This window comes from Glaciecola sp. XM2, assembly GCF_018595715.1.
Taxonomy (GTDB): domain Bacteria; phylum Pseudomonadota; class Gammaproteobacteria; order Enterobacterales; family Alteromonadaceae; genus Glaciecola.
This window is the reverse complement of the sequence record NZ_JAHEOJ010000024.1, coordinates 173,015-403,700: the sequence shown is the minus strand read 5'-3', so window position 1 is coordinate 403,700 and position 230,686 is coordinate 173,015. Positions and strand designations below refer to the sequence as shown.

The 230,686-nt window shown below is 44.6% G+C and carries 219 protein-coding genes and 2 pseudogenes (2 of these 221 cut by a window edge); 131 read left to right on the top strand and 90 right to left on the bottom strand.

Annotated elements, in window-relative coordinates; translation table 11 throughout:
* Nucleotides 1-419, bottom strand: the beginning of a protein-coding gene (gene dnaN / locus KJ365_RS11930; RefSeq protein ID WP_214451859.1) for a DNA polymerase III subunit beta. 709 nt of this gene lie to the left of the window's left edge; 419 of the gene's 1,128 nt are visible here — the first part of the coding sequence; its start codon is at nt 417-419; its stop codon lies off the left edge, out of view.
* A 22-nt stretch (nt 420-441) separates the two neighbouring features.
* Complete coding sequence (gene dnaA / locus KJ365_RS11925; protein ID WP_214451858.1) at nt 442-1,857, bottom strand: chromosomal replication initiator protein DnaA; 1,416 nt, start codon at nt 1,855-1,857, stop codon at nt 442-444.
* A 453-nt stretch (nt 1,858-2,310) separates the two neighbouring features.
* Here dnaA and rpmH point away from each other — a divergent pair, with 453 nt between their 5' ends.
* The 26 genes from rpmH (at nt 2,311) to KJ365_RS11795 (ending at nt 25,322) form a co-directional block, all read left to right on the top strand.
* Nucleotides 2,311-2,445, top strand: a complete 135-nt coding sequence (rpmH, locus tag KJ365_RS11920; protein WP_136250695.1) for a 50S ribosomal protein L34 — start codon at nt 2,311-2,313, stop codon at nt 2,443-2,445.
* A 25-nt stretch (nt 2,446-2,470) separates the two neighbouring features.
* Nucleotides 2,471-2,821, top strand: a complete 351-nt coding sequence (gene rnpA, locus KJ365_RS11915; protein ID WP_214451922.1) for a ribonuclease P protein component — start codon at nt 2,471-2,473, stop codon at nt 2,819-2,821.
* Nucleotides 2,812-3,090, top strand: a complete 279-nt coding sequence (yidD, locus tag KJ365_RS11910) for a membrane protein insertion efficiency factor YidD (protein WP_214451857.1) — start codon at nt 2,812-2,814, stop codon at nt 3,088-3,090. Before rnpA ends, yidD begins: the two co-directional genes overlap by 10 nt.
* A gap of 21 nt (nt 3,091-3,111) precedes the next feature.
* On the top strand, nt 3,112-4,797 hold the full coding sequence (gene yidC / locus KJ365_RS11905) for a membrane protein insertase YidC (protein ID WP_214451856.1): 1,686 nt from the start codon (nt 3,112-3,114) through the stop codon (nt 4,795-4,797).
* A 113-nt stretch (nt 4,798-4,910) separates the two neighbouring features.
* On the top strand, nt 4,911-5,393 hold the full coding sequence (locus KJ365_RS11900; RefSeq protein WP_214451855.1) for a YajQ family cyclic di-GMP-binding protein: 483 nt from the start codon (nt 4,911-4,913) through the stop codon (nt 5,391-5,393).
* Nucleotides 5,394-5,398: 5 nt separating this feature from the next.
* Complete coding sequence (gene mnmE / locus KJ365_RS11895; RefSeq protein WP_352109393.1) at nt 5,399-6,775, top strand: tRNA uridine-5-carboxymethylaminomethyl(34) synthesis GTPase MnmE; 1,377 nt, start codon at nt 5,399-5,401, stop codon at nt 6,773-6,775.
* Nucleotides 6,776-6,794: 19 nt separating this feature from the next.
* Complete coding sequence (locus KJ365_RS11890) at nt 6,795-7,229, top strand: flavodoxin domain-containing protein (protein ID WP_214451920.1); 435 nt, start codon at nt 6,795-6,797, stop codon at nt 7,227-7,229.
* Nucleotides 7,226-7,879 carry a DnaT-like ssDNA-binding domain-containing protein gene (locus KJ365_RS16945; RefSeq protein WP_214451854.1) on the top strand — a complete coding sequence of 218 codons (654 nt, stop codon included), beginning with the start codon at nt 7,226-7,228 and terminating at the stop codon, nt 7,877-7,879. The genes KJ365_RS11890 and KJ365_RS16945 overlap by 4 nt, the downstream gene beginning before the upstream one ends.
* On the top strand, nt 7,876-8,706 hold the full coding sequence (locus KJ365_RS11880) for a DnaA ATPase domain-containing protein (RefSeq protein ID WP_214451853.1): 831 nt from the start codon (nt 7,876-7,878) through the stop codon (nt 8,704-8,706). The genes KJ365_RS16945 and KJ365_RS11880 overlap by 4 nt, the downstream gene beginning before the upstream one ends.
* A 515-nt stretch (nt 8,707-9,221) precedes the next feature.
* Nucleotides 9,222-11,123 carry a tRNA uridine-5-carboxymethylaminomethyl(34) synthesis enzyme MnmG gene (gene mnmG, locus KJ365_RS11875; protein ID WP_214451852.1) on the top strand — a complete coding sequence of 634 codons (1,902 nt, stop codon included), beginning with the start codon at nt 9,222-9,224 and terminating at the stop codon, nt 11,121-11,123.
* Nucleotides 11,123-11,761, top strand: coding sequence for a 16S rRNA (guanine(527)-N(7))-methyltransferase RsmG (gene rsmG / locus KJ365_RS11870; RefSeq protein ID WP_250884183.1), 639 nt, complete (start codon nt 11,123-11,125; stop codon nt 11,759-11,761). The genes mnmG and rsmG overlap by 1 nt, the downstream gene beginning before the upstream one ends.
* 11 nt (nt 11,762-11,772) lie before the next feature.
* A complete protein-coding gene (locus tag KJ365_RS11865; RefSeq protein ID WP_214451851.1) occupies nt 11,773-12,558 on the top strand; it encodes a ParA family protein in 786 nt (261 codons plus the stop codon).
* A gap of 15 nt (nt 12,559-12,573) precedes the next feature.
* Nucleotides 12,574-13,485 (top strand): ParB/RepB/Spo0J family partition protein, encoded by a 912-nt coding sequence (locus KJ365_RS11860; RefSeq protein WP_214451850.1) that lies wholly within the window; start codon nt 12,574-12,576, stop codon nt 13,483-13,485.
* A gap of 203 nt (nt 13,486-13,688) precedes the next feature.
* Nucleotides 13,689-14,072, top strand: a complete 384-nt coding sequence (locus KJ365_RS11855; RefSeq protein WP_214451849.1) for an ATP synthase subunit I — start codon at nt 13,689-13,691, stop codon at nt 14,070-14,072.
* Between the two features lie 56 nt (nt 14,073-14,128).
* Entirely contained in the window at nt 14,129-14,962 is an 834-nt protein-coding gene (gene atpB / locus KJ365_RS11850) for a F0F1 ATP synthase subunit A (protein WP_214451848.1), read from the top strand.
* Between the two features lie 46 nt (nt 14,963-15,008).
* Nucleotides 15,009-15,248, top strand: coding sequence for a F0F1 ATP synthase subunit C (gene atpE, locus KJ365_RS11845; RefSeq protein WP_040521001.1), 240 nt, complete (start codon nt 15,009-15,011; stop codon nt 15,246-15,248).
* A 43-nt stretch (nt 15,249-15,291) separates the two neighbouring features.
* The gene (gene atpF, locus KJ365_RS11840) at nt 15,292-15,762 is read left to right on the top strand and encodes a F0F1 ATP synthase subunit B (protein WP_214451847.1); all 471 of its coding nucleotides are present in this window, start codon (nt 15,292-15,294) and stop codon (nt 15,760-15,762) included.
* Nucleotides 15,763-15,773: 11 nt separating this feature from the next.
* Nucleotides 15,774-16,307: a F0F1 ATP synthase subunit delta gene (gene atpH / locus KJ365_RS11835; RefSeq protein WP_214451846.1), complete on the top strand. Its 534-nt coding sequence runs from the start codon at nt 15,774-15,776 to the stop codon at nt 16,305-16,307.
* Between the two features lie 13 nt (nt 16,308-16,320).
* On the top strand, nt 16,321-17,862 hold the full coding sequence (gene atpA, locus KJ365_RS11830) for a F0F1 ATP synthase subunit alpha (protein ID WP_214451845.1): 1,542 nt from the start codon (nt 16,321-16,323) through the stop codon (nt 17,860-17,862).
* Nucleotides 17,863-17,924: 62 nt separating this feature from the next.
* A complete protein-coding gene (gene atpG / locus KJ365_RS11825) occupies nt 17,925-18,785 on the top strand; it encodes a F0F1 ATP synthase subunit gamma (RefSeq protein WP_214451844.1) in 861 nt (286 codons plus the stop codon).
* A gap of 64 nt (nt 18,786-18,849) precedes the next feature.
* Entirely contained in the window at nt 18,850-20,235 is a 1,386-nt protein-coding gene (gene atpD, locus KJ365_RS11820; RefSeq protein ID WP_214451843.1) for a F0F1 ATP synthase subunit beta, read from the top strand.
* A gap of 50 nt (nt 20,236-20,285) precedes the next feature.
* Nucleotides 20,286-20,699 carry a F0F1 ATP synthase subunit epsilon gene (locus KJ365_RS11815; protein ID WP_214451842.1) on the top strand — a complete coding sequence of 138 codons (414 nt, stop codon included), beginning with the start codon at nt 20,286-20,288 and terminating at the stop codon, nt 20,697-20,699.
* 252 nt (nt 20,700-20,951) lie between these two features.
* Complete coding sequence (gene acnA, locus KJ365_RS11810) at nt 20,952-23,678, top strand: aconitate hydratase AcnA (RefSeq protein ID WP_214451841.1); 2,727 nt, start codon at nt 20,952-20,954, stop codon at nt 23,676-23,678.
* A 73-nt stretch (nt 23,679-23,751) separates the two neighbouring features.
* A complete protein-coding gene (locus KJ365_RS11805) occupies nt 23,752-24,666 on the top strand; it encodes a prenyltransferase (RefSeq protein ID WP_214451840.1) in 915 nt (304 codons plus the stop codon).
* Nucleotides 24,667-24,705: 39 nt separating this feature from the next.
* Nucleotides 24,706-25,083: a GFA family protein gene (locus tag KJ365_RS11800; protein WP_214451839.1), complete on the top strand. Its 378-nt coding sequence runs from the start codon at nt 24,706-24,708 to the stop codon at nt 25,081-25,083.
* A complete protein-coding gene (locus KJ365_RS11795; RefSeq protein WP_214451838.1) occupies nt 25,080-25,322 on the top strand; it encodes a Rho-binding antiterminator in 243 nt (80 codons plus the stop codon). Before KJ365_RS11800 ends, KJ365_RS11795 begins: the two co-directional genes overlap by 4 nt.
* Before the next feature lie 23 nt (nt 25,323-25,345).
* On the opposite strand, the gene KJ365_RS11790 is transcribed toward KJ365_RS11795, so the two are convergent.
* On the bottom strand, nt 25,346-25,966 hold the full coding sequence (locus tag KJ365_RS11790; RefSeq protein WP_214451837.1) for an N-acetylmuramoyl-L-alanine amidase: 621 nt from the start codon (nt 25,964-25,966) through the stop codon (nt 25,346-25,348).
* Between the two features lie 151 nt (nt 25,967-26,117).
* Between KJ365_RS11790 and KJ365_RS11785 the strand changes: the two genes are divergently transcribed.
* The 7 genes from KJ365_RS11785 (at nt 26,118) to KJ365_RS11755 (ending at nt 32,439) form a co-directional block, all read left to right on the top strand.
* The gene (locus KJ365_RS11785; protein WP_214451836.1) at nt 26,118-26,543 is read left to right on the top strand and encodes a DUF2177 family protein; all 426 of its coding nucleotides are present in this window, start codon (nt 26,118-26,120) and stop codon (nt 26,541-26,543) included.
* 57 nt (nt 26,544-26,600) lie between these two features.
* On the top strand, nt 26,601-27,383 hold the full coding sequence (locus tag KJ365_RS11780) for a PhzF family phenazine biosynthesis protein (RefSeq protein WP_214451835.1): 783 nt from the start codon (nt 26,601-26,603) through the stop codon (nt 27,381-27,383).
* Nucleotides 27,384-27,448: 65 nt separating this feature from the next.
* Nucleotides 27,449-27,724, top strand: coding sequence for a hypothetical protein (locus KJ365_RS11775; protein WP_214451834.1), 276 nt, complete (start codon nt 27,449-27,451; stop codon nt 27,722-27,724).
* The gene (locus KJ365_RS11770; RefSeq protein ID WP_214451833.1) at nt 27,721-28,704 is read left to right on the top strand and encodes an FAD:protein FMN transferase; all 984 of its coding nucleotides are present in this window, start codon (nt 27,721-27,723) and stop codon (nt 28,702-28,704) included. The genes KJ365_RS11775 and KJ365_RS11770 overlap by 4 nt, the downstream gene beginning before the upstream one ends.
* 123 nt (nt 28,705-28,827) lie before the next feature.
* Nucleotides 28,828-29,862 carry a hypothetical protein gene (locus KJ365_RS11765; RefSeq protein ID WP_214451832.1) on the top strand — a complete coding sequence of 345 codons (1,035 nt, stop codon included), beginning with the start codon at nt 28,828-28,830 and terminating at the stop codon, nt 29,860-29,862.
* Nucleotides 29,863-29,928: 66 nt separating this feature from the next.
* Nucleotides 29,929-31,827 carry a transglutaminase-like domain-containing protein gene (locus tag KJ365_RS11760; RefSeq protein WP_214451831.1) on the top strand — a complete coding sequence of 633 codons (1,899 nt, stop codon included), beginning with the start codon at nt 29,929-29,931 and terminating at the stop codon, nt 31,825-31,827.
* Nucleotides 31,828-32,016: 189 nt separating this feature from the next.
* Nucleotides 32,017-32,439: a hypothetical protein gene (locus tag KJ365_RS11755; RefSeq protein ID WP_214451830.1), complete on the top strand. Its 423-nt coding sequence runs from the start codon at nt 32,017-32,019 to the stop codon at nt 32,437-32,439.
* A gap of 65 nt (nt 32,440-32,504) precedes the next feature.
* Here the strand turns inward: KJ365_RS11755 and KJ365_RS11750 are convergent, their stop codons facing one another.
* The 3 genes from KJ365_RS11750 to KJ365_RS11740 are packed head-to-tail and all read right to left on the bottom strand — an operon-like array spanning nt 32,505 to nt 37,857.
* Entirely contained in the window at nt 32,505-34,148 is a 1,644-nt protein-coding gene (locus tag KJ365_RS11750; RefSeq protein ID WP_250884182.1) for a general secretion pathway protein GspF, read from the bottom strand.
* An 11-nt stretch (nt 34,149-34,159) separates the two neighbouring features.
* Nucleotides 34,160-36,616 carry a LamG domain-containing protein gene (locus KJ365_RS11745; protein ID WP_214451829.1) on the bottom strand — a complete coding sequence of 819 codons (2,457 nt, stop codon included), beginning with the start codon at nt 36,614-36,616 and terminating at the stop codon, nt 34,160-34,162.
* 2 nt (nt 36,617-36,618) lie between these two features.
* On the bottom strand, nt 36,619-37,857 hold the full coding sequence (locus KJ365_RS11740) for a hypothetical protein (protein WP_214451828.1): 1,239 nt from the start codon (nt 37,855-37,857) through the stop codon (nt 36,619-36,621).
* 764 nt (nt 37,858-38,621) lie between these two features.
* Here KJ365_RS11740 and KJ365_RS11735 point away from each other — a divergent pair.
* The 18 genes from KJ365_RS11735 (at nt 38,622) to KJ365_RS11650 (ending at nt 57,737) form a co-directional block, all read left to right on the top strand.
* On the top strand, nt 38,622-41,330 hold the full coding sequence (locus KJ365_RS11735; protein WP_214451827.1) for an HzsA-related protein: 2,709 nt from the start codon (nt 38,622-38,624) through the stop codon (nt 41,328-41,330).
* Nucleotides 41,331-41,341: 11 nt separating this feature from the next.
* On the top strand, nt 41,342-42,091 hold the full coding sequence (locus KJ365_RS11730) for an SH3 domain-containing protein (protein WP_250884181.1): 750 nt from the start codon (nt 41,342-41,344) through the stop codon (nt 42,089-42,091).
* Nucleotides 42,092-42,106: 15 nt separating this feature from the next.
* Nucleotides 42,107-42,778 (top strand): outer membrane beta-barrel domain-containing protein, encoded by a 672-nt coding sequence (locus tag KJ365_RS11725; RefSeq protein ID WP_250884180.1) that lies wholly within the window; start codon nt 42,107-42,109, stop codon nt 42,776-42,778.
* Nucleotides 42,779-42,789: 11 nt separating this feature from the next.
* Entirely contained in the window at nt 42,790-43,341 is a 552-nt protein-coding gene (locus KJ365_RS11720; protein WP_250884179.1) for a TlpA disulfide reductase family protein, read from the top strand.
* 3 nt (nt 43,342-43,344) lie between these two features.
* Entirely contained in the window at nt 43,345-43,665 is a 321-nt protein-coding gene (locus tag KJ365_RS11715) for a DUF4266 domain-containing protein (RefSeq protein WP_214451825.1), read from the top strand.
* Nucleotides 43,665-44,804 (top strand): DUF3570 domain-containing protein, encoded by a 1,140-nt coding sequence (locus KJ365_RS11710; RefSeq protein WP_214451824.1) that lies wholly within the window; start codon nt 43,665-43,667, stop codon nt 44,802-44,804. Before KJ365_RS11715 ends, KJ365_RS11710 begins: the two co-directional genes overlap by 1 nt.
* A 2-nt stretch (nt 44,805-44,806) precedes the next feature.
* A complete protein-coding gene (locus KJ365_RS11705) occupies nt 44,807-45,382 on the top strand; it encodes a hypothetical protein (protein ID WP_214451823.1) in 576 nt (191 codons plus the stop codon).
* 10 nt (nt 45,383-45,392) lie between these two features.
* The gene (locus tag KJ365_RS11700; protein WP_214451822.1) at nt 45,393-47,537 is read left to right on the top strand and encodes a tetratricopeptide repeat protein; all 2,145 of its coding nucleotides are present in this window, start codon (nt 45,393-45,395) and stop codon (nt 47,535-47,537) included.
* A complete protein-coding gene (locus tag KJ365_RS11695; RefSeq protein WP_214451821.1) occupies nt 47,537-50,827 on the top strand; it encodes a tetratricopeptide repeat protein in 3,291 nt (1,096 codons plus the stop codon). The genes KJ365_RS11700 and KJ365_RS11695 overlap by 1 nt, the downstream gene beginning before the upstream one ends.
* Nucleotides 50,817-51,662, top strand: coding sequence for a tetratricopeptide repeat protein (locus KJ365_RS11690; protein WP_214451820.1), 846 nt, complete (start codon nt 50,817-50,819; stop codon nt 51,660-51,662). Before KJ365_RS11695 ends, KJ365_RS11690 begins: the two co-directional genes overlap by 11 nt.
* Nucleotides 51,649-52,059 carry a hypothetical protein gene (locus KJ365_RS11685; RefSeq protein ID WP_214451924.1) on the top strand — a complete coding sequence of 137 codons (411 nt, stop codon included), beginning with the start codon at nt 51,649-51,651 and terminating at the stop codon, nt 52,057-52,059. Before KJ365_RS11690 ends, KJ365_RS11685 begins: the two co-directional genes overlap by 14 nt.
* Before the next feature lie 106 nt (nt 52,060-52,165).
* Nucleotides 52,166-52,831 (top strand): MotA/TolQ/ExbB proton channel family protein, encoded by a 666-nt coding sequence (locus KJ365_RS11680; protein ID WP_214451819.1) that lies wholly within the window; start codon nt 52,166-52,168, stop codon nt 52,829-52,831.
* A gap of 11 nt (nt 52,832-52,842) precedes the next feature.
* Nucleotides 52,843-53,394: an ExbD/TolR family protein gene (locus KJ365_RS11675; protein ID WP_214451818.1), complete on the top strand. Its 552-nt coding sequence runs from the start codon at nt 52,843-52,845 to the stop codon at nt 53,392-53,394.
* Nucleotides 53,394-53,921, top strand: a complete 528-nt coding sequence (locus tag KJ365_RS11670; RefSeq protein ID WP_214451817.1) for an ExbD/TolR family protein — start codon at nt 53,394-53,396, stop codon at nt 53,919-53,921. Before KJ365_RS11675 ends, KJ365_RS11670 begins: the two co-directional genes overlap by 1 nt.
* Nucleotides 53,921-54,928: an AgmX/PglI C-terminal domain-containing protein gene (locus tag KJ365_RS11665; protein ID WP_214451816.1), complete on the top strand. Its 1,008-nt coding sequence runs from the start codon at nt 53,921-53,923 to the stop codon at nt 54,926-54,928. The genes KJ365_RS11670 and KJ365_RS11665 overlap by 1 nt, the downstream gene beginning before the upstream one ends.
* 135 nt (nt 54,929-55,063) lie before the next feature.
* A complete protein-coding gene (locus tag KJ365_RS11660; RefSeq protein ID WP_214451815.1) occupies nt 55,064-55,864 on the top strand; it encodes a CLCA_X family protein in 801 nt (266 codons plus the stop codon).
* Nucleotides 55,865-56,242: 378 nt separating this feature from the next.
* Nucleotides 56,243-56,935, top strand: a complete 693-nt coding sequence (locus KJ365_RS11655; RefSeq protein ID WP_214451814.1) for an alpha/beta fold hydrolase — start codon at nt 56,243-56,245, stop codon at nt 56,933-56,935.
* A 127-nt stretch (nt 56,936-57,062) separates the two neighbouring features.
* Entirely contained in the window at nt 57,063-57,737 is a 675-nt protein-coding gene (locus KJ365_RS11650; protein ID WP_250884178.1) for a DUF4919 domain-containing protein, read from the top strand.
* A 2-nt stretch (nt 57,738-57,739) separates the two neighbouring features.
* Here the strand turns inward: KJ365_RS11650 and KJ365_RS11645 are convergent, their stop codons facing one another.
* Together KJ365_RS11645 and KJ365_RS11640 are read right to left on the bottom strand one after the other, a co-directional pair.
* Entirely contained in the window at nt 57,740-58,012 is a 273-nt protein-coding gene (locus KJ365_RS11645; RefSeq protein WP_214451813.1) for a TIGR03643 family protein, read from the bottom strand.
* Nucleotides 58,013-58,072: 60 nt separating this feature from the next.
* A complete protein-coding gene (locus KJ365_RS11640) occupies nt 58,073-58,450 on the bottom strand; it encodes a glutathione S-transferase N-terminal domain-containing protein (protein ID WP_214451812.1) in 378 nt (125 codons plus the stop codon).
* A gap of 199 nt (nt 58,451-58,649) precedes the next feature.
* Between KJ365_RS11640 and KJ365_RS11635 the strand changes: the two genes are divergently transcribed.
* Nucleotides 58,650-59,546: a dienelactone hydrolase family protein gene (locus tag KJ365_RS11635; protein ID WP_214451811.1), complete on the top strand. Its 897-nt coding sequence runs from the start codon at nt 58,650-58,652 to the stop codon at nt 59,544-59,546.
* Between the two features lie 107 nt (nt 59,547-59,653).
* Here the strand turns inward: KJ365_RS11635 and KJ365_RS11630 are convergent, their stop codons facing one another.
* From KJ365_RS11630 to KJ365_RS11610, 5 genes are all read right to left on the bottom strand, one after another.
* Nucleotides 59,654-60,424 carry a hypothetical protein gene (locus KJ365_RS11630; protein ID WP_214451810.1) on the bottom strand — a complete coding sequence of 257 codons (771 nt, stop codon included), beginning with the start codon at nt 60,422-60,424 and terminating at the stop codon, nt 59,654-59,656.
* A gap of 205 nt (nt 60,425-60,629) precedes the next feature.
* Nucleotides 60,630-62,792: an exonuclease domain-containing protein gene (locus KJ365_RS11625; protein ID WP_214451809.1), complete on the bottom strand. Its 2,163-nt coding sequence runs from the start codon at nt 62,790-62,792 to the stop codon at nt 60,630-60,632.
* A 114-nt stretch (nt 62,793-62,906) separates the two neighbouring features.
* Nucleotides 62,907-63,218, bottom strand: coding sequence for a helix-turn-helix transcriptional regulator (locus KJ365_RS11620; RefSeq protein WP_214451808.1), 312 nt, complete (start codon nt 63,216-63,218; stop codon nt 62,907-62,909).
* Between the two features lie 13 nt (nt 63,219-63,231).
* The gene (locus tag KJ365_RS11615) at nt 63,232-63,672 is read right to left on the bottom strand and encodes a hypothetical protein (RefSeq protein WP_214451807.1); all 441 of its coding nucleotides are present in this window, start codon (nt 63,670-63,672) and stop codon (nt 63,232-63,234) included.
* Nucleotides 63,673-63,809: 137 nt separating this feature from the next.
* Nucleotides 63,810-64,127, bottom strand: a complete 318-nt coding sequence (locus tag KJ365_RS11610) for a hypothetical protein (RefSeq protein WP_250884177.1) — start codon at nt 64,125-64,127, stop codon at nt 63,810-63,812.
* A gap of 184 nt (nt 64,128-64,311) precedes the next feature.
* Between KJ365_RS11610 and KJ365_RS11605 the strand changes: the two genes are divergently transcribed.
* The 4 genes from KJ365_RS11605 (at nt 64,312) to KJ365_RS11595 (ending at nt 65,750) form a co-directional block, all read left to right on the top strand.
* A complete protein-coding gene (locus tag KJ365_RS11605; RefSeq protein ID WP_214451806.1) occupies nt 64,312-64,503 on the top strand; it encodes a zinc ribbon domain-containing protein in 192 nt (63 codons plus the stop codon).
* Nucleotides 64,504-64,505: 2 nt separating this feature from the next.
* A complete protein-coding gene (locus KJ365_RS11600; protein WP_214451805.1) occupies nt 64,506-65,156 on the top strand; it encodes a flavin reductase family protein in 651 nt (216 codons plus the stop codon).
* The gene (locus KJ365_RS16940) at nt 65,153-65,284 is read left to right on the top strand and encodes a hypothetical protein (RefSeq protein ID WP_284731281.1); all 132 of its coding nucleotides are present in this window, start codon (nt 65,153-65,155) and stop codon (nt 65,282-65,284) included. Before KJ365_RS11600 ends, KJ365_RS16940 begins: the two co-directional genes overlap by 4 nt.
* Nucleotides 65,285-65,459: 175 nt before the next feature.
* Nucleotides 65,460-65,750 carry a high-potential iron-sulfur protein gene (locus KJ365_RS11595; RefSeq protein ID WP_214451804.1) on the top strand — a complete coding sequence of 97 codons (291 nt, stop codon included), beginning with the start codon at nt 65,460-65,462 and terminating at the stop codon, nt 65,748-65,750.
* A 100-nt stretch (nt 65,751-65,850) separates the two neighbouring features.
* Here the strand turns inward: KJ365_RS11595 and KJ365_RS11590 are convergent, their stop codons facing one another.
* A complete protein-coding gene (locus KJ365_RS11590) occupies nt 65,851-67,470 on the bottom strand; it encodes an amidase (RefSeq protein ID WP_352109390.1) in 1,620 nt (539 codons plus the stop codon).
* 125 nt (nt 67,471-67,595) lie between these two features.
* Here KJ365_RS11590 and KJ365_RS11585 point away from each other — a divergent pair, with 125 nt between their 5' ends.
* The 4 genes from KJ365_RS11585 (at nt 67,596) to KJ365_RS11570 (ending at nt 73,303) form a co-directional block, all read left to right on the top strand.
* Nucleotides 67,596-68,198, top strand: a complete 603-nt coding sequence (locus KJ365_RS11585) for a glutathione S-transferase family protein (RefSeq protein ID WP_214451913.1) — start codon at nt 67,596-67,598, stop codon at nt 68,196-68,198.
* Between the two features lie 119 nt (nt 68,199-68,317).
* The gene (locus tag KJ365_RS11580; protein ID WP_214451802.1) at nt 68,318-69,085 is read left to right on the top strand and encodes a delta-class carbonic anhydrase; all 768 of its coding nucleotides are present in this window, start codon (nt 68,318-68,320) and stop codon (nt 69,083-69,085) included.
* A 137-nt stretch (nt 69,086-69,222) separates the two neighbouring features.
* Complete coding sequence (locus KJ365_RS11575; RefSeq protein WP_214451801.1) at nt 69,223-70,542, top strand: cyclic di-GMP phosphodiesterase; 1,320 nt, start codon at nt 69,223-69,225, stop codon at nt 70,540-70,542.
* A gap of 97 nt (nt 70,543-70,639) precedes the next feature.
* Nucleotides 70,640-73,303, top strand: coding sequence for a M14 family metallopeptidase (locus KJ365_RS11570; protein WP_214451800.1), 2,664 nt, complete (start codon nt 70,640-70,642; stop codon nt 73,301-73,303).
* A gap of 70 nt (nt 73,304-73,373) precedes the next feature.
* Here KJ365_RS11570 and KJ365_RS11565 read toward each other — a convergent pair whose 3' ends face one another.
* The 5 genes and pseudogenes from KJ365_RS11565 to KJ365_RS11545 all read right to left on the bottom strand — a co-directional run bounded on the left by KJ365_RS11565 (nt 73,374) and on the right by KJ365_RS11545 (nt 78,006).
* The gene (locus tag KJ365_RS11565) at nt 73,374-74,687 is read right to left on the bottom strand and encodes an ATP-binding protein (protein WP_214451799.1); all 1,314 of its coding nucleotides are present in this window, start codon (nt 74,685-74,687) and stop codon (nt 73,374-73,376) included.
* A 243-nt stretch (nt 74,688-74,930) separates the two neighbouring features.
* Nucleotides 74,931-75,344: pseudogene (locus KJ365_RS11560) on the bottom strand (IS3 family transposase); the annotation flags it as partial.
* A 302-nt stretch (nt 75,345-75,646) separates the two neighbouring features.
* Complete coding sequence (locus KJ365_RS11555; protein WP_214451797.1) at nt 75,647-76,519, bottom strand: hypothetical protein; 873 nt, start codon at nt 76,517-76,519, stop codon at nt 75,647-75,649.
* Nucleotides 76,520-76,532: 13 nt separating this feature from the next.
* Entirely contained in the window at nt 76,533-77,150 is a 618-nt protein-coding gene (locus KJ365_RS11550; protein WP_214451796.1) for a hypothetical protein, read from the bottom strand.
* A gap of 1 nt (nt 77,151) precedes the next feature.
* Nucleotides 77,152-78,006 (bottom strand): TIGR04255 family protein, encoded by an 855-nt coding sequence (locus KJ365_RS11545; protein WP_214451795.1) that lies wholly within the window; start codon nt 78,004-78,006, stop codon nt 77,152-77,154.
* A gap of 572 nt (nt 78,007-78,578) precedes the next feature.
* On the opposite strand from KJ365_RS11545, the gene KJ365_RS11540 reads away from it, so the two are divergent.
* The 6 genes from KJ365_RS11540 (at nt 78,579) to KJ365_RS11515 (ending at nt 88,896) form a co-directional block, all read left to right on the top strand.
* A complete protein-coding gene (locus KJ365_RS11540; protein ID WP_214451794.1) occupies nt 78,579-80,120 on the top strand; it encodes an ATP-binding protein in 1,542 nt (513 codons plus the stop codon).
* A 2-nt stretch (nt 80,121-80,122) separates the two neighbouring features.
* A complete protein-coding gene (locus KJ365_RS11535; protein WP_214451793.1) occupies nt 80,123-83,290 on the top strand; it encodes a Z1 domain-containing protein in 3,168 nt (1,055 codons plus the stop codon).
* Nucleotides 83,287-84,249 carry a PD-(D/E)XK motif protein gene (locus KJ365_RS11530; RefSeq protein ID WP_214451792.1) on the top strand — a complete coding sequence of 321 codons (963 nt, stop codon included), beginning with the start codon at nt 83,287-83,289 and terminating at the stop codon, nt 84,247-84,249. Before KJ365_RS11535 ends, KJ365_RS11530 begins: the two co-directional genes overlap by 4 nt.
* Nucleotides 84,249-86,111 (top strand): AIPR family protein, encoded by a 1,863-nt coding sequence (locus KJ365_RS11525; protein WP_214451791.1) that lies wholly within the window; start codon nt 84,249-84,251, stop codon nt 86,109-86,111. Before KJ365_RS11530 ends, KJ365_RS11525 begins: the two co-directional genes overlap by 1 nt.
* Before the next feature lie 96 nt (nt 86,112-86,207).
* On the top strand, nt 86,208-87,746 hold the full coding sequence (locus KJ365_RS11520) for a DNA cytosine methyltransferase (protein WP_250884176.1): 1,539 nt from the start codon (nt 86,208-86,210) through the stop codon (nt 87,744-87,746).
* A 256-nt stretch (nt 87,747-88,002) separates the two neighbouring features.
* A complete protein-coding gene (locus KJ365_RS11515) occupies nt 88,003-88,896 on the top strand; it encodes an LAPAL motif-containing putative phage structural protein (RefSeq protein ID WP_214451790.1) in 894 nt (297 codons plus the stop codon).
* Nucleotides 88,897-89,100: 204 nt separating this feature from the next.
* On the opposite strand, the gene KJ365_RS11510 is transcribed toward KJ365_RS11515, so the two are convergent.
* On the bottom strand, nt 89,101-89,964 hold the full coding sequence (locus tag KJ365_RS11510) for a YicC/YloC family endoribonuclease (RefSeq protein ID WP_214451789.1): 864 nt from the start codon (nt 89,962-89,964) through the stop codon (nt 89,101-89,103).
* 206 nt (nt 89,965-90,170) lie between these two features.
* Here KJ365_RS11510 and rph point away from each other — a divergent pair, with 206 nt between their 5' ends.
* From rph to tusA, 3 genes are read left to right on the top strand one after another with little or no spacing between them, the layout of a single operon-like run.
* Nucleotides 90,171-90,884 carry a ribonuclease PH gene (gene rph / locus KJ365_RS11505; protein ID WP_214451788.1) on the top strand — a complete coding sequence of 238 codons (714 nt, stop codon included), beginning with the start codon at nt 90,171-90,173 and terminating at the stop codon, nt 90,882-90,884.
* Nucleotides 90,885-90,913: 29 nt separating this feature from the next.
* Nucleotides 90,914-91,555, top strand: a complete 642-nt coding sequence (gene pyrE, locus KJ365_RS11500) for an orotate phosphoribosyltransferase (RefSeq protein ID WP_214451787.1) — start codon at nt 90,914-90,916, stop codon at nt 91,553-91,555.
* A 20-nt stretch (nt 91,556-91,575) separates the two neighbouring features.
* Nucleotides 91,576-91,827, top strand: coding sequence for a sulfurtransferase TusA (gene tusA, locus KJ365_RS11495; RefSeq protein ID WP_214451911.1), 252 nt, complete (start codon nt 91,576-91,578; stop codon nt 91,825-91,827).
* Nucleotides 91,828-91,847: 20 nt separating this feature from the next.
* Here tusA and KJ365_RS11490 read toward each other — a convergent pair whose 3' ends face one another.
* Nucleotides 91,848-92,396, bottom strand: coding sequence for a VTT domain-containing protein (locus KJ365_RS11490; RefSeq protein ID WP_214451910.1), 549 nt, complete (start codon nt 92,394-92,396; stop codon nt 91,848-91,850).
* Between the two features lie 108 nt (nt 92,397-92,504).
* Nucleotides 92,505-93,806: a metal-dependent hydrolase family protein gene (locus tag KJ365_RS11485; RefSeq protein ID WP_214451786.1), complete on the bottom strand. Its 1,302-nt coding sequence runs from the start codon at nt 93,804-93,806 to the stop codon at nt 92,505-92,507.
* Nucleotides 93,807-93,926: 120 nt separating this feature from the next.
* Here KJ365_RS11485 and KJ365_RS11480 point away from each other — a divergent pair, with 120 nt between their 5' ends.
* Nucleotides 93,927-95,480, top strand: a complete 1,554-nt coding sequence (locus KJ365_RS11480; RefSeq protein ID WP_214451785.1) for a methyl-accepting chemotaxis protein — start codon at nt 93,927-93,929, stop codon at nt 95,478-95,480.
* A 36-nt stretch (nt 95,481-95,516) separates the two neighbouring features.
* On the opposite strand, the gene KJ365_RS11475 is transcribed toward KJ365_RS11480, so the two are convergent.
* Both KJ365_RS11475 and KJ365_RS11470 read right to left on the bottom strand, forming a co-directional pair.
* Nucleotides 95,517-96,050, bottom strand: coding sequence for a DUF1285 domain-containing protein (locus KJ365_RS11475; protein WP_214451784.1), 534 nt, complete (start codon nt 96,048-96,050; stop codon nt 95,517-95,519).
* Nucleotides 96,050-96,925: a DUF3014 domain-containing protein gene (locus KJ365_RS11470; RefSeq protein ID WP_214451783.1), complete on the bottom strand. Its 876-nt coding sequence runs from the start codon at nt 96,923-96,925 to the stop codon at nt 96,050-96,052. Before KJ365_RS11470 ends, KJ365_RS11475 begins: the two co-directional genes overlap by 1 nt.
* Before the next feature lie 191 nt (nt 96,926-97,116).
* Here KJ365_RS11470 and KJ365_RS11465 point away from each other — a divergent pair, with 191 nt between their 5' ends.
* On the top strand, nt 97,117-97,425 hold the full coding sequence (locus KJ365_RS11465) for a DUF6482 family protein (protein WP_214451782.1): 309 nt from the start codon (nt 97,117-97,119) through the stop codon (nt 97,423-97,425).
* On the opposite strand, the gene KJ365_RS11460 is transcribed toward KJ365_RS11465, so the two are convergent.
* Together KJ365_RS11460 and KJ365_RS11455 are read right to left on the bottom strand one after the other, a co-directional pair.
* Nucleotides 97,422-97,952, bottom strand: coding sequence for a DUF3750 domain-containing protein (locus KJ365_RS11460; protein ID WP_502793489.1), 531 nt, complete (start codon nt 97,950-97,952; stop codon nt 97,422-97,424). The two genes, KJ365_RS11465 and KJ365_RS11460, sit on opposite strands and share 4 nt — an antisense overlap.
* A 49-nt stretch (nt 97,953-98,001) precedes the next feature.
* Nucleotides 98,002-99,330 (bottom strand): ABC1 kinase family protein, encoded by a 1,329-nt coding sequence (locus KJ365_RS11455; RefSeq protein ID WP_214451780.1) that lies wholly within the window; start codon nt 99,328-99,330, stop codon nt 98,002-98,004.
* Nucleotides 99,331-99,445: 115 nt separating this feature from the next.
* Here KJ365_RS11455 and KJ365_RS11450 point away from each other — a divergent pair, with 115 nt between their 5' ends.
* The 5 genes from KJ365_RS11450 (at nt 99,446) to KJ365_RS11430 (ending at nt 104,155) form a co-directional block, all read left to right on the top strand.
* Nucleotides 99,446-100,009 carry a DUF6942 family protein gene (locus KJ365_RS11450; RefSeq protein ID WP_250884174.1) on the top strand — a complete coding sequence of 188 codons (564 nt, stop codon included), beginning with the start codon at nt 99,446-99,448 and terminating at the stop codon, nt 100,007-100,009.
* Nucleotides 100,010-100,092: 83 nt separating this feature from the next.
* Nucleotides 100,093-101,013: an aminotransferase class IV gene (locus KJ365_RS11445; RefSeq protein ID WP_250884173.1), complete on the top strand. Its 921-nt coding sequence runs from the start codon at nt 100,093-100,095 to the stop codon at nt 101,011-101,013.
* Complete coding sequence (locus tag KJ365_RS11440; protein WP_214451779.1) at nt 101,006-101,728, top strand: sulfotransferase-like domain-containing protein; 723 nt, start codon at nt 101,006-101,008, stop codon at nt 101,726-101,728. The genes KJ365_RS11445 and KJ365_RS11440 overlap by 8 nt, the downstream gene beginning before the upstream one ends.
* A gap of 103 nt (nt 101,729-101,831) precedes the next feature.
* Entirely contained in the window at nt 101,832-102,884 is a 1,053-nt protein-coding gene (locus KJ365_RS11435) for a mechanosensitive ion channel family protein (protein ID WP_214451778.1), read from the top strand.
* 65 nt (nt 102,885-102,949) lie between these two features.
* Nucleotides 102,950-104,155 (top strand): saccharopine dehydrogenase family protein, encoded by a 1,206-nt coding sequence (locus KJ365_RS11430; protein WP_214451777.1) that lies wholly within the window; start codon nt 102,950-102,952, stop codon nt 104,153-104,155.
* A 19-nt stretch (nt 104,156-104,174) separates the two neighbouring features.
* Here the strand turns inward: KJ365_RS11430 and KJ365_RS11425 are convergent, their stop codons facing one another.
* The 3 genes from KJ365_RS11425 to KJ365_RS11415 form a co-directional block, all read right to left on the bottom strand.
* Nucleotides 104,175-104,651: a retropepsin-like aspartic protease family protein gene (locus KJ365_RS11425; RefSeq protein ID WP_214451907.1), complete on the bottom strand. Its 477-nt coding sequence runs from the start codon at nt 104,649-104,651 to the stop codon at nt 104,175-104,177.
* Between the two features lie 234 nt (nt 104,652-104,885).
* Nucleotides 104,886-105,260 (bottom strand): hypothetical protein, encoded by a 375-nt coding sequence (locus tag KJ365_RS16825; RefSeq protein ID WP_250884172.1) that lies wholly within the window; start codon nt 105,258-105,260, stop codon nt 104,886-104,888.
* Between the two features lie 127 nt (nt 105,261-105,387).
* On the bottom strand, nt 105,388-106,389 hold the full coding sequence (locus tag KJ365_RS11415) for an oxidoreductase (RefSeq protein ID WP_214451776.1): 1,002 nt from the start codon (nt 106,387-106,389) through the stop codon (nt 105,388-105,390).
* A 218-nt stretch (nt 106,390-106,607) separates the two neighbouring features.
* On the opposite strand from KJ365_RS11415, the gene KJ365_RS11410 reads away from it, so the two are divergent.
* Nucleotides 106,608-107,231, top strand: a complete 624-nt coding sequence (locus tag KJ365_RS11410) for an SOUL family heme-binding protein (RefSeq protein WP_214451775.1) — start codon at nt 106,608-106,610, stop codon at nt 107,229-107,231.
* A gap of 30 nt (nt 107,232-107,261) precedes the next feature.
* Here the strand turns inward: KJ365_RS11410 and KJ365_RS11405 are convergent, their stop codons facing one another.
* On the bottom strand, nt 107,262-107,741 hold the full coding sequence (locus tag KJ365_RS11405; RefSeq protein ID WP_214451774.1) for a hypothetical protein: 480 nt from the start codon (nt 107,739-107,741) through the stop codon (nt 107,262-107,264).
* Nucleotides 107,742-107,945: 204 nt separating this feature from the next.
* On the opposite strand from KJ365_RS11405, the gene KJ365_RS11400 reads away from it, so the two are divergent.
* The 5 genes from KJ365_RS11400 (at nt 107,946) to KJ365_RS11380 (ending at nt 116,927) form a co-directional block, all read left to right on the top strand.
* Nucleotides 107,946-108,491 carry a hypothetical protein gene (locus KJ365_RS11400; RefSeq protein ID WP_250884171.1) on the top strand — a complete coding sequence of 182 codons (546 nt, stop codon included), beginning with the start codon at nt 107,946-107,948 and terminating at the stop codon, nt 108,489-108,491.
* A 356-nt stretch (nt 108,492-108,847) separates the two neighbouring features.
* Nucleotides 108,848-112,945, top strand: coding sequence for a hybrid sensor histidine kinase/response regulator transcription factor (locus KJ365_RS11395; protein ID WP_214451772.1), 4,098 nt, complete (start codon nt 108,848-108,850; stop codon nt 112,943-112,945).
* A gap of 334 nt (nt 112,946-113,279) precedes the next feature.
* Nucleotides 113,280-114,008 (top strand): hypothetical protein, encoded by a 729-nt coding sequence (locus KJ365_RS11390; protein WP_214451771.1) that lies wholly within the window; start codon nt 113,280-113,282, stop codon nt 114,006-114,008.
* 124 nt (nt 114,009-114,132) lie between these two features.
* Nucleotides 114,133-115,341: a hypothetical protein gene (locus KJ365_RS11385; protein ID WP_214451770.1), complete on the top strand. Its 1,209-nt coding sequence runs from the start codon at nt 114,133-114,135 to the stop codon at nt 115,339-115,341.
* A 20-nt stretch (nt 115,342-115,361) separates the two neighbouring features.
* Nucleotides 115,362-116,927: a hypothetical protein gene (locus KJ365_RS11380; protein WP_214451769.1), complete on the top strand. Its 1,566-nt coding sequence runs from the start codon at nt 115,362-115,364 to the stop codon at nt 116,925-116,927.
* 253 nt (nt 116,928-117,180) lie between these two features.
* Here the strand turns inward: KJ365_RS11380 and KJ365_RS11375 are convergent, their stop codons facing one another.
* Both KJ365_RS11375 and KJ365_RS11370 read right to left on the bottom strand, forming a co-directional pair.
* The gene (locus KJ365_RS11375) at nt 117,181-117,717 is read right to left on the bottom strand and encodes a DUF6702 family protein (protein ID WP_250884170.1); all 537 of its coding nucleotides are present in this window, start codon (nt 117,715-117,717) and stop codon (nt 117,181-117,183) included.
* Nucleotides 117,717-120,170 carry a M1 family metallopeptidase gene (locus tag KJ365_RS11370; RefSeq protein ID WP_214451768.1) on the bottom strand — a complete coding sequence of 818 codons (2,454 nt, stop codon included), beginning with the start codon at nt 120,168-120,170 and terminating at the stop codon, nt 117,717-117,719. Before KJ365_RS11370 ends, KJ365_RS11375 begins: the two co-directional genes overlap by 1 nt.
* A 242-nt stretch (nt 120,171-120,412) precedes the next feature.
* Here KJ365_RS11370 and proB point away from each other — a divergent pair, with 242 nt between their 5' ends.
* The 3 genes from proB to can are packed head-to-tail and all read left to right on the top strand — an operon-like array spanning nt 120,413 to nt 123,492.
* A complete protein-coding gene (gene proB / locus KJ365_RS11365; RefSeq protein ID WP_214451767.1) occupies nt 120,413-121,537 on the top strand; it encodes a glutamate 5-kinase in 1,125 nt (374 codons plus the stop codon).
* A gap of 33 nt (nt 121,538-121,570) precedes the next feature.
* The gene (locus KJ365_RS11360; protein ID WP_214451766.1) at nt 121,571-122,827 is read left to right on the top strand and encodes a glutamate-5-semialdehyde dehydrogenase; all 1,257 of its coding nucleotides are present in this window, start codon (nt 121,571-121,573) and stop codon (nt 122,825-122,827) included.
* A 56-nt stretch (nt 122,828-122,883) separates the two neighbouring features.
* Nucleotides 122,884-123,492 carry a carbonate dehydratase gene (gene can / locus KJ365_RS11355; RefSeq protein WP_214451765.1) on the top strand — a complete coding sequence of 203 codons (609 nt, stop codon included), beginning with the start codon at nt 122,884-122,886 and terminating at the stop codon, nt 123,490-123,492.
* Between the two features lie 234 nt (nt 123,493-123,726).
* On the opposite strand, the gene KJ365_RS11350 is transcribed toward can, so the two are convergent.
* Nucleotides 123,727-125,046 carry a diguanylate cyclase gene (locus KJ365_RS11350; RefSeq protein WP_214451764.1) on the bottom strand — a complete coding sequence of 440 codons (1,320 nt, stop codon included), beginning with the start codon at nt 125,044-125,046 and terminating at the stop codon, nt 123,727-123,729.
* Nucleotides 125,047-125,240: 194 nt separating this feature from the next.
* Between KJ365_RS11350 and KJ365_RS11345 the strand changes: the two genes are divergently transcribed.
* Nucleotides 125,241-126,158, top strand: a complete 918-nt coding sequence (locus KJ365_RS11345) for a patatin-like phospholipase family protein (RefSeq protein ID WP_214451763.1) — start codon at nt 125,241-125,243, stop codon at nt 126,156-126,158.
* On the opposite strand, the gene KJ365_RS11340 is transcribed toward KJ365_RS11345, so the two are convergent.
* The 3 genes from KJ365_RS11340 to KJ365_RS11330 all read right to left on the bottom strand — a co-directional run bounded on the left by KJ365_RS11340 (nt 126,159) and on the right by KJ365_RS11330 (nt 129,405).
* Nucleotides 126,159-127,724 (bottom strand): vanadium-dependent haloperoxidase, encoded by a 1,566-nt coding sequence (locus tag KJ365_RS11340; protein WP_214451762.1) that lies wholly within the window; start codon nt 127,722-127,724, stop codon nt 126,159-126,161.
* Between the two features lie 172 nt (nt 127,725-127,896).
* Entirely contained in the window at nt 127,897-128,448 is a 552-nt protein-coding gene (locus KJ365_RS11335) for a DsrE family protein (RefSeq protein ID WP_214451761.1), read from the bottom strand.
* Between the two features lie 159 nt (nt 128,449-128,607).
* Nucleotides 128,608-129,405, bottom strand: coding sequence for a DUF481 domain-containing protein (locus KJ365_RS11330; protein ID WP_214451760.1), 798 nt, complete (start codon nt 129,403-129,405; stop codon nt 128,608-128,610).
* 224 nt (nt 129,406-129,629) lie between these two features.
* On the opposite strand from KJ365_RS11330, the gene KJ365_RS11325 reads away from it, so the two are divergent.
* The gene (locus KJ365_RS11325; protein WP_214451759.1) at nt 129,630-132,383 is read left to right on the top strand and encodes a DUF2339 domain-containing protein; all 2,754 of its coding nucleotides are present in this window, start codon (nt 129,630-129,632) and stop codon (nt 132,381-132,383) included.
* A gap of 111 nt (nt 132,384-132,494) precedes the next feature.
* On the opposite strand, the gene KJ365_RS11320 is transcribed toward KJ365_RS11325, so the two are convergent.
* The gene (locus tag KJ365_RS11320; protein WP_214451758.1) at nt 132,495-133,643 is read right to left on the bottom strand and encodes an acyl-CoA dehydrogenase family protein; all 1,149 of its coding nucleotides are present in this window, start codon (nt 133,641-133,643) and stop codon (nt 132,495-132,497) included.
* 187 nt (nt 133,644-133,830) lie between these two features.
* On the opposite strand from KJ365_RS11320, the gene KJ365_RS11315 reads away from it, so the two are divergent.
* Nucleotides 133,831-135,087, top strand: a complete 1,257-nt coding sequence (locus KJ365_RS11315; RefSeq protein ID WP_214451757.1) for a multidrug effflux MFS transporter — start codon at nt 133,831-133,833, stop codon at nt 135,085-135,087.
* 105 nt (nt 135,088-135,192) lie between these two features.
* Here KJ365_RS11315 and ilvC read toward each other — a convergent pair whose 3' ends face one another.
* Nucleotides 135,193-136,674, bottom strand: a complete 1,482-nt coding sequence (ilvC, locus tag KJ365_RS11310) for a ketol-acid reductoisomerase (RefSeq protein WP_214451756.1) — start codon at nt 136,672-136,674, stop codon at nt 135,193-135,195.
* Nucleotides 136,675-136,845: 171 nt separating this feature from the next.
* Between ilvC and ilvY the strand changes: the two genes are divergently transcribed.
* Nucleotides 136,846-137,709: an HTH-type transcriptional activator IlvY gene (gene ilvY / locus KJ365_RS11305; RefSeq protein WP_214451755.1), complete on the top strand. Its 864-nt coding sequence runs from the start codon at nt 136,846-136,848 to the stop codon at nt 137,707-137,709.
* On the opposite strand, the gene KJ365_RS11300 is transcribed toward ilvY, so the two are convergent.
* Entirely contained in the window at nt 137,691-139,208 is a 1,518-nt protein-coding gene (locus tag KJ365_RS11300; protein ID WP_214451754.1) for a YifB family Mg chelatase-like AAA ATPase, read from the bottom strand. The genes ilvY and KJ365_RS11300 overlap by 19 nt on opposite strands.
* 283 nt (nt 139,209-139,491) lie before the next feature.
* Between KJ365_RS11300 and KJ365_RS11295 the strand changes: the two genes are divergently transcribed.
* The 5 genes from KJ365_RS11295 to KJ365_RS11275 all read left to right on the top strand — a co-directional run bounded on the left by KJ365_RS11295 (nt 139,492) and on the right by KJ365_RS11275 (nt 144,617).
* Nucleotides 139,492-140,739, top strand: a complete 1,248-nt coding sequence (locus KJ365_RS11295) for an HlyD family secretion protein (RefSeq protein WP_214451753.1) — start codon at nt 139,492-139,494, stop codon at nt 140,737-140,739.
* 34 nt (nt 140,740-140,773) lie between these two features.
* On the top strand, nt 140,774-140,938 hold the full coding sequence (locus KJ365_RS11290; RefSeq protein WP_214451752.1) for a hypothetical protein: 165 nt from the start codon (nt 140,774-140,776) through the stop codon (nt 140,936-140,938).
* A gap of 57 nt (nt 140,939-140,995) precedes the next feature.
* On the top strand, nt 140,996-141,160 hold the full coding sequence (locus tag KJ365_RS11285; RefSeq protein WP_214451751.1) for a hypothetical protein: 165 nt from the start codon (nt 140,996-140,998) through the stop codon (nt 141,158-141,160).
* A 792-nt stretch (nt 141,161-141,952) separates the two neighbouring features.
* On the top strand, nt 141,953-144,043 hold the full coding sequence (locus KJ365_RS11280) for a peptidase domain-containing ABC transporter (protein WP_214451750.1): 2,091 nt from the start codon (nt 141,953-141,955) through the stop codon (nt 144,041-144,043).
* A 313-nt stretch (nt 144,044-144,356) separates the two neighbouring features.
* Nucleotides 144,357-144,617: a DUF1496 domain-containing protein gene (locus KJ365_RS11275; RefSeq protein WP_214451749.1), complete on the top strand. Its 261-nt coding sequence runs from the start codon at nt 144,357-144,359 to the stop codon at nt 144,615-144,617.
* Between the two features lie 110 nt (nt 144,618-144,727).
* On the opposite strand, the gene KJ365_RS11270 is transcribed toward KJ365_RS11275, so the two are convergent.
* Together KJ365_RS11270 and KJ365_RS11265 are read right to left on the bottom strand one after the other, a co-directional pair.
* The gene (locus KJ365_RS11270; RefSeq protein WP_214451748.1) at nt 144,728-145,036 is read right to left on the bottom strand and encodes a CcdB family protein; all 309 of its coding nucleotides are present in this window, start codon (nt 145,034-145,036) and stop codon (nt 144,728-144,730) included.
* 16 nt (nt 145,037-145,052) lie between these two features.
* Nucleotides 145,053-145,277, bottom strand: coding sequence for a type II toxin-antitoxin system CcdA family antitoxin (locus KJ365_RS11265; RefSeq protein WP_214451747.1), 225 nt, complete (start codon nt 145,275-145,277; stop codon nt 145,053-145,055).
* A gap of 505 nt (nt 145,278-145,782) precedes the next feature.
* Between KJ365_RS11265 and KJ365_RS11260 the strand changes: the two genes are divergently transcribed.
* On the top strand, nt 145,783-146,715 hold the full coding sequence (locus KJ365_RS11260) for a branched-chain amino acid transaminase (protein ID WP_214451746.1): 933 nt from the start codon (nt 145,783-145,785) through the stop codon (nt 146,713-146,715).
* A 41-nt stretch (nt 146,716-146,756) separates the two neighbouring features.
* A complete protein-coding gene (gene ilvA / locus KJ365_RS11255; protein WP_352109395.1) occupies nt 146,757-148,298 on the top strand; it encodes a threonine ammonia-lyase, biosynthetic in 1,542 nt (513 codons plus the stop codon).
* 16 nt (nt 148,299-148,314) lie between these two features.
* On the opposite strand, the gene plsB is transcribed toward ilvA, so the two are convergent.
* Complete coding sequence (gene plsB, locus KJ365_RS11250) at nt 148,315-150,747, bottom strand: glycerol-3-phosphate 1-O-acyltransferase PlsB (RefSeq protein ID WP_214451744.1); 2,433 nt, start codon at nt 150,745-150,747, stop codon at nt 148,315-148,317.
* 139 nt (nt 150,748-150,886) lie between these two features.
* Between plsB and lexA the strand changes: the two genes are divergently transcribed.
* The 5 genes from lexA (at nt 150,887) to KJ365_RS11225 (ending at nt 156,097) form a co-directional block, all read left to right on the top strand.
* Nucleotides 150,887-151,510 carry a transcriptional repressor LexA gene (gene lexA / locus KJ365_RS11245; RefSeq protein WP_214451743.1) on the top strand — a complete coding sequence of 208 codons (624 nt, stop codon included), beginning with the start codon at nt 150,887-150,889 and terminating at the stop codon, nt 151,508-151,510.
* A gap of 333 nt (nt 151,511-151,843) precedes the next feature.
* Nucleotides 151,844-152,941, top strand: a complete 1,098-nt coding sequence (gene coxB, locus KJ365_RS11240) for a cytochrome c oxidase subunit II (protein ID WP_214451904.1) — start codon at nt 151,844-151,846, stop codon at nt 152,939-152,941.
* An 11-nt stretch (nt 152,942-152,952) separates the two neighbouring features.
* A complete protein-coding gene (gene ctaD, locus KJ365_RS11235) occupies nt 152,953-154,569 on the top strand; it encodes a cytochrome c oxidase subunit I (protein WP_214451742.1) in 1,617 nt (538 codons plus the stop codon).
* 20 nt (nt 154,570-154,589) lie between these two features.
* On the top strand, nt 154,590-155,204 hold the full coding sequence (locus tag KJ365_RS11230; protein ID WP_214451903.1) for a cytochrome c oxidase assembly protein: 615 nt from the start codon (nt 154,590-154,592) through the stop codon (nt 155,202-155,204).
* 2 nt (nt 155,205-155,206) lie between these two features.
* The gene (locus KJ365_RS11225; protein ID WP_214451741.1) at nt 155,207-156,097 is read left to right on the top strand and encodes a cytochrome c oxidase subunit 3; all 891 of its coding nucleotides are present in this window, start codon (nt 155,207-155,209) and stop codon (nt 156,095-156,097) included.
* Between the two features lie 3 nt (nt 156,098-156,100).
* Here the strand turns inward: KJ365_RS11225 and KJ365_RS11220 are convergent, their stop codons facing one another.
* Nucleotides 156,101-156,307, bottom strand: coding sequence for a DUF2909 family protein (locus KJ365_RS11220; RefSeq protein WP_214451902.1), 207 nt, complete (start codon nt 156,305-156,307; stop codon nt 156,101-156,103).
* A gap of 33 nt (nt 156,308-156,340) precedes the next feature.
* Here KJ365_RS11220 and KJ365_RS11215 point away from each other — a divergent pair, with 33 nt between their 5' ends.
* The 6 genes from KJ365_RS11215 to KJ365_RS11190 are packed head-to-tail and all read left to right on the top strand — an operon-like array spanning nt 156,341 to nt 160,903.
* On the top strand, nt 156,341-157,057 hold the full coding sequence (locus tag KJ365_RS11215; RefSeq protein ID WP_214451740.1) for an SURF1 family protein: 717 nt from the start codon (nt 156,341-156,343) through the stop codon (nt 157,055-157,057).
* Between the two features lie 3 nt (nt 157,058-157,060).
* Nucleotides 157,061-157,624 carry a redox-active disulfide-containing membrane protein gene (locus KJ365_RS11210; protein ID WP_214451739.1) on the top strand — a complete coding sequence of 188 codons (564 nt, stop codon included), beginning with the start codon at nt 157,061-157,063 and terminating at the stop codon, nt 157,622-157,624.
* A gap of 21 nt (nt 157,625-157,645) precedes the next feature.
* Nucleotides 157,646-158,629, top strand: a complete 984-nt coding sequence (locus KJ365_RS11205) for a COX15/CtaA family protein (protein ID WP_214451738.1) — start codon at nt 157,646-157,648, stop codon at nt 158,627-158,629.
* A 47-nt stretch (nt 158,630-158,676) separates the two neighbouring features.
* Nucleotides 158,677-159,573 carry a heme o synthase gene (gene cyoE, locus KJ365_RS11200; RefSeq protein WP_214451737.1) on the top strand — a complete coding sequence of 299 codons (897 nt, stop codon included), beginning with the start codon at nt 158,677-158,679 and terminating at the stop codon, nt 159,571-159,573.
* A 59-nt stretch (nt 159,574-159,632) separates the two neighbouring features.
* Nucleotides 159,633-160,295, top strand: coding sequence for an SCO family protein (locus tag KJ365_RS11195; RefSeq protein WP_214451736.1), 663 nt, complete (start codon nt 159,633-159,635; stop codon nt 160,293-160,295).
* Between the two features lie 8 nt (nt 160,296-160,303).
* Nucleotides 160,304-160,903, top strand: a complete 600-nt coding sequence (locus tag KJ365_RS11190; RefSeq protein ID WP_214451735.1) for a GNAT family N-acetyltransferase — start codon at nt 160,304-160,306, stop codon at nt 160,901-160,903.
* Here the strand turns inward: KJ365_RS11190 and KJ365_RS11185 are convergent.
* Nucleotides 160,900-161,958, bottom strand: coding sequence for a polysaccharide deacetylase family protein (locus KJ365_RS11185; RefSeq protein ID WP_214451734.1), 1,059 nt, complete (start codon nt 161,956-161,958; stop codon nt 160,900-160,902). The two genes, KJ365_RS11190 and KJ365_RS11185, sit on opposite strands and share 4 nt — an antisense overlap.
* 38 nt (nt 161,959-161,996) lie before the next feature.
* On the opposite strand from KJ365_RS11185, the gene KJ365_RS11180 reads away from it, so the two are divergent.
* Nucleotides 161,997-163,310, top strand: a complete 1,314-nt coding sequence (locus KJ365_RS11180; RefSeq protein WP_250884169.1) for an MATE family efflux transporter — start codon at nt 161,997-161,999, stop codon at nt 163,308-163,310.
* Here the strand turns inward: KJ365_RS11180 and nfuA are convergent.
* On the bottom strand, nt 163,307-163,885 hold the full coding sequence (nfuA, locus tag KJ365_RS11175; protein WP_214451733.1) for a Fe-S biogenesis protein NfuA: 579 nt from the start codon (nt 163,883-163,885) through the stop codon (nt 163,307-163,309). The genes KJ365_RS11180 and nfuA overlap by 4 nt on opposite strands.
* A gap of 167 nt (nt 163,886-164,052) precedes the next feature.
* Between nfuA and KJ365_RS11170 the strand changes: the two genes are divergently transcribed.
* Complete coding sequence (locus tag KJ365_RS11170) at nt 164,053-166,626, top strand: M14 metallopeptidase family protein (protein WP_214451732.1); 2,574 nt, start codon at nt 164,053-164,055, stop codon at nt 166,624-166,626.
* Here the strand turns inward: KJ365_RS11170 and KJ365_RS11165 are convergent.
* Nucleotides 166,605-167,228 carry a ComF family protein gene (locus KJ365_RS11165; RefSeq protein ID WP_214451731.1) on the bottom strand — a complete coding sequence of 208 codons (624 nt, stop codon included), beginning with the start codon at nt 167,226-167,228 and terminating at the stop codon, nt 166,605-166,607. The genes KJ365_RS11170 and KJ365_RS11165 overlap by 22 nt on opposite strands.
* Before the next feature lie 172 nt (nt 167,229-167,400).
* Between KJ365_RS11165 and bioH the strand changes: the two genes are divergently transcribed.
* Genes bioH through KJ365_RS11150 form a run of 3 tightly spaced genes read left to right on the top strand, consistent with a single transcriptional unit; the run spans nt 167,401 to nt 169,202 of the window.
* Nucleotides 167,401-168,207, top strand: coding sequence for a pimeloyl-ACP methyl ester esterase BioH (gene bioH, locus KJ365_RS11160; protein WP_214451730.1), 807 nt, complete (start codon nt 167,401-167,403; stop codon nt 168,205-168,207).
* 60 nt (nt 168,208-168,267) lie between these two features.
* On the top strand, nt 168,268-168,498 hold the full coding sequence (locus tag KJ365_RS11155; protein ID WP_214451729.1) for a flagellin: 231 nt from the start codon (nt 168,268-168,270) through the stop codon (nt 168,496-168,498).
* 17 nt (nt 168,499-168,515) lie between these two features.
* A complete protein-coding gene (locus KJ365_RS11150) occupies nt 168,516-169,202 on the top strand; it encodes a putative metalloprotease CJM1_0395 family protein (protein ID WP_250884168.1) in 687 nt (228 codons plus the stop codon).
* 5 nt (nt 169,203-169,207) lie between these two features.
* Here KJ365_RS11150 and KJ365_RS11145 read toward each other — a convergent pair whose 3' ends face one another.
* Together KJ365_RS11145 and greB are read right to left on the bottom strand one after the other, a co-directional pair.
* Nucleotides 169,208-171,535, bottom strand: a complete 2,328-nt coding sequence (locus tag KJ365_RS11145) for a Tex family protein (RefSeq protein ID WP_214451728.1) — start codon at nt 171,533-171,535, stop codon at nt 169,208-169,210.
* Between the two features lie 127 nt (nt 171,536-171,662).
* Nucleotides 171,663-172,139, bottom strand: coding sequence for a transcription elongation factor GreB (greB, locus tag KJ365_RS11140; RefSeq protein WP_214451727.1), 477 nt, complete (start codon nt 172,137-172,139; stop codon nt 171,663-171,665).
* Nucleotides 172,140-172,237: 98 nt separating this feature from the next.
* Between greB and KJ365_RS11135 the strand changes: the two genes are divergently transcribed.
* Entirely contained in the window at nt 172,238-172,498 is a 261-nt protein-coding gene (locus KJ365_RS11135; protein WP_214451726.1) for a hypothetical protein, read from the top strand.
* A 44-nt stretch (nt 172,499-172,542) separates the two neighbouring features.
* Here the strand turns inward: KJ365_RS11135 and fkpA are convergent, their stop codons facing one another.
* On the bottom strand, nt 172,543-173,310 hold the full coding sequence (gene fkpA, locus KJ365_RS11130) for an FKBP-type peptidyl-prolyl cis-trans isomerase (protein WP_214451725.1): 768 nt from the start codon (nt 173,308-173,310) through the stop codon (nt 172,543-172,545).
* 95 nt (nt 173,311-173,405) lie between these two features.
* Here fkpA and KJ365_RS11125 point away from each other — a divergent pair, with 95 nt between their 5' ends.
* Nucleotides 173,406-174,395, top strand: coding sequence for a WD40 repeat domain-containing protein (locus KJ365_RS11125; RefSeq protein WP_214451724.1), 990 nt, complete (start codon nt 173,406-173,408; stop codon nt 174,393-174,395).
* Nucleotides 174,388-174,615, top strand: coding sequence for a SlyX family protein (locus KJ365_RS11120; protein WP_214451723.1), 228 nt, complete (start codon nt 174,388-174,390; stop codon nt 174,613-174,615). The genes KJ365_RS11125 and KJ365_RS11120 overlap by 8 nt, the downstream gene beginning before the upstream one ends.
* Before the next feature lie 15 nt (nt 174,616-174,630).
* On the opposite strand, the gene KJ365_RS11115 is transcribed toward KJ365_RS11120, so the two are convergent.
* Nucleotides 174,631-174,834, bottom strand: coding sequence for a YheV family putative zinc ribbon protein (locus tag KJ365_RS11115; RefSeq protein WP_214451722.1), 204 nt, complete (start codon nt 174,832-174,834; stop codon nt 174,631-174,633).
* A gap of 114 nt (nt 174,835-174,948) precedes the next feature.
* On the opposite strand from KJ365_RS11115, the gene KJ365_RS11110 reads away from it, so the two are divergent.
* The 9 genes from KJ365_RS11110 to zapE all read left to right on the top strand — a co-directional run bounded on the left by KJ365_RS11110 (nt 174,949) and on the right by zapE (nt 185,950).
* The gene (locus KJ365_RS11110) at nt 174,949-176,904 is read left to right on the top strand and encodes an ATP-binding cassette domain-containing protein (protein WP_214451721.1); all 1,956 of its coding nucleotides are present in this window, start codon (nt 174,949-174,951) and stop codon (nt 176,902-176,904) included.
* Nucleotides 176,897-177,418, top strand: a complete 522-nt coding sequence (locus tag KJ365_RS11105) for a TIGR02444 family protein (RefSeq protein ID WP_214451720.1) — start codon at nt 176,897-176,899, stop codon at nt 177,416-177,418. Before KJ365_RS11110 ends, KJ365_RS11105 begins: the two co-directional genes overlap by 8 nt.
* Nucleotides 177,419-177,421: 3 nt before the next feature.
* Complete coding sequence (locus KJ365_RS11100) at nt 177,422-178,420, top strand: hydrolase (RefSeq protein WP_214451719.1); 999 nt, start codon at nt 177,422-177,424, stop codon at nt 178,418-178,420.
* Nucleotides 178,417-178,620, top strand: coding sequence for a YheU family protein (locus tag KJ365_RS11095; protein WP_214451718.1), 204 nt, complete (start codon nt 178,417-178,419; stop codon nt 178,618-178,620). The genes KJ365_RS11100 and KJ365_RS11095 overlap by 4 nt, the downstream gene beginning before the upstream one ends.
* A gap of 97 nt (nt 178,621-178,717) precedes the next feature.
* A complete protein-coding gene (locus KJ365_RS11090) occupies nt 178,718-180,562 on the top strand; it encodes a DUF294 nucleotidyltransferase-like domain-containing protein (RefSeq protein ID WP_214451717.1) in 1,845 nt (614 codons plus the stop codon).
* On the top strand, nt 180,562-181,275 hold the full coding sequence (locus KJ365_RS11085) for a 3'-5' exonuclease (protein WP_214451716.1): 714 nt from the start codon (nt 180,562-180,564) through the stop codon (nt 181,273-181,275). Before KJ365_RS11090 ends, KJ365_RS11085 begins: the two co-directional genes overlap by 1 nt.
* Before the next feature lie 166 nt (nt 181,276-181,441).
* Nucleotides 181,442-183,145: a protein adenylyltransferase SelO gene (locus KJ365_RS11080; RefSeq protein WP_214451715.1), complete on the top strand. Its 1,704-nt coding sequence runs from the start codon at nt 181,442-181,444 to the stop codon at nt 183,143-183,145.
* Nucleotides 183,146-183,410: 265 nt separating this feature from the next.
* Nucleotides 183,411-183,968, top strand: a complete 558-nt coding sequence (locus KJ365_RS11075) for a hypothetical protein (RefSeq protein WP_214451714.1) — start codon at nt 183,411-183,413, stop codon at nt 183,966-183,968.
* Between the two features lie 506 nt (nt 183,969-184,474).
* A complete protein-coding gene (gene zapE, locus KJ365_RS11070; protein WP_250884166.1) occupies nt 184,475-185,950 on the top strand; it encodes a cell division protein ZapE in 1,476 nt (491 codons plus the stop codon).
* A gap of 113 nt (nt 185,951-186,063) precedes the next feature.
* On the opposite strand, the pseudogene KJ365_RS16820 reads toward zapE, so the two are convergent.
* Nucleotides 186,064-186,192, bottom strand: a pseudogene (locus tag KJ365_RS16820) (integrase); the annotation flags it as partial.
* A 163-nt stretch (nt 186,193-186,355) separates the two neighbouring features.
* Here KJ365_RS16820 and KJ365_RS11065 point away from each other — a divergent pair.
* A complete protein-coding gene (locus KJ365_RS11065; RefSeq protein WP_214451713.1) occupies nt 186,356-186,595 on the top strand; it encodes a type II TA system antitoxin, ParD family in 240 nt (79 codons plus the stop codon).
* A gap of 34 nt (nt 186,596-186,629) precedes the next feature.
* On the opposite strand, the gene KJ365_RS11060 is transcribed toward KJ365_RS11065, so the two are convergent.
* The 10 genes from KJ365_RS11060 to KJ365_RS11015 form a co-directional block, all read right to left on the bottom strand.
* On the bottom strand, nt 186,630-186,893 hold the full coding sequence (locus KJ365_RS11060; RefSeq protein ID WP_214451712.1) for a hypothetical protein: 264 nt from the start codon (nt 186,891-186,893) through the stop codon (nt 186,630-186,632).
* Between the two features lie 275 nt (nt 186,894-187,168).
* Nucleotides 187,169-187,576 (bottom strand): tyrosine-type recombinase/integrase, encoded by a 408-nt coding sequence (locus KJ365_RS11055; protein WP_214451711.1) that lies wholly within the window; start codon nt 187,574-187,576, stop codon nt 187,169-187,171.
* 29 nt (nt 187,577-187,605) lie between these two features.
* Nucleotides 187,606-187,779, bottom strand: a complete 174-nt coding sequence (locus KJ365_RS11050) for a hypothetical protein (RefSeq protein ID WP_214451710.1) — start codon at nt 187,777-187,779, stop codon at nt 187,606-187,608.
* 95 nt (nt 187,780-187,874) lie between these two features.
* Nucleotides 187,875-188,366, bottom strand: coding sequence for a hypothetical protein (locus KJ365_RS11045; protein WP_214451709.1), 492 nt, complete (start codon nt 188,364-188,366; stop codon nt 187,875-187,877).
* Nucleotides 188,356-189,444 (bottom strand): RHS repeat-associated core domain-containing protein, encoded by a 1,089-nt coding sequence (locus KJ365_RS11040; protein ID WP_214451708.1) that lies wholly within the window; start codon nt 189,442-189,444, stop codon nt 188,356-188,358. The genes KJ365_RS11045 and KJ365_RS11040 overlap by 11 nt, the downstream gene beginning before the upstream one ends.
* 203 nt (nt 189,445-189,647) lie before the next feature.
* On the bottom strand, nt 189,648-189,890 hold the full coding sequence (locus KJ365_RS11035; protein ID WP_250884165.1) for an ATP-binding protein: 243 nt from the start codon (nt 189,888-189,890) through the stop codon (nt 189,648-189,650).
* A 143-nt stretch (nt 189,891-190,033) separates the two neighbouring features.
* On the bottom strand, nt 190,034-190,585 hold the full coding sequence (locus tag KJ365_RS11030) for a hypothetical protein (protein ID WP_214451707.1): 552 nt from the start codon (nt 190,583-190,585) through the stop codon (nt 190,034-190,036).
* A gap of 796 nt (nt 190,586-191,381) precedes the next feature.
* The gene (locus KJ365_RS11025) at nt 191,382-192,107 is read right to left on the bottom strand and encodes an outer membrane beta-barrel protein (protein WP_250884164.1); all 726 of its coding nucleotides are present in this window, start codon (nt 192,105-192,107) and stop codon (nt 191,382-191,384) included.
* Nucleotides 192,108-192,687: 580 nt separating this feature from the next.
* Nucleotides 192,688-194,493: a serine hydrolase domain-containing protein gene (locus tag KJ365_RS11020; RefSeq protein WP_214451705.1), complete on the bottom strand. Its 1,806-nt coding sequence runs from the start codon at nt 194,491-194,493 to the stop codon at nt 192,688-192,690.
* Between the two features lie 180 nt (nt 194,494-194,673).
* Nucleotides 194,674-196,560, bottom strand: a complete 1,887-nt coding sequence (locus KJ365_RS11015) for a serine hydrolase domain-containing protein (RefSeq protein WP_214451704.1) — start codon at nt 196,558-196,560, stop codon at nt 194,674-194,676.
* A 74-nt stretch (nt 196,561-196,634) separates the two neighbouring features.
* On the opposite strand from KJ365_RS11015, the gene KJ365_RS11010 reads away from it, so the two are divergent.
* The gene (locus KJ365_RS11010) at nt 196,635-196,886 is read left to right on the top strand and encodes a type 2 periplasmic-binding domain-containing protein (RefSeq protein ID WP_214451703.1); all 252 of its coding nucleotides are present in this window, start codon (nt 196,635-196,637) and stop codon (nt 196,884-196,886) included.
* A 378-nt stretch (nt 196,887-197,264) separates the two neighbouring features.
* Here the strand turns inward: KJ365_RS11010 and KJ365_RS11005 are convergent, their stop codons facing one another.
* From KJ365_RS11005 to nudE, 3 genes are read right to left on the bottom strand one after another with little or no spacing between them, the layout of a single operon-like run.
* Nucleotides 197,265-197,855: a YceI family protein gene (locus KJ365_RS11005; protein ID WP_214451702.1), complete on the bottom strand. Its 591-nt coding sequence runs from the start codon at nt 197,853-197,855 to the stop codon at nt 197,265-197,267.
* Between the two features lie 22 nt (nt 197,856-197,877).
* The gene (gene cysQ / locus KJ365_RS11000) at nt 197,878-198,699 is read right to left on the bottom strand and encodes a 3'(2'),5'-bisphosphate nucleotidase CysQ (RefSeq protein ID WP_214451701.1); all 822 of its coding nucleotides are present in this window, start codon (nt 198,697-198,699) and stop codon (nt 197,878-197,880) included.
* A complete protein-coding gene (gene nudE, locus KJ365_RS10995; protein ID WP_214451700.1) occupies nt 198,696-199,259 on the bottom strand; it encodes an ADP compounds hydrolase NudE in 564 nt (187 codons plus the stop codon). The genes cysQ and nudE overlap by 4 nt, the downstream gene beginning before the upstream one ends.
* A gap of 62 nt (nt 199,260-199,321) precedes the next feature.
* Here nudE and yrfG point away from each other — a divergent pair, with 62 nt between their 5' ends.
* Together yrfG and yjjX are read left to right on the top strand one after the other, a co-directional pair.
* The gene (gene yrfG, locus KJ365_RS10990) at nt 199,322-200,008 is read left to right on the top strand and encodes a GMP/IMP nucleotidase (protein ID WP_214451699.1); all 687 of its coding nucleotides are present in this window, start codon (nt 199,322-199,324) and stop codon (nt 200,006-200,008) included.
* A 43-nt stretch (nt 200,009-200,051) separates the two neighbouring features.
* Complete coding sequence (yjjX, locus tag KJ365_RS10985; RefSeq protein ID WP_214451698.1) at nt 200,052-200,630, top strand: inosine/xanthosine triphosphatase; 579 nt, start codon at nt 200,052-200,054, stop codon at nt 200,628-200,630.
* Here yjjX and KJ365_RS10980 read toward each other — a convergent pair whose 3' ends face one another.
* From KJ365_RS10980 to gspC, 12 genes are all read right to left on the bottom strand, one after another.
* A complete protein-coding gene (locus KJ365_RS10980; RefSeq protein WP_214451697.1) occupies nt 200,631-201,386 on the bottom strand; it encodes a type II secretion system protein N in 756 nt (251 codons plus the stop codon).
* Nucleotide 201,387: 1 nt separating this feature from the next.
* Nucleotides 201,388-201,873 (bottom strand): type II secretion system protein M, encoded by a 486-nt coding sequence (locus KJ365_RS10975; protein WP_250884163.1) that lies wholly within the window; start codon nt 201,871-201,873, stop codon nt 201,388-201,390.
* Nucleotides 201,874-201,877: 4 nt separating this feature from the next.
* A complete protein-coding gene (gene gspL / locus KJ365_RS10970; RefSeq protein WP_214451696.1) occupies nt 201,878-203,068 on the bottom strand; it encodes a type II secretion system protein GspL in 1,191 nt (396 codons plus the stop codon).
* A gap of 3 nt (nt 203,069-203,071) precedes the next feature.
* Nucleotides 203,072-204,139 carry a type II secretion system minor pseudopilin GspK gene (gene gspK / locus KJ365_RS10965; protein ID WP_214451695.1) on the bottom strand — a complete coding sequence of 356 codons (1,068 nt, stop codon included), beginning with the start codon at nt 204,137-204,139 and terminating at the stop codon, nt 203,072-203,074.
* Entirely contained in the window at nt 204,136-204,807 is a 672-nt protein-coding gene (gspJ, locus tag KJ365_RS10960) for a type II secretion system minor pseudopilin GspJ (protein ID WP_250884162.1), read from the bottom strand. The genes gspK and gspJ overlap by 4 nt, the downstream gene beginning before the upstream one ends.
* Nucleotide 204,808: 1 nt before the next feature.
* Nucleotides 204,809-205,204 carry a type II secretion system minor pseudopilin GspI gene (gene gspI, locus KJ365_RS10955; protein WP_214451694.1) on the bottom strand — a complete coding sequence of 132 codons (396 nt, stop codon included), beginning with the start codon at nt 205,202-205,204 and terminating at the stop codon, nt 204,809-204,811.
* On the bottom strand, nt 205,201-205,821 hold the full coding sequence (gene gspH, locus KJ365_RS10950) for a type II secretion system minor pseudopilin GspH (RefSeq protein ID WP_214451693.1): 621 nt from the start codon (nt 205,819-205,821) through the stop codon (nt 205,201-205,203). The genes gspI and gspH overlap by 4 nt, the downstream gene beginning before the upstream one ends.
* 36 nt (nt 205,822-205,857) lie before the next feature.
* Nucleotides 205,858-206,325 (bottom strand): type II secretion system major pseudopilin GspG, encoded by a 468-nt coding sequence (gspG, locus tag KJ365_RS10945; RefSeq protein WP_284731280.1) that lies wholly within the window; start codon nt 206,323-206,325, stop codon nt 205,858-205,860.
* A 4-nt stretch (nt 206,326-206,329) separates the two neighbouring features.
* The gene (gene gspF / locus KJ365_RS10940) at nt 206,330-207,547 is read right to left on the bottom strand and encodes a type II secretion system inner membrane protein GspF (RefSeq protein ID WP_214451692.1); all 1,218 of its coding nucleotides are present in this window, start codon (nt 207,545-207,547) and stop codon (nt 206,330-206,332) included.
* Nucleotides 207,548-209,137, bottom strand: coding sequence for a type II secretion system ATPase GspE (gspE, locus tag KJ365_RS10935; protein WP_214451691.1), 1,590 nt, complete (start codon nt 209,135-209,137; stop codon nt 207,548-207,550). It lies immediately after the preceding gene.
* 2 nt (nt 209,138-209,139) lie between these two features.
* The gene (gspD, locus tag KJ365_RS10930) at nt 209,140-211,128 is read right to left on the bottom strand and encodes a type II secretion system secretin GspD (RefSeq protein ID WP_250884193.1); all 1,989 of its coding nucleotides are present in this window, start codon (nt 211,126-211,128) and stop codon (nt 209,140-209,142) included.
* Between the two features lie 81 nt (nt 211,129-211,209).
* Entirely contained in the window at nt 211,210-212,154 is a 945-nt protein-coding gene (gspC, locus tag KJ365_RS10925) for a type II secretion system protein GspC (RefSeq protein ID WP_214451689.1), read from the bottom strand.
* A gap of 184 nt (nt 212,155-212,338) precedes the next feature.
* On the opposite strand from gspC, the gene KJ365_RS10920 reads away from it, so the two are divergent.
* Together KJ365_RS10920 and hslO are read left to right on the top strand one after the other, a co-directional pair.
* Nucleotides 212,339-212,725 carry an RNA-binding S4 domain-containing protein gene (locus tag KJ365_RS10920; protein ID WP_214451893.1) on the top strand — a complete coding sequence of 129 codons (387 nt, stop codon included), beginning with the start codon at nt 212,339-212,341 and terminating at the stop codon, nt 212,723-212,725.
* A 17-nt stretch (nt 212,726-212,742) separates the two neighbouring features.
* Nucleotides 212,743-213,660: an Hsp33 family molecular chaperone HslO gene (hslO, locus tag KJ365_RS10915; RefSeq protein WP_214451688.1), complete on the top strand. Its 918-nt coding sequence runs from the start codon at nt 212,743-212,745 to the stop codon at nt 213,658-213,660.
* A gap of 139 nt (nt 213,661-213,799) precedes the next feature.
* Here the strand turns inward: hslO and KJ365_RS10910 are convergent, their stop codons facing one another.
* The gene (locus KJ365_RS10910; protein ID WP_214451687.1) at nt 213,800-215,830 is read right to left on the bottom strand and encodes a hybrid sensor histidine kinase/response regulator; all 2,031 of its coding nucleotides are present in this window, start codon (nt 215,828-215,830) and stop codon (nt 213,800-213,802) included.
* Nucleotides 215,831-216,300: 470 nt separating this feature from the next.
* On the opposite strand from KJ365_RS10910, the gene KJ365_RS10905 reads away from it, so the two are divergent.
* The gene (locus KJ365_RS10905) at nt 216,301-216,906 is read left to right on the top strand and encodes an RDD family protein (protein ID WP_214451686.1); all 606 of its coding nucleotides are present in this window, start codon (nt 216,301-216,303) and stop codon (nt 216,904-216,906) included.
* Between the two features lie 204 nt (nt 216,907-217,110).
* On the opposite strand, the gene KJ365_RS16935 is transcribed toward KJ365_RS10905, so the two are convergent.
* The 13 genes from KJ365_RS16935 to accB form a co-directional block, all read right to left on the bottom strand.
* Nucleotides 217,111-219,156: a PKD domain-containing protein gene (locus tag KJ365_RS16935; protein WP_214451685.1), complete on the bottom strand. Its 2,046-nt coding sequence runs from the start codon at nt 219,154-219,156 to the stop codon at nt 217,111-217,113.
* 344 nt (nt 219,157-219,500) lie between these two features.
* Nucleotides 219,501-220,823, bottom strand: coding sequence for a two-component system sensor histidine kinase EnvZ (envZ, locus tag KJ365_RS10895; RefSeq protein ID WP_214451684.1), 1,323 nt, complete (start codon nt 220,821-220,823; stop codon nt 219,501-219,503).
* 9 nt (nt 220,824-220,832) lie between these two features.
* Nucleotides 220,833-221,555, bottom strand: a complete 723-nt coding sequence (gene ompR / locus KJ365_RS10890; RefSeq protein ID WP_214451683.1) for an osmolarity response regulator transcription factor OmpR — start codon at nt 221,553-221,555, stop codon at nt 220,833-220,835.
* An 83-nt stretch (nt 221,556-221,638) separates the two neighbouring features.
* Nucleotides 221,639-222,541 (bottom strand): phosphoribulokinase, encoded by a 903-nt coding sequence (locus tag KJ365_RS10885; RefSeq protein WP_214451682.1) that lies wholly within the window; start codon nt 222,539-222,541, stop codon nt 221,639-221,641.
* 110 nt (nt 222,542-222,651) lie between these two features.
* Nucleotides 222,652-223,941, bottom strand: a complete 1,290-nt coding sequence (gene purD, locus KJ365_RS10880; RefSeq protein ID WP_214451681.1) for a phosphoribosylamine--glycine ligase — start codon at nt 223,939-223,941, stop codon at nt 222,652-222,654.
* A gap of 35 nt (nt 223,942-223,976) precedes the next feature.
* Nucleotides 223,977-225,563, bottom strand: a complete 1,587-nt coding sequence (gene purH, locus KJ365_RS10875; RefSeq protein WP_214451680.1) for a bifunctional phosphoribosylaminoimidazolecarboxamide formyltransferase/IMP cyclohydrolase — start codon at nt 225,561-225,563, stop codon at nt 223,977-223,979.
* Nucleotides 225,564-225,719: 156 nt separating this feature from the next.
* Nucleotides 225,720-226,013, bottom strand: coding sequence for a DNA-binding transcriptional regulator Fis (gene fis / locus KJ365_RS10870; protein ID WP_214451679.1), 294 nt, complete (start codon nt 226,011-226,013; stop codon nt 225,720-225,722).
* A 33-nt stretch (nt 226,014-226,046) separates the two neighbouring features.
* Nucleotides 226,047-227,051 (bottom strand): tRNA dihydrouridine synthase DusB, encoded by a 1,005-nt coding sequence (gene dusB, locus KJ365_RS10865; RefSeq protein WP_214451678.1) that lies wholly within the window; start codon nt 227,049-227,051, stop codon nt 226,047-226,049.
* A gap of 127 nt (nt 227,052-227,178) precedes the next feature.
* On the bottom strand, nt 227,179-228,063 hold the full coding sequence (gene prmA, locus KJ365_RS10860) for a 50S ribosomal protein L11 methyltransferase (RefSeq protein ID WP_214451677.1): 885 nt from the start codon (nt 228,061-228,063) through the stop codon (nt 227,179-227,181).
* 65 nt (nt 228,064-228,128) lie between these two features.
* Nucleotides 228,129-228,308, bottom strand: coding sequence for a DUF6435 family protein (locus tag KJ365_RS10855; RefSeq protein ID WP_214451676.1), 180 nt, complete (start codon nt 228,306-228,308; stop codon nt 228,129-228,131).
* A 10-nt stretch (nt 228,309-228,318) separates the two neighbouring features.
* A complete protein-coding gene (locus tag KJ365_RS10850; protein ID WP_214451675.1) occupies nt 228,319-228,681 on the bottom strand; it encodes a hypothetical protein in 363 nt (120 codons plus the stop codon).
* Nucleotides 228,682-228,897: 216 nt separating this feature from the next.
* The gene (gene accC, locus KJ365_RS10845; protein ID WP_214451674.1) at nt 228,898-230,244 is read right to left on the bottom strand and encodes an acetyl-CoA carboxylase biotin carboxylase subunit; all 1,347 of its coding nucleotides are present in this window, start codon (nt 230,242-230,244) and stop codon (nt 228,898-228,900) included.
* A 12-nt stretch (nt 230,245-230,256) separates the two neighbouring features.
* Nucleotides 230,257-230,686, bottom strand: partial view of an acetyl-CoA carboxylase biotin carboxyl carrier protein gene (gene accB, locus KJ365_RS10840; protein WP_214451673.1) — the 3' portion only. 17 nt of this gene lie beyond the right edge of the window; only the last 430 of its 447 coding nucleotides appear in the window; its start codon lies off the right edge, out of view; its stop codon occupies nt 230,257-230,259.

The following is a 230,686-nucleotide window of genomic DNA, read 5'->3' as shown; positions in this document are numbered from 1 at the left end:
TCAATGAGATGTTTGAGCGTATCTTGACTCATCTCGAACTCGCTCTCCCCTTCCCAATCTTCAAGGTTCGGGTAATCATCAGCGGACAAGGTAGATAACGAATAGCGTGCACGACCAGATTTAATAACTGCTTTATTTTCTGTGACTTCAAAAATAATAGTGACATCGTCAGGTAAACCACGAACAATATCCAACAGCTTTTTTGCCGGCACTGTAATTTGCCCGTCGGTATGACTACCTGAGAGCTGGATGTTCGCAATCAATTCTACCTCAAGGTCAGTACCCGTCATCCACAACGACCCGTCATTTACCTTAAGTAAAACGTTAGCAAGTATTGGTAATGTATGACGCCGTTCGACCGCACCCGACACAAGTTGTAGAGGTTGTAAAAAGCTTTCTCGGCTGATCGTAAAATTCATTTCTTATTCTCTGTTAGATGCTTTATGACGATAATGTACGAATCAAGTTCTTATAATCTTCCATGACATCATGACTTTCTTTTCTTAACTCAACCACTTTTCTCACTGCATGCAACACGGTTGTGTGATCTTTGCCGCCAAACGCATTTCCTATTTCTGGCAGACTATGGTTGGTTAACTCTTTTGACAAAGACATTGCGATTTGTCTTGGTCGAGCCACGCTTCTTGTTCTCTTTTTTGACAGTATATCTGAAACTTTAATTTTATAATAATCAGCAACTGTTTTTATTATATTATCAATAGTAACTAACTTATCTTGCAAGGCAAGTAAATCTCGTAATGCATCCCTAACAAAATCAATTGTAATTGCTCGGCCGGTGAAATTCGCGTTTGCAATCACGCGATTAAGCGCACCTTCTAACTCCCTCACGTTGGAGCGAAGGCGTTTTGCAATGAAAAATGCCACCTCATTTGGCAAATCAATTTTGTTCTCATGGGCTTTACGCATCAAAATTGCGACTCGGGTTTCGAGCTCTGGCGGCTCAATAACCACAGTCAGCCCCCATCCAAAACGCGATTTTAATCTGTCTTCAACGCCATCAATTTCTTTAGGATAACGGTCGGACGTCAAAATGATTTGTTGATTGCCTTCTAACAAGGCATTAAAGGTGTGAAAAAACTCTTCTTGTGAGCGTTCTTTATTTGCAAAGAATTGAATATCGTCAATCAACAACGCATCAACAGAACGATAAAATCGTTTGAACTCTTCAATGGCATTATTCTGAAGCGCCTTAACCATATCTTGCACAAATCTTTCCGAATGCATATAGACAATTTTAGCATTAGGTTTGTTAGCCATAATGCCATTTCCAACGGCATGTATAAGATGGGTTTTACCAAGCCCTGTGCCACCGTACAAGAAAAGAGGATTATAGGAATGACCAGGGTTCTCTGCTACCTGAACAGCTGCTGCTCGCGCTAGTTGGTTAGACTTACCCTCTACAAAATTATCAAACGTGTACTCCGTTTTAATATTGCTTTTGTGCGTATCCTCTCGAACCTCAGCGTTTGGCTTTTCGTCGACCACCGAAGCTTTAAAATCAGACAGCGCCTTATGCATACTTAGCGCGCGCGAACCATGACTAGCGTTTGCCTGGACACTTTCTGAAGCGCTACTTTTGGCTTTAGGTTTAGGCGCAGCGGTCGCTTCGGTAAGGATCAATGTAGGGGCGTCGGCTCCGTACAACTGGGATAACGTAGAGGTTATAAGACCATAATATTCGTCTTGCACCCATGACAACACAAAGCGATTGGCTGCAAACAAATGTAACACGTCACCATCAAAATCAGCTTTAAGTGGTTTAAGCCACATATTGAACTGTTCATTTGACAACTCATGTTTGAGCGCATCTAAGCACTGATCCCAGCTTATCGCCAAAGCCTACTCCCTGTTTTATTGTTTTTAGGTCAGCCGCCAAATATAAGCCAAATCTGTATATTTATCCACAGGCAATTTCATATCAACAAGAACTATCCATCGAGCATCACCAATACTCACGATATCTGTTTGTTTTTAAACGCTATTTATTATATTTATATCGGTTTTGATAACCATAACCAAAGAACTTAACGGCTAAAAAGTCAACCATTTTTATACGATCCACATCAAACATGTCGCTTTTTTTGAGAATTCCATGGCCATTTTGTGGATAACTCACTACCAATTGTCTACCGCTGTGGATATATAACACAAATAAAAGCATCTTTTTCGCGTATAGCCCTTGACTTTGCTGCCTTTGATCACTAATATTCCGCGTCCTATTAATACCGGTGGTCAAACGCGCTAATGCACGTATCGATATACCGCCCAATATCTAAATGAGTACAGGTCATGAAAAGAACTTTTCAACCCAGTAATATCAAGCGTAAGCGCTCTCACGGTTTTCGTGCCCGTATGGCCACTAAAAACGGTCGTAAGGTACTAGCAAACCGCAGAGCCAAAGGCAGAAAGCGTTTATCAGCATAATACGTTCACTTCTCTAGTGAGCAATATTGATAATCGCTTTGTGAGGGAGTCAAGACTTTTGACTCCTCAACAATTTTCATTCGTTTTTTCACAAGCCATCCCTGCAGTATCTTCCAACATCACCATTCTGGCTAGACACAACAATATATCGCACCCGCGTTTAGGTATTACTGTAGCCAAGAAAAAAGTTAAACTCGCAGTACAACGCAATCGTTTTAAACGCTGTGTTAGAGAGAGTTTTCGATTACATGCGCAAGATTTGCCAAATGTTGATATCATAGTGCTCGCTAAGCAGGGGGTACACCAGCTCGATAATGCCGCTCTGCATGAACAACTACGTAAACTTTGGAAACGTTTGGCAAAACGATGTCAGTGAAAACAACTTCGACGAAAACCACGAAATCACATACCCCATTGTTGGCATTGCCGCTGATAGGTATTATTCGTGTTTATCAGGTGTGTATTTCGCCGTTTTTAGGGCAAAATTGCAGGTTTTATCCGAGTTGTTCATGTTATGCTCATCAAGCATTAAAGACTCACGGATTAGCAAAGGGAAGTATGTTAACCATCAGGCGCATCTCTAAATGCCACCCATTCAATGAAGGTGGAATAGATCATGTGCCTGAGCCGTCAAAAAAAGATTAACATTGTTTAAATGAGAGATTTATGGAATCGCAAAGAAGTATCCTGATTATTGGCTTATTACTTGTAAGCTTTTTGCTATGGATAGAATACCAAGAAGCATACGGCCCACAAGTTGTTGAGCCAGTAAGCAACGCTAGTACAACACAAACGCTGGATAATCAGATAAACAACAGTATTCCATCTGCGAATCTGACCACCAATACAGCATCGGCGCTCGACGTGCCCACTGATTTAAGTGAAAACGCACCGGTTCCAGCCCCTGTTCAAGTTCAAAGCAACCGCTTTGTAAATGTAATTACCGATACGCTCAACGTCTCTATCGATCTTATTGGTGGTGACGTAGTTCAAGCAGACCTCGTTCAATACCCGGTCACGCAGGGCGCTGACGATTCTTATCAATTGCTCAGCCCACAAGATGCGACTTTATATGTTGCTCAAAGTGGACTTATTGGCACAGATGGACCAGACGGAAGTGGTGGCAGACCACAATATACCGCCACCGCTGACACCTTCATGATGAATGGCACCGAGACGCTTCAAATACCAATCGTTTGGCAATCTCCCGAAGGGCTTAGCGTCACCAAAACCTTTGAATTTGAAAGTAACAGCCATACTGTTTATGTGACCTATACCATTGAGAACAACACGGGTCGTACCTTGCAAATGCAACAATTTGCACAATTAAAGCAGACTCTAAACGAACAAAGCGGCGGAAGTATGTTCATGCCTACCTTTAGAGGCGCTGCTTACTCCACGCAAGACGAACGCTACGAGAAACTGCCCTTTGGTGACATTGAAGATGAAAGCCTTCGCATCGCCACCATTGGTGGTTGGGTGGGTATGCTAGAACACTATTTTGTGTCTGCTTGGGTACCGCCGCAGGATCAAACCAACACTATCTATTCTCGCATTGTTCAAAACAATGCAATTGTGGGGTATACCGGCGAAGGTATTGTCGTTAATGATGCACAAACCTCGCAAGTCACATCCATCTTATACATGGGACCAAAAGACCAAGCGGTCCTTGCTGAACTCGCGCGTGGACTCGACCTCACCGTGGATTATGGAATTTTGTGGTGGATAGCACAGCCGCTATTTGAACTACTCAAACTCATACAGTCTTTTGTTATCAACTGGGGACTGGCGATTGTTATCATCACGCTTATCGTCAAAGGCGCCATGTATTGGTTAACCAAGAAGCAATATGAATCTATGGCTAAAATGCGCAATCTAGCGCCTAAAATGCAGCAACTCAAAGACCGCTATGGCGACGACAGACAAAAAATGTCGCAAGCCATGATGGAAATGTACAAAAAAGAGAAAGTAAACCCAATGGGCGGGTGTTTTCCATTGTTACTGCAAATGCCCATCTTCTTAGCATTGTATTGGGTATTGTTAGAAAGTGTTGAACTGCGCCACGCTAGCTTCGTTTTGTGGATAACCGACTTATCGGTGCCTGATCCGTTCTTCGTATTGCCGATCCTCACCGGCTTGAGTATGTTTTTGCTGCAAAAGCTACAACCAATGACTATTCAAGATCCGCTTCAACAAAAGCTGTTGCAATATATGCCAGTGGCGATGAGCGTGTTCTTTTTCTTCTTCCCTGCAGGACTCGTCTTGTACTGGTTAATCAGTAACCTAGTTACCTTGGCGCAAGCTAAGATAATCTATGCGTCGATGGAAAAACGCGGGATAAAGTCAAAATAAACCAAGCCCGCTAGAGCGGGCTTTTTTATAACGCTTGTTTATATTGTAGGGGCATCTAAACCCAAGCTCTTTGCGTAGACAACAATATCAAGCAAACTAATAAGGAGATGACCATGCCATCATTCGACATAGTGTCAGAATTAAATACCGTTGATGTCAAACACGCGGTTGATAATGCGAATCGAGAACTTTCTACTCGCTTTGATTTTCGTGGTGTTGAAGCGTCTTTCGAATTCAAAGACGAAAGCGTTGTTATGAGCGCGGAAGGTGACTTTCAGTTACAACAATTACAAGAAATGCTGCGCACCAGCTGCTCAAAACGTAATGTCGATACCCGTGCTATGAATGTTCATCCTAAGCAGCATACCGGCAAGACGCATAAGCAAGTCATCGATTTTAAACAAGGGATCGACCAAGAGCTCGCCAAACGCATGGTAAAACTCATCAAAGATAAAAAATTAAAAGTCCAAACCTCTATTCAAGGGGATCAGCTTCGCGTTACCGGTAAAAAGCGCGACGATCTTCAAGGTGTAATGGCAATGCTGAAAGCCGAAGACCTGCCACAACCTATACAATTTACTAACTTTCGTGACTAACTAACGTGGAAACGGCTGACCTGCACACCGACACTATCGTCGCCCAAGCCACCGCGCCTGGCCGCGGCAGCGTGGGTATTGTCCGAGTATCTGGACCGCATACGCGTGCCGTAGCCAAGGCCCTTTTAGGTAAATGCCCAGCTGCCCGACAAGCGGTATATCAGCCGATTAAAGATAATAAAGGTAATACCATCGACGAAGGCATTGCCTTATTTTTCGAAAACCCACACTCGTTTACCGGTGAAGATGTATTAGAGCTTCAAGGTCACGGCGGACAAGTAGTAATGCAGTTGCTATTACAAGCCTGTTTAGATACAGGTCTTGTGCGTCTTGCTAAACCTGGTGAATTTAGTGAGCAAGCCTTCTTAAATGACAAGATGGACCTGACTCAAGCCGAAGCAATTGCTGACCTTATCAATGCCTCATCAGAGCAAGCGGCCAAAAGTGCTATCAAGAGTCTACAAGGTGAATTTTCCAAGCTTATTCATTCACTGGTCAGCGAAGTCATTCATCTTCGTATGTACGTAGAGGCAGCCATTGATTTTCCCGAGGAAGAAATCGACTTTTTAGCCGATGGTAAAGTCCAGTCATACCTAGAAAGCATCGTTACCCTTCTCGAAAACATTAAACAGCAAGCCAAACAAGGTTCTCTTTTGCGTGATGGCATGCAGGTGGTTATCGTAGGTCGCCCTAACGCTGGGAAATCAAGCCTCATGAATGCGCTTTCTGGTAAAGATTCAGCCATCGTAACAGAGATAGCAGGCACTACACGTGATGTATTAAAAGAGCACATCCACATCGATGGCATGCCTTTGCATATCATCGACACTGCAGGTCTGCGAGAGAGCGATGATAAAGTTGAACAAATTGGTATTGAACGAGCTTGGAAAGAAATTCACGGCGCCGACCGAATTTTGTTTATCGTAGATGCGCAAAGTGACATCGGCGATCAACCCGAGCACATTTGGCCAGATTTTTTCAATAAACTACCCAAAGATGTTGGTATTACGCTGGTACGCAACAAATGCGACTTAAGCAAAGAGACTGCTTCTATTGACGAGACGCAATCCTACCCAGTTATCCGCCTCTCAGCAAAAGACGGTAGCGGCGTTTCCTATTTAAAAGAGCACCTCAAACAATGCATGGGGTATGAACAATCTGGCGAAGATCAGATTATTGCACGACAACGACACATAACCGCATTAAACCAGGCAGATATTCATATTCAACAGGGTAAAGCACAGCTTGAGGCGCACATGGCGGGCGAACTATTAGCTGAAGAATTGAGGATCGCGCAACAATACTTAAATGAAATTACAGGTGAGTTTAGTTCTGATGATTTACTCGGTAAAATATTCTCGTCATTTTGTATTGGCAAATAACGCACTATAGGAATCCATCATCGTGAAGTTTGAAATTGTCGTTGGCTCGGTACTCGGTGCGAGTGAATATGTAGCTGAAGCGATCAAAGCGCAGCTAGAAGAACGTAAACATCAAGTAGTCATCCACTTCGAACCAAATGTAGACGAAGTAAACTTTAATAACATCCTGATTGTTGTCACTTCAACCCATGGCGCAGGCGATTTACCTGATAATATTCAAGCCTTTCAATCTCAACTCGCTAAGCGAACGCTAAACGACATCCCGTTTATTGTGATTGGCTTGGGAGACAGTAGTTATGATACATTTTGCCAAGGCGCGATTACTATGGAAGACACGCTTCTCAAAGGTGGCGCAAGACGACTTCATCCGCCAATTCATATTGATGTCCTTCACCACCCTATTCCAGAAGATGAAGCGGTTATATTCATGCAAAAGGTTTTAACAACATTGTGAATGAATTAGAGCTAACAGCCCTTAAGCAAGACCTTTCTAACGAGGCCCGTGTCTTATATTGCCTTTACCTGCGACCGCAACATCAACAGACCACCCCGATAATTATCAACAATAAAGCCATCATCGCACTGCTAAATACACAAAATACAAAGCTCAGTCTTGGACGCCAAATTAGTGCCTTATGCAAAGAGTTATACCGCGCCGGCTTAATTGATATTGAGGGTGAGTATAGTTTCGATAGAAGCTTAAATGGTGCCACCGTGCGCCTAACCTTATGTGCCCTTAGCACAGCGCTTGATGATGATAAGCTACACCAACAACATCATAAAATATCTATTACTTGGCGCCCTGTCTCTGCGCTTTTTCAACAAGTCTGCCAACTGGTTGGCTTAATTGAGACCGACTATAATGCGGACGAGCTGGGGGAATTTATTGCCTATTGGTTAGGACGCCCCGAAATACAGCAAAGTCAGTATCAATGGACACAAAAGTTTGTGTTACATTTAAAACAGCGTCGTATTCGATATCCCATTGCAAAGGATGATGTTGCACAAACAAAGCAAGGTCATCAATGGGCGACAGCAAAAGCCGGCATTGAATTTGACGAAAACGTGAGACAATTGATCAGTAAATATAGTGAATCATCATGAAAAGCCTTCAAGACAGACTTAATGACATCGGTAGAGCACTCGGTAAGGATGTAGAGCGCCTTTCTAAAGAAGCACAGCCCTTTGATTACGTAAAGCAGCGCAAAGAGTATGACCTGCTAGCAAACAAAGAAGTCGCTAAACAACAGCAACTGAGCAAACAAAAACGTATTGAGACGCTTTATGGTCAATCAGAACTTAACCCACACTGGACTTTTGACAGCCTAGTTGAAGATGCACCCGATGTGATTGAGGCCATTAGTATTGCCCGCTCCTTCATTGGTGCTCACAAAGACATAAACTGGCGCAAAAACAGTGCTCATATGATGATTTTTTATGGCGACTATGGTCGTGGTAAATCCCATATTGCTGGCGCAATTGCACATCAACTTATTCAACAATTTGAAACTACCGTACTGTATCGACAGCTACAAACATTGTTAGAAATGCGCTTTTTCTCTTACGATTATCAGGCAGATGATAAAGCGTCCCAACAGTTTCGTGAGATCAATAAACAACTACACGATGTCGATTTACTAGTGCTTGATGAAGTATGCGTTAACGAAACTGTACTTAAAAAAAGCGCGCAAAGTTGGCTAGGTAATCTGCTGCGACAACGCGCCGCAAACAACAAAAACTGCATTTTAATTACTAATCATAACCTTGCTGAGCTTGAGACAGCACTTGGTCGCTATTGCTTTGAGTCTATCAAAGAATACGAAACCTATAAGGTACGTTTTCAAGGTCCAAGCCGCCGACAACGCGTAAGCCAAGGCCAAGCCGAACCTTCAAATCAACAAAAAACTGGCTATCGACCAAACGATATCTAATCATCTCTTTTTTACAGTCCTAGGTTTAATCGTCACTTTTTTGTACGTTTATTGTGCAATGGCAGCATGACTGTATTTTTATTTGCTTGTGTATAAGTTGGGCGTAACCCTGTGATCAATGAAAGAGTAAGATCTGGATGAAAACTTCAAACTTTTCAGCTGTGGATAAAACCCCCTCTTATACCCAAGTTTAAACACTTTTATAAGCTACTTATCCATAGGATAATTTTTATATAACATTATGTTTACTATATTAAAAAATGGCTTATACACACAAAAGTGCTTGCTTAATAATAGTAATAATAAAGATCTCTAGTAAGTATCTTTATATATATTAAGCTTGCAGACTTTACACTTGACTATAAAAACACAGACCTAAAAATAAGATGTTTAAATATAAAATAAGAGAGTAATATTTCAGGCGTAAATTGATTAATTAATAAGCGTTTTCAAAATGAGTCAGGTCATATACAATACGCGACCATTTTAACCATGCCCTTCGTAAAAGGTGAGTGATGTTTTACCAACAAGATTTTGATGTAATTGTAATAGGTGGTGGTCATGCCGGAACGGAGGCTGCTATGGCGTCTGCACGCATGGGTGTAAAAACCTTATTACTGACTCACAGCATTGAAACCTTAGGTCAAATGTCGTGTAACCCTGCCATTGGTGGTATTGGTAAAGGACATTTGGTAAAAGAAATTGATGCTTTAGGTGGCGTTATGGCTAAAGCCATCGATAAAGCGGGGATCCAATTTAGAACCTTAAACTCTTCTAAAGGCCCTGCTGTTCGTGCAACACGTGCACAAGCAGATAGAACGCTCTACCGGATTGCGGTTAGAAATATGCTAGAGGCACAAGAAAACCTCACTTTATTTCAACAGTCTTGTGATGACCTTATTATTGAAAATGATCGGGTTTGCGGCGTAGTCACCCAAATGGGACTAAAGTTTAGAGCGAAAACAGTCGTTTTAACGGTAGGTACCTTCTTAGGTGGTACCATTCATATTGGTTTAGAAAACTACAAAGGCGGTCGCGCAGGAGACCCACCATCGATTGCTTTAGCGCAACGTTTACGTGCAATGCCATTTAGAGTGGACAGGTTAAAAACCGGTACACCTGCTCGACTAGACTCTCGCAGCTTAGATTATTCGGTGATGCAAGAGCAGCCGGGTGATACGCCATTACCCGTATTTTCTTTTATGGGAAAGGTTAGTGATCATCCACAGCAGATTTCTTGCTACATCACACATACTAATGAAAAAACCCACGATATTATTCGCTCAGGTTTAGATCGTTCGCCTATGTACACTGGCAATATTGAAGGCGTTGGTCCACGATATTGCCCGTCAATTGAAGATAAAATAGTGCGATTTGCCGATAAAAATTCCCATCAAATTTTTGTAGAGCCAGAGGGCTTAAATAGCATTGAAGTGTATCCAAACGGCATTTCAACGAGTCTACCTTTTGATGTACAAATGGCATTAGTGCAATCTATCAAAGGGTTTGAGAACGCGCATATCATACGCCCTGGATACGCTATAGAATATGACTTTTTCGATCCCCGTGACTTAAAACAAACATTAGAAACCAAATTTGTAAAAGGACTCTTTTTTGCCGGTCAAATCAACGGCACTACCGGCTATGAAGAAGCTGGCGCGCAAGGCTTGATTGCTGGAGCAAACGCCGCATTACAAGTGCAACAAAAAGACAGCTTAGAACTTCGCCGTGATCAAGCATACATGGGTGTTCTCATTGATGATTTAGCAACAATGGGTACAAAAGAACCATATCGTATGTTTACCAGCAGAGCTGAATATCGTTTGTTACTTCGCGAAGATAACGCCGATATACGTTTAACTCAGCGTGGTCGTGAAATAGGCTTAGTAGATGATCAAAGATGGGCGGCGTTTGAACAAAAAATGGAGCTCGTTGAGCAAGAGAAACAACGATTGGCGCAGCAGTGGATACACCCAACTCATGAAGCGAGTGAACAACTTAATGCAGTGCTTAAAAGTCCAATTAACAAAGAGCACTCATTAGAAGAAATCATTCGTCGACCTGAGATGACGTATTCAAAACTGATGCAACTGCCAGCATTTGGCCCAGGCTTGAGCGATCCTATCGCTGCTGAACAAGTCGAAGTGCAGATTAAATATGCCGGATATATAAGCCGTCAGTTAGAAGAAATTGCAAAATCACAACGGAACGAAAATGTGATACTCCCAGCTGATTTTGATTATTCAAAAATTTCCGGACTTTCCAATGAAGTGGTAGCAAAACTTACCGATGCTCGCCCTGAAACCATTGGTAAAGCTTCACGCATATCCGGAATTACACCAGCGGCTATTTCGCTATTGCTCGTATATTTAAAGAAACATAACAAACTCTTTAAACAAGCACTTAAGACGGCGTAATGTCTACCATAGCATCTTCATTACAAGACATGTTAAAAGGCTTAATCGCGCAAACCAACTTAACTGTGACTAGCGAACAAGTTGAAAAACTGGTCGCTTTTGTGTTGCTGATAGAAAAGTGGAATAAAGCTTACAACTTAAGTTCTGTCAGAGAGCCCGAGCAAATGTTGGTCAAACATATTATGGATGCCTTAGTCGTATCTGAATATGTGAAGGGAGATAATATCGCCGATGTTGGCACCGGCCCAGGATTACCCGGTATACCCTTAGCTATTTTGTTTCCAGAAAAACAATTCACATTAATTGACTCGTTAGGCAAGCGCATACGCTTTATTAAACAAGCATGCTATGAACTTAAGATCACTAATGTTGATGCTATTCAAGCGCGTGTGGAACAGGTTCAAGTAGAAACAAAGTTTGATACAGTATTGAGTCGAGCGTTCGCTTCTTTAGCTGACATGTTAAATTGGTGTGCGCATTTAGTCGGCAATCAGGGAGAATTTCTTGCCTTAAAAGGGCAACTGCATCAAGATGAGTTGTCGCAAGTACCCGATACGTTTTTAGTATCAGGTACTCATGCGCTTTTTGTACCATCACTGATTGGCGAACGCCATTTAGTTAGCATTCATAAACGATAACAGGACAGATTTTGGCGAGAGTCATTTCCATTGCGAATCAAAAAGGTGGAGTAGGCAAAACTACTACCGCAGTTAACGTAGCAGCCTCAATGGCGGCAACTAAACGTAAAGTATTGCTGATTGATTTAGATCCTCAAGGCAATGCGACGATGGGTAGCGGTGTAGATAAGTACGAAGTCGAAAATACGTGCTATGAATTACTCATTGAAGAAAAGCCTGCAAAAGACGTTATTATCACCGAGACCACTGGAAAATATCACCTCATTGCTGGAAACGCTGATATCACCGCTGCCGAAATTAAGTTAATGGAAGTGTTCGCGCGCGAACTTCGATTAAGCAACGCCTTAGCGCCGATTAAAGATGACTACGATTTTATTTTCATCGATTGTCCACCCTCGTTAAATCAACTCACTGTAAACGCGTTAGCCGCTTCAGATTCGGTATTAGTCCCTATGCAGTGCGAATACTATGCGTTAGAGGGCTTAACCGCGCTAATGGATACCATTCAAAAGCTTGCTTCGGTGGTTAATCCAAACCTTAAGATTGAGGGAGTGCTGCGCACAATGTACGACCCCCGCAATCGTTTGGCAAATGATGTGAGTGAACAGTTGAAACGACATTTCGGTGAACAAGTTTATCGTACCGTTGTGCCGCGTAACGTGAGATTAGCGGAAGCGCCGAGTTTTGGTGCGCCGGCCATGTACTATGATAAGTCATCTACCGGAGCGAAAGCTTATTTAGCATTGGCAGGTGAAATTCTTCGTCGTCATAAAAACGCCCAAGCGGCAACAAAGTAAAAAGGTTATTCAGGCATGGCAAGAAGCAAAGGACTAGGACGAGGGCTTGATGCATTATTGGCAACGAGTAAATCTCATTCTGATAAATACAATAATGCAAACGCTGACCAATCAGATTCTTCTGTAGACAGCGAACTACAGCAAATTCCTATTGAGTTTTTACAGCCAGGCAAATATCAACCACGTAAAGATATGGCAGACAATGCCCTAGAAGAGTTGGCGGCATCAATAAAAGTCCAAGGTATTATCCAACCGATACTCGTACGGGCAATCGACACCAATAAATACGAAATTATTGCCGGTGAACGTCGCTGGCGTGCTGCACAGTTAGCAAAGCTCGACACCGTACCCTGTTTAGTCAAAATCATTCCGGACGAATCAGCGGTAGCGATTGCTTTAATTGAGAATATACAGCGTGAAGATCTCAACGCAATGGAAGAAGCCCAAGCTTTAGACCGTTTAATGATTGAGTTTAAACTTACCCACCAACAAGTCGCTGAAGCGGTAGGTAAATCACGTACAACCGTTACGAATATATTACGTTTAAATGGCTTACAAACACCTGTGAAATTACTCCTAGAGCACGGTGATATTGATATGGGCCATGCTCGTGCCTTGCTTGCATTAGAAGGAGAAATGCAAGAAGAACTGGCTAAACAGGTTGCGGAAAAAGGTCTCACTGTGCGTGAAACAGAGCGCCTTGTTAAAAAGGCACAAGAATCTGCCGGTGAGCAAAAAAAGCCCGCCGAACCGGCAAAAATCGATCCTGACGTACAGCGTTTGCAAACCTCATTATCTGAAATGCTAGGGGCTAAAGTGCAAATTGATCACAACAAACAAGGAAAGGGCAAGCTCGTGATCAGCTTCAGTGATTTAGCGCAATTGGACGGGATTTTGTCGCATATTCACCAAAATGATGATCAATAATATTAATTATTACGTGACGTCACGCACTGTTTTAATGCAAGCTTATCAAATCAATCGAAAAAAACTGATGTACACCATTAGTATTATTGAGGATACGAATACTTAAAATCCCCTTAATAATTCTGGTTTATGGTTGAATTTTTCCGCATTAGCAGTATACTTCGAGCGCTTTTATTAGGTGCTGCCTGCAGGTACAAATAGGTATGAGAGTTGATTTGGCAAAGCCAGGAAGAAAACTGGCGTTAGCAGGCATAAAAGTACAGTTAGCGGTTGGTGCATGTTTGGTGCTCATTACCGCGCTAATATACCCAGAGTTATGGCTCTCTTGTGCGATCGGTGTTATCGCGTTTGCATTGCCTCACAGTATTTTTGCATATTGGATATTTCGATATGCAGGAGCAACAAAAAATAAAATCGTTGCTCAAAGTTTGAATCAAGGATTGAAGCTAAAACTGATTCTCACTGGATTAATTTTTGGTATCGCGTTTTCTTTTTATAACGCCCACTTAGTTGCTATTTTCGGTGCGTACGCGATAACTATGGTCAGTCAGTGGACGGCCATGTTTCGATTAAGCCAAATGTCTTAAAGACAGGCGTCGAAACATATGGAAAAATTTTTAAATTATAAAAATTGGGTTTATCAATGGCATCTTACGAAACAACGCAAGAATACATTAATCACCATTTAACCAATGCTCGCATGTGCTCTACCGAAGAAGGTATTGTGTTTAACAAGGCATGCGAAGACGCTGGGTTTTGGGTGTGGCATGTAGATACAATCGGTTGGTCGGTGTTTATCGGCATAAGTTTCCTATTCTTATTTTGGCGCGTAGGTAAAAAAGCCACAACAGGCGTGCCCAGCAAAACTCAGGCAATGATAGAGTTAATAGTAGAATTTGTTGATGACAATGTGAAAAGTTCTTTTCACGGCAACAGTAAACTCATTGCACCCCTTGCACTAACGATCTTCGTTTGGGTTCTTTTAATGAACCTAACAGACCTCGTTCCAGTTGACTTACTACCATGGATTGCCGGTTTAATCGGTCAATACGGATTCGGTATGGATCCAAAAGACGTGTACATGAAAATTGTACCGACCACCGATATAAACACTACCTTTGCATTATCGCTAGGTGTATTTATCCTGATCATTTATTACTCGCTGAAAATTAAGGGCGTAGTGGGCTTTACCAAAGAACTCACCATGCAGCCGCTTAACCATCCGGTGTTTATCCCATTCAACTTTATTATTGAATCGGTGACCCTGTTAGCGCGTCCTCTATCATTATCGCTTCGTTTGTTTGGTAACCTTTACGCCAGCGAATTGATATTCATTTTGATTGCGACCATAGGTTATCTGCAGCTACCGTTGCATTTTGCCTGGGCAGTATTTCATATTTTGGTTCTTCCATTACAAGCCTTTATATTTATGATGTTAACCATCGTATATCTAAGCTTGGCATGTGAAGAGCACTAGTTTTACTTTTTTATATTTTTACATTTAACTTTAATCGGAGATAACCATGATCTACATCGCAGTTGCTATAATCATCGGAATGGGTGCCCTAGGTACCGCTATTGGTTTCGGAATTATGGGGGGCAAATTCTTAGAGTCTTCTGCTCGTCAACCAGAACTTGCACCACAACTACAGGTTAAAATGTTTATTTTGGCTGGTTTGATCGATGCAATATCTATGATCGGTGTTGGTATCGCTCTATACATCCTATTCGTTGTTGCTCCTGGTCTAGGCGGTGTTTACTAAACACGCTGTTTGAGTTAACGAATAAACAATAGGAGGAGCGGACGTGAATTTTAACGCCACCCTTATAGGTCAGCTCATTGCTTTTACAGTGTTTGTTGTGTTCTGCATGAAATATGTATGGCCGCCACTGATTGCTGCAATTGAAGAAAGACAGAAGAAAATCGCCGACGGTCTTGCTGCGTCTGAACGTGCAGAAAAAGACCTAGAGCTTGCGCAATCTAGCGCTACCGATAAGCTTCGTGAAGCCAAAGAAGAGGCTAGCAAAATTATCGAGTTAGCTAAGAAACGCGCTACTCAGCTCGTCGACGAAGAGACACAAAAAGGGCACTCCGAACGCGAAAAAATCATCGCACAAGGTCATGCCGAAATTGAAGCGGAAAAGAACCGTGTGAAAGAAGAGTTACGTAAGCAAGTGGCTGCACTAGCCATTGCAGGCGCACAACAAATCTTAGCACGTGAAATTGACGCTCAGGCGCAAAGTGACATTGTTGAAAAACTTGTCGCTGAGCTATAGGAGAGTGAGCCATGTCTGAATTGACAACCGTTGCTCGCCCCTACGCTCTAGCAGCTTTTGATTTTGCAGTTGATAAATCAGCCGTAGACGAGTGGCAAGCCATGTTGGTGTTTGCCGCCGAGGTGTCTAAAGCCGAAGAAATGCATCATTACTTATCTGGCGCAGTGTCGTCAGCACTTGCTATTGATGTATTCAACAAGGTCTGCGGCGACCAGCTCAATGAAAACGGGCAAAACTTTATCAAAATTTTAGCGGTGAATCATCGTCTAGCCTTGTTACCTGAAATATCAACCATGTTTAGTGCGCTCAAGATTGAGCGAGAGAAACAAATCAATGTTGATGTTACTTCAGCAGCAGAGTTAAACAGCGCTCAGCTAGATGCCCTAAGCGCTAGCCTCGAGAAGCGATTTGATCGCAAAGTACAGCTTAATTGTAGCGTGGATCCTAGCCTGATCGCCGGCATGATCATCAAAGCCGGTGACACAGTAATAGATGGCTCCGTAAATTCACAATTGAACCGTCTTAACGACGCGTTACAAGCATAACGGGAATATAAGTATGCAACTTAATTCTACAGAGATTGCAGAACTGATCAAAAAACGTATTGAACAGTTTGAAGTAGTAAGTGAAGCGAGAAACGAAGGAACAATTGTTGGTGTGACCGACGGTATTATTCGTATCAATGGTCTTGCAGATGTAATGCAAGGTGAAATGATCGAATTACCAGGCGGCCGCTACGCGATTGCACTTAACTTAGAAAGAGATTCAGTGGGCGCGGTTGTAATGGGCCCATACATTGACTTGCAAGAAGGCGACAAGGTGAAATCATCTGGTCGTATTCTCGAAGTACCAGTAGGCCCTCAGCTTCTAGGTCGTGTTGTAAACACACTAGGTGAAGCGATTGACGGTAAAGGTTCTATTGAATCTGAGTTATTTGAGCCAGTTGAAAAAATTGCACCAGGTGTAATCGAACGTCAATCTGTTGATGAGCCGGTACAAACGGGTTATAAATCTGTTGATGCAATGATTCCAGTTGGTCGTGGTCAGCGTGAGCTTGTTATCGGCGACAGACAAACCGGTAAAACAGCGCTAGCCATTGATGCCATCATTAACCAAAAAGGCACTGGCGTAAAATGCGTTTATGTAGCAATAGGCCAAAAAGCGTCTACCATTGCTAACGTTGTACGTAAGCTTGAAGAGCATGGTGCAATGGCGCATACAATCATTGTTGCAGCATCTGCTTCAGAATCTGCCGCACTTCAGTATCTTGCACCATATTCAGGTTGCACGATGGGTGAATACTTCCGTGACCGCGGTGAAGATGCGCTTATCGTATATGATGATTTATCTAAGCAAGCCGTAGCTTACCGTCAGGTATCACTACTTCTTCGCCGCCCACCGGGTCGTGAAGCATACCCTGGTGATGTATTCTATCTTCATTCACGTTTGCTCGAGCGTGCAGCGCGCGTTAACGCTAGCTATGTTGAGAAATACACCAACGGTGAAGTAAAAGGTAAAACAGGTTCGCTTACCGCACTACCTATCATTGAGACCCAAGCAGGTGACGTTTCTGCATTCGTACCTACGAACGTAATTTCGATTACCGATGGTCAAATATTCCTTGAGACCGACCTTTTCAACGCAGGTATTCGACCTGCTGTGAACGCGGGTATATCGGTATCGCGTGTTGGTGGTGCAGCTCAAACCAAAATTATCAAAAAGCTTGGTGGCGGTATTCGTTTAGCACTTGCACAATATCGTGAATTGGCAGCGTTCTCGCAGTTTGCATCAGACTTAGATGATGCCACTCGCGCACAGCTAGAACATGGTCAACGTGTAACAGAACTCATGAAACAGAATCAATATGCACCGTTATCGGTTGCTGAGACTGCTGTATCGTTATTTGCCGCTGAAAAAGGTTACCTACAAGATATTGAGTTGAACAAAATACTAGATTTTGAAGCAGCTCTACATTCTTACATGAATAGTGAGAAGAAAGCATTGATGGACACCATCAATGAAACTGGTAACTATAACGACGACATCGAAAGCCAGTTAACAGAAGCGTTTGATAGCTTTAAGTCAACGCAAACCTGGTAATTACGCAAACCTGATAGCTAACGCTATTGGGGGTTTGTCGTTAAGTAATCGGAGAAAGTTTCATGGCTAGCGGAAAAGAGATAAAAGGTAAAATTGGGAGTATTAAAAACACCCAAAAGATTACCAGCGCGATGGAAATGGTTGCCGCTTCGAAGATGAAGAAGGCACAAGATCGCATGGCGGGCGGACGACCTTATGCAAAAAGCATGAAGAAGGTTATCGGTCACATTGCCAATGGTAATCTAGATTATCGTCATCCATTTCTAGAAGAGCGCCCTGTAAACAATGTCGGTTTTATTGTTATCTCGACCGATAGAGGTTTATGTGGTGGCTTAAATACTAATGAATTTAAGTTAGTATCGGAGCGCATAAGAGAGTATCAGAACGATGGTAAGGGCTTGTATTTTGCTGCGCTTGGCGCAAAAGCAGTAAGTTTCTTTTCACGTTTTGGCGGTAACGTAATGGCAGCCGAATCGGGTCTAGGCGATAAACCAAGCCTAAGTTCAGTAATCGGTACCGTTCGCGTTATGTTAGACGCTTACGAAAATGGCGAATTAGACAAGGTTTACTTAGTGAACAACCACTTTGTAAATACCATGACTCAAGAGCCTGTTGTGACTCAATTGCTTCCCTTACCAAAAGATGAAGAAGCGCAGAGACCACACAGCTGGGATTATATATATGAGCCAGATGCAGACGAGATCCTTGACGCATTACTCGCTCGTTATATAGAGACCGTGGTTTACCAAGGGGTTGTAGAAAACGTGGCATCAGAACAAGCCGCGCGTATGGTTGCAATGAAGGCCGCAACTGATAATGCTGGTAACCTTATCGATGACTTGCAATTGGTGTACAACAAGGCACGCCAAGCTGCAATCACTCAAGAAATCAGTGAGATTGTGAGTGGTGCAGCGGCAGTTTAACGATGTTAAACATGTCTGTGGGCCATTAAATACAGAATTATATTAAAGTTTAAGAGGACAAATTATGAGTCAAGGTAAGGTCGTCCAGATCATTGGCGCGGTAGTGGATATTGAGTATCCACAAAATGCTGTTCCACGTGTATATGACGCACTCAAAGTGACCGAAGGTGACTTAGCCGGTTTGGTGCTTGAAGTTCAACAACAACTTGGTGGCGGTATTGTACGTACCATCGCCATGGGTACCACTGATGGATTACGTCGCAACCTACTGGTTGAAAACACCGGCGCAGCTATCCAGGTTCCAGTTGGTACGGCGACATTAGGCCGTATTATGGATGTGCTAGGTAACCCAATTGATGAAGCGGGCCCAATCGGTGAAGAAGAGCGTATGTCTATTCACCGTGAAGCACCAAGCTACGAAGACCAGTCAAGTTCAGTAGAACTACTTGAAACCGGTATAAAAGTAATCGACTTAGTTTGCCCATTTGCTAAAGGTGGTAAAGTTGGATTATTTGGTGGTGCGGGTGTTGGTAAAACTGTAAACATGATGGAGCTAATTCGTAACATTGCGATTGAGCACAGCGGTTATTCAGTATTTGCTGGTGTAGGGGAACGTACTCGTGAGGGTAATGACTTCTACCACGAGATGAACGAGTCGAACGTACTTGATAAAGTATCACTTGTATACGGCCAGATGAACGAGCCACCAGGTAACCGTTTACGTGTTGCATTGACCGGTTTGACCATGGCAGAAAAATTCCGTGATGAAGGTCGTGATGTACTCTTCTTCGTTGATAACATCTATCGTTATACTCTAGCAGGTACCGAAGTATCAGCCCTTCTAGGTCGTATGCCGTCAGCGGTTGGTTATCAGCCAACACTAGCTGAAGAAATGGGTGTACTCCAAGAGCGTATTACGTCAACTAAGACAGGTTCTATTACCTCGATTCAAGCGGTATATGTACCGGCAGATGACTTAACTGACCCATCACCAGCGACTACCTTTGCTCACTTAGACGCAACTGTAGTATTGTCTCGTGATATCGCATCACTGGGTATCTACCCGGCTGTTGATCCATTAGATTCAACGTCTCGTCAGCTTGATCCTCTAGTTGTTGGTCAAGAGCATTATGACACTGCACAAGGTGTACAAACCACCTTGCAGCGTTATAAAGAGCTCAAAGATATCATCGCTATTTTGGGTATGGACGAACTCTCTGAAGAAGATAAGCTTACTGTATCACGCGCTCGTAAAATTCAGCGTTTCTTATCACAGCCATTCTTCGTAGCAGAAGTATTTACCGGCTCTCCTGGTAAGTATGTCTCACTGAAAGACACGATCTCCGGCTTTAAAGGCATTCTTGAAGGCGAATACGATCATCTACCAGAGCAAGCGTTCTACATGGTAGGTTCTATCGAAGAAGCTGCTGAAAAAGCGAAGAAGAAATAAGAGCATGGGCTTGCTATTAAGCAAGCCTATTGCAATGGAGGATACTCAACATGGCAATGACCGTACACCTTGATGTAGTAAGTGCTGAAAGCGAGATCTTTACTGGTCTTGTTGAGCACATACAGGTCACTGGTAGTGAAGGTGAACTGGGCATATTTCCAGGCCACGCTCCACTAATAACAGGTATTTTGCCTGGTATGTTACGCGTGACAAAGCAGTTTGGTGATGAAGAGCTTATCTACGTCGCTGGTGGTGTTTTAGAAGTACAACCAAGCCACATTACTGTTTTGGCTGATACCGCTGTTCGTGCAGAAGATCTTGACGAAGCCGCAGCAGCTGAAGCAAAACGCCACGCTGAAGAAAAAATGGCAAATGCCGGCGCAGACTTCGACTATGCTGAAGCCGCGATCGAACTTGCTGAAGCGATTGCCCAGTTACGACTGATTAAGAAACTCAGAAAGTAAACGGCGATTCACTTGATGCGAAAACCCAGCTCTGCTGGGTTTTTTTATGCCCGCTTCTGCCATTTTTATCGCTTAGATTCCTTCAATCATCATCATTCAAACGTCAAAATCATTTACACAAATGTATAAATAGACTAGCTTGCTAAAGAATCACCGTCTGATCATCCAGTACTTTGTACCCGTGGTCACAAAACCCAGACGATGTCTCTATACTTTATTCATTGTAATAACACGTACGAAAGAGGCGAAATCATGAGCAACGATACATTCCACACTAAACGAACCATCTCGGTCGGCGAACAAAGCTTCTCTATTTACGATATTACTCGACTACCAAATCCACAAAGCGTTGAGCGCCTGCCATATTCGCTAAAAGTACTCTTAGAGAACCTGTTACGAAACGAAGATTCTTTGCACGTTAGCGCACAAGACATTGAAGCAATTTGCAAATGGGACCCTAATGCTAAACCAATGGAGCAAGTTGCCTTCACGCCAGCACGGGTAGTTTTACAAGATTTTACTGGCGTACCGGCCATTGTAGATCTTGCCGCTATGCGTGATGCTGTCGTCACCTTAAACGGAAAAGCCTCCTCTATTAACCCTCAGGTGCCTGTAGACCTGGTGATTGACCATTCCGTTATGGTGGATTACTTTGCTAGCGATGAGGCACTTGAGAAAAACACAAAAAGAGAGTTTGAACGAAACCAAGAGCGCTATCAATTTTTAAAATGGGGACAAACTGCATTTCGTAACTTTAGGGTCGTTCCACCCGGTACAGGGATTGTACACCAAGTAAATTTGGAATATTTGGCAGACGTGATCACCACGCGTGAGCAACAAGGCGATACATATTTGTTTCCTGATACATTGGTCGGAACCGATTCTCATACCACCATGATAAACGGTTTAGGGGTACTGGGTTGGGGCGTTGGTGGCATCGAAGCTGAAGCCGCGATGCTCGGACAGCCCATCAGCATGCTTTTGCCGCAAGTAGTCGGCGTTAAGCTAAGCGGTAAACTACCTGCGGCAGCAACGGCCACAGATTTAGTTCTCACTATTACCCAAATACTTCGTGAGAAAGGTGTGGTTGGTAAGTTCGTTGAATTCTATGGTGATGGCTTAAGCAATCTGCCCTTAGCCGATAGAGCCACTATTGCTAATATGGCACCTGAATATGGTGCGACCTGCGGGATTTTCCCCATCGACAATGAAACACTGCGTTATCTCACGTTAAGCGGGCGAACGTCGCAACAAGTAGATATTGTCGAGGCTTACGCCAAAGCACAAGGGATCTTTAGAGAAGACGGTCAGGCCGACCCGCATTACAGTGAGGCCTTGGAGGTTAATCTAGGTGATATTGTACCAAGCTTAGCCGGTCCTAAACGCCCACAAGATCGTATTCCTTTGAACGAAGCAAAGAGTGCCTTTGTCAATCATATGCAAATTCTAGGCGTTGAATTAGAAGATACTGCCATTTCAAGATTTGCGGATGAAGGCGGAGAAGGGCCTGCAGGCGCAAAAGCACCCGCCGATAGCGTGCCGTTTACCTTAAATGGTCAACACTACCATTTAAAACATGGCGACGTCGTACTAGCCGCAATCACTTCTTGTACCAATACTTCAAACCCTGCAGTCATGATTGCTGCTGGGCTACTTGCTAAAAAGGCGATAGCAAAAGGCCTATCTACCAAGCCTTGGGTAAAGACATCCCTTGCCCCAGGTTCACAGGTGGTTCCCGCATATTTGGCGAAAGCAGATTTGCTCAATGCACTCGAAACCCTAGGATTTAACGTCGTAGGGTTTGGCTGCACCACTTGTATTGGTAACTCTGGACCTTTGTCAGAGAGTGTCAGTGATGCTATTGAGAAAGGGAAGCTTACCGTTGCCTCTGTGCTATCGGGAAATCGAAACTTCGAAGGGCGGATACATCAAGACATCAGAGCCAATTATCTCGCGTCACCGCCTCTGGTGGTCGCTTATGCCTTAGCGGGCACGATGACCATTGATTTGTACAAAGAGCCGCTTGGCCTTGACGCCGACAATCAACCGGTTTATCTAGAAGATATCTGGCCCACTCAGAGCGAAATAAATGAATTAATCACGCAATCGCTCTCCCCGCAGATGTTTCAAAGTAAATATGAAGATGTATTCGAGGGAACACAGCAATGGAAGTCTTTATCTGTGCCGAAAGGCGAGACGTATACCTGGCCTGATTCAACGTATGTGAAAAACCCACCTTATTTTACTGACATGACCAATACACCGTCTGATTTTGCGCCACTAAACGCAGTGAGATGTCTAGTGAAAGTGGGTGACTCTATTACCACCGATCATATCTCACCTGCCGGCGCAATCTCACAAGATACCCCTGCGGGTGCTTACCTGATGGCACAAAACGTTAGCCCAAATGATTTCAACAGTTTGGGCTCTAGACGTGGGAATCATGAGGTGATGATGCGAGGAACCTTTGCCAATGTAAGACTACGAAATCAGTTAGCGCCTAACACCGAAGGTGGATTAACGCGCTATTTGCCTAACGATGAAGTGTGTGACATTTACGATGCTGCTATGCGCTATCAAAAAGACGGAACGTCTTTAATGGTAATTGCGGGCAAAGAATATGGTACTGGTTCTTCTCGTGATTGGGCTGCTAAGGGCACTAAGCTGCTAGGGATACAAGTTGTACTGGCACAAAGTTATGAACGTATTCACCGATCAAATTTAGTGGGCTTTGGGGTATTGCCTCTTGAATTTATGCCCGGCGAAGATGTTAATTCTCTAGGTCTTAGTGGTGAGGAAAGCTTCGAGTTTGGTTCAGTAGAAGCTAAGCCAAAAGAAATCCAAGTCATCGCAACGGACAAACAAGGCAATAGCATCAAGTTCAATGCAAAAGTCAGGATAGATACACAGAGTGAATGGGAATATTATCAACACGGCGGAATATTGCATTACGTGCTCAGAAATCTTGCCAACACCTAGTGTGATGCTTTGATTAAAACGAGTTACCTAGCATAATGATGGTCTGTATAAATATATAAAAGTGAGTTTAAGGATGTCTGGACCGTTAACGGCCTTGTGCTCAGCAGCGCGCCCAAAATTTTTAATTTTAGCTCCGATATGCGTAGGTCTTGGGGTCAGTATTGCCGCGCATCACAACGGTAATATCGATACGTCAATCGCAATCATATGTGTGTTGATTGCCCTATTTGCGCATATTAGCGTGAACTTGCTCAACGAGTATGAAGACGCCAAAAGTGGCTTGGACGACTTAACCTTAAAAACGCCTTTCAGCGGCGGCAGTGGTGCATTACAAACTACGCCAAGCGCACAACAACTTGTGCAGTACGCAGGTTGGTTGGCGGCCTTAATCACTGCGCTGTTAGGTTTGTATTTAGCGGTATTTGTAAACACTACTTTAGTGCTTATGGGAGCACTGGGGCTGCTCACTATCGTGTTATACACGCCGTGGTTAAATCGCTTTCCTTACTTATGTTTAATCGCCCCTGGCGTGGGGTTTGGGTTGATTATGGTAAACGGCACTTACATTGCGCTTACCTCACAACTGAGCCTGTCAGCCTTTGTTTTGAGTTTGATTGTGTTTTGTTTGGTCAATAATCTATTGTTGCTGAATCAATTCCCAGACGCCCACGCCGACAAGCAGGTCGGGCGAAATCATTTTGTCATCGCAAAAGGCTTTCGCGCATCTGCCATCACTTATATCGCCTTTGTTGCGGTGTGTTTTGCTTTGGTGGTTTATCTGTTATTGAATGCATACTTACCGAGCGCCGCTTGGTGGATACTCATTTCGCTACCGATAGGATTGCTTGTGGGGGTCAAAGCCATGCGCCTCACGCAAACTCAGTTTGATACGCGCATTTCTGAACTGCTTCCATATATGGGACTCAACGTTATGTTAAGCTTATGTGTGCCGCTTGCCTTAGCGCTGGTGCTATGGATGTATCGCTAACATGAATAATGCGAATTGGCTTTTATCAGGAGGGCTTTAATGGAGTATGCGGGAGGTTGTCATTGCGGCAAGGTTCGCTTTACGGTAAATGCCCCAGAATCAGTCGAAATTGAAAACTGTAACTGCAGCATTTGTCACAAGAGTGGCTACTTACATTTAATCGTGCCAGCACGCGACTTTGTGCTGATCCAAGGTGAAGAAGCGTTAAGCACATACACGTTTAATTCTGGCATCGCTAAGCACCGTTTTTGTCGCATCTGTGGGGTTAAACCCTTCTACATCCCACGCTCCAACCCAGACGGTGTCGATGTGAATTTAAATTGCTTAGATACTCCACCTCAACACGTGACTATTGTCGATTTCAACGGGCAAGAATGGGAGAAAAATGCGCACACTTTGGCGCACAAATCTAAATGATATCTTGTGAAGGGTATGACTATATCGAAATTGCGTGCATGCATCGTCTGCGCCTGCGCTTAGGGTTAGCCGATGGCACGAGTGTTGAAGGCACTGCGCTCGACACCACTATGACTTCAGAGCGCCAAGAGGCCTTATTACTCGAGACACAGACAGGGTCAATAAAAGTAATGCTAACGCTTATTGAACGCATCGAAGCGCTGACCAAAAATCAGTACTTCGACGATATTAAGCTTTGATGGCATCCAACAAGCTCGGTGATTTAATCAGATAGTGCGATGACTTCCGGATGATGTAAAAAGGCACTTAACTCATCTATTGCATTTGGGTACAGCGCTTTGTGCTTGTTTAAGGTTTGCAGTGCAGCGTTCACCTCGTTCGCAGGCACTTCTAAATTGTTATCATTACCAATAAGCGAGGCAGAAACATCCTGACGCACAACATCCATATCGATTTTCTTACCAGGACAAGACTTAGAGGTTTTGTATTCGGCTCTTAACTTACCTTGTTCGACCAGCACGTTTAATTCACGATGGCCAATGACTCGACTCACGGGAATATTGAATGTTGCCATTAGTTTGGCCACTAACGAATTGAGGCTAGCCACCTGTTTGTCGGTGAACGGTTCCATGTCGCCATGTCCAATGCAGCAGATACCCAAAGACCTATCATTGATGCCATAAGCATGTGCACCAGAGGTATCGTCTGGCCGGCCTTTTTCTACTGTGCCATCAGCTTTGCTATCGTGTTTATCATTGATGATCACGTAATGGTAACCGATGCCATTCCATCCCTTGCCACGATGCCATCTGTCTATCATGTCGCGATCGCAATTACGGCCTCGAAAGGCTGCGGTGTGTATTACTATATATTCAGGGGTCATTTTAATTCCTTTAAAATTATTTTGCTCTGTAAAGATAGCTCAAAAATTCAGCGCTCGATAGCACGAAAACGCCAATTGTAGGCAGTTTTGACTATTTTGCCGTATTAACTACCTACTTTTGGATTTGTACATGTGAAAAGGATGAATTTTTATGTTGGCAAATGTACGCTTGTTCTTTAAAAACATTTCCCTATCGTTAATGAGTATTCTGCTGGCTTTTGCTATTTTAGATTTCGTATGGCTAGGTCTCATCTCCCCATCGTGGTATCAGGCCGAGATGGCAGGCATGTTGAGAGAGAATTTCATTACTTGGCCATGGTTGGTGTTTTATTTAATGTATGGATGCGTCACCTTTGTATTGGCGGTGGTGCCCAATCGTGATAAACCAGCGTACTATGCGATGATAGACGGTGCTTTATTAGGTTTAGCCGCGTATGGTGCGTACAACCTTACCAATTACAGTATCCTTGAAGGGTTTACGCTAAAAATCATGTTAATAGATTGGGTTTGGGGTACATGCTTGACTGCCCTTTGTGCAACAGCCGGTTGGTTTGGTTTCCAATTCTTACGAAAATAGTCACAAGCATAGCAAGAGTGTAAGTCACTCACTTGTACATGAGATGTAATAACACATATGAAAATTTATCAAGTCGATGCCTTTGCCAACAAAGCGTTTGAGGGGAATCCCGCGGCGGTGGTGCCACTCACGCAATGGTTACCAGAAAGCGTGATGCAACAAATCGCACAGGAAAATAATTTAGCAGAGACGGCATTTTTTGTTCCATGTGAAACCCAAGGTCAATATCAGCTGCGTTGGTTTACGCCGACTCACGAGGTGGCTTTATGCGGCCATGCGACGTTGGCCAGCGCCCACGTGTTATTCAGTGAGTTGGCAGAAACTATCGACACACTGTGCTTTGAAACGCAATCAGGGCCTTTGTATGTAACAAGAGAAAACCAAGCATATTGCATGAATTTTCCATCTCAGCCGCCTACCGAGTGCACGTTAAACGACGCACTAAAACAAGGACTCGGCATAACATCAGCGGATGCGTGCCTGTCGCATCAAGATTACATTGTAATTTTACCAAACGAGCAAGCAGTATTGTCGATTGAGCCTGATCACAATGCCTTGCTTCAAGCGGATTTGCGCGGCGTCATTGTTAGCGCGGTATCGAGCCAATATGATTTTGTCGCGCGCTTTTTTGGCCCAAAAGTCGGCGTGCCAGAGGATTCGGTTACAGGATCAGCATACACACAACTAACGCCATATTGGGCTAAACGACTGGCCAAATCACAATTGAGTGCAAGACAAGTTGCCTCTCGAGGGGGTGACCTTTTACTACGCTTAGATAATGACCGTGTAAAAATAACGGGCGGTGCGCATACCTACATGGTGGGTGACATTAATATCTAAAAGCATTGCTCGACACCCTCTCCTGTAGGTACACTAACTACTATGAATCGATATATAGTGACGTTATGAATCTTGCAGATGCGAATTTGTATTTGGTGGTGGCTGTGACCATGTTAGGTGCAGTGGGCATTACGCTATTTTTTGTCGGTAGCCTGATCACCGTTGCCGCCGCCTTTGCCAATAACCAAAAAGTCTTCGCGATTGCCTGTATTTTATTTTTGCCTCTCACCACTGTTTACTGCCTAATGCATCGTGATCATGCAAGTTACCCGGCCAAATATGTGTTTTCGGGTATTGCGTTAGTAGCACTTACCCTTAGCTTAACAATGTGGATCTTATGATTAAGAGCGGTGTAAAACACCTTATTACTATTTTCATCGTGCTAATGTTATTGGTAACGATAAGCGCACAAGCAAAATGGCACGAACAAAACGCAGGTATTATGGGGACCAATATCCGCGCGGAAGTGTGGCATACCGATACACAACTAGGGGAGCAAGCCCTAGCATCAGTGATGCAAGAGATGGAAAGAATCAATCAGCTCATGAGTCCCTACATTGAGACTAGCGAATTGTCTTTGCTAAATCGAGATGCGATGAAAGGCCCGGTTGTTGTTAGCGATGAAATGTTTGATATCTTAAGCTTATCGAAGCAGTTGTCTGAATTAAGCGAAGGCGCGTTTGACATTACCTTCGCAAGCGTAGGGTATTTGTATAATTATCGAGAGAAGCAGCGCCCAGATGCGGCAGAGATTCAGCCTTTGTTAGAAGCCATTAACTATCGTCATATCGTATTAGATGCGAAGGCTAAAACGGTGTTTTTTGCTCATCCTAAGGTCAAGATTGATTTAGGCGGCATTGCAAAAGGATATGCCGTAGATAATGCCATTGCCGCGCTAAAAGAAATGGGGATTGAGCACGCGTTAGTCACTGCTGGAGGTGATACCAAATTGCTTGGAGATAGAATGGGTAAACCTTGGGTGGTAGGGATTCGCGATCCACGAAACGCTGAAAAAGAAGCCGTATTAATTCCGCTCGCAGATGCAGCGATGTCTACTTCGGGTGATTATGAGCGTTATTTTGAAGAAGACGGCAAACGCTATCATCACATATTATCTCCCACCACGGGTGCGTCGTCTTATGAGGTGCAGTCAGTATCTATTATTGGACCAGAATCGGTGTACAACGATGCGCTTTCAACAGCGGTTTTTGTAATGGGTTTAGAGCGCGGCATTGGCTTGATAAATAGCCTGAAAGACTACGAAGCAATAGTCATGGATAATAACCGTCGTATGCATTATTCAAATGGTCTAGGTCAGTAAGTCGCCATTTACTTTTTGCAGTAAACAAGCGCTTGCATGCGCACAGGTTACGCGGTAGTTTCAAATAGTCATGTTTTGTTTTACAAACAAAACAAAGGAGCAGCAGCAGTAAAAGGATATGCAATGTCTCAAGCAGTTAAAATGATTAAACCCCCTCGCCCTCTGGTCATTGATTTCATATTAAGTTGCGCCACTTTTTCAGTATTTCTATGTGTCTGGCTGTATCAAGGCGTTCGCGACCTTAATCGTATTCGCCCATTGGGTTTAACGCCCTGGCTTTGGTTTTTTGTCCCCATACTGCTTATTCCGGCATTTTTCGCCCTGCCCATCTTATTGAAAAAGCTACGTGAAGTAGAAGCGCACTATGAGCTAGCATCATGGTCGGTCACTCTAGACAGGCTCTGGCTGGTAAGCGTATTGGGGTTGTCGGTTGCATCGGTCGCTGTTGAATACAGTGGCATGTCGGTACTGCAACAGTTTGGGGTACTGGGACTATGGATTTTCAGCTATCTGATGCTAGCGCCTCGCCTTTCAAGGGTAAGAGCGGCAAGTGAATTACCAAAAGTAAACCTCTACGCAAAGCTCTCTAATATAGAGTGGGTAGTGACACTGATTTTCGTACCGATTTTGGCCCTAGTTATCTGGTTTGTGGGTTTACAAACGTATTTTGTATCCATCGACAAAATACAAGAACAACAAGTGGTGCAGGAGCAAAATTTGGGCGTACAACTCACGTTTGCCAGTGGCCAATGGCATCAGGTTGAAATAGGCACCCACTCTAATGGTGAAGGCGATATGGAGTTTAGTGGATATCAGTCTGATGCCAGCATGATTATATTTGAACAAGATAATCGCGCGGTTATCTCCGACCTTATTCACTGGCGCATCGATGAAGCGTATGACTTTCTAGACGACGCGTCTTGCACTGAAAGTAGAGCGTTTTTACCCAACTCCACCTATTTGCGCATTAGTGTGCACTGCCAGGGCACGGTAATGGGAGATCCGAGCTTACAGATGCACGAGCTTGTGCAGATAGGAGAGGATGATTACGTTGAGCTATATGCCAAGTTCAGCGCATTAGACGCGCGTTTTGAGCAAAGTGAGGCGTCATTTTTGTCTACCGTGCGTAGCTTTTCGCCTATTGTAGAAGGAGAATAAAATATGAATGCCTTGGTCTGCTGTGCTTTTTATCCTTCACGCTTATGCACCATGTTTAGTTTATTCATGACTTTTTTTAAACAAATAACGGCGGCTTTGCTTGGCGCTGTGCTAATACTCTTTAGTTTAAGTGCAGTATCCGCCTCAGTTGATTCTGAGCTCGTTACATTAGCAAAGTATCATCAAACTCAAACCCAGGGTTTATCTGAAGTCAGAGTGACGCGACTTCTTCATAATGTTGACATTCAAGTAGGGGCTAGGTCTGTTACTCATACCGTGACCAGCATATGGTATTACCCATCGCTCAATACTATTCAAGATGCCGGATACGACACTATTTACTTTAATGGCTTCACCCAAAACGTACGTGATTTGTCGTCTTTTACCGTGAGCCCTTCAGGAGAGCTAGCTTGGTTTAACGTAGATGATGCGCGGGTACTAGAATCTGATACTTATAACGTTTTTTCAGACGGTAAAAAGAAAGTGATCAATCATGTTGGTCTGCAAAGTCAGAGTATTTCGGTATTACGCTATACCATTGAAACGGACTTAACTAAACTCGAAGTACCATGGTCGCAGTTAGTATATGTGCAATCTTACTCGGACCAAAAACAGGTGAACATCTCTGTTGAAGGTCTATCGCAATTGCCAGTTTTTGCCCAAACGTCGAGTGATTTAATCACCTGTGAGACATTCCAAGATCGCATCAGCTGCACAGGGCGAGATATACCAAGGCTTGATAGCGGTGACAATTTTTACTTTTCTGATGAGGCTGCGCATGTTGCTTTAAGTAGCGTTGAAGATTGGGATAGTATTATCACCACGATGCTCGATGCCTATTCGGTGGCAAGAAGCAGCAATCAAAGTGTTATTCAGCAACTGCCGCGGATTATTAGTGATGAAATGTCGAATGAAGAAAAAATATCCGCTATTCATCATCACGTTGCAAGGGAGATTCGCTACCTTTCTGAATCTGAGGCGGGTAATGCCTATATCCCCCACTCTGTGAGTCGCACAATCGATAAAAAGTACGGTGACTGTAAAGACAAGACAGTCTTGCTTCTAGAGATGTTTGAACAAGCAGGCATAGAAGCCTACCCCGTGCTTATTTCAACTCGCCGTAAGGCAACAGATAAGTTGCTGGTGCCTTCTGCGGCTTATTTTAATCACGTGATCATGTGCTTTAACTATGCGCAGCAAGACTATTGTATTGACGCTACCGACTCAACAAGTGATTGGCGATATATGTCGCAGTGGGTGCAAGGCCATGTTGCGTTGCCGCTTGTACCCGGCGCTACGGTGCAAAATGCAATGGAGGAGCCTCATGCATACGCCATCAAAAACGAGATTGATATTGAAATATTGCCAAACGGTGGGCAGCTAGAAAAGCAGCGGATTGAGTTTCATGGCGCGTATGCAAGCAGCTACCGTTCATCTCTAGAGGGCCAAGAAACACAAGAGCAAGTTGAATACATGGTTGAACTATACCAGGACGTTGTTTCAGACGGTACGCAACCAAAAGTTGAAATCACGGGTGTGCAAAACTTGCAAGATGCGATTACGGTAATGACTGAGTATGAGTATGCACCTTATCTTGATATGGAAGATGACATATCCGTTATTGATTATGAGCCTTGGATAAACTTTGAGCTTAATTCGTATAACGCGCAAAACACAATCTACGATCTTGATTTTGCAGGTTCAAAAGTCATATCAACGGTGAATGTGCGTTTGCCAGAACATTGGGATGTCAAAAGTTATCCAGCGACCTTGGCGCTATCAAGCCCCTTCGCGACATTAAATCGTACCGTCAGCGAAAAAGCCCCAGGCCAATTTACGTTGGTCACTGAATTTGCCTTGTCGGCCACTAGCATATCGGTTCAAGAGTACCAACAGTTTGAAAGCACTATCGAGGCCTTCAAACAAGAAGGGGTAATTCGGTTTACCGCAAGAAAACAAAAGTAAAGCGTGGTCGGACGATACGTGTCTTGGCATCTTTCCTAACGAGATGCCAAGGCAACCCATAGCGTTAATATTGGCTTACCAAGCGTAAAAAAATACGAATAACTCAACTTTAACCACAGGGTTTTTCTTGTTTAGTCACAGATAAGGGGCGTGTATGCTTCATTTTCGGACATTCAGGGGGTCTTTCCAGTGTCGTTCAAATATCATGGTACCTGTCACTGTAATCAAGTGGAGCTGCTGCTAACGTTGCCAAGCGCTATAGAGCAGTATGCTGCGCGCGCGTGTGACTGTGATTTTTGTAGTGATAACAACACGATGTTTTTGTCTGATAAGCGTGGTGAACTCAGTATTACTAGCACTATCAGTTTAGGTCATGCAAAGCAGGGTTCTGGGCAGGCGGAGTTCTTGCGCTGTGTTAATTGTGAGCAGGTTGTGGCCGTTGTAGCGAACGTAGAAGGTCACTTACTTGGCGCCATCAACAGTGAGTGCTTGCACGATTCCGAAAAGCTTCAGCGGCCAAAGCTAATAAACGGTCCAGAGCTGAATGCAAAACAAAAGCGCGAGCGTTGGAAGGGACTTTGGTCACCTACCACGCTTAGCGAGCCTGATTAAAGCCCTAAAAACACGTCAGCCCTAAAAACCGCCTAATGGCATGCTTAAAGGGCTTGTGACACAATTTACGTGATAGTACCGTTTACAATGGGCTCAAACGCTGTGAGTGAGTCCATCAAGGTAGAATTACCTAAGCCGTTATTTGGCAAGACTTCAGACATCCTATTTTGCTCACCGTGCAGCGCTAAGTAGTTGAGCACAACGGTTTCTACGAGTAGGTTGACGTTATTTGCAGCCGGTGTTGCAGCGGTTTCTACGCTACCATCCATACGCATGTAGCCAATTTGTTGATGTCTGGCTTGCTCCAAGGCGTCTGCACCAAGGAGTTGTGGCGTGCCGTTAGGGTTGTACACTAAGAAGAAAGAACCAGCAGTAGAAGAGTTATCGCCTGTCCATACGCCTTTGCCTCGACCATTGACAGAGTCGTCAATCATACCATTACTGAATACTGAGCCGTCACTGCATACGTACATCATCAGTGGCACACCCAAGCGCGCAGCATACTCAAGGCAAGCGCCCATGCAGCGCCCAGCGCGAAGGTCTCTTACCTCGCCAGTAGCGCGATTACCTACGTGATAGTCATATCCACCCATAGTGATAGTGCCGGCGCCGGCGAAGCCGTTCATCACTAGCTTCATAACCGAGGCAGTTTTTTGGAACTCTCTGTCGCCGTCAAATTCTTCTTGAGTGAATATGCCGCCTTCGCCCACAATCAATGGGTCTAGCTCTGGGTTTAAGGTAGTTGGGTCACCAAAACGGTCGGTAATGTCTGCACTTTTCACGTAACCGCATCTGACAAGATCTTTTACTACTTCGTCCGTAGTGATTTGTGTATTGACCCTGTCGAGTTTCATGTCGCTAATGCGTTGAATCGACTCCATCACCGCAACAGAATCTTCTTGGCTTAGCAGACCTACTAAGTCTCCGGTATCAACCAAGCCAGTAACGTCAGATGGACGGTCGACTTTGGTAGGGCGTTTACCCGCGTCGATTAGGTTAAGAGGTGCAACAGAGTTACCACCAGAGTCTGAATTTCGTGAGCCGATGAGGGTTAACAGTGAACCGTCAGCGCCAGCTTTGTTGATACCGTACATCGGGTTATGTGGGTTATTGCCGGTATCATTTTCAGAGCGAGCTGGAATGACCGCGCCATTTACATTTGCCCTATTTGTGACCGAAAGCTTATCTTGTATCCCGCGCAAAAAGCCACTGTCTGAGTGAAACGCAAGGCCAAGCTCGGTGTTAATAAAGTCTGATATTCCCATTTCTGGGTTAGCGATAGATGGCAACATGTCAGCAGGTAGCCCTTGGCGGGAGTAGCCTTGTGCACTTAAGAAGTCTAATTGACCACCGCGTCCACCAATGAGTACGTTTGAGCCAGCCATATTCACACCACCGGCTAAATCAAAAACAATAAACGGTATCTTCCCGGCTCCTTGCGTGGCAATGCCGCAGCCTTGCTTAAGTGCTTCTAGGTCGGGTGATAACTGCGCCATTGCTTTACGAGGGTTGGCAAATAAGCTCAGTACAGATGCGCCTGCGAGGACACCCGCGCCGGCACAAAAACCTTGCGCGATAAAATCACGACGGGTTACAGGGCGGGCGTGGTCATTATGAAACAACGGCTCATCTTTACCGTGGGCTTTTTGCACTGCACGGCGTACTTTTGAAGTATTGTTGTTAGCAAAGCTATACGTTTTCTTTTTCATACTTCTGCTTCCTATTGTAGAACAACGACGGCGCTGCCTAATAAGGCTGCACAGCTGGCTTTCACTACGGTTTCAGTAGTATCGGCCGAACAAGAATTTTGATTTGCACATGCACCTAGGCGGTCAATTAAACCACTCACCTCATTGTAGACATCGCTACTTGCAGGTTGAGTGCTAATATTGGTCCCTAGCATGCGCTCGGTAAGTGGGTTGATGATGGCGTCTTTAGTTGCCTGATCAAATCCATTGTTGGCATTAGCGGCAAAGTTCATGTCTGGGAACATGCTCGCTCGTAGCTGCGTGTCTTCTACTAATGCATCGCAGTATTTAATCGCCAATTGCGTGATCGCCATTTGGTTAGACGTTAAGAAGCCATCGATATTAGTCACGCTCGGTAGCTGCTGACGCAAAGTCGTAAAGGTAGTGCGTATTCCTTCCACATTTGAGCTTACACCGGTTAATGCCGACATACTGGCGTTTATCTCATCGAAGTTACGAATACCTACCTCTGCTTGACGCGGTAAGTCTTGTGGCTGCGATAGCACTGGATCATCGGCAACTTGACGCACAGACTGCGCGTCTCCTAGCACCTCAAAGGTTAAGAAAAACTCATCAAGCTCCGCCCCTTTTTGTACGGGGATGATGGTACCTTGGCGAGAGAGAGGACTACCGCCAAGTTCATTGGTAGTGGCACCATCAACACTCACATCAAGCGTCGCGAACACCTGACCGCTTTTCTCTTCACGCCCGTTAATGCCAATGCGCATACCGGTAAGTGTGATCCCGTCCAGATTTGCATTTTCATCAAGGGAAACCATAAAGGGTTCAGAAAATAAGTAGCTGAAGCTGTCGAATTGACTGACTTCAAATACAACATAAGCTTCATTCACATTGACAATCTCGCTAATGCCAAACATCACGTAGTAGCGCTGGCCAATACCAGCGTCGAAGTTGCCGAGGATTTGTTCTTCGGTTAACACGCGGTTGTGAAGTGCAACCATTCGAATGGTTCCATCAAACGGAAAACGTCCGCTCACTTCTGAGCCAATAACAAAAGCAAAGCTGTCATCCCAATCGTTTAACAAGCTACCTTCTATAACGTCGACATCACCGGTATTTTGTCCGTTGACAAATATCTGACGACCGCCATTACCGGTATAATTAACCACTACGTGCTGCAGGGCTGCTTGCAAGTCTTCATCAGCACTAGCAGTGCTAAGCGAGGGCTCACCGTTACTGTCGGTATTTTCATTGCGCACTAAAAAGTCGTAGTTATAAAGGGTTTGACCGAGCATAAAGTTGCGTCTGTCATCTCCGCCAGAGTAGCTTATGATGCGAGCGGGACCATCTTGTATAACATTAGCTGGCGCAACCCAAGCTTCGATTGAAAACTCACCGGTTGACACAATAAGGTCGTGGATTTTCGCACTTGCAGTCGTTGACCCCTGCGCTTTACCGTTGGTGAGCTGTATGCCGCCACCGCCGACCCATTCATAGCCGCCAGAAACGGTTAAGTTTAATAATGGCGTAACACCGCTAGTATCAGACGCTATATTGCCGCTGGTTTCTTCAAACTCCCATTTTGCAATCAGGTTGCTTTCAAAACGTCCGCCACCACTTGCCAAAGTACCTTCAAACAAGCCCAATGCGTTAGAAGCAACAAGGTTGCTGTCTAAAGCGGTGACTTCGATAGCATCTGCCATTTGCGCAATAGCAGAGGTGAGCTCTGCACTGTTTGCTACACAATCACCCCAACAGTTATGAAACTCATCGCGTACGCGTGCAACAATACGACTATCTTCAGGACTATCTAAATTTAGCTTTGAGATAGATGCACGATAGGCCTCAGTGACGTCTGACGAACCAATGTAAGGAGAAATTGGGATAGCGGCACTAGACTTATGGCATTCACTGCAATAGGTTTCAAGCAGTGGGTAAAGGTTGTCGGCGAATAAATCCGGTGAGCTTGGGAAGTTTTTATTCGCGCCAACGGTGCGAGCTATCGGTGCTTCTAACTCGATGCTCGTGGCAGCTTGTTCGGTGTTAAGCCATCCTTCTACCCATACAATCATGTTATCGCGGCACGCGTTGTCGCTGTTTAACCAGCAGTTGTGTCCGCCTGCGACTTTGGTGATAAGCAGTGATTCAGCAACGTTTGTTTTATTTACCAACGTGTTGGTGATGGCATACGCTTCGTTGATGTCATCATTGCGAGCAAAAGCGGGAGATTGCTGGCCTTGAATGTGGCAAGCACCACATGTTTCGGTGGTGGCGAGGTTATCCCACACATTGGCTTTAAAATCTTGTACGTCAGAGGTGGCAGGAGCAGGGCCTGAGTAGTTACTGACCGGTTGACTGCTTGGAGGTGGAGCGGGCATTTCGACGACTTGTGTTTCACCGCCACCGCCACAGGCGCTCAGTATTAAAACCGAGCTAGCTAACATGAGATGTAGTATACGACGATTCATGACTATTCTCCTCTACAGTAGCTAGCAGTATCGGCAAATACTTCTTTTACCGAATAGTTTGAGGCGACAAAATTGTTGGTAATGGCGCTGATTTGAGCGCGATCGCTGCTATCTTGAGGCGATCTAAGACATACATTTTCAAACACTTTGGTTACCTGACATTGCGCAAATTTTTCACTGTTAGCGAGCTCTTCACCCATACTTTTGGCGCCGTAGCCAAAACCACTGAGTTGATCAGACCACCCCACGGTTTGGTTGATGCCTTCACGCCAGTAATTATCCCAGCGATCATCGGTAATGATGTATCCAAACGAAAAGTTGTTGGCGTTGATTTGATGTTTAGCAGTAACGCGAGAATTGGTTTGCGGGTCGATTTGCCCTGGCCCATTGTAGGTAATGCGCCCGTTTTGCCCTTCAGGGTCAGAATCTACATTGTACTGATACTCATAATAGGCATAGGCTTGAGCAAGAGGATCCATTCCGTTGTGACAACCTGTGCATGAGTTTGCAAATATGCGGCTGTCGCCACCGGGGCTTCGGCTTAAGTCTTGCCGTATGCGGTCGGGCGGTAGGCTTGTGTCTTTAAAGGCTTCTAAATCGGCACATAAGTGATTCATTAAGGTAAAACGCAACATCGCGCGATTTGTACCGTCTTTAAAAAATGACTTGGCTGCGCCACGTGTTGTCATGACACCTGCAGTGGCTTCAACAGGTAAGCCGGTGACCGATGACTGAGAACTTTGCACAAGCGCGGTGGATAAATCGATACCGTTATTTTCAAGGGCTTCATAGTGCGCGTTATTGTCAACGCTGTACCCAGGAATGCCTGAGACGCCTTGAGCGGTGTAAATGATGTCTCCGCTTAGCACTAACCTAAAATCAACATCATCGCGCACCATACCAATAACCGTTGCGGTATAGTCGTTAAGAGCCGCGAAAATATCGGCTTCTTCGTTCGTCCAAGGAGTTACCCAATTTTTGACAGTCACGTTGTAAAAAGAAGGCGCTTGCATGGCAATATAAGCGGCTTCTTTTATTTGGCCTTGGTCAATCAAATTGGCCATTTCATTCAACGTTGCTTGGCTACCTGGAACGCCAGCAAGCCTGTCGTGCATACGCTTGGCTTGGCTTAAACTGTCTGCTAGTGCGGCAGATGAGAGTAAACTAAGCGCGATAGCAGATGCTATTAGCGTGCCTTGCTTACGAAAAGATATTGGCTTGTGGGTACGAAATGCTTGCATAACCTTACTCCTGTTTCGCCTTTTATACATCGGTTAAAAGCGCTGTTGGTTATCGTCAACATTGCGTCGGTCTATATTTTCATAACCTTTAAACGCATTGGAATGTTTCAGATGTTCTCATCCATGAGCATTTACAAGAATCGTGCCCTAAAATATAACTCATTGATAAACTTCCCGTATTATTAACAAGCTGACATGTTTTCGCAATCAAATATGGGTATGTTCGTCGCAAAACATAGACACTGTATAGTACGAATGTTTACAGGTACGGTCACAAAAGCATTAATTCCAAATTAAATCAGTGTGTTATGGTTTCTTTTTGCTTTTTAGTAAAAGTTACACTTATGAACTTCTGATACTCCGATGAAATTTATTTTCGCTTTTTTTTGCTTAAAATACGATTTTCGGTCCACAAATGTGCGCCCTTGCCGATAGCCTTTGTTAAGTTATGATTTTTAATGCGTGTATATAAAACTGCTGATTGAACGCAATCTAAAAGGCTGTCAGGGTTTGTTGAGCACCCTAAAGTAGTGCGTTGTTTATATAATCGTCGTGCTCGTCGGTAAATCGAGACACTATTACTATTCAGGGTCTGGCAGTATCATTATGGTGTTTAGGTGCGTTTATTGCATTGTGTGCAAAGCGTGTTGTTGTAGGTCGATGAAGTGTCATAATATTGACCTAGCCAACAACCGTATTGATCGCGCTCCCATACACCAAATGCGCATAGCAAAGGATTGTGTCATTCAGTCAATAGGTTGCTCATGAAGAACATTAGGCGTTTTGCCGCTCTAGGTATCATTTCCTCTTTTGTCGTGGCTTGCGGCGGGTCCATTGTGCCTACCGAAGAACAAGAGCCCGATCCGGTAGTCATTGACGTACCACTTGCATTTATCCAACGCGACTTAACGGTGTCCGAAGGCGAGCCATTGCGCGACTTGACGATGCCTGCTGAGTTTATCCCAGGTGCGTCATTAATTTTAAAAGCACGCGCAAACGCATCAGCTCAAGAGACTGATTTAACGCCTCGTTTAGTGGAGTTGATGTTTGAAAACCAAGACGTTTCCCCAGAAGAAGCAGCATTGCCAATCGATATAAAAGATTTAGAAAGCGATTACACCGGTGAACGCATTGTATTTAGTGCGCGCGCCCCAGAGCTCGACGGTATGGACGACGTGCCTACATGGAACATCTATGAGTACGATCGCACCGTTGACGAACTGCGCCGCGTTATCGCCTCAGATATTGTCGCAGAAGCAGGAGATGATACCGGGCCGGTATACCTATCCGATGGTAGAATTATTTTCAGCTCGACGCGCCAACGGGGCAACCAGGCGCGTTTGTTAGATGAAGGCAAACCGCAATATGCCGGTTTGGAAGAAGGACTAGACGTGCCAGCATCTGTGCTGCACATCATGGATAACGATGGCGCCAATATTGCCCAAATATCCTTCAATCAAAGCCACGATCTTGACCCAATCGTGTTGCCAAATGGTAAGATTTTATTCAGTCGTTGGGACCAAGTCGCTGGCAATAAAGGCTTAAACCTGTACCAGATTAATGCAGACGGTAGCGACCTTACACTAATGTACGGACGTCATAGTCATGACTCGGTTGATGGTCTTGATGATACCCAATTTAGTAAAGCCAGTGTCACACCCGATGGTGATGTATTGCTAGGTATTGACTCGTTTTCAGAGCCGCTGTTTGGCACCACTTATGTGAGTATCGACATTGATAGCTATGTGGACAATATGCGCCCCATCGATAGCCAACAAGGCTTAAGTGGTCCTGCTCAGCAAAATGTATTATTTGATACGATTAATTTTGTAGATGACATATCAGCGGGCGGTTTTATTAACGCTTTGTATCCACTTTGGGATGGTTCTGGCCGCATTTTGTTTAGTTGGTCGCAGTGCCGCCTGTTTGCGGTTTTACCCGAAGGCGCGCCAGAGGATACACAACGCACTATTGCGCCGTGTTCTGCTGAAAACATAGAAAATCCTGAGTTTGAATTAGCGCCTCCGGTGTATGGCTTATGGATGTTTACGCCTGCAACGTCTGATGAAGATGGCGCTGCTGAAGAAACGCAACTTCCACTAAGTATTCCGCAAAGCGACTTAGTGGTGAGTGAAGTCGTCGCAATGGAGAGTCGCCCTTTCCCAAGTAACCCTGAGTCGACGATAGATCGCAGCGAAAGTGGCCTACTCGACAGAGGCGTTGGCATATTGTCCATTCAAAGTGTTTACGATGTTGACGGTGTTGATACCAGCCCGTTTGGCCTTGCGAATACGCGTGACCCATCTCAAACCAGCGCACTACAGCGGCCAGCGCGTTTCTTACGCGTTGTCAAAAGCGTATCTATCCCCGATGAAGATGTACGAGATTTTGACAACAGCGCATTTGGCCGTTCACGTAATCAGTTGATGCGCGAAATAGTCGGCTACACGCCCATTCAGCCTGACGGCTCTGTGGAAGTCGAAGTGCCCGCAAACGTACCCTTTACTATAGAGGTAACAGATGCAAATGGTCATCGCATAAGCGCGCGCCACAACAATTGGTTGCAACTGATGCCAGGCGAACAAAAAAACTGCATTGGCTGTCATACAGCAAACAGTGAAGCGCCACATGGTCGTCTCGACGCTCAGCCTGCGTCAATTAATAGCGGTGCACCAAATACCGGAGTACCCTTCCCAAATACTAATCCAGCGTTGTTTGCAGACATAGGTGAAACCATGGCGCAAACGCTATCGCGCATAAACGGTGTTGCACAATTAGGCCCTAATATTGTGTTTGAGGATATATGGACAAATCCAGATGCACAAACGCCCAGCGAATCATTTACCTACGCGTATGCTGATTTGCTCACGCCACTGCCGATTAACAGTGCCTGCGCATTGGGATGGAGCGCATTGTGCCGGTCGGTGATTAATTATCCTGAACATATCGCGCCGATATTTGAATTACCTCGTGTGGTGCTAGATGAAATGGGCAATGAACTTGCCAATAACACCTGTGTTGCCTGTCATAGCCCCGCCGATAGTGAAGGCACTTTACGTGTGCCACTTGGGCAGCTTGAGTTAACCAGCGGTCCATCTAGTGATAACCCAGATTTCATCACAAGTTATCGCGAGTTGATGTTTAACGACAGTGCACAAGAAATAGTCGAAGGCGCGTTGCTAGATACCTTAGTGCCGGTGCTTGATCAAAACGGTAATCAGGTGTTTGCAACTGATGAAGAAGGTGAGCTTATTTTAGATGCGGAAGGTAACCCCATTCCACTGACGCAAACGGTCAATGTACCTGCCAGCATGCGAGTTAACGGCGCGCAAAGCAGTACGCGGTTTTTCGATGCGATGAATTCACCTACCCACCAAGGGATCCTCAGCCCCGCAGAGCTTAGGCTCATCGCAGAATGGCTCGATATTGGTGGACAATATTATAACAACCCGTTTGACGCGCCAGAGGATTGAGCATGAGATTTATGCCCAAGTGGTTACTTGTATTGTGTTTGATGGCGCTGTTGCCAATTAGCGTGCTGGCCAACGAGCTTGACGTCGTGGTAACGCAGCCATTCATTAACGTGCATACCGGCCCTGCCAGTGAATACCCTATCTTTCATGTAGTTGCCAAGGGCGAAGTTATAACGCTGCAAAAGTCGCGCACGGGTTGGTATCAGATCAAGGCTAAAGGCCCAGGTAATACCACCATAGAAGGTTGGATCACCGAAGAGAGTCTAAGTGCAACAGCATTAGAAGACGGCGCACCGTTAGTCGCATCATCCGGTAGCTTTGAAGACTATCAAACCCGAAATTGGGAAGTGACGCTGATGGGCGGCGTGCTCGACAACATTACGGCAATGACGGCAACAGGCACATGGGTGTGGACAAGAAACTTAAGTGTTGATGCAAGTTATACGCAAGCTTTAGGGGATTTCTCCGATAACAAAATATGGTCGGTGAGATTGCGCAATACCATTTTTCCAGGTTGGCGTGTCAGTCCATACCTAGCGTTAGGTACAGGTGAGATTCGCACGCAGCCAAGAGCAAACCTCGTGCAAAGCGGCGACGATTTACGCACCACCGCACATTATGAGGTTGGCGTAGGTGTTCGTTATTACTTCACACGAAGTGTGTTGCTCAAAGCTGAATACCGAGCGCTGTTGGCACTGACAGATAGAGACGAACAAGAACGACTCGACCAATGGGTAATTGGTGCGAGCGTATTTTTTTAAACTCAGGAACATACCATGTTTGAAGCGGTTACCTTTTTAAGAATGTTTGCGCGTGTTACAGCGCTTTGCACATTGGCTGCACTGCTAAGTGTCGCAAGCTCTTTTGAGCTGCATGCACAAACTAGTGCGACTCAGCAGCCTGATATTGACCCAAATGTTGAGCGCAGAGACATCCGAGAGTTTGATATTGATTCGGAAAACGTTGAATTTGGCGCGTTTGTTGGGATCATTAGCATTGAAGATTTTGAATCAGATGTCGTCGTAGGTGCTCGCATTGCCTACCACATAAATGAAAATTTGTTTATTGAAGGTACTTATGCCCAAGCAACTGCCGGTCAAACAAGTTTTGAAGTGCTCTCAGGCGGTGCACCGTTTTTGACAGAAGAGCAACGAGACTATGTGTATTACGATGTATCAGGAGGTTATAATTTCAATGGCGAGTTATTTATTACCGACTCATTGGTGTTTAATACCGACTTCTATCTAACCCTTGGTGCAGGTAGTACCGACTTTGGCGGCGACGAACGATTTACCGTATCTGCAGGCGCCGGATACCGTTTACTTCTTACAGATTATCTATCGGTACGATTTGATGTACGTGATCATGTGTTTAATAGCGATATCATCGGCGTAGAAAAGAGTGTGCACAATCTTACATTCACACTCTCAACCACCTTCTTTTTTTAGTACGGAGCAACATGAATATGAGTATTTCGATGATTTCAGCTAAACGTATGAGCAAAACCTCTACTTTACTTGCAAGTGCAGTGTTAGCAATTGCTGCGATTGGATTTAGCACAAATACATTAGCCAATGCCGGCGCTTCGGCTGAAACAGCAAAAGACTTTACGCTACCTAGCAGAGACAGCGGCAACATTCGTTTATCTGAGCAGCGCGGCAACATCGTGATGGTAAACTTTTGGGCATCTTGGTGTGGTCCATGCCGCGAAGAGCTACCAGAAATGGAAGAGCTATATCAAGAATATGCCGACATGGGCTTTGAAATTTTAGCCGTCAATGTTGATGATGAAGTAAGCAAAGCCGACATCTTATTAAATGACATTGAAGTGACGTTTCCCGTGCTATACGACACGCAGGGCGAGGTTAGCAAGCTTTATGACGTTAACGCCATGCCTACCACGGTGATCATTGACCGAGATGGTAACCAGCGTTTATTGCACCTAGGGTATCGCGCGGGTGACGAAGTGAAGTATGAAAAAGCAATAAAAATGTTGATGCGAGAGGAATAAGTGATGTTGAACCAAGACATACAAACCACCCACACTATCGGGCTTACCCGCCGGTTTGCTGCAACATTAGCTAAACTAGTGATTGTTGGAGCAGGGCTAGGCTTAGGCGGATGCTCTTCAACCTTTGAAGAGATGGAAAATCCGTTTGATTTAAGTAACATTGAGCCATGGGTCAAGCCCTATGAGCGCAGTAATTTAGCCGACCCTATCATGGCCATTGGCAGAAACCCTATCGCGATGTCTTTTGCAAAGCATGTAAATGAATCACGAGAAGGCGCTCGCGGCGCAGACGGCGGTGCAGGCGGCGGTTGCGGTTGTAACTGATGTATATGCGCCTATCCCCATATTTGTTGTTTGTTGCGCTAGCGTTTACTTCCTTCGCTAGCTTTGCAGCCGTATTGCCATTAGAGCGTTCCGATGTCATGTATCACAGATATGAAGGTGATGGCGTGACCATTGACGGGCCAGCGGTATTGCTGCGCAAACAATTTGGTAATCACGTATCGGTGTCAGCGAATTATTACGTGGATACCGTTTCAGGCGCTTCCATTGATGTGCGTGCAACGGCATCTCCTTATGAAGAGCAGCGCAGAGAAACCACCTTAGGTGCAGACTTTCTGCACGAAAAAACCCTTGTTAGCATGAGCTTTACCAACAGTAGCGAAAATGACTTTAATGCAAACTCAGTGTATGTCGGCGTTAGCCAAGACTTTTTCGGAGACTTATCCACCATTGCTCTTTCATATTCTAAGGGTTGGGATGAAGTAGGGCGCCGAGGAGATGAGAATTTTCTTGAAGAAGCCGACAGACAAAAGTTTGGTTTTGGCTTTACGCAGGTCATGACCAAGAGCCTGATCATGGGCTTTAATGCAGAGCATATTTCAGATGAAGGATATTTAAATAATCCTTACCGCAGCATTCGTTTCTTAGATCCAGATTCCGAACGCGGTTTTAGCTTTACCACAGAATTATATCCAAACACGCGTTCGTCTAATGCCTACTCTATTAACGCCAACTACTACTTGCCTTATCGCGCTGCGGTATATGCAGACGCAAGAGTATATAGCGATTCATGGGGCATCGAGGCAAACAACTACAAACTTGGATACTTGCACCCTTACAAGGGTTTCTTATTTGACGTATTCGCACGCTATTACACCCAAGAAAGCGCTGATTTTTACCAGGACTTATTCAACCGCCAAAACGAGTTTAACTTCATGGCGCGCGATAAAGAAATGAGCACCTATAGCGGTGTCACCATTGGCATTGGTGTGAGCTATGAATGGCAGTTCTCAGAAACCGCCACGGTTAAGAAAAGCAGCGTGCACTTTGAATATGATTATATGAATTTTGATTATGAGAATTTTCGCGACGTGACAGCAGATGCGCCCCGCCCAGGAGAAGAGCCTTTATTCGGATTCTCTGCTAGCGTGATTAAATTATACGCCTCAATATGGTACTAACTATGTCCAGATATTCACCACTTTTTCATGCCCCATGGTTAAGACGCTTTGTTTTAGTGTTAACGATGTTAGGCAGTCTCAGCATGACATTGCAGGTGCATGCGCAAGCAATTGATGCCACTACAAACGATGATCAAAGTGAACTTGCTCAAGAAATAGAAACCTTGAGACAAGCGATGGTTAACCTCAACCGTGATCTATTTATTTTAGAAGAAGATTTGTTGTTCCCTTCGTCGACACAGGTCGCGGTATATTTAGCGATGGATGTGGGTGAGTACTTCGCCCTCGACTCTGTAGAGGTCAGCATTAATGATGAAACTCGCACGCAATATCTATACACGGAGCGCCAAGTCAACGCGCTTTATCGTGGGGGTGTTCAGCGTTTGTATGTGGGCAATATTCCTCAAGGCGAACATGAGTTAACCGCATATTTTATCGGAATTGGTCCGCAAGGCAGAGAGTATAAGCGGGCGGTAAGCATTAGCTTTGAAAAAACCGATGAACCAGTCGCGCTTGAGCTAAGCGTCGTCGATTCGACGGCGAAACAACAACCGCTGTTTTCGGCAAAAGTCCTTTAAGGTTGCTTAAGTGCCAAGACAAGTAAGAGAACAAGGCTTTAAAAAAGTAACCACGACGTCAAAACTTGGCGCCGCGTTGATGCTTTGCGTCCTTTCTTTATCGTCTCTTGCACAAGACGATGCAACAGCACTGCCCCTAGAGAATACAGCGTCTGACTCCGAGGTACTCTCATCAGCAGATGCCGTGCGAGTCTCTCCGGCAAAGCAAAAAGCAGACTATCAACACGTATTGTTTGAATATTTTCAGCAAAATTATGCATCTGTGTTGATGTTAATTGACGTAGGTGACCAAGCCCATCAATTTACCGATTTAGAAGAGCATGATCTTGACCGTTTGCGCCTAATGCAGGGCGCTGCTCAACTCAATTTAGGGTTGAACACGCAAGCACAAGAGCTTTTGTTAGGGCTGCTATCGCGCACCTCGTCTGAATATGTGCAAGCCAATACCTGGTATTGGTTGGCAAAAGCAGGTTTTGAGAATCGTCAATACACTTTAAGTGAGCGTGCCTTTGAAGCGATTCAAACCGACGAGTTAGAAAAGGAAATTACCACCGCCCAATGGCAAGAGCTCATATATCTTAATGCATTTACTCGTATGCAGCGCCAAGCCGATTGGCAAGCAATGTATGAGCAGCTAGCGCCAAACAATATTTACCCTGCCTACTTACAGGCAAACCTTGCGACCAGTTTGTTTAATCAGGGGGATTATGCGGGTGCAGAAGAAGCGTTTATAAACGCGAAACAACGCTTACTTCGCTATCAACAAATACGCGATTCGTGGTTTACCAGCGCAAAAACCGCCACACAAAGCCTGTTGAGTTTTGACTGGTTGTCATTTGCTTGGCTTAACCCAGTGACGTGGTTTAGTAGCGACCCTAACGCCACTGCACAGGGCAATATTGAACAGCAAGCACTCGCGGAGCAAACGCAAGAAGAAAACGCATTATTTGACCGCATCAATCTAGGCTTGTCTTATGCCCTGTTACAACAGCAAGATGAAGAAAGCGCCTTAGCGGTTATAAACACAATTTCAGAGCAAGGCGGCGAAAGCGACCAAGCACTGCTTACTCTTGGATGGACCTTGGCACAGCAAAATCGTTGGCAACAATCTCTCGATATATGGGAGTACTTACAACAGCGCTCAAAAGGTATATTTGGTTTACAGGCCAGCTACGGAATAGCTTATGCCCATCAACAGCAAGGTCAATATGCTAATGCGTTTTTTGCCCTTAGCGATACCAGCGAGCAAATTAAAACCAGTCTTGATGATTTAGATGTCTTTACTCAACAAATTCAACAAGACAATTTTTTTGATGGCTTTAGTCAAACTGAGTTCACGGCGCAGTGGCCGGCATCGCTATTAGATATTAAACGCATGTTTTTGAGCACCCGCCCAGACTTTGATGCGAAATATTTGTTGTCGGTGCGCGAGCAATCTCAACTGATCCTCGGTGAGCTTCGCAAAAAGCAAGATCAACTAGATGTACTTGAACAAATGCTCGCCACGCGCAAGCAAAGTTTTGCAAAGCGTCAGCAAAGTTTATCGTTGAGCGATGCCCAAGCCCAGCTTAGCCAAGCGCAAACGCAGCTTGAGCAAATGAAAGCGCTGATTGCGCAAAGTAAAAGTCAAAACGATGAAGGGGTGACGCCTTTGGCTTTAAAAATTGCCACGCCTGACCAAGTGGCTTGGATGTCGCGCCTTGAAAATGCCAAAGCAAGACATGCACGACTCCTGCTCGATGATACAAGACGCCGCCCCGTCAGCCCGAAATATGCCGAGCGTTTAGCGCGTATTCAAGGGGTCTTGGAGTGGCAGTTACAAAATGACTTTATTGCAAATCGCTGGGAACATTTACGTTTAATGCAGCAGGTAGGCAAAACCATTGAACAAACACAGGCCTCATATGATGCATTAAAAGCACGCCAACAAGATTCACAGTTGTTTGCGCGACAACAGCAGCAAATCGAGCGCTTGGAGCAAACCATTTTGCAACAACAAGCTACCGCTGATGGCGTATATCAGCGCTCAAATACGCAGTTACGAGATAACTTGCTCGCCATTATTGAGCAACGCAAGACGCAGCTTAATGCGCAGCAAGTCAACACTCGTTTAGCGATGTTGCGCCTACAAGATTTGCAACCGGAGGTGAACTGATGGGATTGCGTATCATCACTCGCAGTGCTGTGCTCAGCGTCACTTTTGTCCTAGGTGCTTGCAATATTTTGGGTGGCGAAGAGGTTGAGTTAGAAAAGCTGAACGAAGTGGAACTCGCAGAGCAAAGGCGCTTGTTAAGCGGTGCGTCTACTCGCCCTAGTTTAAAAAGTTTGAATCTTATGCCTGAAGGTCGCGATATTGAGGCCCCGATAAGTCAACAGGCTGACCAACAGAGCAATGGTCTTGAGGATATTCCGCGTCTGTCATTGGAGCAAAAACGCGATGAATACGAAGCGCTGTTACCTTTGATTGAAGATGAAACACAAAAACGCCAGGTAGCCTTTAGACTTGCCGATATTAAAATGTTGTTAGCCGAGCAAACCCTCGAGCAAGGCGGCGCTCAACAAGATACGTTTTTTGAGCAGGCGATAAGTGGATATCGTCAAGTGCTCAGCGAGCATGACGTGATAACCCCTAACGGTGAACTACCGCTCAGTGAAGCCCAACAAGCCCTTAATCGTAAACTCATGGATACCACTTATCAGCTATCTAGAGCGCTCGATTTAGCAGGTCAAGCGCAGCAAAGTGTTGAGGTCGCAAAAGGCTTTATGACCACCTTTTCAACCGATGTTTATGCCATGACAGAGCAACACGTTGAGCTATATTTTAGAATCGGTGAATACTACTTTAACCGCCAGCAATATCCTACGGCCGCAAGTTACTATGGTCAGGTTGTGCAATCGGCCGCACAAGTGTCGTTGCAAAATAGTGCTGATTTTTATGGGATCTCCGCCTACATGCTTGGTTGGAGTGAGTTCAAGCAAGATAACTATAACGACGCCCTTAGCGCCTTTAATATCATGCTTAGTCATACGCTAGGAAACTCTGAACAGCTGAAGTTTGCTACCCTCGACAGTATTGATAGTTTAAGTAAAGGTGAAATGCGTCTGGTCAAAGACAGCCTTAGAGTGATGGCGCTTACCTTTTCTTATCAAGGGAACGCTTCGGCCATTAGAGCGTTTTACGAAGCCAAAGGTCCTCAAGCCTATGAACATTTAGTTTACGAAGAGCTGGCTCAGCAGTATTTAGATGAAGATCGTTTTCAAGATAGCGCCGCGGTGTTACTTGGGTTTGCATCACTTTATCCTGATCATCCTCGAGCAGTTGAGTTTTACGTTAGACATATCGATGCGTTTATCTTAGGGGACTTCCCAGGCGAAGTATTATTAGCCAAGCAAGGCTTCGTAGAAACGTATTCGGTAGGAGCAGGTGTAGTATCTCGTTTGTACTCACCCATCGGTGAAGCCGCAGCGCCTTATCTGCGCGAGTATTTGACGGAGTTAGCGCAGTCGGAGCATAGCATTGCGCAGGGTATCGACAGCATCCTGCAAGCTCGCAGAACTCGTGCACAAGATGCCGAAAACAGCTTTACACAAGCCTTTCAGACACAACAGTTAAGCAATGCTCAACGTATTGCCCTTAGCAGTGCTACCGATACCGATTTAGCAAGCTTACGCCTAGAGGCATATCAACAGGCGATTGCTTACTATGATAATTTTATCCGAACATTTGCAACGGCAAGCTTGCCGGGCTTAGAGAATGTCAGTCAAGATGTACCTGAGCGACGTTTCTTTATGGCAGAAGCACACATTGCCATTGAGCAATATGCACAAGCCATCGACGCATTTGAAATTTATGCGTACGAAGATACCCCCAATCCAATGGCGGTTGAAGCAGCGTATGCAGCCATCTTGGCATACGAAAAAATGCCCGCATCTGCCACCGTTTCACGTATTGAAGATGGCGTATTTAGACCCTCTGCTCAACAGCTTAGTCAGCAACGTTTTGTGCAAAACTTTGCGCAAGACAGACGCTCACCAGTGATCAGTCTAAACCTTATGCAAAGCTTGTTTAATCAAGCCCAATACCGCGCCGCGAAGAGCTGGGCAACGTGGTTGTTAGAGGTTTCACCCACCTTACACGAAGTATTGCCGGAGCGTCAGCGCTCGGCACTATTGGTGATGGCGCACAGTGAGTTTGAATTAGCCAATTTTGCCAGTGCCGAAGGGTTTTATCGTCGCTTACTAGCCGACACCACCGTTACCGCATCGGTAGATGGAGAAATAGAAAACATCGATTTGATAGACCGCTTGGCCGCTACGTTATATCGACAGGCAGAGGCTGAACTGGCGAGCATTAATCTGACGCCGGAAGGGCTATCTCAAGTGACGGATGTTCAAAGCATTAGCCTAAGTGAGCCCCAGCAAGATGTTGTGATCAGAGCAATTGGGTTTTGGCAGGAGATCATCACCGATACGCCGAATGCCACCTTTAGATTGGCCGCACAATACGACAGTGCGAGTTATTATGCGCTGTTAGGTCAATGGCAAAACGCCATCGAGACATGGTTGGATTTCGCACAGCGCTATCCTGAAAACGAGCTAACGCAAAATATCGAACCTCAGCTGTTATACGCTTATCAGCAAACCGAGAATTGGGAGGCTGCAGCAAGTATTTTGATTGCGCAACATGCAGCTTCACCTAATACCGACGCAGGAAGAGAGGCGCTGTATCAAGCTGCCACCTTCTATGATAGAGCAGAAAACCGCAGTCTTGCGCTAGACAATTTCAGAAAATATGCCCATGCGTATCCGCAACCACTCGATTTGGCGAACGAAGCACGTTTCCGCCTAAGTGAGTTTTATGTTGAGTCTAATGAGCAAAGCAAGCGTCGTTTTTGGCTCAATAAAATGCTTCAGGCGCAATTGGCACTTGCCAGTGGTGCAGGCAATGCTAGCGCAGGTACACCGCGCTCGCGTTACTTAGCGGCTATGTCGGCGATGGTCTTTGCGAAAGATGCAGACTATGTGTTTAAACGCATTAAATTGTCACAACCACTCAATGAAAGTCTCCCGAAAAAGCAAAAAGCCCTGAGCGATGCAATTAACGCTTATGATTTAGTAATGTCGTTTGCGGTAAAAGACTTTACCACCGCTGCTAATTACGACTTGGCGAATTTATATCTGCAACTGGCGGGCGATTTGATGGACTCGAGCCGTCCAGATGGGTTATCAGCCCTTGAAATGAGCCAGTATGAAATTTTGCTGGAAGAGCAGGCCTATCCATTTGAAGAGACAGCCATAGAACTGCATCAAAATAATGCCAATCGTGTGTTTAACGGGATTTATGATGACTACGTTCAGCAAAGCTTTGCCGCGCTTAGTAAAGCTTTGCCCGCACGCTATAACAAACCTGAAATGACCGCGAGGTTGACCGCAGATGAATTATAAAATCAAGCACCTTGTTACAACATTGGCTGCACTGCTGCTGTTAGGTGGTTGTGTTAGCACTAAGACCTTATTTGGTGATGCCGAGCAAGAGGTTCAGACAAATGAACAAGAGCAAGCGCCCATCACACAAGAGACTGCTGGTGCACAAGGTATTGAAGTCGAACCGATTTCTCCAGAAGAGCAACGAGCCTTAGACACAGCGGCCTTAGTCAATGCGAGTGAAAACCGCTTTCAGGCATCTAAAAAAGCAAATGCACCGCGCACACGAGCATTATTACTTGAAGCGTTGAGTGCCTATCAAAATGAAGAATATGAAGTGGCATTGACGTTGATGCAAAGCGCTAAGCAATTAGCCGACCCCATGAACAGCAGTGCATACGTACTTGATGGCGATATTTATGTTGCGTTAGATGACGTTGATCGCGCGGCAAAAAGTTATGACAACGCGTTGTCACTAAACCCAGACAACTTTAAGGCTGCCAATCGACGTGCCTTGCTGCATCGTGAACAAGGCGAGTTTGAGCAAGCATTAACGCTGTATTCCCAAGCGATTGAAAGCTATTCAGCGCATGCGCCTAGCTATCGCAATCGCGGCGTACTGTATGACTTGTATCTAGGAAACAAAGCCCTAGCCCTAAAAGATTACCAAATGTACGCCGATTTATTGACCTACCAACAGTCACAAACTGCGCAAGATGCAGTTATGCTGACGTCGTTAAGTGAGGCTCAGCTCAAGCGTGAAGCCCGCCGTGTAAAAGGGTGGCTAATTGATGTCGAGCGTCAAGTACAAGCGCAAGTCGATAACGTTGCGAGGCAGGCAGATGGCACAGAATAAATTATATTTATGTATGTTGGCACTTACGCTTATTACGTCAATACAGTCAGCAAACGCGCTAGCACAATCTGATAACGACACTGCGCAAACAGTAAGCACGCCAGAGCCTCTCTCGCAGGAGGCTCAACAACCGATTTCTGCCAATGAGATTTTAAGATTGGAAGAGACCATCAGAGGCAACAAAGAGCAACCTCAGGTATTGACGATTGTACCTTGGCAGTTACCGACGCATCAGCGAATTAACGAAAATAGTGCATGGCAACCGACCGTTGAAAGCTTGCCGAGTATTGAGCGCAACCAGTTTTTACGTGACCTAGCGGTCGTAGAAGAGATAAGTCGAGGGGCTAGCAATGCGGCCAATGTGCAAGGTGCTAATCCCGCGACCAAAGAAGATTAGGTATATTTTTTCATAGCCTGAGTTAATTGAGATACACAAACACCCATTGTTTTTTCGTACATTACTGCAAATACATCACACTCATTGAATTTATTGGAGCGATATCATGGATATCTTTGACACCGTAGCGCGATTTTTCCAAGAAGGCGGATCGTTTATGCTGCCTATAGCCATTGTTTTGGCCATTGGCATAGCCATTACCATTGAACGCTATTTGTTCTTGATGTCAGCAACTTTCACCAACAAACGTGCGTTTGGTGAAATTGAGCCGCTTTTGGCACATCAAAAGTTTGAAAAAGTGATACAAATCACCGAAAACAGCAAAGCGCCCATAAGTCGCGTGATTGGTGCAGGTATTACTCGCTTATCGGTCAGCCCTCGTCGCGAAGATATTGAGTATGCGATGGAAGAAGGCCTAATGGAAACGGTACCGCGCCTTGAAAAGCGCACTCAGTATTTAGGTACGCTTGCTAATATCGCTACCTTGCTGGGTCTATTAGGTACGATCATTGGTTTGATAGCGGCCTTCTCAGCGGTGGCCAATGCTGACCCATCTGATAAAGCAAGCCTGTTATCGCAATCTATTTCTGTGGCAATGAACACCACGGCTTTTGGTCTAATTTCAGCGATCCCTTTATTAGGCTTCCACGCACTGCTTCAGACCAAAACCACTGAAATCATCGATAGCATGGAAATGGCCGGTGTGAAGTGCTTGAATATTCTGATTGCGCGTGAACATTTAACGCCAAAAACACGCGATACTGACGCGTAAGTTACGCTGCCATGTTAGCGAATCGTCGCAAGCGCATCCCAAAGCAAGACGCTGAGCTCGACATCACTTCATTTATGAATTTGATGATCGTGTTAGTGCCGGTGCTGCTCATGATGATGGTGTTTTCACGCATCACCGTTGTTGAGCTAAACCTGCCCGGTCTTGCCGGTATCTCAGATACCGAGAGCATTGAAGCTCAGGTGCTCGAAGTCAAAGTCACTGACGACGGATTAGATGTGTATTTTCCGCAAGGTTACTTAGTGACTAGCGTACCTAAGATAGAGATAGAAACTGAAACTGGCGCGGTGATCGCGCACGATTTCGAAGCCTTACAAGAAACCCTAAAACAAGTGAAGCAAACCTTGTTGGGTAAAGGCGTCGATAAAAAAGACATTACCTTGCTCATGCAACAAGACACCGACTATCAAACCATTGTGACTTTGATTGATACAACGCGTTCTTACAAAGACGTTGTAGCGGCGTCGGTGGTAGATGCCGAGTTATTCCCGGATGTATCGTTGGCCGATGCGCCCATATCTAGCGTTAGCACGGGAGGACAATAATGAAACAGTCTGCCCACGCTAAACGAATGGCGCGCAATCACAAGCGTCACGCCAACAAAGCAAAGCTTAGCTTGGTGTCATTGATGGATATTTTTACCATCCTCGTGTTCTTTTTGATGTTAAATGCATCAGATGTACAGGTGTTGCAATCCAGTGATGATGTGGTGCTACCAAACTCCACTGCCGATACACCCGCCAAAGAGACGCTGCTGTTGATGGTGACCAAGCGTCAAATACTACTGCAAGGTAAACCTTTGGCTGACACGCAGTCGATTATTGATAATGATGCGCAAGCCCTCGATAGTTTAGAGGCCGAGCTTGATTATCATACGTCCAGAAAACCAAACCTAAGTGATGAGGAGAAGCTCGCGCAATCCATTACCATCATGGGTGATTCAGCAACGCCTTATGTGGTACTTAAACAGGTGATGCAGGCGGCCGCGGCAAAAGGTTATACCAATATTGCGCTGGCGGTTGAGAATACCGAAGATAGCGGCACTGCACTTAGCTCGGGAGGGTCTCGATAATGACGACACAGACCCTACCAAACAATGGCATTTACTTTGACAGTCAATTGCCATGGAGCAGTTCATCGCAAGAGAATTCGCGCTTTGTCAAAATCTGCGTAAGCGTATTGATAATCACCCTGTTACTGGCGGTATTTGTGTCATTGACTGATGTACCAGAGGTGCCCAGAGCAGAGCAAGAAAAACTGCCTCCGCAACTCGCTAAGATCATTCAAGCACAAACACCACCGCCGCCGCCTCCTCAAGTCGAGCCTGAACCAGAGCCCGAACCGGAGCCCGAGGTAATTGAAGAGCCGGAGCCTGAAATACCAGAGCCGGTGGTTGAAGCACCAGTAGAAACGCCACCAGCGCCAGAGCCAGAAGTTGAGCCTGAGCTGACAGAGCAAGAAAAAGTCACGCAAGCGCGCGAAACCGCAAAAAGCAAAGGGGTCTTAGCATTTCAAGATCAACTTGCCAGTATGCGCCAGCAAGCGAATCTGTCTAATTTGGCGAATACGGATTTAAGCCAAGGCGGTGGTGAAGCAAGCGTCACCCAGCGTGATGTGATTGCCGCTCCTTCGTTAGCCACCAGTGGCGGTATTCAGACAAGTAATTTGTCGAGTGATGTGGGCGCAGCAGGGGAGCTTGAAGGGCGTCGAAATACCGAATTTGTCGCAGCAAGTGTAGGTGAAGCGGCACTTGCGACAAAACGTATTGAAACGGAGTCACAAGTGATTGGCAGTCGTGATCTAGACCAAATTCGTCAGGTGTTAGATGCGAACAAGGGCGCGGTGTACTCTCTATACAGGCGAGCGCTTCGTGAAGACCCAAGCATTGAGGGTAAGCTAACCGTTAAGTTAGTGATTGCGCCAAGCGGTGCGTTAACTGAAGTGACCTTGCTAGACTCAGAGCTAGAAGCGCCTGAACTGGTAGAAAGATTACTCGCTCGTATTAGCTTAATTGATTTTGGGGCACAAAACGTAACGCAAACCGAACTGGAATACGCGTTTAATTTCCTACCCTTCTAAAGCAAGCTTTAGTATCTATGATACGCTAGGTAGCATGATAACTTTCATGCCCTGGCGTATTTTCGTTTAAGCATATTTTACTGCACAACCCCGTATTCCAGGCGTTTTTATTTCAGAGTCTTTTACTTCAAAACAATGACACAAGCCAAGCAAAGCAGAATTCATAAGGCCTACTTTCGAAACGGTGAAAATCATCGTGGTGGTGCTGACGTCAGTTTTGCCGATATCGTGAAAATATTTGGTTTTAGAGCAATTGAGATTGGTAAATGGGTCACCCGTGAAGAGCAACAAATAGCTGCTAACCTATTTTTTGATGCGCTTTGCGATCTTATGGATATTCTGCAAGTGCCCGAATCGGTCATTTCTCTCAATGGTACCCTAGCATTGGCTTTTGGGGTAGGCGGACGAAAGCACGTGAGTGCCCATTACGATGGGCGCAAACGTCAGTTAGCTTTGGCTAAAAATGCCGGGGGCGGCGCCCTTGCGCACGAATGGTTTCACGCTTTTGACCATTTTATTACCCCTAAATTTGTGCAATCTAACATCTCTAGTGGATTTGCATCATCGATGTGGTTAGAGAATCGCAATATTAACCCTCACCCCCTGAACAATCGATTAGAAGCGTGTTTTGAGGCGATATTTTTGGATGCTGCCAACGCAGAAAACATGAGTACGCTAATGCTCAAAAGCGTTGCTACGGATAAGGCGGTAGGCGTCTTTTATTATTCTCGCCCGCAAGAAATGGCGGCACGAGCCTTTGAGGCGTTTGTTCAGGACCACAGCATTAAGAATCAGTTTTTGGTGCAAGGCACAAAGCAATCTGCTGATGCAAAATCAGGAGTATACCCAACAGGGGCGCAGCGTGTTCTAATCACACAACGTTTAGCCCGTTACTTCTGTTTGCTTGGCTCAGCGCTCAATAAAGAGGCGCAATAATCTAGCAATACAAGACACACTGCTATCCATAAGTATTGATGAGGCTCAAAAAAGTGCGCATCGGGTAAGAAAGTCTTTAACAAGCTTTGATTGGGTATCTGCAATTGGACATGACTTACGACCCACTATCAGTGCATGTGTCACTGAGCTTAAATCCACAGAGCTTTTTGCACATGCACTTCGCCGTGCTGATAAAGCCTTGTACCTAATCAAAGAGAACGGTCGCGATCGCGTTGAATTAGGATTGGCCTAGTTTCAATTAACGTGTAAATAAGGCTTATGTTAGTCGTTACTAACCAAAAAAGTACGAAAGTGCTATGTATATGTAAAGCAATTGTTAATAAGGTGTAAAGCCCTAACGTTTAGTTGGTTATACATATGAAACATTTCTTCTCATCTGTTGTAGCTTTAGCGCTGCTTATTGCGCCACCTCTTGTCCTTGCTTGCAAAGATGCCGTTGTGTTAGTACATGGTAATTCGGCTTCGCCTAGCAGCTGGGATAACACTTACAATCGTTTATTGGCAAACGGATATTCTGGTAACGAAATCTTTCGTCCCGATTGGGGCAGTAAATTCTGTGCCGCGTGCAATAATCATAGTGGTTCAGAAGAAACCCCAGTGAGAAATGCCATTAACAGCGCCTTGGCACGCTCTTGTACCGGGAACATTGATGTGATTGGGCATTCTATGGGAGTTACCTTAGCGATTCAGCAAATCGGTAAACTACGTGTTGCTAATCGTGTCGATACTTTTGTGGGTATTGCCGGCGCGGTGCGCGGTTTACGCACCTGCGGTACTTACCCGTTTAACGTGCCTTCATCTACGTGTGGTGTTAACGGTTTATCTATAAACAGTCCATTTTTACGCAGCATTAACGGCGACGCCATCGCATCAAAGGTCTATTCGATAAAAAGTAACTTCGACCAGATTGTATGTGCAACCGGCACGTGTAATGTGAACGGCGTCCACAGCAGTCGAATTTGGAACGAATTGAGAAGCTATACTTATTCTTTAGGTCATTTTGGCTTACAGTCGAATACGTCCTCGCAACAAGTCGCGCTTATTCAATAGTAAACGTTGGCGCACAACCGATAGTGTTGTGTGCCGGCCCCGCCTTTTGATCCCCTTTACAATGTTCAGTGCGAAGGTTACCCTTTTTCACACCTTATTTGATTGATTGAGCACAGTAGGCCCTATCTTGCCGCGTTTTTTCTACTTTCGTTTGTTCGTATGTTCAGTGCTTATCCTGTGCTTGCAGTCGTGTGCCACTACGCAGCCTAAAAAAGCCGTGCTCGATTATGAAAAAAGCGATAAGGATTATCTCGCGCTCAAGCAGACCATTGAGAATAAACTAGCAGACAGCACTACCTTCGATCGCATTTTGTTTACCTATCCGCTCACGTCGTTTTATCAACCGACCGGTGACACCGAGCAGGCAGGAAAGTTACTCACCGAGAATTACATGCGAGCGGGCAACTTCGACGCTTGCCTTAAAACCGCTGAACAAATTTTGGGAGCAAATTACACATCTTTGATTGGGCATTACGCCGCCGCCACATGCTCTGGCGCAAAGCAAGATACTGAAAACAATCGCTTTCACACTTGGGTATTAGATAGCTTAATTGAGGCAATTTGGCGCACCGGCAATGGGCAAAGTGAGAATACGCCTTTTGTGATCAACAGCACCACTGACTTATATGCGTTTATCCAACTGCACGATATGGTCGCTGTGGGGCAAGACCTAGTCTACGTGCAGCAAATACCGGTGCAGCGTATTTTGATTCAGATGCCTGAGAGCAATCGCACTACCACTTGGTATTTTAACGTTACGCCGCAATTTAGGCGCGCTGTGATTGATAAACTAGAGTGGTGACGCTAGCGTTTGCGCACCGGTTTGTATTGTGTAGAGCAGTAGCCGCGAGAAACATCAGAGCTGCGCAGTTTAATGTGCTTAGTTTTGCGACCCGACACGCGTGCTCGCCAATTATTAAAGGTCTTGCGTTTTATGCTGCTTCGCATTAACTCAATCACCTGAGGTTCGCTTAGGCCATAGAGGCGCTCTATCGCTTCAAACGGCGTTCTATCTTCCCACGCCATTTCAATCACGCGAGATTTATCGGTCTCACTTAATTCGGCTTTTATAGACATAAACGAAAATGTACCTTGTGATGCATGAGTGTATACATACCCACAATATGTAAAAACAGATTAAGACTGGCCGAATCGACCTTGTAAATATTCAATAATCGCTGATGAGTCAAAAAGCCATTTATCGCCTTCAGTTGTTTGAATTCGCAAACAAGGGGTCTGTATTTTTCCTGCGCCCTCTAGCAACTCTTGTCGATAAGGAGAGCCTTGCGAAACATTACGCTTGGCGATGGGAAGATTGAGTTTGTGCATAGTACGTCTCGTTTTGATACAAAACGGGCATGCAAAGAACTGATAGAGCGTAAGTGCCTCAAGCTCTTTCTCAACGTCTTGCTGAGCCTGCGGGCTGCGTTTTAGTTTGCGACCACGGGTAATGAGGTCGACAAACGCGATAATGCCACCAAGCAAATTACGAAAAAAAGTCAGAATGAATCTCATCTTTACTACTTAAAAAGGTGATGTGGATAATTTAGCGGCAGAATAAACGCTCTGTGTGAGCGTTGCAACATCATTTGTTTTGTCATGTGTTTCCTTTGCATTGAGCGGGTAACAATAGTGCACAAGAAATTGATCTTGTTCACCTATATGACTATAACTAGAGGTTAATAAAAGCGTCCACTTCAAAAAGGTACGGGATATGTCACAGCAAAAACCGATAGAAATTCCACAACAAGCGTTTGATTGGTATGACGAATATGCCCATGGAGATATTGACCGACGCACTTTCATGACGCGTTTGGCTTCATTATCCGTTGCCGGCTTATCTCTTGGGGTAATTAGCAGTGCGCTTATCCCCAATTATGCGCAAGCTGAGCAAGTGTCGTTCAACGACCCAGACATTAAAGCAACCTACGAGCGCTTTGACTCACCAAACGGCTATGGTGAAGGCAACGGTTATCTTGCTGTTCCGTCTAATTTAGAAGGCAAGGCCCCGACGGTGTTGGTAGTGCATGAAAATAGAGGTCTTAACCCTTACATCAAAGATGTGGCTCGCAGGTTAGCTAAAATTGGTTTTATTGCGTTTGCCCCTGATGCCCTGTTTCCACTGGGCGGCTACCCCGGCAATGACGATGACGGGCGCGCGATGCAGCGCAGCCTAGAAAGAGAAAAGATAGAACAAGATTTTATGGCAGCCGCTACTTGGTTAAAGGCGCATGAAAAAGGCACAGGCAAACTAGGCGTAGTAGGTTTTTGTTTTGGTGGCTATATCAGCAACCTATTAGCGGCCACAATGCCCGACAGTATCGACGCCGCTGTCCCGTATTATGGAACGCCTGCACCAGAAGCATTGCAGTCGCAAGTTAAAGGCCCTTTGCAAATTCATTTTGCTGAGCTAGACAAGCGCGTAAATGCCTCATGGCCTGGTTATGAGAAGATTTTACGTGAAAACAAGGCCGATTATGAGGCGCATACTTATGCTGGAGCGCAGCACGGATTTCATAATGATTCCACCAGCCGCTATAGCCCCAAAGATGCTGAGTTGTCGTGGCAACGCACGACTGACTTTTTCAACAAGCACCTAACTAGCTCTTGACGATGACATAGGTGTTAGGCTTGACCATGCAGGTGCTGGGAAAAGCGCAAAAGAGGCCGGTCGAGAGTTAATATTAATGCATTCATGGTGCTTAACTCAGGTGTGGATTAAGACGATGTCGTTATCTCAGATAACACCATGTCAGCGGTTTTTTGGGTGCGCTCAATAAGCACTGGGTAATTCGCCATCGCGGTAATATTCTGTCCTATCCAGAAACGGAGCATTTGCGCAAGAGCTTTGTCGGCTCTTATATTGCGAAGCATTGAGGCGGCGTCGATGGCAACAAGGCTACTTTCGCAGTCCCTTGTGAGTGTTTCGAGTACGGCATCCACATCTACTTCCCAGCAGCCGGTCCATAGAATGCGTGCTGCATCAGGGTTAAAATAACCACGTACCGCCTCGCGAAAGGGCGGCGAATCTTGATTGAGCATCCCAAAGGCATTAATTAGGTCGTAGGTTGTGAAAAGCTCCTCACGTAGGGCACTATTAGTGGGAAAACTGAGTTTGACCGCCTCGTCAAATGCCGTGCGGTCAAGGGTAATTGCCCAGAGCTGAGACGCATGAAAAAAATCAATCAATAGCCCTTCACACGTTGCCTGACATTGTGTATTACCCTCTAAATACAAAAGCGCCCGCTCCCCTGCTTCTGTAACCGTAGAATAATAGTTTAGGAGATTGTCAGTAGTTTTACTATTTTGGACGAGCTCTTCATGAATCAAGACTAAATACGCCTGCTCCTTAGCTAGGCGACCATTTTCATCATTCCAATTCGATACCTGTATACCGATAAATACACCAACAACTACGATGATGAAATCGATAAATACGGCTGTCCAATTCTGTGTTTTAACATGCTCCATCACACGGCGTAAAAGCATATCCTTTCCTTTTCACTATGGATAACGTAGCGCATCACCATATCTTATTGGCTCAGTGGTTGCCAACAGTTCTAACGGGCCGTTTATTAATTTGGGCAGTCTATACAACTTCATCGGATGTAAAACACAACTAAAACAGAGCGTCTGGAAGCGGCATAAAGTTCTGACCCAATCCCTACGTTCCAACCTCAAAATACAAATAGCATTAAATCTCAGTGCCGGCCTGCTGCTCAAATCGCTTGGCGTTGATAAGGCAGAGCAGTTCACTAGCTGCTACTGCGTCAGACATGGCGCGGTGATGCCGCTGCATACTGATGTCAAAATGCTTGGTGAGATTGGCAAGCGAATACGACGGCAGTCCTTTAAAATATCGGCGCATTTGCACTACGGTGCACAGTTTAGGGCGGCGCCAAAAGCGGTCAAGGCGGGCAAACTCTTCTTTGATAAAGCCATAGTCAAAGTTCACGTTGTGTGCGACAAAAATGCAGTCTTCAGTGAAGGCTGCCACTTCATCTGCAATTTCGGCAAAAATGGGCGCGTCTTGGACCATGGCATCGTCAATGCCGGTCAATGCGGTGATGTTACTTGGTATTCGTCTTTGCGGGTTAACTAAGCTTTGCCAGCGTTCAACAATTTCACCGCGCACCATTTTGACCATGCCGATTTCAGTGATTTTGTGATTAGCGGCCCGTCCACCAGTGGTTTCAATATCGACCACAACATATGGTTGGTCAGGGTCTACAATAAAATCTACGGTGGTGATGCGCACGTCAAAACCAAATTCGCGGAGCTTTTGAATACACAATAGTTGATTGCGTCTTAACACATCGCCTTCGCCCTTTATTTCTTCAAAGCGCAAACGATTGTCTTCTATCACCATGATGTCTGGAAAGCCGTTATGGCAATGCTGCCAATCTTGCGCCATGTGAATCATTTGCTGTTTTACCCCAGCAATCGGCGCTAGTGATAAAAAGGTTTGCAGAGTTTCGAGCACATCGCTACGCCATTGAAAAACGCCTTGGCCTTTTCCATGATGCTCGGCAGCGTTTTTAGTCAAAATGGCCATGCACTCTTTTGCCGTTTGAAAGCTCGCAAGTTTGGCTTCAATTTGCTCATGAGCCACGGCGTAAAAATTGTTTTGTTTTAAGCATGTAGGAAGGTGATCAAAAGCCGTAGCTAGACCTAAACCGGGAAGGTCAAATAACTCTTGCCAAAACAGCAGTCCAAACAAACTTCCCCACAGGGTGTTTTCTGTGCGATAAGCCTGTAAACCTTTGTGTTTGTAGTGCGCTTGCACCCCGCGTTCGACGCTTCCTTTAAAGGTTTCATCTAAATAAATATGGTGGGCTCCTTCGCGCAGCATATCGGTGAGCACACTGGTACGTTTTTGCTGATATTTGCGCGCCAAAAAGTCTTCTGCAAATGCCAAAGACTTATCACTAAGAGGTTGATCAATCATGTCATCAAGAGCTAGGCGCACTTCCTCGACTTGGCCGAGCTTATATGCCTCCCGACACCACTTTTCTTTGGCGGTATCTGTCTCTAGCGCCTTTAAGAGCCTTAATGCGTGCACAGGGTTAAAGGTCAGCATTTCGCAAGCAAGTGCAAACATCAGATGCTGGTGCTTGTCTGCTGCGATCTCGCCCTCAACCGGTGGCGTATCTTTTATTGCCTGAAGGACCGCGCTCGCACTATCAAACTGACTACGCCTGACTTTACGTAAATATTTTGAGAGTAAAAAACTACTTAGCGCTTGATGCTTGCACTGATAACGTGATTGCAGTTGCGCTTGGGTGTCGCGCGTTCGCATTACGCCTAAGTCACGCAGCGAAAACTGGTTTAAGCGCGATTTGGTATCTCCAAAATATAGATATAGAAAATAATCGATGATGGGGTCGCTATGGCGCATAACGTAATCATTGGATAAAGCAGCGTCACAGAGGGTCTGGGCAGGCACTGACCGACAAGCGCCAAGCAATGTATCGCGGTTAACACTTTTCGGCAAACGTGCTTCGGTGGGCGAAATACTAGCGTGATAAAGCGTGTGTAATTCGTCTTTGGTTAACGCGTCTAGCCACGTCGGCACATCTTGTGTTGTGATAGGTCCAAGCCAGCCCAGTTCCACAAGTTGTGCTATCAGCTCATCTACATTACCCAGCTCTGCAAATACTAAGCTACTGATTTTGATTGCACCATGCTTACGATTGATGCACCTTACTAACAAGCACTGCTGGTCTTTACTTGCTTGATGAAACGCCTCTAAAAACGCTATGTGCGACGGGTGCAGCAAGGCAGCACAAGGCCCTTCAACAAAGCGCAAAAACTCGTGAAAATGCGTTAAATAATAATAAGTGGGTAAGCGTCGCATGGGCTCATATTTTTGACAAAGACGCGTGAAGTGTAATTTATTACTGTTTAAAAAAACAGTGGTTAATCGGGATTAAATCTTTCATCAGATTGGACGCGCTCTTGCCCTGCGATTCTATGCAAAGAGCAAGGCAAGCAACGCAACGGCTAAGCCGATGCTTAAACCTAAAACGAAAAACATAAAGTGAGCTTTATTAAATGCGTTGCTATCTCCCTCAAGTTCCTCGGGTTTGGGCACTTCAAACAAAACCTCTCGACGAACATCAAACGCTATGCACAAGGCCATGATGGTTTCTAGCGAAGCGTTGCCTTGCTTCTCAACCCGCTGAATGGTGCGCAAGTTTACATCGCAAATTTGTGCTAGTTGTTGCTGCGTCCAGTTATTGGCCATTCGCATCGCTTTGACTTTATCGCCGCGTAACTCCATAGTTGAACGGCGCCTAACCGGTAATCATGGGTACAATATACCGGCCGGTTAAATAGCCAAACATTGCACCAACGGCGACCCACCCTAGAAGTTGGATAAACATTTTCTTGCTGCTCTGCTTTGTTAGGTAGCTTTTACTCTCTTTAGCAATCTCTTCACGGTTACAAAACAACGTCGCAGATACCGTGCCGCGCAGGACCTCCTCTAGGACAATCCGCACGCGGTATTGCCTCTCATCGATGGTAAAATCGTGATCGCCACGAAAACTCCATAAGTTGCGTTTATCAGATACTGGGTGGTTGTCTACATAGACCGTTTCTTTGCCTGACCAAGCAGAGCCATGCACAGAAATGTCATGCCCTTCATGCTCGAAGTAAAACCAAAACCCTTTGCGCATTGTTACTTGGCTCATATCTTCATTACTCTCATTGGTGTTTGTTTGACTATATTGCATTTTTGGTTCCTTGTTAATGGCTTTGCGTATCGCTGAAGCTATTTAACGTCCTTATTGAGAAAACCGAAACGGCAGTTTTGTGACAGTCGTAAAATGTCATATGACACTTCGGTGTCGTAAATGCTTAAGCTATTGTCTTATTTCGTTTTTTGTTTTTTCACCCATGCAAAGTGAGTAGTGAGTTTTTCATCATTGAGTATCATTTCAAGGGTATAAAATTGTTTAGCAAGGGTCATTTCACAATATGTTTTATGGATGCCGGTATGGCACTTACGACAAATATTGATGCCAGCAGACAGGCCAGCTTTATCAAAATGCTTTTTAAAGTACGTGCGCCGATGCATCTTTTTAGGAATGAGATGGTGAAAGGTTAAGTGCGCCTGTCGCCCACAGGTTTGACAAGCGCCAAAGCGTTTGCGAGGTTGATAAGGTGATGATGAAGTCGCGTCTTTCATAGGTTTGTTTAACGTACCGCTTTATAAAAAGGCTCACAAGGCGGTTTTTAGTTTGTCTGATAAGGCAGCAATTGCACCGTGCAAAGACAGCCTAACAACCAATTGGTAGATTTTGCGCTACTAAAACGAACCAGCAGATTATTTCATCAGTAAGAAAGGTAACTCGCAACAAAATGAGAGCACGATGAGCTTAACACGCGCGGAAAAATTTGAATGCCCGTATTGCATGACCTATAACGACATTGAGATTGATGAAGACAATGACATTGGTCAGCAACAAATTGTCGACTGTCAGATATGCTGCTCGCCCATTGAAGTGGCAATCGTAGACAGTGGCTTCGGCTTAGAAATTATTGCTAAGCGGGATGATGAATAAGCATGGCTAAATATTACGGTTCACAAGATATACAAAACCTTGATCAACGGGTCAGAGCAAATCTGATCAATAGTTTGTCGGGGTTTAAGAGCGCTAATTTGATGGGTACAAAGAGCGACAAAGGTGTTGAGAATTTAGCGATGATCAGCAGTGCGTTTCATGTTGGTGCTAACCCACCGTTAATGGGTATTTTGATGCGCCCGCACACGGTGACAAGAGACTCGCTAGAAAACATTAAAGCATCAGGGTTTTTTACGCTCAACCACGTCAACGAAACCATGGTTGAGCAAGCGCATCAGTGCTCTGCGCGATATGAGCCTGATCAAAGCGAATTTGCAGCCACGGGGCTTACTCCCCAGTATTCAGAAGGCTTTTTTGCGCCTTACGTGGCACAGAGCAATATTAAGTTAGGGCTTGAGCTACGCGAAATACAGGTACTCAACATTAATCTCACAGAGTTGGTTATTGCACAAATTGTCGAAATTCAAACGCATGCAGATTATCAATTAGAGGATGGGTATCTAGATATAGACGCTGCTAATTCGGTATGTGTGTCTGGGCTAGATAGTTATCATCGTACCGAGCGTGTTGCGCGATTAAGTTACGCAAAACCCGATACTCCGTTACATTCAATTTGGAAGAAATCAACATGATCCCGAATCTTGATCAGTTATTACTGGTGTGCGGCATCGCACTGGCCTTTGTTGCGGCCATCGTGTGGCTGTTAATGAAGCTGCCTGAGCAAGAAGATGAAAGCCCAGGCGCAGATGATGAGCAATAACAAACATTGACATCGCGCAACCGGTTTCTAAATCAGATTTGGTAGATCTTAATTATTGGTGTATAAGTATAAACAGAATATGTTTTTCAAAGGCTCACCTCATCGGTGGGCCTTTGTCGTATTGGCCTAGCGTAAAAAAGAATAATTATCATTATTGTTGGAGAAAGGAAGAGCTATGAAAAATCTTGACCGTCGTGACTTTTTAAAACTATCAGGTTCTACCCTTATTGGTATGACCCTTGGTGGCGTTGCTTTGCGTGCAAATGCACAAGAGAAGTTGGCGTTAGACGATCCTACAGCCGTTGCATTGAAGTACGTGCATGTATCTGAGGTTGAAGGCGAGTATTGCGACAACTGCATGTACATTCAAGGCGAAGATGGCGCAGAATGGCGTCCATGTGCCATATTCCCAGGGAAAGTGGTTGCTGCTAAAGGTCACTGTACTGCATGGATGAAAAAAGGCTAAGCTATAAACCCTTAGCGATGCTATAAATCATTCATTGATAAAAACAAAAAGTCCGATGCTTTTAAACATCGGACTTTTTTTATGCTTAGGTTTTTTGTTTTTAGTTGGCTGCTTTAAGAGGTCGCATTGCAGCCTCAAATTCACTATGGTCCGCGCCACGTCTAGCAAACTCAGGTGTGATTATCTTGTTGCTGGCTTGCTCATATTGATAGGCAAAATTGAGCATAAGCGCATCGCTCCACTGTGCACCCATAAAGCTAACATTGATAGGCAGCCCTCGCATATTACCCATCGGCACAGATACTTGTGGATATCCTGCAATGGCAGCCATCCAACCTGCGCCAGCAGAGCCACCTGTAAACCCATCGCCAAAGACAGGGTCAATAAGGAAGGCAGGGGTTTGTGAGGGCATCATAATCGCATCAATATTGTATTGGCTAAGCAACTTATCAATGCCCTCGTCTCGCGTGCTTTTGCGCAAAAAGGCTAAGATCTCTTCATATTCTTGGTCGTATCCATTGGTGGCTTGCGCATCCTCAAACAAAGACTGCCCAAAAATAGCAAGCTCTCGTTCACTTTGTGCATTAAAGGCGATCACTTGTTCCAACGTGCGGGTTTTAACTTGTGGTGCGCTGTTGGCCAAATAGGCATTGAGTTCGTGTTTAAACTCGATTAGTAGTAATTGTAATGCCTTTGGCCAAAAGCCTTCAGGGGCTTGGTATTCGGTGATGTCCACTACCTCAACACCTTGCGCTTCTAAAACGGCAACGGCTTCATCGAGTGCCGATATGATCTCTGGATGATTGGATTGTACGGCTCTAAACACGCCAACACGTTTACCCTTTAGAGGGGTATTTAGCATGGCAGTATAATCTTGCTTCTTTTCATCCGCTTCGATGGTTGCTGCATCGAGTGCGTCAGTTCCTGCCATGACGCCAAGCATAATGGCAGCGTCTCTTACCGAGCGGGTCATAGGACCTGCGGTATCTTGGGTAACAGAAATCGGTACAATGTGCGTGCGTGAAAGCAAACCTACTGTAGGTTTCACGCCTACCACACCATTCATGGCCGACGGGCAAATAATGCTGCCGTTGGTTTCAGTGCCAATGCCAAGAGGAGAAAACTGCGCAGCTATGGCCGCACCGGTGCCCGACGATGAACCACATGGGGTGCGATCGGTACTATGAGGGTTGTGGGTTTGACCACCTATGGCGCTCCAACCTGACACAGAGTCATTATCTCTAAAGTTAGCCCACTCAGACAGGTTGGTTTTGCCCAATATAATGGCTCCGGAGGCTTTTAAGCGAGCAATAATGGGCGCATCACGCTTGGTATCATTATCCATTAATGCCAATGAGCCCGCTGTGGTGGGCATATTAGCGGTTTCGACATTATCTTTTACTAGTACGGGCACGCCGTGCAGGGGCCCAAGTGCTTGGCCAGCTTTAACTGCCGCGTCTTTTTGCTGCGCCAGCTCTAGGGCTTGAGGGTTAAGCGTTATTACTGATTGTATAGAAGGACCGTTTTTGTCGAGCTGCTCTATGCGAGTCAAGTAGGCGTTCACGACTTCAACGGATGTTAGCTCTGCCGAAGCAATCTTTTCTGCTATCTCACTTGCTGTCATAGTGGTGATGTCTTGTGCCGCGCTAGAAAATGCAACTAGCATGGCGCTGCCTGCAATGATTAGCGTTTTGCGGACACTCGAATATAGTTTGCTCACGTGCTTTCCTTTCATGATATTTATGAGTAGCCTTATAAGCTAAAGAAGTTTGTAATTAATGGCAACCACGCGCCGCAAATTAATTTATACAGCGCTAGCGCTTGCAGCAGGAAATGACAATGCAAATGAAAATATACGGGGACGCACTCTCGGGTAATTGCTACAAAGTAAAGCTCACGGCAGAGCTTTTAGGCTTATCATATGAGTGGTCTGATATCGATATTTTGCAAGGGCAGACCAAATCTGAAAGCTTCCAACAAAAAAGCTTCGCAGGAAAGATCCCCTTATTAGAACTTGCTGATGGGCGCGTTTTGGGCGAATCAAACGCGATTATTAATTATCTTGCGCATGGGTCAAGTTTACTTAGTGAAGACCCATTTGTACTTGCAAAAATACAGCAATGGCAATTTTTTGAGCAATACAGCCATGAGCCCTACATTGCTGTGGCAAGATTTATTCAACTCTATCAGGGACTTCCGAAATCTCGCCTAGATGAGTACAAAGAAAAACAAAAGCAGGGTTATCAAGCGTTGAATGTGATCGAGAAACAGCTCGCTTTTACCGATTTTCTTGTCAACAATTCCCTTACAACCGCAGATATCAGTTTGTACGCTTACACCCATGTCGCCCCTGAAGGCGGCATTCTGCTTGATAATTACCCCAAAATCAGAGCATGGATTGAGAGAGTAGAAGCACTGCCTGGTTATGTAAAAATAGGCTATTTATAAAGCTTTTTATGCTCATATGTTATAAAGCTTTTTAATCTTTCGCCTCAACGCCCCGTAAACCTTTGTAGACAGTTTGTTTTATGCAAACCGTTCTTAACTTAGGATCGAGGAAAAACAACATGAAAAAGCTATTAATGACGGGTCTTTTGACCTTAGCAAGCACGTCTGTGCTTGCTGCTGATGTATGTGAAGGATACGGACCTCAAACAGGTCGTGATATTGATTCACGTGAAGGCGAAAACAAAGTTATCTTTTCTATGGCGCCACCGGCATCTGAAATGAACCTTTGTAATATTCACTTTCATAAAAATGCTGAGCATAAAGCAAAAGACTTTTCTTTACCTGCCACTGAAGGCGCAGGTTTTATGTGCGGCATGAGCCAAAACCTCACGGCTGCTGAACTAAAAGCACCAGAAGGCAAAGTATGCGGTAACTTAAAGCCGGGTGATACCATTGAAATGCATTGGGTACACACCTCATGTGACGTTGCTCCTGGTCCTGGATTAGGTAGCTGCTTGTCAGACGCTTGTGCCAACCCTAACCTTCGTGTTGAAACACAAGTATTTACGCTTGTAAATGATTCATCAGCGATGGACTTCAACGACATGGATTATGACGGTAATACGGTAAACGGTTACCATCAAGCTAAGTCTATTCCAATGACTACTGGTGCGCCGGTTGAGTTCCTTGGTTCAACGACTGGTCCTTCATTTACTGAGCAAGCATGTTCACCACTTCAAGTCAGCTGGTCTGTACGTCCACATTGTGCGAAGTTAGACATCAACAGCATTCAAACTTGGTGTGAAAGCAACGAATTCGAAGAAAAAGAAGGTCATGGTGTACGCCAGTTAGTAACCGACAAGCGTTTATTGTCAGTTATCAACTAAGCTAGACCGCGTGCTGTGTGCACGTATTTAAAGAATTGAAAACGTCGAGCTGGTCTCGGCGTTTTTGTTTATCTAAAGTATCTAGTTTTGCGTATTGATGCCGATAACTTCCTTATGTTTATCTCGCGTTTAACGAAATGACCACAACGTCTACTCATACAATTTCAGTTAACCAGCTAGCGCCTGGCATGGTGCTATGCGCGATTGTCGAACAAACCGGCCGTTTGGAAGTTAAGAATAAAGGTAAGATCCGTCACGAAGGGATCATATCTCAACTTATCGCCTCAGGGGTGTCTACGGTAACTATCGAGACAGAAGACGATATGCTTGTACCTGAACCCGTTCAAGAAAAGCCCCAAGAGATAAAAGCACCACCTCCACCAAGACCAAAGCCACCACCTCTGCCTAAATTGCGCTTAGAAGACATTCTTGAGCCTGAAGATGAGCCTGAAACGGTGGATGCTACCGATATGATTGATTTGTCGGATGCCATAGACTTATCAGATGATACCGTATCAGAAAAACATCTCGTCAGTGAAAACGAAGAAGTAGAGGCGGCTGAGCAACTGATCATAGAATGCAAAAAAACGCATCACGATATTGTCGATAAATTACAAAAGAACGTGCCCATCGATGTCTCAAGTACGCGAGCGCTAGTTAATGATGTGCACGATAACCTTGTGCGTAATCCAGATGCGCTGTTGTGTTTGAGTATGATCCGCAATGAAGGTCAGTATGTGACTAACCATGCAATGCACGTGGCTATCTTGCTTTGTCATTTTGCGCGCTTTTTAGGGATGACAGATGAAGAATGTCAGCGTATGGCATTGATTGGGTATTTCTTTGATATTGGTATGTTAAAAGTGCCAAAAGACATTTTATATAAACAGGGGCGTCCAACGTTAGAAGAGCAGGAACTGATACAGTCTCATGTTCAGCACTCACTTGATTTACTGGCCCCGTTAAACCTTGGTCAAGATGTCATGTTAGCTATAGAGCAGCACCACGAGCGTTTAGATGGTAGCGGTTATCCGAAAGGCTTAAAAGGTGAGGATATTCATATATACAGCCGAATGCTGGCCATTGTTGATTGTTATGAAGCGATGACGACCAATCGGCCGTTTCAGAAAAAAAGCAGTCCAGCAGCAGCATTAAAGCTGATCAGTGATACACGCTATGGGTATGATCAAAAGCTCGCCCTAAAATTCATACGATGCATGGGCGTTTACCCTATCGGTAGCTTGGTTATTTTAAGCAATCAGCGCATAGGTATGGTCATAAAGCACAATAGCAATAGCGCATTAACACCTACGGTGAAAGTGTTTTATTCGATATCATCAAACGAATACATTGAACAAACCGACATCGATTTGTCGTCACCCTCATGCAAACTCAAAATTGAACAGCCAACCTTACCCGAGCATTATCGCTTAGATTTAAAGCAACTTTCTTTTTAATATATGAGTCTGAAGCCAAGCTAGCGATTGCATCGATTGCGTGTAGTGTCTATTCTAAGAAGCGTAATATTCAATTTACCACTTCTTATGGAATCTTATGCGCTCATTTAAATACTACTTTTCACTGGCGGCTTTGTTTTTTAGCGTCTCTTTGCTTGCTCAAACGAAGGCCATGTGGCCTGATGCCGAATATTCACAAGATATCCCAACGGTTGAGTCTGTTTTAGGTTATTCGATTGGCGAACGAATAAGCTCTCACGCAGATATGCTGAAATATTTTGAAGCCTTGCAAGAGGCTGCGCCACAGAGAATGGTCATCAATCATTACGCAAAAACGTGGCAAAACCGCGATTTGATTTATGCGGTCATAAGCTCCCCAGAAAATATGGCCAAACTCGAAGAGCATCAAGCAAACATGCAGCGTTTGTCTGACCCACGCACCACTAGCAAAGCGGATGCACAGAGCATCATTGATGGGATGCCAAGCTCCGTATGGCTAGGCTACAGCGTACATGGAAATGAAATTAGCGGCACCGACTCTGCCATGATCACCGCCTATCATTTGCTTGCCTCAACCAATCAGCCGGTGGTTGATAAAGTATTAGCAAACACCCTCATTTTTATTGACCCTTTACAAAACCCAGATGGCCGCGAAAGATTTACCTCCCGTTATTATGCCACTGTGGGTATGGAGCACAGCCCAGACCGCTTTAGCGCAGAGCATAATGAACCATGGCCTAACGGACGTTCGAATCACTATCTGTTTGATATGAACAGAGACTGGCTGGCCGTGACTCAGCCCGAAACAAAAGGCCGCATTAAAACGATGCTGCACTATAGACCGTTAGTGGTTATCGACTTACATGAAATGGGTGGAGACAGCGGCTATTATTTTGCGCCAGCGGCTAGGCCTATAAATCCGTTTATGACCCCTGAGCAGCTAGAGAACATAGCGCTAGTGGGCAAGAAAAACGCCGATTACTTTGATGAGTTTGGCTTCGATTATTTTACGCGCGAAATCTTTGATGCATTTTACCCAGGCTACGGTGACAGCTGGCCAAAATTTTATGGCGCATCTGCTTCTACTTATGAAGTAGGCTCATCGCGCGGTGAAATATTCCGAAGAGCGAATGGAGAGCTTTATACTTACTGGGACAGCGTACAGCGCCATTTTGTCGCATCCATCTCAACAATTGAAGCGACTAGCGACAACCGCGAAAAGTTACTGCGTGATTACTATGAATATCAAGTAAGCGCGATTGACGCAGGGCGCGATGCAGACGAACGCACTTATATTATTCCTACCCAAAAAGACCGAGGTACAGCGCATCGTTTGGCTACATTGCTTGCTGAGCATGGTGTTGAAGTGACCCAAGCCCAAGAGAGCTTCAAGTTATGTGGGACGGATTATCAAGCTGGCGCGTATATTGTTGATTCAGCGCAGCCAAGGGGCCGTTACGTGAGTACTGTGATGACCCAGCAAGTGGATATTGCTCAAGATTTTATTGACGAACAAGAGCGTCGCCGCGCGCGCAAACTGCGCGATGAAATTTACGATGTTACCGCATGGTCATTGCCGCTTATGTTCAATGTTGACGTTGATACATGTGACAGAGCAACCAAGGTCGATGCTGCCGTGGTCAATGCCGACACGCCACTAGAGGGCAACCTGACTAATCCAGATGCAAAAGTCGCTTATATTGCTCCTTGGGGTGATGCTGCTAGTACGCGTTTACTTACCAGCTTGTTAAGAAACAACGTAAAACTCAAAAGTGCAAGTAAGCCTTTTGTGATAGACCAAAAACGTTACCCTTCTGGAAGCCTCATTATTGAAACTGCCAGAAACAAAGATATCGACTTGGTGTCAATCATGGCCGATTTAACCGCCACCACCGGTGCAATTGTTGATGGTGTTGATTCAAGTTGGGTAAGCGAAGGGCCAAACTTTGGCTCTGGCAACGTGGTCGATGTGAAGGCACCCAATATCGCCATGGCTTGGGACCAGCCCACCAGCAGCCTCAGTGCAGGTAATACGCGCTTTGTTATTGAGCGCAGCCTGGGGTATCCGGTAACGGCCATTAGAGCAGGTATGCTTGGCTCTGCAGACTTATCGAGATACCAAGTATTGATTTTACCCTCTGGTAACTATGCTGCGAGCAAGTCGACAATTAGCAACATACAAGAGTGGGTAAAAGATGGTGGCGTGCTTATTACCTTAGGTCGCGCAACGTCGTTTGCTGCAAGTAGCGACGCTGGTTTGCTTGCACTTAAACGAGAGCTGGCGCTTAAAGAAGATGAAGCAGAAAAACCAAGCGAAGAAGATGAAGTGCCGGCAATAAAGTTGACCTCAAAGGCTGACTACTTTAACGCCATTGAAAACCACAAAGAGTCACCCGACAGTGTCGCTGGTGTACTTGCAAGGGTTGATATAGACACCGAGCATTGGCTTGCCGCTGGCGTTGACAGCTCGGTGTTTGGGCTCGTCTCTGGTCGCGATATTTTTCAGCCTATTAAATTAGCCGATGGCGCCAACATTGGCTGGTATTCTGATCAAGAGTCGCTATTAGCAAGTGGTTACTTGTGGCAAGAAAATTTAGAGCAAATGCCGTTTAAAGCCTTTATGGTGCAACAAGACATGGGCAGAGGCATGGTGATTGGCTTTACTCAAGATATTGGTGTGCGAGCCTACTTAGATGGTTTAAACATCTTATTGGCCAACAGTGTGTTTTTAGCGCCTGCGCATACTCGTACACTGCACTGAGGTTGAGTAAGCGATAATATTGTTGATAGGCAAACAGGGTTTTTAAGCCAGAATTGTAGTAATAACGCTTCTACCATCTCTGTTGTAGATTCTGGGTGAAGTACAAAGGCATCACGATATTGGTTTGTTCTAACGCTGATGAGCCTTGTGTACCCGTTAACTTAAAGGTTTTATTGGGTGCACATTTTTCAACGTAGGATGCCAACGATTTTGCTCTTGTACGTTTGCCACTTTTTACTTCCACAGGGATGATATCGCCTTCATCAGTTGCTAAAATAAATTCGATTTCGGCACGGGCATCGTTCCATGAATAACTTGGCTCAACGCCAATGGCAGTGAGCTCTTGTTGCACGAAGTTTTCAGCGACATAGCCTTTGTATTCGTAATTTTGTTGCTTAATCTCTTTATAACTAACGCCTAGCATATGGTTGAGTAGGCCCACGTCAAACATAAACAGCTTGACCATATTTTCTTTTTTATAGGCCGCCAGCGGAGACTTCGGCAAGCCTTCAATAGGGTAGTTTGGCAAGGCTAAGCGGCAGCAGTTAAGCCAATGAATTGCGGTTTCAAAATCGCTGTAACGAGATTTACGCTCATGCACATGTTTGAATTTAAAGCGTTTAACGGACTCATCGTTCACAAGTGATAGCTGAGCTGGAATGCTATTAAACACAGATTCAATCACAGTGGCATCGACTTTGCCCGCGTACTTACCAAAATCGCGGCGATAACCTTCAACTAAATCGGCATGAATTTTTGTAACTTTTTCAACCCGTTCTAAAATGCTTGAATCTTTAAATCTATACCAAGCAGAAATAGCTTCCGGCATACCACCGGTAAAGAAGTAGTCTGTTAGTTTATCCATCAATTTAGTGTGTACTGCCGGTGTGCTTGCTTGATTATCAAACGCTTTGATCAGCGCTTGCTCGTTGGATGCGTAAATAAATTCTTGGAAGGTCAGTGGTCGTAAATTGTATTGTTCTACCTTGCCCACTGGGAAATTGTTGAGTAAACCAATATTTGAGCCACTGGCTGCGACAAAATAGGACGGTGCTTTTTCGGCAAAATACTTTAGTGAGGTAACGGCGCGTTCGCATTCGCCAATCTCGTCTAATACCAACAGATCGGTTGCGGAGTTGAACGCCTGATTAGTCAAAAGCTCAATGTTCATTAGTAGCTCGTCGGGCGACAGTGAACCATCGAAGGCTTCTTTGTAGGCGGGATTTTCAAGAAAGTCGATGCGCAGGATGTTGTCAAAGGTGTTACCAAACAACTTTTCCAGCAGATAGGTTTTACCCGTTTGTCTTGCGCCATCTATCAACAATGGCTTGCGCATAGGTTGGTTTTTCCATGCTATTAGGGCGTTGAGTAAGTTGCGTTGCATTGTTATTTTTCGCTAATTTAGATTGTTAACGACGTATACTATAACCTAAATCACATTTTTATGCGCATAAAAGTGCTAAAAATTACATTTGTATGCGCGTAAAAGTGTGAAATGGTTTGGATTGAATATAAAACAGCTCCTCAAAAGAGCATCAGAACACACGAGATTATATCGGCGACATCAACTCGTGTAGCCTGCAGAAAACCTAAAAAAGTTTGTGAGGTATGAATCGACCAGACTTTACTAGACAGATTTTCGTTTGAATTCTTCTAGCTTTTCATAAGCAAGTGGAGGCATGTTATTCGCTTCCCCATGCTTGCGTCTAGAGTTATAAAACATTTCGATGTAATCGAATATGTCAGATCTTGCATGTTCACGTGTTGTATATATTTTTCTCTTCACCCGTTCTCGCTTGAGTAGCTGGAAGAAACTCTCTGCAACAGCATTATCGTGGCAGTTTCCTCGACGGCTCGTACTGGCTTTTAGATTGTGCTCTGTTAAAAAGTCACTCCACTCATAGCCTGTAAATTGACTACCTTGATCGGAATGTATGAGCACCTGCTTCTTTGGCTTTCTTCGTCATACAGCAGCCAGGAGAGCTTGAGTAACGAGTTCCGACTCCATGCGAGAGCTCATTGACCAACCAACAACGGCGCGGAGGTTTTGGTAGAGAAAATGTTGGTACAGACTAATTCAGTTGTTTGCACTTTTATGCGCACTTTATTGCTCTATATCGAGTTGCCGTTGAATAAGCAGCTAGAGAGTGAATCAAACACAAACATGGGCCGCACAGGTTAGGTCGAGACTAATTCAGATAAATGCCTATAAACCCCTATTCTATATTCTGGATCTTAATATTGAGTATGACTTAAAAATATAAATAAAGTAGCGCTTTAATGTTTGTATTTCAATTTTAAGTCCGCAAAAATCACCGACAAGTCACCGCATAGGTTTGTACTTTAGTAGCACAAATATTGAAAGTTAAATTCTCTCATTACATACGCTGATGCAAAAGAGAACTCATCTAGTGTTGACGTTAGCGAAAGCATTAAATGTTCAGGAAGCTCGATACTATTAGTGTCTAAATCAGCTAACTGTAGGCAGGATATGCCGCCATATTCTGAAAACTCATGGAGCATTTTGTCGATCTGAGTAGATATTTTTTCTTGATTATTTTCTCCAGCCTCGGCAAGTAAAGCGCAGAGTGAAAATTGGTACATATCAGCACTTTCATCGTCCTCTGGCGTTACATAAACTCTTATAGAGTGAATTTCTTCTTGGTGCTCTAACAAAAACTTGGTAAACCAATAATCGGAGTCGCGCAAGTAAGAAAAAAGCAGCTGATTGAATTTATCGGGAAAAGGCTCTCTGAAGTAGGTTAGTAACCTCCAATCAAGTAAAATCTTTTTACTTCTAGGGGGTAACGCACATTTTATTTCTATACAACTGTCTTCAACGGCATCATATAGATTTTGTTTATTAATTTTTGTTATAAGAACTTCTTCTAGTTCATAGTAATGATCTTCAACTTTTAGTATTAATTTACTGTAATCCCCACCCAGTAAAAGATGTTCAACTTTGCTCTTGTCTTTCACTTTACATCTCTTTAATTGAGCGAGTTCTACATATTTACTAGCATTTGCAATAGTGCAGTCTTGGGTAAGTGCAACAAAAAGGTGTTTGGGGGATAAGCCTTTGTTTTGTGAACCGCCAAACCTACCATTTTGAATTAAAGGTAACAGGGCCTTGTAAGATTCGGTTTTTTCAGTAATTGAGCTTACAAAACCAAGCACTGTTCCTTGTCTAACTCCTATTTCGATAAGTTCCCGCACGAACTACTTCCTTTTATGCCATACGTCCAATACCAGATAATCTTAGGTTTGATTTAGAATCATCGATTTTGGATTTGATAGTTGTAACATTTCCTATTTTGGCAGCAACCTCCTCGATAAAGGGTCGTGTCTTCTCCAATTCGTCTCTATTTTGCATAAAGTGTTGTAATAAAGTCTTACGATTTATCAGAGTGTTTCTCATGCCTGTTTTGATAGTATCACCAAAATTGGACTCAATATCAGCGATAAAATCATAAACTTTCTGGTAATCAGTCATATCCTTAACGTTTGCACCTTTTCTGTGTAGATCTAGGGTAGCTCTAGATACACCAACAAGTTTAGCAATTTCGTTTATCTTTAGACCCAATACCTTTTGAGATAATAAAACACAGTCATTAACTGTAAAGAGTCTTTGAGTATCAGAGTTGCTTTTAGCCGGAAAATCAGTAGTAGGTAAAACAACCTCAGTCAAAACAAGATGAGAATTGTTGCCGGGTGCCCCAAGCAAAGCATACTGCTTATTATCATGAGTTATTCTTATAGGTAAGAATCTAGCGTCGTTAACTACGTATTTAATATGTCCGGGAGGTAGCGCGTTAGCTGACCCCATCGCCATATCCAAATAATCCATATTAATTCTCCACTTTCCATACTTTGTTACAAACATCTGGATTAATCATCAGATCGAATGTTTTGCGACTTTCTCTGTAAAGCTCCTCTAATTTATCCCGCATTTTTTCTTTCGGTACTTCTAATTGATCAATTAGTGAACTACAACAAGTGTGCACAATAGCGTAATCATTATTTTGATGATATCCAAATAGCCTGTCTGAATTTATTGGCATTGCCAATTTATTATCAGGCTCTATCAAAGAATCAGGTAACAATTTACGTTTTAACGAATTAATAAATTTCAGTTGCTCTAAATTTACAGATACCTTAGTCCTTCCACTGCTTAAAATACGAGTAAATTGAATAGCACCCACTTTAAGCATATCATCTGTTTCACTATAAAACTGATTGTTGGGCATAGCAATTGAATTAAACATATCTTGCAGAGCGTGCTCACTAGGAACGAAAAGATCCACGTAGTGCAACTCTACTTCACTTAGACTATTACCTATAGCTATCTCGTTGTTTTTACATAATTCAACAAATCTGCAAAAAGAATCAAGAAAACTAGAATGATTATTATATTCAGTTAGTCGTAGTTCGAGAGCATTCTCGTTTATTACAGCACATCTTTTTCGGTTGGACGAAAAATAACCGACTCTCTCTGAGTTCGATGGACTAGCACTAAATTGATTATCTGATTGTTTAAATTGAATGCCTTGAACTTTACTTAAGGTGTAAGAATCAAACCCTAATTCTTTGACCGAAAGTAGAAAACCCTTGTATTTATCTTCGCCATAATTTCCGATGGATTCACTAAAGATTAGCTTTGCTACGGCATAGATTACAGGAGGGTTCTGATACTTAACGGCCATTGAGTAATCTCCATTTTAGACATAAAACTAGACATTTTGTTAGACGTGATTATGAACCAGAAGTTCCAAAAGTGCAATTTTTCATACGTTTAATAAAGCGAAAGCTCTCATTTTCATCCGAACTTCCAAACTCAATGGTCATCAGAGCTTCACCACTAGCCCCATGCCTACTCTTTGGTTTTCTCAGGTTAATCATTGTTTTCATATCACAACTTTCTTTTTTATCCTTCACTTAGATAAGAACATTATCAATCGCCCTATCAATTTCTGAATGGCCTCTGTAGTTACGTTATCACCATTATCATCAATTTTTACTCGGTTATATAAGCTGTCACAAGCAATTCGTAAGTCTTGCGTCTTCTTATTGGAGCGTAATCTGTTTAGGTAAAACTATACTACCATTGCCGCAGAAAACAGAAATTAATCAGAGTAGCGAGTTAGTACATGGAGTAGAGATGAATTTTCTTTTAAACCATCTTTTTTTCAGGTAAGTTATTGAAATAAATAAATGTTATTACGTCGTGTTCCTACTTTTTCGCCAGTAGTGAGAGATGTATCGAGAAAAATCAAATATGGCAAAAGAAAAAGAAAAAGAAAACGTGAAAAAGAGCGATAAATACTATTTAGAAGCAGTTCCAAACGCTGAATTTCTTATTAAATCTATAGCTGAGCAAGGTTACACATTAGAGTCTGCCATAGCCGATCTAGCTGACAATTCAATTTCTGCTAACTGCAATAACATTGAAATTTTAGTCAGTGCTGAAAAAGAGCCATTCCAAGTCTTTATAGGTGACGATGGCGATGGTATGACCCAAGAAGAGTTGTATAGTAATTGTAGGTTCCCGAGCTCATCACCTGATGATGCTAGGGCTCCATTAGATTTGGGGCGATTTGGTTTGGGGATGAAAACAGCTTCATTCTCTCAGACACGTAAGTTTACTATTTTATCTAGGCAGAGTGGTGCTGAGACATACAAAGCTCTCACTTGGGATGTTGACTTTATTACCGAGACCGGAAACTGGAATTTGATAATAAACACAGAACAAGAAATAGATGAACTACTTTCAAGCTATCAAGAGTTAAGCGCTTCACTCAACAATCCATTATCAAAATTCACCCCGAACACAATTATCATCTGGTTCGGACTTTATAAATTTGAGAGCACTTTGAATGAGTCAAATCGTTCAAAAGCTCTTAAAAGAGAAATGGCTGAGACTGTGTCAGACCATTTAGGAATAGTATTTCATCGATTTATTCAAAGAAGTAAGAATAAATTAAAAATTAGAGTTAACAACTCTTTAGTTCCGCCTTTTAATCCATTTCCAGAAGATCACAAAGGTTTCCGTAGCATAGAGTATAAGCAAAAAAAATTCGGAAGCGATAACGTCCGGTTAGAAGGATTCGTTTTGCCCTCTATAGCATTGGACGAGGTGAAAACTGAAAACAATATTTGGAGCACGCCCCATAAAAGCCTTATCGATATGGAAGGAGTTTACATCTATAGAGCAGACCGGCTAATTTTGTACGGAGGTTGGAATGGTCTCATCAAAAAGTTTCCTCGACTACAGCTAGCTAGGCTCAGAGTTGACATAGGTAATGGTGTCGACCACCTATTACATTTAAATGTCGCTAAATCGGCAGTTATCATACCACATGACCTTAAAGAGGCTTTTGAAGGCTATATACGAGAACTAACAACAGAAGCAACTAAAGAATACCATAACCGCGGTTTAAGGAAATTCCCCGAGCGTAAAAAAACTACAGAACTCACACTTTTTAATAAGATTCACACTAATAAAGGTCCAAAAGTTGAATTAAATGGTGACTATCCTTTGGTGCAGAGCTTAAGGGAGTCTCTAGATACAGAACAAGAAGCTAAATTCAATATTTTACTCAGAGTGTTGATCAACTCAGTTAATACAATAAGAGACAGTGAAAGTCGGCCAGTAAACTATGAGATAGTGAACAAAGTCGATATTGATATCATAGCTAATTTTATCCTAACTGCCAAAGAGTTAGGTTATGAGAATGAATTTATAAAAGACCATGTTTCTGCAAATTTTGGACTAGATTATTCCGATTTACCGAAGCAAATCACTCTATTGATGGAGTAGTTATGAGTAATACTCAGTTTGATTATCAAAATGCGATTAAGCATCAGTTCGTAAAGCAGCAAAAGTTGCATTCTGGCGGCTCCCTGTCCGACCTTTTAAAAAATGCATATTCTGAGACGAAAAATGCAGTAGAACAAGTTGCTACTCTGTCTGGTTGGCCTTCCATTCCTGATGAAACATTTCATGAATATTTTGAATCTGTAAGAAAAGAGGTCTTAGCCAATACAGTAACTAAAATCGATGCTCTTAATATGTTATCAAAAACTAGTGGAACTTGGCTTTCCGGGGAAAAAGCTTCAAAAATTAAATGGGAGTATACGGAACGTTATTTGAAGCATTTGGCCAATACTGGAAGAGCTGACAACGTGGTTTCGGAAATTAAAGATTCTTCGTGGAAAATTCTAAGTAAATTGGGGAATCCTTCCTCTGAAGAAGAGTTTTTAGTTAAAGGACTCGTAGAGGGGGACGTGCAGTCTGGTAAGACTGGCAATTTTAATGCAGTTATCAATAGAGCAATCGATGCAGGCTATAGGTTAATAATCGTTCTATCGGGGATAATGGACGATTTAAGAGTACAAACCCAGCAGCGAATTGATTCGGATGTTGTTGGCGAGGGGAAAAATGGCAGGACGGGAGTTGGATTTGTTAAGCCATTCGGGATGGATGTCAGATCCCCAGTACCGCAAGTAAATAGTATTACTTCAGAGGATGCTGATTTTAGTTCTACATTGGAAAAGGCTAAGTTTTCTCTCAAGCCTATAAACATCATGGTTTGTAAAAAAAACGTAAGTATTTTGAAGAACCTCTTGATTTGGATCCATGAAAACTTAAGCGAGAATCAACAAAAACACTCGCTTCCATTTTTAATTATCGATGACGAAGCTGATAATGCTTCCTTGAATAATGAAGGGCATAAGGGGCAAGAGTATGCATCTAAAATTAATGGGCACATAAGAGCATTATTGGACTTGTTCCATAAGCGTTCATACTTAGGATACACAGCAACACCATTTGCTAATGTTATTCAAGATCGAAATGCCTCTCCTACTAAAACATGGGATATAACCTTCAGAAAAAAGCAAACTGAACATACGATAAAATTTAGTCAGGTAAGCAATTTATTCCCAGACGACTTCATTGTCCAATTAAAAGCCCCAAACAATTACGTCGGTGCTCAGAGAATATTCGAAACTATAGCGGATAATGATGTTGAAAAGCTTCCAATTGTTGAGCCAATTGACGATCACTTTAATGACTTCCCAAGTCGCGTAATGGATATAGATGAAGAGGAAACAATTGGCGTAGTTAGATTTGATTCTAAAGATGATTGGGAAAAAAAGGTTGGTAAATTTGGCTCTTACGAAAACTTTTTAAGCTATAGCGAATACAGAAAGGGTACTAGGGCAGCTCGAGCGAATGACCAATTTCCATGCGATATTCCAAAGTCCCTCAAAGAAGCAATAATGTGCTTCATACTGGGGATAGCAGTCAGGGAGTTAAGACAGCCCAATATGCTTACTTCAAATCTGTACCAACCTCACAACACTATGTTAATACACATTTCAAGATTTACTCTTTGGCAGGTAAAAACGCATCGGCTATTAAAGAAATTTTACCTAGAGGTACTAAGCGATTTAAAAATGGACAGACCTAGTTCATCCAGCTCAATTTATGCGGCATTTGAAAAAGTTTGGAGAAAGTACTATTCGAATATTGTCGCCAATATAAGTAGTTATTTACCCGACGGTTATGACGATGAATTTATGGTCCCTACAACCTTTAATGCTCTAATTCCCGGTCTATTAGATGCAGCAATTGGAATAGATATTCTCGCGCTTAATAGTCAAACGAAAGATGAATTAGAGTACAAGAAAGCAAAGCCGAAAAAAGTAATCGCTATTGGAGGTAATCGATTATCCCGCGGATTTACGCTAGAAGGATTAATTACAAGTTATTTCGTGAGAACGACAAATTATTCAGATTCCCTTCTGCAAATGGGGCGTTGGTTTGGATATCGGCCGGGGTATCTCGATTGTTGCAAACTATTCACTTCGCAGGATTTGATAGACAAGTATGATTCAACTACTTTGTGTATTGAGGAACTCAAAACGGAGTTTAAGAAAATGGATGATTGGGGAAGGACCCCAAGCGATTACGAACTTAGAGTAAGAACACATGCTGGCGTATTACAAATAACGCGCCCCAGCATTTTGAAAAATACGCAAGCCGTAAAATGGTCGTATCAAGATTCATTACAAATGAGCACTTCAATCAACGTCAAAAGCGAGCATATTGCTAGGGTTTGGGATGCATTTAAGCACAATATAGCTAGTCAAATGAAAGGGGCGGAAACTTCAGGAACATTTTTACGCAAAAAGGTAGGAGCGAGAGGGATTATTAAGATACTCCAAGATACCAATAACTTTCAAGAAACCGAACGAGAACTCATCACTGCATATATCGAAAAATGTAATCAGAAAGGCTTGTTAAAAAATTGGACTATTGCAATAAAAACGACGGGTGATGCGAAGCCAGAAAAGGGTAAGGGGGTTTTACGGGCACAAGAGAGCGGTTTAGCTAAAGATATTGATTTGGCAGTGAGAAGAGGTCCAAAACCAGGACAGAGGTTTTTTAATGAATTGATTAAAGACTTCGTTTTTAAAGCGTCTTCAAAATCAGCAAATATAATGACTAACCCAAAAGATATGGCGATCGCCCTTGATGAAAGTAAGATTTCTAAACTTGTAGACATTTACTATCGAGAACAGTCGCAAATATTAATGAAACAAGACGATACGCTAAATTACGATGCCGCATACAAACTAGCAAAGAAAAAGAATGTACCCGAGAGAGTTTTTAGAGAGAGTTTGCCACCAACAGAGGCAGTCTTACTAATTTATTTATTCGACCCGTATTATTCCTTTCTGCAAGAAAAGGGATCTGAAAATGTTGAATACCAAGAATGGATTGAAAAAAATTCTATCGATTTAAATATTCCTTTAGTCGGCTTGGCTCTTGGCTTTCCTCCTATTTCTCGTAAACAAGATCCATGTGGCACTTACGTAGTTGGAGATTACAAGCTTGAGACAGTTTCTGACCCAGACGATGTTGAGTTAGACGATCGTGAGAATGACGAGCCGTCTCTACCAAATGATGCGGATGGCTCATGAATATATTGGAAAAATGGGCCACTCTCGAAAGAGAAAGCTTAGGAGAAAACGAACTAAGCACGATAAGGCTTTCAGAAGTAGCGACCTTAGAGTTATTTGTTGGGATCGATAATAAATCGTGTAGATATCTTCTATTGCACCTTCCAGAGAATTTTGAGGGTAAAATTAGTCAGTTTGAAAACGAGAACATTACGCTGACATATTTGCCAGATAAGCAATTGCTTGCTATCAAGCTACTTGACACAAATTTCATAGATTTGTTTGATGATTTGATTAGCTCTATGTATCGTTCGATTGAATTTGAAGAGTCTTGGGAAACTGCTTCTCAGAAGCTGGTTGATATTTTTATAAAATGGAACCAGCTTTTCAGAAGATTAGAGAGTAGAACTTATGGTGAAGCAAGCATTATGGGCTTCTGGGGAGAACTTTTCATACTCAATCAGTTAATCAAAGATAAGACTGAAGCTCATCAAATAGACCAAATATTGAATGCTTGGACAGGCCCTCTCGGGGGAGTCCATGATTTTGTTTTTGAAGATATAAGTTTGGAAATAAAAACAAAACTTAGTTCAACATCGACTATTCATATCTCAAGTGAATTTCAATTAGAAACTGATGCTCACTTAAAGTTAGAATTAGCCGTCGTAGATGTTGAGAAGTCGGTACAAGGCTGCTCAATTGAATCTCTTTATTTAACAATTAAACGTCACGTTGTGACATGCAACGCAGACCTATCATCACTTGTTGAGAGGCTAATCGCATTTAAGTTAGATGAAAGTGATTTAAAAAAGTATGGCAAATATACATTTAAAGCAACACAGACTGACCGATATGACTGTATTGATGAGCAATTCCCTAAAATAATTCGTTCTGGCATAGCGGATCAAATCTCATCGGTAAAATATAAGTTGAATTTGTCAGAGTTAAGTAAATTTATTTTGAGCTCGGAGAAATATTAATGTCGTTGCAATCGTTTATCGATATTCGGAGTGAATTTCTAGAGGCTTCAAAAGATGAATATGAATTTGTTCAACAACACGCCTTACTTGAACAAATAGCTCCGCATCTCGTCGATACTAAATTAATTGATTCGGAAGACATAAACACTGCTTATTTCTATTCTGAATCTGAAAAGCAAAAGCTTAACGGCTATGCAATTAATTTTTCTGGTGAAAGATTGCAGCTTTTTGTAATAAGTGATGACTATTTGAACGAGGGTGACGAAGACGTTCTTGTTTCACAAAGAGTTGAGTATGAGAATCAATTTAAAAAAGTCATACGCTTCGTCAATGCCGCGATTAGAGGCAATTTAGACGACCTACAAGATTCAGAGCCAGTGAAGCCACTGGTCTCAAAACTCAAGTCCTTAGAAGGCCTCAAACAAATAGACGTAATTGAAATTTTTTTAATTTCGCTTTCAATTACTGTTCAAAAAAGCGGTGGTGAGCCTCTGCCAAAAAGTATTCATTTTTCGGAGGAGAGTAAACAGTTCAATATTAAAGAAAATGGGGAAAGTTTAAGTAAAGAATTACTATATATTAGGCGAGTAGTAGACCTAAATTATTTATCAAACTGTCTTACATCACAGGGTCGAGGTAAACCGCTCAAGGTAGTATTCAAGGATTTGATTGGCAAAGACATAGAAGTGATAAAAGCGGCAGAAGAAAAAGACTTTGAGTCATATTTGTGTGTGTTGGAAGCTGACATATTGGTTGATTTATACAAACGGTATTCGTCGCAGCTGTTGGAAAAAAATGTACGGTCTTTTCTGCAGTTTAAAGGGGTAAATAGAGGCATAAAGGCGACGATAAAGACAGACCCAGAAAAGTTCATTGCGTTTAACAATGGCCTAACGATCACTGCTACAGAAGCAAAAGTCCACTATTATAAAAAGTCTTGGTATTTGTCATCATTGGATGACTTTCAAATCGTAAATGGCGGTCAAACCACGGCTAGCATCTATTTTTCGCGAAAAGAAGGTCTTGACGTCTCAAAAGTTAGAGTTGTAGCTAAAATCAACGTGGCTAAGAATAATAAGCTTTCCGAGCTAGACGATTTGATATCAAAAATAAGTGAATACTCTAACAGTCAGTCTCGAGTATCGCGAGTAGACTTAAAGTCTAGGAGTCCTAAATTAATCCAGTTGAAAAGGCTTAGCGAGACGGTTATGACCCCTTCGGGAAAGCACTGGTTTTTTGAGCGAGCTAAAGGTGAATTCAATACGAGGGTGAGGAAAAATAGCAACCCTAACAAATTGAAAAGAGAGTTCCCACCTGAAAAAAGATTCACAAAAGAGGTGCTTGCCAAATATTACTGTTCTTGGGGCGATATGCCTTATTTAGTAAAAAAAGGAGGAGAAAAAGTTTTTAGACTGTTTATGGAAGAAATAGAACCGGAGGAAGGGCCTGGCATTACTGTTGATCGAGATTTTTACGAAAGACTAGTAGCAAAAATGATTCTATTTAGAGGGATGGAGAAAATCTACGGAGCCGGGAAAAACTCAATTGGTCAACTCCGCTCAGCCGCTGTCCCATATTCTATCGCCGCGATTTACTGCGTTACTGATGCCAATCAGAGTGAGAAGAACTTTGGCCTTGAAAGACTATGGAGGAAAGAAGGATTGAGCGATAAGTTTTCAAGCACGTTGTATGACTTATTGGAATTAATGAATGATTTAATCAAAAAATATTCGTTAAGTGATGATTGTGGAGAATACAGTAAAAAAGAAGAACTTTGGATTAGTATTAAGCAATCTGATGAACTTATATCCTTCCTTAACTCAAGCCAGTTTCGAGCGGGGGTCGCTGAATTCTTAGGATAGCAACAAATAACTCGGTTTTTTAAGATTTTTAGGTAAATGATTTGTTTACTATTTTAATAAAATCTTTATCCTGGGGGAAAATTAAAAGGAAGTGTTTTGAAGAAAACCTATGTAATTGACATTTTCGCTGGTCCCGGTGGGCTCGGCGAGGGGTTTTTATCAATGTCAGGTGAAAAAAATGAATACCCATTTGAGCCTATCATCTCTGTAGAGAAAGACACCTACGCTCATAAAACCCTTACTGTAAGAGCGTTTTATCGCCTGCTACTAAAGAACAAAATTAGAATACCACACCAGTATTATGAATATTTGGCAGGTAACTCCGAAAGCCCATCGTGTGATGCGACGGATGATTTGTGGAGAAAAGCGCAATCAGAGACGGTGCAGCTAGAGTTGGGGGCTTCTACAGAAAAAGACATTTCTTTTTTCGAATCATTAAAGTCATCATATGAAGAGGTATTAGCAAATTCTCCTACTATTTTAATCGGCGGCCCTCCGTGTCAAGCATATTCCCTTGTTGGTCGAGCTAGAAATAAGGGTAATAAAAGCTATAAGCCAGAAAGAGATAAAAGGCATGTGTTGTACAAAGAATACCTGCAGATAATGCGGATATTTGCCCCAGACTTCTTCGTTATGGAAAACGTTAAAGGAATGCTCTCATCTCAACTAGATGGAGGGTTGATTTTTGATCAAATACTCGAGGATTTGGAGACTTGTGGTGATTCGGGATATCAGCTATATAGCCTTAAAACCGGTCAGCAATATATTCGAGGACTTACTTCACCAAGTGATTTTTTACTTTTGTCGGAAGAGTATGGAGTTCCTCAAAAGAGACATAGAGTTATCATATTTGGAGTAAGAAAAAACTCTCGCTATTTAGCTGAAAAGATACCGAATTTAAAAGTATGTCGTCAAGTATCCGTAGAGAAGGCTATGTCGGATTTGCCAAAGCTTCGAAGCAAGCTTTCATCTAGAGGTACTGGTTATAAAATTGATAGTGATAAAAGTTGGAAGTCAAATTTAAAACGTGGCGTATCACGTTTAACAACCGAATCTACATTAGACTCATCGCTTAAAAGCAGTCTACAAACTAATTTAGACGCTCTTTTGGAATCAGAGTTACCAGCAGTGTCAAGTCGAGTATTTGACTACCGACGCCGCCAAAACAGCTATGATAAATTTGTAAAAGATGCTAACAAGCAACCTATTACTTTTCATGAACCTCGGCCGCATATGGACTCTGACCTAGTTAGATATTTTTTTTGCGCCACTTTTCGGCAGACCTTTGGCAGGAATCCAAGAGCGCATGAGTTTCCTGACACACTTGCACCTAAGCATAAGAATTGGAAAAGTGGAAAGTTTGTTGATCGTTTCAAAGTTCAGCATTTTTCAAAGCCTTCAAGCACTATAACGTCCCATATTAGTAAAGATGGCCATTATTTTATTCATAGCGATCCGGTTCAATGCAGATCCCTCACTGCAAGGGAGGCTGCAAGATTGCAGACTTTTCCAGACTCTTATCAATTCGCGGGTAAGAGAACAAATCAGTATCAGCAGATTGGAAACGCTGTTCCGCCATTGCTGGCAAGGCAAATTGCGGAGTGTGTTTTTAAGCTGATTACTAATAGTGATTAATGTCAATATTGTTGCTGAAAATAAGGGTTATTAGGTTCCACAGAGGCGATTTGAGTTGCCAGCACGCGATTTTGCCCTAGCCTGTTTTAAGAGAAAAGTAGAAAAAAAGTATTGTAGAATTGTCAAACTCTTTGTAAAACTAATACTTAACCTCAGCAGCGCGCTTAGATTGAATGTATTTCGCTTCATTCTTCCTCGGAAGAGAATGCCACCATGAAATCTAATAAATAATTGTCATGCAAATAAGGAAGTGTAGATGCAAGTAGTTGATGTTAAAAAGTTTGAAGAAGATTTTGTAATTTACTTTGGCAGTAAACCAAAGCGAATAAATGCCTACACACTTGCCTCATCACTTGTTTCAATAGCAGATGCAGTGAAGTCAGCGAACACCCTAGTTAATCCGGGCTATAACATAGAAGTGGTTGTAGAGGCGTTTGGTGAAGGTAGTTTTAAGGTAAAAGTAAAAACTCTATACAAGGGTGCAAAAAACTTATTTTCTAAAGACAACCTAAAAACAATTACGCTTAGCGTTATTGCCGCCTATGTTTATCAAAATACTCTGTCGCCAGACGGAGAGATTAATGTGATTGTAAATGGGAGTGAGGTCATTATTGAGCATGGTGGAAAGAAAGTCGTAGTGCCGCGAGAGGTTCATGACTGTGTGAAGGAGCTTGAAAAGTCGGATAGATTTAAACAAAGCATAGGAAGAACATTTGAGGCAATTGAAAAAGACAGAGAAATTGACAGTTTTGGGTTAACTCCAAGGATGGAAGATGAGGAACCATTAATTCTAATACCGCGTGAGCGATTTGCACTCCTATCTAGCCCATTGGAAATTGAAGACAACCAGAGATTTGTTGTTGAAATTGCTGACTTGCATATTTTGCGAGCGATTCTAGAGCGGGGTACACGCAAATGGGAGTTTGTATGGCGCGGAATTAAGATCTCAGCGCCCGTACTAGATGAAAAGTTCTATGGTGATTTTTTCGCACATAAAATTATGATTGCACCAGGAGACTCGGTTGAGGTCAAGTTAAAGGTTTATCAGACGCGTGACGAAGACACCGGTATTTTTACTAACAACCGATATGAAGTCATTGAAGTGATAAGGCACATCCCTAGAATGAAACAAACAAGTTTTGAAGTATAATGACGCAACGGTTCATTAAGACTGTAACTAGTTTTGTGTAACTGCCTATCATAAATTACTCTATTGAGAGTAGGTTAAAAACATAAATCATTTTGGTTATAGAAGAATGCCTCTTTTATTAGGTTCTATAAATATTCGGCCCGCAACCAGTACATTTCACTTTTAACTAGCCGAAAAAACCGTCAAAACTCCGAGATAATATCCCTACTCAATATTCTGGATCTGTTCCCGCATCTGCTCAATCAAAACCTTAATCTCCACCGCTGACTGAGTCACTTCGCGGTTGATAGATTTACTGCCCAGGGTATTGGCTTCACGGTTAAACTCTTGCATCATAAAATCGAGTCTGCGGCCAATGGCGCCGCCTTTTTTCATGATTTTTTGTGTTTCTTTTATGTGTGATTTTAAGCGGTCTAGCTCTTCGGCTACGTCGGTCTTTTGCGCAAGGAGCACCATTTCTTGTTCTACGCGGGTGTCTTCAAGGGTCACTTGCGCTTCTTCAAAGCGGGTACGAATGCGGTCTTTTTGCCATTCGAGTACCGCAGGCATTTGTTCGCTTACCTTGTCTACTTCGGTAAGAATACCGTCTAAACGCTGCTCAATGAGGGCGGCCATGCTTTCGCCTTCGCTTTGGCGAGCTGCTAAAAATTGAGTGAGAGCTTCATCAAATGCATCCATCATCACTTTTTGCATTTCGTCTACGTCGGCCTCTTGTGTGGCGATAACGCCTGGCCAGCGCAAAATGTCGGCGGGGTTTATGCTGCCATCTGCGCCTGCTTGTTGCACTTGTTTGGCGGCTTCTATTAGTTGCTGAGCCAGCGCAGGTTGAAAGGTAAGCGCACCTTGGTTTGCTTCATTAAAGCTAATGCGCAGCGCACACTCCACTTTACCGCGCTGTAGGCGTTTACGAAAACGCTCGCGCAGCATCGGCTCTAAGGAGCGAAACTGCTCTGGCAGGCGATAATGGGTTTCAAGGTAGCGTTGATTTACCGAGCGGATTTCCCATACCGCGCTGCCCCAATCTGCTTTCGTTTGTACGCGGGCAAAGCCAGTCATGCTGTAAATCATTGTATTTTCTCGTTCGCTAGGTAAATTCAGTGCGTAGTCTAGTAATTATCGCCTCAAGTGTCATGTTTTTCTTCATTTAGCGTCACTAGGCAATTTAACCAGCATTTTACGGCACTTGCATTTCCAGGCGTAGCTCACTTGCGGTATACTCTCGCGCTCATTTTGCGCTTTTACCCCATGCATCGAGCATCAAGGAGCTTTCATTCATGCGCCCAAGCAATCGTACCGCTAGTCAAATTCGCCCTGTAACTATCACCCGTTCGTTTACCTGTCATGCTGAAGGCTCGGTATTAATTGAGTTTGGAAACACCAAAGTATTGTGTAACGCCAGCGTGCAAGAAGGCGTGCCGCGCTTTATGAAAGGTCAAGGTAAAGGTTGGATCACGGCCGAATACAGCATGTTGCCAAGAGCTACGCACACGCGCTCAGATAGAGAAGCCGCGCGCGGCAAGCAAGGCGGTCGTACTTTAGAAATTCAACGACTGATTGCCCGAGCATTACGGGCCGCGGTAGACTTAAAAATGTTAGGCGAAAACACCATCACAGTAGATTGTGATGTCATTCAAGCCGATGGCGGCACGCGCACCGCAGCGATTACTGGCGCTTGCGTTGCCTTGGTGGATGCACTTTCTTGGATGCGCACCAAAGGCATTTTGAAAAACAACCCGCTTAGGCACATGATTGGCGCCATTTCGGTAGGTATATACAAAGGTACGCCTATCGCAGATTTGGAGTACCTAGAAGACTCCGACGCAGAAACCGATATGAATGTGGTAATGACTGAAACGGGCAAATTAATTGAAGTGCAGGGCACAGCCGAAGGCGATGCCTTTAGTTTTGAAGAGATGAACGAAATGCTCGAGCTTGCACGTATTGGCATAAAAGAATTGTTTGATATCCAAAAAACCGCATTAAGTTAAGCGTTAATATCGATTAAGAGTGACAGAGTATGCAAGACTATAAACGAGAATTTGTGGCCTTTGCGATTGAGCGTAAGGTATTGAGATTTGGTGAGTTTACGCTGAAATCAGGTAGAACGAGCCCGTACTTTTTTAATGCGGGGCTGTTTAATACCGGTCGTGATTTAGCCAAGCTAGGGCGTTTTTACGCCTCGGCGTTACAGGCTGAAGGCGTGGAATACGATGTGCTTTTTGGGCCTGCCTACAAAGGCATTACCATCGCTGCCGCCACCGCGATTGCGCTGTCTAATTCCTTCGGTGAAGACGTGCCTTATTGCTTTAATCGCAAAGAGGCTAAAACCCATGGTGAAGGTGGCAGTTTGGTGGGTAGCCCATTACAGGGTGATGTGATGTTGGTAGATGATGTGATCACCGCTGGCACTGCTATTCGCGAATCGATGGAAATCATTCAAAAAGAGAACGCAAATTTAGCGGGCGTGCTCATTGCTTTGGACCGACAAGAAAAAGGCACCGGTGAGCTTTCGGCTATCCAAGAAGTCGAGCGAGACTATTCCACCAAGGTGTTTTCGATTGTGACGTTAGCAGATGTAGTGGAGTATTTAAGCACTCATCAAGACAGCGCACCTGCTATTGCCTCAATCAACCGATATCGTGAACAATACGGTATTTAGTGCATAACATGAATCAGCCAATGAATGACCCCTTTGACAACGCAGACTACCAGTTAGATGCTTTAGGACTGCGTTGTCCTGAGCCGGTGATGATGGTGCGTTTGCAGGTGCGTAAGATGCAAGACGGTGAGACTTTATGCATCATCGCCGATGATCATTCCACCACTCGCGACGTGCCCAGCTTTTGTCGGTTTATGGAGCATACCTTGCTTAAGCAGCAGGTGGACGAAGCGCCTTATCGATATCTTATCCAAAAAGGCATTAACAGCTAACCTAGCGTCTTGTTAACGCATCATGCCAACCATATCTGGCTTAGCACAATGGCCACAAGAATGATTGAAATGCCAATCAACGCTTTGTATTTATGACGCCTAATCACCTCTTCGGCTTTGTTGCCAAAATAATAAACAAGTATCGCAATCCCAAAATAACGAACGCAGCGGCTCGATGCTACCGCAAGCATATAAAGAGCAAAGGAATAATCTGTGAGGCCCGCGAGTAACATAGCCACTTGTAATGGAATAGGTGTCACGCCGGTGCTGAATATAAACCAAAAGCCGTGCGCTTCAATTTGTGTTTGAAACTGTGCAAACTGTTGCTCATTGGTAATGTATTGCATGATGGGTTCACGCAACCAGTCAAATAGATACAACCCCACGACATAGCCTATCACTGCCCCAATTAGACAGCCGATGGTGGTAACCGTTGCAATCATCCACAGCTTTTCTCTGCGCGCTTGCATAAGCGGAATGAGCGCCGTTTCCAGTGGAATGGGCACAACGGTTGATTCTAAGAAAGAGGCAAAGCATATGCTCGTGAGCATATGTTTAGAATGAATCATCTTGTTAAAAAACGCTTGGACTTTCTTTGTTTTGCTCAACTACGTGGCCTTTAAGATATAAAAATACCGCCTAATAAGGCGGTATTCTCGAAAGTGTTTTGCCGACCTTTATTGCTTGTATATTTGTCCGTTCTTCATCACAAAATGCATATCTTGCAAGATGGTGATGTCTTCGAGTGGGTCACCTTTTACCGCTACCATGTCAGCAAGCTTGTTTACCGTGATAGTACCAAGAGTATCTTGTACTTTAAGTAGCTTAGCGGTGTTGTACGTGGCTGAGCGTATTGCATCCATTTCAGACATGCCAGCACTTACCATAAACTCAAACTCTCGGGCATTTTCCCCATGAGGTGATACGCCTGAGTCGGTACCAAACGCAATCATTACGCCATTCTCGTAGGCTTTTGCAAATGTGCCCTGGATAAGTGGACCAATGGAGGCCGCTTTGGGTCTCACGATGGCAGGGAAGAAGCCGTCAATCTTGGCTTTTTCGGCAACAAAGTTACCGGCAGAAATCGTAGGTACATAATAAACATTGTGCTTGCGCATTAACTTGAAGATTTCATCGTCCATATACGTGCCGTGCTCAATAGAATCTACACCGGCTAAAATGGCGCGCTTCATACCCTCTTTGCCATGCGCATGCACCGCAACGGTCATTTCATAGTCTTTGGCTGTTTGCACAATGGCTTCAACTTCGTCGGTCATAAACTGTGGGTTTTGGCCATTTTTTGCGACCGATAATACCCCGCCTGTTGCGGTGATTTTGATAAGATCGGCGCCATCTTTGTAGCGTTGACGAACCGCTTGTCTGGCTTGTGCAATGCCGTTAATTACACCATCTGCTGGCGTTGGGCTTCCCATCAAATCTTGGCGCATGCCGTTGGTTGGATCGGCATGTCCGCCGGTGGTGGCAATTGACTTAGCCGAGGTGTAAATGCGCGGCCCAACGACTACTCCGCTGTTTATGGCATTTCGAAGTGCAACAGATTCATTGAAGTTATCGCCTAGATTGCGCACGGTGGTAAAGCCTGCCATCAGGGTACGATGAGCATAGCGCACACCAGCAAGGGCATAATCGGCTTCGTTATTACTAAAGCGCTTTAAATAACCCGCCGTCCCTTCATTTTGAAAGGTGATATGTGTGTGCATATCCATAAAGCCAGGCATGAGGGTATGGTCGGTTAAATCTACAAAGGTATCGTCAGCGTCACCTTGTATTTTGCCGTCGAGAATCTGGGTAATAACACCTGCATCAACCACAACCGTCTTATCACTTAAGACTTTAGCGTCTTCTGCGGTGATGACTTTACTTGCGTAGATGTAGGTTGCGCTGAGAGCGGCTTGGCTAAAAAATAAAGAGATAAAAAGAGTAATAAATAGTTTATATGGTGGAAGTGTGTTGTTCATCTTCACGTCCTTGAGACAAAAGTGTAATACAGACTAAGACAAACTCTGCTTTAGGTCAAAGTTTTGAGGTCGATATCTTAAGGTAGAGCATACATGTAGAACAAATAAACTCGGATTATTATGTCAAGAAAAGCCGCCGTAAATGATAAAGAAGTCCTTTTAAGCGACGCCCACGAGCTTGTATCGACCACAGACAAACGTGGTGTGATCACCTATGCAAATGAAACATTTTGTGAAATTGCTGGGTTTAGTGAACACGAACTTGTTGGCCATTCTCACAATATTGTAAGACACCCCGATATGCCCGCAGCGGCATTTAAAGATATGTGGGACCACCTAAAAAAGGGCGACCCATGGCAAGGAATTGTCAAAAACCGTTGTAAAGACGGCAGTTATTATTGGGTGGATGCCTTTGTCACCCCCATATACGACGAGCAAAACTTGGTTGGCTATCAATCGGTCAGGGTAAAACCCAAGCCTGAACATATTGAGCGAGCGCAACGTTTGTATGCATCCATTAACGCTGGTAAAGCGCCAAAGTCAGAAGGACTTAGTCATTCACAAAAAACCATGGCGACACTCGGCGTATGTGCGCTGCTTGTTGTGCTTTGTGCCTTGTTTGTCAGCTACATCGCCTCGTTGGCGGTTATATCTATGCTGGCATTTGTCGCTTTTTTGTTTCGTTCAGATTTAATCGATACGCCGCGCTTGGCCACTGGGCTTCGCGAAGAATATGACAGTGTCAGCCGCTTGGTGATGAACGGCCGAGGCACCAGTAGCGTGATTCATTTTCATCTGGGTATGCAAAAAGCTATGCAGCGCACCATCATTGGTCGCACCCAAGATTTATCGCAAGGGATTGAAGGGATTGCCGAACATACCCTAAACGCTGCTGCAAAAACCAATGCGGGGATTGCCAAACTACAACATGAGATGCAAGCCATTGTGCAGGCCATTCATGAGATGCAGGCGAGCAGCCAACTCATGCTAGAAAACACCAACACAACAAGTAACAGTGTCGATGAGACTAATGCACAATGCGCCGAGGCAAAACAGCTCATTTTGCAAGGTCGCGATAGTGTGTCACAGCTTTCAGATGTGGTGGGCAAAGCAGCAACAACCGCCGACTCGCTGATGCAGGCGTCTGAAGCGGTTGCGCAAACCATTGGTGAAATTGAATCCATAGCAGATCAAACGAATTTACTCGCGCTTAACGCTGCTATTGAAGCGGCACGTGCAGGCGAGAGTGGCCGAGGATTCTCAGTGGTTGCGGATGAAGTCAGGGCACTTTCTACACGCACGCAAGAGTCGGCGGCGAAAACGATAAAAAGTACCAACATGATGAGAGATACGCTCAAGCAGTGGGTAGAGCAAATGCATTATTCGCGCGATACGGCGGTGCAAAGTGCACAGCAGGCCAATACTTCTGCCGATGCTATTGCCAACATATATGTCATGATTGATGATATCGCGAAGCTGTTAGACGAAATAGTCTCGGCGAGCAATGCGCAAGATAGCAAGTGCCACTCGGTGCAAAGTAGCGTTGAGTCAATTGCACAAGTAGCTGACGATACGACCATGGTGGCTCAAGACATGCAAAAAAATGCAGAAAAGCTAGAAAGTAATATCCGCCTCATCAGTGGATTGGGCGAGACATTTAACGCTGCTAGATAAGACTTATTAAAAACGGTGAGTGCGCCCAAAAGTGGTTTAATACTCGCCTATTGAGAACGTATATTCTTTGCTGCTCAACAAGAGTTTGTGTTTGTCACCAGACTTAACCGGGCTTGCACGGTCGGCCCAGCGATACAGTACATTTTGATGAATACGCGCCCATAAGTTACGACGAATAAGGCAGTATGGTACTAAGCTACCTTCAAATTTTCTGAGTTCGATTGGGTGCGCTTCGCTTATCAGCACTTTATCACCGCACTGCGTGGTGACGTAAATACCCTCATCGACCACGCTATCGTCAATCACCACAAAGGGCACATCTTCCACTTGGATGCCGATTTTTTCTACCGGCGTCACCAGAAAGTAATCCTCTTGTTCTTTTTTGATGACGCTGGCGAAGAGCTTAATCAGCGCGGCTCTGGTAAAGGGCGTGCCTTCATGCCACCACTGCCCACTTCGCTTGATAACGAGATTCATGTCTCCACAAAATGGCGGATCCCATTTATCCACCGGAGGGGTTTTATCTGCGCCAGCTTCAGATAGTTGGCTTTGTAATGCGCTGATATCCATTACTGCTTCGCTTCTAGGGCCTCTTTGACATCACGTAAGACATCTTTTAAGCGTCTCATATTATCCGGCCCCATGCGTATCATCTGTTTTTGAGGCTCCGACAAGGCTTCAACCCGTGGGTCTGCAAACTTATACATCACGCTATCGGAGTAAACTTCGATAGGCACAGGAACCAATGGAGTATCAAGCAACTCGTCAATGGCTCTTATCATGGTTTCGTCTAGCTCATCACCTGGACGTGCGATCTCTGCAAATTTTTCGACAAGCATTGGTTTGTAACTTTCATAGACGGCGAGCAGTTCATCAGTATCGACCGTTTCTAGCGCGTCTACATAGGGGTTATATCGTTGAAAGCTGCTGCGGTCGATCCAGATACGATCTGCTTGGTTGTAAACGTTGAACCCGCCGCTTGGGGCAACAAGCAAGTTGTCTTTTAGCGTAATCTCTTCGTTTGCAAGGTTATTAACATTAATCACAAACTTTTGCAGTAGGCCTTCACTAACAAGTAGGCGGCTAATTTGTGGTGAGCGAATGGCGCCAACGAGGGCAGACTTGACCGCAACATCGCTTACATCAAGTGGTTCTTCAACAACTTCTTCTACCACTGGCTCTAAGGTTTCAGGTGGCGCTTCTTCTTCACCAATTACCACTGAAGTCGGGCGTTGTGGGGGCTCAAATACCTGAGGCTCAGGCGTAGGCTCTTCAACAAGCTCTTCAACGGGTGCAACCACAGGTGCAGGTATCGGCTCAACGACAACAGCGTCTTGCTCATCTGCGCTAGGCCATAGCAACACAACCACCAACACCACAATCAATGCACCCGCCGCAATTAAGTAGGGTTTCATTTGTTGTACTTGGCTTTTTTCTTCGCTCATATTCATCTCCGAATGGGTTGCTATTACTGTATCATCTAACGATGATATTGATATGGTGTTGACCCTAAATATTTCAAATAATTCCTTTGTTTTTACATCACTTTTTCTATGCTGTTATGTCTCGTGCTCATCATGTAATGAACCGAATCATTTTTACCGCGTAAGCATTTGATAGATGAGTGAGGGTTCACATGCATAAATTTTACATAAAATCGATCGCCAAAACGCCGATGCACATCACTAAACTAGAGGTGCAGTCGTTTGAAATGAATGTGTATTTGGTAAAGCTTTATACGTCAGACGGTGAGGGGTTTGTGTTTGATGATAAAGACAGGCCAATGCGTTTTCACAATTCCCAACAGGTCAGAGACACCTTTGAGCATTGTGAAGTTGACCAAGCGGTGATGGTACACGACTCTCCCTATGACGAAATGATTGGCAATCCGAACAAGGCAGAGCCTTCAATGTCTATGCCGTTCTCGATGCAGCAACCCTACTAACTGGATGCATTGTCTGCAAAGCCACTGCCTATGGCGCGAAATGGCATCTTAAGCTCTAGCTCTGGTACTTGAAGCCCTAGCCATGCCGGAAATGTATTGCTGTTAGGCCCAGGAACCAGCGTATATTCATTTGCCCACGGATAGCGAGACACCGCTGCTTTAATCTGCGGAATTAACGCTTGCGCTTTTGGGCCTTGCATTGATAGAAACTTCTCAGGCTTGGCGCCATACCAATACCTATCTGGTGTCGTGGTAGTATACTCTCTAAGCGCCGGTAATCCTCTGTCGACTTGCCAACCCACTACCTCATATACCGTATATTCGACTGCGTCTTGCTCTTTTATTGCCACCCATGTGTGTACTGCAAACCACCCGCGCCAGCTAAAGGCGTCGGCGGCATAAAATTCAATCACAGCCTGCGTTTGTAAGGCTGGGTCGGGGGCAATGCCGGCACTTTCTCTAGAAGCGGTACGCCAATCGGTATTGGTGCATGCCGATAGGAACATCACGCATAGCAAAGTTACCATGCGCACAGTGCTTATTTTACTCAAGATGTTCATCTCCTCTTTTGGTCTTTTATGTTGTGTTTGCCTGTAATGCCAGCGCGTCAATCACCATGTGTTGTAACGACAAATCGCTTTGCATTTTATTGGCCAGTAACACCATCCCGCTAATCTTTCGATTAATTAAAGCGGTATCAAACTCTGGGGTTTGCACGGCTCGTTTGTTGTTAATTAACACCTGTGTGGCTCCATATAGCCGTTTGACAAGCGCTTGTTGTTTAAAATTATAGGTTTTAGTATGTAAGCACTCGCTAGCTATTAGGCATCCATCTAAAATGGCTTGAGTCACTTCGCTGGGCATGTTTTTATGCAAGAGCTGTAGTTCGAGTAGCGCGGTTTTCATGCCTTCAATGTCAGACTTCATCATCGCTGTTGCCATTGCCTTATACTGGTTTCGGTTGGTTGATGATATGTGCTGGCAAGCGCCAAAATCTAGCAGTGCAATTTGTTTTGTCTTAGGAAGATACAAGTAATTGGCAAAGTTCGGATCGCTTTGCATAAACGAATATTCAAACAATTCACTGAGCAATAAACGAAACAAGGTGTTCATCACTTCGTTGCGTTCCTCTTGTGGCTGCGATAAGAGCGCCTCGAGTGGCTCGCCGTCGATATATTCCATGCACAAGATGGTTTCGCTACTTAAGGGCGCATATACCGCTGGGATTACAAAGGATGCATCGTTTTGTAGATGCTCTTGGTATGCGCTAATAAACGCCGCCTCTTTGAGATAGTTAGCCTCATTTTTAAGCTGTTGTTTGGCCTGTTGTAAGATGTGCTCAATATCGAAATCGTTGGGCAGCAAGGCGCTAAGTTTGATCAGTCTGCCAACGTTGTTGATATCGCTATCAATACTTTGGGCAACGCCAGGGTACTGCACTTTAACCGCCAATGTCTCGCCCGTTTTTAATCGGGCTTTATGGACCTGACCAATAGAGGCTGCGGCAATGGGATCAAAGCTAAAATATTCGAAATATTCTGGCCAATCAGCGCCCCATGAATGTTTAAGAGACTCTAGCAATTGAGCTTTGGGCATAGCATCGGCGCCGGCTCGCAAAGAAGCCAAGATTGGCTCCCACTGCGGGGGTAAAAACTCCCCTGCATCCATCGATAGCATTTGTCCTACTTTCATCGCCGCGCCGCGCATTTTGCTCAATTGACTGGCGATGGAGCTCGCATTATCGCTCGTAAATACCGTGCTTTGCATCGTGGGCTTTTTAGCGCTCAGTAATTGTCCAGCGCCTTTGAGTAAGCTTTTTGTGACCAGCGAGGCGGTTAACCCCCCTAAATGTCCGGCGCGAGAGAGCCGTGAAGCGGGTACTTTGCTGAATTTTTTATCGCTCATATGGTCGACTTACCTGACATTGGGAAACACTTCTTTATACGCTGCCTTGATTATGAGTATCATAGCATCTGTACACAGTCTTCTATACACAGTCTTCTATACACAGAGTAAAATATTGGCGAGAGTAACATCATCTATACAGCACGCCTTAACGCCTCATGCGCTTGGCGATGAGCATGCAACCTTTAAGGTCTATATAGGCAATCGCCCAGATTATATGTTTGCTCATCATGCACAGCCCTATTGTGAGCTCAGAACAGGTGAGATTGATGCTTGCGCAAAGCAATGCGGTAATGGCTGGCGAAAGGTGTTTAATGTGTATGCAAAGCTTGTGTATGCGTTGGCAGCGCCCTCACTTTTGTCGCCATTAGGTAACTCACGGCATCAGCCAAGCAGTTGGCAATCGTATCGAGATGACTCTTTGTTACAAGCAAACAGTAAAACGGCTCTTTGCTTTGTGCCGCCTAATTTGGAAGCGCTTAACGCGCTTCACCTGGTTATGGGTAAAGGTTATGCCAACACCTTAGATTTACCCAATGATTTAGCTTGGCTTAATCATGAATTTGCCATCAGCGAACAGCATTCGCTGATTGTATGTCCGTATTTTGATTATCGACAGCTGAGCAATGTTAAAATATTGTTTTTAGTGGATTTGATCACGCGTTTGCAAAGACCTTAGCCTTACGTAATGAGGGCTTCATCATGGCCATGGTGTTTTGTGAATATTTTATGCTAATGTCATAGCACGGTGATATGAGGTAAATGGCTGCAACAATGGCAAAAGGCACACATCAGTATCAGGATGACCCCAGAAATCAGAGTATTGTGATTAATATCAATGGAGAGTTGTTCGCCAGAGAAGAGGCAAAAATATCGGTATTCGATAGCGGTTTTATTCTCGGTGACGGAGTATGGGAAGGCATACGCTTACATCAGGGTAAGCTAGCCTTTATCGACATGCACATGAAGCGCTTATACGATGGTGCTAAAGCCCTTGATATGGATATAGGCTTGAGTCAGGAGCAGTTGGTACAGCGCATTTACGACACCTGCAAAGCTAATGATATGCATGACGGTGTGCATATTCGTTTGATGGTAACCCGCGGTATTAAGGCAACGCCCTATCAAGACCCGAGAGTAACCATATCAAGTGCCACCATTGTGATTATTGCCGAACATAAAAAAGCGCTAGGGTTGGCTAAGGGCGATGGTGTGCGGTTATTTACTACACATGTGCGCCGTGGATACCCAGATGTGCAAGATCCCAAGCTCAATACGCACTCAAAGTTAAACTGTATATTTGCCTGTATTCAAGCGGCAAAAGCGCAGGCTGATGAAGCGTTAATGCTCGACCCACATGGTTTTGTTGCGACGTGCAACTCAACGCACTTTTTCATTGTTAGAGACAACGAAGTATGGACCTCGAGTGGGGATTTCTGCCTAGACGGGATCACGCGGCGCAATGTGATCAATGTCTGTAAAGAGCATGGCATACCGGTATTTGAAAAAAACTTCACACTTTCGGATGTATATGGCGCTGACGAAGCCTTTATCACGGGCACCTTTGCCGGCCTTACCCCGGTAAAAGAGGTGGACGGCAGAATGATCGGCAGCGGCTCACAAACACTGACCAAAACCTTAGAGGCTTATTATATTCAGCGAATAGAGCGCGACCATGGTTAAACGCATTTGCATGTGGTCGGGGCCACGAAACATTTCAACCGCCATGATGAGAAGTTGGGAAAACCGCGCAGACTGCAGTGTGATTGATGAGCCATTTTATGCCTTCTACTTGGCGCAAACTCAACATCCACATCCCATGTTTGATGAGATCCTTGCCTCTCAGCCCTCAAGTTATGAAGCGGTCGCACATGACATGGTCAATGGTGCATGCCAAACGCCATTGTTATACCAAAAGCATATGACACATCACATGTTAGCGGGGTGTGATTTGTCATGGACCAAGTCGTTGTTGCACTGCTTTTTAATTCGCGATCCCGTTTATGTGGTCAACTCATATACCAACAGCCGTGGTGAGTGCTCGGTAGATGATATTGGTATTGTCCGTCAATTTGAGCTTTATGAGGCCATTTCATCTATCACAAGGATAAGCGATATTCCCATCATTGATGCGGCCGATGTGTTGCGTGATCCCGTGCATTATTTATCTCAAGTATGCGCTCGCTTAAACATAGCTTTTGATGAGAAGATGCTGAACTGGCCTGCGGGCAAGCGCACAAGTGACGGTGTATGGGCGTCACATTGGTATCATAGTGTTGAAGCATCGACGGGATTTGCAGCAGTAACATCACCAGACATCGTGTTAAATGCATCTCAGCAAAGCGTTGTAGATGAAGTGATGCCATATTATTCGGCATTAAAAAAGCGAGCGCTTTAAACACGGCGCTTTGCTCTACAAACACGTGATTTGATAAACGCCCTGCAAGCAACTAGGGTATAACCGCATCGGTATGAATAGCGCTTACCAGAGGAATTGACGTATGACGATTTGGCAAAACATCACTGACACCATGAGCTTGTTTGTCCCCATGGCGATCACCATATGTATTGTGGGCGGCGTTTTATGGTTGGCACACGTATTGTTAATTAAGCGGCACAAAGATGCGGGCAATGAACGTTTGTTCTCACGACAGCTAACGATGCTGGTGCTAACCCTGGTTGGCGTGGTGGCAATCGCCTTGGCACTGCCGGTAAGCGACAGTTCGCGTAATCAAGTTATTGCGCTTATTGGTCTGTTGATTTCGGGTATCTTTGCCTTTTCGTCGAGCACTATTTTTTCAAACATCATGGCGGGAACGATGTTGCGGGTCACACATCCATTTAGAACCGGTGATTTTATTCAAGTGGGCGATTTGTTTGGTCGTGTTGTGCAAAGAGGTTTGCTCGATACGGAGCTTCAAACCGAAAATCGAGAGCTGGTGGCGTTGCCTAATACTTATTTGGTGAGCCATCCTATTTCCGTTACGCGCAGCTCAGGATGCATTGTGTATACCACCCTTTCTCTGGGCTATGACGTTCATCACAGCGAGGTAGAAACACTGCTGCTGCAAGCGGCGCAAAATGCCAAGCTCACCGACCCATTTGTTCAAGTACTCGAGCTTGGCAATTTTGCGATTACCTATAAAGTGAGCGGGATGCTCGCAGATGTGAAAAGTCTACTCAGCGCTCGCTCAAATTTACGTAGAGAAGTCCTCGACGCACTGCATGGACAGGGCGTAGAGGTGATGTCTCCGAGCATTATGAATCAGCGTAAAATGCCAGACGAAAGTAAGGTAATACCTAATTACACACCTAAACAAACTGCGAGCACTAGTGACACCATTGCCGAAAATGTCGTATTTGATAAAGCTGAAGAAGCGGAACGTCGAGAGCAATCAATAGCTGAGCTACAAGCGAATATCGCTACATGTGAAACATCACTTAAAGAAGCCTCAGGGGAACAAAAAGAATCCTTACAAGCCAAGCTAACAGCGCTAAAAGAGCAGCTTAAAGCGTTAAATGATGAGCCAATAAAAGGCGAGGACGCGACTTGATAATCACGTGTGACTCGTTATGCTAGCCGATTATCCATCTACCTTAAAATAATAAGAAGAAACTTATGCGAAAGGAAAAGAAAGAGTTTGACCTAATGCTGTATGGCGCCACCTCATTTGTGGGCCAGATTATGGTGGCGTATTTAAAGCAATTCTCACAAGAGGAATTTACTTGGGCGATTGCTGGGCGCGACGAAGGCAAGCTTAAAGCATTAAAACAAGAGCATGGGTTGACCGAGCTTGAGCATTTTGTGGCAGATGCTAGCGACGAAGCGGCGCTCACGCAGCTGTGCAAGAAGGCCAATGTGATCATCTCGACGGTGGGTCCATATGCGCTGTACGGCGAGACATTAGTCAGAGCATGCGTGCAAACAGGCACCGATTATTGCGATCTTACCGGTGAGCCTCAGTGGATACGAGCTATGCTCGATAAGTACGAAGAGCAAGCGAAAGCATCAGGCGCGCGCATCGTCAATTGCGCTGGGTTTGATTCTATTCCGTCCGATTTAGGGGTGTATATGTCTCAGCGCATGGCAATTGAGAAAACCGGCAACCCAGCCTCTCAAATCAAAATGCGTGTTTACAAACTTAAAGGTGCGGCCTCAGGAGGAACCGTAGCGAGTTTACTAAACGTGCTAAAAGAAGCCGGTGAAAACCCAAGTTTGAAAAAACTATTGGTGAACCCATACGTGCTGTGTGGAAGCGATCATCCCTTCTCGCTTCGACAAAAAAACCACAAAAAAGCAGAGTTTGATGAGGCGCTTGGGATCTGGACGATGCCATTTGTAATGGCCGCAATAAATGAACGCATCGTGCACCGTTCAAATGCTTTGCTCAATGGCCTTTATGGTAAAGAATTTAGATACGATGAAGCGATGTCTGCGAAAAAAGGCTCCGCGGCATGGATGGCAACCTTAGGGCTTGGCGCCTTTGTTGCCGCTGCCAGTATTGGCCCGGTGCGTAACTTACTCGCCAAATATGTATTGCCAAAACCCGGAGAAGGCCCGTCACCTGAAGCGCAAGAAAAAGGCATGTTTGATATGCGCTTTTATGCCACCTTATCGGATGGTCAAACACAAGTGGTTCAGGTCACAGGTGATAAAGACCCAGGATACGGCAGTACAGCAAAAATGCTGTCTCAAGCAGCACTTTGTTTAGCCAAAGATACTGATGATTTAGCCGGTGGGTTTTGGACGCCGGCATCTGCAATGGGAGATGCGTTGATAACGCGTTTGTCTGATCATGCGGGAGTTGTGGTTAAGCCGATGTGATCGGCTTTTATTAACCCTTCTATAAGGTGCGCAGTGTAAGTTCGTCTCCACGCTGCGCCCACTCAAGTTGTTTCAGAGCGCTCATGCCTAAGAGAATTTTGTCTGATCGCATGCCTGGATTTAAATTAGCGTCTACGTTTTGCAAGGTAATCTCACCAATTTTTAGTTCGCGAATATTGGTTTGCGCAACGCTGACCGTGCCATTGGCTGTCTGCGCTAGATATCGACGACCCGGTTGTAGTCCTAGTTGCTGCGCCAGATGCGCGCCAATCGACACGTTGGTAGCGCCGGTATCGAGTAAAAACGTGACGGTATTTCCATTGATCTCACCGTTTAATACATAGTGGCCCATAGTATTTTGCTTCAACCGCACTTCTACGCCCGATGCGGTAACTACCGAAGAGGGTGCCTGATTGGGATTGTATTGACGGTCGAGCATGCCAGAGAAATACATAACCAACAACGCAAAACCGACCACGAATGCCCCTATGAACATCCATAGTCCCAGTGCAGAATTGTGTTGAGCTGGGGTTTGGTCAGTCAAATTGTCTTCTCCGATGGTAAGCGAGCGCACGCTAGGCGATGTGCACTTCTGTTTATACTTGTACTTATGAATCGCGATGTTTGCTCATTATCCACGGTCACCGTTTCGCTCTTTGTGTCACATTGCATTGACGCTGATGTTCACAAACAGCTTATAAGCGCTATTTTTGCGTTTGTAGGCAAGGCGCTATAGGCTTTGCAGAACAGGTGCGAATATATGCAATAACATGCCTGCCACGGAGCCTGTGAAAAATCCCGTCATGCCCTTTTTACCAAAGTAGCGAAACAGCGTGAGTCCAAATAATCCGGTCCATAGCATAATACTGTAAACTGAGGTGATACCGGCCCCGAGCTGCTGCGGCATAAACATCAATACAATCACCATAGCGGCCATTGCACCGGAGAGGATCACCCAGTTAATGTTTTTAGGGTTGGTAAAGGCACTGTATTTTGGTTTGTCTGCTTCGGCCTTTTGCTGTTGCTCGGCTTCTTGAGCTTGCGCTTGCAAAGCCGCTTGTTGTTTTGCTTCTTTTTGTGATTTGACTCGAGACCCTTTAGACATTCTACTGCTCCATCATACTGCGATTCTGTGCGTTTTGTTGACTATATCCTAAGTGTGTTTAGGATGAAAATTATCTGATTGTGACACTTGGCGCCGTTGCGCCAAGGTATTTTGGCCATGCAATCGTTTAGCGTAAACTGACTACATAGCGCCCGACTACTGCCCCTTTAAAAAAGCGGTCTAGGTATTCAGGGGTTTGTTCAAGCGTTATCTCTTCGCAATAGCTCTCAAGATTATCGAGTTTCATATCACTAGCAACGCGTTGCCAAATCGCTTGTTTATCTTCAAGAGGAATAAACACAGAATCAATACCCAATAACGACACGCCGCGGGTAATAAAGGGGATAACCGTCATCGAAAACATAGGAGAAGAGGCTAAGCCGCATGCCGCCACAGCGCCACCAGACTTCACTTGCTTGAGCAGGTTGGCGAGGTAGTCTCCGCCTAAGGTATCAATGGCATTAGCCCATAGCTCACGACCCACTGGACGCTCTTGGACTTTGTTGATTTCATCACGATGTAACACCTGCGATGCGCCTAAGGTTTTTAGGTAATCACCCTTCTCTGGCTTGCCTGAAAATGCGACCACTTCATATCCAAGTTGATGTAACAATGCCACACTGATACTACCTACGCCGCCGGTTGCGCCGCTTACGGCAACAGGCCCATCACTGGGTTTTGCACCGAGTTTTTCGAGTTTTTGAATACACAACGCAGCGGTCAGTCCGCCAGTGCCATATATCATGGCTTCTTTTAACGTCAGTGTGTTTGGGCAAGCGACCGCCCAGTTTGCTGGGATAGAGATCATTTGGCCCAATCCACCATCGGTGTTCATGCCCAAATCATAGCCAAAGACCAGTATTTGTTGGCCAGCCTCAAAGGTGCCTGATGCATCACTGACTACAACGCCGGCGGCGTCAATACCTGGGGTGTGGGGAAACTCTCTAGTGATTTGTTTGTTGCCGCTGGCCGACATCGCATCTTTGAAGTTTAATGACGAATAATGTACTTCAATGAGCAGTTCGTTTTCTGGTAATTGTGAGACTGTGCGCTCCTCAATTTGTTTACTAAATGTATTGTCGTCGTTTTGGCGAACCACTAGCGCTTTAAAAGTCGTATCTGTAGACATAGATGATTTCCCTGTGCATTTAAGTGTGGCGCAACGCATAGCGGGCGCAGCTTTTACAAAATCATAACATTGTGATGACACCTTGCAAGTGAACAAAGCCGTGTGATCAGGGTGATTGCCTCATCCTTTGGTCTAGATTGTTTAACTTACGTACAAAACCCATTAGATATGAATGGCCAAACGCGATTGGCCGAGCGCCTTTTGAAATTGGAGTGGTTATGAAACTATTGTTTGTAGGCTTGGCAGTACTTGGTTTAACAGGTTGCTCCGTATTTGGGGACAGCGGTGTAGAAAGCGCACCCTATACCTTAATCAGTGCCGATGAGGCTAAGCAAATTGAAGTGCGTAACTACGACTCAATGATTTTAGTGTCTGCCAGCATGCAGGACAGTGGCCGTAACAGCGCCTTTAGAAAGTTGTTCAGCTACATTACCGGTGCAAACCAAGGGGCAAAAGAAATTGCCATGACAGCCCCTGTTTTCATGGACGAGAAGCAAGCAAAAGGTACTGAAATTGCGATGACCGCACCGGTATTTATGGATGAAAGCGGTAATGGCCAGATGATGTCATTTGTTATGCCAAAGCATTTTACGCTTGAGACTACGCCCACCCCAACCGATCCGGATGTTGTGGTAACAGAGGTGAGCGACTATAAAGTGGCCGCAATTAAGTTTAACGGCACGCTAAGAGATGGCAACATCGAGCGCTATACCAACGAGTTACAAGCTTGGATAAATGCAAACGGCTACACGCAAATATCCAAACCCATTCAGGCCGGTTATAACGGCCCGCTAACGATACCAATGTTTCGCCATAATGAGATTTTGATCGAAATCGAGTAATTTGCCTCAGCCATCGTACAGATATTTAAGCTATCGGTTAATCGCGTGACAGTTGGTACATCCGCCCGATACTTTTCCTGCGTAATAATAATTCGGCTCTGCCAATGACGCTGCATTTTTGGCCTTACTGATTTTGCTCACGAAGTCATTAAGGTGGTCTTGCAAGAAGGGATGATTTCCGCCTTGATCGCCTTCCTGCAACTTCGAGGCCGCGTTTAGCATGCCTTCTAAGGCATTTAAAACTTGCATACGCTTTTCTTCAGTACTGACTTGTATATCCGTTGACGCATCGTCTGGAGCAAAATCTAGCGCTCCCTCCAAAAGTAGCATTTGTTGCGCAAGCGCATGCATTTCAGAGCGTACGTCTTCGCTTTTGGTATAGTTAAAGTCTGGTGGATACGTTAGCTTTCGCACCGACTCAGAGAACTCAGTGCTACAAGCACTCAGCAGCAGTGTAAATATGCACGCGCTTGCAAGCATAAAATAGCGAGATACGACCAACGGTTTCATTCTGCAGTACTCCTAGATGCAAAGGCTAACATTTGCCTTTTACTGACCTGATTATCATGTTAACAAGTTGTTGTTTTGCCGTATTGATCAGTATCAACAAGTGCGAAGGTGTATCAGTTGTGGCATTGCTCTGCGTACCTTGACCGTTAAACAGCATTTAGGCCATACTCATTCTCGTCTCAATGAATGCGAACAACTCGGAGCGTGTTTATTCCATCAAACCATCAAAATAGTGCCTCGCTCAATGCCAGTGCTGATGATAAAGCCGCTTGGGAGCGGCAGGCCGCTGAAGTGTTTATTCAATGGTACAACGAAAAGTTTGAAGATCAGTTGACCTTTATACGTAACAATCAACCGGCCAAGCCTGACGTAAGTTGTATGCTGAATAATAAACGGGTAGATATCGAAATTGCCCATTTGTATGGCACCGAGCAAGAGGCTATGTCGATTCTTGGTAAAGCGCTAAGTGAGCACACTAAATCAGCCCTGGCACTTTTGAAAGAAAGCTCAACTGCTGAGCAGCGCTTGCTCAAAGCCTTAAATCGTATATTGGAACAAAAGTCTCATAAGCATTACGACAGTTCGCACACTTGGCTGGTGATCAGAAATGCACACCCTCGTTGGAATGCAGAAAAAATAAAAGCGGTGGGCGATAAGATTGTGTTTAGTCAATCGCATCCGTTTGAACAAATCTGGATTGTAGGTGACCTTCATGCACAATCAGGCGTGGTTCGCATTCCAGTGGAATAACCCAGACGAACAATCGCTGCGCGTCTGGGCTAATGTAGACTAACAAGGAAGTATCATACTTTTACGACTCTTACAGGGGAAGGTTAACCGGCGAGTGTGGGGCAGAAGCTAGCGGTCGAATGCAGATAGATTTGTATAATTTTTATAAAAAACGTTAGCAATACTTGTTGATTTTACAAAATAGCAGTACAAAGTTATCTGGCCAATTACCAAACCTAGTTTGTAAATTTAAAAAACATTCGTTAATTTTAAATAATACTGCTCTGTGGTCATAAAATGAGAATGAGCAATAAATGTTCTTCGGCAATTAGATGCGACAAAAGATAAACTTTTATTTATGGATGAAATAAGAAATAGTGTTTTGTAGAATTTTCGTTTTTCTGACCTTTTTTTTTGTTTCACACACTCATGGTAATGATATTGTTGTTCGCCACATTAGCGTTGAACAAGGATTACCACAAAGCTCCGTTAATGATATCTATCAAGATCCGAAAGGGTTTGTTTGGATGGCTACAGACGGCGGTTTGGTTCGGTATGACAGCAATGAATTTAGAGTTTTTAATCCTACCAATACACCCCAGTTGCGAGAAAAGCGCGTCTTAAAAATTGAAAAAGAGTCAGACCTGAGTTTTTTTATTGCTGGTGAATCCACATTGTTCCGATTCGATACCATTGGCGATACGTTCGAAACGTTAAATCTTAATGACATTCGAAATCAATATTCCGATTTTACAATTATAGATCTTGCTTATCAGGATTCTAGCCTCTGGATGCTAGTTATTAACAGAGAGCGCGTACACCTATTTAAAATGCAGTCAGGATCTGATGAGTTTACCCCGGTTACAGCATCAACCGAGTTTTTATCTAAACACAACTATTCATTGCTTAGCGATATCAATGGCAGTGTTTTTGTGCACTCAGACGCAAATAACTATTGGGTGGATCAGCAAAGTCTTAACTTGCAACCAATGACCTTGCCCAGGGCCGAAGGGGCGACAACAGATGTCTATCTTAAGACTTTAACTGGTGACGTACAGTATATCGGAGCCGAATACAAATGGTGTTTTAAAAAACAAGATTTAACGCCTTGTGGGCGGCACTATTTTGATCATCAATATATGCAGCAGTTCTCCGGTGAGAGACCCACTTTGCTGATTCAACAATACGACAGCGAGTCTTATTGGCTCGGTGTTTATGGCGCTGGCGTTTTTAAATTAGATGATAATCTGCAATTGGTGGAGCATTTCACCGCAGATAGCGCACTGAATAGAATAACTGAACTACCGACTACTAAATCTCTCACCAACAACGATATAAACGATTTACTCATCGACGACCAGAAAAACGTTTGGCTGTCGACTTATGGTATGGGTATTAATTTTATTAGCAGAAACGCCATTAACATGGGTTTATTTAGAGCCCTTGACGACAATGAAAGTTTATCTAATCCACATGTGAGAAGCTTCTATTATGTTTCGGATGAGGAAGTTTGGGTGGGTACTTTCGACGGCTTGAACAAGGTCAATTTGCAAACTGGCTTGGTAGAGCGTTATCTTTCGCCGGCCGGGAACAAAACCAGTCGTTACTTTGTTCGTGAAATCATACCATTTGACGAACAAAATTTGCTGGTGTTATTCGCTGATAATATCTCGGGTTCACCTTTGTGGTTATTCAATGTGACCAGCAAAAAATGGAAACGTTTTTCAGTACCTGATGGATTAACCCCAAGTGGCGGTGGCTTTACCGCGAGATTTGGTCAAGACCTGCTGTGGTTGAGCACGGTAACAGATGGTGTTTTTACATACGACGCTAAAACAGAATCTTGGCAACGTCCACAATGGTTAAATGGTCATGTTGCCGACCACATCCAAACCATATATTTTGACGAGGATGGCAGTGTCTGGCTGGGAGGCTTACATGGAGGATTAAGGTATCACTTCGAATCAAAGACTCTGCAAATATTTGGTCAAAACACTCACCCTAGTTTAAGTTCGGACTGGGTTCGCTCTTTTTTACACGACCAACGTAACCGATTATGGATGGGAACCAACGCTGGCTTGTACACAGTTGTTCAATCAATAGACTCGGAGGATGAACTTAATGGCTCATCACCTTCGAAACTGGATTTTGAAGTGGTGAACAAGTTAGCTAAAGAAACTATTTATGGCATTCTAGAGGACCAAGACGGCGTGCTTTGGTTGAGCACAAACTCAGGGATCATTGCGTATCATCCGTATACAGACACCATCCAGAGATTAGATATAAATGACGGCCTTCAAGGCTTGGAGTTTAACACAGGTGCGTTTTTAAAAACGGCCAATGAAAAGTTGTTTTTTGGTGGCACACAAGGGTTCAATTATTTTCAACCAAGGCACATGTTTACTCCGCAAATCGAACCATTAGATATTGTTATTACCGATTTGCGGATACTCAACCAATCACTTACTGTCGGGCAGAATGTCCTGGGCTTACAATTAGAAAAAGCCGTAAACGAAATAAACGAGCTGACCTTGCAGCACTTTCATGAGTTTTTCTCGATAGATTTTACGCTACTGGATTTTTCGCAATCCAAAGACGCAAATTATCAATACAGAGTATCGGATATCAGTGACGCATGGGTCGAAATTGAACAAAACCGTGCCTATTTTACTGGGCTGGCTGACGGTACTTATACAATTGAGTTACGGGCAGTAGATTACTCGGGTAACGTGCTAGGACAACGACAGATATCTGTATTCCAAAAAGCACCTTGGTGGCGAAGCACAAATGCGCTATTGATGTACGTTCTTCTGTTCAGCTTATTCACCTTTACTTTATATTGGCGTCGCCTAGAGCGCCATCGTAAGCAAAATGAGCGACTTCAACAGGCGGTAGACAAGCGCACGTTAGAGCTAAACCTAGCCTTGCGTGAGAAAGACCACATATTCAATCATGTATCACATGAATTCAGAACGCCTTTGACTTTGATAAACGGCATCACGGATAACTTGATAAACGACAACCCTGACTCCAAATCAACATCAAGCCTTGCAAGTATTAAATATCAGTCCAATTATCTATTGAGATTGGTTAATCAACTATTGGGGTTGAGCAGGTTAGATGCTAATGACCTAGACATGGGCGTCGAAGTTTCAGATACATCTATTATCATTGAACAATTGTTAGTTCCCTTTCTGGAGTTGTGCGAGCAAAACCAAGTCAAACTTGAATGGCAACTGGAAGAGCATCTGCACTGCGTGATTTCGCAACACGACATAGCAGTTATCGTGAATAACTTGATGTCTAACGCCATCAAATTTACGCCATCTGGCGGGCGTATCAATGTAAGCTTTCGCAGGGAAGACAACCGAGCCCGTTTGTTGATCCAGGATACTGGCACTGGTTTGAGTAAAGAGGTGCTTAAGCACCTTTGGCAACCCTTTTACAAGGGTGAAAACGCCTATAAGAATCAGTATTTTGGCACTGGTTTAGGATTGTCTCTGGTGAAAAAAACCGTACACAAGCATGCGGGTAAAATTGATATTCGCAATGCGCAAGACAAAGGTTGTATAGCGGAGTGCTGGTTGCCAGTAAAAGCCAAAGCGGTTTCCACAAGACAGCTCAAAAATATCGATTTAAAAGATACAGAGCTAGAACTGGATTATTTACTACCGGACGAAACCATTTTAGACACACAAAATGAGTTGGCCGAAAAGCACGCAAGTATTCTTATTGTCGAGGACCATAGCAAGTTGGCGCAGTTTATTGTGAATGAACTTTCTGATACATACCATTGCTACCGAGCAGTTGATGGTAGCGAAGGTTGCGCTTTGGCCCTTAAATATCAGCCTGACGTTATAATTTCGGACGTTATGATGCCAAAAATGGATGGGGTTGAAATGTGCGGTGTATTAAAATCCGACCCTGCGACGTCTCATATACCGATTATTATGCTTACTGCAAAAAGTGATCATTCAAGCAAGTTACTTGGTCTGCAACAAAAGGCCAACCTATACATGTCAAAACCATTCGATATGAATGAGCTAAGGTTGAATGTGACCAACTTTGTTGAGGATTTAAATCAGCTAAAGGAATACTACAAACAAGGAATACTGACCGAGTTTGGCGTCAATGAGCAGTCATTCAATAAAGAAAAACAATTCACGGACAAACTCTTTAAGGTACTGGACGAGAAGTTTTCAGGGTTTGAGTTTGATGCCACACATTTGGCGAGCGAATTATCAATAAGCGAGAAGCAACTACAACGTAAATTGAAAGCGCTGATTGGCAGTACACCCACCCAATACATAAGAACCTGGCGTCTCAACAAGAGTAAAATGATGCTGCTTAAAGGCCAACCCGTTGGTAACGTTGCCTTTGATTGTGGGTTTAACAATCAAGCGTATTTTAGTAAGTGTTTTAAACAAGAATTTGGTCAAACACCGACTGATTTTCTGTCAAAAAGTCTTCCATAAGTTCCTATCCTAACCGTCTAACACAGTCAGACCAGCACTTTTTTTGCGTAGTAGCATGGGCTGTACCCCAGGAAAAATAAAGCTTGTCGTTCCAGTTATCTCGAATGTCGTTAACGTTATAACGGTAACATTTACTTTTACATAAATTGTTAGCGAACGAAGCGCGCATCGATTAAGTACTTTGCAACTTATTCACTTTATGTCATGCCTGGCATTCGAAGCAAATTCTAAGTTAGATGCTTTGCAGACATTGAAGTGCAATAGAAAACCACGTTAAGGGGGAACTACTTTGTTATTTTTATTAATTTGGCTGGCATTTATTGGGTTGACAATCATGATTGCATCCAAGAAAAACAGAAGCCTTTTATTATGGGGAGTGCTAGGAGCTGTATTTGGCATATTTGCATTAATCATAATAGCTGTTTTACCGGGAGAAGAAAAAAATGCCTCCTCGTCTACCGGCTTTTTTAGCAGAGCGCTTAAACCTTTACCTTACAAAGCGGTGGGCGAAACCATAGCATTAAACACAGACACCTTGTGCAAGGCGTCTGGCGTCAATGTGCATCGTTATTTTAAATCATTTCGACCTGATCAATCTTTTTTGAATAACTTAGTTATTGGTCAGATGGCAGGAGGTTCAGTAGGGGCCGCGCACAATTTCGCAAGTGTAATAGGAATGGTAGGAAATTCATTTTCCAATGGCTACATGGAAGCAGGAGTGAGGTTGTTTTCGTTTTCGCACACGATAGAGAATGAAAGTGTTGCAACAATCTACAATACCTTAATCGCGCTGCGCAACAATGCGCTTATCAGCGACGCAGAATACAACAAATCTCTAGCATCCTTATTGTTTAATGAAGGCGCCGGTCAGACGGATTCAATAGAGTACGATGCCTTAGGAACACCGGTGTTTAAAAACGACAAAGACAAGTTCATTTGTGCGGTGGCATATCAGTTATGGCACGAGAACACTGTGCACCCAGACCGAGTTTTTGCGATGTCTGAGCAGAAGCTATCTGGGTTGAGTACGGAAGATAAAGAAGCACTCAATCTATTGGGCTGAATTTAGCGATGCAGAGGCTAGTAGTTGAGATGCGCCTAAGTTTCGAATTTTACCAAGTAATGTCGAAACGAAAAGTTAGTTTAAACATTTTAACGACAATAACAACAATGAATGAGGCCATCGAATGAGTGTTTTTTTCCTAATTAAAATACTGCTTTTTAGTGTGTTTATCTCTTTTCATACTTTATCGTTTGCCAATACCACCCCGACCCAAGCACAGGTCATAGAAGTTGACTATCAAGGCTTTCCGTACACTGTCGTATTTGGACCAGGGCTCAATTACGGAATTGAAGGTAATGCTTACTTCTGCAAACAAAATGACCTTCAACATGAAGTGCTTAAAGACCATGAATATATCAGTATTTTTAAAAAAATTGCGGGAAAAGCCAAGTACATCAATGACTTCCCCTACGCCATCACCAAAGAGAATACGCGGCGACCTGAAAGGTTAGATTTTCATATTTTCTACATAAACGAAGACGGCCAGCAAGATATGAAGCGAGAACTGGGCGTCCCTGATAAATTCGCTGGGCAATTTTTTGTGCCTATGTGCGTTAGCTTTCTGAGCACTCCTGAGATTAATACCATACTGGCCCAAAATAATGCGATTAGCTCGTCTGTTCCCGCTAGGACTTCTCAAGAAGCTATAAACCGCATCACAAAACAAACCATCCTGAATATGGCATTTGGCGACTTTGCGTTAGGTAAAAAGGCCACCAATCTTGCTTCACTAGAAAAAAAGGCGAAACAAATCGATGTCGTAGCCTCATATATGGACTTCATCGCGGTATACAACGGATTAAATGATGCAGAAGGCCTTGCACGAAACCTTGTTTACGCGCACAGAGATTACTACACACGAGAAGAAATAGAAAAGCTGGTTGTAAAATATCGAGATAAAATAAATCAAAATGACCGCTTCAAGTTTACTCGCTTTGTATATCATGGTTTGAGTGATAACGTTGATATAGGTGATGGCTGGAAGCTGATAGAAGCTTACTTTACCGACGACCTATCAACGTTTCGATTTATCGCTGAAAAAAACTATCCTTCGATTACCAAAGACCAACTTATCAATTCCGTATTAGCTAAATACGGTGAACCTACTACTACAAAAAACAATCGACTTTTTTATACCGCGTTCAATAATAATAGCGAAGCTGTCATTCATGAAGTGATATTTTCGATTTCAGATCAGGGTATTCAAATAAACGCGAATAGTCCTTACATTGAGACTAAGGCACTCAATAGAGCGCGTATTGAACTTTCCAAATACAAAGCCGAAATCAAAGCGAATCTGCCTTCCGATAAAAACAAAATCATCGAGTTATAACTTCAAGGAGACAACAAGCAATGAGAACACTTCAAATTATTTTTACTGCGCTCTTATTATTACTTATTGCTGTAGGGCATTCTTACGCTCAAGAAGAAGAGTTTGAAGCCATCATGAAAGATCCAGCACTCTCCCAAGATGAGAAATATGAAGCATGGCTAAACATTTTGGTTAAGCACGAGCCTGCAATGGCGAGCATGGCCTCTTCTCCACAAATGAAGATAGTACTAAGACAACAATTTGATTCTATGGCAATGCTATACCTGCAAGGCTCTGCTATGGAAGCAATGGAAAGGGCGAAAGAAAAATCCCAAGCTGAAGCTCGCGAAAAAGAGCGTGCAAACACCACGCAAAAGCGCTCGCCCTTTCAACAAATTGCTGAGGCACAACAACCTCTTGTCACGCAACATCCTGAAGTGCGCCCAAACGTTAGTGATGATGACCTTTTTGTTCTTACTGGTCGAGAAAAGTCTATTCGAGATAAAAAGGTGACTGTATATACTCACCTCACGGCTATTGAAAATGCCGACAATAAAGCTGCTTCTTACTGCGATAGACTGAGTATTAGAGGTGTGAATGATTGGCAATTGGCATATAGACGCGACTTTAACGTTAAAGAGCTTCAAAATAGCTATGGCTTTACCACTGATACTCCCGACGTACCCTTCACTACGCTGTACTCAAAATCGCAAACTGTCCTCACTCGCACTGCACTAGTTCCACACGATTCCATTGGTAATGAGTATAAATTAGGAACGAGTAATCGCGAAAGAGAGCCAAATGTAGATAGAAATGAAGGCGCAATGCTAATGCCAATATGCATCACGCTTAGTGAGGTCCCCAGAGAAGTTCAAGAGACAGTATTCACACTCTCTCCTATTGATGAGTTTCATTTTAACAACCTATCACTTGGTTTAGAGCTACCGATTAATGATAAAAACATGGTGGATAGACATTTTTTCAATGCCGCTGGAGTGAAAGATTCTGACGCAAAACCGACTAGGACAACGGGAATGAAGTATTTTACAAGGGGAGATATTAGGCGAGCTCTTCAAATGGCAAAGTTGGAAGATAGCAAGTTGGCTCAAGTTATTTTACAGGAGCAAATAGATAAGCGATTCCGTGAAGTACGTGTTGATGCAGATTACAGTGCTAGACTCATCGTAGGTCCTGACAATAGAGTAATTTATTTTAATTATGAGCGTAGTATACCAAATGAAACGCTTACTCAAGAAACACTCGCTAACATCATTATTAATCAAAAAGGTGAACCATTAAGTTCCACTGCTCGGGAAAAAAGGCGTAATGACTTAATGTATGGGATGTTGCAATTATTTTATTCACCTTCTGCTGAAGCATTCGGCGAGAATGCAAGCTTCGACAGGTTTATGCGCTTAGACGAGCGCGACGTATCAGGCCCAATAAAACATGTTAGGATGAAAAACGACAATACATTTATTGCACAAGCGTATGACTGGGAAGCAATCAGTACTTTGAGACGAGAGATTATCATGTATGCCAGAAATGAACTGTTCGATGAAACTAAAGCACGAGAGCAAGCTTCTATGAATAAAGTAAGCTTTTAACCCGCTGAAAAAAGTTGATAAGGATGACTTGGCTTAGACTGGGTCATCTATTCGCAATTCTTTTTTTCAAGTTAGGGCTTCGCTTCATCGCTTGCTACATCTTGATCATAAGACGACGCATGACAACGGTGATTGCAGAATAAAGAGCTAACTCAATTTACGAAAAGATATATTAATTCAGCTGATCCTCAACCCCGTTAAATCATACACCATAAGTGTGATACTTTTTTGTCAATCTACAGCTAACTGATGATCAGTGTTTAAATTGTATATTCAGAACTTCAGTGTTTTCAGTAAAGGTTAAGGTATTGACCTTATCGGCGACCTCAATGTTCACCGTATTGGTTTGTGCAAACCAAATATCGCGCAAAGCATTGTGTACCACTTTCAGGCCTTCTATATCCTTTGGCGCGGCGGTTTCTTGATATACCCAAAAATGTTTTCCCTCTACTTCAAAACCAATTGGGGTGAGGGTTAGGGGCGTATCATCTGCCGTGTAAATGCCAAAGCGAGCATATACATATTCCGCAAACTGTTGTTGCGTTTCTTGTGAATGCATAATGTCTGCGCCGGGGGCAAAAAGCTCTTCAACGGCATGCTCGGCATCGTGCAACTCAAAGCGGTGCATCACCTCTAAGGTATCTGTGCTAGGGTTTAGTACCACTTTGGTCAATGCAAGCTTTTGCTGATGCGCCATGCTCTCACTCATCAACAACGTGCACGCTAACATCAGCGTGCACCATAGCGCTAGATTCAAACGCATGGGTTTATGGTAAGGGCAATTCAACATTATTGCTCTTCCTCTTCCTCTTCGTCCTTCAGCTCAGTCTTAATATCTTGCATGATATCGCGGGCGACTTTACTGGAACTTGCAGAGCGTTTAAACGATTCGATACGCGATTCGATAATTCGACGCGGGAAGTGATTATTACTCACATTCGCGTCTGCCGTTTCCCAGCGTGGGTCAATCACAATACTTTCAATGACTTTGTCGGTGTCGGTCACAATAAGCTTTTGCACTTGCTTAGGACTGCGACGCCAGATTTCCGCTGGGATACGCATCATGTCGGTGGTGCCATCGGTGAAGGTCATTTCAATAATGATAGGCATAACAAGCCCGCCGAGGTTAGAAAACGACAGTACGTAGTAGTTTTTGTCTTCTTCAACAGCGCGCTCAAAAGCCACTTTTTCCCAAGGATCTAAACCTGCTAAAAATGATTGATAGCTATTGCGCTCTTTGTTGGTGACCGTGTAAATATCGTTTTCGTCGTAGAAATCGCTTACATCGCTGTTGCGTTCTACCCAAAGCTGTTTCCCTTCACTTGCATTGCGCTCAACGGTGATTGACATCGGCTTATCTAAACTTTGCTCGCGTTGGCGAGAAAAGTCGATGTCAGGATCTTTCGTATCCATGCGCAGTTTATATACTGAGTCGAGTGAGATATCCACATGGTCGGTGCTATAAAACCAGCCTCTGAAGAACCAATCTAAATCTACACCAGAGGCTTCTTCCATAGTGCGGAAAAAGTCGGCAGGTGTTGGGCGCTTGTACTTCCAGCGCTGGGCATACTCTTTAAAGGCAAAATCAAATAGGTCTCTGCCTAAAATAGTCTCGCGCAGAATGTTAAGCGCAGCAGCGGGTTTTGTGTAGGCGTTAGGGCCCAATCGAAGTACAGAATCAGACTGTGTCATAATGGGTACTTGCGTACTTGAGCGCATATAGTCAGTGATATCGCTAGGTTCGACGCCCCAAGGGATCATGGGGTCCCATTCACGTCCGGCTACACCGTCTAAAAAGCTGTTTAACCCTTCATCCATCCACGTCCATTGGCGCTCGTCTGAGTTGACAATCATGGGGAAGTAAATGTGCCCAATTTCATGAATCACCACACCAATTAAGAAACGTTTTTCTGCTAATGAATAGGTGCGTGAGCCATCATCTTGTAAGTCTGTGCGAGGGCCATTGAAGGTGATCATCGGATATTCCATGCCGCCAACGGGGCCGTTCACTGACTGGGCCACCGGATAGGGGTAGTCAAAAGAAAAACGCGAGTAGACTTCCATGGTGTGGATAACCGATTCGGTGCTGTATTTCTTCCATAAATCGCCACCTTCTTTAGGATAAAACGACATTGCCATGACTAAAGGTTGCTCGTCACCGCCTTGCGGGTAGCCTTTTGCATCCCACATAAATTTACGTGAAGATGCCCATGCGAAGTCACGCACGTTTTCGGCTTTAAAACGCCAAGTCTTGGTATCGGTTGTGCCTTCTTTTTCGTTCTCTAGCGCTTCTTCTTCAGTCACAATAAACACAGGGCGCGCTGCTTTTTCAGCTTCTTTTAGGCGATTGCGCTGCGTGCGCGTGAGCACATCATTGGGATTGGCCAGTTCACCCGTGGATGACACGATGTGGTCAGCAGGCACGGTTAAGCTAACGTCATAATCCCCAAATTCTAGGGTAAATTCTCCGCTGCCAATAAACTCTTTGTTGGTCCATGCTTCATAATCTGTGTATGCGGCTAAACGCGGGAACCACTGCGCTAATAAGAAAATATCGTTGCCACCTTCACGCGCGTCATCGGGAAAGTGCTCGTAACCGGAACGCGCTGATACCGCATCTTCTTCGACAATGTTAAATGCGAAGTCGATATCAAAGCGAACATCATCACCTGGCTTTAGGGGCTGACGTAAATCTACGCGCATTAACGTTCCAACGATGGTGTGCTTGAGTGTATCGCCGTTTCGTAACGCCACTTTGTTGATGTCATATCCCAAATCAACGTCTTCGATAAACTGTTGGCGTCTTAGCGCCGCTAGGCTAATGCGAGCAGGAGATGACGCGCCGGCAGAGGCACTGTCGGGTGCTGGAGAACTCATGCCACCAAATGTTTGGGTCAGCGCGGCCATGCTGTTACGTTTAAATATGTTTTGGTCCAACTGGATCCACAAGTACTTAAGCGTATCGGGAGAGTTGTTGGTGTAGGTGATATTTTGTGAGGCGGTGATTCGACGTTTTTCTTCGTCCAAAGTAGCGCGGATCACATAGTCTACTTTTTGTTGCCAATACATATGCCCAGGTTCGCCCGCTGCATTTCGGTATACGTTAGGGGTTGGCAATACCTCGTCTAGTTGACGGAACTTATCCTCAAAATCTCCCTTCGTTTGGTTAATTTGTGAGAAAGCGGTTGTTGCAACAACCAATAAAAAGCCTGTCAGTAAAGGCTTAAATGACCAAGACGTCATGGGTTTTCCTTTTTTTTAAATGTTTAAAAAAACAAATGTCAGAAATTTTCGAGCGATAGTGTAACTATTTTCGAAGTAAAATACATCTATGTTAAGAAAATGTTACTTTTAAGGCCACTTTGGTTGATTAGAGCTAAAATGCATAAAAACTCACACTTTAAGCACTAAATAATGATTTGCACCCTTGAGAAAACGTGCTAAACCCTTACCCTAACGTCCATCATTTAACGACATTCTTGGTAATGACAGCTTTTACATGGCAAACCGCCGTAATCAAAATAGGTAGTGCCCTCGTATCTCCTGATGGAGCCGGCACAAGCGATAAATTCCTTGTTGATATCGCACACTTCATCAGCGAATCCCGCAAACAAGGAAAACATGTAGTTTTAGTCTCTTCAGGGAGCGTCGCCGCTGCAAGGGGCGAAATTCGCACTGGACAGAAAGTTAGCCCCGGCAAAAAATCTGCGATGGCCGCAATCGGGCAGACAAAAATGATGGCAACATGGTCTAGGTTATTTGATTTTTCTTGCGCGCAATTGTTGTTAACGGTTGAAGACTTAAATGACCGCAGACGCTTTGTAAACATTAAAAATACCATAGAGCAATTACTCGATCACGACGTGCTTCCGATCGTAAATGAAAACGATACCGTGGCGATTGATGAATCTAAAGTAGGTGATAACGATAATCTCGCGGCGCATACAGCGATTGCTGTGCAGGCGGATTGTTTAATTATTTGCACAGACGTAGATGGCTTGTACACCGGCAATCCGCGCTTAGATCCGCAAGCGACGTTGATTGACCAGGTAGAAACCATAGACGATAAGATTATGGGCTTAGCCGGTGGTGCGGGCTCATCTGTTGGCACCGGTGGCATGATCACTAAACTTCAGGCCGCAAAAAAGTGTGCGCAATCGGGTATTCAGACTTTGTTGGTCAACGGCACCAAGCAAGCGACGTTCTCACAATTGTTGCAAGGTAACTGTTCGGGCACTCTTTTCTTAGAAGAGAGTGATGACAGTACCGCGCGTCAAGACTGGTTGAAGCACACCTCTAATGCAAAAGGCGAATTGGTGGTCGACCATGGCGCCTATCTTGCGATGACAGAACGAGGAGCCTCGTTACTTGCCGCCGGTATCACCCAAGTGGTCGGCAAGTTTGCCGCCAATGATGCGGTATTAGTCACACATGAGGGCCACGTGATTGGCAAGGGCTTAGCCGCCTATTCGTCTGCTGAAATACAGCAGATTAAAGGGGCTAAAAGCACACAAATTCAATATATTTTAGGTTATAGCGACAGTGCAGAAGTATTGCACCGCGACGACTTTGTTCGCATCGCGCACAATTTGACCCAAACGGACGCTTAAAATCACTCTACGAGGAGAAACAAGAGAATTTCTATGACATTTGATATTCAGCAAGCAGCTGCCAATGCTAACGCAGCGAAAAATGCCATTGCCAACCTGTCGCAAGGTCAGCGCAAACAGTTACTTGAATCTATTGCTACGTTACTAGTAGAGGCGACCCCCGCCATATTAGCGGCCAATCAAAAGGATTTAGATAACGCCCGAGCCATGAACATGAGCAGCGCTATGATTGATCGCCTTGGGCTTGATGAAAAAGGCGTGCAAGGCATAGCCAAAGCGGTAAATGAAATCGCCAACCAAGATGAGGTGCTAGGCAGCATTGCGAATATTAAACCTCTGCCAAGCGGCATTCAGGTAGGTAAAATGCGTATTCCACTGGGTGTGGTAGCGATGATTTACGAATCCCGTCCAAACGTCACGATAGACGCTGCCGCACTTTGCCTGAAGGCCGGAAATGCGGTGATTCTGCGAGGTGGTAAAGAAGCACAGCATTCTAATCAGGCATTAGCCAAAGTGCTTCATCAGGCCCTTAAACAAGGAGGCTTACCAGAGGCTATCGCGACAGTTATTCCTGTTCCTGATAGAGAAGTGATGGCGCAAATGTTGACCTTAAGCGAGAGCATTGATTTAGTCATTCCCCGTGGTGGTGAAGGGCTGATCAACTACGTATCACAAAACAGTAAAATTCCGGTGATTCAGCATTTTAAAGGCGTATGTCACCTCTATATCGATGCGCATGCGGATTTAGACAAAGCCTTACCTATTCTTGAAAATGGTAAAACTCAACGCACAGGTGTGTGTAATGCGCTAGAAACGTTATTGGTGCACAAAGATATTGCTGAGCAAGCCATGCCGTTAATCGACCAGCTGTTCGCTGATAAAGCAGTAAAAGTCCATGCGTGTGAAAAAAGTCTGCCGTATTTTAAACACGCAAAAGCACAAGCCGCTACTGAAGCTGATTGGGAAGCGGAGTACTTGGATTTGGAGATTGCCGTTAAAATTGTCGATGACTTTGATGCTGGTGTTTCTCATATTCAAACATACGGCAGTGGCCACACCGAAGTGATCGTAACGGAGAGCTTGGCTAATTCGCAGCGCTTTATGCGTGAAGTGAATTCATCGGTGATCATGCTCAACGCCTCATCTCGCTTTTCTGATGGCGGTGAGCTTGGCTTAGGCGCTGAAATAGGTATATCTACCAGTAAGCTGCACGCATATGGGCCTATGGGGGCACAACAACTTACCACTGAAAAGTTTGTGGTATATGGCGATGGACATATTCGCGCTTAAAGGCGATAGTGTATCTATAAAGTGTAGATACACTTAAGTCATATTAGGAGCGTGCGATGCCAGAAATTAAGAAACTGTTGGATAACAATATCCGATGGGCAAAGGCAACGCATGAGCAAGACCCTGAGTTTTTTGAGAAGCTGTCTACACAACAATCCCCAGTTTATTTATGGATAGGGTGCTCTGATTCTAGAGTGCCTGCCAATCAAATTGTGGATTTGTTACCCGGTGATATTTTTGTACACCGCAATGTCGCCAATCTCGTGATTCACACCGATTTTAATTGTTTGTCGGTACTACAGTATGCCATCGACGTTTTACAAGTTAAGCACGTGATTGTTTGTGGTCACTACGGTTGTGGCGGCGTTGAGGCCGCGCTGGGTTCGCAAAAGTTAGGGTTGATTGACAATTGGTTACTGCACATCAAAGATATTGCCAGTGAACATGCAGAGCAATTAAACGCATTGTCGGAAGCCGATAAATTGTCCCGTTTATGTGAACTCAATGTGTTACAACAAGCGCAAAATGTGCAGCGCACATCGGTATATCAAGATGCGATTGCCCGCGGACAAGATGTGAAAATTCACGCCTGGATTTATAGTTTGAACAACGGTGAGATTAAAACCTTGAAAGAACCGGAGTTATCTATTCAACCTAGCGCATAAAATGCTTTTGTTACTATGTTAGATGGAAAGTCCGACCCAGTGCGCTAAGCTCCTGTGAAGTACCCTACAGACGGTCCACTCTCATTGAATTAGATACAATTAAAACGTGCCCCTCGAACCCAAACGTCATCCTTTCCTTCGCAAGCTATATGATATTGGATGTATCCATTGAACTCACAAATGGCACTTGTCATTCAATTCAAACTGTAAGGCTCAAGTTTTGGGCTAGCGTACCTAATGTTGCGGCGGATTATCAGCGCTGAAGACGTGACGAACTTCCTCTGCATTAGCAACGCTTACACAATTTCTGCCGCTTTGTTTTGCCCGATATAGCGCGTTATCGGCCTCGGTAATAGCTTCATACAATGACAATGACGGTTTACGCTTTGCCATGCCCACGCTGATAGTAAAAGAAATGTCATGATGACTGCTTATTGCATATTTGCGACTGGCAATAAGCTTGCGGAATCTTTCCATGGTGTCGAGGGCAAGGTTAATGTCAATATTACTGAATAATATAATGAATTCTTCGCCACCCCAGCGCGCGACAATATCATTTCCTCTGAACGCATGTTTGATACTGCCCGAGAATGCTTTTAGCACCTCATCTCCCGTAGCATGACCAAACTGATCGTTTATCTCTTTAAAATGGTCTATGTCTAAAATTGCGACAACTTGCCCGCTTTCTTGATTTTCATTATTTAACGCCTGCACGCGGGCATCAAACCCTCTTCGGTTAAGCAAATCAGTCAGCGGATCGCACTGAGCTAGTTGCTTTAACTCCTCGCGTGTTGCAACCCTTGTCGAAATATCTCGTGCGATAGACGTAAAATATTTAAGCTTCCCTAAACGATTGAAAAGCGGAAATATCGACAATTCAACCCAATATGGTTTATTTGATTTCGTATAATTTAAAATTTCGCATGTAATGGCTCTATTATTAGAGAGCGCATCGGCTATCACTTTTTTGGTTTCAAGGGCGGTGTCTTTTCCTTGCAATATTGATGGATTTTGTCCCTTTATCTCCTCGCTCGTATATTCACTCAGCTTTGTAAAAGACTCATTTGTATAAACTATCTTCGGCTTTTGCTCGCGTTGATAGTTAGCGTCTGTGACGATAATGGCATCACCCGCGCGCTCAACAATATCTTTATACGGTATTTCTTCCTTTTGCTTGGTAATATCGATGAAATCCACCACGATATACGCAATCTCATTGTTTTGATCAAATTGCGGGTGAGCATTACATAGCATCCAACTAATGCTGTCAGTAGACTGATCAGCAATGCCGATTTCTAAGTTGCTAACGCTCTGTTTACTGGCAATGACTCGATTAACAGGCAGTGACTCTGCACTCAAGGGGAGAGAATCTTGGTCTAGTAACTGCCAAGAAGGGTCATAGGCATCTACGTTGAGAACTTGCTCCTCACGTAAGCGGAGTATTTCAAGAGCTTTGGGGTTTGCGTACAACACTCGAGAGTCACTAGCGTGAATGACGACACCGGTTTGCAGATGGTCTAGTAAAAGTGGAAAATCTATACTCTCTAGCGACATTTTAGACCTCAGTGTTGCCTAGTAAGACGAGCAGACACATTACACTGTGAGCTACTATGCTATGTTAAGATTAGCACCAACTGGCGATGTCAACAACGAGTGGTGTCCGTAAGCAAAATGTGGGTAGCCACATCTATGAAAGTAAGCGCTATCTTTGTTAGGTTATGTTTACCTAAGTGTATGAGGAGATCACCATGAGCAACAAACAAAAAATTGGGCTTGCCCTCGGCAGTGGCTCTTCACGAGGGTGGTCGCATGTTGGCATCATTAAAGAGCTCAATAAACTAGGCGTTGAGCCTGATATCATTTGCGGAACATCTGTCGGCGCAATGGTTGGCGCTGCCTATGCAAAAGGGAATATGGACCGACTCGCTGAATGGGCATGCTCATTAACAAAATTAGACGTTGCGCGATTTGTAGATATCAATACCTCAATGAAGGGCTTTGTTGATATCAAGCGTTTTCACGGGTTCTTAACTGAGTATATCGCAGGCGACGACGACAAGATCGAAGACTTACCGAAAACCTTTGCGGCCGTTGCCACTGATATGTACTCCGGCAGAGAAATTTGGCTAACCCAAGGCTCTATTGTGCAAGCGGTTTGGGCTTCCATGTCTCTGCCAGGACTCTTCCCAGTGATTAAAAATGAAGACCGTTGGCTAACCGATGGGGGCTTGGTTAACCCTGTGCCCGTTTCGGTATGCAGAGCATTAGGTGCGGATATTGTGATTGCGGTGAATTTAAATGGAGATATCGTAGGTAAGCATGTAGCAAAATCTGGCGTAAAAGAGATAAAAAAAGAGCAAAAACATGGATTTACACAAAAGGTGTCAGATCTCGTCGAAGAATACACTAGCTTTCAATTCTCCGGTGGGGACGAAAATCAAGAGCAGGCCCCGAGTTTATTAAATGCGATTGCCGCATCAGTCAATATTACCCAAGATAGAATAACGCGCAGCCGCATGGCAGGTGATCCCCCCGATATTGTTTTTGCACCTAAATTATCACACATCGGGCTTTTAGAGCTTTATCGTGCCCAAGAGGCTATCGAAGAGGGTAAAAAATGCGTGCAAAGAAACTCATCTGAACTTGAGTACGTGTTGGGTCGATAGTTAATCTATAACGATAGCCGTACCGTCAAAACGGTTAAAGCGAAAGCCTTCAAAGTCTTCGCCATAGGTGTCTACTAGCTCTTTAAGTACGCTGATGGCATATTCTTCACCTAGTACGATCCCTAAATCGCCATCACTTCGGTAATGAACACCAGCGAAGTTTCGTCCTAATGATATATTACTCGCAAGCTTATTTAGCTCACTTTCAATCGTCAGCGTTTCACCTGTGTAGGGTACTAATGTCATGCCTTCGCTGTCAGTCATAACAGGGTTAGGAATTGGAAAGTCGCCATCAAAGAAAGCCTTGAGAATAGTCACTGCTGCTCCAGCCATAACAGCATGTCCAGCTGGGTAGGTTGGATGCAGAGGACTTCCCTCGGGCCCTGCCATGGGAAGCAAATAAGTAGCATTACGGTTAAAAACTGTATTGAGTGCGGATGACTCAAGTGCTTCTTGATGTATTGGATAGCTAATATCTTCAAGGGTCAGATGGTTGTGTACCCTGCCATAAAAGACTTCTGGTCTGGCTCGGCGGTGCACAAGCCACTTTTGGTACCATGCCACTTTTTGCGAGGCCATAGACATGCTAGATAACAAATCGATAGCATGGTTACTACCAAATAAGGGGCTTCTGGCTTGAACAGATAAGGTATTGTATGGGTTAGTTTTACTATAAGCTTGCGGACCAAAACCAGCCATTATTTGTGCGGCATTCACATATGCCATATTCACAAAGTCCTTTAATACATATTGTGCTAAGGCACGTCCATTAAACAGATAGCGAGGCTCTTTTTCAGGAGTGAACACAGTAATGCCGCTAGGTTTGCCGCCATTTTGAATGTGCAACCATTCGTCATAGTTTGTCATATGGTCATTGCCAGAGATGGGCACATCGTATTTTTGCTCAACGAGCGTTGCGCCGAAGGGCACAGGCATTAGTAGAAACTGTGAAATATAAGGACCGCTGGTTTCGCTTTTTCCGACGCCTCTAAACAGCGTTTGTGTTGTGATTTTGCCATTGTGTGTCGGCCCACGAAAATCTGACAGTTTATTGAGATCATCAACGCCCTGCCGTATATCCTCATCTTGTGCGTAGTCAGAGAAGGGAACGTCACGCACAATAGCTTTCCATAACACTTCAGTGGCTTCGGCTGCTTGCCATTGGCTGCTGAAATCTGGTGCCTCTGGCATGCTCAGAGCGTGTGGGTCTTTACCTTTCATCACAAAGCTGTAGGCAGCTAAGGGATTTCTTAACCCCAATCCGTCTGGATCGCCTTTAGGTATTTTTTCAAAATCAGCACTTTTTCCGGTTGAGAGGGCGTGTAAATATTGCTGATAAGCAGATGCATCAACAAGCCCAAACGCATCATGAGGCAAGCCTTTTGTATAACTATTAATATAATTATCTAATGCGATCTCATCGTCAGAATGAGGATGTTTGGGCAATGGCTCAAGCATGCTTTGTAAAGCAGCATCCGATCTTAACTTAAAGGCCAGAAAGGCGCGCACCTCATTGGCGACTTCAGCTTTGGCGTTGCTCGCGTTATCTTGCACTTGCGCAGGCATACTGGCTGCAAACAAAATGCAAACAAGGACGAATTTGCTTACGCCAAAAGGTAGTTTTCGCGTAGTGAAAGCGTTGAGCCGCTTTTTACTCAGTATTGGTGTCTCGCACGGCGCCATTATAGGTATGCCCATAAATTTCAGTAAGTTATTCTTATGCAGTGGGTTTAACGCGTTAAGATGGATGCAAGGTGTAACCATTTTGTTGCAATAAGGCATGCGCAGACATTGCCGATAGCTCAATTTCAACACCGTTTACTAATTCGCTGCTATTAATGCCTCGAGCGGCAGCACTTTGACCACATAAAATAACACGGACATTATTTTCCAGCAGTGCCTTGAGTAGCGCTACGTTAGGATTATCGACCGCGTACTTTTTATTGAAGCTTTCATTATTGAGTAAATCAAAAATTGCACCACCATGCACAATAAGCGCTAGTTGGATATTTTCTTTTTTGACGCCAGATGCGACATGCATGTTAATAAAGCGCGCCAAGCTGTTGAACTTGCGATTAACTGTGCCCGGCTCGGCACCGCTTACTGCATCAAATGCGATACTAAATTTCGCGTCATTAGAAATGGTATGCGTGGGAACGGCAGCGTGCTCACCGAAATCTTTAATGACTGGGCCTTTTTCAAATCCAGATAGTTGTGCGCTGGCGTGTCCTGCGAAACATAGAGTTAAAATGGCGAACAACGCGCTGCTTAGATGGGTGGTTTTTTTCAAAGGGATTACTCTTGTTTATACTAGATCTTTCTTTAGGTTAGCCATTTGTTTATGTGATTGCAATGGGCTTGATAAAGGATGCTTCGCCTGCGCTGCGCTATTTTAATCGCCACATTGCGCATATGTTTGATGTGTCGGTGCCAGATATATAAGTGCTCATCAAAATGAGTAGCTGATCCGGACACCGTATTCCACATTGGTGTTTTCGACACCTTCAAATGGCTCAGAATCGTATCTCACTTCGGCTTCTAGGCTCAGTGCTAACGACTCAGCAATCGGGAATTCAATACCGCCAACTAATAAGCTTCTGACATCGTCAAGTTGCTCGACTGAAGGCTGAACATATATAGTGGAATAGACGCTAAACTCATGCTCGCTATTGCTCGTGAATAAAAACCGACCATACAAATTTGCGCGTACGGTTGTCTCTTGCAAACCATTACTTTGTGCGTCTTCTTCTTCATAGAACGCACCGGCACCAAAAATCGTTTCATATGCATTGGATTGGGTCCCATCATCGTTAGTTTGTTCACCGCTTGATTCTGCAAATCGCCAGCGCATTCCCGCACCAAATAAGCGGCGATTAGACAGGTCCGCAAAATCATCGTACTGGTATTGCACAAACACCTCAGCATCTACATTTTGTTTGAAGTAATCATTTTGAATGTAACGAAGGTGCACGTATAAGTCGTCTTCATTGCGCTCATCGTTGGTTTTGGTGTAATTGTAGTCCGACAGCAACATTAGGGCGCTTTTGTCCCATCCATACCGCAAGATGCCGTTGATATTATACTCTTGCTCGTCTTTGTTTCCTCGCTCTCCGGTTAACGAGAGCCCCGCTTGCCCGGAAAACCCGATTGGTGTCACATGAAGCTGATCGACAGGGATGATACAGTACCCTGCACTGGGTAGCATGATCAGGGGTAAAATAGAAAGTTGTCGAAATGAAATCGTCATAGCGTATTATTCTCAAGCTCGTGGCTAGTAAGTATATGAATTAAAACATGGTGTTAGGTGGGTGAAAGATTGATTATAGTATCATTAATTACAAAGAACAGGTGCCCATATGACTATCTTAACAATGTAAATTGTTAAATAGTAAGGCGAAAATATAGCCAATAGATATTCTTGTAAAGTAGCAAACCATAGATTAACCTAACTTCGATGCTGGGAGTAAAAGCATGGATGGTATGGTTTTTATTGGAATTTTGTTGGTCATAGCACTGTTTATTGGCAGTGTTTTGGGTTTCGTGAATTTGATTCAAATAGGCGATTTAAAGCGAGAAATCCGCGCCTTAAAACAATCGATATCATCACAAAATAGCCAACGCATTGAGCAAGAGCCACAAGCAAATGAGCCAAGGGAAGAGTCTCAACCCGTAGAGCCACAAAGTGAGCCATCTTCAGTTGCGCAAGACCTTCCCTTGCAAGATGTCCTCGATGAAAACGACCAGCCTCAACCGATAAATACTGATATTGGTACAACACATCAGCACGCCAGCGACAATAAACCGCTCGATTCACAAAGAGTTACGCCAAAGGCCAGCGAAACTAACAAAAGCAACGCCAAAAAAGGCTTCGACTTAGAAAAGCTTCTAAGCGGCAATGGTTTGCTGTGGCTTGGCGCCATTGTGTTGGCCATCGGCGGTATCTTTTTAGCAAAATACAGCATTGAAGCAGGCTTACTTCCACCGCACGTGCGTATCTTTTTTGGCGTTGCATTCGGTATCGCGTTAGTGGTGGGCGCAGAGTATCTTCATCGCCACCCTAAACGTTTTGATATCAACTCCCCTATGATAAGCGCGGCACTTGCCAGTGGCGGCTTCATTACTTGCTTTGCAATGACGCTAGTAGCGTTTGATTTTTATGATTACTTAAGCCCTACCTTAGCGTTTGTGGTACTCGCGGTTATTGCTTTAGCGTCAGCTTGGCTATCTTTGCGCTTTGGTCCCATTTTGGCTGCTATTGGCGTGATTGGCGCCTACGTTGTGCCAGCCTTGGTGTCAACCGGCTCAAATAATGTGCTGATGTTATTGATGTATGTCAGTGCCGTGTCGTTTTCTGCTGTGTGGATTCATCAAATAGTGCAACGCAACTGGCTTTGGTATTTAGGCGCTGCTGGGCACTTTGTATGGTACGCCATTGCTATTATGCTCTCTACGGAATTATCTTTCGCAGATTATCAAGCAAGCACCGTGTATCCAAACCTTATGGTAATCACTGGTTTTGCCATTTTATCGGTATATTTGTATTCAATGCTGCCGGTGATGGGCTGGGATCTAAAACAAAGCACTTTTCAGGCGTTAGCGCTTAAAGATTTGCTGATGCCGCGTAAAGAGCAGCTTGGCGTCTTACTGCCTTTGCTCGGGCTTATTGTTTATGCTGCTTTCTTCCCCTTCGACCATGCATTTTTACTTGTTGTACTTGCGATAAGCTTGGTGTTACTGGCAGTGCCGTTGCGCTGCAGTGCCTTTGATTCTTGGCCATTCCTGGCGCTGGGTTTCGTGATCATTATCTACCTGCAAATGCCGCAAGATTACGACTTTAGCGACAATGTGTTTCCATTTACCGGTGGTTATTTGTTTGTGCAAATATCGGCGTTAATCAGTTTGTTGTATGCGTTCGCGGTCAATAAATATTTGCCTTCCCGCCCAGCCTATCTGTTACTGCTTGTCAGTGCCCCGTTGCTATTGATGTCAATCAGCTACGCATTATCGCCTGTGTTCGCTGCAGATTTGCTCTACCCATTATTTGCATTAGAGCTTGGGGTTGTGGCCTTAGCATTTGCCACCCTTGCGATAAAAGAGCCTACACCGTTGACCAAAATGAGTTACTTGTTGCTTGCAAACGGCGCGCTGAGCTTAATCTTTACCATGATGCTGTCCGCGAGTGCCTTAACCCTAGCCCTCGCCATACAAATTGGCTTAATGGCCTCACTTAGCAAGCGTTTTGAAGTCAGCTTACCCACTTGGATTTATAAAGTGGCGATCCTCATCGTTATGCTGCGTTTAACAGCCGCACCTTGGTTATCAAAATATGCAGATGAATTATTGTTGGGCCTACATTGGTCGCTCATAATCTATCCCACGGTGTTTGCCGTGCTGTGGTTTGCTCGCAAACAGCTGCCTATGAACGCACTAAGACACTGGTTGACCGGAGCACTGTTGCATATCATTGCTTTGTTCATTACAACAGAGTCAAGCTATTTCTTAACTGGAGAGTACCCTGATTTTACCAACCTAAGCTTTGAACAAAGCACGTTGTTGGGATTAAATTGGCTCATACTAGGGGCGGTGTATTTATGGCGTCAACGGTTTACCTCCCATCAGAAGTTATACCGCATCTTTGCATTATTGTTGTTTGTTGGCGTGCTGTTTATGCAATTATCGACAACATTGTTTGCTAACCCCTACATAAGCGACCAACCTATAGGCGAGAGCATTATATTTAACTGGCTGCTACCCCTTTGGGGCCTGCCAGGCGCAGTGCTCATCGTGATGTTGAGCTTGCAACTAGTGATTAAGAAGCTTCAAACACTGGTCTTTACCTTGATTGCTCTTTTTATGTTTTTGTATATCAACTCGATTGTGCGCTTGAGCTTTAACGAGCAACTGAACTTCTTTACTACACCTATGGTGCAGGCGGAGCTTTATACGTATTCAGTCTTATGGCTATGCATTGCAGTAGCGTTCATCTTGGCGGCACAACTTTTACAACGCTATCCCTTTGTGTTGTTAAATAAAGCACGTATTAACAAGATAGGTTTTGGCATTTTAGCTGCGGTCATTCTCAAGGCGTTTTTAGTGGATATGGCGAATCTAGAAGGTCTATTAAGAGCGCTCTCGTTTATCGCGCTGGGTTTATCTCTAGTGGGTATAGGCTGGTTATTTCAGCGCTTTAATCACGCGCCTAAGCAGCGCGAACAGTTAGAGTGACGGTTTATCGGCTCCATCTGATGCGCGCCGCTATTGGTGAGCAGACCTAAGCACCCAACTCGTTTTCACGAGCATCCAGATACTGTCGGTTAGGTCGCTATTTGCAGACGTTTAGCGCCCCAACATGCCCCTAGCCACCACTTCTTTCATGATTTCAGAACTTCCGGCATAAATAGTTTGTACCCTAGCGTCACGGTAAAAGCGAGAAATCTTATATTCGTCGGTGTAACCATATCCGCCAAATAGCTGAAGGCATTCATTGACCATCTTTAACTGCATTTCGGTGGCCGCTAGCTTGAGCATGGCCGCATCGGTAACCGTCATTTCATCTCGCCTAAATTTTGCCATGTGTTTTTCGAGCATGGCGCGGCACAGCTCGAGCTCCGTTTGGCATTCAGCGAGCTTAAAGCGTGTATTTTGAAACTGCCCCACACTTTGTCCAAAGGCCTTTCGCTGACTCACATACTCTATAGTTAAATCTAGCGCCCCTTGCGCATGGCCAATGGCTTGAACGGCGCAGCCTAAGCGTTCACGTGGGAGTTCCTGCATAAGATAGACAAAGCCTTGGCCCTCTTGTCCGAGTAAGGCTTCTTTGGGAATGCGCATATTTTCAAAAAATAGCTCACCGGTATCGCTACTGTGCTGCCCTAATTTTTCTATAGGTTTGCCGGTAGAAAACCCTGCTAAGCTAGTGTCGACTAAAAACAAAGATATACCTTTTGCGCCTGCATTCGGGTCTGTCTTGGCGCACACCACAATCATGTCAGCCATGTTGCCATTAGTGATAAATGTTTTTGACCCGTTCAGAATGTACTCATCACCGTCTTTAATGGCGGTGGTGCGCATACTCGCGACGTCGCTACCAGCGCCGGGCTCAGTCATCGCTAGTGCGGTGAGTACTTCTCCTGTTACCATGCGAGGAAGCCATTGCTCTTTTTGAGCTTCAGTTGCGATGTTTAGCAGATAGGGGGCAATAATATTAGCATGTATATTGTAGCCTGTAGCCAGGCCATGCAAACCAAGGCGACACATCTCTTCTTGAATCATTTGGCAAACATCAAAACTGGCACCCGCTGCACCGTATTTTTCGGGCATGTCGACCAATAAGATGCCGGCGCTTCCAAGGGTGTTCCAAATCTCTCTAGGAGTGTGATGGTTATGTTCCCATTCATCGTAGTGTGGAATGACTTCTTGCTCTAAAAATCGCAACACCATGTCGCGAAACATCTGTATTTCTTCGTTATTTTCGTAGTTTGTCATACTTCTTTACTCAATTAACTTAACAAGGCAGACGTTACACATATTTTGTTCATATGCCAATAAGAGGCTTGATTATTTGCCCTACCGCGGTGTTTATCATTTTTGCCTTTACCTTATTTGTTTGTATTACATTGTAAGCGCTTGTGGTAGATTGCAGGGCTAAATCTTAGCCTTTGACTTTGGACACATGAACGCCAATTCTTCTTCCCATTCCACTAGCAGCGCAAAGCCACCGTTGCCGCTCACGGAGTTTATCTTGCTTATGGCATTGCTCACCTCATTGGTTGCGTTAAGCATCGATGCAATGCTGCCAGCACTAGATACCATTGGCGCAGAGCTTAATAGTCAAAGCAATCAGCAAACGTATTTAATCATCTCAATATTCTTCGCTGGGATGGCCTTAGGGCAGCTGTTTTTTGGGCCATTTGCCGACGCGCGAGGCCGCAGATTAACCATTCTCGTGGGTTTAATTATTTTTCTTATCGGCACATTCATTTGCTATTTATCTACCACTATTGAGATGCTGCTTGTTGGCCGCGTTGTGCAAGCGTTTGGTGTATCTGGGCCGCGTATTGCAACCATGGCGCTTATCAGAGATTTGTATGTGGGCGACAAAATGGCCAGGGTAATGAGCTTTATTACGGTGATATTTATCCTTATGCCGATGGTGGCGCCGCTTATTGGTCAAATTGTGATGGAGTTTGCGGGCTGGCGTCATATTTTCAGTGTGTTTGCGGTCGTTGGTCTTATTTCGGGCGCGTGGTTTTTTGCACGCCAAGGAGAGACGCTGTTGAGGCCGCAACGCGTAAAATTTAACTGGTATGCGTTTTGGCGCTCTATTATTTGGTTAGTTAAGCAGCCTGTGGTGATGGGCGCTTCAATCGGCATGGGAACAATTTTTGGCGCATTCTTGGCTTATTTAAGCGGCTCACAAACGATTTTTCAGAGCATTTACGACACCGGTGAGTGGTTCCCCATTTTGTTTGCGGTACTTGCGTTTTCTATTGGTGCAGCTTCTTTGTTTAATGGGATCATGGTGGTAAGGCTTGGCATGATTAAGCTGATCTCTTTAGCGATGGTTCTCATGGTAGTGTTTTCTATCGTGTTAGTGCTTGAAGCGCATTATTTTGATGGTAAGCCGCCGCTGCTTGTGTTCATGTCTACCATGTTTGTGGGCTTCTTTTTTATCGGCGTGCTGTTTGGTAATTTGAATTCCCTTGCGATGCAACCAGTGGGTCATATCGCAGGTGTGGGTGCGGCATTTATTGGCTCGTTTACGAGTTTATTAGCCGTACCCATTGCGATGTTCATCAATCTGTTTTTGCACGACGGTATCACGCCTATTGCCTACGGATTTTTATGCTTTGGCGCGGTGACGTTTGTGTCGGTCAAATATGCGATCACCGCAGCAAAAGCGGTGCCGCTCGATACGCAAGAGGCATAAAAAAGCCCGGCCAAACTGACCGGGCAAAAGGAGCTTATAAAAGCACCTAACGACAGAACTGTTGTAGTTGATGAAGCTAACTCATCAACAAAAAGTGTTGTGCGATTATCCTGTGACGATGGCCTTCATGTCTGTCATGTAGCCACGTAAGGTTTCACCAATAGACTCTACGCCGTGGCTTCTTATCGCTTTGTTAATCTCTACTAATCGGATGTTATCCACGCCATTCGAATCGCTTTGTATACCACCACCAAGCTCTTCAGACGTAATGCTTGGCATAATGTGCTCTTTAAGCAAAGGCACTGCCGCATTAGCAAATAAGTAGTTTCCGTATTCTGCGGTATCAGAAATAACCACGTTCATCTCATACAAGCGTTTGCGCGCAATGGTATTAGAGATAAGCGGTGTTTCATGAAGCGACTCATAGTAAGCCGACTCGGGTAAAATGCCGGCTTCGACCATCACGTCAAACGCTAGCTCTACACCTGCTTTAATCATCGCAACAATCAAAATGCCTTTATCAAAGAAGGTTTGATCGTCTATTTTACCGTCGTACACTGGCGCATTTTCAAAGCCAGATTGACCGGTTTCTTCGCGCCAGCCAAGTAAGTTTGCATCGTTGTTTGCCCAGTCTTGCATCATGGTGCGAGAAAATTCGCCGCTGATGATATCGTCTTGATGTTTTTCAAATAAAGGACGTAAAACGGTTTTTAAGGTTTCACTGAGTTCAAACGCGCGGACTTTACCCGGGTTTGAAAGACGGTCCATCATGTTAGTGACACCGCCAATTTTCAAGGCTTCGGTAATGGCTTCAAGACCATATTGAATTAATGCTGCAGCGTAGGCGGGGTCAACGCCATCATCGACCATTTTTTCATAACCTAAAATAGCTGCAGCTTGTTGCATCCCACATAAAATGGTTTGCTCACCCATGAGGTCAGATTTTACTTCAGCCACAAATGAGCTTTCTAACACGCCGGCTCTGTCTCCGCCGGTTGCGCTCGCTAGGGCTTTTGCAATATCCCAACCTTGACCTAAATGGTCGTTTTCTGGATGCACAGCAATAAGCGTTGGTACGCCAAACCCGCGTTTATATTCTTCACGTACTTCTGTACCAGGGCATTTTGGTGCGCACATCACCACGGTAATATCGCTGCGAATTTGCTGACCTTCTTCAACAATGTTGAAGCCATGAGAGTAGCCTAATGTTGCATTTTTTTGCATCAGCGGCATAACCGCTTCGACCACACTTGCATGTTGCTTGTCTGGCGTAAGGTTATATACCAAATCAGCGGTGGGAATGAGCTCTGCATAGGTACCTACGGTAAATCCGTTTTCGCTAGCACGCTTGAATGAATCTCGCTTTTCGTCAATGGCCGCTTGGCGCAAGGCATAGCTTACGTTGAGGCCAGAGTCACGCATGTTAAGGCCTTGGTTAAGCCCTTGTGCACCGCATCCGACAATGACTATAGACTTCCCTTTTAGCGCGTCACACCCATTGGCGAACTCTTCACGCTGCATGAATCTGCACTGACCTAACTGGTCTAGTTGTTTTCTAAAAGGAAGACTGTTGAAATAGTTTGACATTACTTACCCGAATTAAAATTATAAATAGTCTGTGACGACCGATGTGTTCACTTTACTATGCTTACTTTGTTTCTTAAATTGAATTATTTAAAACGCTATGTTTCATAATTTGAAATAATTGGCGAGTTGTGGTTCACTTAGGCTCAAGCTAACCGCACAAAGCAGACTCTTATGGATATTAAAAGCCTTAGGCTTTTTCAACACCTGGCAAACAGCCTGCATTTTTCAAAGAGTGCCGCGGCAATGTATGTCTCACCACCTACCCTCACGCGCGTCATTGCGCGTTTAGAGCAAGAGTGTAAGTCTACTTTATTTGTGCGCAACAACCGCAGTGTTGCGCTTACCCCAGCAGGCCATACGTTGCTTGAATTTGCCAATGAAACCTTGGCGCAGTTTGCAAAAATGCAAAATACGATGCAAACGCAGCAGGATGCGTTATCAGGAGAGCTTTCGTTATATTGCTCGGTAACCGCTAGCCAAAGTTATATGCCCAATATTCTCGACCGTCTGCATCAACAGTACCCTTTAGTTGAGATTAAGTTAGATACCGGTGACCATTCATTGGCAATCGACAAAGTCATGAGCCGTGCGGCGGATATTGCGCTTGCTACTCATGTGCCCGACTTTCCAAGCCACGTAAGCTTTGCCAAGCTCGATACCGTACCTTTGGTACTGATAGTGCCTAAAACTCTCAATATCAATGCGTGGGAAGAGCTTAACTGGGCTGATGTGAATGTGGTGATGCCAACCGGCGGACCGTCAAAACGAATTGTCCATCATTGGTTTGCTGAGCATAATATTCGTCCTCATGTGTATGCTCAGGTCACGGGCAACGAGGCCATTGTAAGTATGGTCGCGCTGGGTTTGGGCGTTGGTTTTGTACCTAAAATCGTGCTGGAAAACTCGGTAGTAAAAAGCAAAGTCAAAGCACTTAAGGTCGCGAGCATTGAACCTTATCAACTTGGCGTGTGCTATCTCACCGAGCGAGAAAACGAACCGCTGATCAAAAGCCTAAGTCAGTTGCTGGTGAGTTGATGCAACATGCGATCAAAACTGCGATAGCTTAGCGCTTCGGTGATATGCCCTTCTTGTATTTCAGTTACTCCTTGCATATCCGCAATGGTGCGCGCCACTTTGAGGGTACGATGATAGGCCCGCATAGAGAGCCCTAATGCATCCATCGCTTGGGTAATGTAGCGCTGGTTTGACGGGCTCAATGAGCAATGCTGGCGCACATCATCGTTGGTTAAAGCCGCATTAAGCCTGCCTTGGCGCTCAAGTTGACGGCGTTGTGTTGCCAGCACTCTGTCTTTGACGATACGGCTTACTTCTCCTCGTTGTGAGTCTGAACAGTTAAGCGTTGACTCTAAGTTGACCCGAGGTACGCTCACTTGAAGGTCAATCCTGTCAATGAGTGGGCCAGATATACGATTAAGATAGCGCAGAATTTGCTCGTTGTTAGCGCGCTTATCGTCAATATCACCCGTTGGGCTTGGGTTCATCGCCGCAATAAGTTGGAAGTCGGCGGGGTAAGTCACTTTATGGGTGGCTCGAGAAAGATTAATCACTCCTGTTTCTAATGGTTCGCGCATGACATCGAGCACGTGGCGACCAAATTCAGGAAGCTCATCTAAGAACAACACGCCCTTGTGAGCCAGTGTAATTTCACCGGGTTTAGGATAGGTTCCACCGCCTACCAGAGCAGCCGCAGAGCTCGAATGGTGGGGTTGACGAAATGGGCGAGTGCGCCAATTGTCAGCATGAATACTATCGCCTGAGATGGAGCGTATACTGGCCACAACCAAGGCATCTTCTTCGTCTAAGTCAGGCATGATGGACAACAATCGACTTGCTAACATGCTTTTACCTGTTCCCGCAGGCCCGTAAAACAAAAGGTTGTGACCAGCACTTGCGGTAATTTCGAGCGCTCTTTTTGCATGTTGTTGGTCAATGATTTCGCTAAGATCGCCATATTGCGGTGTAGCGGTAGAAGAGGGTTCGTGGGTTGCTGGGGATAAAAAACGCTTGCCGGTTAAATGCAAGTACACATCAAACAAGGTGTTTGCAGACAAGACTCCGGCATCAGATACCAGCGCGGCTTCGTTGGCATTGGCTTGCGGCAATACCAATTGGCGTTTTGACTGCTTTGCCGCAAACGCCATGGGCAAAGCGCCTTGAATCGAGCGTAACTCACCCGACAGCGCCAGCTCGCCTACAAACTCAAATTCCTGCAGCTGAACTTCAGGTATTTCTTCACTTGCGGCAATAATGCCGATGGCTATCGCCAAGTCAAAGCGCCCGCCCCCTTTTGGTAAGTCGGCTGGCGCCATATTGACGGTAATGCGTTTACTCGGGAACTCAAAACCGGCATTGATAAGCGCACTGCGCACCCTGTCTTTACTCTCTTTTACGCTAGTTTCAGGCAAACCAACGAGCTGAAAAGCAGGCATACCATTTGATAAATGTACCTCGATAGTAACTAAAGGCGCATCAATACCAAGGTTAGCGCGGGTATATACAACTGAAAGTGACATCCTTGTCTCTATTTCATCCATGGGTTGCTAATCAACGAGGATGATTATTGTGAAATCAACGTGAGTGAGCAACTGGCGAGAAGACCAGTTTTTGGTATGGCTACGTCTTCGGGGCACTTGCCGAGCTTGCTTCGGAAAAACCGTTTTAATTGGCAAAAAAAAACGAATTTCATCGAAAAAAATTATTTAGTAAATTTTCTGTTAGCACAGGAGTGCATGACTTAAGTTGTTTTATTTAATTGTTGTTACGCAGTAAACGAAGTATTAAATAGAGAGTGTTAACATGGAAAATGGACTTTTTAGACCTCAAGCCGTCAAGCAACAATCTGCCAAGTTAGATGGTGAGGTTGTGATTGCGCAACCATTGGCATCTAAGGTGTTGTTAGTTGCGCTTCTCGGCGTAGTAATTGTCGCTACAGTCTTTTTAATCTCCTCTTCCTTCCACCGCAAGGAAACGGTTACCGGTTACTTGCAACCCAATAGTGGCTTAGCAAAAGTCAGTATTCCGCGCACCGGCATTGTGTCACAACTCTATGTGCAAGACGGGCAACAGGTAAGCGCTGGCCAAGCGATGGCATTAATAAAAATCCCAGAGTATTTATCCCATGGTGATTCAATGTCAGCGGTATTATCAAAGGCTATTACCCAGCAGTCCGATTTTATTGCGCTGCGCAAACAACAAATAGATGTACTGTTTAGTCAGCAACAGCAAGATTTAAAAAAACGTATTGCTTTTGCAAAGCGCTCTATTGACGACATGCGCAGTCAACAGGCCTTACTTAACAATCGTGTGAGCATTCAACAGCAACGATTTACGAATTTATCTGGCTTGTCGGCTAATGGAGCGATTTCATTAAACGATTTGCAGCAGAATGAAGAGCAGCTTTTGAGCACTCAGCAACAACTTGCTGAACTCAACGCGCGTTATCAGACTCAACTCTCGCAGCTTGAGCAACTCAATGGACAATTAGCACGCCTACCCTCCGAGCGTGAACAGCAATTGGCGGTAGTGAGCGCTGAGCAAGCGCGGCTCGACCAACAGCAAGCCGAAATTGACGCGCGTGGGCAAATATTATTGAGAGCACCTGTTGACGGTAAAGTGACTAACTTAATAGCTAAGCTTGGTACTACCGTGAAGCAACAAATGCCACTGGCCACTATTGTGCCAGAAGACTCCACTTTGAACGCAATTTTGCTTGTGCCTACTCGCGCCTTCGGTTTTGTTGAGCCCGGCCAGCAAACGCGCATACGCTTTGATGCGTTTCCCTACCAGCGCTTTGGGTTGTTTGAAGGAGAAGTGTTGTCGGCGGCAAAGTCTATATTAATTCCCGGCGAAGTAGAAATGCCGATTAATATCCAAGAGCCTGTTTACCGAGTAGAGGTAACATTGGGCAAGCAAGAAATCCGCGCTTATGGTAATCATGTTCCGCTGCAACCGGGCATGACCTTAAGCGCAGATATCGTGCTTGAAGAGCGCAGCTTAATCAGCTGGCTGTTTGAGCCGATTTTAAGCCTGAAAGGGCGTGTTTAAACCTTAACTTAAAATAATCTCAAGGAGAGATGATATGCAAGAATTGAAATTTGAGCAAGTGGAAGATGTAAATGGTGGAGTTGTAGCGCTGTATTGGGTTGTAAAAGGTGGAATTTGGGCATATCGCGCCTCTGGTACAGTAAGATTTATTTCTCAATCAATGGCTGGTGGATACCTCTATGATACGGTAACTAACTAAATCATTAAGCGTTATTAAACACAATATTAAATAACTTGAGAAAAGAATGGAGTTGTAATGAAAGAATTAAGTTCAGAGTGTTTAGAAGAAGTAAATGGTGGTGTAGTTGCGCTGTATTGGGTTGTAAAAGGTGGGATTTGGGCTTATAGAGCTTCCGGAACGGTGAGATTTATAAGTAACTCAATGGCGGGGGGGTATTTGTACGAGAAAGCAACAGGGTAATAAACAATCTGGGCTGGAAATAATAATTCCAGCCCTACATTTTATTAGGATTTAAAATGATAAAAAGTCTCTTAAACTCAAAATGTCCAAATTGTTCAGAAGAAGTTAATTTTGCTCGCAAGATCCCACTTTCTATAAAGCCTTACATTTTTTGCGGTAACTGCAATGAAAAATTATCGCGAGGGTTTTTTAGTAGCATTTTAGCTACATGTATCCTTGGTGTGCCGAGCTGGTTGTTATTTGACCATTTAGTAGTGGAATTCGCGCTAGATCACAACATCCAATATGCGATAGGATTTTGTTTGATGTTAACAGTTGCAAAACTAGCGGCGCCTATATGCACTTTAATGCATGTAAGATGAGTAGAACATTTGTCTCAAAATCGATGCTCAATATGATGTAAGCCTCTACTGATAAACCGTTACTTAAGTATTACAATAGCCGAGCACTTTTAATCGAATTTAAGCTCTGCTCTATATTTATAATTCATCTCAAGCGTGTTACATACACTGGTCTTTCTCGGGTGAGGCTTGGCGGCATTCAGCAAAGACATATTATCACACCGATGTTTCATGGTGTGTCTTAAGATTGGTAAACGCTTTTTATGGTAAATATAGAATCAATACCGTAAGTCAAAACACGTTTGAGAAATACAGCAGGCTTGGTGCAAAAAATAAACAGCTTATTCAGTTAGCACATAAATAAATCTGAATTACTATGGTTTTTTTATGGTCAAATTTTATGTAAAAATCTTGACAAGCACATTAACTAGGGAACGGAAATAATACACGAATGACTCCTACTTACCAATCCGAAGCAGCCGAGTGCGGCCTAGCCTGCATGGCAATGATCGCTAATCATCACGGCCACAAGCTCGATCTTACCACCTTGCGCAATCAATACAGCGTCTCATTTAAAGGCGCAAATATGCAGCAACTTATGCGCTTGGCTGAGCAGCTGGGCATGGTAGGGCGTGCTTTAAAGCTGGATTTGGATGACTTAAAGAACCTCAAAACGCCCTGCGTGCTGCATTGGGATATGAATCACTTTGTGGTGTTGAAAAAGGTATCTGGCAGTAGCATTACCATTCTCGATCCTGCCCTAGGCGAGCGCAAAGTGGCGATGAGCGATGTGGATAAATCCTTTACAGGCATCGCGCTTGAACTTACGCCCACCTCTGAATTCAAGAAAAAAGATGAGCGTGTAAAATTAGGCATAACCGCCTTTTGGACGCGCATCGAAGGTTTGGTGCCTTCACTTATTAAACTATTTGTTTTATCGCTTCTGCTTCAATTCTTTTTACTTGCCACACCTTACTACACTCAGCTTGTAGTGGATGAGGTGTTAATTAGCCAAGATAAACCGTTATTGATGGTGTTGGCATTAGGCTTTGGGCTTTTAGTTCTCATTCAAATGCTCACGCAAACCTTTCGCAGTTGGGTAGTTTTACATTTAGGCGCCATGATGAGCGTGCAAATGGCGACTAACTTGATGCGGCATTTAGTGCACCTGCCGCTCAACTTCTTTGATAAGCGCCACATGGGCGATGTGGTATCCCGCTTTGGCTCGCTAAACGCGATACGTGATTTGTTTACCAACAAACTCATTGAAGGCGTAATTGACGGCCTCATGGCCATTGTTGTGTTGGTGATGATGTTTTTGTACGACACTACCTTGGCGTTAGTCGTGTTAGGTGTGGTAGTAGTGTATGGCTTAATTCGCTTAGCCTTGTATAAGCCTCTACACCAACTCACGGAAGCCAGCATCATGGCGGAAGCCAAAGAGCAAAGTAACTTTATGGAAACTGTGCGCGGCATGCAAAGCATTAAGTTATTTGGCCAGCAAGCGCAGCGCTTAAACCTCTGGCAAAACCGCTACACCGATGCGGTGAATCAAAATTACAAACTCGGTAAATGGACCATATCGTATCAAACCATTAATGGCTTATTGTTTGGTATTGAGAACGTTGTGATTGTCTACCTTGCCGCAATGGCGGTGATGGCAGGCGACATCAGCGTGGGTATGCTTTTTGCGTTTATGGCGTATAAGAATCAATTTACTAATAGAATGGCAGGACTAATTGATAATCTGATTGAAATTAAAATGACTAGCCTACACCTAGACCGCCTTGCCGATATCGCTTTAACCGATAAAGAACAAGAAGGGATTAATACGCCTAGCCGAGAGCTAAGCGGTGCGCTTAGTTTAAACAATATTAGCTTTCGCTATGCTAGTAATGAGCCTTTACTATTTAATGCTTTAAATCTTAGCGTGCCTGCTGGGGCAAATATCGCCATTATAGGGCCGTCTGGTACCGGTAAAACCACTTTAATGAAAGTCATGCTGGGCTTACAAAACCCAGAAAGCGGCAAGGTAGAAGCTGATGGTGTGGATATCCATCATATTGGTCTGCGTAACTACCGCAGTCAATTAGGGGCGGTGATGCAAGACGACCAGCTAATGTCGGGCACCTTGGCTGAAAATATCAGCTTCTTTGACCCACAAATGGATATGCAAGTCGTGGCTGAAGCCGCGCAACTAGCCGGTATTCACCAAGATATTAGCCAAATGAACATGGGGTATAATTCGCTCGTAGGCGATATGGGCAGTGCGCTATCAGGTGGTCAAAAACAACGCTTACTGCTTGCTAGAGCACTATATCGCAAGCCAAAGATATTACTCCTAGACGAAGCCACTAGCCATTTAGATGCAGCGCTTGAGCAATATGTTAACCATGCTATTCAGCAACTGCCCATGACACGTATAGTGATTGCGCATCGACAAGAAACTATTCTCAATGCAGATGTGATTTATCAATTGCACGAAGGTAGAATGGAAGATGTCACTGTTGAATACCGTAAGGTTCTTGGCATGGATGATTAGTGGTTAAAAGGGCTTTGGTTGCAAATGGCGATAGAGCCAGATTATGACAGTAGCGCCCTTTAGTCATATTTTTCCTAATTTTTTCGCGTCTCTCTCAGTCACTCATTGCCCCGTCGGTATCCCTTTCTAAGAAACAGATGCATAAAACAAAGTCTTAGCTCTCTTCGTCAAAACCGTCTTAATGCGCAAATAAAAATGATTTTCATGAGATGACATAGTTTAGTAACTTAACCTACTTAACTGAATCGCCCTAATGTTAAGTCTAAAAAGGGTTGTAGAAAGTCCAAACATAAAATTACTTAAAGGAGGTGATATGTCGCATTGGAAAATAGGAACCGCAATAATCAACAATAAACTTTTTGCACTTTTGATTCTGTTTTTTGGTATATCCAGCGTTTACGCGTCAGGCCTAACGAATGCATCACAAAACCCCGAGAGGGAAATCGATCTTAAAAAGTATTGCTACTATGAGGGTCTCAAATATTTAGAAGGTTCGCGTTTAGAGCAAGTAGGAGTAATCCAAATTTGTAAAAGAGCAGAAAATGGTTATTTAGCTTGGATAGATAACAAATAGTCAACTAAATAAGTGCTCAGAGTACTGCTATCTCTCCTAAATTGGCCGAGAGTGCTACAGCCAATAAAGCGCGAGTCATGCATAGGGCGCAGGGAAAAAACGGCTCTCGGTTATATCCCAGTAAATATAGCATCGTAAGCAGCTAAAATATCTTCTCTTTGCCCTGATATGTTTTCTACAAACTCCACTAATTTATGGCTTTCAAATGTTGTTACAACGTTCATGCAAACGAAATAATTTTGGCCAGCAATCCTTATTGGAACGCTTATCTTGTCGAGTGCAATAGATTCATCATTGCATATAAACGCGACGATGCTAGACGATAAATCGTTAAATAGTTTGTTTTGCAAAGCGCAAACAAAGGGATAAGCTGCTCTGCCTTTGACTATTGGGTTCACGTAAACATCAAACTGATTCAATTATATTTCCTCAAACTTAGATACACATATCTTCATCGTCAAACGGTAAACCCTTGGCAGCAACACGTTGATTGTATGTAGCTATTTTCTCACGATTCTTTTCTTTCCACTTTTTAGCTAATTCTGATTTCAACGCTAGCTCTAAACTATTACTCAAATTAATACCTAAGCGCTTCGCATCATTAGTGAGCGTTTTATCTAAATATACATTCACCCTAACTTTCTCTTTTGCCGTTCCCATTATTCATCCTATGCGCACTAAATTATGCGTACAATATAATGCGTGTAATTTTTTATCAACTAGGATGAATGATATATTTTGGGCTTTTAAAAGGCGCATCAACACCAAGGTTAGCGCGGGTATATACAACTGAAAGTGACATCCTTGTCTCTATTTCATCCATGAGTTGCTAATCAACGTGAATGATTTTAAGCGTCTTGGTTTTTACAACAACTGCTCAAAAGGTTGGTTTTAGGAATATTGGCAGTATACTTTCGCCGCACATTCATAAAATTTCTTGCGTGCAACGGGCTTTTAAGGCAGATTACACGGGTGACGATGACAAACTAACTTACCCGAATATCCTAGCTGGCACGATTAAGTGAAATCGTGTTATTGAGAGGGGTGTTCTTGTGCATTATGCAAAACCCTCCACTCGAGGGTTTTTTTGTTGACGGATAAAAGGGATAATAACGCCTTATGCTTTCAGCAACATGCACACATAATCTTTAAGGAACAATATAAAATGGCGAAGCAACCAGCAGAACTGATTTGGTTTAATGGCAACATTGTACCGTGGCAAGATGCCACCGTGCATGTAATGACCCATGCTATCCACTATGGCTCATCGGTATTTGAAGGCGTTAGAGCTTACAATACTCCTGATCAAGGCACGTGCGTTTTCCGCTTGCATGATCATAATCGCCGTTTGTTTGATTCTGCAAAAATTTATCGAATGACCATTCCTTACACCCTCGATGAAGTCAATCAAGGTACACTTGATATCATCGCTAAAAACGACCTGAAGTCGGCTTACATCCGTCCTATTGCTTACTATGGCGATATTGGTATGGGACTACAAGTGCCGTTTGGTCAAGAGGCCGAACTGACTATTGCAGCGTTTGAATGGGGTGCTTACTTAGGTGACGATGCGATCAAAAACGGTGTAGATGCAGGTATTTCCTCGTGGAACCGACTAGCGGCTAACACCATGCCAACCGGCGCAAAAGCGGGTGGTAATTACTTATCTTCGCAACTCATTTCTATGGAAGCGCGTCGCCACGGCTACGGCGAAGGAATTGCGCTTGACGTCAACGGCTACGTGAGTGAAGGCGCCGGAGAAAATATCTTTGTTATCCGCAACGGCGTAGTGTCAACCACGCCTAAAACCGCAGCTATTTTGCCAGGCATTACCCGCGATACGGTCATGACCCTGTTAAAAGAAATGGGTTATGAAATCAGAGAAGAAAACATTCCACGCGAAGCGATGTACCTAGCGGATGAAATCCTTATGTGTGGCACCGCGGCGGAAGTCACACCAGTGCGCAGTGTCGATGGTATTGCTATTGGCAACGGTGGTCGTGGACCGATTACCGAAAAAGTACAAGACGCTTTCTTTGGTTTATTCAACGGCACCACAGAAGATAAATGGGGTTGGCTAACGCCGGTGTACAAGTAAACGCCAACCTTACATACATAGCAGACCCCAAGGAGGTTGATATTGTGTTAAGTCAGCAGGACTATTTGGTTAAGATATTACAAGCGCCGATTTATGACGCGGCGATTGCTACCGATATGGTCCTCATGCCAACCTTATCGACCACTTTGGGTAATCAGGTTTTTTTAAAACGTGAAGACCAACAACCCGTAAAATCCTTTAAATTGCGCGGTGCATACAACTGCATTGCGCAATTAAGCGCCGCGCAAAAACAAGCCGGCGTTGTGGCTGCTTCGGCAGGTAATCACGCACAGGGTGTTGCCTATGCCGCTAACCGTTTAGGTATTTCAGCTACCATCGTTATGCCAGAAACGACACCTGAAATTAAGGTAGAGGCGGTCAGGCACTTTGGCCAAGCGCACGTTAACATCGTCCAATACGGCACAAGCTTTGACCAAGCCAGTGAGCGCGCTCGGCAAATTTGTGATGAGACGGGCATGACGATGATCCCCCCTTTTGATCATCCCGATGTGATTGCCGGTCAAGGTACCATTGGCAAAGAAATCTTAGAGCATGTTCACGACCTACAATATTTGTTTGTCGCCGTTGGCGGGGGAGGCTTGGCCGCAGGTATTGGCGTGTATGTAAAACAAATCAACCCCAATATCCGCATTATTGCCGTGGAGTCTGAAGAATCTGCGTGCCTGCAAGCAGCTTTGGCAAGTGGACATCCTGTGACCCTGCCTAGTGTGGGGATTTTTGCCGATGGTGTGGCGGTTAAAACCATCGGTGAAGAGCCATTTAGACTTTGCCAACTGTATGTTGATGACGTGGTAACCGTGAGCAATGATGAAATTTGTACTGCCATCAAAGATATCTTTGACGACACGCGGGTGATTGCTGAGCCAGCGGGAGCATTGTCAGTTGCGGCTATGCGCAAATACTGTAAAGCTAATGACATAAAAGGTGCGAATATTGGCGGTATTTTATGTGGCGCCAACATCAACTTTCATACCCTTCGATATGTATCGGAGCGCTGTGAACTAGGCGAACAAAAAGAAGCCGTGTTTGCCGTGAAATTGAAAGAACAAAAAGGTGCATTTAAAGACTTTTGCGCCACCCTTGGTGGTTTGAATATCTCAGAGTTTAATTATCGCTTTGCCAACGACAATGAAGCGCATATTTTTGTAGGCGTAAAGCTCAAGCATGGGCGAGAAGAGTTTGCTGCACTCATGGCACGCTTACGCGAAAAAGACTATGAGTGTTTTGACCTATCTGACAATGAGTTAGCCAAGCTGCACGTGCGGCATATGGTGGGCGGAAGACCTCAACAAACCTTAAAAGAAACGGTATTTTCGTTTTCTTTCCCTGAATATCCTGGCGCTCTTATGCGCTTTTTAACCACCTTAGGTGAGCAATGGAACATCACGCTGTTCCATTACCGCAACCACGGCGCCGCTCAAGGTTTGGTGTTAGTCGGGTTTGAGATTGCTCCAGACGAACGCGCAATTTTTGACGAGCATGTGCAGCGCCTAGGGTATGCCTCGCAAGAGCATACCGACGACCCCGCTTATCAATTCTTTTTAGCGACCGGAAGCAAATAGCCAGGTATTGCGTACTCTAAATTTGCTCCAAGTGCTGAATGATTTCAGGCCATACTAAGGGGTCAATCACGTCTTTTAAGGTCGAGCTGTTTTGCGAGAAAGACAGGCTACCGTTTTCTTGGCTTGAGACATGCTTGTTTTCCTTGAGCGCCAACACAAAGCTACTTAACACGTTTTTATCGTAAAACTCTGGTGAATGCATACCGTAAAGAGCTGAAAGACGCTCGGCTATTGTCTGGCTTTGTTTTTCGAGTTGCGCGCGGCCAATGTTTTGTTCCTTTTCTAATACACGTAACACGATCGCGTAGCGCTGCCAGGTCTCTTGCATTGAACGGCTCAACAGCCAAGCACTGTGGAAACGTACGTGTGTTGCCTCGGGTTGCGTAATATGATCATTGTCTACCTTTAGCAGGCCGACACTATCCATATATTCAACAAGCTTCTCTACATATTCTATGGCCTCTTCGGTGCTTTGATGCATGAAGAACTCACGTTTCAGCAGCGGGAATAGCTGCTTAACCAATTCAATCAGGTCTTGCTTTGCGATGGTTTTGTGGGAGAACACTGCCGTCATCACCAACGAGGGGAGCGCAAACATATGTAAAATGTTGTTGCGATAAAAGGTTAACAACACTGCGTTGTTGTCTTTTGGTGATACCATTTCACCGTAGTCATCCTGACTTTGCTCAAAGCGATTTAGCGCTAAACTGCGCTCTACAAGTTGCTGTGCTGGCTCATCGGGTAGGGTGGCATCGTTACTGTAAGTAACAGCCTTAAACAACTGCAAATAGTCGTCAATACTTTGTACTAACTCTTTTTTGCTCATGATGTGGGTTTTTGACGAAAGTAAGCATAGTGCGACCATGGCAGAGCCGTTTAACGCTGCTGCGCGGTTGATGCGCGTCATCACCTTATCGGCCAGCTTATTTACCACGGGGGTTAACCACCTTGGTTTTTTCTCATCGGGTGTTTTTTGTTCACGCCAATCGCCAACCGCGTCATCTAAAAATTGTGTGAGCAAGATTGGCTCGCCAAAATTCACAAAGCCATGGCCATAATTTTTTAATTTCCGAATAGCTGAAAACACTTGCGTGGGCGATTCTTTCTTTTTTGATTTTCCTTTGAGCTCTTTCATGTAGCTTTTAACTTCCATCACGTGCTCATATCCAAGGTACACCGGTACGATAGACACCGGGCGGCTCACACCTTTGGTAATAGCCTGCAAAGTCATGGCTAACATGCCGGTTTTTGGCGGTAGTAGGCGACCCGTGCGGCTTCGCCCGCCTTCTGGGAAATATTTGACTGAGTAACCTTTATTGAATAGCAGCTCCAAATATTCTCTGAACACCGCAGTGTAGAGCTTGTTGCCGGCAAAACTTCTGCGTAAAAAGAACGCGCCGCAGCGTCTAAATAATCCGCCCACTGGCCAAAAATTGAGATTTATTCCTGCCGCAATATGAGGGGTTACCAGTCCTTCATGATAAATTACATAGGTTAATAGTAAGTAATCCATGTGGCTTCTATGACAGGGCACGTAAATGATCTCATGGCCATTTTTTGCCAATTCACGAACGCGCTCAGCATGTTTTACGTCTATACCGTCGTAAATTTTATTCCAAATTCTTGTTAGTAGGCGCTCGCCTAAACGAATTAAGCCAACTCGATAATCTGCGGTGATTTCATCGATGTATTTGATGGCGTGCTCGCGGCTTTTATCGTAGCCAATACCCTTTTGCTTAACCTCATCGTCGATTGCCTGTTTTACCAGCTCACCGCCTAAAATAGAGTTATACAATGTTTGACGCTCTAGCAGGGTTGGGCCGCTTAACGTTTGGCGTTTACGCTGAAAGTGCGTGCGAGCCACACGAACCAGTTTTTGTGCGATTTGTTTATCACTGCCGTGAAGCTCAGACATTTGACGAGATGATACCGCCGGAGAATAGCTAACGAAGTTATCGCGACCTAAAAACAGTACGATAAAAAACTTACGTAGCCAGTTTGGTGAGGCTTTTGTAGCAAGTAGTTGCGCTAATCCACTCTTTTTCTTACCAGAGGCTCTGCCCCATGAAATAAAAACGGGGATGATCTGAAGGTCAATATCTAGGTGCTCTCGATGGATGGCAAAGTATTCGGTAAATACATCTTCTATAGACGTTTTCTTTACTCTGCGGCTAAATAGCCCCTGTGGACGCGTTAAAAAATACATGCGTTTGCGCTCACTACCTGCAATGATAATATCATCGAAGGGGCTTGGTAATCCGAGTGATTGCGTTGAGCGTCTCAGGGCGAGTTGGTCGGTAAATGATTCTGTCTGCAATAAGTACAAAATAGGTTTGGTTTTATCAATTCCGAGTTCTTTTTCGATATTTGACGGCACGCTTTTTACCGTCACTAACCACCCCACGGTGATTGACACTATGCCACGAAAAAATGAAACAATAAGATCCATACCAGCTCCGCTTCAAAATAACCGCCGAATATTAACATGCTTTAGGTGACTTATCTTGCGCTTTAAATACAACAAATGTGTTGCGCTTTATGTTTTTGACGATATACTCAAACTAACTGTATAGAAAAACAGGCTGTTTATGCGTCCACTAACCCCACGACAAGAAGAAGTGCTCTCTCTTATTAAAACGACCATGCTTGAAACGGGCATGCCGCCAACGCGCGCAGAGATTGCAAGAGAGTTAGGCTTTAAATCCGCTAATGCCGCTGAAGAGCATTTAAAGGCGCTCGCGAAGAAAAATGTTATCGAGATCTTGCCCGGCACGTCACGGGGTATTCGTCTTAACTGCGCACTTGAAGATGAAATTGAAGAAGGTATTCCGCTGATTGGTAAAGTGGCAGCGGGCTCCCCAATTTTGGCCCAAGAGCATGTGGAATCAAAATACAAAGTTGACCCTGCCATGTTTCACCCAGGGGCTGACTTTCTGTTGCGTGTTGATGGCATGAGTATGAAAGACATCGGTATTATGGATGGCGACTTGTTGGCTGTGCACAAAACAAATAACGCAAGAAATGGTCAAGTAGTAGTGGCTCGAATAGACGAAGACGTCACCGTTAAGCGTTTCGAGAAAAAAGGCCCAAATGTAATATTACATGCAGAAAATGAAGATTTTGCTCCCATCGAAGTCGATTTGAGAACTCAGTATTTTGAGATTGAAGGATTAGCCGTAGGGGTAATTCGAGATAGTGTGAGTATCAACTGAATGTGTTAACAATATTTAACATTATGTAAATAAAAAAAGAGCGATTTTTACACACCGCTCTTTTTTTTGTCTATTATATAAGCGTTATGCGGAAAAAACGATGGATAAGATCGTCTTTTGTACAAAAAGTACTAGACGAATCCTTCGCTTTGATTAATCATTATACGGTTATTCACATTCTAGTAACAAAGATGCAATTGCTTGAAACAATTAATTAAAATTATAACAATAAATTGTCGTTTTAAAGCTTCTGCGCATCAAACCACTACATTTTGGGAGTCAAGTGTGAAGTTGTTGCAAATCGCTACAGGCGCTCTTTTGACGAGCGCACCAATGTTGGCACTAGCCACTACAGCAAGTGAACGGTCTGATTTGAATCTGCGCCCTGGCGTAACGGATATCAGTCAGCAGGTATACAGCCTGCATATGATGATGTTTTTTATCTGTGTCGTCATCGCCGTCATTGTATTTGGATTAATGTTCTACTCGATGATTCGTCACCGCAAGTCCAAAGGCGCTAAACCTGCGAACTTCCACGATAATGTTAAAGTGGAGATTGCTTGGACGGTTGTGCCCTTTCTTATCTTAATTGGTATGGCAGTGCCAGCCGCGAATACGCTGATTGCGATGGAAGATGTATCCAAACCTGATCTCACGGTGCTTGTTACCGGATCGCAATGGAAGTGGCATTATAAATATATGGACAACGACGTAGAGTTTTTCTCCATTATGGCCACGCAGCAAGAGCAAATTCAAAACAAATTCACTAAGGGCGAGAACTATCTGTTAGAAGTTGACCGTCCGCTTGTCATCCCAACGGGCCAGAAAGTTCGCTTCCTTATCACGTCTGACGACGTTATCCATTCTTGGTGGGTACCTGATTTTGCCGTCAAAAAAGACGCAAATCCTGGATTTATCAATGAGGCATGGACAAATGTAAATGAGCCAGGTGTTTATCGCGGTCAATGTGCTGAACTATGCGGTAAGGATCACGGCTTTATGCCAATTGTGGTTATCGCAAAAGACCCTGCAGACTACGAAGCTTGGATTGTAGAGCAAGAAGCCATTGCCCGTCGCGCAGCAGAAGAAGAACAGAGACTGCTGGCAATGAGTATGTCGATGGAAGAATTAATGGCTACCGGTAAGCGCGTGCATGACTCTGTTTGTGCCGCATGCCATATGCCAAACGGTGAAGGGTTGCCTGGTGTATTCCCGGCGATTAAAGGCTCTCAAATAGCCCTTGAAGATCAAGAGGCGCACATTGATATTATCGTTTACGGTAGAGCCGGCACTGCGATGCAATCGTTCGCTAGACAGTTAACGATGTCAGAAATTGCGGCGGTTGTGACTTATCAACGTAATGCTTGGAACAACAACACTGGCGACATGGTTCAAGCTAAAGATGTTAACGCCATTATGAATGGCAATTAGGAGACGAATGAATGTCAACTGTAACTGATACAGCAAACACCCCAGCTACTGATGATGCTCATGGCCACGACGACCATCATCACCATATCCCAAAAGGCTTAATGCGTTGGTTGTTAACCACCAACCATAAAGACATCGGTACTCTATATCTTTGGTTCGCTTTCATCATGTTCTTGGTGGGCGGAGCAATGGCGATGGTCATACGCGCCGAGCTTTTCCAGCCTGGGCTGCAAATTGTTGAGCCTAATTTCTTTAACCAAATGACCACAGTGCATGGCTTAATCATGGTCTTTGGCGCCGTTATGCCTGCTTTTACGGGTTTGGCTAACTGGTTGGTGCCTATGATGATTGGAGCGCCAGATATGGCTCTCCCTAGAATGAACAACTGGAGCTTCTGGATCTTGCCATTTGCCTTCCTTATTTTACTTTCTTCACTGTTTGTTGAAGGCGGTGGACCGGCATTTGGCTGGACGTTCTATGCGCCATTATCGACGACCTATAGTGGCGACAGTACGGCATTATTCGTATTCTCCGTCCATATCATGGGTATCAGCTCCATCATGGGCGCGATAAACGTGATTGTAACGATTTTCAATATGCGTGCGCCTGGCATGACTTACATGAAAATGCCATTGTTCGTATGGACTTGGTTAATCACCGCATTCTTGTTGATTGCCGTTATGCCGGTGCTAGCAGGCGTAGTGACCATGGTATTAACCGATAAATACTTTGGCACAAGCTTCTTTGACGCAGCAGGTGGCGGCGACCCAGTCTTATTCCAGCATATCTTCTGGTTCTTCGGACACCCTGAAGTGTATATTATGATTCTACCGGCATTCGGGATTATTTCGCACATTGTACCGACGTTCTCGCGTAAAAAGCTCTTTGGTTATGCCTCGATGGTATATGCAACGGCCTCCATCGCACTGCTATCGTTTATTGTTTGGGCTCACCACATGTTTACAACGGGCATGCCGGTTATTGCCGAACTGTTCTTTATGATTGCGACGATGATCATTGCTGTGCCAACCGGCGTTAAGGTATTTAACTGGGTGGCGACCATGTGGCGCGGCAGTATCTCTTTTGAGGTGCCAATGCTCTTCGCTATCGCCTTTATTATTCTATTCACCGTAGGCGGATTGTCTGGCTTGATGCTTGCCATCGTGCCAGTTGACTTCCAGTATCACGACACTTACTTCGTTGTGGCGCATTTCCACTACGTGCTCGTGACCGGCGCAATCTTCTCTATTATGGCAGCGGTATATTACTGGCTACCAAAATGGACCGGCCGCATGTTTGATATCACGCTAGCTAAATGGCACTTCTGGTGTTCATTAATCTCGGTGAATGTATTGTTCTTCCCTATGCACTTTGTTGGTTTAGCCGGTATGCCTCGCCGTATTCCTGATTACGCACTGCAGTTTGCTGACTTTAACAAGTGGATCAGTATTGGTGGCTTTGCATTTGGTTTATCGCAGCTTATTTTCTTGGCGCTAGTGATAAAAGCATGTCGTAAAAAAGGTGAAAAAGTATCGTCTCAGGTTTGGGATGGTGCAGAAGGTTTGGAGTGGGAAATTCCATCTCCAGCGCCTTATCACACTTTCGATACTCCGCCAGTAGTAAAGTAGGGTAAACCTTCGTGGCTGATATCGATAGTCAAAACAACACAAGTCAGACGCAGAACTCCTCTGCGTCTGGTGAAGCGGCACATGGTAAGACCGTCACCAAATTACTCCTTGTGGTAGTGGGTATGTTTGGATTTGGCTTTGCACTTGTACCGCTTTATGAAGTGTTTTGTGAAATTACGGGCATCAATGGTAAAACAAGTGATGAAGCTGCGGTGTATGAAGCGGTTGAGATTGATACCTCGCGGATGGTCACGGTAGAGTTTATTACTCGCACCAATTCGGGAATGCCGTGGGAGTTTAGTGCTCAAACAAAGCGTGTTGAAGTGCATCCTGGGCAAATGGCGCAAGTTGATTTTTATGTGCGTAACCCTGTGTCTAGAGACATCATCGCTCAAGCGATACCATCGGTCTCTCCGGGAACGGCTGCATTATATATAAATAAAACCGAATGTTTTTGCTTTAGGCACCAACCCTTGAAAGCGGGTGAAGAGGCCATCATGCCCATGACGTTTTACGTGGACCCTCAGTTACCTGATAGCATTACCTTTTTCACACTGCAATACACTCTATATGACATCACAGCAACTGCGGATGAAGCAGAAGTCGTGGCGTTAAATAACAGTCTAGGAAGATAACCATGGCTCAAGAAGCACCAGAAGAATATCAAAAATATTACGTACCAGAACAGAGCGTCTGGCCGATTGTCGGCGCAGTTGCATTGTTCTTAATAGCAGTTGGCGCAGCGAATTTTGTCGTAGAGAGCGTGCGTGAAGAGCCCGGGCTAGGTGGTTATACCTTAATTGCCGGCTTAGTCATGCTCATTGTAATGATTTTTGGTTGGTTCAAAAATCAAATTGATGAGTCGATGAGTGGTAAATACAGTGCACAGCTTGGTCGCTCATATCGTCAAGGCATGCTTTGGTTTATTTTCTCAGAAGTCATGTTTTTCGCAGCCTTCTTTGGCGCCTTGTTCTATGCTCGTGCGATTGCAGTGCCTTGGCTTGGTGGTGCGTCAAACAACGCGATGACCAATGAAGTCCTATGGCCTGCCTTTGAGGCGATGTGGCCACTTACCTTAACGCCAGGTGGTACCGAGACGCAAGCGATGGGCTGGTTGGGTCTGCCGCTTTACAACACTATCATTCTGTTGGTTTCTTCGGTCACTTTGCATTATGCACATGTGGGTATTGAAGAGAACAAGCGTGGTCAACTTAAAGTAATGCTTGGTCTGACAATTGTGCTTGGCTGTATCTTCTTAGGCCTTCAAGGTTATGAGTACGTGCATGCCTATCGTGACTTAGGATTAACGCTGCAGTCTGGTATTTATGGAAATACCTTCTTCTTATTGACAGGCTTCCATGGTCTTCATGTAACGTTAGGCACCATTATTCTAATCGTGTTGTTCTTACGTATCATGAAAGGACATTTTACGTCAGACGAACACTTTGCCTTCCAAGCGGGCGCTTGGTATTGGCACTTTGTTGACGTGGTTTGGGTAATGTTGTTTGTGTGTGTATATATTATCTAAGTTTTAATACGGGCGCGGGTTTGGCGTAATCACTCCGGTCGCAAGTGCAATCAGCACAATGACGACAATGATGACAGACGCTAACACTCGACGCCCTATAAACTTGCTCATTTTTTGATTAGATTCGCCTTTGAGCATGACACGCATAGCAAACGCAAGATTTACCATCATAAAAACAAGTAGCCCTACGAGGGTTATTTTTACAAACATCATAATTTAATCTCCTTAGGGCAAGTTGTTACCATGCTGTTTCGTAATACCAATAGACTGACGATTTTAGTTACCTTAGTCGCTCTATGTTGTATTGTCATTATGTTTTTTCTTGGCTTTTGGCAACTCGACCGCAAACAACAAAAAGAAGCACGTCTCGCTCAGATTGAAAGCCGCCAAGACGCTAACCCTTTATACCTATCAGACGTTGTAAACGATCCAGACGCCTTCGTTGACTTTCCTTTACAGATCACAGGAGAACTTCGCGATGAACTCTTTTATATCGATAATCGGCTGAAAAACGGAGTTGCTGGTTATGAAGTGTTAGTACCGGTGATCACCGATTACGACATGGTCATGGTGAATCTCGGCTGGGTGCCGGGTACAGGCTCACGCGATGAACTACCGCGTGTACTGTTGCCTTTCACGCAGCAGCATCTTGGACGAATATATGTTCCTCAAGACAACACGTTAATCAATGAAACAAATTTCAACTACGGTCGTTTTCCGGTGCTCATGCAGCAAATTGATTTTACTGAAATTGAGCAACACCTTGGCAGAGATGTGTTACCTTTTACTCTGCGCCTTGACCCATCACCTGACGCTAATTTTGTGCGTGATTGGCAGGTCGTAGTAATGGCTCCAGAGCGTCACCTAGGATATGCTATTCAATGGTTCGGGCTCGGGATAGCTGGGCTTACCGTATTTTTATTAACTGCAATTAAAACAATGCAAGGACGTCAGGACTAAATCATGGCAATAGACAAAAAAGCCGGAAAACTAAGCTTTATTTTATTAATCATCGCATTCATCGTTCCGGTGATCATGGCTAAAATCGCCCTTGAGAACGATTGGTTTAACAAGGCGTCCACCAATCGTGGTCAACTACTCGACCCAATTATTGAAGCCCAAGACTTGTTGCAGGGCGCTGAAACGAAATGGCATTTTTTATATGTCATTCCAGCAATGTGTGATGCTGCATGTGACAATGCAATTTACAGCATCAATCAAGTAAAAACTGCCATCGGCCGTGAATCAGACCGGGTAAATGCGGTGTTTATTGCGACCGAAACAAGCGATCAAAGTGCGCTAACGAAAATCGCTGAGATAAGTGCCACGCAAGTGTTACAACAACAAAAAGAAAATGTAAATAAAGTGTTTAAAGATGAAAGTGTAAATGCTATTTTTATCGCAGATACTTTAAATAACATTGTTTTAAAATACCCGAATACGCCTGACGAAGAGCAAGCCATCATGGACAGTCGCGACATGTTGGCGGATATTAAGAAATTACTAAAGCTCTCTCGCATCGGTTAAGCAACAGGACATAATAATAAAATGAAAAAGTTGGTGCTGTTAAGCATATTTTTAGCCTTATTTGTCATCGTGCTAGGCGCATACACTCGCCTAACCGATGCCGGTTTAGGCTGCCCTGATTGGCCAGGGTGTTATGGTCTTGTAACCGTGCCAAAAGCAGAAGAACAAATACTTGCCGCTAATCAGGCCTTTCCTGAGCGTCCGGTGGAGGCTGAAAAGGCGTGGAACGAAATGATCCACCGTTATTTTGCCGCCGCCTTAGGGTTTATCATTTTGCTGATTGCAGTTTCTGCCATCGTCAAAAAGTCTCAGGGAAAAGTTGCGCCTTTCAAGCTACCTGTCATTTTATTATTACTGGTAAGTTTTCAAGGTATGCTGGGTATGTGGACGGTGACCCTCAACCTACTGCCGGTGGTTGTAATGGCGCACCTTTTAGGCGGCTTCACGGTACTGTCATGCTTATTTTTACTCTACCTGCGCATGACCCCTTACCGAATACCCGGGGGTGATACCCGTATTCGCAGCTTAGCCAAATTTGGCGCCCTTGGCATTGCCATAGTGGTATGGCAAATCGCCCTAGGTGGTTGGACGTCTGCAAATTATGCCTCGCTTGTTTGTACTGAGTTACCAATTTGTGAAGGCGACTGGGTTGGTAAGCTAGATTTTGCTGGCGCCTTTAGTGTGCCTGCTGCAGAAAACTATGAGTTTGGCGTACACAGTCACGAAGAGCGCGTCACCATGCATGTACTTCACCGCTTTGGTGCGATCGTCACCGTTGCTTATTTGGCTTGGTTTGCCTTTATGTTATTCACTCGCTCTCATTCGGCACTCATAAAACGGTTGGTTGTGGTGATGTTGGGTGTTTTAACTGTACAAGTTGGACTGGGGATCAGCAATGTTGTCTACATGCTGCCGCTAACCGTCGCCACTTTGCATAACGCCGTTGCCGCATGTTTGCTACTCGTGATGGTATTGTTGACCTATACTATGTACAGAAAATATTAATAAGAAGATGATGTGGCTGGTAACGCAGCGGCATCAGGGAGAATACAATGAGTAAGTCGATGGCCGCGGCCGCAAGCACACAGTCAGTCACTACATGGCGAGACTATTATGAATTGACCAAGCCACGCGTAGTCATGCTCTTGTTATTAACTGCGTTGGTGGGCATGTGCTTGGCTACCTCCGGATGGGTTGAGCCGGTTATATTAGTTGCAGGTATGTTCGGCATTGGCATGCTTTCTAGTGCTGCGGCAGTGGTTAATCACGTGGTTGACCATCGTATTGACAGCATCATGGCGCGTACTTTTAACCGACCGGTAGCTAGAGGCAAAGTGTCGATACAGCGCGCACTCGTCTTTGCTGCGGTTTTAGCCGTGACAGGGTTTATCGCTTTGGCGGTATTTGTGAACATGTTAACCGCGTGGCTAACCCTTGCAAGCTTAGTGGGGTATGCGGTCGTATATACCATGTATCTAAAGCGCGCGACGCCGCAAAACATCGTGATTGGTGGCCTTGCAGGTGCTGCTCCTCCGCTATTAGGATGGACCGCAGTTACCGGTGAAATACACGCTTATGGTTTGTTGCTAGTGTTGATCATTTTCACATGGACGCCGCCGCATTTTTGGGCCTTGGCCATTCATCGCGAAAAAGACTATGCAAAAGCCAACATCCCTATGTTGCCTAACACGCATGGTGTAGATTTTACCAAGACCTGCGTAGTTTTATATACCTTACTACTATGTGCTGTGTGCGTTCTGCCTTATTTAGTCGGCATGAGCGGTGGCCTTTATTTAGTCGGCTCAAGCATCTTAAATGCCTATTTCTTGTATATGGCACTTAAACTTAAATTTAAACCCACGCCGAGCACCGCCATGGACACATTTAAGTTTTCCATTCTACACCTGATGTTATTGTTTGTTATTTTACTAATAGACCATTATATTTAGGGAACATTTTTCGTAAGGTAAATGTCTTAAGTAATCTAATGGGAATGGAGTAATTTACCATGCAGCAGAAATGGATTGGTTTGATTGCCGTGCTAGCGCTGGCGCTAGGGGTATACTTAGCGCTTACAATCGCGCCGCCTGACTTTGAAAGTGACGCAGATTTATCCACACAAACCGAATATTTGAATTGGTATCCAGAGCCGCGCGCCTTAGTCGACTTTGAGTTGAGTAAGCACGATGGCACCAATATGAGTAACGATCAGCTCAAAGGAAAATGGACCCTCGCCTTTGTCGGTTATACGTTTTGCCCAGATATTTGTCCGGTAACCCTTGCTGAAATCAATAATGTTTACCCACAGTTACAAGAAAAGGTCAGCAATACACCGCTACAAGTGTGGTTCTTGTCTGTTGATCCTAAGCGCGATACGGTTGAACGCTTAAATGAGTACGTTAGTTACTTTAACGACGATTTCATTGCTACCACCGGACCGCATAGCACATTGTTTCCGTTGGTGCGCAGCATGGGCATGATGTACGCGATTTCGGAAAGTACCGATAACCCCAACTACCTTGTTGATCACAGTGCATCCATTGTTGTGATTAATCCAGACGGTAATATCATTGGCCGTTTCAAGCCTAAACACGTGCCGGGTCAACTTGCTATCAGCGATGTACAACAAGTGTTGACCGATATGCCAATCTTGCTAAACGCCAGCTCCTAGTACTTTTCATGCTGGAGCTGCGCGCCGGTATTGTTCAAGACGCACCGCGTCTTGTGCCGCTAATTTTGGCCTCAGCTCCTACATTGCTGCCTTTTTTGTTTTTGTCACGAGCAAATGCTCAAGCCTATTTGCAATTGGCATGTGCACAAGATGATGGTCAATATAGTGCCACTCGTCACCACGTAGCGTGCAATGGTAAAGACGTTATAGGATGTATGAGTTTATGGCATAGCAATATGCCTGATGTGTTTCGAGATGCAACAATCCGTAGTTTACGAGCATATTTAAGTCCCTCTCAAATTGCTCACGTTCTTAAGGTAAATCATGCGCTTGTATCCACTTTTCCAGCGCCGCTAGACGATGAGATCTGTATTGGACATTTTTCCGTTTCCCCCCACTGGCAAGGACAACAGGTGGGCAGTCAGCTCATGGCGTATGCGATTGAAATCGCTAACGTGCGTGATAAAGCATATTTAGTGCTCGATGTAGCTGAACAAAATCATCGAGCGATCCGCTTTTATCAACAATGGGAGTTTGCTGTTGTGCATAAAAGCGAGACTCCCATAAATGACCAACACTTTTTGCGTATGCGTAAGGCCCTCGGCTAGTCGAGGTATATGCCTTTTTCGGTTGGCGTAAAAAACGGAACTGAATGCCAGTAAAACCGCGAAGCTTGTGAGCGACTTGGCGCAGTGCAATTCACCCGAGCGCGCCCAGCCTTGAATTGATGATTAAGCGCGATAGTTAGCTTGTTCCCATCAACGTTCGGCACAATACGCTCTCCTCCAAAGAAACAGGCAAATGCATCTACCCGCAGGTCGTCTTGACCAGGCAGCAGTTCAATGGTCAAAGCATCAAGCTTTGAATGCAATTCGCGCTGGTTATCCGATGGGTTAACGCGAGCAACAGGCATAGATATGGCCGCCATTTTAACTTTTAACGTGTCTAAATTGGCATAGCGGCCAGATGATGGAAAGCGCGGTAATGCGGTGAAGTCACTGTGCGCGCTAATCACCCCAGATTGCTGACCAAACCCGACAAACCCTTCTTTCGCCAGCGCTGCTTGAAGGGCTTCGTTATATTCACCGAAGGGATAGGCTAACCATCGATAGCTATAGCCTAGCCGTTGCTCGAGTATGTCTTCGGCCTCTAAAATGTTTTGCATCACGCGGTTAAGCCATGCTTGCTGTGTTTCGTCATTTTCTCGTTGTAGCAAGTGCAGGTGATCAAGGGTATGGTTTGCAAAGTCAGCGAGGGGCTGCATCTCTTTTAGTTGCTCCCAATTCAGTTGATCTCGTCGCTGGGCAATACTAAGCGGGTTTATAAACACGGTATAAGGAAAGTTAAATTCAGCCAAGATTGGATGGCCATTTTCTAGAATATTGAGGTAGCCGTCATCAAAGGTGATGGCAATGGCATTTTGTGGAAGTTGATTTCCCTGTTGTATTGCCTCAAGGGCGTCTTTTAAGCGTATCACTGTATGGTGCTCGTTAAGATACTCCATATGCTCACGAAATACTTCGGGTGTAACCGACGTCACCGCAGGCGTGTTGGTAGCAACATGGTGATATTGCAAAGCAACTACCTGCGGTTTTTGTGCAAAACTCGCAAAGCTAAGCACTAAACTACTGTACACTATCCATATACATACGTGACGCAACATACTATACAACCTCTTTATATTTAGGTAACCGATACATTTTGACCCAAGCAAAACACCCACACATCGCACTGCTAAGCATCGCGATCCCGCTTATATTAGCCAATATTACTACACCTCTGCTTGGCTTAGTAGATACGGCAATTTTGGGGCGAATGGATGGTATGCACTTTTTGGCGGGTGCCGCCATTGCAAGTCTGATTTTAACCCAAGTATATTGGGTGTGCGGCTTTTTGAAAATGTCGATGACCGGCCTAAGTGCCCAAGCGATTGCTAAATCGGAGGAGGAGCGTTGTAAAACGCTTGCTCAGGGTGGATTTTTAGCGCTGGTGTTAGCGGGGGCTTTACTCATATTGCAAACGCCTCTGTTACAGGCGGGTTTGTGGCTTTCTCAAGTTGAAGTGAACGTTGCACAAAGCACGTCAGCTTATTTTGCCGTGCGTGTGTGGGGCGCGCCTGCTGCGCTTATTAATTTAGCACTTATCGGATATTTGATTGGTCAACAGCGAGGCCGGCTTATCCTGATGCTACAAGTGTTTGTTAACCTAATTAATATTGCCGCAAGCCTTGCCTTGGTTTATCTCTTAGGACTGGGCGTTGAGGGGGTTGCCTTAGGCACAGTGATTGCCGAATATAGTATGACGCTAGCGGCACTTTGGATTATTCACACCCGTCATCATCACTTGTATATGCGCAAAGCGTGGCTTTCATTCGCACAACTAAAACCTTTGCTGTCATTGAATACCGATATGTTGGTGCGCAATCTTGCCCTTCAATTCACCATAGCCTTTATAGTATTAAGAGGCGCTCAATTTGGCACGCAAGCGGCTGCCATAAACGCCATTTTGATGCAGTTTTTTGCACTCATTGCGCTTGGTTTAGACGGGATTGCTAATGCAGTTGAATCGTTAGTCGGAGAGCAACATGGGAAGAAGAACACTAAAGCACTTATTACCCAAGTAAAGATTGGATTGATTTGGTCGAGTATTGTTGCCGTTATTTATAGTTTGATATTTTGGATATTTTCGCAAGACATTATGCGCTTGCTTACCAACCAAGCAGAACTCATCGTGGCCGCCCAGCAATATGTTTGGGTGATTATTGCCCTGCCACTTGTAGCGCATTGGTGCTTTTTGTTTGACGGTGTTTATGTTGGCATGACCCAAGGTAAAAGTATGCGAAACAATATGCTGATGAGCACCTTGCTGGGCTTTTTACCAAGCTACGTTGTGTTAAGCGCTTATGGTAATCAAGCTTTGTGGTTCGCGATGCTGGTATTTTTAGGCTTTAGGGGGCTGGGATTAGGCGGCCACTTTGTGTATTACTACGGCCGCCTGTCAACATCTGCTAATTAATAATAAGAGTGCTCACCGGCTTCATGCTCAGTTGCATCTTTAACGCCAGTGATTTCACCTGCAAATTGCTCTAACAGTTGCTTTTCAATGCCTTCTTTTAGGGTCACGTCAACCATCGAACATCCGTTACATCCACCGCCAAACTGTAATATTGCTTTTCCGTCTTCGGTCACTTCCATTAAGCTAACATTACCACCGTGGCTCGCTAGATTTGGGTTGATCTCCGTCTCAATCACGTAGTTAATCCGTTCGATTAACGGCGCATCATCAGCAATTTTCTTGGCTTTAGCGTTGGGTGCTTTTAGAGTGAGTTGTGAGCCCATTTGGTCGGTCACAAAATCGATTTCAGCTTCTTCTAAATACGGTGCGCTCTCTGCATCTACTACCGCATCAAAACCATTAAAGGGTAGAGTGATATCGGTGGTCTCGACTGCTTCAGGTGGGCAGTACGACACGCCGCACTCAGCCTTAGATGTACCAGGGTTTACCACAAATACGCGAATGTTGGTGCCCTCAGTTTGTTGCGAAAGCAACTTGCCAAAATGTACTTGGGCTTGTTCAGAAATGCTGATCATATTGGTCTCCAAAATCTTAATACGAATATGATAGCAAAAAATAACCGAGTAAAACACTCAAGTATTTAACCTTTTTGCTTATATATTTATTAATTCGGATTAAAATTATACTTTTGTACCAATATGGGTCACAATTTATGAGATTCAATCATCATTAAGAGTGAAGTATGTTGACAAAATATAAACGTTTTTTAGCATTGAGTTTTGCTATATCTTTCACCGCACTGCTTGGTGCCACGCATGCAAATGCTGTTGACAGTGACTTAGATTACCTACCAGCCAACCAGAATTACGATCCTGCCATCCCCAAACCTGAGGCTGTACTGGGCTATCCGGTTGGAACTTGGCATGTTCGTCACGATCAACTTGTCGCTTATATGAAGGCGCTCGCTGAAGCATCTGACAGAGTAACGTTTGAAGTCACCGGTTATACCCACGAACAAAGACCATTGGTATTGTTAACCATCACCTCTCCAGAAAACCATGCAAATGTTGAGCAAATGCGTGAGGCACATCTAGCGCGCTTGCAAACAGGAGAGTCTGCTGGCCCAGAGGACCCACTTATTTTCTATATGGGGTACTCGGTGCACGGTAATGAGCCTTCTGGCAGTAACGCTTCGCTATTGGTGGCATATCATTTGGCTGCCTCACAAAGTGACGAAGTAAAAGCGCTATTAGCAGAGAACGTAGTATTACTTGACCCATCACTTAATCCAGATGGTCTATCGCGCTTTGCACAGTGGGCAAACATGCATAGAGGTTACAATTTAGTTGCCGACCCGCAGCACAGAGAGCACAGAGAGCATTGGCCGTCAGGGCGCACCAACCATTACTGGTTTGATTTAAACAGAGATTGGTTGTTACTGACTCACCCAGAGTCAAAAGCGCGAATTAAACAATTTCATCAATGGCGCCCGCATATTTTGACGGATTTTCATGAAATGGGTACTGACAGCACCTTCTTTTTCCAGCCGGGGATCCCCTCGCGCAAAAATCCACTGACCCCAGATACTAACGTCACCTTGACTGCAGCCCTAGCAGACTTTCACGCTCAGGCTCTAGACGAGAACAAAGAGTTGTATTTTACCGAAGAAAGTTTTGACGATTTCTACTACGGAAAAGGTTCTACCTATCCGGATGCGCATGGCAGTATAGGTATATTGTTTGAGCAAGGCAGTAGCCGTGGTCACGCACAAGAATCTATAAACGGATTGGTAGAGTTCCCGCGCACTATTCAAAACCAAGTCACTACCTCTTTGTCTACATTCAAAGGTGCAATGGTCAATAAACCTGCTATTGCCGCGTATCAACGTCAGTTTTACCGTGAGACACAAGCGGCCATAAAAGATGACGATTTGTATGGATTCACCGTAAAAGCGAATAGTGATCCTGCGCGCTTTGACCGCATGGTTAAGATTTTAGAAGCACATAAGATTGAGTACTCAATTATCTCTGAAGACGTCACCTTTGATGATGTGGAGTATGCCGAGAACCAAAGTATCTTTATTCCATTGAATCAGGTGCAATACCGCTTAGTGCGCTCACTGTTTAGTGAACGTACTCGTTTTGTCGATAACACGTTTTACGATGTGTCGAATTGGAACATTGCGATGGCGTTCAATTTGGATTATCACAACGTAACACAGTCTGAACGTCGTAAAATTAAGACCACTGACGCTGTGTGGAATCCACCGAGCCTAATGAATACGCTTGACCCTTCAGCTTACGCATATGTGTTTGAGTGGCATAGTGCAAATGCCCCTGCGATGTTGCAAACCTTGCTTGAGGGCGGCGTGCAAGTGCGAGTGGCGGGAGAAGGATTTACGGCCACGCACATGCAACAAAGCCAAGCGTTTGACGCCGGCAGTATTATGATCCCAGTTGGTTTAGAGCAACCAGATGACTTGTTTGCACAATTGACGTCCGCGCAAAGCGAATATGGCGTGAGTGTTCACAATGTATCGTCTGGGCTTACGCCAACAGGTATTGATTTGGGTAGCCGTCGTTTTGCTCCGGTTAAAGCGCCTCAAGTGCTGCTCGTTGGTGGAGAAGGTACCTCATCTTTAGAGGTGGGCGAAATTAGACACTATCTTGATACGCGCGTTGGCATTGCAGCCACGTTAGTGGACTTACGCCATCTTAGCCGTTTGACCTTTTCGCGTTATACACACATTATCTTTGCGTCAGGAAGCTACAACTCGGTAGATAAAAGCATTGTAGATGGCATTGAGGAGTGGGTGAAGCAGGGCGGAGTGCTCATAGGTCAAAAATCAGCATTGTCATGGTTTGCGAAAAACGATTGGATTAAAAATAATGTGCTTTCACAAGAAGCGCTTGACCAACGTTTTCCAACAGCGGGCTTGCAGTTTAAAGACAAGCAAGACTTAGAGTCGAAAAAGCGTGTAGCCGGCGCTGTGTTTAAAGCCAATATAGACCGTTCTCATCCGTTGTTTTTCGGTTATGAACGAGATGTGTTGCCGCTATTTAAAACCAGCAATATGGTACTTGAAAGCGCCGACGACCCGTTTGTCGATTTAGCTAAATATACACAAGAGCCTTTGGCCGCCGGATACGCGTCTGACGAAATAGAAGCGTTGGTTGGCGAAACCGTAGCGGTGGTCGTCAATCCTACTGGCCGCGGCGCTGTTATTGGCTTTGTGGACAATGTGCATTTCCGTGGTTATTGGGATGGCACGAATAAGCTTATGGCAAATGCCATCTATATGTCGCCACTACTATAAGCCGACTTGAGTATTTCGGGTTTGGTCAAAGGTGTAACCGCCATTGACCAGACCGAAATACGAATATCAGGGTAGGCGCTGACAATTGCCTTACATGCGCTGTTAACGGTGGCGCCGGTGGTTAGTACATCATCAATCACGGCGATATGGTCGCAATCAATATCATCTACAAGGCAAAAGGCGTTTTCCATATTCGCTAAGCGGTCGGTTTTGTCGAGTTGACTTTGTGCTTGTGTGTGGCGAGCTCGCTTTAGGGGTTCTATTATTGGAATATCAGTAAAGCGACTAAGCGCTTGAGTAAGCAAGCGCGCTTGATTAAACCCTCTTTGCGCATAGCGCCATGCTGATAAAGGCGTAGGTACTAGGGCATCGGGTAAATCATCTAATTGCGACATTCGAGTGTAGGTAAAGTGAACAAAAAGCGTTGCCAACACCTCTGCGCAAAGCGGTTTGTTTGCAAATTTAAGCTCGGTGATCAGTTGCCGTAAAATGCCTTTATATTCGCCAAGTGCGTATAAATGGTTAAAGTAAGGGTAAACGATGTTCTCGACAATGCTTGGATGATGGATTAAATCAAAGCCGGGTACGGCAAAATGTGGCAATGCGGTATCCGACAGACAACAGCTACAAATAATGTCTAAAGAAGCCTGCCGACATAAGTAACAATGTTTATGACCAAAAAAATATTGGCGCAAACTAAGGTGCCATTGACGAGTATCAAACGAGCTATGCATGTAACTAATCTACTTGCCCACAAAACAATAGCGTAAAGCAATGAGCCAACATAAACAGCTGAACCATGGCACAGATCTCAACCTGACTTTTTTACACGGTTGGGGGATGAATCATCGGATATTTACCCACTTCACACAGCGTCTTGAATCACAATTGCATGATCATGGCTATACCGGCATCCGCATAAATTCTCTCGACTTACCCGGTTATGGCACCCTTCACAGTGCGCCAGCAAGTGATATGACGTTAACTGACATGGCCGATTACCTCACACCTTTGTTGGCCGAAAACACCGTCTTGCTGGGTTGGTCTTTAGGTGGATTGGTGGCACAACAGATTGCGCTTGGACACTCTAACAAGCTAAAAGGACTTATTACGCTATGCTCAACACCAAAATTCGCAAGCCGACATTTGTGGAAGGGAATTGAGCCAGACGTATTAAATAGCTTTGTGAAGCAGCTACAAAATGATCGCGAAAAAACCATAAAGCGGTTTTTAACCATTCAAAATTTAGGTCAGGCGAGCGCAAAAACCGACGTGCAACAAATGCTGCAGATTTTATCTGACATGCCAGCGCCCAGCGCAGCCACTTTGCAACAGGGTTTGGCTATTTTAGCCTCTGAGGATTTAAGGGAGCGTGTTGCGCAAATTGATGTGCCAACCTTAAGGGTATACGGCAGGCTTGATGCGCTAGTCCCGCATCAGAGTATCGCTGCGATTGAGGCGCTGCATCCTAACGCTAAAAGTATTGTTTATCCAAAAGCCTCTCATGCGCCTTTCATGAGCCATCCAGATTTGTTGTCCCAAGACCTCATGCGTTTTATTGCTGATGTGAAAAAAACCTAAAGGTTTTATATTTCTGGCCGATACATCGTTCGAGATAGTGTAATTTTGGGGTGTTGGGACATGATTGAAAAAATCGGTAGTGCGTTTAACAACGGCCTTACGGGAATGCAAAATGCGTCTATGAAGATGCAGTCTGCCTCTTTACAACTCAATCAAGCTTATCGACAAGACGTAGATATTAATAAAGCGGCGATTGACTTGACCGCATCGTCCATCCAAGCGCAAGCATCGGCTGAAGTGATTAGTCGGGCTGACGGTATGGTTGGGACCATCATTGATATATTTGTGTAGAGACGAATGTCAGTCTGTTGATTAATAACGCAAGCTCATACAACAGCTTTGTCGCCCCTTTAGGCGATAGTGCATCTGCACGCGTTGACGACACAACAGGCCTTTCAAAAAAGGCGTTAAACAACGAGGCTACGGCAGCTGTTACGCAAACTCAAGTTAGCCTAGGGCAACCATCTGTAGGGCCAGATACTTATAGCGCATTGGCTAATAATCCGGATAAAAAAGCGTCGGAAGATCAACAGGCCGTCGAGCAAGAAAAGCAAGATCAACAAAAAATTCAAGAGCTAAAAGAACGCGACACCGAAGTTCGCATTCATGAGCAAGCACATGCGGCAGTAGGTGGTCAGTATGCTGGTGCGCCGACATATGAATATGAGACGGGGCCTAATGGCAAGCGTTATGCTGTTGGCGGTGAAGTGTCTATTGATGTAAGTGAAGAAAAAGATCCTCAAGACACCATCAGCAAAATGCAGGTTGTGCGAGCAGCGGCTCTAGCGCCCGCTGAACCTTCTACCCAAGATTACAAGGTAGCCGCACAAGCTACGCAGAAGGAGCAGGCCGCGCGAGCAGAGTTAGCTAAGCAAAATGTGTCAGGCGACAGCCCGAACAAAGATAACGAGGGTATTGTTGCCTACAAAAACATTCAACAATATTCATCCCAAAATGCAGATAATCGCGCTTCTATGGTCGCCACTTCGGCGTAACCTTTTTATTTTTTAGCTTTCGCAAACGCTTCAGCAAATGCATTACCCATCATGGCATTACCACTTTGCTTTTGTGCGGGCGCGGTGGATTTTTTCTGATGTTTTACTCGCGCATCACGTTTAATCTCATTTTGCGTGTGAGTGGTAGACGACGTTTCATCATCCAAGCGCATGCTTAAACTAATGCGCTTTCGCTTAACATCCACCTCCATTACCTTCACCTTGACCACGTCTCCAGCCTTTACCACTTCTCTTGGGTCTTTAATGAATTTATTCGTCAGTGATGAAATATGTACCAGTCCGTCTTGGTGCACGCCAATATCCACAAATGCACCAAAGTTAGCGACATTACTGACTACGCCTTCTAAGATCATGCCGATTTCAAGGTCGTTCATACTGGCAACGCCCTCTTTGAACTGAGCGGTTTTAAACTCAGGTCGCGGGTCGCGCCCAGGTTTTTCTAATTCGTGAATAATATCTTTGATGGTAGGCAGGCCAAAATGCTCGGTGACAAAGTCATGCGGGTTGAGCTTGCGTAAAATATCTTGATTACCAATCATGTTGTTCACAGCAATGGCTGATTTTTCAGCGATACTTTGTACAACATGATAGGCCTCTGGATGCACGGCACTGGCATCTAACTGATTGTTAGCATTCATCACGCGTAAAAAACCTGCTGACTGCTCAAATGCCTTGGGCCCTAAGCGTGGCACGTTGGTGAGGTGTGTGCGGTCAACAAAACGTCCATGCTCATCTCTAAACTGCACAATATTGTTAGCAAGGGTTTTATTTAAACCCGACACATGGCTTAGTAATGCGACAGAGGCTGTATTTAAATCAACACCTACCGCGTTTACGCAGTCTTCTATTACGTTATCAAGGGATTGTGCTAACTGACTTTGATTGACATCATGTTGATACTGACCTACGCCAATAGCCTTGGGCTCAATTTTGACTAGCTCAGCGAGCGGATCTTGCAAGCGTCTGGCAATAGACACTGCGCCGCGTAGCGATACATCGAGATTGGGTAGCTCCATAGACGCTAGCTCAGAGGCAGAATACACCGATGCCCCAGCTTCGCTGATCATGATTTTTTGGACCTTCAGTTCTGGCTCAGCCTGCATCATTTCAACCACGAGCTTATCGGTTTCACGCGATCCGGTACCGTTACCAATGCTGATTAGGTCGACTTTGTGCTGTTTACACAGTGTCGCAAGGGTGCGCTTGGACTTATCCCACTGGTTTTGAGGTGCATGCGCAAATATGGTGGTCGTGGCAACCACTTTTCCTGTGGCATCTACAATGGCAACCTTCACGCCGGTTCGTAGCCCTGGATCTAATCCCATGGTGACCTTAGGACCTGCTGGCGCGGCCATGAGCAAATCCTTTAAATTTTTGGCAAATACATCAATGGCTTCGGTTTCTGACTTATCGCGCAAGCTTGAAAACAGCTCTGTTTCAAGATGCAGGCTTAATTTTATCTTCCATGTCCACGCTACGACCACAGCAAGCCATTTGTCTATTTTGGTATTGGATTGTCGAAGGTTGAGGGTTTGCGCGATGATATTTTCACAAACCTGCGTTTTTTGTAGGCCTTCTTGTGATGGATCAGGGTCAATTGAAACATGCAGCACGCCTTCGTTGCGTCCTCTAAACATGGCAAGCGCTCTATGCGAAGGGACTTTGCTATACTTTTCACTGTACTCAAAATAATCGCTAAATTTCTGCCCTTTTTCGCGCATATTATCTACTACGCTACTCACTACATGGCAGTGTTTGTGCAGATGCGCACGCAAGGCATTTAACACCGCAGCACTTTCAGCAAATTGCTCCATAAGAATAAACTTGGCGCCGTCGAGGGCGGACTTGGTATCAATAATACTCGCTTCAGGGTTGATAAAGGATTGCGCTGCTGACTCTGGGTCAATGTCTTGTTGCGTAAGGTTAGCGTCTAGTAAGGTTTCGGCTAGGGGGGCTAAGCCGGCCTCAATAGCGATTTGACCTTTAGTGCGGCGGCGAGGCTTATAGGGCAGATATAAGTCTTCAAGGTTGGTTTTGCTATCCGCCTGCAGAATTTTTTCGCGCAGTGCGTCATCAAGTTTTCCCTGTTCTGAAATGGACTTGATGATCACCGCTCGTCGGTCTTCAAGCTCTCGAAGATAGGTTAAACGTTGCTCTAACATACGCAGTTGAGCGTCATCTAAGCCTTCGGTAAGCTCTTTACGATAGCGCGCGATAAAAGGCACCGTAGCGCCATCATCTAACAACGCAACAGCCGCTTTGACTTGTGATTCTTTGGCGCCTAACTCATTAGCAATAATTTGATGGATCATAAAACAATAAGGTCTCTTGTTTAGTGTGTGCGCCTACTGCGCCGCAATGGCGCGATTATAGCCTTCATGGCGACTGTGCGCGACTTTTGTGAGGGAAATTTAGCGGTTTTTTACGTCAAAGGTACACTTAGAATAGCTCGTAGGTGATCGATTCAATAAACCAAGTAAAGCGACCCGCCTCAGTCACTACCTCTACTTCATCACCTACTTCTTTTTTCAAAAGTGCTCGTGCCATAGGGGAGTCGATTGAAATGGCATCTTTGCGTCCAAATATTTCGTCATAGCCGACTATTTGAAAGCGTTTTGTCAGTCCTTCTTCGTTTTCAATTTCAACAAACGCACCAAAGAAAACACGGCCTTGCTGGTCTTTGTGATAGTTTACTACCTTGAGCCGTTCAAGGGCTTTATTTAGATATCGAATGCGTCGGTCTATCTCACGTAGGCGTTTTTTATTGTATTGATAATCTGCATTTTCGCTACGATCGCCTAGGCTAGCAGCCCAAGTTACCTTCTTGGTAATTTCTGGACGTTCTTCGCGCCACAAATAATCTAACTCATTTTTGAGCTTTGCGTAGCCTCGGGGCGTAATAAGAGGTGTTGCCATATGAGTGCTTAAAAATTGAACTACTGTATAAAATAAAAGTCTATCTTACAGGAGTTAGGCTTATGTGCCATACTTCTGACAAAGTAAAGGGGGCATTAATGTCTATTACAAACGATGAACGCGGTGGTGCAAAACGAAATAGCCCAATGTCGATGGTCATTGTATTTTTGGCTATCAATTGCATTATTGTGAGTGTGCTAACCTTCACTTTGACCGCATTAGCGGTACTTACCAACAACTACGACAAGTGGTTTCCAGTTGCGATCTTACTCAGCGTAGGGCTGTTCTTTATTGGTAGGTTATTGTTGTCAAAGAGAATTCGCAAACAGCTAAGTATTACTTGGTACAATAAAAAATAGGCAGTCTTTTATGACTGCCTATTGCTGTAGCATAAACGACGTGGCTATTCAGTCACGGGGCTTTCTATCGAAAGCAATTCAACATCAAAAATCAGTGCAGAGTTAGGCATAATCAGTTGCCCTGTTTGACGCGGACCGTAAGCGAGTTCAGAAGGGATATAAAAGCGATATGTGCTGCCTTCAGTCATGAGTTGAACGCCTTCTGTCCAGCCAGGAATAACTTGATTAAGACCAAAGGTAGCTGGCTCACCGCGACTGTATGATGAATCAAACTCAGTACCGTCAATCAGCGTGCCTCTGTAATGAACGGTTACGGTATCGGCCGCTGTTGGGCTATTGCCCTCGCCCTGCACAACTACTTCATATTGCAAGCCAGACTCGGTAACCATTACGCCCTCTTTTTCTGCATTGGCAGCAAGAAAGGTTTGGCCAGCGATTAAATTAGCATTGCCAGCTTCTGCTTGTTTTTGTTGTGCGGCAGTCTGTAATGCATTTTCAGATGCTGTTGCCAATACTCGAATTTCTTCCATAGTGAACTGAGAGTTGTCAGCAAGTGCTTCTTCAAAGCCAGCGACAACTAGCTCTTGATTGCCTTCCAGTCCAAGTTCTTTTTGCTGTTCTAAGCGACTAACCACATACATACCAATACTTGCACCAAGTGCATAGTCTTGCTTTTCGCTTTCTGTTGTTAGGGTAACAGCGCTGGTATTTTGTTCTTCAACGTTTGCGTCGTCTGAGCTGGCTGACTCTGAACCACATGCGGTTACGAGCATTGCCGAAAAAACGGCGCTGGCTATATAAGCCTTTTTCATATTAATCTCCACTAGATCGTTGGATTGTAATTGCTTGCATAGGATATACTCGCCCTATGTTAATCACCTGCCAATAAAAGTAAAGCCATCAGCTTATGATTAAATTTACAGGCTTGTTTATTCTTGTTCTATTTTCTGCCCTGTTGCAGGGATGCAGTGTACCAGAGTCAACGCCAAGCACACGAATTAACTTGGCCGAATCTGGGGTCTATGCAGCGGATATCAGCGCCAATGCAAGCCACGCTGTTTTGTCGCAAGTCAACGGTGCGATTAGTGTATTTTCATTAGATGACAATAGTCTGCTCTACACCTGGCAGCATCAAGGCGATACGACCAACTTAGTTGACAATGTCCGGTTTTCACCCAACGATCAATTTGTGGTGACCTCAGATATGGATGCTTTCGCTATTTGGAGTATGGCGTCAGGTGAGCCATTAGGGTTTTGGCGAATCGACCAGTCAACGATTCAAGACGTCGCTATCAGCAATGATGCAAATGGCGTTTTGGTAGCAAGAGCCAATGGCATGGTGATGTTTTTTGAACCACAAACCGAGCGCCGCTTAGAGTTTTTAGGGCATGGTGAAAATCGCGTTAACGCGATTGATTTATCGGCAAATGGTCAATATGCACTGAGCGGCGGTAACGACTACAACGCTTATCTGTGGAGCACTGAAACCGGCCAAGTGATTCATGTATTTGGGCATACCAATCGAGTGACGATGGTCAAACTCGACCAAGGTGCGCGCTATGTGTTTACCTCAGACGGACATGCAGATGCACAAATTTGGGATGTGCAAACCGGAGAGGCCATCAGCCAGCTTTCATTTATTGAGCGGCAAATCATTTTTACAAGTGCAGAGTTTTCAAGTGATGGTAAGTACTTGCTAACTGGTTCGCCTTCAAAAAGGCTGATGCTTTGGGACGTGCAAACCGGTAAAGAAGTAACGCAATGGCGCGTCGCCCCAAGTGATGGCCCTGCGCCACAGTCCGCGGTGGTATATGCCGTGGGCTTTAACAACAATCAAACCTTATCCATCGCAAGTAGTGGTAATTTGGCATACTGGGAAATCGTGAATAATGAGTAATGCTGATCTGCAAGAACTAAAGAATGAAATTGAAAGCCTACAAATTAAGGTCGCATATCAAGAAGACACCATCGACCAATTGAATCAGGTTGTCACCGGGCAACAAAAGCAATTACAAGACTGTCAAAGCTTGTTAGCCAAAGTGATAGAAAAAGTACAAACCATGCAAGTAAGTGACAATCAAGGCTCAGATGATGTGGAGTTGCCGCCTCATTACTGAAGTGTAGTAGGTTGTTTAAGGCTTAAATACACCAATGACACCAGCATCGTTCTTACTCGCTGCTGCGACCTCTTTGTCGGTCTGACTCTCGCTGTAATCACATTTCACGCAGGCAAGCTTTTCCACGTTGTTTTCAAAGTACAACATGAGCGTGTCTTGTTGTTTGCAAGACGGACAGGTTGCCCCTGCAATAAATCGTTTTTTACTTTTACCAGTCATTAATAATATACCGTAGCGTGTCAGAAGATGCTTATTATACACGGCACTTAAGAGTAATGATCATCAGTCTTTAATTTGCTATGCTTGCGCGCAAATTTATTCGTTATTTTCATCATGATCAGATTGCAAGATCTAAGCCTTTTTCGGGGCATTAAACCCCTGCTAGAAAATGTTAGCTTGGATATTTTTAGCGGCCAAAAGGTTGCCATCATCGGCCGTAATGGCTGTGGTAAATCCAGCTTATTTGCCATGCTGTTAGGTGAGTTTGCGCCCGACGCTGGGAGTTGCGAGTGGCCTAAAGGCTGGCAAGTAGTATCCGTTGCTCAAAATATTCCTCAAAGTGATCTCAATGCCCTCGAGTACGTGGTGGCCGGAGATGCGCGCCTAGCGCATCTCAATGCTCGATTGCTTGAAGCTGAAAAGGCGCAAGACGGGCACCTAATCGCGTCATTACACGACGAACTTGCCCAGGCAGGAGCTTATGATATTGAGGCAAGGGCCGCCACCATTCTTGCTGGCTTAGGGTTTACCGAAGATAAGCTGCGTGAGCCGCTACACGCTTTTTCAGGCGGTTGGCAAATGCGTTTGAATCTGGCGCGGGCGCTACTTTGCCCTTCCGATCTATTGCTACTTGATGAGCCAACCAACCACTTAGATTTAGACGCGGTGATTTGGTTAGAATCATGGCTACAGCAATATTCGGGCACCTTATTGTTAATTTCTCACGATAAAACCTTTATCGACAATTGCGCCAATCAAATCTTAAGCTTTGAAAATAAAGCACTGATGTCTTACACGGGCGGCTATTCAGCTTATGAAAAGCAGCGAGCTTTGCGCATTAAGCTGGCTGCCAGTGAGTACGAAAAACAGCAAAAAAAGCGCGAGCATTTAACATCATTTATCACGCGCTTCAAAGCAAAAGCTAGCAAGGCGAAACAAGCACAAAGCCGGGTGAAGCAGCTTGAAAAAATGCAAGATATTTTACCGCTACATCAAGCTAGTGGTTTTTCTTTCGAATTTAAGCCGCCTAAAAAGCTACCTAATCCGCTTATTAAGATGGAAGAGGTGCAGTTAGGCTATGGGCAAACGCCTATCCTCAATAAGGTGCATTTGAATCTTGTACCGGGCAGCCGCATTGGCTTGTTGGGCAAAAATGGCGCAGGTAAATCTACCCTGATCAAGTTAATGTCTGGTGCCTTAGCCCCATTAGCGGGCGAATATATGACGTCCGCCGGTTTACATATTGGCTATTTTGCTCAGCACCAAGTGGACGCCTTAGATATGCAGGCCTCACCTTTTGATCATATACAGCGCCTCAACTCCACCATGACCGAACAAGCGGTGCGCGACTATTTGGGTGGCTTTGGTTTTCATGGTGATGATGCCTTAGCCAAGGTTGCGCCTATGTCTGGGGGAGAAAAGGCGCGATTGGTATTAGCTATTTTAGTGTATCAGCAACCTAATTTACTGCTGTTAGATGAGCCGACCAACCACTTAGATATCGAAATGCGTCAGGCGCTAAATTATGCGCTGCAAAGCTTTGAAGGGGCCATTGTATTGGTGTCTCACGATCGCTATTTGCTGGCATCTGTTTGTGATGATTATTATTTAGTTGATGATGGCCAAGTAAAGGCGTTTGCGGGTGATTTAGATGATTACAGAAAGTGGATGTTAGCCAACAGCGCCGGTGCTGCTAAACCACAAGACACTCAAACGATGCCATCATCGTCTGCGTCGTCCTCGTCAACCACGCCGACTATTGATAAACGTGTGCTGAAACGTCTAGAAGCCGAGTTCCGTCAACAAACCAAAGCTTTTAGAGATGAGATAAAGCGCCAAGAAACCTTAATGTCGTCTTTGAGTGAGCAGCAGCAAAGCATTGAGTCGAAGATGAGTGATGCAAGCCTGTATGAAGCAAGTAATAAGGCGGTACTGACCGAACTCATTGCTAAGCAAGCTCAGGTAAAAGGCGATTTAGAAGAAGCTGAAATGCAATGGTTAGATGCACAAGAATCATTGGAGCAGGCTCAAGCTCAGTTTGATCAGCAGCTCGAGGCGGCCCGTGTTTAAGCTCGAGCAAAGCGATTTTTGGGATTACTCACTCTTGGTGTATAAGCACGATGAAGTGAAGCACGCCTGCTTGCACCTGCAAGATATGATGCATCTAAACGTAAACATACTGCTGTTGATGATGTATCTGCGCAATCATAACAAAATGCTTGCTTTTGATGACATTCAAAAACTGGAAAGCGCTATTAATGCGTCTGATATGCAATTGAAAAAACACCGTGCGAAGCGCCGCGGCTTGACTCATGTTGATGAAAGTCTCTACAAAGAAGCGTTGGCGCAAGAGTTAGAGCTAGAACGTTTGCAACAGGCGCAGATTGTGACGTTCGCGAATACACTATCGCTTAGTGTATGTGACAACACCGCGCAGTTATCAGACCAATTGGTGGCTTTGTGTATGCGTGAACTAACGCGTGAAAATGCGAAGCGAGACAAGACAAACAAAGCACTTGCGCAACAAGACTTAATTGCATGTAGGAAGTTAGCTGAGCATGCATGCTTGAATGAGCGAAATTAGCCCATGACCAACGCAGCAAAAACACGCTTTGGGCAAATTACCACTTCATCGTTTAATGCGCCAATTTGGGCAGCAAATGCACATCTACAGACTATTTTCCCTAAGTTTTTCATTCGCGCCCCGCAAATTGCATTTAAGTCAAAACGCATAGACACACCCGATGGCGACTTCTTAGACTTAGCCATTAATTTACCTCACGGCGCAAAAACAATGGCAGTGCTGTTTCATGGCCTAGAAGGCTCTAAAGACAGCCACTATATTCTGCATTTAGTAGAAGCACTTCAAGCGCAGGGTATTGCATCGCTGGTTATGCACTTTCGAGGGTGTAGCGGTGAGATTAATCAAACGCCCAGAGCCTATCATTCTGGTGAAATAGGTGATGCCTTGCACACGCTGCAATGGATTGGTGATACCTTTTCAGATTTACGCTTGTTTACCATCGGTTTTTCACTTGGCGGAAATATGCTGCTAAAGCTGATAAGCGAGCACACGGAGTTGCCAATTGAGGGTGCGGTAAGTGTTTCAGCGCCGCTTGATTTAGCTGCCAGTTCACAGGCTATCAATCAAGGTTTTGCCCGAAAATATCAGGCGCACCTTCTAAAAAGCATGAAGGCCACCTTATCGACCAAAATGCAAAGGCTAGACATGCGTCCTCACCTATCGCTGTCGATAGATGAAGTTGAGCAGCTAGATTCTTTTTACGCCTTTGATGAGCACGTGACCTCCAAGTTACATGGTTTTGTAGACGCAAAAGACTATTATCAACGCGCCAGTGCTCTGCCCGACCTACATAAAATTACTGTCCCAACCTTAATTCTGCATGCCGCCGACGACCCCTTTATGGATGCTAGAGTGATACCAACGCCAGAGCAGATTTCACCATCTGTCGCATATGAGCTCAGCAAGCGAGGTGGGCATGTGGGCTTTTTATACGGTAATATATGGCAACCTAAGTTTTGGTTACCCACGCGTATTATTGCGTTTATTCAAGAGCATCTATGATTATTCCTTACCAGCAACTTGCCCCTGAGACACTCGATAACATCATCGAAGCCTTTGTCCTTCGAGAGGGCACCGACTACGGTGATGTTGAATACACGCTAGCTGAAAAAGTCGAACACGTTAAAGCCCAGCTCTTATCGGGTGAGGCGGTGTTAGAATATTCGCAAGAGCATGAGAGTGTGACGATTATTGCGAAATAGCTACACTATATACTCCACTGAAATACCCCACTGAAACTTGATTGCTTGTTAATGCAATGTAAACTGACTTTATCCCTTATTAGAGATGGATATTTCTGTGGCGGCCACTCCTAAGCAAGTAAGTGATTTTATCTCTTCATCGGCACCTTTTGATTTGCTTGCATCGAGCGAAGTCACATATTTGGCCGATCATGCAACCATCATCTATCTTACACAAAACAACAAGCAAACTGTGTTAGCAGATCATCTAGAAAGTGTCTTTCTAGTGCAAAGCGGACAGTATTCGGTGAAAGACTCAGACATTGAAAGTAGACAGGTGGGAGAAGCTGACTTTTTTGGCCTTAAGCGCCTCATTGAAGGTGTTCACTACAAATTAGAGATTACAGTAGATAAGCCTGGGTTAGTGTATTGTTGGCCGCAGTCTGTCATGTCGAACGTTTTAAAGCATCAAAGCGTTCAGCAATTCTTTCAACACTTGGTGACGGATACATTAAAAAATAGCGCGGCTTCGCAAAATCAATCTAGATGGTTATACATGCCCATTTCAGATGTGCTCACACAATCGGCGATATGTACTACCGAAGAAGCCCCCATTTTTGACGTTGCCCAGCTCATGACGAAAAAAAACGTATCGTCGATATTAGTGGCTAAACGCGTTAACGATGAGCAAGTTCTCACCGGTATTGTGACCGACAAAGATATTAGAGTGCGTGCTGTGGCAGAGCAAATGCCATTGCAAAGTGCTATAAAATCCATAATGACCAACGACCCAATAACAGTCGTGCCCAGTCAAACTTTATTTGATGCCCTGGCGTTAATAAATGAGCATCATATACAGCACCTGCCGGTGGTTGACGAAGTCTCTCATAAGCCATTAGGTATGATCTGTAGCAGTGACGTAGTGCGCCAACAAGGAGGAAATTTACAGTTTTTAGTCACTGAACTTGCTCGCGCCAAGAGTGAATTGGAACTTATTAAAACGAGTCGAAAAATTCCGCAATATATGGGGAACTTTGCAAAAAGACCCGGCGATTTTGATATTGCCGGAAAAGTCCTTTCACAAGCCACCGATTTAATGACCCGTAAATTGATTTCATTTTTTGAAAAGCAACATGGCCAAGCGCCTATGGGCTTCTGTTGGATTGCATTTGGCTCTCAAGCAAGAGAGGAACAAAATCTAGGTTCTGATCAAGATAATGCCCTGTTGCTTCATTCACAACCAAACCTTGAGCAGAGCGAATATTTTGCAGGTATGACGGCGTATGTTTGTGAGGGCTTGCACAAGTGTGGCATTAAATTATGTCCAGGCAATATTATGGCATCAAATCCTGCGCTTAGATTGTCAACCACTCAGGCAATAGAGCAGACGCTAGCATGGGTGCAAGAACCCACAGAACAAGCACTTATGCGTTTTAATATTTATCTAGACGTGCGCGCAGTAGCGGGCGATGCAACTCTACTTGAAGATGTGCATGCCAAACGCAAAGCCCCTTTGCAAAATCAGCTTTTTTTGTTGGCTTTGGCAAAGCAGTGCTATCAATCAAGGGTGCCACTAACATTTTTTAATCAGTTTGAATTTGAGGAAGGTCATAGCATTGATGATGGCGTCGACCTAAAAAAACGGGGCGTGGCAATTGTGAATAGTTTAGCGCGACTGTATGCCCTTGAAAGCGGCCTGAGTACGCCTTTGACGCTACAGCGTTTGTCGCAACTCCCTCAAACCTCAAGTTTAAGTCAACACGACGCCGACAGTCTTCGTGATATTTGGTTGTTCCTAAACCGACTGAGATGGCAGCATCAAATTACACAACATAAAACAGACAATCTGATATCGCTTAGTGAGCTATCGAGTATTGAAACCCATCAGTTAAAGGCATCCTTGCAATTTATTGAGCGTTGTCAGAAAGCTGCATTACATACGTTTACTCGAGGCATTGCCTAGTGAGCATTAGAGCCATTTTGCAAAAGCTTACTCGCATATTTGCTAACCCACTGCCAAAACATATTGCGCACAAGCTAATTGCAAACATGCCGATACTCGCCATCGACTTAGAGTTTAACTCCCTTAATATCGAGCATTCAAAAGTGCTATCTATAGGTTGGGTTGCCGGCATAAATAACCAAGTCGATATGAGCAGCGCTTATTACAAAGTCGTTCGTGCAAATGTAGACCTCGAGCAAAGCCCTGTCATTCATGGCTTGGTTCAAGACGATATCGATAAAGGCTCACATATTAGGGAAACATTTCAGGCATTAGAGGCATTCGCTCACAGCCATATTTGGGTGTTTCATAACAGTGCTAAAGATTTGGCCTTACTCGACAAAGTGGCAAAAGATTTGGGCTGTTATCTGCCGCAAGTAGTGACGCTCGATACTCTAAAAATCGCTGCCTACGAGTTAACAAAACAGCATAAAGTAATGCCGCCAAATCAGGCGACATTGACAATATGTAGAGATAAATTAGACCTGCCGCCTGCACCAGCCCACAATGCCTTAGATGATGCGCTAGCAACCCTTACGCTTTGGTTTGCACAAGTGAGTCGTTTAGATCCTAAAAACACATTAATGGTGGTAGATCTTAACCGCACGGGGGCTTTGCAAGTAGTATCCATTGGCAGAAAAACCAATGATATGGTGACTGGCTCTGAGCCTTAATTGGCGTTAGCAACGATTTACTTTGAAGGCGTAAAACTTTAACTTATGCCTTCACATCAAGGATAGAGTTGGATAAAGAAGTTCCCGTCGTATTTTATGCTCAAAACTTTCCAAGAAAGTGATAGCATTCAGTTAACTTGCGTTCAAAAGAGGTTCAACGAAGCTCATGGCCAATATGCCGCTTAATGATGTCCCAGTAGCCATTACCAACCTTGATGAGCTAGCTAAGACGGTTGACTATTCGTTACTAGACCATTTGAATTGTGACCCTCAAGCGACGGAGTCGGGTGACGATTACGAGCCTCGGCAAGTGTTTTCTGGACACTATGTGCCTGTTAAACCGACACCCATTGCCAATCCTAAATACGTGGCACATAGTGAACGTTTTTTTCGCGAATTAGGGTTTGATGAGAGCCTTGCGCTTACCGACGGTTTTACTCGTTTATTCTCCGGTGACACCTCTAATTTGCCTGAACCTATGCGGCCCTTCGGTTGGGCTACTGGCTATGCACTCTCTATATATGGGAGTGAATATACGCAGCAGTGTCCTTTTCAAACTGGCAATGGTTATGGAGATGGACGCGCCATCTCTGTACTTGAAACAGTGATCAATAATCAACGCTGGGAAATGCAGCTGAAGGGGGGAGGACCCACGCCATACTGTCGCGGCGCAGATGGAAGGGCCGTATTTCGTTCAAGTATCAGAGAGTTCCTAGCGCAAGAACATATGAATGCACTTGGAGTACCTACATCTAGGTCACTCTGTCTTTTCGTATCACAATCCGAACGGGTTAATCGCCCTTGGTACTCCGCAGGTTCAAATTCCATGGACCCGGATATGATGGTATCGAACCCTGTCGCGATATCAACACGCGTCGCCCCCTCTTTTTTGCGCGTTGGACAACTCGAATTGTTTGGTCGACGAGCTCGCAACAATGATCACCCCAAAGCGCTAGAAGAATTAGAAATGATTGTTTTGCACTTGATTGATAGAGAATATAAAAATGAAATTAGTGATGATTTACCAATTGCTGATAAATTAGTGCTATTAGCCGTTGAATTTCGTCGTCGATTGACATCCCTAATCACTCATTGGATGAGAGTAGGTTATTGCCAAGGCAACTTTAATAGCGACAATTGCGCCTGCGGTGGGTATACGTTGGACTACGGTCCTTTCGGATTCTGCGAACTCTTCGACCCCTTTTATCAACCCTGGACAGGTGGTGGACGACACTTCTCATTCCTAAATCAGGCAAATGCTGCCAAAACCAACTTTGATATGTTCTGCACGGCATTGCGACCTTTACTCATTTCGAGCCCTGAAGCGCTAGAAAAGTTAAATGAGATTCGCCTTGGATTTCCCTCAGTCATGCAAGAACAGATGGAACAAATGTGGGCAGCTAAACTCGGACTCGAATCGTTTGATAGTGAGCTATTCACTCAATTGCTTCAACTAATGGTACAAACGTCTGTCGACTACATCATTTTCTTTCGTGAACTAGCAGAGATCCCAGATGACATCTCAAGACTCGCTAAGAGCTTCTACAAGACCCCAACAGGCGGACTTAGCGAACAATGGTTGGCTTGGCTCAAAAAGTGGCGAAACCTTCTAAACACTAATGAAGAACCTAAGAAAATTTCACGAAAGATGAAACAAGTAAATCCCAAATTCACGTGGCGAGAATGGCTTATTGTCCCAGCCTATGAACAAGCAATGAAAGGTGATTTTGCGCTTATTCATGAGTTGCTGGAGGTATTGAACCAACCCTATGATGAACAATCTGAAGAGGTTGAAAACAAATACTACCGTTTGAGGCCTCAAGAGTTTTTTGATGCTGGTGGGGTATCTCACTACAGCTGTTCCTCTTAGCTTGGCATCAGTTCACAACACTTAAGCTTCGTAACTGATAGCAGTGACCTACCCAAACGTATTCATTATAGACGAAGCGGATTCATTGTGGTTCGAAATGAAAAACATGAGTAAGTCAAACGCCATCCAATTGCGGACATAGCGGCACACAATTACTTATTTTGTAACTTCACTCGCATCATTGCCGTCAGCTCGGTAATGACCTAGGATATTTGAATTGTAAAGGCATCAAATCTGGCCGCTAAAATTGTCAAAGGACCATTACATGTTTCTAAGATTAAAGGTTTTTATACTTATAGTATTCGCTTTAACTGGATGTAAGGATGTGGATAGCTACAATCTTGATGCGGATAATCAATACCCGAATTACTCTATTGGCTTTACTAATTGTTCTCAGATCGAAAGTAAATATCAACTTGAGCTTACTGATTTAGGGGTCGGAAGGCCTGTATTGGTAAGTTCTAGAAATAATAAAATTGATGAGGAAACATCATCATCAAACTATGTGGCGTTTTTTGGGGACAAATTCTACGGAGGCTATTCTATCTACGATGAGAAGAATGTCCGCGTACAAAAGGGCGATTTTGATAAAATTGTTTCGATAGTGAAACAGATTGAGAAAGGTCGTTTGCCAAAGATGACCACAAGAGAGCGCGATATTTTTCCAATCTATTTTCCTCATCAAAGCGACCTTGAAGCCGTTTTTTCAGTGTGTGATGACGAACAATATATCGTATTAGAAAATGAACGTGGTGATTTGAGATTTTTATATGAGCTAGGAGACGTTAGCTTGATATCTGGATCAATTTGGTATTCTGATTAATTGTTGCTCTGCTTTAATTGAATACGACGATCCAATGATAATATGTGAGTGAGGTCAAGCTAACCTTGTTCAGCAAAGTTGGCGTTAAACTCAAAGCAGGCAACTTATAGCAACTTTAATGCCCTCTCTCAGGCAGTGCCATCATTGGCATAAAGCGACCTAAAGCTGACGTTAGAAAATTCAAACTATCAGACTATATTGAGCAAAGAATCATCATACGATTAATCAAACTTGGCCTCAGATAAGTCTGTTTAAATAAACGTAATATTCAAAACTGGTTTGCACAACTCTAGGAGCCGCTTGTCTTGAATTATTAATTACGTGGAAACAGTTGATTAATAGACGAACACTAGCTGAATTTATTATTCAGTTAGTTATGCTGAATTTGGCGTTCAAGTTGAACTGTGAAACTTGAGTCTCTAATACAAATCCATTTGATACCCATCCAGCAATCTAACGTACCATACCATCATGTTGATAAACCGATCAGCTCAATGATGAAGACGATGAAGATAATCAAGACGATGATAGCACAACATCGCGTCGCTCGGCGGTGCCTCTCGATAGGCCCTGTGGCAGCGGCTTATGAGCTCAAGGTGGACGCGGGGGAGGTGCAACGAGATGAGGCGCAAGTCGCTCTGGCGGCAAAACTCGATGCCCTGCACGAGTCTCTTGCCTCGCTCCCACCAGTACCCGTGCGCACCGACTATCCGACAGAGAACAGCTGTACAAGCAGGAGTCCACTGTTACTGGTGCGATCCCTGGCATCCGCCCAGTCCTTTCTTCGAAAGAAGTTCCATTTGTGGTCTTTTGGTCCACCACCGAAAGGCATGTACATTCATGGACCGGTCGGGGTCGGCAAGAGCTTTTTAATGGATCTCTTTTACGCGTCGGTTAATGTTCCTGATGATTCTTGCTGTAATAATGACAGCCACAGCCACAAACACCCAAAGATTACCAAACGCCGCGTCCACTTTCATGAATTTATGCTAGACGTCCATCATCGAATCTTTGTCTATAAACAGAAGCACCCACGAGGTGATGCGATTCCCGTCGTAGCGCAACAATTGGCACAAGAAGCCCAACTCCTCTGTTTCGATGAATTTCAAGTGACAGACATTGCCGATGCCATGGTTTTAAAGCGACTGTTTTTATTATTATTGGATTGGAATGTCGTAATGGTGGCTACCTCGAATCGGCGCCCCGATGCCTTGTATGAGGGAGGCATTAACCGCTCCCTCTTTTTGCCATTCATCGACATACTGAAACATTCGACCGACATTATTTCCATGGAGGATTCCCGCGAGGATTATCGACTCGTAAATCGAGCGGGTGGTCAATCGTATTTTTGGTCAAATAAGGATGTTCATGGCGATAATAATACTAATAACAACATGCAGGCGCAGTTGGAAGAAATATTTGGTGGCACTGCATCCACAACTGAGGCCGAGAGCATTCCCGTCCTCTTTGGTCGCACCGTCCAGGTCGCCCGATATAATGACCGGTGCGCCTGGTTTGACTTTTCCGAGTTGTGCTATCAACCGCTTGGGGCGGCCGATTATATTTCCCTCTGCCGCCGATTTCCGGTCCTCATCATGGACGGCGTCCCTCAGCTGGACGCCAATTACCTCAACGAAGCGCGACGATTCGTGACCCTCATTGACGCGTGTTATGAATCTCGCACCCGCTTGGTGCTGACGGCACAAGTCCCGCTCGACGAATTGTTTGTCGATTTTGAAGCACAAGTCGAAAGCAGTGACGGCGATGAAGAATTGATTGTCAATGATAAGGGAGGAAACTCGAGTTCCTTTGCGACGACCATGATTCGTACCAAAGAGGGGGAATATTATGAGTGGTCGGCGACGGGTCGAATTGGCGTGTCACTTGCACAATTATCGTCCGCCAATGATCTCGCCTTTTCCTTTCGACGAGCCGCGTCTCGGTTGGTAGAAATGGGTGGAAAGGAATGGGGACGGCAATGACGAAAGGTCTTTACCTTGCAAAAGATGGTAGGTTAAGCTGAGTTTTGTGGTGTTCATATTTAAATGAGTGATACAAAACACCCAAATCGGCCGTTCGCAGTTACTAAGAACAATTAAATATCAATGCTCTCAGATATCTCTAATGCGTCGTCAACCTCAATGCCCAGATATCGAACTGTACTTTCTAATTTCGAGTGACCGAGAAGCAATTGACAGGCCCTTATGTTTTTAGTCTTTTTGAATCAATGCTTTTATTGCTGCTCGGGTCTGCTCAGTAATTTCAAATTGAACAGGCCTGCCAATTAAACCGAATAATTTAACGTTGGCTTAGATTTAAAACAACAATTTGACACTTTGTTGTTTTGGTTTATCCTGTGTATGATTATTAGATTTAGGATCGCAAAAATGAGATTATCAATCGAGATTTCTTCTGAACAACATCAATTTTTAAAAGCAGCCGCAGCTATTCAAGGTAAAAGTATCAAAGACTATGTTTTAGATAGTGCTCTACCGACAATAGACGAACAACGAGCTTTTAAAGAGCTTGAAACTTTATTGATGAAAAGAAAAGAGAATGCACTAGCGGGTTCACTATCAAATAAGTCGTTAGATGATATATTTGATGAAGAATTAGAAACAAATTAAAGCACAGAGAGCAAAACAAGCTCATCTCATGCGGCTACAGCAATATAGACATGACTGAATGCGAGAAATGCCAAAAGCACAACGTGACAATAATTGCCTGCATAATCGAACCTGCCATCATCCACAAGATATTGTCGTATCTAGACAAACAAGGCTCACCCATTACTGCCAACAATACAAGAGCACCGCCAGTTGTGGCTTTAGAGCAAACGCCTATGTGTGATGATTTCATCATCCAAAGAGATTTTGACTTTGGCGCATGACACAAGAGCAACACAATGATGCTTGAACATGCCATATGCTGAGGCAAAGGCCTTCGCGCGTCATTTGCCAGATTTCAGAGCCATAGGTCAGCTTGCCTACTCACCTCAACGACAAATATTTCACAAATTTCTTCAACACCACAAATGAGTAAACGCGAAACTACCCTCAAATACAGCTGTGACAATGACTAGTACATAGCGTTTATTCGTCTTATACTCTTTAGCCATCGCATTTCCAATCAATCCAATGGCTTACTTGGCCTATTACTGTGCAACTATGACGAATGGGTCGGATTGCTATTAATGCTGACTACCAGAAGTTATCGAACCGTCCAGCAGCAAGTTCAGTGTACCGAACATTGTGTTGGATATTTTTGTTACCCATGTAATGCTGAATGGCACGCGTATTTTGTTGATCATTGGCTAACTTGAAGCCAGTTGAATGCCGAAGCATGTGCGGATGCATCGGGAATGGTAACCCAGATTTTTCACCAGCACGTTTAACCATCTTACGCACAGTACCTGCTACTAATGAGAATTTACGTTCGGTGATGAAGATGTATTGCGTGTCAGGGTAATCACGCTTCAACTTGCGTAATGCACGGATGTTTTGACCACTCAATGGATGCACACTGGCAACACCATTCTTGAGTCGGTTCACGTGAATAAGACCTTGCGACAAGTCTACTTGTGACCAATTCAGACACACGTAATGCATGGTGATAAGCAATCATGATGATGGTGCTGTCACGATGACCATGACGACCAATGGACTTGGCAATTGCTGATGTTTTCAATTTCTGATGATGTTAGATATTCACGTTCACAAACATCTTTATATTTGCGGGTATTGGTAACTTTTGAGTTTTCGGTGTTTGGGGTGGGTGTTCTATAATCTTCTAAGTTGCTGATATTACTCATCTGGCTCGCCGTAACTTTCGAGATTACAACCCAAAGTTGGAAAGATTTGGAGCGAGAACGGTTGTCGCTTCAATCTAAATTTGTCGCAAGCTCAATCAGATAATAGTCGGAAACACAAACGGCCAATCCCACTGACCTATAGCAATCATAAAGACCCCTGCCACAAAAAATATCAATGACATTATTACCAAGCAAACTTTTAGGTAATTAAAAAATCTCATTCGCTTGGTAAAAAAATCTTCAGACGCCAACTCGAAACACAAAATAATACCGTTTACACCAGAAAACAATATCAATCCGCCGAGAGTTGCGCTTTCAACCCCGCTTAACGCATAAGCGCAGCAAAGAAGCCCAAATACCAAAACCATTATAAAATAACTGTACTTATAGGCATTTTTTTCTGAATTAAAATCACTATTCCTTGAGTTGCTCACTGTCATTAATGTAAACGCAAGAATTAACCCCAAGTAAATAAGGAAATCATTTTCAGCATTAATGCCAAACCAAAAAAAATCCACTAAAGCAAGGGCGGCAAATGAAGCGCTGGGGAGTAGGCTTTGGATGAGCATTAAATTGTTAGTTTTCATCTTCAATTTTATCACCTAATTTCGCTGGAATTCTCATTCGCCCCTTGAGGGAGCGAGCTTCGGTTATGGTTGTCTGCCCGAGACTGCTGAAATCAAAACCCTTACCTTTCTTAAAGTTGCCGAATGTATTAGCTTGACTGATGGCGATGTCGGTAGAGAGGAAAACGACTAATTTTTGCGTAGCCGTAAGACCCCCATAAAAAATGAAAGGTTGAGCGATAACGTATGGCGCAGCGGTTGCCACACCTGTTGCAACCAACACTTGCCTTTGAGCGCTTTGCATATTCATCCTCATCATGGTCATAAATAGGTCAGCCTTCGCAAGGTCTCGACCAAGAAGAATATCAAGACTTTCTTTTTGACATGAGAGATTGCAGGTAATTGTTGCGTTTGTAACTACTCCCTCGTCATTTGTGGTGATATCGGTAAATTCAGCAGTTGCACCGCGATAATTAGGAGTCATAGATGTACCACTATCGCTTACTGTAGAGCTATCGCCCGAATCACCTACATTGGTACTAGAATTACCTGTCGCTCGAGTAAATGCACCATCCGAAACCTTTGTACTATCGCTTAGTCCTCGTCTAGCTTTCCTTTTTTGATTCATACAATACGAGGACCCACAATTTTGCAAACGTCTCTGTGCTTGTTGTGCATCTCCCTTTGATTGTTCGCCAGCGATTTGGTCGGTAACTTCGGTTTGATTATTCCCTTGCGAGCATTCTTGTTGATTTGAATTCCCGCCAACCGCTGCCCCATCACACGCAGCGGTATAACCCGAAGGGTCAGTATAGCTTAGCGGATTATTAAACACATAGGTATAACGATTAAAACTTTGGCTATTGGTTGGGTCTTGAATAATCGGGTCTGCTTGAACGAACCGGCCTATGGATTGGTCATAAACCCGCCCATTCATGTGAATAATATCAGCATGGTCGATATGCTCATGATCGGTAAAGCCGCGCTCAGTCACAGCGAGTATGCTTTTGATAGTCAAATTAGCAAACGGCTGCTGAATGGCATTCCACGATGCTATGATAAGCTTTGTTAGTGTTTCCCGAATATAGTATGAAGCCATCCTGTTTGCTTATCATCAACACACAAGTTCTTGAACGCTAACAACGTTTCCGGCCAATAGCCTACAACACCATTTTTGATTGGGTCAAAGTCTATGTTTTTAACTATTGCATGCTAAATGACACGAAACCAAGTTTTAAACTGAGCTGCGTTGAATTTTGAGCTCTACTAATTGTCGTGCTTATACGCAACTTGTCGCAATTTTTAAGAAAAATGACATCCACCGCCTACCAGAGCAGCCGCAGAGCTGGAATGGTGGGGTTGACGAAATGGGCGGGTGCGCCAATTGTCAGCATGAATACTGTCGCCTGAGATGGAGCGTATACTGGCGACAACCAAGGCATCTTCTTCGTCTAAATCAGGCCAAAGGGTGGTGAATGATGCTCCGTTTCTGCCGACAGATAAGAGTGCACTCTTCGGCCATATCAACTCGCAGATTCCAGTCAAAGTGCCTTTCGTAAATGCTCTTTGTATGGGGAAGAAAACGAAATTTCGTTAATCCTCCTATTTCACGAGTTTCGCTTTAATTAGATTTGTGCACAATTAAGCTTAGGCAAAACCAAAAGTATTCAGAGTGCTTCACAACAGGTTTACCTTTGGTTTAGTTCAGTTTGTCGTTGTCCAATCAAGACAGCAATCCGTTGATAACGTCTGTCAAGTCGCTCCATATCGCGCATTCGGTTTTTGGACGATGTCGTCCTTGCAAGAATTGCATTACGGAACTGAATAGATTGGAGAAACTCTGAGGGCTCGAATGGGGATTCGTCGCTCGTAAGCCAGTCGATGGCAATGTTTCCGGCCAACGAAGGCTCGACTAGCATGGCGGTCATATCTACATGCTGTAGCAGAATAGGGTCAGTTACGTTCAACAAGGTGGCCAGTTCAATTTCTGCACGCCGCTCAATGTCAGCAATATCGCTTTGCAGTTCCGTCAACTCTTGAACCAAGGTATCATCTACGAACACATCAAGACGTCCGGTACTTTTTAGGGCCTCAAATGTGGTCTGATTAAATTCCATAGTCGGCATCTCCCATATGCCATGGCTCAATAGCGCTAGAATCTCTTGCGATTTAGTTAGTGGGGCTTTGCCGACACTATAGGCATACAGCTGCTGGCGAGCTTTATCTTGAAGATGAAGCATATCTAGTGTTATGCTTGCGAGTTCTTGAGAGCTACGAATATCTTCCTCAAGCAGGCGTAGAAAGACGATTTCATCCTCCCTTTGAGCGTTGTCAGTGTTCCAGTTGGAGACCTGAATACCAATGAACACCCCGATAACCTAAATGAAAAAATCGAGGAAGACCGCAAACCAGTCCTGTTCGCGTAAATGCTTAGTGAGGCGCCGCAGAATCATGCGTGAACCCACTTTGGCGTGGCCGCTTCATACTTGGAGACAGCTATGGATGAATTTGAAAAAAATGTTTGCTTCATCTGATATAAATCCTTTTGTCTTTGTGAATACAAAATATACAAAAGTGGCTTCTCGGTCTAGCCAGTTACTATTCTGCCCACTCAATTAGTTGACGCCAATCTTTGTCCTCATTGCCATTCCCCATCTAAAATTGCCCTAGGCTCCATTTACTGCTGCAAGAGTAAAGAAAAACGCAATTGATGAGATTTCCAATTACTGACCGGTCCCCGATATTAGGTCCACTTGCTAGATGAATTCGCAATGTTCATTTTCTATCTGTGCCACAAATTCATTGGGTGACAGTGTAATCCCCCCATTTTAAACAGCAGTTATTCGTAGAATTTTATTAAGCTGCATCTAAAAATTGCTTGGGTGGTACGCCACCAATCGCCATATTAGGCCGCTCATTGTTATAAAGCCAGAGCCAATTTGTTGAATGACTCAGGGCGTGATGCGGTCATTCGAGCATTAAGTTTGACAAACATTTTTGCCACAAACGAGTCCTCTGGAGGATTTTGATTGACAATTAAAAAGCAAAACGTACGCCTACATTCAACGTTGTGATTTTTCCTAACTCGTAGCCTGTTACCAGTGCAATGTTGGGACGGACGTTCCAACGTGCGTTCACGCCGAGCAGGATATCTGTTTCGAAGGGGTCAGAACCACCAGAGGCGACATCCCCAACTGCGGTATAACGCGCATGACCTTGAAGATGAAATGTTGGTGTTGCTGCCCAGATAACACCTACCTCTGACCCGACCCCGTTATCGTCTGCGTCAATATCAATGTTAAAACCTGCAACGCTTGCATCCTTTAACTCTAGCTGGTCAAGACTCAGGCGACCATAGTAAGCCAATGTTTCCGAGACATTGTATTGATAACCGACCCCAATGCGCCAACGCACCACATCATACTCACCTGTAACAGTGTTTATGTCGTTGCGGATTTCCAGTTCTTGGCCTAGAGATGCATACTCACCAAATAGATGCATTTGATTATTAAACTGCCATGCACCGCCAATAAAACCACCACCATCGGCATCACTCTCTACGTCTAAAGGGTCACTTCCCATGACTGCTCCGGATGTCTCTATGTCGTTGACAAAGCCACCGATAATTCCTCCTTCGATGTAGGTGAAGCCGATATCGTCAGTTTGCGCTATCGCATTGTTAAATAAGATGGTAAATGTAGCTAAAACCAATAAAAAGATTGAGTTGTTTTTCATCTTAATGTCACTATTTTCTAAGAGCATAAAAGAGTTTTGCTCTTTTCTTGACTTTATTATAGGTTAGTTATTGAAGTAAGGCTCAGATGACGTGTGTTAAATTTGTTTAATCTCTGCTGTTGCAGCATATTACCGCTGATTAAAAACAAGCATAATATCGCAAAACCCAAAAAAGGTGACCGTCCGGAAACTGCTCCAAGGATGACGCTGTTGATGTTTCAAATAGCGTGGTGGTGCTTTTATTGACGCATTGCTTGTATCGAATTCAGTGAATAGATTCGTCTGCTATCTGCGCCACATGAGCCAGTCAGTCACTTAGTAAAAAGTGAGCCAAAGTATATATTATTGTCTTTCCTAACGTCCTTATCTAAATTTAAGTTAGGTGCACATTATGATAATGCTCTAAAAAAGTTACATTAAAAAGGGGTTGTCTTGTTAAGGTGCCCATTTGAGCACTTTATTGGGGAACTCATTTTATGAGTGGAGTGGCACAAACATGCTGCGCAAGCTAATAAGCGAGTCACGAGTCGCAAATTGAAGGCACTGCACGTATGTCAGCGCCCCTCTCTAGGCCAAGGGCTGTTTTCTTGAACTTATTTAGATTGCGCTAGCGGCGTTCAAAATACAGATTTCTGACGCGTCCATTGGTAACGCGCATGCCCGTTACTGAGTTGTTTTCATCTCGCTCAAAACGTACGCTGTTTAACACCCACTGCTCAGATGTAAACATATTGTCTTTAATCGGGGTGATAGACACATCACTGTGTCGGCTGTGCCTAAACACAATTTCGCTTTCACCTGGGATTAATTCATATGATGTGCTGAGCTCGTCGCTATAATACGTGCCGGCATACTCGGCTAAGTTCTCTTCAGTGCCCATTAACGGCTCGTAGGCGATAGATATTGTGGGGGCTTCATCACCTTCGGTGACGATCATTTGATTGGGCGTGCTTTGGGTATCAAATTGGACATACAAATCCACATCGACTTCGAGCATCTTAAATGTGTCATTAGAAATTGGTCCCAATGGGCTCTCGTTCTCGCCGCCTCGTGAATACATCAGTACGCCGTCTTGGATATACATTTGACGAGAATATGCGCCATCTTCATTCCAGTAGTGACCTTCAAATGTAGCCAAAGTCGCTTCATCGAGTTCGATAAGCTCAACAGCTTTAGTTTTGCCTGACTGTGCATTGGCCTGTTCCATATCTGCTGACGAAGTCAAAGCGTCTTCTAGGAATATATCAGCAACGCCTAACGCCAAATTGCGCGGGTTGGCAGTGGCGACATTATTAAAGACCGAGACTGCAAGACCTTGCTCAGGGAAGCGCGCAAAGAAAGTACGATAACCAGCATCGGCGCCGCCATGTTGAATATACTCTAATCCCTTGTGCTGACTCACAAACTGGCCGTAAGCGCCTCCAAAGGTCTCGCCGTTGTTGAGCACCGCAAGGGTATTCATTTCTTCAATTAAACTTTCGCTACCTACTTTGACGTTTTCAAAATTCATCGCCCATAGGCTTAAATCTTCTACCGTGGTAAATAAGCTGGTTGCGCCAACATTGGCATAGCTAAGCACGGTTTTTTGATAGCCATCTTCATTAGGCGCATATGAATAAGCGCGGTTTTTCACGATTTTTTGGTGATCATCATAAAAAAGGGTGCTGTCCATGCCTAGTGGGGCAAAAATTTTGTCTTGAGTAAATTCTGCAAAGGTTTGCTCACTCACGCGGGCGACAACTTCTGCAAGCAAGGTGAAGCCTGTATTGGAATACAAATACTCTTCGCCGGGCTTAAAATTAAGTTCTTTTTGTTTTTCTACGAGCTTCATAATATGTTCTTTGGTAATGACATCGTCAAACCGCCATCCTGCCATGACGAGTAGACTCCATTGGTCGCGAAGGCCGCTGGTGTGCGAAGCAAGATGACGCAGCGTAATCACTTCACCAAAATCGGGTACTTCGGGGATGTATTTGCGAACGTCATCATCAAAACTTAGTTTGCCTTCTTCTGCTAAGAGCAAAATTGAAAAGACCGTAAATTGTTTTGAGACCGACGCAATGTGAAACACAGTGGAGGGCGAGACGGGAATGTCGTACTCAAGGTTGGCGCTGCCATATCCTTTTGAAAATATCGTCTGCCCATCTTTGACTACCGCAACGGCTGCACCTGGTGCAGTTAAGTCATCATATTCTGCAAACAATTGGGCTATCTGACTAGCATATGGGCTTTGTTCGGCGTTTGCGCTTTTAGTTTCTTCAGGCTCTGCTAAACAAGCACTAAGCGAGATACACATCAAAGCTAAGGTCGGAAGCAACAGGAGCCTTTGAAAGCGCACTTTACTGTTTTGATATAATGAGGCAGGCGTTTTTGACGCTAGATGGGTCGTAAACCGTAGTATGTTGTTGTCCATGAGCGAATCCTTTGCTGTTTTCTTTATTTAAAAGGTGCAGAGACTTAGGCGGCGGCAAAATCAAGACATAAGCTATGCGCTTGTGCTCATAAGATAAACACACTCAATCTCTACATACAATGTGACTCCGGCTTTATGAAGTCGATATATTTAATTGTTCCATGCGTATTTTACATCGCTCTAAGCAAACGTCCGTAAACCAATAACGCCAAAATAGGCAAAGTAAATGGTGCATACAAAAAACACTGCGCTACTGAATAAACAGGCATATTTGCTAAACCAGTGAGTATCCTTTTTAAATAGTCGCACATTTTGAACGAGCGCAATAACCGATGCTACAGCAAATCCATAGGTAGCAAGCATCATGGTAATTGACGCAACACTTGGATTACCAAGTAAGGTCAATACATCGTTCATTTGAGCAAAAATCATGGCGATAAAGAAAACGAATAGACTCAGGCTTGCCAAAAACGGCCACAGTTTAATTTGTAGAGACGCGGAGCCTGTACTTTTGCCAAGATAGCGGCGGCCCATCCACCAAAAAAACCAAAGCAAATGCAGGCCAACGAAGGCTAATAAAGCCCATAAAAAGAACTGTTGTAGGTAATGGCGCAGCGGTGAAATTTTTTGAAAATGCTGAGCACCAATTTGAATCGCCTCGCCATTGGCATCTTCTAGGAGCGCCACATTTGCCACCGCATTTTCAGATTTGCGAAACAGTTGGTCGGTGACTGCAACATAGCTGAAGCTTCCTGACTGGAGTGTGTCTTCTTTTAGCTGAACCTTTATGACGCCGGTAACTTGCTCTACAAAACGCGTCATTTCTTGGCGGGGATTAGTTGGCATGTAGTAGCCTGAATAGCGCTGTGCAGCATCACTGTTTATTGTGTGAGCTTTAGGTGGCGCCGGCGAAGCTATCGAATCAAGTAGGTAATCTTTAATCACCGCTGCAACTTCTGAAAGGCCCATGAAGGCATCGGAGTTGATGGCAATATAATATCCCACGCCATGCTCATGTGAATACACAAGCTCGCTTAACCCGCCGTTTACGCCCCCGTTGTGACCGTGTAGCATCAATCCATGCGAAAAAGACGTGTAGTTTGCAATACCATAACCGCTGCGCATGCCAGCTTTAGCCGCTAGCGTGCTTGCAGGCGTTTCCATTAAGCGTAGGCTGTTTGGTGTTATAACAGGCCGTTCAATGGCGCTTTTGCCATTGACAAGGAATGATAAAAAATTTGCCATATCCACTGCTGAGGCATTCACCGCCCCCGATGGTCTTAGCCCTATATGCCAATACTCTACAGGTTGTTTGTTTGCGTAAAGAGTAGCAGCACTGCCATCATTGACTTGCCGATAGGTAGCGGTTTGCATGCCTAGCGATGAGAATATATGTTCTTTAACGTAGTCTTCAAAATCCATACTGGTGATTTTTTGAATAATATAGGCCACCACGGCATGCCCAGAGTTTGAATAGGACATACGCTCGCCCGGAGGCCAACGAGATATGCGCGATTTTGGGTGAAAGTCTAGTGCTTGTTTAAGCGTCACCGGGGTGGGATCGTTTTGCGCAAATTCCACCAGATGAATGTCGTCCCATCCTGCTGTGTGCTGCAATAGGTGAATCACTCGCACGGGATGACTGGCGCTATAGGGATTGGTAAAGGCAATATCCGGCGCTAAATCTTTAACGGGGGTTTGTAAGTCTAGTTTGCCTTGCTCTACAAGCTGAAGGGCGGCAATACCCACAAACATCTTCGACACTGAGCCGATGCGAAACAATGTGTCTTGGTCAGCATCTTGCGCCAACTCCTGATTGGCTAAGCCTAAAGCGCCTTGATAAACCGTTTCGTTATTGTTGATGATGGCTAGGCTGATACCAGGAATTGCATGAAACTCTCGCAGCGTCTCAATTTCATTGAGTAGTTCTTCAATATTTGCGGGTGCAGGCGGCGGGTTATCATCGCCTTGTTGAGACTGGACCTCTTGTGCTAATGCGAATTGAGAGTTGAACAAAAATAAAAAGCAAGCCACGAAAAAGTGGTTAACTAAAGCATCCTTTCTCAAGTTCATCATCCTATTCCCTCTTTTTACTGACTTTACTGGGTAATTTATCTACATTAACTTAGAGTAAAAGTTGTTTGAAAGCAAATTGCCCGCGCGAGTGTATTGAGCACTTTGGCGGGAGTATTGAAATGCTTTTTGACGAGACATCGTTTCCCTTTATTACCCAATCAGCGCGCGATCCTCAGCCATCACTAGATTTCATGTGTACAGAAAGTCTTGTAAACGGCGATTTAGTGCGGCTATTGCCTAATGAAGATTTAGCTAACTCAGAGCTTTCTCTTGTCAGTCCACGTAACAGATATCCGAACATAAGCGCAAAAACGTGAAGCAATTTTTACTCGCGCATTTAGGAACGAGTGCTAGCGCATCGGATGCTTAGAAGAATGTTTTTTCGGATATGTAGCGATTGTTAAGAACAGAGGAAGTATTATTTGCGCTATCAGGCTTTCAAAATAAGTATCTGTCACGCCAAAGATGTGTATTGCTATTTGATTACAAGTAAAGGTGATGCCTAGGAGTGTAAAAAACAAAAATATAGAGCCGGCGACTCTGTGTTTGCTCCTTAATAGCATAAACTCTTGTTGGAAACGCTTAAACGATTGGTACATGCTCGTCTCAAATGTAAGGTGCTAAGCTTTCACATGTTAAACACTTAGTAGGACGGCAAAATTAGTGAAGCCATCCCACCAAGTAATGAAGCAAAGCTAGTTGTTGTTAAACACCACATAAAATGAAAAAGGCACAGCGAGTGAAATGTTTTGTAGCATGGCTATTTCTCTTAGTGCTTCTACACCGCCTTCTAGGTTGAAGTCGGCCGCGTTAATCACGGTGGGTTTTACCGTGGCAGCAGAGAGCTGGCCGTTGGCTAAACCAGTTACTACTACATCAAAGCTTATTTGCTCGGTTACACCGGTTAAGCTTAGCTCGCCTTCAACAGTGGCTATTTTTCTTTCGCCAGGGCTTAAGTTGAGTAGCGCTTCATCTAGCTTTGCTGTAAAGCGCGCTTGCGAGAATTGCGCGACGTCAAACAACATATTCTTCATGCGCTCGTTACGAATAGGAATAATGGTATTCACAGAGGCGAGATCAACGACTAATACTAGCTGACCGTCTTCTGTGATGGTGCCATTAAATTTATCGAAGGTGTGACTTTCTGTTACGTTAACGTTTTTCGTAGATAAGAAGTTAACGGAGCTGCTTACCGTTTCTAATTGATAATCCGCCATGGCGAAAGGCGCCGCGCACATCAAAGACATCATCAACACTGACTTTACACGTTTTGAGAACTTACCCATGTTTGAATTCACCTAATTTACGTTATTTATACTGAATTATACTGTGCCAATCGACCCGTTGATCACCCAATACAATAAAATCTGGATTAGTCACTTCTTCGCGCTTGTTATAGCTGAGCTCGTCAAAGGTTGCTGCTTTAATCTGTCCGCCGGCTTCGTTGATGATGCATTGTGATGCTCCGGTGTCCCACTCACCGGTTACCCCTAAGCGCATAAATACGTCGGCTTTACCTTCGGCAATAAAACAGGCTTTTAACGAGCATGAACCGGTAGGTAGGGTTTGATACTTTCGTTTTTGCGATAAGCGCTCTAGCACGCGCTCGCGTGATTGCCTGCGGCTAATCGCAATCATGATCACATCTTCGCTGGGCACGCCAAAGTTGCGCACGCCGATAGGCTTGGTTTCTACCTGACAACGTTTGTAAGCGCCCTGACCTTTACTGGCAAAATACAGTGATTCTCCGCATGGCCAATAAATCACGCCTATCACGGGCTTGTGTCTTTCAATTAACGCAATATTGATTGTAAAGTCACCGCTTCGAGCGACGAACTCTTGCGTGCCATCAATAGGGTCGATTAGCCAATAGCGTGTCCATGCTTGCCTATCTTCTAATGCGGGTATTTCGGTTTCTTCCGACATGATGGGGATATTGGGGGTGAGCCTTGTGAGCGCTTCGGTGATGATTTCGTTGGCGCGATAGTCTGCGCTTGTCACTGGTGACTCATCTTCCTTTTCAAAGGTTTCAAAGTCGCCTTTATCGTAAATATCAAGCACCTCGACGCCGGCCTTCACCGCTACATCTTTGGCAATCTCTAAGAGTTCGTCAATGGATTTTGTCATCATTGTGCTGCCCTCCACCGTTGCAACAATAACAAAGCAGCAATGCTTCGCGCTTCACCAAAGTCGGGTCTGGCGAGCAGTTCATCAACATTAGCAATTGGCCATGGTACCACCTCTAGCTCTTCGGGTTCATCGCCTTCCAACCTGCTTTCGGTTAAGCCTTTAGCGATTAAAATATCCATTGCGGCATTAAAAAACGTAGGAGCCATCCAGACTTGTTGCAGGGCTTCGATATCCGTTGCTTTGTATCCAACTTCTTCTTGTAATTCACGGTTGGCTGCTTCAAAAGGTGTCTCACCAGCGTCTATTAACCCTTTTGGAAAGCCAAGCTGATAGGAGTGCGTACCTGCGGCATATTCACGAATAAGTAGCATGGTGTCATCATCAATTAAGGGCACAATCATCACTGCGCCACGACCAGAGCCTGCCATGCGCTCAAATTCGCGGCTCGCGCCATTGCTAAACGTTAGGTCAACCTGCTCAATTTTAAAGAAGCGACTTTTTGCGACCGTCGTGGCCTTATTGATAACCGGCAATTTTTTATTAGGATTAATTTTACTCATTCAACCAACACAAGATACACTACCACTTAAATGATAGTTAACATTAGCATAAGGAACAACGATTGGCACTGTTACCCTGGCATAAGATAGAAACGGTTTTGCTGGATATGGACGGCACACTTTTAGATCTGACTTTTGACAATCATTTTTGGGTGGATCATATACCTAAAAAACTGGCCGAAAAGACCGGACGCTCCCTTGAAGCCTGCTATCAAGAGATGGCTGAAAACTACGCTGAGGTGCATGGCCAAATTCAATGGTATTGTTTGGATTATTGGGCTGAAAAGCTCGACTTAGACATCATTTCTGCTAAGCGAGAATTAATGCATCTTATCCGTATGCGTGACGACGCTATTCCTTTTCTAGACGCTTTAAAACATAGTCAGCGCGAAGTGGTTTTGGTGACTAATGCGCACCCTGGTAGCTTGTCGTTAAAAATTGAAAAAACCCAGCTTGATACGCACATCGACACGCTCATTTCTACCCATCAGTTTGGCGTGAGTAAAGAGTCGCAAGTTTTGTGGCAGCGCCTGCAAGAGCATCTGGATTTTGACCCTAAACACACTTTATTTGTGGACGACAGTCAGCGAATTTTAGATGCGGCAAAGGAGTTTGGTATTGCCTATACATTGGGGATCACCAATCCAGATAGCGAAAAGGAAGAAAATGCCATTGTGGGTCACCCTAGTACCAATAATTATTTAGAGATTATCGACTCCATTATTCAAGATAACTTCCAAGGTGCGTAAGCGATAGTGTCACTTTTACAAGCAGATCATTAAGGTATGCAGCATGAACAATGAAAAAACAGGGCCGCTCACAGTTGCGGTTGCTTCTCATAATCCTGTAAAGGTCGAGGCGGCGCGACAGGCATTTAGCGCGGTTTTTCCACAGTGTGATATTAAGATTGTGGAGGTAGATGCCGACTCAGGAGTGCCTGATCAGCCCATGAGCTATGAACAAACGCGAGAAGGCGCGCATAATCGCGTTGTGAATAGCTATGAAACACCGGCCGATTATTACATCGCTTATGAGGGCGGCGTCGACGTATTTGAAGATGGTCCTAAAACCTTTGCTGTTGTGTGTATTTCAGATCAAGATTCATTGGTCTACGGGCAAACCGCTTCGCTACCTTTGCCATTGAGTATTTATCAAAGCTTGTTGGAAGGTCTAGAGCTTGGAGATGCGATGGATGCGCTTTTTAATACGCATAATATTAAGCAAAAAGGTGGCGCCATAGGTCAACTCACGCAAGGGATTGAGACACGCTTGAGTATTTATCAAAGCGCAACAGTATTAGCGCTTAGCGTGTTTGCACAGCCTCATTTGTATGATGTTAGCGAGGTGTCTATGCCTCTTAAGATGCACTAACTAAAGCCGTATCTGGTAAAAACCTTGGCCGTTGCGCTGGAAAAAGCTGTCTGCGGCTCGTCTGATGACGCTAGGCAGTTCGTCGTTAGGTAAAAACTGACCATTGATGCTGTACTTACCCGTGCTATCCACGACAATCAAGCCGGTTAGCTGCAAGTTATTACCTTCATTGATGCTTACGGTTAAATCACCTTCTTGGCAGCTTAAGTCGGCGTTAAAACTGCCGAGGTTGACGGCTTGTTGAGGGGTGTCGACCTCAGCATTGAGCCATGCTCCTGTACCTTGTAATAAAGTGCATGTTGGTGTCATTTCAAGTTGATCAATATTAACGCGAAAGCGACCATTTGCTGTAACTGCCACCGGTAATTTAAATTGTGAAAGCACAGCCTTTGCGGGAACAAATATTTGCGTATCGGTGAGAGAAAACGAATCAACTGACAGCAGATTCACACTCGCCTCACCGTCTACATATATTTGCTCGCTGTCTCGAATGGCGCCGCCTTTTAACGATACTTCTGCGTTTAAGAGCAACAAGCTTAAAGGGTTAAGGGACCATTCAATGTTATTTACCCTAAAGCCATTTGCCTCTATCGCTGCGGCTTTGCCATTAAATAGCGTACCGGTTACCTGCATTAAATTGACTTGCTGGTTGGTCTGGGCATGTATTTGCGCTGCTACGTAGGATGCCGGAAAATAAGCAATCAGAAACACAAGATAACTAATAAGGACAAAAACAATCCACTGCCAAGTTTTCATGTTATGCACTACCTAATTGAAGACGCCTGACCTGCACAAAGCCATCATCTGTGGTTTGGCTAAAATCAGACTGTAAAACCACAACTCCGCGCTGTTCTAAACCATTAAGCCATTGCATAAGCGTATTAAACTCAACGCGGTCTATCCAAATTTGTAGCTCGTCATCTTGGGGCTGCATGCGAGATACCGATATATTTGCCGCACGAGTGGTCTGGTTTACTAATTGTGTGAGTGAGCCATTAAACTGATTTACCTGACCTGAGCTTCTTAATAATTGCGCTCTGGCTGATTGTTCTTGTACCCATAATAATAATTTCTGGTCGTTTTCTAGGGCCAGCGATTGGGTTTTTAGTGCGTTGTTTAATGGTGCCCATAACAGGAAGTAAAACAACACGATAACCGTGACTCCAGCGGCGATATATACTAATACTCGCTCTCGAGGGGAAAGCTGATTCAACCAATTTTTTGCTGCTTGCATCTGCTTCATGAAGTTATCCTTTCACCACAATCACGCCCACGACCTGATCGCCTTGATTATTGATTGCACCTTGGTCTACCGCAAAGCCGAGGGACTGTAGATCGCGTCTAAAGCGCTCAAGAGATTCAAAATTATTTGCGACCGACTGCATGCGCAACTCGGTGCGACTGGCATCAAAGCGCAAGGTTTGTGGCGTGACGCCTGAACTTGCAAAGGCATCGCTCATTTGCGACAAAATGGCCAGCATACTCAAGCCACCGCCTGCCTGCTCTAGGCGCCTCATTTCTCGCTCTACTGCTTGGCGGGCTTGACGATATTGCCCGATATCAGGGAAGCCTCGTGCAACGGTGTCGCTGATTTGGGTACTTAGCTCACTGCGCTGCGCCTTAATGCTGTTTAGCTCCAGGGTTTTGACAAAAATATTAGTGGTTAAAGCGACTGCCGCAAGGATGGCTGCGACTTTCCACTTTTGCCAATGCGGATTGCCCTCGCGCTTCACTGCATAATCTTGCTGAAACAAGTTAAGGCTTTGCGCGCTTATATTGTTCAACATCATTAACAAAGGTAAGTCACTGTAATCGGCGCTGGTTGTCTCAGTGGGCAAGGCTTGCGCGGCGTCAATTTCGGTGAAGCATTTAATCTCTTGCTCATTGTCTTGTGCTTGCTTCGCTAAAATAGGCAGTAGCCAGTCAGCCTCGCCGCTTACCCCTTGCGAAGCACCGCTGCGGGCAATAATGTCATCACCTAACTGTACCAGTGATAGCGTATTGTCGATATGAGGCAATGCCAGTGCGTCTGGCACCATTGTTTGGCAAAAGATATCGGCATCTTTAAATGCCTGTTGCCACATGCTAAGCGTGTCTTTAGCGACCACTGCAACACTTTGTAAATCACCCTCGCGCGGTCCGAGTGCAAAAAAGTGATTATTAATATCTGAGCAAATGTCTTCTTCTAGCATAAACGCAATTGCGCCCAGCGCTTTTCGAGAAGCGTTAGCCGGAAGCGTCACCTGAGTGATCAATACTTCAGAACACGGGGCGAGTGCAATCACTTCACTGTTATTTGCATGTTCGCTCAGCTGAGATAGATTTAGCGCATTGCTAAGCTCACCGGAGGCAATAATTTCTTGATCTTGTTCACTGTATACCAACCACTGCACCGGGGCGTGAAGGTCACAACCTAATCTAAGTATTAAACGTTGCACGAATTAAAAGCCTCCAAATTCACGTCTTATCACCGTTACTGTTCCACCGTCTACGCTAAACAGTGTGTTTAGCTTAAATTGTGCGTTGTTGTATTGTGCTGTGGTACTAAGCTTAAAGTATTTTGTGTTAACCGCAAACCAATCTAGCTGTTCTGGTTGTAAATTAAGCGCTGTGACTGCGGGTAAACGTTTGAATTCGTCAAGATTAGCATAACCTTCGGGGGGTCTATTAGAGATTATCGCTTGTGCGCTTTGCAGGGTGTCACCCAGCACCGCGGCTAACACATGCGCGTGCTCTTCTTTGACGGTATTGACGTTAAGTTTAAGCGAGGTCTCAGGAATGACACATACTAAGGGAAGCAAATTGGCCAACCACTGGTCTTGCAGTCCCTCTCCAATACCGTTTACCAGGCGCAATTCGGTTTTACTCGACATAGGGCTGTTGGCTGCTAAATAAGGGGATACCCGCGATTCATAATCGATATCCTCAGCACCAAAATTAGACGGGCGGTCGTCAGGGTCTATCCAATCGCTTAACGAGTCGGTGATGGTGTCGGCAGTGAAATTATCGTTTATGAGCATTTCTGCCAAGTTAAAAAATGCTTGTTGGCTAAAGGAGCGACCATTTTCAGGTTGCGTCGGTGTTGGTGGCGTTGGCGGTTCAGTTGGCACGCCTTGGATCTCTTGCTCTTCACCCTCAGGCTCACCTTGTTGGGATGGGTCGAACGTTGAGTTGATGGCGTTTAGGTTAAAACATGACTGCATATCGTAAAGTTCGGCTTTAATGCTTCCGCCAAGTACCGGATATTCAAACACTTGCGCCCAGGGCTGACTTAAGTTGGTGTTGTCAGGGCTTAAGGTGCTAAGGGTACTTAAAGAACTGCGCGCAAACTCTTCGGCGCCTAGAGCATACCAATAGGCTTGATTGTTCTCTTTGATATTCTGTGCGCGCACCACGTTAAGCTGCAAGCGTCCGGCCATTTGTGTGGCTAAAATGCTGATGAGTGCAACAATTAATAGCACTACCACTAGCGCTATGCCGCGTTGATTGGTTTGCCTAACGCCTTTCATAAGCTCACCTGAAAGATGCGTGAAAACTCGCCATATTGGGACGATGTAATGGTGATCTGAATGGCTTGCGGCAATGCGGTACTTTCAACAGCATCTGACCATTCAAATTCTTCGCTGACGCTGACTTGTCGTAAAACTTGAATTTGTAAGTCTTCTACATTTTCTAGAAGAACGCGTATTCTAGGTTCTGTGCCAATCACAGAGTCGACATAATTGGTATGTAAGCGTTGCAGCTGGTTTTCTTGTAAGCGATACACCACATTTTGAAGTGAGCTTCGCGGCAAAATCATTTGGGGGTTGTGCCAGCCGCTGCGAACAAAGCCAATGCCGTCGGCATCGCTTTCAAATTCAAACTCCCCGCCATCTATCATCAACGCATTTTCTTGACCTTGTAAACGCGGCACCCGATCAACAATTTGCGAGAAATCCCGCTCCATGACCAACATGGCGCGTTGCAGTGTTTGCAATTGTCCCAATTCACTATCAGATAGCTCACTACTTGAACTAACGCTTTGTAATACTTGGTTGGTGGCAATGGCAACTAAAGCAAAAATCGCGATAGCCACAATCAATTCAATCAGGGTAAAGCCACCTTGCGCATGCCCAGCAAGGTGCTCAGGCATTGGCGTGGTGAGCGAACGGCGTTGGGGCGAGCTGCGCATAAACATACTATTGCTTAGCCATAAAAGTGGTAACACTAGTAATAGCGCTGTTTAATTCTTCATCTTCATACACCGTCACAGTGACTTGCAGCAAGTTGTCGTCAGGTGTTTTTTCAACCACTTGCTCCCAATACCAAGTGTTGTCTGACATCTGACTTTGGCCTTTGAGTTCATTTTTAGGCGGCCAGGTTACGCTTGCGCGAATACTGGTTTCGGTGAGTTGGTTGTTGGCTACCCAAGTTGCAAAGGTCATGTTTTTAAGCAGTGTGACTGCGTTGAGATGTTCTGCGGTACTTTTGACGATAGCCGCCCCAGCTAGCGCAAAAATAGCGACCGCGACCATCACCTCCAGTAAGGTAAAACCGCGCTGTTTGTTGAATGCTTGGTTATGCTGAGTATTCATAAAACCTCAGGCCCCTCTCGCTTAAGCGGCGGGACCTCCTCACCAAGCAATGAAAAATAAAACGCAGGTTTTTGTGAAAAAGGCTCGTCGTATATTATTTTAAGTTCGAAGGGTGTATTTTCACCGCTCGATAAAATCAAAATTTGCGGTGGGGGAGGTTTAACGTCTTCTTCGTTGCCAATTTCCACGCCCTCATCGCTCACGCTGAGTTGCTCATCAAATACTTCGGTGTCAAAAAGGCTATCGTCGGTTTGCCAAGGCAAATTATCTAAACTAAGTTCGAGTTCGTAAAATTCGGGGAGTTCTTTGAGTTCAAAAATAGCTTGAGATTCGATGGGTTGCCACTCTTGTTGCTCGTCTAGTTCAACAAACTCATAAGTAACATTTTTATCGTCAATGCGCAGGCCCAGTTGCTTTTGATTGAGCACCGCATAGTCGCTGGCCATATCAAATAATACTTGTAGGCGGCGGGTCTCTTCTTCTACACCTTGCTCTGGGTCGCTATCAAATACATTGAAGCTGACTACCGAGACCACCAGCCCCATCAAAGCCACCACTAGTATAATCTCTAGCAGTGTAAAGCCTCGCTGGGTGTGATGTGCAGATTGAATTTGCATAGCTTACTGACAAACCCATGATGAGGGCGAAGTCATCTATTGTAGATAATCGTTAATATTCCAAGTGCCGATATCATCGTCGGTACCGTCTTGGCCATCGGGTCCCATTGAGTATAGGTCTACGGCGTTAATTTCACCTGGGCTTAACAGGATGTACTCATTACCCCAAGGGTCAAGTGGAAGGCGCTTGATGATGCCACCTTCTGGATAGCTGCGTGGAATAGGCTCAATGGTTGGAATCGAGACTAAGGCCTCTAGACCCTGCTCGGTGGTGGGGAACTGGTTAGTACGCAGTCTGTACATTTCCAAGCTATTTTCTAACTGTTGGATATCGATGGCAGCTTTTTTTAGCTCCGCTTCTTGCTGGCTGCCAATAATGTTAGGTGCAACCAGTGCCATGATCATTCCAATGATGAAAATTACAATCATGATTTCGATAAGCGTAAAGCCCTTCATAAAGGCGCCTTTGCGCGAATTTAAGCGTTGTGAATTCAATGGTTTCATCCTGTTACATTCCTACTAAACTGTTGAGTGACAATATGGGGAGTAATATTGCCATCACAATAAACAATACAATGCCCGCCATTGTAACAATCAATAGCGGTTCAAATACTTTAAGCGCCATATTAATGGTCGCTTCTAACTCTCGCTCTTGGTTGTTAGCGGCACGTGCAAGCATTTGTTGAAGTTCGCCAGAGCGCTCACCTGATGCAATCATATGCATCATCATGGGCGGAAACACCTTGGTGTTTTCCAGCGATGCTCGCAAACTTGACCCTTCTTTTACTCTAATTGCGGCAGCTTTGACCAAATTCTGTAAATGTAAATTTTCAAGGACATTGCCGGCAATGCGCATCGACTCGAGCAAAGGCACTGCACTGGCCGATAATATACTTAATGTTTGAGCAAAGCGCGCGGTATTAGTTCCACGTACTAACTTGCCAATTATTGGTAAAAACAATAAGCGCTTATGCCACGTTAAGCGAATGCGTGGAACTTGCAAGATGCGATTGATTAAAAATATCACCGCTAACAATACGATACCGCCAACAATGCCATGATTTTGTAAACCATCGCTGATCGCAATGAGGATCCTCGTCATTAGCGGCAGTTCTTGCCCCATGGTATCAAATTGTTCAACAATGCTAGGGACTACCACGGTGAGCAACATAATGACTACGCCGATGGCCACGGTCATCATTACCAGAGGGTAGACCAAGGCTTGGGTAATTTGGCTTGCGGTTTGCTGGCGTTTTTCTGTGTAGTCGGCCAGGCGACTGAGCACGGTATCTAAGTGTCCTGAGCGCTCACCTGCCGCCACCATGGCACGGTATAGGGTATCGAATACTCTGGGGAAGTCAGCCAAGGCTTTGGCTAAGTCATGACCTTCTACCACTTTACTGCGTACCGCCATCATCATGTTTTTTTGGCGTGGCTTTTCGCATTGCTCAGCAACCGCTAGCAAGGCTTCTTCAATGGGTAATGCCGCTTCAATGAGTGTGGCAAGCTGTCGGGTTAGTAGTGCTAAATCGGCAGCAGAAATTTTTGGTGTAAAAAAAGAGAGTTTGCGCTCGCTTACTTTATCTTCCTTAACTTGATTGACTTCTACAGGAATAAGAGACTTTTCGCGCAGCTGTTGGCGAATCTGGCGGGGTGTGTCGCCTTCCAATACGCCTGCTGTGTTTTTTCCGCGCGTATCGAGCGCCTTGTAAGCAAATGCTGGCATCTATTCTTCTCGCGTAACGCGCAATACTTCCTCGAGCGAGGTAATACCTTGCACCACCTTATCACATCCGTCTTGACGAATAGAGGGGGTGGTTTTGCGGATGTATTTTTCGATAGCTTGCTCGCCGCGTCCGTCATGCATCATTTCGCGTACGGTCTCATCCACAATTAATTGCTCATGAATACCGGTTCTGCCTCGATAGCCAGTATGATTGCAATGCGGGCATCCTGTTGGCGTGTAAATTTCTACTTCAGTGTTTGCGGTAAGACCGAGTATTTCTCGCTCTCGCTCACTTGGCGCATGCCCCACTTTACATTCTGGGCAAAGGGTGCGGACGAGTCTTTGTGATAATACACTTAATAAACTTGAAGAGAGTAAAAATGGTTCAATGCCCATATCCTCAAGTCGCGTGATGGCGCCCGCGGCAGTATTGGTATGCAAGGTCGATAACACTAAGTGGCCCGTTAAACTTGCTTGCACGGCAATTTGAGCGGTTTCAATGTCTCGAATTTCACCCACCATGACCACATCAGGATCTTGACGTAGTATCGCCCGTAAACCTCTGGCAAAGGTCATATCAACCTTGGTGTTTACCTGAGTTTGTCCAATGCCTTCTAAGTCAAATTCAATTGGGTCTTCAACGGTGAGAATGTTGCGATCTTTTGAATTGATCTCAGTTAGCCCTGCGTACAAGGTGGTGCTTTTTCCTGAGCCGGTTGGCCCGGTTACCAGCATGATGCCGTGGGGCTTTCGAATAAGAGAAGAGAAGTGCTTGCGATTGTGAGCGGTCATGCCTAAATCGGTTAAATCCAATCGCGCATTATTTTTATCCAATAGCCTCAATACCACACGTTCGCCATGACTCGATGGCATCGTTGATACGCGAACGTCTACCGCTCGTCCGCCGATGCGCAAGCTAATTCGACCATCCTGTGGAACGCGCTTTTCGGCAATGTCCATCTTCGACATGACTTTTATCCGCGAAACTAACATCGACGACATTTTGCGGTTAGGGCGTAAAATTTCTCGTAAGACACCGTCTACTCTAAAACGGACAATGAGCTGATTTTCAAAGGTCTCAATATGAATATCAGACGCGCCTTCTTTTATCGCCTCGCCCAACATTGCGTTGATAAGTTTAATGATCGGCGCATCGTCTTCGTTATCAAGTAAGTCCTCGGTGTCGGGCATATCCTCGGCTAGCGCAAAGAGGTCACTTTCGTTGCCTAAATCTTCCATGAGCTGTTTGGCTTCTGACGAGCCGCGCTGAAATGAGTCGGTCAGCAACTGTTCAAAGTCATCTTGGTTTACGATGGACAGACTCAATCGACTGCCAGCATGTCGGCGCACTTCGGCAATGCTGTTAAGCTTTGTCGCTTGCGTGTAGTAAAGCGTGATTGGGTCAGTATGTAAGTCTAGTAAGACATTGTGGCGCTTTGCAAAGCTAAATGGGACCTGAGCGCCAATAGCCTCATCCTCGTCTGCAATAACATCTGCATTAGCGATTGATTGCGCTTCTTGCAAATCTTCACTTGCACTTAAATTTACATTATCGTTTGACGTTAGCTCTGTTGACGCGTTGTCAGCCATGATTAATCGTCCAGTTTATCTTTTTCAAGAATATATTCTTCAAACGAAGGCGGTAACTTAAGCTTGTCATCCCAAGCTGGCAAATCAGGCCCATTTGTATTGGGCATAAGCGGAATGCCCTGAGACTGCCTGTGCAGTTGCTGCGCGCGTATGTAATTGTATTTACGGTGGCTGATTTCGTTCATAGTGAAACCATCTCTGACAATTGTGGGGCGTAGGAATACCATCAGGTTGCGCTTTCGCTTACTCGTTGAAGTTGTTTTAAATAGATGACCTATGACCGGGATATCTCCCAGCAAAGGCACTTTAGAGACACTCTCTTGAACGTCTTCATCGATTAAACCACCCAGCACAATGGTGCCGCCATCATCGACGATAACGGTGGTTTTGATTTCACGTTTATTAATTAAAATATCGACGGAGGTTGCACCGCTAACGCTAGAGACTTCTTGTTCGATGGTCAGCTGTACCGCGTCACCTTCGTTAATTTGTGGCGTGACTTTAAGTTTGATACCCACTTCTTGTCTATCAACGCTTTGAAATGGATTAGAGTTGTTAGCGCCGGTAGTTGAGCCAGTAATAATCGGGACTTCTTGCCCGACAATGAAAAAGGCTTCTTCGTTGTCCATGGTGGTTAAGTGCGGCGTAGCCAGAATATTAGAATTAGTGTCTGTGCTCACTGCTTGCACTACCGCACCCCAGCCGTTTTCGATAACGCCCGCGATAAGGCCGTTGGCACCACCTAAAAGCTGAGCAAGAGGGGTTAGGTTACCTTCCACGGTTTCAGTGGTTTGCACAAGGTCTCCATTGGCCGATATGGTTGAACGCTGAAGTTCTTCGTTTTCTGCTTCTCTAAGTGCGACGCCCAATGAGCCAACGGGTACGACGCCATTGCCAAATTGCGTACCACCGCCGCTTTCTGATAGCCATTGTACGCCCAAGGTAACGCCGTCACCTTCAAAGACCTCAACAATAATAGCTTCTACCTGCACTTGCGCGCGGCGCACATCAAGTTGACGTATGACTTCTTCTAGCGAGCGCAACACATCTGGCTCCGCGGTAATGACAAGAGAATTGGTATCGACGTGTGCATCAATGCTGATGTCACGATTATTATTGCTGGTTCTGCGCGCCTGTTGCGGATTTGCCTGACCTTCTGCTTGAATCGATGCACTAACACCTTGCAGCACCTGCACTAAGTCTTCAGCATTGGCATAGTTTAAAAAGATAACGCGTGTATTGCCGCTACTTTCGAGCTCTTGATCCATGCGTTCAATCAGGTTGATTAAGCGTTGTCTAGATTTTGCATCGCCGCTAATGATGACAGAGTTTGTGCGGTCATCGGCGACAATTCGGGGAGTAGATTTGCCACCTGCAGCTTGGTTATTGGCCGAATTGTTAATGCTCTCAACAATACGCGCCATTTCAGAAGCAGACGCGAACTTAAGTTTTACAACATCTACGTCTTCGTCTCCAGCGCGGTCCACGCCTTCAATGATTTCAACTAAGCGATTCACCACAGCGGCGCGGCCAGTGAGCATCATGACGTTAGAGGGGTCATGACTGACGACGTTTCCGCCGCCTTGCTGGTCGTTCAATTGACGCAATATAGGGGCTAACTCTCTTACCGGTACGTTATAAACGGGCACCACGCGGGTGATCATTTCATCGCCGTTGAAACGGTCGCCTTCTACCACTGGAATGTTAGACGACTTAGCATCTTTAGATCGAACCACTTTTAAAATGCCGCTTGGCATTTCAACCACTGCAAAGTCATATACTTGCAGCACGTTCAGAAAGAATTGATAGTATTGTTCTTCATTGAGTAAATCATAACTACGAACACTGATTTTGCCGCGAACGTTAGGGTCGACAATGATCGTGCGTTTTAAGTTCTTACCCACGATATTAATGAACTCAGTGATTTCAGTATTCTTAAAATTGGGTTGATACTCCGCAGCATGCAGCTCAAGACTTGCCATGGCACTCATACTTAAGCACAAGCTAAATATTGCTGCCCGTGGTGCCATAGCGTTCCTTAAAAATTTCATAACAATACTACCTTAATCATTTTATTCCCTTGGCATGTCGACGGTAAGCGATACAAATTCGTCGCCGCGAATAATTTCTAAATCTAATGTTTGTGCGTTATTCATAACGGCTAATGCTTCTAAACCTTGTTGTAAATCTGACAAGTCATAGCCATTTAGTTCGGTAACAATGTCACCTTCTCGTAAACCCACTTCTTGAAACAAGCTTGGATCTGCACCTGGCGCAACGCGATAGCCAATAGGTGTGCCATCCCTTGTATGCGGAGTGAGACGAATGAAATCAGCGAAGCTATCTGGGTTGGCTTGGAGCTTCGCGCGCGCGTCTCTCATTCGCTGAAGCGTTTCCGGAGAAGGGCCTCGAGCTGGAGCATTAGCGGTTTGCGCTGGTTGTACTTGTGGCTCTATCGCTTGGTTTTGTTGGCGTAATCGATTTGCTTCTTCAAAATCGACGCCGTCTAGCATGAGCGTTTCGCGAGCCGTTCGATTTTTGATAATAACGCGATCGGCATAAATCTCTTCCAAAATAACCTGCGTGCCCTCAATTTTATCGCCGATCCCGTATGTATTTTGGGCATTACGATATTCAATAACCGCCGCGCCAATTTGAGGGTCTGAGCTTGCGACAACGCCCGACAGTAACAAATTGAGTTTGGTTTCGGGCGCATCCGTCACTTCTTCTTGCACGACCGCAACGACAACTGCGTCAGCATCACCAAATAAATTCAATGCTAATAGTTTATTTAGATTGGTTTTTGTATCAACTGGCCTCACATCCTGCTGAGCATTGGATGCATTTGTTGAAGCGACTACAATATCATTGGGCGAAGGTATAAACTGCCACGTCAATTTTGCAGCGAAGGCGACGATGTATAAGCTCAGCACAATGGTCACTACCAAAATGATCTTCTTATCATTTTGATGGTAAAATTGACCAATGGGCGCTAAGGACAGCTTTTCGATTGTCATTACGTCTCGACAGCAGTTATGAAAATGTTAAAAGAACCTAATCATAGCTACTGTGAGCGATATGAACAATAGCCAGCACCCTATGTGATAAAAATTTAACGTGATATTGGCCATGAAAAAGCAAAAAAATAGCAAGCAACAGGCAAAATCGACTAAAAATACAAAAGGCGGTGCTAGTAATGCAATGGCCGCTGACGAACCCGTGCGAATTGATAAATGGCTTTGGGCCGCCAGATTTACTAAAACGCGCAGCTTGGCAAGGGATTTGGTGCAGCAGGGTAAGGTGACCATTAACCAGCAGCGCGCAAAACCGAGTCGGCCGGTGGAGCTTGGCGCTATGATTAAGATCCCAGCGGGTTTTGATACAAAAACGGTGGTTGTTGAACAGATTTTAGATAAACGTCAATCTGCTCCTTTGGCGCAAAAAATGTATAGCGAGACGCCAGAAAGTGTTGAATTACGCGCTAAAAATGCACAAGCACGAAAACTGAGTATTTTTCATAGCCCACGACCGGATCAGCGTCCTGACAAAAAACAGCGCAGACAGATAATTAAATTTAAACACCAATAATGAAGGTAAATGAAGATATGAGCGATAAGCTAACGAGGTTTTTGTTTGAGAACCGGGCAATGCGAGGCGAAATAGTGCAACTTGAAGAGAGTTACCAAGGTGTGCTTGCTTCTTATGATTATCCGTTGCCAATTGCTCGTCTGCTTGGAGAATTGATGTCGGCGGCTAGCTTGTTGACCGCAACACTCAAGTTTGAAGGAGAAGTGTCTCTTCAGTTACAAAGCGAAGGTGTGGTCAAATATGCGGTGATCAACGGGACTCACGATCAACAATTACGCGGGATTGCCCGGTGGGATGAAAGCCTGAAAACCCTGCCTGATAGCTTCTCTGAGTTGTTTAAAAAAGGCACGCTTGCCATCACATTAGCGCCGGTAGATGGAGAGCGTTATCAAGGGATTGTTGCACTAGATAAAGGCAGTCTTGCCGCATGCCTTGAAAACTACTTTTTGCAATCAGAGCAACTGTTGACGAAGATTTGTTTGGCAACATCTGCTGAATCTGCCCCTTGTGCGGCAGGACTATTGTTACAAATCGTACCGCAAAGTAGCGAAACCTATCAGCAAACAGACAATGGCGACTTTGAACATCTATCTCATCTTGCTGCTACAACAAAAGATGACGAGTTACTTTCGTTAAAGCCTGAAGAATTGTTATATCGATTGTTCCATGAAGAAGACGTTAGGGTGTTTGAGCCTCAACCTGTTGTGTTTCAGTGCGACTGCTCGAAAAATCGTAGCGCACTGGCATTGCGGAATGTGTCTAAAGACGACCTGCTTCAAATTGTTCAAGAAGAAGGTAGGGTGAAAATGAACTGCCAGTTTTGCCATTGTGAGTATAATTTTGACGCGATAGATGTCGAGAACATTCATTCAGACGGCTTCACGGGTTTTGATGTATCTAGTGGGAGTTCACAAGCCGCAAAACGCAGCCATTAAGGCTATGTTGATTCGCGCTCGACAGATAGCTAATGTGGGCAAAGCATGGATGCTGAAGCGAAAGGCTTACGCCATCTTACATAAAAGCAAAACGGGGGCAATGCCCGTTATTATAGCTACGGATGCGCTATGCCGTGGCCTACTTTAATGAGTGTTGGTATTTCAGCTTATTTGCTTCGATAATCGCGTTTTGGATTTCAGTGCTTTGAAAAGGCTTAGCGATGAAAATATCCATACCGGCTTCGATGCATGCGGCTTTATCATCGTCTGACGTATTCGCAGTGACCGCGGCAATGACAGTGTTAGGTCCAACAACCTGTTGAGCTCGCAATATTTTTGTCGTTTGTAAGCCGTCAAGACCAGGCATGACGCAATCCATAAATATTAAATCAAAGGGTTTTTCCTGACACTTTGATATTGCATCTTCCCCATCTATCGCAAAAACCGGTTCAATATTAAATGTTTCTAAGCATGAGCCAAGCACCACCCGATTAATATCAATGTCGTCTACGACTAACACCTCGATATTCTCATACAAGTGGTCGCCATTCTTGACATCATCGCTCAACGGAGTATGAGCATTGCCGTGCACAAGGTCGAGCTTGATATCAAAACATGATCCACTGCCTAATTTGCTAGTAACAGTGATCGTGCCGCCCATCAACGTAACGAGCTCTTTGACGATGGATAAACCAAGCCCTGAGCCTTCTCGCTTGCTCATTGCAACATTTGAGTCTTGTGAAAACGGAGTAAAAATGGACTGCATAAACGCATCTGTCATACCACAACCTGTATCACGGATTTGAATCTCAAGCGATACTACATCTTTGCGTTTTTGCGCCGTGGCTGTTAGGCAAACGCTGCCTTTTTCGGTGAATTTGAAGGCGTTGCTTAGGAGGTTGGATAATATTTGGCTTATGCGTACTTCATCAGTATGCACCCAACAGTCTTTAGGGATAGAGAGTATTGATTGAAAGGAAACCGGCGTTTTTTCAAAAAGCTGCGCGTAAATTGCGGAAAAGTCGTTTAGCAAGGCTTCAAGCAAAAAGTCATTAGGTTTTAATCTCAAATCACCGTATGTAATTTTGGAGTAGTCGAGTACCTCATTAATAATTTTGAGGAGAGTTTGAGAGCTACGTAACGCTAAGTTGAGTTTTTCTTGTCGTTTGTACTCGTTGGTTTCGTCAACAAGAGCATTGAGCATTCCGTGAACGCCATTTAATGGTGTTCGAAGTTCATGACTGACCTTAGCGAACATGGTGCTTTTATCTTTTAATGCACTCTCTGCTTCTCGCTTTTTCTTTTCCAATTCTAGTCTAAGTTCGACATCTTCTGTTATGTCTTGGAAGGTGCCAAACAACCGCACACATTCTCCATTTAAAAATTCAGCAGTGCCGTGAGTGGCCACCCAAATATAGTTTCCTTTTGCCGTCACCAGTTCGAGTTCTAAGCCCCATGGCTCCCCTGTTGCCATCGATTTCTCAAGTGTTTTAGTAATTTGTTGCTGGCTTTCACCTTCCCTGTAAAAGGAGATGCCATCGGTGAGGTTTGGAATATAGTCATCGTCAACTTCATGGATTATGCGAGTTTGATCGCTCCAGTAAACTGCCCCTTCTTTGATATCAACTTCCCAAGTGCCTATTTTGCCAACTGTTTCGAGTTTTTTTAGCGTTTCTGTACTTTTTTCAAGTTTGTTAATGGACTCTCTTTCAAGCAATTTTGCACCTAGCCATTGCGCCAGTAATTCTATGTAATCAATATGAGTTTGCGTGAATTGAGGCGATACATTTGCCGATGAAAAGTTTACCGTGCCAACGGGAATATCGTTCACTACAATAGGTGCGCCGATATATGATTCTAAACCAAAATTGAGATAGCAAGGGTGTGAACAAATGTCACTTTCTGAAGCGTGATGGAAAGACGTGGCGCATTTTGCGTTTAATGTATGAATGCAATAAGTACCCGCTGCATCAAAAGTAGTGCCTACCTCTAGAGAGTTATCTGGCGAGATGGCATATTCAACCCGATAAACATCCTCTTTTATTGCGCTGATAATGGCGATATCGAGTTTAAAGATACGCAAACCAAATTTAAGCAATTCATGAATCTTTGTATCGTAGTCAGATGTTTGGTTTGAGACAATATCGTGAAAATTTCTAAGAAAGCTCATGTGCTGTTTCCTATCTATCGTGCAAGGAGAATTCGTTTGTTTGCGCTGAAGTTAAGAAGCAACGCGTGACTGTTGTTCGCAAAACGATAGCGCCTAAAGTGTTGCTCGCATAGATTGTGGTAATTCACAAAATGGCGCATCTGATATATATCGCCTTTTTCGTTAATATCTTTAAGGTTGATGCGTGCTGATATGCCGCATTCTTCATGTGTTTTTCTCAGTTAATCGAAGATACTTTTCAGTGTAGTTTGAAGTGGTAAATATCTAATGGGTTTATAGTTGTCGGGTCTTTGTCGTCACCGACAATCGTATTTTAGGTATACTCTGGGCAACAGATGAAACAATATGCGATAAACTCCTTCTCTTACTTGGTATTTTGTGTTTGTTTGCTTATGATGCGAATTGCACTGGAGCAACGCAGGTTGTTGCAATAGGTTCGCTGACACGTATTACTTTGGAGCATGTTCCATATGGATTTGAAAATCGACTTTAGTCGCTACACCTTAGATGAGCTTTATGATTCATCTCGTAACATCGATCGAGATATGTACCCCGAGAGGGCGAGAGAAATTGATGCTCTCATTGCTCAACGTCAAAACGAACTGCCTCTTGGCAGTAGTGATGAAATCGAAAACGAAAAGGTCGTTGGAGAAAAAGCGAGTAGATGGGACAGGCTATTTGCGAGTCTTATTGATGCGCTCATTCATATCATTGCGACCATACCGCTTATCTTGTATTTTGGCTCCGCAGCGTTTGTCGAGCCTACATTTGCTTTCATATTAACCGCATTCGTTTATGGGCTTTGTGTGACTTTAATGCTTCAAGGCTACCTTCTGTACACATGCGCACAAACCATTGGCAAACATATTATTGGTACACGGATTGAAAACCTCGATGGCACCAAAGCAGACTTCAAGCGGATAATATTCGTGAGAATATTACCCATGAGTCTTTGCGCTTTGATCCCAGTCGTGGGGCAATTTATTGTTGGTTTTATCAATCCGCTGTTTATTTTCGGTAAACAGCGCCGATGCTTGCACGATTACATTGCAAAAACGAAAGTGAGCTACACTTAGATGCTGTTGTCATTGTCATTTGAGAAGCGCGAGAAGATAAATCGGTTTTTTGCAAAAGATGGTAAGTTAACGATGAGCTGTTCGAAAAGGAATGTGGACATTGATGATCTAGTTTGAAGACAGTTGTCACAATGTTGCCCAGCGCGTTTCAATATCTGAATAACGCTGGGCCATATGCCCCTAATCGAGGCCATTGTTGGTGTTTTAGAAGTTAGTATTACTGCGTTGACCGACGGCATCCATAGGATTGCCATCTTGCCCAGCTTCACCCAGCACAAAGGTGTTGTTACTGACCACTGGCGTTAGGCTGTCGCTTGCGTTGCCGTCAAAAATTCCTACAGACCAACCTCCGCGACCGGCTGCGTCAGGCTCATTTGTAAAGTCAGCGGCGCCGCCGGTGCCGCCATTGCCGGTAGTAAGGGAATTGTTCGTAATATTTGCAGGTGTCGAGCCACCAATAAAGATGGCAAATGAAGGACCACCGCCACCAGAGCCACCAGACCCTCCGCGACCACCTGTGCCGCCATCACCGCCGTTACCGCCGCGGCCACCTTTAGCATTGCCAAAACCTTGAGTACCGCTTGCACCTTCACCGCCTGTGCCACCAGCACCACCAGCTGAACCCGTACCGCCAATGCCGCCGCGACCGCCGTTTCCTGAGCTTATTTGATTGTTGACTATGTTGTGACTATTACCGCCAGCAATGTGAATACCAATGGATGGAAAACCAGAGCTAGCGCCAAAACCACCTGCACCGCCGTCTCCGCCTTCACCACCGCCACCACCAGCGCCACCGTTAGCACCGGCAGCACCAGCTGCGCCACCGCCACCGCCACCACCACCACCGCCAGAAAATCCATCGGAACCATTTTCGCCTCGCGATCTAAAAAACTGCCCATTATTAAAAATACTGCCAAAGCCGTTTGCTCCGGTACCAGGATTGCCTCTTACACCATTGTCACCCCTTCCTCCATTGCCGCCGCCCCTGCCTTCAGGGGTAGAAGTGTCTGCGTCAAAGCCGCCTGTACCAGGAGAGCCCCCTCTCACTAAGGGAGTTTCTCGTCCACTGCCACGTATCCCATTATCGCCAGGCGCAAATGAGGTAGTAGCCGCATCTCCACCAGCACCGCCGTTCCAGCCGCCGCCAGATGATGCACCGCCGGCACCACCATTTGTATTTAGTCCAACGCGCCCATCTTCACCGTCGACCCCGTCTCTGCCTTGATCGGTCGTTCGTGCACCGGCGTTTAATGCGTTTTTTGCATTTCCAGCAGTAATATTGCTATTGGTCACCTTTGTAGTATCGATGTTATCAAAATATAAGGCATACGATGCACCGGCGCTGCCAGCAACGCTGTTGTCGTCGAAGTCTTCGAGTAACACAGTAGCATTATCGATGGTGAAGCTAGCAGAACCAATTTCAGCAAATATACCAATGATATTGAAATCATCGTCTAGCTGGGTAGACGAAACTAATAAATCAATGCCCGATACCACAGTAGAAACATCCACCCCACGATAGACAAGACCATTTTCTGATGCTTGCAAACCGGTGCGATTATTCACAATATCTCTGGACCAATCTGCGCCAAATCCGCCATAGACACTATTTCCTCCACTTAAATAAACGATTTGGCCTGGAGTTGTTTTCCAATCAAGTCGTTCACCGTCAGATGGCGTTTTGATATATATGTCTTCTTGGATAGTTAAACTTTCAACAACGTTGGCTAAGCTCGTAAATGGCGCGTCGATGCTTCCGTCGCTCGTGCCAGAAAATTCAGCATCCACAAAAATAGCTGTGGTCGTATCTTCTAACACTAAGACCTGCACTTGAGCAGTATCGGAACGACCGTTGGCGGTTGCGGTTACCTCTAACACTAATGAATCCACATCATCTGGTGCAGAAAAACTGGCCGACGCCGCGCTAAAACCAGATTCATTTGAAATAGGCGCACCAGAAAGTTGCCTCCAACTATAGGTAATCGCGTCACCATCAGGGTCTGTAGCGTCAGCGGTAAGCGTTACCGCATCCCCACTGCTCACCAAAATGCGGCTTTCGGCCGTCACCGTTGGCGGAGCGTCGTTTGAACTGCCACCACCTCCTGGCACAGGCCCACCATCATCGCCACCACTGCTTGAGCCGCCACCGCAGCCACTTAAACCAAGGGCAGCAAATACAGCAACACTGATTAATGATAGGGATTTACTTCTACTGCGTTTAACGTGTTTCGTTGATGTTGAGCTTTGCATATGTTTCTCCATTCTTCTCGGCTTTTTTGTTTAGCATTCCACGCTCATAAATCCGCTGTAAGCATGTTAAATCTGCCATTACTTTTCATGTTCATTAGTTAAAAGCGCAACGCAGCAAAAAATCCCGTCATAAAAATGGAATTATTTTTAATTTGTCCATATCAGTTGTGAAAAATTGTGGATAGTGAGTTTGCAGATGATTGCCCAGCAATTGGATGACCCTGCAGCGTTTAATGAGTTGATTAAACAGATACGTGATTTGGGGCGATAATGCAATGTCAGTGTGTACGCGTTTGTTATTCATTACACAATGACATTACCGTGGCTAAAGGTGTAATGTAGCCCTATGCTTGTGGCTGTTTTTGAGGCTTGTAATCCAGTATCAGTTTAAAGCTAGCCACTAAACCACCTTGCTTGTGGTTATAAAAAACCATTTTACCACCATGACTTTCAATAATTCGTTTTGCAATGGCGAGACCAAGGCCTGAGCCTTGGGTGCCTCTGGCCTTGTCGCCTTGTGCGAAAGGGTTGAACAAGCCCTGAATTTGATCTTCGGGTATCCCACTTCCAAAATCCCTTATCCCACAAATGATGGCTGGACCTTTTGCATCAAACGCTGTAAATATCTCAATCTTATTGCTGCCATACCTAAATGCGTTTTCGATGAGGTTTTCTATCACCCGCTTGATGCCTACGGTGCGTATTTTGATCAGAGGAACGTCACTAAGCGCCAGGGTGATAGTGTGCGCTTCTTCAATGCTATGGGCTTTTACAAGCTCTTTGATTAAGTGGTTGATGTTCTGACTCTCAAAACTTTCCTGCTGGTCTTGGCGAGCATAATCGATAAACTGGTCAATAATCGCATTCATATCTTCAATATCATGCTCAATGCCCTGCTTAATCCAGTCTTGCTCTTCTGGCAGCATTTCGCTTGCCAAGCGCATGCGGGTGAGTGGCGTTCTAAGGTCGTGAGAAATACCCGCAGTCATTAACACGCGATCGCTTTCCAGTTGCTTGATGTTTTGTGACATGCGATTAAATGCAGTGGTCACCGCAATCACCTCAGTGCTGCCTTCAAGTGGCAGTGGGTCGGGAAATCGTCCCATTCCTACTTGTTTTGCGGCTTTTTGCAATGCCTGGAGAGGGCGGTTAAGCCTGCGCACAAACAGCCAGCCTCCAAGGACACTTAAGCCACCTATTACGATAAAATACATGGTGAGGGGAGACAGTTCCTCTTCACCTATTCCCACAAGAGGAATAGATATCCACAGCGTTTCGTTGGCTATTGGTCTTATCCAGACAACGTAGCGTTTGCCGGTTTTAATTCGTACTTCTGTTTTGCGATCTAGCTTTTCAGAGATATCACGTGCCATAAAATCGTAGTAAGTGGCTTGACTAAGTCCGGCATGCATAGCGCTTTTAGCATCGTGAAAAGTCACGCCTGTTTGTTGCTCAAGTTTTTCTTTTTCAGCATCACTGAGGGTGTCTAAATCGCTCAACAAAAGCGTCGATATCTGATTAGAAATGAGCGTGTTAATTTGGTTATAGCTTGGACTGATAAAATAATGCGTGATGGAGAGATAAGACACTACTTGGTTTACCAAGAGCAAAATAGCGATAAGCAGAACCGTTTGTGAAAACGTACTTTTAGGAATGAAGCTCGTCATTCAAAGAGACTAGACTGACTGTCCGTCGGGCACAAACACATACCCTAAACCCCATACCGTTTGGATATATCGAGGATTTGCTGGGTCATCTTCTAGCATTCGTCGAAGTCGCGAAACCTGTACGTCTATGCTGCGTTCAAGTGCGCTGTAATCTCGACCTCTTGCTAGGTTCATCAACTTGTCTCTAGACAGTGGCTCACGTGGATGCTGAACCAGTGACTTTAAAACCGCAAACTCACCACTGGTCAATGACATGGGTTTGCCGTTGTTTGTCATTTCGCGCGTAGCTAAATTGAGTTTATAGCTACCAAAAGATATAAGTTGCTCTGACTGCGAGGGTGCACCTGGGAGCTCGTTGGTTTTGCGACGCAGCACCGCTTTTGCTCTGGCTAAAAGCTCTCTAGGGTTAAAAGGTTTTGGCAAGTAATCATCCGCGCCCATTTCAAGGCCGATAATGCGGTCAACCTCATCGCCTTTTGCGGTAAGCATAATAATAGGAATTTCGTTTTTTTGCTGTCGTAAGCGTCGGCATATCGATAGGCCGTCTTCATCAGGCAGCATGAGGTCCAGTACAATCAAATGAAAGTTTTCGCGCTCTAGCAATCTATCCATTTGCTCAGAGTTGCCTGCGCTTCTCACTTGAAAGCCTTGCTCAACTAAATAGCGCTCAAGCAGCGCGCGTAAACGCATGTCATCATCTACAACTAAGATTTTGGTGGTTTCTTGTTTCATATGCGCGCCGATTGTTTAATTTTAAAAACTATATCTCACTGAGTATGTAAGGTTAACCGTTCAAATGTTTCATATTGTTTCCGCTACTTGTCGGCAACCCAGTCCATTTGATAGCCGGCGCGGCGTTTTTTATCCATTAGCTCTTCAATCAGTGGCGTTAAGATAAGCTCCATAGCAAGGCCCATTTTTCCGCCTGGGACCACCAATGTGTTGACCCGCGACATAAACGCACCGTCAATCATTTGCAGTAAATAGGTGAAGTTGACATTTTTCATCTCACGACGAAAGCGCACCACCACAAAGCTTTCATCTTGTGAGGGAATTTCGCGAGCACTAAAGGGGTTGGACGTATCGACCGTTGGTACGCGCTGAAAGTTAATGTGCGTGCGCGAGAACTGCGGGGTAATGAACTGAAAATAATCGTCCAAGCTGCGCACAATACTGCTCATTACTGCGTCTCGTGAGTGGCCGCGATCGGTGGTATCGCGTACGATTTTTTGAATCCATTCTAAGTTAACGATGGGCACCATGCCTACTAACAAATCGACATAAGAGGCCACATCGGTCTCGTCGGTGCGAACACCACCATGCAGGCCTTCATAAAAGAGCAAATCGGTTTTTTCGGGTAAGTCTTGCCAAGGTGTAAAGGTGCCAGGCATTTGGTTAAAGGGTACAGCTTCATCAAAGGTATGCAGATATTGGCGAAACTGACCATTGCCAGACTCACTGTATTGCGAAAAAAGCGTTTCTAGCAGCTCAAAGTCATTGGCCTTTGGCCCAAAGTAACTTATGTGTTTGCCTTGCTCCTGTGCCTTGCGAATTTCCACTTCCATTTCTGGACGCGTGAAGCGATGGAAACTATCACCCCCAACGCTTGCCGCATTAATATCGAGATTGCGAAAAATATGCCTGATTGCATTGGTAGTGGTAGTAGTGCCAGCACCAGAGCTACCGGTGATGGCGATAATGGGGTGTTTTACAGACATAGCAATCCGTGTCGAAAAATGAACATCTTTTATATTCAAGTGACGCGATGCGGTCAAGGTCTTTTTTGCTTTTATATGACCTTGGTCATGATTAATGCGTCAGCTAAAGCTTAGTTTTCCGACTCACGCGAGATTGCCCTAAAGGCGATATCTTTTCGATAAAACATGTCTTTGAAGTCAATTTGACCCGCAATAACATAGGCGTTGCTTGCGGCTTTAGTGACCGTATCTCCAAGAGCCGTGGCACACAATACGCGCCCACCAGAGGTTAACACTATACCGTCGGTGAGTGTCGTTCCTGCATGAAACACTTTTCCTGTCTCACTCGATACATCTTCAAGCCCATGGATTTGTTGGCCTTTGGCATAACTTTCAGGATACCCACCTGCAGCCAACACAACGCCTACGGCAGCTTGTGGGTCAAACTCGATGGTGGTTTGGTCTAGTTTACCTTCGCAGGCGCGTACGCATAGCTCGGCTAAATCAGATGTCAGTCTCATCATTATGGGCTGCGTTTCAGGGTCGCCAAATCGACAGTTAAATTCTATGACCTTTGCCTGGCCCTTGTCGTCAATCATTAGTCCTGCATATAAGAAGCCTTTGTATGGGCTTCCTTCAGCAATCATGCCATCCACCGTAGGGTAGATTACTTCTTGCATGATGCGTTTGTGAATTTCGTCGGTTACGACAGGGGCGGGAGAATAGGCACCCATTCCACCTGTGTTAGGCCCTTGGTCGCCATCAAAGGCTCGCTTGTGATCTTGGCTGGTAGCAAACGGCAATACGTTTTTTCCATCTACCATAACAATAAAGCTGGCCTCTTCGCCTGCTAAGAACTCTTCAATCACCACACGACTGCCCGCGCTGCCGAACTTATTTCCTGACAGCATGTCGTTAATAGCGTCTATGGCGGTTGCTTCATCCATTGCAACAATCACGCCCTTGCCCGCGGCTAAGCCATCAGCTTTTACCACAATCGGGGCGCCTTTTTCTTTCACGTAAGCAATGGCGCTTTGTGTATCTTCAAATGTGCCGTATTCAGCCGTTGGAATATGATATTTTTTCAAGAAATCTTTACTGAAAGATTTTGAGCCTTCTAACTGAGCGGCCAGTTTTGAGGGGCCAAATATCATCAAACCATTGGCTTCAAATAAATCTACAATGCCTGATACTAGGGGAGCTTCTGGGCCAACTACGGTGAGTTTGATGTCGTTGGCTTTTGCAAAAGCGAGTAAAGCGTCATTATTGTCGCTGGCGATATCAACGTTTTCAATACCTGGCTCTAAGGCAGTACCTGCGTTGCCTGGGGCAACGAAGACGATGGATACGTTTACCGACTGCTTAATTTTGTACGCAAGTGCGTGCTCGCGTCCGCCGTTTCCAATCACTAGTACCTTCATGTGCTTATCCTTTTCGCGTTGACCGTTGTAGAAGATTAATGTTTAAAGTGGCGCATGCCAGTAAATACCATGGCGATGCCATGTTCATCTGCCGCAGCAATTACCTCATCATCGCGCATTGAGCCGCCTGGCTGAATGACCGCAACAATGCCTGCATTGGCAGCTGCGTCGATGCCGTCTCTAAACGGGAAAAATGCATCTGACGCCATCACGCAATCTTGCACAACTAAATTTTCATCAGCGGCTTTGATGCCTGCAATTTTTGCAGAATACACGCGGCTCATTTGGCCTGCGCCCACGCCGATGGTTTGGCCGTTTTTACTGTACACAATGGCGTTTGATTTCACGTATTTGGCAACTTTCCAAGTAAATAGTAAATCTTTTAACTGCTCAGCTGTAGGGGCTTTTTTGGTGACTACTTGTAAGTCATCCAGCTCCACCATGCCAAAATCTCTTTCTTGCACGAGTAAGCCGCCGTTAACACGCTTAAAGTCATGACCCTCTGTGAGTTGCCCTGCCCAGTCACCGCACGCTAGCACGCGCACATTTTGTTTAGCAGCGACGACTTTGAGCGCGTCATCGCTCACGCTTGGCGCAATGATCACTTCTACAAACTGCTTTGACATAATCGCTTGTGCAGTGGTGGCATCAAGCTCTCGGTTAAACGCAATAATGCCGCCAAAGGCTGAGGTTGGGTCGGTCTGAAAAGCAAGTTCGTATGCTTGTGTGATGCTGGTGCTGATTGCTACGCCACAAGGGTTGGCATGCTTTACGATGACGCAAGCAGGCTCTTCAAACTCTTTTACGCATTCTAATGCGGCATCAGTGTCGGCAATATTGTTAAACGATAATGCTTTGCCCTGAAGTTGGACTGCACTTGCTACAGAGGCTTCTTGAATATTGTGCTCGGTGTAAAAGGCCGCATCTTGATGGCTATTTTCTCCGTAGCGCAAATCTTGTTTTTTAACCATTTGCACGTTAAAGGTACGTGGGAACATGCTGTGTGAATCTTCCGACTCTTCGCTGTTTGAAAGCTGTTTACCTAGGTAGTCAGCAATCATGCCGTCATAGTGCGCGGTATGCTCAAATGCTTTTACCGCAAAATCAAAACGTGTGGCAAAGCCAATTTCGTTAGCGTCGGTGATTTCATTTAAAACCTGTGCGTAGTCGTTGGGATTAACCACAATGAGCACATCATTATGATTTTTTGCCGCAGCTCGGACCATCGTTGGCCCGCCAATATCGATATTTTCGATAGCATTGGGCAAGGTGCAATCATCTTTGGCCACGGTTTGTGAGAAAGGATATAGATTCACCACCACCAGATCGATGGGTGCGATGCCGTGCTCAGACATGACTTGTTGGTCAATGTCTCTGCGACCTAAGATCCCGCCGTGTACTTTTGGGTGAAGGGTTTTCACTCTGCCGTCCATAATCTCTGGATGTCCGGTGTGCTCACTCACGTCTGTCACGTCGATACCAGCGTCGCGCAATAGCTTGGCCGTGCCGCCGGTTGATAAAAGTTGAATGCCTCGGTTTGCTAATGCTTGAGCAAATTCGACTATACCGGTTTTATCAGAAACGCTGAGTAAAGCGCGTTGGATGGTTCTGGGTTGATGCATGAGATTCTCGGTCGCTAATTGATGTGTAAAAGATTGGGCGTGTAACGTCGCTCGCGTGATAAAAAGGCATGTTTAAGCGGTAATGACGTGGTCGCCCTAGTGAGCTTAAGTGTAACAAAAAAGAGCGCGAAAATGCGCTCCCTTTCTAAGTTGTGTTTAGCCTAAGCCATATTGCTTAAGTTTTTTGCGTAAAGTGCCGCGATTGATGCCCATAAGATTAGCTGCGCGAGTTTGATTACCGCGCGTATACGTCATCACTTCTTCTAATAGTGGCGCTTCTATTTCGGCAAGGACTAACTCATATAAGTTATCGATATCTTGATTATTTAGTTCTTTAAGATATTTGTTTACCGCTTGTTTCACTGACGATCTTAATGGCTTTTGCGCTTGAGTTTGTGACGGTGTTGCAACGGTGGTGGTAAATGGTGATGTTAGATTTTGATCAAACATATGTTCTACAGCTCTCTTATAAAATGCTTAACGCTAGGCTACGTCGCTTAAATCCTGTGATTTAGCGTGTAGCGATGAAAAATAATGAGTTAATGCTTGAGTTTGCTCTTGTGCACTCTCAATGGCATTAAATTCACGACGAAATCCCCTGTTTTCGTCGTGTTGTGTGACATACCAACCCACATGTTTGCGCGCAATTCTGATCCCTGAATACTCACCATAAAGCTCGTATAGGCCAGACACATGTGTCAGTAGCACGTTTGCTTGCTCAGTCACGCTTGGTTTTGCTAAGCGTTCTCCCGTTTCTAAGAAATGTTGAATTTGCTTAAAAATCCATGGGTTACCCTGTGCCGCTCTGCCAATCATAATGCCATCTGCCTGTGTGTAATCGAGTACACGTTTGGCATCATGCTCGTCGGTAATATCACCGTTTGCAATAATCGGAATATTGACCTTATGTTTAATAGCGCGGATGGTGTCGTACTCCGCCTCGCCCTTAAACATGCAGCTGCGTGTTCTTCCATGAATAGCTAATGACTGAATACCGCTATCTTCTGCGATTTGGGCGATTTCCAATCCATTTCGGTTTTCGCGATCCCATCCTGTGCGAATCTTCAAAGTTACCGGAACGTCTACTGAGTTAACCACCGCCTCAAGTATCTGTGATACCAATTTGGGGTCTTGCAGTAACGCTGAACCTGCTAACTTTTTATTCACTTTTTTAGCTGGACAGCCCATGTTGATATCAATGATCTGCGCACCATTTTGCACATTCAGCTGGGCCGCTTGCGCCATTAGATGTGGCTCACTGCCTGCAATTTGCACAGAGCGAATGCCAGATTCACCCGTATGGTTCATGCGGTTCATTGATTTTTCGGTGTGCCAAACTTTTGGGTTGCTAGACAGCATCTCTGATACTGCTAAGCCTGCCCCCATTTTTCTGCACAGCTCCCGAAAAGGGCGATCAGTAACGCCAGCCATGGGTGCAAGGATCAAGTTATTAGACAATCTGTATGGACCTATCTGTAATTGATGCATTGTCACCTTTGGTGTTACCTACCCATCTTTACCGGCGGCGTATACTACGTTTTTTTGAGGTATTTGAAAAGGCTATTTTTTAAACAAAATAGCTAAATATGGGCTTGACCTTCGGCTATTTTTGTTGCTAACGGGGATTTTTTTGCGCCACCAAACGCACCCAGTCACCTTCGCTTGTGAAAGGCTCAAAGTCAAAATGATAGGCATAGCAGGCGATGACTTCTTGTACTTGCTCAATCAATACGCCAGACATAACCAGCATACCGCCTGGCTTGCAAAAGTTGGTGATAACTTCGCTGAGTTCTTTTAATGGCGCTGCCAGAACATTTGCGACAACAATATCTGCCTCCAGCTCTGGTTGGTGTTGAGGCAAATACAAGCTGAGCTTTTCATCCACATTGTTGTTTTGCGCATTTTGCTTACTGGCCAGCAACGCTTGCGGGTCAATATCTATTCCAACGGCTCGTTGCGCCCCAAGCTTGAGTGCCGCAACCGCCAATATGCCGCTCCCACAGCCAAAGTCCACCACAAGCTTGTTGTGTAATGTTTGGCTGTCTAACCACTTTAGGCATAATGAAGTGGTGGGATGGGTGCCTGTGCCAAAGGCGAGCCCTGGATCGAGCTTTACATTGACAGCTTGGGGATCAGGCGCTTCTCGCCAACTTGGACATATCCAAAGACGTTGTCCAAATTGCATGGGGTGAAAGTTGTCCATCCACTCTCGTTCCCATTCGCGATCTTCTAGCTGGTCGAGGCGATAGTAAAAGCCCTCGTTAAAAATGTCATGATGTTTCAATTCATCAATGATGGGCAATAGGTTAACGTTTGCATCATACAGCCCAATGACTTGTGTATCGGGCCATAATAACACTTCACCGGGCTTTGGTTCGTAAACTGGGGTGTCTTTAGCGTCAATGAACGTGACCGCTTGAGCACCTAACTCGCTCAGAATATCCCCTAAAGGCTCCGCTTGGCTTGCTTTCACGTTTATTTTAAGTTGTTGCCAAGGCATTACGCTCACCCACTCGCTCTAAAACCATATTGTACCTTGTTCAAGTGGACAATATTTGGCAGATTTTAATCTTTCTTCTCATTTTCAAGCGCTTCAATTTGCGCCCATAACGCTTCCGCTTCGGCCGTTATCATTGAATATGTTTTGATATCGCCTTTGCGCTGCGCAAGCATTGCTTGTTCTAATTTCATGTCGTAGGTCTTTCGCAATTTTTTCGTAGGATCTGATTTAAACAAGCCAAACATAATAAAGGCCTCAAAGTTTCAATAGTTGCTGTACATAATTCTTCAGTGGACTATTTAATACAGTGACTTGTGTGGAATTGTTCACCGCGATCGCAGTTTTCAGAATATTAAGCAGTTGATTGAAGTGTGGGTTGTTGCCCGCTAAGAGCACCGTTAGTTTATCTTCGAGTTGGTATTGTTCATCACTGCTCAATTTAAACAATGCGCGTCGAACATAACTGCGCCATTCCGCTTCGTAGCTCACCTCTAAGCGTTCGGGGAAGTTTTGTAGATCTAAGACGTCCTGCTCTAAATTGACAATATCATCGTCGCGGTCCAATGCAAACCGATACAAAAAGAGGCTCAGTACATCACACTGCTGTAAATCCAACATCACATCATCCAAACCAACCAAGTAAAAATAATAACGAATTGGCTTGTTTGGTCAATCATCTCAAGTCAAATGCGGCGTAAATTTGTGCACAAAGTGTAATCGAAACGTAACATGGCACGCTGTTTACATTGGAGACGTGTCAGCAGGGTAGGTGGGTAGGTAGGATAATTCGGCCATCGATTGGTAATAACCAAGCAGATGGCCGAAGTGAAAGGCTTATTTTTCTTTTTCGAGCTTCTTTTCTAAGTAATGGATATTGGTACCACCGTTAAAGAAGTTCTCGTCGTCCATAATCCTCAATTGCAATGGAATATTAGTTTTAATCCCGTCTACCACCAGCTCTTTGAGTGCATGACGCATTCTAGCGATCGCTTCATCACGACTCTCGCCAAAGGTAATCAATTTACCTATCATCGAGTCGTAATAAGGTGGAACGGTATATCCAGAATAGATATGTGATTCCCATCTTACGCCTAAGCCGCCTGGGGCATGAAACATTTCTATTTTACCCGGGCTTGGAATAAAAGTGTCTGGATCCTCTGCGTTAATGCGGCACTCTATTGCGTGGCCGCGCAGTCTGATCTGCTCTTGTTCAATCGATAGAGGTTGTCCAGCCGCAATCCGCAGCTGTTCTTTGATCAAATCAACGCCGGTGACCATTTCGGTGACAGGATGCTCTACTTGAATACGGGTGTTCATTTCAATGAAATAAAACTCGCCGTTTTCATACAAAAATTCAAAGGTGCCGGCTCCGCGATAGTTAATTTCTATGCAAGCGCGACGGCAGCGCTCTCCGATTTTGTCGCGCATTTGCTGAGAAATACCCGGTGCTGGTGCTTCCTCGACCACTTTTTGGTGACGACGCTGCATTGAACAATCACGCTCACCTAAATGAATCGCATTGCCTTGGCCATCAGCGAGTACTTGAATCTCAACATGGCGAGGGTTCTCTAAGAATTTTTCCATGTACACGACGTCGTTGTTAAACGCAGCGCCGGCTTCTTGTTTGGTGGCGCTGATGGCGTTTTCTAACTCGTCTTCGCTTCTTACCACGCGCATCCCGCGTCCACCGCCACCACCGGCAGCTTTCACAATCATTGGATACCCAATACGTTTGGCGATAGCACGATTTTTTTCCATATCGTCACCCAGTGGACCATCTGAGCCTGGTACACAAGGAACGCCTGCCTTTCGCATTGCGGCAATGGCAGCCACTTTATCGCCCATCATATTGATGGTGTCTGCGGTGGGGCCAATAAACACAAAGCCGCTTTTCTCAACGGCCTCTGCAAAGTCAGCGTTTTCTGACAAAAAGCCGTAACCTGGGTGAATTGCAATAGCGTTGGTGACTTCCGCGGCGGCAATGATGCGCGGAATATTAAGATAGCTCTCTGAGGCAGGTGCATTGCCAATGCAGATTGATTCATCGGCTAATAGAACATGTTTTAAATTCCTGTCTGCCGTGGAGTGGGCCGCGACCGTTTTGATCCCCAGTTCTTTGCACGCCCTTAGTATTCTAAGGGCAATTTCGCCACGATTGGCGATAAGCACTTTATCTAACATAATGTAGCCCTTTTATTCGATGATAAACAAAGGCTGGTCAAATTCTACAGCAGCTTGGTTCGCAACAAGGATATCTTTTACAACGCCTTCACATTCAGCTTCTATTTGATTCATCATCTTCATCGCTTCAACGATGCATAACACGTCGCCTTTTTTGACGCTCTGACCGACTTCTACGAAGGCTTTTGATTCAGGAGATGAAGAACGATAGAAGGTACCTACCATAGGCGATTTAACTACCGTGCCGGTGACCACCGGTGCTTCAGGAGCCTCTACTGCTGCGGGTGCAACAGGCGCAGGTGCTGCAGCTGGCGCAGTGGCTTGTGGTACGTATTGTACCGACTGCGCGGTGGCACCACGGTGAATGCGCACAGACTCTTCGCCTTCGGTAATTTCTAGCTCAGCAATCCCTGACTCTTCAACTAATTCAATCAGTTTTTTT

What these genes read in the sequence shown, in the direction of transcription:
- KJ365_RS11155 (WP_214451729.1), top strand. Translation starts at nt 168,268, where the DNA reads ATGATTGAAAAAATCGGTAGTGCGTTTAACAACGGCCTTACGGGAATG.
- KJ365_RS11635 (WP_214451811.1), top strand. Translation starts at nt 58,650, where the DNA reads ATGTCACAGCAAAAACCGATAGAAATTCCACAACAAGCGTTTGATTGG.
- pyrE (WP_214451787.1), top strand. Translation starts at nt 90,914, where the DNA reads ATGCAAGACTATAAACGAGAATTTGTGGCCTTTGCGATTGAGCGTAAG.
- KJ365_RS11480 (WP_214451785.1), top strand. Translation starts at nt 93,927, where the DNA reads ATGTCAAGAAAAGCCGCCGTAAATGATAAAGAAGTCCTTTTAAGCGAC.
- KJ365_RS11430 (WP_214451777.1), top strand. Translation starts at nt 102,950, where the DNA reads ATGCGAAAGGAAAAGAAAGAGTTTGACCTAATGCTGTATGGCGCCACC.
- rpmH (WP_136250695.1), top strand. Translation starts at nt 2,311, where the DNA reads ATGAAAAGAACTTTTCAACCCAGTAATATCAAGCGTAAGCGCTCTCAC.
- KJ365_RS11540 (WP_214451794.1), top strand. Translation starts at nt 78,579, where the DNA reads ATGGCAAAAGAAAAAGAAAAAGAAAACGTGAAAAAGAGCGATAAATAC.
- KJ365_RS11410 (WP_214451775.1), top strand. Translation starts at nt 106,608, where the DNA reads ATGAAACTATTGTTTGTAGGCTTGGCAGTACTTGGTTTAACAGGTTGC.
- KJ365_RS11065 (WP_214451713.1), top strand. Translation starts at nt 186,356, where the DNA reads ATGAGATTATCAATCGAGATTTCTTCTGAACAACATCAATTTTTAAAA.
- KJ365_RS11805 (WP_214451840.1), top strand. Translation starts at nt 23,752, where the DNA reads ATGTCTGGACCGTTAACGGCCTTGTGCTCAGCAGCGCGCCCAAAATTT.
- KJ365_RS11225 (WP_214451741.1), top strand. Translation starts at nt 155,207, where the DNA reads ATGGCTCAAGAAGCACCAGAAGAATATCAAAAATATTACGTACCAGAA.
- KJ365_RS11360 (WP_214451766.1), top strand. Translation starts at nt 121,571, where the DNA reads ATGACATTTGATATTCAGCAAGCAGCTGCCAATGCTAACGCAGCGAAA.
- KJ365_RS11115 (WP_214451722.1), bottom strand. Translation starts at nt 174,834, where the DNA reads ATGACTGGTAAAAGTAAAAAACGATTTATTGCAGGGGCAACCTGTCCG.
- KJ365_RS11515 (WP_214451790.1), top strand. Translation starts at nt 88,003, where the DNA reads ATGCAAGTAGTTGATGTTAAAAAGTTTGAAGAAGATTTTGTAATTTAC.
- KJ365_RS11385 (WP_214451770.1), top strand. Translation starts at nt 114,133, where the DNA reads ATGAGTGTTTTTTTCCTAATTAAAATACTGCTTTTTAGTGTGTTTATC.
- dusB (WP_214451678.1), bottom strand. Translation starts at nt 227,051, where the DNA reads ATGCATCAATTACAGATAGGTCCATACAGATTGTCTAATAACTTGATC.
- KJ365_RS11185 (WP_214451734.1), bottom strand. Translation starts at nt 161,958, where the DNA reads ATGTTGCGTCACGTATGTATATGGATAGTGTACAGTAGTTTAGTGCTT.
- KJ365_RS11120 (WP_214451723.1), top strand. Translation starts at nt 174,388, where the DNA reads ATGAGTAATGCTGATCTGCAAGAACTAAAGAATGAAATTGAAAGCCTA.
- KJ365_RS11320 (WP_214451758.1), bottom strand. Translation starts at nt 133,643, where the DNA reads ATGACAAACTACGAAAATAACGAAGAAATACAGATGTTTCGCGACATG.
- KJ365_RS11465 (WP_214451782.1), top strand. Translation starts at nt 97,117, where the DNA reads ATGCATAAATTTTACATAAAATCGATCGCCAAAACGCCGATGCACATC.
- KJ365_RS11640 (WP_214451812.1), bottom strand. Translation starts at nt 58,450, where the DNA reads ATGAGATTCATTCTGACTTTTTTTCGTAATTTGCTTGGTGGCATTATC.
- KJ365_RS11315 (WP_214451757.1), top strand. Translation starts at nt 133,831, where the DNA reads ATGAACGCCAATTCTTCTTCCCATTCCACTAGCAGCGCAAAGCCACCG.
- fkpA (WP_214451725.1), bottom strand. Translation starts at nt 173,310, where the DNA reads ATGAAAAAGGCTTATATAGCCAGCGCCGTTTTTTCGGCAATGCTCGTA.
- KJ365_RS11530 (WP_214451792.1), top strand. Translation starts at nt 83,287, where the DNA reads ATGAATATATTGGAAAAATGGGCCACTCTCGAAAGAGAAAGCTTAGGA.
- can (WP_214451765.1), top strand. Translation starts at nt 122,884, where the DNA reads ATGCCAGAAATTAAGAAACTGTTGGATAACAATATCCGATGGGCAAAG.
- KJ365_RS10910 (WP_214451687.1), bottom strand. Translation starts at nt 215,830, where the DNA reads ATGAGCTTTCTTAGAAATTTTCACGATATTGTCTCAAACCAAACATCT.
- KJ365_RS16935 (WP_214451685.1), bottom strand. Translation starts at nt 219,156, where the DNA reads ATGCAAAGCTCAACATCAACGAAACACGTTAAACGCAGTAGAAGTAAA.
- rsmG (WP_250884183.1), top strand. Translation starts at nt 11,123, where the DNA reads ATGTCTACCATAGCATCTTCATTACAAGACATGTTAAAAGGCTTAATC.
- atpE (WP_040521001.1), top strand. Translation starts at nt 15,009, where the DNA reads ATGATCTACATCGCAGTTGCTATAATCATCGGAATGGGTGCCCTAGGT.
- KJ365_RS11295 (WP_214451753.1), top strand. Translation starts at nt 139,492, where the DNA reads ATGGAAAATGGACTTTTTAGACCTCAAGCCGTCAAGCAACAATCTGCC.
- KJ365_RS11580 (WP_214451802.1), top strand. Translation starts at nt 68,318, where the DNA reads ATGAAAAAGCTATTAATGACGGGTCTTTTGACCTTAGCAAGCACGTCT.
- KJ365_RS11025 (WP_250884164.1), bottom strand. Translation starts at nt 192,107, where the DNA reads ATGCTCTTAGAAAATAGTGACATTAAGATGAAAAACAACTCAATCTTT.
- envZ (WP_214451684.1), bottom strand. Translation starts at nt 220,823, where the DNA reads ATGACGAGCTTCATTCCTAAAAGTACGTTTTCACAAACGGTTCTGCTT.
- KJ365_RS11220 (WP_214451902.1), bottom strand. Translation starts at nt 156,307, where the DNA reads ATGTTTGTAAAAATAACCCTCGTAGGGCTACTTGTTTTTATGATGGTA.
- KJ365_RS11440 (WP_214451779.1), top strand. Translation starts at nt 101,006, where the DNA reads ATGGTTAAACGCATTTGCATGTGGTCGGGGCCACGAAACATTTCAACC.
- gspH (WP_214451693.1), bottom strand. Translation starts at nt 205,821, where the DNA reads ATGCAAATTCAATCTGCACATCACACCCAGCGAGGCTTTACACTGCTA.
- KJ365_RS11880 (WP_214451853.1), top strand. Translation starts at nt 7,876, where the DNA reads ATGAAAAGCCTTCAAGACAGACTTAATGACATCGGTAGAGCACTCGGT.
- cysQ (WP_214451701.1), bottom strand. Translation starts at nt 198,699, where the DNA reads ATGATGACAAAATCCATTGACGAACTCTTAGAGATTGCCAAAGATGTA.
- cyoE (WP_214451737.1), top strand. Translation starts at nt 158,677, where the DNA reads ATGAGTAAGTCGATGGCCGCGGCCGCAAGCACACAGTCAGTCACTACA.
- KJ365_RS11415 (WP_214451776.1), bottom strand. Translation starts at nt 106,389, where the DNA reads ATGTCTACAGATACGACTTTTAAAGCGCTAGTGGTTCGCCAAAACGAC.
- KJ365_RS11550 (WP_214451796.1), bottom strand. Translation starts at nt 77,150, where the DNA reads ATGGATTATTTGGATATGGCGATGGGGTCAGCTAACGCGCTACCTCCC.
- KJ365_RS10920 (WP_214451893.1), top strand. Translation starts at nt 212,339, where the DNA reads ATGGCCGCTGACGAACCCGTGCGAATTGATAAATGGCTTTGGGCCGCC.
- KJ365_RS11615 (WP_214451807.1), bottom strand. Translation starts at nt 63,672, where the DNA reads ATGCAATATAGTCAAACAAACACCAATGAGAGTAATGAAGATATGAGC.
- gspI (WP_214451694.1), bottom strand. Translation starts at nt 205,204, where the DNA reads ATGAATACTCAGCATAACCAAGCATTCAACAAACAGCGCGGTTTTACC.
- KJ365_RS11750 (WP_250884182.1), bottom strand. Translation starts at nt 34,148, where the DNA reads ATGAAAAAGAAAACGTATAGCTTTGCTAACAACAATACTTCAAAAGTA.
- KJ365_RS11610 (WP_250884177.1), bottom strand. Translation starts at nt 64,127, where the DNA reads ATGAAAGACGCGACTTCATCATCACCTTATCAACCTCGCAAACGCTTT.
- KJ365_RS11770 (WP_214451833.1), top strand. Translation starts at nt 27,721, where the DNA reads ATGATTAAGAGCGGTGTAAAACACCTTATTACTATTTTCATCGTGCTA.
- KJ365_RS11190 (WP_214451735.1), top strand. Translation starts at nt 160,304, where the DNA reads ATGCTGGAGCTGCGCGCCGGTATTGTTCAAGACGCACCGCGTCTTGTG.
- KJ365_RS11095 (WP_214451718.1), top strand. Translation starts at nt 178,417, where the DNA reads ATGATTATTCCTTACCAGCAACTTGCCCCTGAGACACTCGATAACATC.
- ilvC (WP_214451756.1), bottom strand. Translation starts at nt 136,674, where the DNA reads ATGTCAAACTATTTCAACAGTCTTCCTTTTAGAAAACAACTAGACCAG.
- KJ365_RS11625 (WP_214451809.1), bottom strand. Translation starts at nt 62,792, where the DNA reads ATGCGACGCTTACCCACTTATTATTATTTAACGCATTTTCACGAGTTT.
- KJ365_RS11600 (WP_214451805.1), top strand. Translation starts at nt 64,506, where the DNA reads ATGGCTAAATATTACGGTTCACAAGATATACAAAACCTTGATCAACGG.
- KJ365_RS11275 (WP_214451749.1), top strand. Translation starts at nt 144,357, where the DNA reads ATGTCGCATTGGAAAATAGGAACCGCAATAATCAACAATAAACTTTTT.
- KJ365_RS11375 (WP_250884170.1), bottom strand. Translation starts at nt 117,717, where the DNA reads ATGTTGAATTGCCCTTACCATAAACCCATGCGTTTGAATCTAGCGCTA.
- atpH (WP_214451846.1), top strand. Translation starts at nt 15,774, where the DNA reads ATGTCTGAATTGACAACCGTTGCTCGCCCCTACGCTCTAGCAGCTTTT.
- KJ365_RS11475 (WP_214451784.1), bottom strand. Translation starts at nt 96,050, where the DNA reads ATGGATATCAGCGCATTACAAAGCCAACTATCTGAAGCTGGCGCAGAT.
- KJ365_RS11775 (WP_214451834.1), top strand. Translation starts at nt 27,449, where the DNA reads ATGAATCTTGCAGATGCGAATTTGTATTTGGTGGTGGCTGTGACCATG.
- KJ365_RS11780 (WP_214451835.1), top strand. Translation starts at nt 26,601, where the DNA reads ATGAAAATTTATCAAGTCGATGCCTTTGCCAACAAAGCGTTTGAGGGG.
- KJ365_RS11565 (WP_214451799.1), bottom strand. Translation starts at nt 74,687, where the DNA reads ATGCAACGCAACTTACTCAACGCCCTAATAGCATGGAAAAACCAACCT.
- KJ365_RS11005 (WP_214451702.1), bottom strand. Translation starts at nt 197,855, where the DNA reads ATGGGTAAGTTCTCAAAACGTGTAAAGTCAGTGTTGATGATGTCTTTG.
- nudE (WP_214451700.1), bottom strand. Translation starts at nt 199,259, where the DNA reads ATGAGTAAAATTAATCCTAATAAAAAATTGCCGGTTATCAATAAGGCC.
- KJ365_RS11260 (WP_214451746.1), top strand. Translation starts at nt 145,783, where the DNA reads ATGGCGAAGCAACCAGCAGAACTGATTTGGTTTAATGGCAACATTGTA.
- KJ365_RS11370 (WP_214451768.1), bottom strand. Translation starts at nt 120,170, where the DNA reads ATGACGTCTTGGTCATTTAAGCCTTTACTGACAGGCTTTTTATTGGTT.
- fis (WP_214451679.1), bottom strand. Translation starts at nt 226,013, where the DNA reads ATGTTTGATCAAAATCTAACATCACCATTTACCACCACCGTTGCAACA.
- KJ365_RS11435 (WP_214451778.1), top strand. Translation starts at nt 101,832, where the DNA reads ATGACGATTTGGCAAAACATCACTGACACCATGAGCTTGTTTGTCCCC.
- KJ365_RS11290 (WP_214451752.1), top strand. Translation starts at nt 140,774, where the DNA reads ATGCAAGAATTGAAATTTGAGCAAGTGGAAGATGTAAATGGTGGAGTT.
- tusA (WP_214451911.1), top strand. Translation starts at nt 91,576, where the DNA reads ATGAATGACCCCTTTGACAACGCAGACTACCAGTTAGATGCTTTAGGA.
- KJ365_RS11585 (WP_214451913.1), top strand. Translation starts at nt 67,596, where the DNA reads ATGAAAATATACGGGGACGCACTCTCGGGTAATTGCTACAAAGTAAAG.
- KJ365_RS11605 (WP_214451806.1), top strand. Translation starts at nt 64,312, where the DNA reads ATGAGCTTAACACGCGCGGAAAAATTTGAATGCCCGTATTGCATGACC.
- zapE (WP_250884166.1), top strand. Translation starts at nt 184,475, where the DNA reads ATGAAGATAATCAAGACGATGATAGCACAACATCGCGTCGCTCGGCGG.
- KJ365_RS11350 (WP_214451764.1), bottom strand. Translation starts at nt 125,046, where the DNA reads ATGTCGCTAGAGAGTATAGATTTTCCACTTTTACTAGACCATCTGCAA.
- KJ365_RS11765 (WP_214451832.1), top strand. Translation starts at nt 28,828, where the DNA reads ATGTCTCAAGCAGTTAAAATGATTAAACCCCCTCGCCCTCTGGTCATT.
- KJ365_RS11325 (WP_214451759.1), top strand. Translation starts at nt 129,630, where the DNA reads ATGGATGGTATGGTTTTTATTGGAATTTTGTTGGTCATAGCACTGTTT.
- ilvY (WP_214451755.1), top strand. Translation starts at nt 136,846, where the DNA reads ATGGATATTAAAAGCCTTAGGCTTTTTCAACACCTGGCAAACAGCCTG.
- KJ365_RS11455 (WP_214451780.1), bottom strand. Translation starts at nt 99,330, where the DNA reads ATGAGCGATAAAAAATTCAGCAAAGTACCCGCTTCACGGCTCTCTCGC.
- KJ365_RS10905 (WP_214451686.1), top strand. Translation starts at nt 216,301, where the DNA reads ATGGATTTGAAAATCGACTTTAGTCGCTACACCTTAGATGAGCTTTAT.
- KJ365_RS11380 (WP_214451769.1), top strand. Translation starts at nt 115,362, where the DNA reads ATGAGAACACTTCAAATTATTTTTACTGCGCTCTTATTATTACTTATT.
- KJ365_RS11060 (WP_214451712.1), bottom strand. Translation starts at nt 186,893, where the DNA reads ATGGCATGTTCAAGCATCATTGTGTTGCTCTTGTGTCATGCGCCAAAG.
- KJ365_RS11210 (WP_214451739.1), top strand. Translation starts at nt 157,061, where the DNA reads ATGGCAATAGACAAAAAAGCCGGAAAACTAAGCTTTATTTTATTAATC.
- KJ365_RS11715 (WP_214451825.1), top strand. Translation starts at nt 43,345, where the DNA reads ATGTTGAACCAAGACATACAAACCACCCACACTATCGGGCTTACCCGC.
- KJ365_RS11735 (WP_214451827.1), top strand. Translation starts at nt 38,622, where the DNA reads ATGAAGAACATTAGGCGTTTTGCCGCTCTAGGTATCATTTCCTCTTTT.
- KJ365_RS11045 (WP_214451709.1), bottom strand. Translation starts at nt 188,366, where the DNA reads ATGAAAACTAACAATTTAATGCTCATCCAAAGCCTACTCCCCAGCGCT.
- KJ365_RS11020 (WP_214451705.1), bottom strand. Translation starts at nt 194,493, where the DNA reads ATGGACAACAACATACTACGGTTTACGACCCATCTAGCGTCAAAAACG.
- KJ365_RS11080 (WP_214451715.1), top strand. Translation starts at nt 181,442, where the DNA reads ATGGCCAATATGCCGCTTAATGATGTCCCAGTAGCCATTACCAACCTT.
- KJ365_RS11570 (WP_214451800.1), top strand. Translation starts at nt 70,640, where the DNA reads ATGCGCTCATTTAAATACTACTTTTCACTGGCGGCTTTGTTTTTTAGC.
- KJ365_RS11110 (WP_214451721.1), top strand. Translation starts at nt 174,949, where the DNA reads ATGATCAGATTGCAAGATCTAAGCCTTTTTCGGGGCATTAAACCCCTG.
- KJ365_RS11680 (WP_214451819.1), top strand. Translation starts at nt 52,166, where the DNA reads ATGGATATCTTTGACACCGTAGCGCGATTTTTCCAAGAAGGCGGATCG.
- KJ365_RS11135 (WP_214451726.1), top strand. Translation starts at nt 172,238, where the DNA reads ATGTCTATTACAAACGATGAACGCGGTGGTGCAAAACGAAATAGCCCA.
- KJ365_RS11280 (WP_214451750.1), top strand. Translation starts at nt 141,953, where the DNA reads ATGACTCCTACTTACCAATCCGAAGCAGCCGAGTGCGGCCTAGCCTGC.
- KJ365_RS11710 (WP_214451824.1), top strand. Translation starts at nt 43,665, where the DNA reads ATGTATATGCGCCTATCCCCATATTTGTTGTTTGTTGCGCTAGCGTTT.
- KJ365_RS11660 (WP_214451815.1), top strand. Translation starts at nt 55,064, where the DNA reads ATGACACAAGCCAAGCAAAGCAGAATTCATAAGGCCTACTTTCGAAAC.
- rph (WP_214451788.1), top strand. Translation starts at nt 90,171, where the DNA reads ATGCGCCCAAGCAATCGTACCGCTAGTCAAATTCGCCCTGTAACTATC.
- gspJ (WP_250884162.1), bottom strand. Translation starts at nt 204,807, where the DNA reads ATGTTTATGCGCAGCTCGCCCCAACGCCGTTCGCTCACCACGCCAATG.
- KJ365_RS11740 (WP_214451828.1), bottom strand. Translation starts at nt 37,857, where the DNA reads ATGCAAGCATTTCGTACCCACAAGCCAATATCTTTTCGTAAGCAAGGC.
- KJ365_RS11630 (WP_214451810.1), bottom strand. Translation starts at nt 60,424, where the DNA reads ATGCTTTTACGCCGTGTGATGGAGCATGTTAAAACACAGAATTGGACA.
- KJ365_RS11670 (WP_214451817.1), top strand. Translation starts at nt 53,394, where the DNA reads ATGAAACAGTCTGCCCACGCTAAACGAATGGCGCGCAATCACAAGCGT.
- hslO (WP_214451688.1), top strand. Translation starts at nt 212,743, where the DNA reads ATGAGCGATAAGCTAACGAGGTTTTTGTTTGAGAACCGGGCAATGCGA.
- prmA (WP_214451677.1), bottom strand. Translation starts at nt 228,063, where the DNA reads ATGCCTTGGCAACAACTTAAAATAAACGTGAAAGCAAGCCAAGCGGAG.
- KJ365_RS11300 (WP_214451754.1), bottom strand. Translation starts at nt 139,208, where the DNA reads ATGTCACTTTCAGTTGTATATACCCGCGCTAACCTTGGTATTGATGCG.
- KJ365_RS11720 (WP_250884179.1), top strand. Translation starts at nt 42,790, where the DNA reads ATGAATATGAGTATTTCGATGATTTCAGCTAAACGTATGAGCAAAACC.
- KJ365_RS11725 (WP_250884180.1), top strand. Translation starts at nt 42,107, where the DNA reads ATGTTTGAAGCGGTTACCTTTTTAAGAATGTTTGCGCGTGTTACAGCG.
- KJ365_RS11815 (WP_214451842.1), top strand. Translation starts at nt 20,286, where the DNA reads ATGGCAATGACCGTACACCTTGATGTAGTAAGTGCTGAAAGCGAGATC.
- KJ365_RS11425 (WP_214451907.1), bottom strand. Translation starts at nt 104,651, where the DNA reads ATGTTCATAGGGGCATTCGTGGTCGGTTTTGCGTTGTTGGTTATGTAT.
- coxB (WP_214451904.1), top strand. Translation starts at nt 151,844, where the DNA reads ATGTTGGCACTAGCCACTACAGCAAGTGAACGGTCTGATTTGAATCTG.
- KJ365_RS10980 (WP_214451697.1), bottom strand. Translation starts at nt 201,386, where the DNA reads ATGAAAACTTGGCAGTGGATTGTTTTTGTCCTTATTAGTTATCTTGTG.
- KJ365_RS11345 (WP_214451763.1), top strand. Translation starts at nt 125,241, where the DNA reads ATGAGCAACAAACAAAAAATTGGGCTTGCCCTCGGCAGTGGCTCTTCA.
- KJ365_RS11055 (WP_214451711.1), bottom strand. Translation starts at nt 187,576, where the DNA reads ATGCATTACGTGTGTCTGAATTGGTCACAAGTAGACTTGTCGCAAGGT.
- KJ365_RS11285 (WP_214451751.1), top strand. Translation starts at nt 140,996, where the DNA reads ATGAAAGAATTAAGTTCAGAGTGTTTAGAAGAAGTAAATGGTGGTGTA.
- KJ365_RS11545 (WP_214451795.1), bottom strand. Translation starts at nt 78,006, where the DNA reads ATGGCCGTTAAGTATCAGAACCCTCCTGTAATCTATGCCGTAGCAAAG.
- atpB (WP_214451848.1), top strand. Translation starts at nt 14,129, where the DNA reads ATGGCATCTTACGAAACAACGCAAGAATACATTAATCACCATTTAACC.
- KJ365_RS11685 (WP_214451924.1), top strand. Translation starts at nt 51,649, where the DNA reads ATGGCACAGAATAAATTATATTTATGTATGTTGGCACTTACGCTTATT.
- proB (WP_214451767.1), top strand. Translation starts at nt 120,413, where the DNA reads ATGACAGCTTTTACATGGCAAACCGCCGTAATCAAAATAGGTAGTGCC.
- KJ365_RS16940 (WP_284731281.1), top strand. Translation starts at nt 65,153, where the DNA reads ATGATCCCGAATCTTGATCAGTTATTACTGGTGTGCGGCATCGCACTG.
- KJ365_RS11490 (WP_214451910.1), bottom strand. Translation starts at nt 92,396, where the DNA reads ATGATTCATTCTAAACATATGCTCACGAGCATATGCTTTGCCTCTTTC.
- KJ365_RS11535 (WP_214451793.1), top strand. Translation starts at nt 80,123, where the DNA reads ATGAGTAATACTCAGTTTGATTATCAAAATGCGATTAAGCATCAGTTC.
- yjjX (WP_214451698.1), top strand. Translation starts at nt 200,052, where the DNA reads ATGAACAATGAAAAAACAGGGCCGCTCACAGTTGCGGTTGCTTCTCAT.
- KJ365_RS11705 (WP_214451823.1), top strand. Translation starts at nt 44,807, where the DNA reads ATGTCCAGATATTCACCACTTTTTCATGCCCCATGGTTAAGACGCTTT.
- KJ365_RS11145 (WP_214451728.1), bottom strand. Translation starts at nt 171,535, where the DNA reads ATGATCCATCAAATTATTGCTAATGAGTTAGGCGCCAAAGAATCACAA.
- KJ365_RS11330 (WP_214451760.1), bottom strand. Translation starts at nt 129,405, where the DNA reads ATGACGATTTCATTTCGACAACTTTCTATTTTACCCCTGATCATGCTA.
- KJ365_RS11510 (WP_214451789.1), bottom strand. Translation starts at nt 89,964, where the DNA reads ATGATTTACAGCATGACTGGCTTTGCCCGCGTACAAACGAAAGCAGAT.
- gspC (WP_214451689.1), bottom strand. Translation starts at nt 212,154, where the DNA reads ATGACAATCGAAAAGCTGTCCTTAGCGCCCATTGGTCAATTTTACCAT.
- KJ365_RS11790 (WP_214451837.1), bottom strand. Translation starts at nt 25,966, where the DNA reads ATGACCCCTGAATATATAGTAATACACACCGCAGCCTTTCGAGGCCGT.
- mnmG (WP_214451852.1), top strand. Translation starts at nt 9,222, where the DNA reads ATGTTTTACCAACAAGATTTTGATGTAATTGTAATAGGTGGTGGTCAT.
- KJ365_RS11040 (WP_214451708.1), bottom strand. Translation starts at nt 189,444, where the DNA reads ATGGCTTCATACTATATTCGGGAAACACTAACAAAGCTTATCATAGCA.
- atpD (WP_214451843.1), top strand. Translation starts at nt 18,850, where the DNA reads ATGAGTCAAGGTAAGGTCGTCCAGATCATTGGCGCGGTAGTGGATATT.
- gspF (WP_214451692.1), bottom strand. Translation starts at nt 207,547, where the DNA reads ATGCCAGCATTTGCTTACAAGGCGCTCGATACGCGCGGAAAAAACACA.
- KJ365_RS11575 (WP_214451801.1), top strand. Translation starts at nt 69,223, where the DNA reads ATGACCACAACGTCTACTCATACAATTTCAGTTAACCAGCTAGCGCCT.
- KJ365_RS11695 (WP_214451821.1), top strand. Translation starts at nt 47,537, where the DNA reads ATGGGATTGCGTATCATCACTCGCAGTGCTGTGCTCAGCGTCACTTTT.
- atpA (WP_214451845.1), top strand. Translation starts at nt 16,321, where the DNA reads ATGCAACTTAATTCTACAGAGATTGCAGAACTGATCAAAAAACGTATT.
- atpG (WP_214451844.1), top strand. Translation starts at nt 17,925, where the DNA reads ATGGCTAGCGGAAAAGAGATAAAAGGTAAAATTGGGAGTATTAAAAAC.
- KJ365_RS11860 (WP_214451850.1), top strand. Translation starts at nt 12,574, where the DNA reads ATGGCAAGAAGCAAAGGACTAGGACGAGGGCTTGATGCATTATTGGCA.
- KJ365_RS10975 (WP_250884163.1), bottom strand. Translation starts at nt 201,873, where the DNA reads ATGAAGCAGATGCAAGCAGCAAAAAATTGGTTGAATCAGCTTTCCCCT.
- KJ365_RS11445 (WP_250884173.1), top strand. Translation starts at nt 100,093, where the DNA reads ATGGCTGCAACAATGGCAAAAGGCACACATCAGTATCAGGATGACCCC.
- KJ365_RS16825 (WP_250884172.1), bottom strand. Translation starts at nt 105,260, where the DNA reads ATGTCTAAAGGGTCTCGAGTCAAATCACAAAAAGAAGCAAAACAACAA.
- KJ365_RS10885 (WP_214451682.1), bottom strand. Translation starts at nt 222,541, where the DNA reads ATGTCTGTAAAACACCCCATTATCGCCATCACCGGTAGCTCTGGTGCT.
- KJ365_RS11730 (WP_250884181.1), top strand. Translation starts at nt 41,342, where the DNA reads ATGCCCAAGTGGTTACTTGTATTGTGTTTGATGGCGCTGTTGCCAATT.
- KJ365_RS11340 (WP_214451762.1), bottom strand. Translation starts at nt 127,724, where the DNA reads ATGCCTGCGCAAGTGCAAGATAACGCGAGCAACGCCAAAGCTGAAGTC.
- KJ365_RS11900 (WP_214451855.1), top strand. Translation starts at nt 4,911, where the DNA reads ATGCCATCATTCGACATAGTGTCAGAATTAAATACCGTTGATGTCAAA.
- KJ365_RS11745 (WP_214451829.1), bottom strand. Translation starts at nt 36,616, where the DNA reads ATGAATCGTCGTATACTACATCTCATGTTAGCTAGCTCGGTTTTAATA.
- yidC (WP_214451856.1), top strand. Translation starts at nt 3,112, where the DNA reads ATGGAATCGCAAAGAAGTATCCTGATTATTGGCTTATTACTTGTAAGC.
- KJ365_RS11460 (WP_502793489.1), bottom strand. Translation starts at nt 97,952, where the DNA reads ATGGTAACTTTGCTATGCGTGATGTTCCTATCGGCATGCACCAATACC.
- KJ365_RS10855 (WP_214451676.1), bottom strand. Translation starts at nt 228,308, where the DNA reads ATGTTTGGCTTGTTTAAATCAGATCCTACGAAAAAATTGCGAAAGACC.
- KJ365_RS11655 (WP_214451814.1), top strand. Translation starts at nt 56,243, where the DNA reads ATGAAACATTTCTTCTCATCTGTTGTAGCTTTAGCGCTGCTTATTGCG.
- KJ365_RS11100 (WP_214451719.1), top strand. Translation starts at nt 177,422, where the DNA reads ATGACCAACGCAGCAAAAACACGCTTTGGGCAAATTACCACTTCATCG.
- purD (WP_214451681.1), bottom strand. Translation starts at nt 223,941, where the DNA reads ATGAAGGTACTAGTGATTGGAAACGGCGGACGCGAGCACGCACTTGCG.
- KJ365_RS11620 (WP_214451808.1), bottom strand. Translation starts at nt 63,218, where the DNA reads ATGGAGTTACGCGGCGATAAAGTCAAAGCGATGCGAATGGCCAATAAC.
- KJ365_RS11050 (WP_214451710.1), bottom strand. Translation starts at nt 187,779, where the DNA reads ATGAGTAATATCAGCAACTTAGAAGATTATAGAACACCCACCCCAAAC.
- KJ365_RS11075 (WP_214451714.1), top strand. Translation starts at nt 183,411, where the DNA reads ATGTTTCTAAGATTAAAGGTTTTTATACTTATAGTATTCGCTTTAACT.
- yidD (WP_214451857.1), top strand. Translation starts at nt 2,812, where the DNA reads ATGTCAGTGAAAACAACTTCGACGAAAACCACGAAATCACATACCCCA.
- ompR (WP_214451683.1), bottom strand. Translation starts at nt 221,555, where the DNA reads ATGAAACAAGAAACCACCAAAATCTTAGTTGTAGATGATGACATGCGT.
- KJ365_RS11665 (WP_214451816.1), top strand. Translation starts at nt 53,921, where the DNA reads ATGACGACACAGACCCTACCAAACAATGGCATTTACTTTGACAGTCAA.
- KJ365_RS11595 (WP_214451804.1), top strand. Translation starts at nt 65,460, where the DNA reads ATGAAAAATCTTGACCGTCGTGACTTTTTAAAACTATCAGGTTCTACC.
- KJ365_RS11675 (WP_214451818.1), top strand. Translation starts at nt 52,843, where the DNA reads ATGTTAGCGAATCGTCGCAAGCGCATCCCAAAGCAAGACGCTGAGCTC.
- KJ365_RS11125 (WP_214451724.1), top strand. Translation starts at nt 173,406, where the DNA reads ATGATTAAATTTACAGGCTTGTTTATTCTTGTTCTATTTTCTGCCCTG.
- KJ365_RS11785 (WP_214451836.1), top strand. Translation starts at nt 26,118, where the DNA reads ATGTTGGCAAATGTACGCTTGTTCTTTAAAAACATTTCCCTATCGTTA.
- KJ365_RS11690 (WP_214451820.1), top strand. Translation starts at nt 50,817, where the DNA reads ATGAATTATAAAATCAAGCACCTTGTTACAACATTGGCTGCACTGCTG.
- KJ365_RS11170 (WP_214451732.1), top strand. Translation starts at nt 164,053, where the DNA reads ATGTTGACAAAATATAAACGTTTTTTAGCATTGAGTTTTGCTATATCT.
- nfuA (WP_214451733.1), bottom strand. Translation starts at nt 163,885, where the DNA reads ATGATCAGCATTTCTGAACAAGCCCAAGTACATTTTGGCAAGTTGCTT.
- acnA (WP_214451841.1), top strand. Translation starts at nt 20,952, where the DNA reads ATGAGCAACGATACATTCCACACTAAACGAACCATCTCGGTCGGCGAA.
- KJ365_RS11205 (WP_214451738.1), top strand. Translation starts at nt 157,646, where the DNA reads ATGAAAAAGTTGGTGCTGTTAAGCATATTTTTAGCCTTATTTGTCATC.
- KJ365_RS11800 (WP_214451839.1), top strand. Translation starts at nt 24,706, where the DNA reads ATGGAGTATGCGGGAGGTTGTCATTGCGGCAAGGTTCGCTTTACGGTA.
- KJ365_RS11195 (WP_214451736.1), top strand. Translation starts at nt 159,633, where the DNA reads ATGCAGCAGAAATGGATTGGTTTGATTGCCGTGCTAGCGCTGGCGCTA.
- KJ365_RS11030 (WP_214451707.1), bottom strand. Translation starts at nt 190,585, where the DNA reads ATGCTTCATCTTCAAGATAAAGCTCGCCAGCAGCTGTATGCCTATAGT.
- KJ365_RS11645 (WP_214451813.1), bottom strand. Translation starts at nt 58,012, where the DNA reads ATGTCTATAAAAGCCGAATTAAGTGAGACCGATAAATCTCGCGTGATT.
- KJ365_RS11265 (WP_214451747.1), bottom strand. Translation starts at nt 145,277, where the DNA reads ATGGGAACGGCAAAAGAGAAAGTTAGGGTGAATGTATATTTAGATAAA.
- accC (WP_214451674.1), bottom strand. Translation starts at nt 230,244, where the DNA reads ATGTTAGATAAAGTGCTTATCGCCAATCGTGGCGAAATTGCCCTTAGA.
- gspK (WP_214451695.1), bottom strand. Translation starts at nt 204,139, where the DNA reads ATGAAAGGCGTTAGGCAAACCAATCAACGCGGCATAGCGCTAGTGGTA.
- KJ365_RS11215 (WP_214451740.1), top strand. Translation starts at nt 156,341, where the DNA reads ATGCTGTTTCGTAATACCAATAGACTGACGATTTTAGTTACCTTAGTC.
- bioH (WP_214451730.1), top strand. Translation starts at nt 167,401, where the DNA reads ATGAGCCAACATAAACAGCTGAACCATGGCACAGATCTCAACCTGACT.
- KJ365_RS11855 (WP_214451849.1), top strand. Translation starts at nt 13,689, where the DNA reads ATGAGAGTTGATTTGGCAAAGCCAGGAAGAAAACTGGCGTTAGCAGGC.
- plsB (WP_214451744.1), bottom strand. Translation starts at nt 150,747, where the DNA reads ATGGATCTTATTGTTTCATTTTTTCGTGGCATAGTGTCAATCACCGTG.
- ctaD (WP_214451742.1), top strand. Translation starts at nt 152,953, where the DNA reads ATGTCAACTGTAACTGATACAGCAAACACCCCAGCTACTGATGATGCT.
- KJ365_RS10850 (WP_214451675.1), bottom strand. Translation starts at nt 228,681, where the DNA reads ATGTTGGATTTACAGCAGTGTGATGTACTGAGCCTCTTTTTGTATCGG.
- KJ365_RS11525 (WP_214451791.1), top strand. Translation starts at nt 84,249, where the DNA reads ATGTCGTTGCAATCGTTTATCGATATTCGGAGTGAATTTCTAGAGGCT.
- KJ365_RS11390 (WP_214451771.1), top strand. Translation starts at nt 113,280, where the DNA reads ATGATTGCATCCAAGAAAAACAGAAGCCTTTTATTATGGGGAGTGCTA.
- greB (WP_214451727.1), bottom strand. Translation starts at nt 172,139, where the DNA reads ATGGCAACACCTCTTATTACGCCCCGAGGCTACGCAAAGCTCAAAAAT.
- lexA (WP_214451743.1), top strand. Translation starts at nt 150,887, where the DNA reads ATGCGTCCACTAACCCCACGACAAGAAGAAGTGCTCTCTCTTATTAAA.
- gspD (WP_250884193.1), bottom strand. Translation starts at nt 211,128, where the DNA reads ATGAGTGCCATGGCAAGTCTTGAGCTGCATGCTGCGGAGTATCAACCC.
- KJ365_RS11470 (WP_214451783.1), bottom strand. Translation starts at nt 96,925, where the DNA reads ATGAGCGAAGAAAAAAGCCAAGTACAACAAATGAAACCCTACTTAATT.
- purH (WP_214451680.1), bottom strand. Translation starts at nt 225,563, where the DNA reads ATGCATCAACCCAGAACCATCCAACGCGCTTTACTCAGCGTTTCTGAT.
- gspE (WP_214451691.1), bottom strand. Translation starts at nt 209,137, where the DNA reads ATGGCTGACAACGCGTCAACAGAGCTAACGTCAAACGATAATGTAAAT.
- KJ365_RS11405 (WP_214451774.1), bottom strand. Translation starts at nt 107,741, where the DNA reads ATGAAACCGTTGGTCGTATCTCGCTATTTTATGCTTGCAAGCGCGTGC.
- KJ365_RS11795 (WP_214451838.1), top strand. Translation starts at nt 25,080, where the DNA reads ATGATATCTTGTGAAGGGTATGACTATATCGAAATTGCGTGCATGCAT.
- gspG (WP_284731280.1), bottom strand. Translation starts at nt 206,325, where the DNA reads ATGAAACCATTGAATTCACAACGCTTAAATTCGCGCAAAGGCGCCTTT.
- KJ365_RS11760 (WP_214451831.1), top strand. Translation starts at nt 29,929, where the DNA reads ATGACTTTTTTTAAACAAATAACGGCGGCTTTGCTTGGCGCTGTGCTA.
- KJ365_RS11485 (WP_214451786.1), bottom strand. Translation starts at nt 93,806, where the DNA reads ATGAACAACACACTTCCACCATATAAACTATTTATTACTCTTTTTATC.